Genomic DNA, 230,686 nt, shown 5'->3' with positions numbered 1-230,686 from the left:
TGGTTAAAGAAATGTTTAAACAGCGACAAAAATCATTAGAGTTTGAAATTGGCGCATCTATTCCGCCAGAGTCTTATTTAATTGAAAACCTGAAAGACAAAGAGATAGTAAACCTCATTCGTAAACAACTTTATTTACTTACTTCAAAAAAGACTCTACCACTGAAAACTCAAACCCCTATCGCTACCCCTGAGTGTCGCAAAGAGCTTAAAAAAGCCATTGAGCAATGCAAACAATTAGGCACTACACACGACGGAATGCAAATTTACCTTTACCAATATCAAGGGAGCTCCCCGATTTTTAGAGAGTTAGGCCGCTTGCGAGAGATCTCTTTTCGTACCGTTGGAGAGGGCAGTGGCAAACGCCGCGATATCGACAAATACGATATGGATTATCAACACTTAGTATTATGGGACAGTAGTCAACTGGAACTGGTGGGCGCTTATCGATTAGCCTGTGCGCAAGAAATTATCAACAAACATGGCCGTAAAGGTTTATACACTGACAGTTTATTTTCATACAGTGATGAAATGACCCCCTATTTCGAAGCGGGTATTGAGCTTGGCCGCAGCTTTGTGCAACCCAAATATTGGGGCCGTAAAAGCCTTGATTATTTATGGTATGGCATCGGTGCATTTGTGAAAAACTACCCACAATATCGCTATTTGTACGGTGCAGTGAGTGTATCAAACGCCCTACCGGAACAAGCCAAAGCACTGCTAGTACACTATTATCAACATTATTATGGCGCTAAACAACAGATTGCAACGCCTAACAATGAGTTCAAGCTTACTGAGCAACAGTTAAAACAATGCCAAACTCTATTTAGCGGGGATGATGTGAAAGAAGACTTTGTCGAACTTAAACATATTCTTGCCAATATAGGTGCGCAAGTACCTACTTTATTTAAACAATATACAGAGCTGTGTGAGCCTGGGGGCGTACAATTTTTAAGTTTTAGTGTCGATCCTGAGTTTAATAATTGTATTGATGGCTTAGTACTGGTTGATCTAGAAAAAGTAAAAGAAGGTAAAGCTAAGAGATATTTAGGAAAAGAGTCAAATTAAAGCTATTAAAACACATTTGTTATTTGTGCACTTTTACAATGCTTATAGCTACGAAAAAGCTTATTAAGCTTACAAGCAGCACAGCATTTTTTGCATTAAAAATGCCTCTTTTCCATAGCTATTACTAATCTTCTGATCAACAATTACAAACCCTAGCCGCCGCCAAAACCCCGCTGAATTTTGTAAAGCCACTAGCCTGATCTGCTGATATGCAGACAATAACGCATGCTGCTGTAAATGTTGATACATAGCAGTAGCAACACCTTTACCTAAAGCACTCTCAGCGACAGCTATGTCATGAAGGAACAAGATACTCCCCGGTATTTCATTTGGTAATGGCTGGAATAATTTTGGCGGTGCTTCACTATGCCAAGCATGTGCTAATAAATAACCAAGTATGTTTTCACCTTGCTGGTAGACAAAGCAACTTTCTGGCGATCTAGTCCACTTACTTTTCAGTACAGTTAAACTTTCGGGTTCAACACTTAAATATGCCTGCGCTTGAATTTTTAATACTGCAGGCCAAGAGTCATTATCAATTAATTTTATTGCCATCTTAATCGACCTTTACAACTATACAGATGGTTTGATTACAAAGCCTTTCTCAATACCTGCTTGCAACCCAACAGACTCGTATAAAGCATGCGCAGCAGTAAGTTTTTCACCTGATAACAACATTACCTTACAGCAATTATGTTCCCACGCTGTATTTATTGCGTATTCTAATACTTGACGACTTAATCCTTGTCTACGAAACTGGGCCGTGGTGATAACATGTTCTATCATTGCAAAGGCCCTTGCGCCATTTGCGATGCTTTTATTAATAGTTAGGGCACATGTTGAAACAAGCTCACCAGCGATATCTGCAACTATCAAAAAAGTTTGTGGATCGTCGAGCATTGAAGCCCATATTTGATGAGCTAAGTTGCCTTCTAATTCAGGATCTGATGGACGTAGCTCTTTATATAACTTTAATACTGCCGTTAAATCATCTTTTTTAGCCTCTCTTATCATTAATTTAGTATTCCTTAAATTAGGTTAGGCGTTTACATTAAAAGCCACTGCAAAAAGTAGTACCTAAAATATACTTTAATGTGTAATAACACCACTGATAAGATACTTTACTGAACAAATAATTATACATAGCATGCATGAGATAAATTCTTTTCGACTATTCGATCTCTCTTAAATTAACAATAAATAGTTGCTCAAGTAAACGCGTATAGATCTGCTCAATTTTCAGCAAATCATCTATTGGAAGATGTTCGTTGACCTGATGAATGGTGTTATTTCTCACACCGCATTCAATCACTTGGGTGTAATCATTAGCAAAAAATCGACCATCAGATGTACCGCCACTGGTACTTAATACAGGGTAACTTCCCGTTACAGCAAAAACCGCCTGCTCTACTTTTGCTAATAAGCAATGATTGGTTTGATGACTGGTATAAAATGGTTCACAGGGGCGCTGCCATTCAATAGCTACACAGTGTTGTAAATCAGCTAACACTAATTGAATTTCATTTTTAATGTCTGCACTTTTGTAGCCATGACTATAACGAATATTAAATGTCATTTCACACAATGCCGGCACCATATTATCGACTACGTTGGCAATATTAATTCCGGTGATTTGCAAACTCGTATGTGAACTTGGCTCGTCACGCTGCCAAGTTATGCTAGTTAAGCGTTTGACTATTTCTGCACTGAGGTGCGCAGCATTTAGGGTATTTTCTGGATAAGCAACATGCCCTGCTTTGCCGTTGATAATTAACCGTGCCGAAAGTGCCCCTCTGCGGCCATTTTTAATGGTATCACCCACCTGTAAATGACTGGTTGGTTCACCGATGATACATCCATCTAATTGCACTCTTTGTTGCGCTAAGCGCTGTGCGATTAACAGTGAGCCATATTCAGCTTCACCTTCTTCATCTGAGGTGATCAGCCAATAAAAAGTACCGTGTTTATTTGCAACATGGCTGATCAAAGAGCGACTAGCTGATAGCATTGCAGCAACGCCCCCTTTCATATCGGCAGCACCACGGCCATAGATGGCATCATCAATAATCGCCCCGGAAAAGGGCTCTGCACGCCACTTTCCATGCGTAGCTGGCACAACATCAATATGCCCTGAAAAAGCGTAGCTAGGTCCATCGCCAAAGCTAACTTTAGCTATCAAGTTAGTTACATTATTAAAGGTAAATTGCTCACAGTTAAAACCAAGTGAACTTAACTGCGTACTTAGCCAATCTATAGCGCCAGCTTGTAAAGGTGTGACTGACTTAAATTTGATCAGCGTTTGCAAGTCTTCAACCACGGTATTACTTTGGGTTGCTTGAGAACAGATGCGGGCATGGGCTGCGAAGGTCATAATAAATACCCCTAATTAATATAGAATATATTCATTACAACCTGCGATTATGACCGCTTAATGACTACCTTCTTCAATAAAGGCTTCTTGGCTAACTTTAGCTATGTCTTTGTCGTCCTTGGTGAGTTTTGTTTGTTGCCAACGACCACGAACAAACCACAAATATGAGACGACCGCTACCAGTACATTGGTTATAGCAAACGAGTACCAAATTCCTTGATCGCCAAGTGGCGTGTGTTTTGACAAAATATAGGCTGCAGGAAATTGCACCACACATTGAGAAAACAGCGCTAATAACATCGCATTGAGCATATTGCCCGATGCACGAAATGCAGCCACCACACATAGCTGCACACCAATACCGCCCCACGTTAAGCACATTATACGAATAAATTGCGCCCCCTTATTGATCACAGCTTGATCATCAGGGATAAAAAATGCCACTAAGTAAGGTGCAAATAGATAGGCTAGTACTCCAATCAAAGAGAGCCCACATAACCCCCAGAGCACCGCCAACTTGGTAATTTGCTCTGCCCGTTGTGGATTACCAGCGCCCATGTTTTGCCCAACGAGTGTAGATACGGCCATAGAAAGCCCCATTGCAGGGATCATTACCATTTGTAATATATTGGAGCCAACGCCATAAGAGGCAATGGTTTGAGTACCAAAACTAGCGACCAAGAAAGACATAATTATAAGACCAAACGCCCGCGCAGAAAGCTCAACAGAGCCCGGAGCACCTAAAAAAAACGCTTGTTTTATATAGCTATAATCTGGTGCGAAACTTGATAACTTAAGCTTAATTCCGTGACGGCCACGTAAAAAGATTACAATCCCTGCAATTGCAGCTAAACTTTGCGTCACTAAGGTTGCCAGTGCAGCCCCCATCACCCCTAAGCCTTCAAAACTGCCATAGCCGAAGATGAATAACGGATCGAGTAAAAAATTCAACAACACAGTTACTGTAACAATGATCAAAGGAACTTTAGTTTGCCCAATACCACGCATTAAGGCCTGAAACATGGCATAAATAAATACAAACACCACGCCTACAAACGACACATGCATAAATTTTAAAGCATCATTATAAACCGCATCTTCAACACCTAATAAATGTAAAAAGTAAGGTGATAATAAGTAACCTAGTATGCCTAATACTATCGCTGTTACCGTGACCATTAACACCGTTTGCGCGGCGACATGGTTCACCTTATCTTGTTGGCCGGCTCCCATATATTGCGCAGATAAAATAGCCCCAGCCATCGCAAGTCCGGAGCCAATAGCAATAACTAAAAATGTTACGGGCATACTAACCGACACAGCTGCAACTTGTGCAGCACCTAAGCGGCCGACCCAAAATGCATCCGTTAGTTGATAAGCTGATTGCAATATATTAATAAGAATAATAGGAATAGCAAGTTTTAACAGCGCTTTACTAATAGAGCCATTAAGAAAAAGTGCGTTAGTTTGATTCATAGTACCCCTTTGTCTATGGCTGCCTATTATAGCTTAAAATCATGAGTTATTGATGAACAAATACGCGTCAATACTTTTTAAGTACAACCGAGTAAAACTTTAATCTAAATCAAACTATTAAATAACACTGTTTTACAGCTTTATAAAGCTTGATCTAGAACATCTTTTTGTTTTGAGATTCATTGATAATAGCGTCAATTCAAAAAATAGAGTTCCCGGAGAACAGCATGAAAAAACAACTTAGCGCAGCGTTATTTACTTCACTTTTAATCGCTTCTCCTTTTGCCAGTGCAAACTTTAGCGTAAATGTAGGTGCTATAAGTGTTGACCCTGACAACAGTAGTTCAGCAATAAATGAAGCACCTACGCTTGGCTTAAAAGGCGGTGCTGATACACAGCTTGGTATAACCATTGATTATGCTTTTGATGACAACTGGGTGCTTGAACTGGTTGCAGCAACACCATTTGACCATAATGTTAATGGTACCGGTGGTTTAGCAGGTAACAAGATAGCAGATATCAAACAGTTACCCCCTACACTATTTGCCCAATATCACTTTTTCGATAGCAGCGATGCATTTCGTCCATTTGTTGGTGTAGGTATAAACTATACTGTATTTTTTGATGAGCAACCAACAGATGCACTCAAAGCAACATTAGGCACTAATGACGTAGAAGTTAAATTGGATGATTCATTCGGTTTTGCAGCGCAGGCTGGCTTTAACTATATGATGAATGAAAACTGGGGAGTCCATGCAATGGTTTCAGTGATCGATATTGAAAGCGATGCTGCGGTATACGCTGATGGAGTAAAAGCATTAACATCAACCGTGAAAATTGACCCCGTGGTTGCCATGTTAGGGATAAAATACGCTTTTTAAGTCGTTAACATAAAAGGCTCAGAGGCCTTTTATGTCAAACCCACCTTAGCTGGGAAGATTTGTTATTTTTTTCTGCTCTAACATTTCTTTCCAGTGCATTACCTCTGGTGGCAAAATTGGCGCAACGCCATCAAAGTTAGCGGCCTCTAACATTTCTTCTATGCTCACCACACCACGCTTACGTTTAAATACCCCTCTCACATACGCAATCGCATGTAGGCCGCGCGCTGAGTGAAATTTTTGCTCGATATAAAAGTATTTATGGTCCCAGCCAACCAAACGAGTACTAATCGTGTAACGCTGCATGGGCTTAATATCGCGAATATAGGTAATCGCCGTGGCGTTCACAATAGGAAACCAGCGCTTTTTCATAATTGTGCTGAGTAAACCAACACGCTCAGTCATCCAAGTGCGCGCTAAATCCATCATCGCCAAGTAACGGGAATTGGTCAGGTGCAAATTAATATCACAATCACTCGGTAGCGCTTTATATTCAATATCAACTGTGTCTAACAGTGATTGATAATCACGGTTGCGTTTGATTTTAAAAAACAATAGTAAAAGGCGAAAATATAAGTTCACAATAAAGGTCTTACCAGTTAACAATAAACTGAGTGTAGCATAGCGTATTGCATTGGAGAATATTCTGCTCTAATCTCACAGTTCATAATCATAAAAAAAGTAGCAATAATAATGAACAAAGTTATTTTCTCTTTTGGTTTTTTGCTAATACTGTGCTGCAAAAGCGCGTGGGCTGACTTTAACTACCCCGGCACAGGCACAATCAGTTACCCAACGGGGGCTGAAAAACCATTTGAATTTGGTTTTAATTGGCAACAAGCTGACGAACAATTTACCATCGGCAGCAAAACCTATGCAATGGCATTACCGGAATCTTATTCTATTGCAATAACCCTCGCTAAAGATGATCAACAAGTCTGGGTGCAAGAGTTTAATAATGGTTTTTTTGAAGGTTTTACTTGGCACATTGGTGAGCACACTATCAAGTTAGAAAAACGCCAGTTCAAAGAACCTGTAAAAGGAGATTATGTGATTAGCCTAGATAATAAAGACTACTTTTTCGCCCGCAATAACATCAGTATCGTTATTAAATTTAATCCTGAAGGTGACGGTATTGATAATATTGCCATTGATGGTGTTACCAAAGACATGGGCACCAAGCAGTAACCCATGTCTTAAATTTAACCGCGCAGTTAAACTTTTACCGTTTTGCGATTAATGCCATAGTCGCGAAGCTTATTCGCCACGGCAGTATGGCTTAAGCCTAACCGTTTAGCTAACTGCCGAGAACTTGGATAGGCAGGGTAAAGCTTACGTAATAATGTTGCCTCAAAGCGCTTTACGGCTTGATCTAACGACCCTTCAAAATCCGATTCCAAATAGCCTAAGTCATGAGTGAATGTAGGTAATTGTAAATGTTCAACCCGCAGCTCATTATCATCTAATAAAGAAACTGCCCGATAAATCGCATTCTCTAACTGGCGCACATTACCAGGCCACGGATACTCTTGCAGAAAAGACAAACACTCTGCTGATAGCTCAGGAATGGCATGACCATTTTGCTGAGCATATTTTTGAATGAAATGTTCAGCTAATGGGCCAACATCAGCTTTTCTATCTCGTAAAGGAGCGATCTCTAGAGTGAGTACATTGATACGATAATATAGATCTTCTCTAAATACGCCTTCTTGTACCATTGCTGGCAAATCCTTTTGTGTAGCAGCAATAATTCGCACATTTACTTTTACTTCGTTTTCATCGCCCACTTTACGAAAGGTACCGTCTTGTAAAAAGCGCAGTAACTTCGTTTGCAGTTGAGTAGACATTTCACCTACTTCGTCTAAAAATACGGTGCCGCCATCGGCTTGTTCAAGTACACCGCGTTTTGGGGCAGCATTTTCTTCATAACCTGCGTAACCAAACAACTCAGACTCAGCTACATCATCAGGCAAAGAGGCACACGATAAGGCAATAAAAGGCTTTACTGAACGGTTAGATGCATAATGGCAAGCACGTGCCAATAACTCTTTACCTGTACCTGTTTCACCAGTGATAAGAATAGGCGCTTCAAGCTGTGCCATTTTTCTCGCTTCACGCACGACTCGGCGCATTGCAGTACTAAAGTTATGGATTGTCGCAAAGCTTTCTTGTCCGTAGCGGCGAAACGCACTCACTTGCTGACCTAAACGACTTTGCGATTTGATATTGATCACCGCTCCGGCTAATACATCTCCGTCGTTTCCTTGAGGCACTGCGATCGGTAAAATATCAGCTATAAAGTCTTCCCCTGCCACTTCAACGCGGGTTGTTTGCCCTAATACTTCTTTACTCTCTAACCAACGCGTAAAGTTAAAACCTTTGAGCAAGTTATTAATATTTGAGCCAATAACTTCTTTCTCACTCAACTGTAAGTCTTTACACGCCGCATCATTGCAAAGTCTCACCCACCCTTTGGCGTCAATTGAAATAACCCCGTCAGGTAATGCCCGCAATAACGTATTAAGCTCATTATGCTCGCGCTCAGAAGGTAAAAATGCTGTGGTACGTACATCATGCACGCCATCAATTAACCGAATCGAAGGCATGATTTTTTGAAATTGCTCAAATTCTATTGGCGGAAAACTCACATACATACGACAGTTTACAGAATCGACTTCAATACCTTTAAGATCGACTTGATAGTTCACTAAAATATTGAGTATTTCTTGTGCAATACCAATACGATCTGCACAATGGATATCTAAACGCATTACACCCTCAAAAGAGAAAACCTATATGTCGCGAATAATACGCGAACTCCACTACTGAGGATAGTCTATTGTAAAGATTTTTGGACAAATGAAAAAACTATGCAATAAAAGCCTCAAATTGCTGCAAAGTAGCTATAGTTTAGTATGAATTATAAAAGAAATACTCAGATACTTGGCTAATATGATTTTGGCACAACACAAGTATAATGAAAATGTAGTATGTAATGTAACCATATTGATAATGAGGCCAATTTGAAAGTTAAAATACGCGTCCTTTTTCCTGCTCTATTGGCCTTAATTATCGTCGGCTGCAAGGTTGAAGAGCCTTATGATTCCGGTGATACACAAGCACAAAATAATGAAGCACTACAACGTGATGATTATTTAAAGCAAACCTTCAATGGTAAAATTACAATAGTTGATGAACAAGGCAATGGCGTTGCTGCATTAACCGTTAATTTTGCTGGTAAAACATACCAAACCGATGTGAATGGCAACATAAACTACTCCGCCATAATTATGGGTAATCATCGATTAATAATTGCTGATGACAATTATTTCCCTATCGCAGCGACTATTAGTGTTATTAATAATAACACGGCTCAACAGCTCACCTTGGTGCCTAAATCAAGCAATGCTGTCAGCTTACTTTTTGCTGGTGATACCATGTTTGCTCGTCGCTTTTTAGATCCTTCATTAGCAACTATGACAGCCGATATACCTGATGTCGAAGGCGCGCTGATCCGCCCAGCAACTGCCGCTGAAAATGCGCAAGCCTTAACGCAATTTGTTGCGCCTTTCTTTAAAGCCGCTGATTTCGCCTCGGTAAACTTAGAAACCCCCATAACCAGCACGCCTGAGTCAGTACACCCAACTAAAGAGTTTAGCTTTTTCTCATTACCAGAGACGCTTGAAGGGATAAAGGCGATCGGAATAGATTATGTTGCGCTAGGTAATAACCACGTTTACGACTTTTTAGAAGATGGCTTAGACGATACGTTAATTGAAGTAACCAGTGCTGGGATCGCACACAGTGGCGCAGGTAAAACGATAGCGAGTGCTTATCAACCTGAATATATGGATGTAGGTACTCTAAAGCTAGGGCTATTTTCAGCAACCTCGATTACTGGTAAAGAGCATCAGATTAGTTATGTTAGTGATGCAACTAAAGGGGGGGCTGCCGATTTAACAGAAACAGCATTAGTCGCTAATTACCTCAGCGAAGCTGCGAATAACAGTGATTATGTCATCGCCCAAATGCATGGCGGTGATGAATACACTTATGAACCAAGTGGGTACATAGAAGGTCGCTTTAATGCGCTATCCAAACAACAGACTAACTTATTAGTCGCGCATCACCCGCATATTGCTCAAGGGTTTGCAGTGTTTAATGACGTACCGGCTATTTTAGGACTAGGTAATTTTGTATTCGATCAAGATCGTTTAGAAACCTTACTTGGGGTTGCGGTGTTAGTGGATATAAACAAAGATGTCACCCCTATGACCTCGCGGGCATTTGCGTACCCTATTTATGTGGAAGGGTATCAACCTAAGTTTATCAATGGTTTTTTAAGTGATTATTTATCACGCCGCTTAGCTGAATTTTCTGATAACAATATTACTCTGATCCCACGTAACGGCTATGCTGATGTGCTATTTAGTAAAGATCAGGCTACAGTCACAGAACACAGTACAACCCTCACCCTCTCTGCTGGGCAAAGTATTATTGATTTACGTGACTTTGCGCCATCAACAAAAGCATTTTTATCTAAAATCGAAATCAGTGATGGCACGGCCAGTGATATCACCCTAGGGCGTGATTTAATGATTTTCGGTGACTTTGAAGATTGGGATAATGATGATGAGCAGTTAGAAGTAGTGCGTTGGGATCATAGTGGTGACAGTGTTACTCCCTGTATTAACAAAGCTCGTTCAGGACAACAAGGGCTATGCTCCTCGCGCAGCCAATTCGACAATACCCCATCATTGCTACCATTTAGACAAACCATTCGTGCTATGGAATTACCCAATGATGCCGGTTCCCTTGATGTATTTAAAGATTTCAGCTTATTTGGTTATAGCCATGCTGACAATGCAGGAAAACTGGATGTTAAACTCGTTTTTACCACCGCCGAAGATGGTCTCGAGTTTTCAACGCAACTTATTGACATTCAGCCTGCTGGAAGCCACGACTGGCACGCATTCAATTATGACTTTTCGCTACCATCCGATGAGCTCACTTTAGGCCCTAAACAATTACCAGCGCGAGGCATTAAAGTTACGTTTCGTCATTTTCCACCTAGTAGTGGTGAAGCCAGTTTAGCTTTAGATGATTTAGCCATGATCTCATGGCAGCAAAAAATAGCCTTAACTGAGGCTATGTGGCGTACAGAAAAACTCCATGGTTTTGATTTTTTACGTTTAAATTCAGTGTCTACTGCTACACTTAAGTTAACGTACAGTACTTATAATTAACCGTATTCTTTTTGGAGTGAACCGTGGCTTTTAAACAGCAGTTTTTTCTACTCAAGCGACAACGTACTTTTTGGTTAATTATTTGTCTATTTATCATTGTAATCCTTACAAATGCATTTTCATTATTTAATTCTGCAGATGCCTTTTTTTACAGCCGCTTAGCAAATTTGAGCCAAAGCCAGCAAAGTAATATTGTGATCATTGAAAGCGATCACCTCAGCACCGAGCACCATCAATTAGTGCAACAATTATTAAGCTACCAGCCCAAAGCTGTGTTGGTTTTTGCTAATGAACAATTAAATGCTAATACCGCCAATAGCACTAATCCCATTAAGGTCTTTTATCCTCACCCCAAGAATCGCTATTGTTTGCCGCCAATTAATGACTGGTCAGGCTATAACGTAGAATTAGCTCCGATGACAGACAGCCCATGCCAAGCTATTTGGCCTGCTGTATTCCCTCACATTGATAGCAATAACAATGTACTGCTTAATTTTGCCCTATCCCCTGCGGCGCTACCGAAGTTTTCTGCAACTCGGCTAATGACAATGGATCTGATGGCGAGTCAATTGCAAAACAAGATCATTATTCTCGGCCAACACAATGCTGGTTTAGGGGTAAAACTAAATGCTCCGAAACTACAGCACAGCACAAATTATTTGCTGTTAACAGCCTATATTGCAGACACGCTTGATAAACAAAACAGCGTATTTACCCTCACCTTATGGCAAAGTACATTGTTATTGTTGAGCATTGCTTTACTGATGCTATTTGCATTTCAAAAGTTATCGATTAGCTACAGTTTTGTGCTTACAGTTTTGGCTAGTATATGTTGGTTTGCATTAGGTTACGTTATGCTTGTATTCCAACAGTTATTCTTACCTGTCGGTCAAATGACCATTTTTACTTTCATCACCTTGTTATGGGTTATCCTAGTGAGAAAGCTAAACGAGGACAGCGAGCTCACTAGCATGATAGGTAATATTCAGCAAAAAATGGCTGGCCGTTATTTACCAAAGTCATTTATCGCTCAAAGCTCACCTTGGGATGCCATTATTCGTTTGGTCACACAACAACTAGCCTTAAATAAATCGATTTTTTTAGCACGAAAGGAAGGCGATCACCGACTTATAGAAATACGAGCTGTAAATTGCCAACTCAGTGATATTAAAGAATTGCGCCGTGATTATAAACGTGCCCCTTATTCTGATGCATTAAAAAAGTTTGGTGTAGTCCCCATTAACAGACCGTTTTTTACTGAGCTTAGCGAAGGCGAATTACAATATATTGTACCTTTAATGTATGCAGGTGACGTGCGAGGTTTCTGGGCAATGACGGTCATTCCTGATAACCAATTTAATCAACAGGCGTTTGAGCGTAATGTAAATGCTTTTGCCGGTCAGGTGGGTGAGCTGCTGTTCCACTACCGAATTTATGAAGCACAAAGTAATACCAGTGATAGCGCTATATCACAGCTACTGACATTAAAATTACAAGAGCCATTAAGCCAACAGGTCAAAACATCTATCGCTGAAATGGAACAGAAACTGACAACTTTAGAGCACGTGTTTAATAACATTCGCTCTGCGACCGTATTATTTAATTTATTTGGTCAAGTAGTGCAAATAAATCAATCTTTAGAAAAATTAGCTGCCATGCATCAGTTTTCTATTTTTGATATGACTGCACTAGATTTACTGTGTTTGGTTACCGATTTAGATACCGAAACAGCAAAAGGTAAACTGCGGTTTATCACCTTACAAAAAGGTGACATTTATGTACAAGCTCAGCTAGATGAAAAAACTTACATCCTCAATGTAAGAACCGTGGACTCAAGCCAAGTACAAAGTGCTTCAGGTGAGCCCTTCCAAGTATCAGGTATTCTATTTGAATTTATCGATATTGGATTTTTCATTGAGCACATGCCCAATAGTAAACAACTGTGTGATTCTTTATGTAAACAACAGCAATACTATGCTAGTAACTTGATGGAGCCATCTAACTAGTGGGCGACTTTATCTTACAGTTATTCCCATCAGGCGGTGGTTTAGGCCAATCAGTTATCACTACTGTATGGATAGGGATTGCCGTTGTATGTTTGCTGAATTTACGCTTTGGCTTCCCACTTACCGGCCTCGTGGTACCGGGTTATTTGGTCCCTTTACTCATCGTCAGTCCAACTTCGGCCGCAGTTATTTTAATTGAGGCTGTGGTGGTCTACGGGATAATGTTATTCACCGCTAAGTACTTAATGCAAAAACTCGGCTATGCAGAAATGTTTGGTCGCGATCGTTTTTTTGCCATTATTCTGATCAGTATTTTAGTACGCGTCATTATGGACACCTTATTTTGGCCTTTAATTGCTAATGTACTCAGCGGCTGGGATATAACCTTTGATTACTCATCGCAACTTTATTCTCTAGGCTTAGTGATCATTGCCCTGACCGCTAATGTAATGTGGAACGGTGGCTTCAAATATGGCATGAAAGTAACACTAGTACAGCTTCTTATTACCTTTTTACTTGTTCGCTTTGTATTGATGCCAATGACCAACTTTAGCATCGCCAATCTTGCGATTATGTATGAGGCGGTTGCGGCATCAATTATCGCGGCACCCAAGGCCTACATTATTTTAGTTATCACTGCTTTTATTGCGTCTCGCGCCAATATAAAGTATGGCTGGGAGTTTAATGGCATTATGCTTCCTGCGTTATTAGCGTTACAGCTAATGCAGCCAACAAAGTTACTCACCTCATTTGCAGAAACGGCGATTATTTTGATCATTGGCGCTGCATTATTAAATTTCACCCGACTACGTAATGCCAATATTGAGGGGGCGCGATTACTGCTATTCTTTTTCAACATCGGCTTTATATATAAGCTATTTTTAAATTACTTTGTAGTGCACTATTACCCTGAAATAAAAGTAACCGATACATTTGCATTCGGTTATATGTTATCGACTCTGCTCGCGCTAAAAATATACCAAAAAAGTGCCCTTGGATTAGTGATACGTGCCACCTTTCAAACCTCTATTGTTGGCGGCGCGCTGGCTATAGTGATCGGCTTTATTATTATGTTTATTCCATCACTGTTCGTCACAACAGACATTAAAGAACTACAAAGCACAGTAAAAGTCAGTGCGCTTGGCCAACAGATCAGTGAATATAAAAGTTACCTGTATACTAAAGATAAAGCGCAGATTGACATCAGTAGCTATCAAGCAAGCCAAGATAAAAATAATTTTAAGCAAGCAATTTACGAACTAAACAAAGCCCCTAACGAACTAGAAAACGTGCAACTAAACACACAACGTTTAGCAAAGCTCGACTTTCAATTGCAGTATGATGAACACTATATTTATATTCGTGATGCCCGGAAAACATCACAACGAGGGCTATTTATAATTGCTCGAAAGCCCGCTGCTGAATTTATAGTAACCGTACCATTTCCAACGTCTGAAAGTTTAGCCAGTGATTCTGCTGGCCTTATTTTTGCACATTTTAACAGCCGAGCTTTGGTATTTGGCACCAGCGCAACCCCCACCGCAGAGCTAACTCATAATAATGAGCAAAGCCCTTATTACTTAGCCTTTATTGAAGCGATGGGAGACGAACAGTTATTTCAAATACGTGAAGTCAATAACCGTACTAGCCGTTTATTAGCAAAAACCAGCTTAGGTGCCGCCAGCCAATATTGGATTTATAACCAATTACCAAGTTCCTTAAGTCAGCGTTTGCTCCAACAATTATTGGGTCACCAAGACACTTTTTTTGGTCAAGCAACTTCAAGCTCGTTACCCACGCCAACATTTGATGGACAACTCTTTGAAGCATTTTTAAACAGTGATAATTACACAACCCTGTTAGCAAATGTATCTCGGATGCAAAGTAATGATGAAAAAAATGCAGTTAACGAATCAGCGCAAAGTCTCAGTGAAGTTGTCACATTATTCTCACAACATATCACCGCCAAAGGCAGTGGTAGCTATCAACCATTGACTATAAATCAAGCCGCACTATGGGAATTTGAAATATTACACCCGTTATACCGCTTGAAAGCCATGATAACGGAACAAACCGTTGATCAGGACATCATAAACCAATTAAATCAAGTCAATGCAACAGCTAAACTGATGGGCTATGAACTCACATTATTGACTAACGCCCAAGGCCGTTTTTTACTCATCGCCCCCACTTTAAATGGGCCTGCTTTAGAGTATGGACAGGGTTTTTATATCATCAGCCTCAATAAATGTGTCCAACTTAATATTGAAGTTCCTCGGCCAATTTTTGAAAGCAATACCTTGAAGTTTGCCACTGAATTATTTATCAACAGTAATGCAGAGCACTTATTGATAGCCGGCGCTCACCCTTACGCACACCCAAAAGCGAATGTGCTATCGCCTAATAATGTTGATTCATTATTTAATGTGGTGCATCAAAGCTATTTGCGCTTTAGCCAAAACCAAAAAATTATGAACTTACAAATCCGCAGCCACAGTGCCCCATCTTGGATCAGACCCAGTGCGCTTGCCTTTGAGTTTACGCAATCAAATAGCGAACACCAGTCGTTGTTGCAAACACTGAATAATAGCTTGCAAAATTTAGCGGTTGATTACCAAGTTGTAAGCGGTCAAACCGCAACACGAGGACTGGAACTTGGCACTTCTGCACAATCTGGCTATCAACTATTTGCTCCCCATAGTGAATTAGCAACCTTGTGGCTTGCATCTGACTTTAAACAGCAATTTTCAGTGAATCAGCAAAGCCTATTACAGCGGTTGCTGGCTATTTCTGCCTTACCGACTATTAAGATGATAAATATCACCACATTATCTCCAGCCGATTGGCAAGATCTAAGTCCACAACAACGGAGCCATTTTACAAAAGCGATTGACCAATACGCCAGTTCGCGGCGCTTAACTGCTTTAGCGCAACTGTGCAAACCTTTCACTGGCTGTAAATTACAAACAATCATGTTTGAAGGACGCCAAGAGTATGCGCTAGCAATTCGACAACACGATAAGCTATTGGCGATTTTTAATCCGATCACCAATCGACTCACTGACCAGACCCGTTTTAACACTATGATGATTGAGGGCTCGTATGCAATTTATTAAGCGACTCTTAAAATTACTCATCTTACTTGCGCTCGTTTTTGGGGTAGGCTTTGCCATCTTTAGCTTTTACCTGTGGATAAAATCAGCTGAACCAATTACCAGCCGTTCAGATACAGAAACCCGCTCCAATGTTCAATGGTTAAGCACTGAAAAACCGTTGGTATTTTCATTCTCTCGTTCTAGAACGCATTCAATTCGCGTGTTATCAAACGCAATATTTTCTGAGCCAACGAGTTTAGATAAGCCGATTAACTACGCTATTGAATACACATTTTTAAACGAACAGAAGCAAGTTATCAGCAGCCATATCTATCATCATGCGTCCAAGTTAACACCGCCAGATAATAATGACCTGCAAATAAAGCAAATAATTGAAGATCGCCAAGCTTTACTAGTCTCTTCTGGTCAATCCTTTTATCTGAGTCAAGACCAATTAGACAAGGTGGCTAGCATATCATTAAAACTCATCACCGAAGACACACAAGTAATGGGTGTGGTGGTCAGGGTGCATGCTAAAACCTTAAACAATAGTGATGATAAATACAGTGCCTGGTTGAAATTACCACTAGAACGCAGGGAGCGTAGTAGCGCCTATCATAGCGTTGGGGTTAATGCCCTCTCCACTACCGAAATAAATAACGCAGTTACTTACTCTTGGCTAAAGCTGGCGCCACAAGGCATTCCGGGGATTGATTTCAAGGCCGACATTTTATATGAAACACTCCCATATAATGTGGTGACCTATGATTTCTCGCAGCAACAGCTCAATTTAAATGACTATTATACCGATGCGACATTATGTGCCAGCATAACGCTAGAGCAGCCTGATTCACTTGTTTTTAGCCTCAATACCGCGGGGGACATAAACCTTACTTGGTACGATTCGAGCCAATTTACTGCGCCTAAAAAAGTCAACTATAAAGAGACTGCACAGCCATTAACCTTTATAACAGCGCCTTTAGATAGCGGTTTAGTAACTATATGTAGTCGTGACCCACTATTAAGTAATTGGTCTTTTAATTCACACCTGCCGATGACCACAGCACAAGACGGTTATTATCAAATAACTGAATCATTAACCGCACGCTATACGATTGAAGCAAATAGCGATATTAATATTGACCTTAGATCCGCAAGCAGAGGGCACGCAAGCGTGATCGTATTTGACCAAGATAATCAGCCAATCGATACCTTTACTGTTGCCTATAACGATGAAATATCGGGCTATGACCGGGTTATTTTAGATTCCACGCAACGGGAAAAAGTCCCTAAAGCTAATCAGTTTTATTTACGTGTTAATGAACGCGCAAGCGCATTAGAAATCACGACAAAGCAACCATTACTCGTACGGGTTAAATCTCGAAGTAGTCAATTTAACTATCAGCGTACGCTATGTCATTCCGTGTGTTTAGACAATTTAGAGTTCCATGATATTGCAGCCTGGTATGAGCAACAAGCAGATAACCATTATGCCTTTATTGAGCAAGACAGTTATATCAATATTCGGGTGTTTCAAGAGCCGCCAGCGATCTTAATTGAAGATACCTTCTATCAATCTCGAGAGCTTTTTAAACAATTACCGATTTCCAATGTCGCTCTGGTTAATAGCCCTACAAAATACTTTGCACCAAGCACTGAGCCAACACCCTTTCATTTTGCGTTGTTAAGTAAAAAACAAACTAAAGCACAGTTAGTTCAAATGGCGGCCAGTGCCCCAAGTACCACTACTGCCAATGTGGTTTATCAGTTAAATGCGCACGCAGCCAAAGAAGTTGCATTAAAAGAGACTGATTTTGAACAATTGGCAAATATTGAAAATAGTGCGCAAAAGATATATCAAAACTGGCAAGGGCAACGTCCGTGGATAAAGCAACGATTATATAAGCTTACTGCCAACAAGCCGCTAAAATTAACGTATCCAACACTTCGTCCGCACAGTATTGTCTTAAAAACGTATAGCCATAATGCTAAGCAAAAAATTATTATCGATGTTACACAAAATGCTAAATATCACGGTGGTTTAACCCACGAATACAGTATTACTAATAAACGTTTGCAACTGCTTCCAAGCAACTTAAGTGAAGCGTTTTTAATTCACCCTAAAGATAGTCAATTATTTGCTTACCCTGCGGTGACTCAACAAATTAATGCCGATATTCGCGCATTAAATAATGTCACTTTTACCAGTAATAAAACGGTGTGGATTGCTATATTGGAAGAGTACAGCAATGAAGAAGTAAAAATAAGGTGGTGGAACGATGATGTGTTATAAATCACTACTCGCTGCTATTTTAGTATCGTTAACTGGTCAAACTCACGCCCAACAGATTTCCACTAGTGAGGCGTATACAAGCACAAAAAATCAACTTACTCAGTGGCTGCATGTACAAAAAAGTTTAGGGCAAAATAATGACTTAGTTTCATCTTTAACACTTAAAGATAAAACTAATTTACTTGTAGCCGGTGAAATACATTATCAGCCTAGCGGTCAACCTTGTATTGCCTATGCACCACACCGTTTTTATGACAAACACACGTATGATATTGCCATTACCCTATTAGGGGATTGTCAGGTTTTTTTGGCAAATACCGTACACAGAAATACAAACGCCCAAGATGGACAAAAAAGCGATCTTGGCAAACACCGCTACAGTGTGACAAATGCCTTTATTGAAAGCTATGCAAGTACTGTTGATAAGGTCATGATTTATCAAATACATGGCTTTGATGCAAAAAAGCGTCGCACGAAACAAGGCCGCAGCAGTGATGTTATTATTAGCCAAGGGAGTCGGCCTGCAACCGCTAAATTGCAATACATAAGCCAATGTTTAAAAGAAAAATTACAGTTAACCAGCCGCGTATATCCCTTAGAAGTCACCGAGCTTGGCGGTACAAAAAATATTTTAAACCAAATAGCACCAAAAAATAGTGAGTTTTTTCATATTGAGTTGAGTAGCACTGTGCGTACACAACTTATGCAACAGCCTAATTTAATGAGTCAGTTTAAAACATGCATTACGCTATAATTGCTTTTATTTTCAGTTTATTAGTTATGCTCAGCCCAACGAGTTCGGCCTCTAATGACAGCTTTTTAAGCTCACCTATTTGGCTTAATCTAACGCCGCAAGTTCAGTTGGCTGAAACTCAACAAGCTCGGTATTTTGAAGCACAACAAACACAATACCTTTGGTTAGCTAAAGGGCAATGGTTAGAACTTGATAGCAATACGTTTAATTCGTTTATTTTTAGTTCTGGAACCAGCCATCTGGCTCAACAAAGACTGAATCTTAACCGTGACTTTATCTGTGAACAAGCAAAGTGCCAATTACCCAGCGTATCCTATAACCGGATTTTAAAGATCACCAATCACCTTGATGAAGGCGCCACTCTAGCGGCAATGGTTGGTGAGACAAATCGCCATCGTGATAGCTTTCGCCGTGCAGTAAAATTACCAAGAGCAGCAACTCGCTTCCAATACGGTCAAAATGTTGAGCACTATTATCACTTTAAAGCTGGGGAGGCAGTAAAACTGTACTTCCCAAATGGTAAAAAATTAAAATTATCCGTTCGCAAAGACTTACTCAATAAAGATCGTAATGGCAAAGTTTATGCGTATGTTAATGATCAACCCGTTAGTATTATTAGCGTTATTGCAAGTCGCGCTAGCGAGTATAAAAGTTTGCAAGTAGGTCTTGCCAATACTGATTATTTAGCAATCGGCAAAGGTGAATACTTGACGATAAACAGTGAAACCGATGCTTATATCAAACTCGAGCAAAGCCACAGAGGAATTTACGATGATCAGGCAATGGACAAGCTACAAGAATCACTTTTTCAGCCGTATTGGGTCAATAATCTAGACGACACCCTAAAAACGATTTACCTGCAACGCGACTTGTCACAACTTGCCAGTTCAGCCTATCAACAAGGTGATTTACTTGCACAGCGTCGCTATCAAGATCTACTTTCGAGTATTTCATCCCGTGACTTCCTAACACCGGATACCCAAGGCAAGGTCACTATTAAAAGTCATTTTAAGCACTTTGATAGCTTAGCGAGCCTGCGTCTAGTCGATGATATAAGCTACCCTGTGTTATCAGAGGAGTATGCTCCCGTACACACTTTAGAGCAGCAACATCATTTTTCACTCACAACTAAGCAACGGGTTAGATCCACCCTCACCCTGCACGCGCGCAGCAATATTGATACACAATTGTTAGTCACCAGTGGTAACTTAGAGTGGCATTTAACTCTAGGTAAAAGCGAACACTTTGCCGCTTTTGAATTGCAGGTGCCTTTAACAAACACTGAGTTAACCATTCAAAACCTACAGCAACAACGCCAGCCTATCGAATATGCATTGCAAAGTGATCAATTGTTAGCATTACCAAATAATGAATTACTTTATGCCCAAGCAGGTACTTTAAAAGAAACCAGTTCAGTTATTGAGTCTCTTTTAAATCAGCAAGTTAATCAAATAGGTAATGAGTTTATTGATTCATTAGTGCCCTATAACCCGCAATATGACACCGAACAAGCAAATACAATAGATACGTTGCACTGGCAACATCAACTAGGTGAGGCTGAATACTTAATGGCTACAAAGCCGTTACAAGCGCTGCAAATAATAAAGACATTAGTAAATGTGACAGACACCGACATAGCGATTAAAGCATGGCAATTACGAATTAAAATACTCAACACGCAAGGACGTACGGCATTAGCAAAAAGCTATCACGAAGGACTTTATAAAAGCACTCAAAACCTCACGCTCAAACGCTATGCGGGTAATGCTCTGTTATTACAATATCAAGCATTAGAACAAGATTATAAGTTACAAGGTTTGTGCGCGAATGCATTACAACTACTGACACCATGTCGTGATATTCTGATCTCGCTTGCCATTAAACAACAAAAGAACCTACTCGCGTTGTGGCTAAGCCATGATTTACCTGCTACCACCACATTACAAAATAGCTTCGCCAAATTAAACTGGCGTCACTACAGCGAAACAACACAGCAACAGCCTGAGTATGAAGTTGAGCATGCAGGTATACAAACACTCGTCAGTCCAACAGGTAAGTTATCAGCGATAACTGTAAATACGACTCAACCTTTAACGTTTAAAGCACGCACTCAACCTTTAACAATTGCTCTTAGAGCACGTAGTAATAGCGTACAAAATGGTCAATATAAAGTAGCCTGGCTATTTGCTAAGCAAGCACAGCAGCAAACTCTACTGCCTATTTTTTCTGATGTCAGCTCAGCCAACAGTTTGCTCACTAATGCGCAGCCACTGTCTATTGCCAGTGACGCTGTGATCAGCTTAAAAGCGGGCGAGTCAGTTCGTTTATCCAGTGATCACCAAACTGTTATCAGTTACCGAGTACTCTCGCAGCCACTGGTATCGACTTACCATTATCAAAATATGGCTAGTCACTTTTATTGGCAAACTCCCTTTATGGCACTTCTATATGACGCTAATGTCAGTATGCAAGATTTATTAAATAACACCCTATTTAAACTAACGAATAAAACACTCACGCTTAATGAGTACACACAAGTATTAGCAAAAGTAAAAGAGCTAAGTTTATCAGGGCAACTTGAGTCACTATTTTCTCGAGTACAAAGTTATGGCGAATGGGTACCATTAGATGACTATCTTGATTTTGCGGGCACGCAACTTATTGCCATTGATGCACAAGCACAAACCAGCTACAGCGATCAATTAGTCAGCGCAAGTACCCAAGAAACCTACAAACAAGGACTAGTACTACGCCCTCACCATGATTTACACATAGATCTAAGCCAAACTCAGTCAAAACAAATTCGTTTAGTTTTTAATTTTTCTACAGCAGAGTTGTCACAAGGGAACGTTGCAAATGTGGCAATTAAGTTAGCGACAACAGAAAAAGTCTGGTCAGTTCAGCCAGGACAAACAAACACGTTTGGTTTTAATAAAACAGAGCTGACCGACAACCTGATCTCATTGCAGTGGCTTAATCCCTACTTATCACAAGTTGTCACACTCACTGCGCAAGAGTATCGCAATAATCGCTGGCATGACTTACCGCTGACTAATAACTTATTATTTTACACAGTCCTACCTGAGCAGCACCTAGTCGCGCAATTGCCAGCAGATCGACTAGTTAAACTTGAGCAAATGCTTGCAAGCTCAGAGGGTAATGGTTTTGAGCAACGTGTTGAGCGCAGTTTTTTTCACCCTGCGGGTAAAGTTGAGGTCAGCACAGATAAAATAAAATACGTCAGGTTATATACTTGGCAACTCAGCGACAGCAATCATAAGATTTCTAATTTTAAACCTGAGCAACCAATAAATGCTGCCGAAGTAACATACACATTAGCGCAACAGACCAGCACTTTGCAGCCTGAAGTTGCTCAATTTCATCCAGAAGATCTTAGCTGGCAAGCATTTATTAATTATGACCGTCGCGGTATTTTTGAATCCAGTGAGTCCACTGCCACACGGCACAGTGTTGATATTGGCGCACGGTTGCGTTTAACTGACGACGAAAACTGGTATCGCCTTGATCTCACTTATTCACTCAGCGAGCAAGACAATGAGCTTTTCTCTATTGACGCTTATCATTCATGGCAAGACCACGATACCCCTTGGTATGTAGACAGTGCATTACAAACAAGTTGGCAGCCAAGCCAAGCTAACGGCGATAGTCACTATGCTTTAAGTACCTATGTACAAGTTGGTCAAATCTGGCGGGTTGATGAAAGCCACCGACATCAATGGCAAGTAAGCCCATTTTATAGCTACAGCAGTGCTGATATAGAAGACTTTTTGTTTGACCCTAAACTCAATTCAGATATCTATAATTTTTACCGTGAAGATCATCCCTCAGGCTGGCGTGGTGAATACCAATATCGCTATCAACCTTGGGTTGATAGCTATTTCAACTTTCTTGCCGGTAGCATCTCAAATGCCGATTGGACAAGCCTTGATATGTTACGTTTTGGTGCATCTTGGAATCAATACTATCAAGGCCACATCTTCCAAGCTGGCATAACCAGTTATTATAAATTTGCTGACGAGGACCGGCCAATTAGTACGTGGCAATATATAACGAGTGTTGGTTGGCGAAAGCAAGTGCACCTTGGTGACTTCTCGCAAGGGTGGATCAAATTACGTTGGGATCAAGACTGGTTTAGAAATGACCATAATGTCAGCTTAGAGTTTTCTACCGGTAACTTAGCCGATACTGGTTTTGGTGTTTTCTCCCACGACGAAATAATTTTTGAGTCACTTCAACTCGATCACTTTTTAGAGCAGAATTAATATGGCAACCGTAAAAAAAGCAATTACCCAAAGCAAGCTGAAAAGCCGCTTAGAGCATTTATTGTTTGCTGACATTGCCAACTTTTGGCTCGATCTCTATCGTCAAAAATATCGTCAGTTAGTGGATGATTTAGCACAATGGGAACTACTGCAAAATATTCCTGAAGATGAAGACCAAGATACCTGGTTATTGGGCCAAGCAATCGCATTTTTACGCCATCAAGTAGAAAATAAACAGCACAGTTTACAGCAGCTAGATGCTGGTTATCAGCTATTTATTGAAAGGCTCAGCCATGCTGAAATAAGCGCAGAGCGTGAATTTCACATTTTAGATTACGCTCAGCAACTCGGTGCCACACCAGAGCAATTACACCAAGACAAACTGGCCTTCAATCGCTGGTTTGACGAAGGAGCGGTGATCAACCGCTACCAAGATGTGGTTGCTGATATTGAACAAACACTTAAATTTTTAATTGGTAAACTGGGGGATTTAAGTAATCGTTATTTAACAAAATCAACGCAAGATATCGCAAAAGCATGGCAAACGCTAAATTTAGAAAGCTTCTTTTTACAGTTATTAACAAAAACAGATAACGAGCATGTACGCAATGCTTTATATCGCGCCCTCGCTAACCAAGTTCAATTGATCCATAACCACAATAGCGATCCTGAGCTAAGTGCCAATTTGATTGAAACCTTAGTATTGGCGTTAGAAGATACCAGTACGCCCCATTTAGCTCGTTTAGATATATTAGAAATTTTGATCCACCAGCGGCCAACTTATATTCGTGCCTTTATGCAACAGTTAATTTCTCAAGATGATAACTGCCAACTCGACGAGCAACAGCGATTATTTATATTAGCAGCCCTGCCGAAAATATTAATTAGTCAAACCAAGCTCACACAACTGTGTGAACGCTTATTAATGGAGCTGGCCGAACACCGATTTCCACGGGTACGTCAAAGTGTCATAGAACAAGCCAACCACTTTTCATTAAACTTTTTACAGCAACTTCTTACTACTAGGTTACAAGTTGAAACGGTCGATGCTGTGCGTTTTACATTAGTAAAACAACTCAGTAGCCCTCGCTTAAACAGTGATCACTTTGCATTTGATTTATGGTGGCAACTACTCAAAGGTAATGAGAGTATCGCGATCAAACGCTTAGCATTAGAGCTCACCGCGCGTATGATGCTCAATCAGCAATTAGAGACTACTGAACCCGATACTGTATTTACAACCTACATTAACTGCCTCAATGAACGATTAAGCTGCGAGCCAGAGCTTGCTATTCGTCGATTTATCAGCCGTACCAGAGAGCAGCTTGTTGCATTTCAACATCAAAATAAAATGGCACAGTTAGAACAAACACTGCCAAATACAGCCACTTTATCGCAGTTTGATGATGACATAGATGAAGAATTATTAGGTCGTTTATTAAGCCGAAAAGCCCAGCAAAGTGAAGGCTATAATGTAAGTAAAGATAAACAAACTTGGCGGATCCGCAGCGGTTATCGCTTTGCCTTTCGTGCTTGGCGCTTTATTCATGAATGGCGCAACCCTAGCACTGACAAACGCCAAAGCTTTAATCATAGTACAGCACGTAAACCCTCCGCTTTTATGCACGTTCCTAGTTGTACCGTCGCAGAGATCAGTGCCACAAACGTGCCAGGCGAGCCATTATTTGATACAGATGAATATTCAGCACGTCCGCATTTGCCTTTACCTGATTTTTTACTTAGCGCACTAAGCCAAGACAATTTAAAGCAGCCAGCAAAAACCTATACACCCGATGGTATTTTACTAGTCACGCCACCAAAATCATTACTCCAACGCATTAAAACGTATTGTTGGTTAACGATTAATCTTGATAGTTTAGATGCTATGCGAAAAGGCAACGAGATTGAGCAAAACAATTACCTCAACACACTAAAAAAACACGGCTTTAATTTTCAGTTTAAAGCCTATGGCGAGCAACTTGGGTGTTCTTTCGCCATCGAGCCTGGTATCAATAAATTGTTTAACAAGCTGAATGTTTCTCCTTTATTGGTCAGTATTTGGTTGAATTTTAAAGAGTACCTTTACTCCATCTATCAAAATAGTATCGGTCAGCTGATCTTCTTTGTGGTCGGCTTTATGCTTTACTTTTGGGGGCGCCACATTCGCGTCAGTCGCCGTATTAAGGCTGATCGTCGAGCAATTCCAGTTAGTATTGGTGGTTGGGGCACACGAGGAAAGTCAGGTACTGAACGATTAAAAGCCGCTTTGTTCAGCAGTCTTGCACTTAAGGTCATCACAAAAACAACTGGCTGCGAAGCCACTCTAATTTACGCACGCTCTAATGGCGAACAATTTGAAGTACCACTATTTAGGCCATTTGATAAAGCCAGTATTTGGGAGCAAAGTGATGTCCTGCACTTTGCTAAAAACGTAAAAGCGGATGTATTTCTTTGGGAGTGTATGGGGCTGACACCACGCTACGTAAAAATACTCAGGCAATGGATGCAAGATAATTTCTCAACGATTACCAACGCTTACCCTGATCATGAAGATATTTTAGGGCCTACAGGCTTTAATGTCGCAAAAGAAATGGCTAATTTTATTGCGCCAAACAGTCTGGTTTTTACCAGCGAACAAACTATGTTTCCTATTTTGGACAAAGATGCGTTACAAAAAAACAGCACATTAATTCAATCACACTGGGGCGAAGGATATCAAATAACCCCTGATATTAAAGCACTTTACCCATATGAGGAGCACCCAGATAATATTGCGCTAGTCTGTAAAATGGCAGCCCAAATCGGCTTAAGTAAAGACTTTGTATTTAAAGAAACAGCACAGCGCATTGTGCCTGACATTGGTGTTTTACAACATTTTAGCCCTGCCCCATTCGCAGAGTTCAAGATGTCTTTTGTCAATAGTATGTCAGCCAATGAACGCTTAGCTACCATTGAGAACTGGCGACGATTAGATTTATTCAGCCTCAGCAATGATCCAAATAAACAAACAATTGCTTTGATCAACAACCGCAATGACCGAGTTGCTCGCTCAAAAGTATTTGCTCACATTCTCGCTGAGGATTTACCATTTGATAAGATGGTAGTGATTGGTACTAATGTGGATGGTTTCTACAGCTACTACTTACAAGCTTTTCGTGAACGTTACCTGCGCATTATTACTAATAATGACTTACAAGAACTCGAATTATTGTGCACGCAGTTACACTGTATTAAAACTGAGGACGCACTAAGCAAAATTATCAGCGCCGCATTGGGCAACCACTACACTGCGAATGAATTCACAGGTTTAGTGAGTACAAAGCAGTTTACTGACTGGTTAAGTAAACATGCTAAAACACTAAATAAGCAGCAACAAGCAAGTTTACTAGATGTATTCAACCACTATATTAGTTACCAACAAATAAAGCCTTTATTGGACGATCTACAGAAACATCAACATCAACATCAGCTTGAAAAATTATTATTAGAATTAGTAAAAAGCAAATGCGTATTGATCAGTAACCCTAAAGTTACCCCAAATCAGTTAACCCTCAAGTTGGCATCACTTGCGAGACCACACAGCCATCAAATCGTTATTGGTATGCAAAATATAAAAGGAGCCGGTTTAGGGTATGTGTATAGTTGGCAACAATGGCAAAAGATCCACGATAGTGTTAGCACTTTATTAGATAACGCCTGTTCAGCAACGCAATTTAAGAAAACCTTAACACGCCTATCATTGATCAACAGCTTTAGTCATCTCGAATATACTTATTTAAGCAATGCATTATTAGCGATTAAAAAAGTACATCATGCTCAAAATGAGTATAGTCAGGCGGAATTGGTACATATTAGTGAACGTTTAAATAAACATCAGCGGTATGAAAGTAACCCAGCCGATGACAAACAGCAAGGCCCATTAACCCGGTTTGCCATCCAAGTCGCGGAGTCTTTCTTAGACGCAGGTGCCGCAGTTAAGCGTAAAAAAATTGCTAACCAAGTTTATAAAGATATCGCAACGCAACGTATTACTCTTGAAAAGGCCATTACCGTTTTAGCCAAGTTAAATCGTAACCAAAAGCCAGGGTGGCTAACATTTTCACAAAAAAGTGATCATTAACCCTATTCACGCCTAAAACCTGCAAAGTCTTAATTACTAGGCTTTGCAGCCTCTCTCAAACGAACGTACTACACCAAAAACGACGGTAATCACTTCAACAAAATAAAATGAAATTATTTAAAAAATAATTAAATAACTAAGTTGCTGTTTATCAATAAATTGTTTTTAAAATAAGAACAAACACCATGATTATTGCAAAAACCACCATGTTCAACATTTGACCGAAAAGAAAAAAATACAGTACAATAGTACCATAAATTGTTAAATTAAATGTTAACAAAAGAAATTCAAACCTTTTGGTAGGAGAAACAAATGAAAAAATCATTCTTTAAGCTTGCAACATTACCTTTAATAATTGCTTCAGGCTTTGCAGCAGCATCAACAAATTTAGTTACTAATGGTTCTTTTGAAAATACTGCAACAATTTCTGGACAATGGAGTTTATTAAATAACCTCCCAGGTTGGCAGCGTTCAAACAATGCTAAATTTGAAATCCAAACCAATCGGCTTGGTCTGATCACTGCCCAAGAAGGAGTTCAGTATTTAGAGTTGGACTCAACAGCCAATTATAATGTGATGCAAACATTAGATACTGAAGCCGATCATAACTATGAAATAAGCTTTTATTACTCTGCACGCGTAAGTGGTAATACAACCACCAACAAAGCTGAAGTTTATTGGGATGGCGAGTTATTAGATACCTTAAATTCTACAACACGCGGTTGGCAAAAATTTACCTACACGGTAAAATCCAGCTCGTCGGCAACTGAGCTTAAGTTTGCTGGTGCTGGCAAGTCAGATAGTTTAGGTGCCTTAATTGATAATGTTCAAGTGACTGCCAAATGTGCATCTGGCTTATATGGCATTAATAACTTTGGCTCAAATGAAGATGGCTTTGTTTATCACTTTGATACACAAACAAATACTTATTCAACGGTTGCGGGTTTAACTAATACGGCATCGAATATTGCATCTCATGATGGTGTTTTATATTTTATGGAGCAGCTAGATAGTACTACGAAAGAGTCACAAATTCTTTCTCTTGATCTTGCAACAAATGAGCAAGCGCTAGTTACATCAGCAACGTCTTACCCAATTTACCGTTCTGTAATGAGCGCTGATGGCACCACATTACGTGCAACGAGTAAAACGTACATGTATGATTTTGACCTTACTACAGGTGATAAAACTGTACTTGGTAAACTGAGCTTCCCTGGTGACTCATTTGCCGATGGTGACATTGCATACTCAGCTGATAACAACATACTTTATGTGCTTACTGGTAAAGCACTTTATACACTTGACCAAGGCTCTATGGAGTTATCATTAGTTGGCGAGCATAATGTGGCTCAAGCATCAGGGATTGCAATTGCTGCTGATGGTACTATTTATGTATCAGGACGTGTAAAAGGCGAGAACGCAAAAATCTATATGCTCGATCAGAATACAGCTGCGGCAACATTCGTAATGGATGGCCCTTCACATGTTAATGATTTAACGTTTGTTGATAGTAACTACTGCCACTAAGCAAAAAACGTCTTAAAGGTTACCAAAAGCCGAGTAAATTATTACTCGGCTTTTTCGTAGTTAAAATAGACTAGCTGAACTGGATTAGTTTTGCGGATAAGCTGTCCATTCTCCGCCATCAAGTTGAATATATGGGCGCTTATTTATATACATCATAATGGTGTCTTGGTTTTCAGCAACTTTAGGTGCAACAGGTAAGTTCTCTAATAGTGCGCGAATAGAGCCCGCCCCTGAAAAAACATCATTACGCAGTGCTCGGCTTACTAACTCTGACAACGCGAAGTAACTTGTAGGGTCAGACACTTCAATTAATCCTGAATGTTTTACATTTGCACCAATAAACTTCACCGCCGTTGGTACTGATACAATTCTTGGACTCGGTATTTCACGCAAACCTGAAAACTGCACCTTATCGCCAGTAAGCGCGGCGCCATGCTCAGGTACAACCATCAGCAATGTATTACGGCCCTGCTTTTCTAGCTGCGCAATAAACTGGCCAATATCAGAGAATAACTGCTGCTGCCTACGAGGGTAGCTTTCAATACTGCTCATTCGCCTTTGCCCAGCCACTTGATTGCCGTCATGTAAACTAATGGTATTGTAATACAGCGCTCGCGGAGTATTACTTTGTGGTTGCGATTTTAGCCAATTAGCAAGTACATCTTGATCTGAATAGATGGGTTTATCATCAAAGCCATACTGTGCCGGTGAATAATTAGTAAAGTCCAATGTTGGCACTTTAATACCACCATAGGTACTGATCAATCCTTTAAAATCATCAAAGTGACCATCATGATTCATTGCAACCTGTGTGTTATAGCCTAACTTTTCCAAGTTACTAAATAAGTGGCACTGCTGCGCGGCAGGTTTAAATAACTGCTGCTGACTAGTTTGTCCGCAACTGGCTCTTAGCAACCTTATTGCTGCAGGACCACTGTATGATGTGGCTGAATTAAAATCGCTAAACAAAATATCAAAATCAGCAAATAATTCATTTACATCAACACCAATCGCCTCTAAATCAGCATTCGCAATAGAGCACACATTCAGAATTAAAACATCAAATGATTCACCAGTTATAGCTGCTGGGAAATTGCTCGTTAGCAAACTTTGCTGTTGATAAAAACGCTGTAATTGTTGATCCGGTGTTTGCTGAGTATTCACTACATCAACTTGTGTGTTTGTTACTGCACTTTCACGACTATTTCTCACAACGGGTGCAGACTCTAAAGGCAGTTGCACTGAAGTACTCAGCCAATAAACGTAGCCAAAACCTAACAATGAAAAACTGGTATAACGCAGCCATTTTGCTGTATACCAATAAAAAATAGCCGCAACAAAAATACCAAGTAGTAAATCAACATTGACCACTCTTGAACTGATCTCTAAAAAGTAACCAATACTAAAATCTTGTACATTAGCGGCCTGTTTCGTTAACCGTGAAATAGGTGGTAACCACGAGTCATAGTAAAGCAGTACAACTGCAGCCACCACCGCAATTACATGTTTGCTACGTTGTACTAATGGCTTGCTAAATGACAAGGCTAAAAAGCTAAATAAAGCGAGATTTTCCAAAAAATGAAATGAAATATCACCACGAATAAACAACACAAATTTTAATAGAAAATATAAATTCCAAACCCCTAAACCGGTGAGCTTCACTTACTGTCCTTTTTTACTTTTTTCGGTGAATAAGGTATTAACACAACATGACGAAATGTCAGTTTTCGATAGTACCTTACAAGATAAACAAACATTCCCTTGCCAACCTGACTTAACACGATCCCCAATAATAACGCTAAAATGAATGTGATAAAAAACTGGTCTAAATTCATGAGCTCTTATCCTTTAAGGTCATTGGGTATTTAGTTGCAAATGGCCGAATCACTTTTTTGAATTCAGGTATGGCGGTATTTAAAGTGGCAATATCAGCCGACTTAGGATCAAAAATATAGCTCACATTTTCTTTTAATTGCATTGTGTAATCAGGTATTTCTGCGTCCGTATAATGACGTTTTAAACGGCGACATTCTTGCTGAATAAAAAAGTGATCAGCAAGTACACTTTTTGACTCAAAAAAATCCGAGATTTGTAGCTTGAATAAGTGTTTAATTGCATTTTCAACGTCATGTTCACGACACGCATGTAAATACAAAAATACCTGATTACCCACAGTACTAAAAATGTCGCCTTCACGCTTAACATGAAACAATTGCAACGGGTGTATTGCCTCTATACGCGGTAACAGCTGTAATACTACCAGCACCCCACTAACCCCAAGGTTAACGGCTGAATTGCTATAACTGACCACTTGATCAGCAAATTGCATAAAGGGTAGAAACCCTTTCGCCTGCGCACTTTCGCTATACTGCAGTACATGCTCAATAGAGTGCGGTAAAGGTCGCGAGAAATGAAATCCTTGAATAGATTGAATTTGTGACAGCAATCGCGATGGCTCTGAGAAACTATACAGAATAAGGTTCACCCCTAGGGTTAAAAATAAGCACTCATCTTGATGGCGAATAATGCCATCAACATTTTGGATAACCAATTTCAGCTTTTTGCCACAGTGTTTTCTAAGTGTAAAGCATTGCCTTGCCAATGCAGCAAGGTCTGTATAACGAGTAACAGAAAACACCAACGTAGCTGCTTTCATTTGGCTAGCTTGCTGGTAAAGGGCATCGTTATCACTGGTCACATGGTAGTAATGAGGTAATTTAGTGCCCTCTGGCACAACACTTTTCACCAGCCAAACATCATTTTCATCAAAATCTTGATTTAATCCATCGCTTTGCATTTCATCAAAGTGACCGCGAGTAACGCGGTAACCATCGACAATGTCTAAATACACTGTTTCTTGCGCTATGACACCTTCATTATGGCGCCAATAGTCATATTCTAATGTCAGTAAGGAGGCGTCATTACTAACATATAAAATACCATCCAATAATCTACTGTGCTTTTGAATTTCTTTACGCATATGAACAATATCAGAACCAGTAATTATAAAAACCACGGTTAACTGGTAAGTAGTAGCTAATTTACTGTAGAGTGCAAGTTTATCATGCAGTTGAGTTGTTGAATCATGAGTAATTAATGTTGCATTAAAGTGTATCAAGACAAGGCTATTTTTTAATTCTTTATATGCCTTTAACTCATTGATGATAGAGCGGTTAAATGTACTGACTTGATTAACAATTGGATCAGAGTTAAAAGAAAACGGGTGTACTTTACCCTGTTCATAAAGTGCATTTAAATGTGCTGATTGCGCAGATTCAAAAAATAAATCAATCTGCTCCGAAAGGATAAAAACATCTCCAGTCATATCAGGTAATAACTGTAATGCTAACTCAACTACTTGATTCTCTAAAGGCGCTAATAGCGTATAATTAGCGCTATCCTTTAAATACACTAAAGCTGAATTTAGCCCTTCAATTTTGAAGTTAGGCACGAATATTATCCTATAAAAAATACTTTACGACTAGTTTTGTGCTTGGGTATGTATATAATGTACCCCAAATTACCTTGTTAGAAAATAAGTTAGTCAAATTATGTTATTAGGGGTATTAAAATGACTCATGTTGTGAAAAATTCAACTATCCTTACGCAATATGATATTACTAACTTATTGCGACGTTTTGGTGGTAAAAACCAACAGTATGTTGAAATTGTTGATGTGCAGAAAAACTTACAGACAATTAATAAATACCCTTTAATCAAAGATGTTTCATCATCGGTACATACACACGCATTATCGCAGGGTCGAACTAAAAGTAACTAGCCAAAAATGAGAAAGATTTACCTTAAAGGAATAAAAGGTGGAACGGGTGCAACTGCAATTGTTGCGAATCTCGCCTGCGCACTGAAAAAATCCAATACTAACGTGATTGTGCTCGATCTTGATCCCAAAAATGACCTTGGCTTGCATTTAGGCTTAAGCTGGGAGCACAACACTGGCTGGAGTAACTACAATTCATTGAACGCTGCATTAGCTGAATTTCACTGCGACAGTGACGGCGTCATTTTTTTACCCTTTGGTAGTGAGCCAAGTCGTCTTAATGAATTGCAAACTGTGATCCGTGATTGTGAACAATTGAAAGTTGATGACAACAGCTGGCTATTACTTGATTGCCCAGCCCATCTGGATTTAGACCACTTCAATTTATGCGCAGATGATATCTTTTTAGAGGTCGTTAATTGTGATGCTACTTGCCACAGTTTTATTTATAAGCGCTTACTGAAGCTCAATCAACAAACAAATCACTGGCAACATTACTTTTTAGTGAATCGTTATAACTCAGCGTCAGAGCTAGAATTTGATCTATTACAGCTATGGCAATCAGAAGTGCCATTATTAGCTCCTCTGTATATCAATAAAGATGAAGTCATTAGTGAGTCTACTGCATTTAGAAATGTCGCAGTCAATTGCGCCCCTTACAGTGTAGCCAATGATGATTTTGAAACGTTAGCAGGCTGGCTGGTCAGCCGAGCGACTCACAATGACTAAACCCAGCCGCGCAAGTGTAACACAAAAGAGTATGTCACTCTTTTTAAGTATTTTTTTCACTAAAAAAATAGTGAGATTTCTTTTTTTCAAATTCCATAGTTACTTTAACCAACATAAAGTAAGTGCATTAGCAGCGTTTTTACTGCCATTTTTGTTGTTACTGCTGAGTATTTTTATCAAGCTAGATAACAATAATAAACGTCGCTTAAAAGCAAAGCTTGCTTACCTGTACCCTCACGTAAGTAAACCAATTGTCACCCCAGCCAACAGCATTCGTATTTTTTTACAAAGTCTGTATTTGCTTTTATTCAACGTCTCTGTCAAAAAAAATGCGCCTAAAAATCGCATACGCTCCCACTATAGCGCTAAATTCTTTCAAAAATCAGCTCGATTTATTCGCTACTTAGATACTAAGCTTGTTCGAAGTTGCAAACGGCTGTGGCTACTAGGTAGTAGTAAATCAACAACTCAATCATACCAAAAAATTGCAAGCGCCAAGCTTTGGCGTAACCGGTTCTTACACTTCATGTTTTATGGTTTGCTGGCGCTAGCTGTCGTTATTTTTGTTACTGTGCCATTTAGCCTTGAAGCACAAGCCATTTTCATCAGTTTAATTTTACTTGTTTCCTATTCACTCAGGCGTGTGAAAGGGCAAATGGCAACCATTGCCATGATCACCTTAGCGGTAACAAGCTCAACACGTTATTTATGGTGGCGTTATACCGATACTTTAAACTGGCACGATCCGCTAGCTCTTACTTTAGGGATTGGTTTATTGCTCGCTGAAAGTTATGCCTGGTTGGTGCTTATTCTCGGCTTTTTTCAAACCATTAATCCATTACACAGAAAACCAATTCCATTGCATAAAGATACCGCTTTATGGCCAACGGTTGATGTCTACATTCCAACCTACAATGAGCCACTAAATGTTGTAAGACCCACTGCAATCGCAGCACAAAGTATCGACTGGCCTGCAGACAAGCTTAATATTTATATCCTCGATGATGGGAAACGTCCTGAATTTAAAGAGTTTGCTGATGAGATTGGAGTTGGTTATCTTGACCGTCCAGATCACAAACATGCCAAAGCAGGTAATATGAATCATGCAATGAAGCATACTAGTGGAGAGTACATTGCTATTTTTGATTGTGATCACATTCCTGCCCGCTCATTTTTGCAGATGACAATGGGACAATTCATCAACGATAGTAAAGTATGTTTAGTACAAACACCGCATCACTTTTTTTCAGCAGACCCCTTTGAGCGAAATCTGAATAATCATCGCCAAATACCAAACGAAAACATGTTGTTTTATGGATTGATCCAAGATGGTAATGACATGTGGGATGCAACATTTTTCTGTGGTTCATGTGCTGTTTTAAAGCGCCAAGCATTAGAAGAAATAGGAGGGTTTGCAGTAGAAACCGTTACCGAGGATGCACATACAGCGCTGCGTATGCAACGAGCAGGTTATAAAACAACCTATATCAATATTCCTCAAGCTGCCGGCCTTGCAACAGACAGTTTATCAGCCCATATTGGTCAACGTATTCGTTGGGCTCGCGGTATGGCGCAAATTTTCCGGCTCGACAACCCTTTATTGGGCAAGGGCTTAAATATTGGCCAAAGGTTGTGTTATATCAATGCGATGTTGCACTTCTTATCCGGTATTCCGCGTATAGTATTTTTAACCGCACCACTGGCGCTGATTTATTTCAACGCTTATATTATCTACGCCCCTTTTATCGCGATCTTTTTATATATAGTGCCGACATTGTTGCAAGTAAAAATAACCAATTCGCGCATCCAAGGAAAATACCGCTACTCTTATTGGGGAGAAGTCTATGAGTCCGTACTGGCTTGGTATATCTTAAAACCAACCACTGTCGCGCTATTCAATCCCAATAAAGGCAAGTTTAATGTTACCGAAAAAGGCGGTTTTAATGACAAAGCCCGCTACGATTGGCTAATTTCTAAACCTTATATTATTTTGCTCGCGTTTAATGTAATTGGCATGTGTTATGGCGTTTTTCGGTTGTTTTTCGGCGATACTTCACAAATAGGCGTGTTATTGATCAGTATGTTATGGGCCAGTTATAACACCATGATTCTAGGTGCAGCCGTTGCGGTTGCCGCAGAAGCAAAGCAAGTGCGCAGCTCACACCGGATAAAAGCCAACTTCCCCGCTGCTATTCGACTTAGCAACGGCCGAACGATGAAAGTTAAAATTACCGACTATTCTGATAATGGGGTGGGTATTGAGACAGCGCATGAGCATATGTGCAAAACCAATGACAAAATTGAACTATTAATGAGCCGGGGGAAAAAACAATTTTCTTTTCCTACTTATATATGTAACACCCGCGATAAACAAATTGGCTTAACGCTACGGGATCTAAATTTAGAAAAACAAAAAGCATTTATCCAATGCACCTTTTCGCGTGCGGATGCATGGCTTGACTGGCAAGATAATTTTAAACATGACAAGCCTTCATACAGTTTTAAGAAAGTATTTACAACTAGCATTCGTGGCTTTAATAATTTGATTTTCCATGCTCCGAATCAGCTAAAACCATTAATTAATTTTATAACACGTGCAATGACGCAACTCGCATCGTTATTACCAATAAATCCGAAAAAAGTATTTTAACCATCATGATTAAATCGACCTTTAAACTCTGTTTCATACTGTTTTCAATTTGCTTTGCAAGCAGTGTTTTATCAGCCCAACCACTGGCAGATAAAACTATTTTTAATAATGGCTATCCTGAGCATGCGCAAGTAGAAACACTCACCTTGAGCTTTAAGCGTTTAGGCGTAAGCCAATATAAGCTTGATGGGGTAAATAATAACACGCGCGTTGACTTTACGAATCGCTTAGATAAATTAAGCAAGCAACTGCAGTTAAACTTTTCTTTTAGCCATTCTCCAGCGCTACTGAGCCAAGTATCTCATCTAAAAGTTTATTTTAACGAAAACCTAATTTCTGTCTTGCCTATCAAGGATCAAGTAACACCTGTCAACCAAGTGGCTAACCATAGCATTGAGCTCAATCCGAAACTGATCAAAGATTTTAATCAAGTGCGCTTTGAATTAGTCGGCTATTATGATTTGATTTGCCAAGATGATTTTAGCAAGACTATTTGGGCCGAGTTAAGTAAAACAAGTTCGATCACATTACAGCAACAAGCATTAGCGCTTGAAAGCCTGTTAGAATATTTTCCTGCTCCGTTTTATGATGAGCGTGATTACACCCAACTTAACTTACCATTTATTTTTGCATCGCAACCAGATGAGAGCACCCTAGAAGCTGCAGCTACTCTATCAAGCTGGTTTGGCGCACAAGCTGATTGGCGAAAAGCAAATTTCCCTGTGTTATTTAATCATACCCCAACACAACACAGTGTTGTATTTGCTACCAACGATGATAAACCTGATTTTTTGCTGGATTACCCTGACGTAACTAAACCGACAGTGGAGATCATCTCTAGTCCCACGCAGCGCTACGCTAAAGTGCTATTAATTTTAGGGAAAAATACCGCACAATTAAAAGAAGCTGTGGTTGGTTTGCTATTTGGTCATAAGGTGATGACAGGCCGAACTGCAAGTATAGATGCAATTAATAACTTACCGTTACGTAAAGCTTATGATGCACCTCGCTGGGTTAGATCCGATCGTGCAGTCTCGTTTGATGAATTCATAGAATACCCAAATCAATTACAATCACAGGGCTTATACGGGCAACCTATCAACCTTGATTTACGCTTTGCGCCTGATTTATTTACATGGCGCCAACAAGGGGTCCCAATAACCTTACGTTATAGAAATGCACCGACTGATGAAGCCATTTTATCCAGATTAAACATGTTGATTAATAATAAGTTTATTGATGGTTTCATTTTGACTCCTAACGAATCACACATTCTCACCACTGAAACGATTATGCCGTTACTATCGAATTCTGAGCCAAGCCAAACCCGTCAAGATTTTGAGTTAACGGGGCTCGATCTTAGTAAAAAAAATCAGCTTAGCTATAATTTTCATTTTGGTCTTATCAAAGCTGGTGAATGTACCGCGATTCCCGCAGGTGGGGAATTTGGCGTAATTGACGGTAGTTCGACCATTGATGTGAGTGACTTTCACCATTATATAGCGCTACCAGATCTAAACGTGTTTGCTAACAGTGGTTTTCCCTTTACTAAATACGCAGATTTACATCAAACAATACTAATTATGGAACAACATAGCTCTGCGAGCGCGATCAGTTTATTGTTAAATTTCACTGGCCACTTAGGTGAAATTACCGGATACCCAACCCATAAACTGACGATAAAACACCCTAACAGTGAGCTTGATCTGGATGACAAAGACATTGTAATTATTGCCAAAGCAGACGCTTTTACTCATCAATTAACGGATGACAGTTCATTAAGTATTTTACTGCAAAACAATCAACGCATTGTTGAGCAGGCTATTTATAACGGCGCTTTTGATAACAATCAGCCTGAGAAAATCAAAGTCAGCATCCAAAGCCAAGGAAAACTAGGGATCATTTCTGGGTTCCAATCTCCTTTTAATTCAGAGCGTTCAGTGGTGTCATTAATCGCAACTAACGATAACGCCTACTCATTGCTAAGTAACAGTTTAATACAAGATGATAAAACGGCATTAATCACCGGTAGTTCGGCAATTATTAATAGCCAAGGTATTAAAACCATAAAAACTGACGATCAATACTTTATTGGTCATATACCTATCCATACATTAATTTGGTTTCATTTTTCTGATCATCCATTTATTTTAGCGCTGTTATCAATCCTCACTCTGTTGCTTATATCTTTTATTTTATGGCGCTTACTGGGTGTGTTAACTCAAAAACGTTTAGCTGAGGGAGACAAACAATAATGAAAGGCTATTTATCTCTATATTCATTATTAACCTTACTGTTGGTTTCAACATCCAGTGTTGCTCAAAACAGTTGCGCACCGTGGTCACAATGGCAAACCTTTAAACAGCACTTTATTACTGCGCAGGGACGTGTAATTGATCTGGGCAGCAAACAATCGATCACCACCTCAGAGGGGCAATCATACGCACTATTTTTTGCTTTAATAGCCAACGACCGTGACACCTTTGATAACGTTTTAGAGTGGACCGAAACCCATTTAGCCGAGGGCGATCTAAGTACACGTTTACCTGCGTGGCAATGGGGTATTAATCAACAAGGTCAGGAAGCAATTTTAGATTCAAACCCTGCATCAGATTCTGACTTATGGATAGCCTATACCCTTTCTCAAGCGGCCGACTTATGGCAAGACAGGCGTTATAATGTGCTAGCAGCCGTCATGGCCCAGCGTATCATGCGTGAAGAAACCGCTCATCTTGCAAACTTAGGGCTTTCTCTTTTACCTGCCCCTGCAGGCTTTGAGTATGAAGGGAATATCACTAAATTAAACCCAAGCTACGTGCCTCTTTTCATCCTACAGCAATTCAGCCAACGTTACCCTCACTCACCTTGGCAGCAACTGCATGATGCTTCAGCAAAAATGTTGCTGGCAACAAGTCAATCAGGAGTCAGTCCGGACTGGGTATTGTATCAACCTAGTAAAGGCTTTTATTACGATAAGAACACGCCTGATATTGGTAGCTACAATGCAATTAGGGTCTACTTATGGGCCAGTATGATGGCTGAAAATGCCCCTTTTCGAAATGAGCTAATTGAGCAATTTCAGCCAATGCTTGCCCATGTCGTCAATCGTACAAACGCGCCATTAACGACCTATGCACAAACGGGTAAAGCAGATAAAAATGGCCCACAAGGTTTTAATGCAGCTTTGTTGCCATTATTAGCAATTAATAATAAAAATGAAACACTTACAGCGTTGCAACAACAGATGATGATCGATACTTCATTCACCACTACCCGTTATTATGACAGTGTGCTGTATTTATTCGGCACGAGTACTCTCAATAAGCAATTTAGAATTGATGAAATGGGCAAGCTTGTACCAAACTGGAGTTCTGAATGCCGTTAAGGTGGCGACTTTATTTGCTATTTTTTAGCTTGGTACCCTTTAGCTCAGCTCTCAGTGCTAACAGTACCAGCGATCTCGATACACACTCAATTGAATGGTTAGTGAGCCAAGTAAAGCTAGGTGAAATTCAGCAAAACCAATTACTAATGACTGATAGCTTGGATAAACTACTGAGTATTGCACCAAAAAATATACTGGTGCGATGCGCTCAAGCACGGGTTTATTTTGCTTTAAATCAACCTACAAAAGCACGCACTGTGATCAATCAATTAACTGATATTGATAAAAAGCAGCCTTGTGTAGCGCAATTAACATTATTGGCGCAAAGTAATACTGAATATAAAGAACAAATTCAACAAGCTCGTTTATTAGCTCGTGCTGGTCAATACCAAGCTGCAACGAAAATATATGATCAATTATTCTCACCTTTATATTCAAGTATTGAATATGAGTTTGAGCACATTAACTGGATTGCCACCGAGTCGGAGCGTTGGCAGCAAGCACTGCGCGGCTATCAGTCTTTAAGAACTCGTTTTGCCAATGTGGGTCGTTTTGAGCTTGCCTATGCACGGCATATTTTAAAGCGTAAGCCTCGTGATAAACAGGCGCTGGAAATTTTTAATTATTATGCGCATAGCAACCAATACAGTGTCGAAGCCGAATTTGGTTGGCTTAACGCTCTTGCAGATATGCCAATTGATAAGAAAACTGAACAAGCCTATCAAGCGTATCTGAAAGCATTTCCTCACAGTAGTAAGGGCGCGTTACAGTATGCTGATTTTCAAAAAAGCCTGAAAGCTGAATTAATTAAGCAAGCTGATCCAGCATATAAAAAATGGTTACAAGGCGCAGCTGCGCTTGAGAAAAAACACTATGCTAAAGCAAACAATTTATTGCTCCAAGCCTTACAAGGTCGACCAAATGATCATGACGTTTTAAACAGTCTGGGGCTGCTGAATTTACGCCAAGGTAACAATAGCCAAGCTTATAGTTACTTCAAAAAAGCTCAGCGTAATACACAAAACATTGATCTTATTTCAGTCTATAAAGGCTTAGCAACAACGGCAAAGTTTTGGCAGTACATAGATGAAGCAAAACATGCATTAACAGCAAAGCATTTTAAAGCAGCGCAATTAAAACTCGACCTTGCTGCCACTTTAGATGAAGATCCCAATACCGTTAGCTTTTATCAGGGGCAACTATTTCAGGCTCGTGGTGACTATCAACTAGCAATGCGCACTTATCAAACGGTGTTAAAGCACGATCCACTTAATGCCCAAGTACTTAATGCAATGTTATCGTTAACCAGTAGCGATAATAACTACCAACGCAGTGATCAGTTTTACGAAAATTTAACCCGTGCGCAGCAAGCTGTGATTGCACAAGATTATAAGGTTATTCAAAGTAAGCAATTACGCCAAAGAGCAGATGAACTCACCACCCAGGGTCAATTAGATACTGCGGTCAGCTTGTTGTTATTAGCGATTAAGAAAACCCCTCTAGAAAGCTGGTTATATTACGATTTAGCTAATCTATATCAACAACAAGGTTTACTCGAACACGCTAAAGCGTTGTATAAAAAAACTTTATGGCAGTTTCCGCTAGATGCAGAGCTTCGCTACAGCCATGCATTATTCTTACGCTCGTTAAATGATTATCAAGGTGCTCTGGAGACCTTAAATTTCGTACCAAATAATGCCCGTAGTGAAGAGATTGAACAGCTGGCACAGCAGCTAGCTATTAATGCAAAAATGAACCGACTGGCAAGTAATAACAACGCAAGTAAGGCAACAGTTATTTATAACTTAACTGAGCTTGGAGCACAGCCGCTCACGCCATTAATGCAAGCAGAGCTTGCCTTGCAGTGGCGCCAAATAAATGAAAATCAGTACGCTGAAAGGCAATTAAATGCAGCCCTTAGTCGTGATAATACGCTAAGCCCTTATTGGCATATGACCTACGGTCAATGGCTATTAGAGAGTGAAGACATAACCCTAACTAAGCACTGGTTTGTCAACTACCAATTACCACCTGCCGCCGGTAACGAACAGCGTGATCGATGGCTCGCGTTGCAAGCTGCTTACATTAATAAATTTAATCAAGGCGAACAACGCATATCGCAATTAAACGCCCTGTTGCAACAACACCCTAATAATGCCGTGCTTGCTGACGCTTTGATCACAGCATATATTGAACTTGATCATCGCCAAATGGCCATAAAACTTTACCAAACGCAATTACAATTGGGTAATACGCTTGAGCCACAAACCGCTTTAGCTGTTGCCCGTGCAAGCCGTGAGTTGGGTAATCACGAATTATCAGATCGTATCATTGCAACCTTAGTAAATGATGTAAGCCCTACGCAAACTTATCAACAACAGTTATTGATGACCGCATTAATTGATTACTCAGATCAACACACTGTTATTCCTTTAACAAAAGCGCTATTAACAAAGTCAAACCATAGCCAAGAGTTATATTATCAAGGCGCGCTAGTTGCTGAGAAACACCAACAAAATGCATATGCCCAACAATGGTATTTAGAAGCAATAGAGCCATATAGTAGTGCTAAAGTTGCAAATAACCCTGACCTAAATTATCAGCTTTACACCCTTGACGATGACGCACCTTGGTACGTAAATAATGCAAAACGTGAACTGGCACGCATGCAGCAACAAGATCAGGTATATATCACCAGTGGTGTTAACTTTAGCAGTCAAACCAGTACTCAAAGTGATGCCAGTTTAGGCGCTGGATCTATGCCTATTGAGATCGGCTTCCCACTTTGGCAAGGCACTGGGATTGTTAAACTTGACCCAATGACAATCTCCAGTCAAGAAACCCGCTTTGATGAAAGCTTCTCAGGCAGTCGCTATGGTCAAGGTGCATTGTGTATCTTAGATTGTCCGTTAAATAGTATTGAACCACAACAAGAAGGCATTGATATAGGCTTGGCATGGTTTAATGATACGTGGCGCTTTGATATTGGTACTACACCAATCGGTTTTTTGGTCGAAGATATTGTCTGGGGTATTGATTACAATGGTGATTTTGGTAACTTTGGATATCGCCTAACACTCAATAAACGCCCATTAACCAGTTCAGTTTTATCGTATGCAGGCCTTGAAGATGTATTCACCAACGAAGTTTGGGGGGGTGTAAGAGCGACCAGTTTACGTTTTAATCTATCTCATGATTTAGGGCTCGACTGGGGATTTTGGGCATCGACTGATTTTCAGTTATTACAAGGTAAAAACGTTAAAGAAAACCAACGTTACAGCCTTATGGGCGGCGCTTATAACCGCTATATTCGTGAAAAGAATACCGAGTTAACGCTAGGTGCAAACTTATTACATTGGTCTTATCAATATAATCTAAGCGAAGAAACTTTTGGTCATGGCGGTTATTACAGTCCACAAAACTATATAGGCGTATCACTGCCAGTGATTTATGACCGTCGCGTTAATAACGACTTTATTTACCGCCTTCGAGCGGGGATTTCTTGGTCAACGACTACCACAGATGACAGTGAGTTTTTCCCTAACGATCCGCTATTACAGCAGCAAGCAATTGTCAGGGGAGAAACGACGACAGGTATCAGCCCCATTTTTGAAGGCGACACAAATTCGGGTATCTCGTATAACCTAGGCGGTAGTTTTGAATACCGCTATACACCGCATTGGTTTTTTGGTGGCTTTTTTAGCTTAGATCGTGCTGATTTTTATGAGCCTAACTATGCTCAGCTTTATTTCCGCTATTACTTTAAACCTGTTTATAGTGAAATGATTTTCCCTGGAACCCCTGTAGTGCCTTACGCAGACTATTAGTCACTGTTTTAAAACCACAGTACAGCTAACTATCGCAAGCACTTCCCCTGCACATAAGGTGTATGTATACTTAGCCGCACTTGTAGCTAGGATAAGGGTGTGACTCTTACCCACTAAGGAATACCTTAGTGAGCAAACCATTACCTTAGCTGCATAAAAAACAAAATCATGGCCGCCCGTTCAATCAGTGTTTTTATCACATGAACGATTAAAGCAAAAAATATAAGGCCGCAATAATTAACGTTGAGTTAGGAAGTAAATATGAGTTCATTACCTAAAGCAGGTGACTTTTTAGGGCATCCTAAAGGGTTATTCCTGTTGTTCGGCACAGAAATGTGGGAACGATTTGGTTATTACGGCATGCGTGCCATTTTAGTATTATATCTCGTTGCGATTGTTCAAGAAGGTGGTTTTGGTTGGAGTAATGCCGACGCACTAAGCCTGTACGGTACATTCACTATGGCTGTTTATATCACGCCATTATTTGGTGGTTGGTTAGCCGATAACGTACTTGGTCAACGTAAAGCAATCATCATCGGTGGCCTATTAATGGCGGCTGGTCACTTCACTATGGGTATTCCGCATAGCATGCTAGCTGGCCAAGAAGAAAATGTATTCTACATTGGTTTAGCATTACTATGTATGGGTAACGGTTTATTTAAGCCAAATATCTCAACCATGGTTGGTGACTTATATACAGAGGGTGATCAACGTCGTGATGGTGCCTTCACTATTTTCTACATGGGCATTAACTTAGGTGGCGCATTAGGTCCATTAGTTGCCGGTTATGCAGCGGCTGCTATGGGTTGGCAATACGGCTTCATCGTTGCGGGGATTGGTATGCTTATCTCTGTTGCAATGCAAGTTATGTTAAGCAACAAATACTTAGGCGATATAGGTGTCGTTCCTTCAGCCAAACTAGCGCAATCGCAATCTAACTCTGACGTTAAAGTTCCTTTAACAAAAGTTGAAACTGACCGCATTAAAGTTATTTTTACTATGAGTGTATTTAGTATCATTTTCTGGATGGGATTTGAGCAAGCCGGTGGCCTAATGAACTTATTCGCTAATGATTATACTGACCGTATGCTATTCAACTTTGAAATTCCAGCGTCATGGTTCCAATCATTAAACTCTATTTTCATCATTGTTTTTGCCCCACTGGTCGCTATTATCTGGTTAAAACTTGATAAACGAGAGCCTAACTCACCAGTTAAGTTTGCAATTGCATTAGTCTTTTTGGCACTTGGCTTTATCACTATGATTTTAGCACTTATGACTCAAGGTCAAGGTGATACATTACAAATCAGCATGATGTGGTTAGTGTTATTCTACTTATTCCATACACTAGGTGAGTTATGCTTATCACCTATTGGCTTATCTATGGTCAGTAAATTAGCCCCACTACGCTTAGCTTCAATGTTAATGGGTATTTGGTTCCTATGTACAGCAGTTGCGAATAAGATTGCCGGTTTTGTAGGTTCATTCTTAGGCGAAGGTGAAGAAGCCCTTGATAATGCGCTAGGCATTTTCATTGGTTTAGGTGCAACAGCTGTACTTTCTGCAGTGATCATGTACTTACTAAGTGACAAACTTGTTAAATGGATGCACGGTGCTGAGGGTCAACACGAGCCGCACACACAAGAGCACATTTTAGCTGAAGAGCTGGAAGTAGTTGCTGAAAAACCGTAATTAAGCGTTCAAAGCTTCTCCACAAGCAGCCCTGCTTGTGGAGATTTTCTAAACAATCCCCTCTATATCACGTCCCTAAATACTGCTATTATACACACCGTCAATTTGAACTTTGTACGGACTACGATGCCCTTTTCAATATACAAAAAACTCTTTTTAGTCATCTTATTGCTCTGCCTTTTAAATGCATGTGGCGGAGACAATACAGTTAAAGATACCGCGTTTGTTGTAGATGAAACGGATCTAATAATCTCTGCTAATGATGGGTTAACACAAAGTTTTGACAATGACTTAGTCACTATCAGCATCCCCAAAAATGCGGTGAATACCGATACACGTTTTATATTTAGTCAAACACCCCTTGATGAAAGCAATAAAGCACAGGGGATCATTTCTGCACTGTATAGCTTTAGTCCAAAAGATCTATCGTTTAACACTCCAAGCACTTTATCAATCAGTACCGAAAGTGCTGCTGATAACCAACTATTTGCCATTGCTCAGTTAATCGATGGACAATGGCGCACGCTCGCAAGTACCACATCAGAAAACAACCGAGTTAGCGCACAAATTACCACATTAGGTACATTCGCTATTAAATCTCGACCCATTGTTCCAATTACTAAAAATATTGGACCAAACTGCCCGAGTAACGAAACAACGCAAAAAATGCGCTTTATTCATGTAGCAGATCTCCATGCTCGATTTGGTTTTAAAGAACGTTTATTTAGTCGTATTAAAGGGTATTACCAACAATCCGTCGCAGAGCAGCCTTATACCTTGTTCACCAATGGTGGCGATGACTATGAAAAAGGCACCGTGGCAGAGCAAACTTCCAAAGGCTTAATCACCGTTGAGGCAATAAAAGCAATGGCGTTTGATGTCCGTGTAGTGGGTAATCACGATTATGCATGGGGCCCTGAGCAGTTACTTGATTACGCCAATGATGATCACGCCATTGTATTAGCCAGCAACACTCAATACACAGGTGATAGTACGCAAAGTTTCGACGCAGTTGATTTTTCAATTGTTCAAGTTGGCTGTCTAAAAGTGGGCTTTTTTGGCATGACCTCTGTGCCTTGGAATGAACTAGATAGACCGGTAGAAACCGCTCCAATTCCTGACTTTATCGCCAATTTTAAAATGAATTGGCAGTGGCAAGAGATAGCGCAAACAATTGTTCAGCAGCATCGTCAAGATGTGGATTACATGGTAATGCTCAGTCACTTAGGAGAAGGTGGCGATACACAAATAGCTCAAAACGTGCCAGGCATTGACTTAGTCCTCGGTGGTCATACTCATGGCGGAGAAAGCTTTCAGCAACTCGATAATGGCAGTTTAGTGATCCAGCCAAACTTTTTTGCTCAAGGTTTAACTGACTTAGAGTTAACCTTTGATTTAGCAACTAAAACGGTTAGTGATATCAACTACAATACGGTAGCCACGGCAAACATCGGGACTGTTGATGAAGCATTGCAAACGCAAATAGATTTTTTGATGGGTAAATACGCTCCAGATGCCAATACTGAAATAGCTATTTCAGAAAACTACCCGAGCGCGTTACAAATAATGGAGATCACGACTCGTGCTGTAAAACAGCAGTATCAAATAGATGCAGCCCTTTTTGATCCTAGCCAAGTGCAAACTCGCTGGACACCCGGTACGCTGACACAAGAAGATTTTCATAATGCTTTTAAAGTTGAAAGGCAACCTTCTAACACACCCGGCTTTAGTGCAATTTATCAAGTTACGGTAAATGGTAGCGAATTAAAAACCATGATAGCGAGTCAACCAGATTGGGTATTATTAGCCCCAGATAGTATTACTGACAGTCAAACTTATAATTTAGCACTGCAAAAAGGCCCCGCTTTTAATGGTGAGCTGTTTTTCAATAGTATTACCTTTGCTGAGCCGCAATTACTGGCTGAAACATGGCAATTACTTGATCAGTACGCTCGCTACCGCACCAGCCAGTGTCTGCATATAGATACAAACACTCAACTCAACTCATGCCAAGATCAAGCAAATATTACCATTTGGAATTTTGATGATCCCAGTAAGCCACTCAAAGCAGATTACGGGCCATCAACCCTTAGCTACTTCGATCCAGAACAAAGTGGCTGGGGCCCTGAGGACACTGTTTATAAGACCACTTCTGAATTAAATATTGCCGATTTAAATGACGGTGCTTCAGGCGTAATGGCCTTTACCGATCATTCTCCTACTGAAGGGCTACAAATCACCCTCAATACAGCTGCTAATGGTGACTTTATCAATGAAGGCCTCGTATCAGATTACACGCTAGTAATGGACATTTACTGGCCACTGGCAGTCAAAGACATTTACCGCGCTCTGGTGCAAACCGATACGGTAAATTACTTAACAGACGATGCTGATATATACATTAATCCTGAAGGTGGCTTAGGTAAATCAACCAGCGAAAGTGGTTACTTTGGCAACACTCAATCAGATACCTGGCATCGCATCGCCTTTGTCTTTTACACAGCACCAGATAATGGCGTGTTTGAAGTGTACGTTGATGGTGAGCTAGCTGGCGTAAAAAGAGAGGGTGAAATTAATCGTCGCTGGGCATTAAACAAAGCCGTGTTACTACTGACTGATAATAACTATGAAACAGAGCCCGGTTACTTAAACGCTTTGCTTTATGCAGGTCGCGCAATGACTCGCGATGAAATAAAAAGCATGGCTGGCGCGCAGCAAACTTTACGCTTTGAGCCAAGTACACGATCATTAAACCAGACGGTTGAGCGTCATTATCAAAGTGCCCCCGCTATAAAACCTAATTTGTGGCTAGAGCAGCGCAGCAAGTTTTTTAACAAACGCGGCCCGAGCGTAAACAATTAATTACAATCCAGCGATTAAATTAAGGGAGGAAACTCCCTTAACATCCTTAGTTTACATCCTCAATTAAAACAAATTAATCATTAATATCAATCAACTAAGCAATCCTAAAGAGCGCAAACATTTAACTATCAAACAGCAACCATTACAGCTTCCCCTATTCCATCTACATTTTTAAATGATCGTCCCATTTAATTTACAAATAGCCTGTTAGCTAAATAGATGCGGGCTCTTCCCCTTTTACTCGTTATGGTTAATTATCTGCGCATCAGACACAACAAGACGCAGTGCTTATTGCGGGAGAATTATAATGAGTGAAGTAACTAACCCTTTAGGTTTGGTAGGTATTGAGTTTACTGAATACGCTACACCTGATGCAGATTATATGGATAAAGTGTTTACCGATTTTGGTTTTTCAAAACTAAAAACATTCAAAGGTAAAGACATTGTTTATTACAACCAAAACGATATTCACTTTTTACTAAATAATGAACGTGATGGTTTCTCAGCAGAGTTTGCGAAAAGCCATGGCCCTGCAATTTGCTCTATGGGCTGGCGTGTAGAGAATGCCCAACACGCATTCGATACCGCTGTGGCACGAGGTGCAAAACCTGCTACGGAGTCTACTCATAAAGACTTACCATACCCAGCAATTTACGGTATTGGTGACAGCTTAATTTATTTTATCGAGCAGTTTGGCGATAAAGGTTCTATTTATGAGCAAGATTTTGAAGATTTAAATGAGCAAAATATCGTTGCTGATAAAGGGTTTATCCGTATCGATCACCTAACTAATAACGTTTATAAAGGCACTATGGAAACATGGGCTAACTTTTATAAAGACGTATTTGGTTTTACTGAAGTTCGTTACTTTGACATCAAAGGTCAAAAAACCGCGTTACTTTCTTACGCACTGAAATCACCGTGCGGCACCTTCTCTATTCCAATTAATGAAGGTAAAGGCAACGATAACAACCAAATTGATGAATACCTTGGTGAATACAATGGTCCTGGCGTTCAGCATTTAGCATTCTTAACTGATGACTTAGTTAGCTCATTAGATAAGCTTGATAAATCAACGATTGCGACTCTTGATATCATCCCTGAGTACTACGACACTATTTTTGACCGCGTACCTTGGGTAAAAGAAGACAAAGAGAAAATCCGTGAACATCAAATTCTAGTAGATAGCCAAAGTGAAGATTGCTACTTATTGCAAATTTTCTCTAAAAACTTATTTGGCCCAATCTTTATTGAAATGATCCAACGTGTTGATGACGGTGGTTTTGGTGAAGGTAACTTCCAAGCGCTGTTCGAATCAATCGAACGTGACCAAGAGCGTCGCGGCGTTTTATAAACACCGCATTATAAATTTAAAAAGCAGCGTATCTCGCTGCTTTTTGTCGTTTAATCTATTTTATAAATGACAATCTAATTTTCACTGTTTAAATCGCGCTAATCATCACCATATCCACTGTAAAGCGCGACTGACTAAACCAAAGGAAATGTAATGAGTTTAATTAACGAAACCCATGATATAAATTTAACTAGCTGGGTAGCCTCAGCGAATGTTGCAAACTGTGACTTCCCTATTCAAAACTTACCATTTGCAGAAGTACGTCGTAAGAACTCTGACGAAGCATTTCGTGGTGCTGTTGCCATTGGCGACCAAGTGATCGACCTTGCCAAAGTAAACGAACTGGCTATTTTCTCAGGCGATGCACAAACCGCCGTAGCTGCTGCCAGCCAAGCAACGTTAAATGAATTTATGGGTCTTGGTCAGCAATACTGGTCAGCGCTGCGTTTAGCGTTATCAAAAGCACTACGCGAAGGTGCAGCAGAGCAAGCTAAGTTAAGCGAGGCATTAATTGCCCAAGCTGATATTGAGTTTGCATTACCATGTCGTATTGGCGATTACACTGACTTTTATACATCAATTTACCATGCAACAGCTGTCGGTAGTCTATTCCGTCCTGATAACCCACTACTTCCTAACTATAAGTGGGTGCCTATTGGTTATCACGGCCGCTCTTCATCAATTGATGTATCTGGACAAACCTTTCATCGCCCAAATGGTCAAACTAAAGCGCCAGACGCAGACGTGCCATCACTTGGCCCATGTAAACGTTTAGATTATGAATTAGAGCTAGGCATTTACTTAGGTAAAGGTAACGAATTAGGCGATGCGATTGCAATTGAAAATGCTGAAAACCATGTATTTGGCTTTTGTGTGTTCAATGACTGGTCAGCGCGTGATTTACAAGCATGGGAATACCAACCACTTGGGCCATTCCTAGCGAAAAACTTTGCATCAACTGTATCACCTTGGATTGTTACAACAGAAGCATTAGCACCTTTTAGAACATCATGGACACGGGATGAAAATGATCCGCAACCATTAGACTATCTAGAATCAAGCAAAAACCGTGAGCTTGGTGCCTTTGATATTAAAATGGATGTACAAATTGAGACCGCAAAAATGCGTGAACAAGGTGCAGCGCCTTCACAGGTATCTAAGTCAAGCTTTAAACATTCATACTGGACAGTGGCACAAATGGTTACTCACCACACTGTAAATGGCTGTAATTTTATGCCTGGTGATATGTTAGGCTCTGGTACACAATCTGGGCCAACGCATGAAGAAGCAGGTTCTTTACTTGAACTTTCTCGTGGTGGCAAAGAGAAAATCACGCTTAATAACGGTGAGCAACGTAGCTTCTTAGAAGATGGCGATAACGTAATTATGCGTGGTTGGTGTGAAAAAGACGGTTTTGCACGTATTGGTTTCGGTAGCGTTGAAGGTACGGTTCTGCCTGCTAAGTAACTAAATTGTAAACGTTTATTAAATATATTTTTTGAAGGAGGCGACCAATGCCTCCTTTTTTAAGATAAATTACAATTTTTTACTGGCTTTTTCAGCTCAGATTGCTATCTTAATTCGGTTAATAGCCAGTATTTATAAGCCATGTCAGCATTTATTAAGTCTTTTTATCACAAACTATTCCCAGCTAGACAGTTGTTGATCCGCCAAAATGGTGAGGTTAAACATGTGATATTAGCCCCTTGGTTACAAGTTTCAGCTGTAGTAGTTGTTTTAATTGCTTTAGCCTGGTTGACCATATCTACTTTACAAATTTATTCGCAAACCAACAAAATCTCCGATATTGAACAAAGCCAACTATCAAAGCAACAACAGTGGCAGCTTCAAAAAGAGCAGCAACAGCAGCAATACGAAAAACAACTCGCACAGCTTGCGGTACTAGAACAAAAACAAGCTTTATTACAAAGCATGATCGATTCTCTACCCGAGTCGATGAGCAATCCAATCGACGATGCCGCAACAATTGAGAATATCGACACTAAAGAATTACAAGGCGATTTTCATGAGCCTCTCGTTGATGAAAAAAGCCCTGACAGTGCCCAAGTTAGTGTACAGTCTGTTGAACAGCGCATTACGCAACTCGAGGCACATTACTTACAAAGCTTTCTACAAATCGAGCAGCAAATAGAGTTGCGCCATCGCGATATTTTAACAATGCTAAAAGGTGCAGGACTTGATACTGCCTTATCCCGTCGCCTTAGTGGTGAAGTGTCAGAAACAGCCCAAGGTGGTCCGCTGGATTTATTTGATGAGTCCAAAATTCCGACTGAATTTTTAGCCATTGCCGATAAATTACTTGCCTTAAACAACCTCGAAAACCTTCTCAGCGAGTTACCGCAAACTCTGCCTGCTGCAAACTACTATATTTCGAGCAGTTTTGGGCTGCGTAAAGATCCCGTTAATAACCGTCACGCTTTTCACAAAGGTGTTGATTTAGCAGGCTGGCATAAAACCGAAATTTTTGCCCCTGCAGATGGCACAGTGCTACGCGCAGGACGTAATGGTGGTTATGGAAACTTTATTGAATTACAACATAAAAATGGTTTTGTAACTCGCTTTGGTCACTTAAATAAAATCAAAGTAAAAAAAGGCCAAACCGTTGCTAAAAATGATGTTATTGGCTTAATGGGCAGCACTGGCAGAAGTACTGGTACTCATCTACACTATGAAGTGTTACTTAACGACAAACATGTCAACCCTGTAAAAATAACAAAGGCGCTTTCTCGTGTTCGGTAAAAAAAAATCAACTGTAAGTAGTTCTTCTGATTCACAATTAAAAAGAACCAACCACACGCCATCGATCATTTCTGAAGATGTTCGTTTAACGGGTAGCTTGATCAGCCAAGGTGAAGTGCAACTTGATGGACGCATTGATGGTGATGTGCGTGTTAATCATTTAGTGATCGGTAATACAGGCTGTGTAGAGGGCTCTGTAATTGCTGAAAGCGTAATTGTCAAAGGCAAGATAATTGGCTCACTCAATGCTAGTAAAGTCGTCATTGAACGCTCAGCACAAGTACATGGTGACGTTTACCAAGATACTCTCAGTATTGATGCTGGAGCGATTATCGAAGGTAACTTAAAACAACGCCACGAAGCTGAAACCGTTGAGTTAGTTACCCATAGTACAGAGTCAAAACCTGAACTCGCATCAGTACTAAGCACTGCTGATAACGACCTGTCATTTTTTAATAAGCAAGCCGCAGAAAAAGAGTAAGCGGTTTATTTTTTCTTTTCTGTTTTCTTAGTAATGTACATCGTAATATCTGCGGTGAACACTAGTTCATTGCGGGTATTATAAAGCTTAACGGGCACTACTAAATCTTCTTTATCTAGCCACTGCCTTGGCATTGGGATCTCTGCTACCGCAGTTACATCTGTGTCTACTTTGGCCAAATAATTTGCCGTCATGCACTTAGGGATCCAACGATGCGTTTTATAAGGCACCGTTGCATCAACCATTACCCCAGCACATAGCTCTGCAAGATTACACTGTGCGATAGCGTGAATAGTACCAATGTGATTATGTACACAGCGACGATTTTTTACCACGGCACTGCAATGCCCATCACGTAAATCCAATACATAAGGTTTCATTGAGCCAAAGTAAGGGGCTTTAAAGCACACTACTTTAGTAAATAGCCAATTCCCAAACGGTAAGCGTTTAAAAGTACGCCATGCTGTTAAAACTGCTGATTTATTACTCATCATTTTTCTCATTGTAGATAGCTGTTTGCAAATTAACACATCAGACCAGTTTAAAAAAGAGTATTTCCCTTTGCTCGTCAGCAATATTCAGCAAGAGGGGTCAAATGCCCTTTCTTTTTTGCTGTTGGGTGCCTAAAATACGCGGCATAAGGAGTACTCATGCCCACAACCAATCGCCATAACCAGCTTAGTATTATTTTCACCCTCGCCCTTTTGGTCATATTTTGTCCGTTAGCGATTGATATATATTTACCAGCCTTTCCTAATATAGCTCACGCGTTACATATTGATGAACAGCAAGTGCAACTTACTGTTGCTATATTTATGCTTACTGTTGGCTTAGGACAACTTATAGCTGGCCCTTTAGCTGATAAATTTGGGCGGCGTCCAATCGCCTTATTTGGTATTACACTTTATGGCTGCTCTGCATTGTTAGCCTACTTTGCGCCAAATTTTGCTCTTTTAATGCTAGCCCGCGCTCTGCAAGGCTTTGGCGCATGTGCCACATTTGTGGTGGCATTTGCGATTGTTCGTGATACTTATGGCAGTGCGAAAAGCGGCCAAATGATCACCTACCTAAATGGTATTGTTTGTTTTATTCCAGCATTGGCACCCATTTTAGGCGCTTGGCTCACCGTCCAATTTGGCTGGCGAATGAACTTCTTATTTTTGGCTGGGTTTGCCTGTTGTGGATTAATAATCACTGCAATGTACTTTAAAGAAACACGTCCGGCTGATAGTTACTATGAAGGGCATATTTTGGATTTACGCCGTTTTATTCCCATCATCACCACGCCTATTTTCCTTTTTAATAGCTTAATTTGTATGGTGGCAATGTCAGCAATCTTGGCCTTTGTGACCTTAGCTCCTGGTTGGATCATGACTGAGCTTGGCGGCTCAGTGGCAGACTTTACATTTTGGTTCACACTCAATGCAGTTGTCAGTATTGTCGCCAGTTTTATTGCCCCATTATATATTAAGCGGCACAGCCAAAAAGCGTTACGCTTAGGTATGAGCTTATTAATTTTTTCAGGTGTGTTAATTTTAATACTTGGCCAATTTAAAAGTGCCTTTACCTTTATGTTACCCGTGCTTATTGCTGCCTTAGGTTTTTCACTCAGTTTAGGCTCGGCAGCTGGTATGGCATTATCACACTTTGCTAAACAGGCTGGCACCGCATCCGCATTAATTGGCTTAATGCAAATGAGCGGTGCAGGAGTGCTGGTCATGCTCACCCAAGTATTGCCTTTTAATGCGCCAGAATTTATTGCGTTTCACTTATTATTATTACTCCCCCTATGGGCTATACTGCTGAGCAATAAAGCCCACGCCTACCATCCAAAGAATACTTAACACAATGATAAATTATGAATTTTTACTCTCCTTTTTAACAGCCAGCTTTTTAATTGCCGTGGCGCCGGGGCCCTCAAACGCTTTTTTAATGGCGCAAACTTTTGCCAATGGCCGCTCTGCGGGCTTACAAAGTGCATTTGGCTTTGCACTAGGTGGGGTGGTACATACCTTGTTTGCTGTAGTTGGTTTAACTGCAATTTTAAAAGCATCAGAGCTTGCTTACACTACAGTGCAATATGCGGGTGCCGGCTATTTATGTTACTTAGGCGTAATGATGCTAAAAAGCACCTTTATCACTATAGCTGACGACTGCGGGGATAAACCCCATATAAGCACCAGTAAAAAGAAAAATGTCATGTTCCAAGCAATGATGACAGAAGTGCTTAACCCTAAAGTCGCGCTGTTTTTTATTGCTTTTATACCCCAATTTGTTGATCCAAGCTTATCCAGCTCAACCACATTCCAACTCGCTTTTTTTGGCTTGCTTTACCCTATTTTTGCGTTCCCAATTGATTGCACTTATATTTACTTTGGCGATAAAATAGCCGGTTACTTCAGGAACAACCCAAATACTCAATTGTGGATAGACCGAATTACAGGTATTGTGTTTATAGCACTTGCTATTAACCTTTTAGTGTAAAAAATAATAAGAGTCAGCATGGAACAAAAACAACAAATATTACCCGCAAAAAAAAATATTGCCCTAGTCGCTCATGATGGAAAGAAAACCGCATTGCAAGCGTGGTGTAATAAACATCGTGACAACTTGAGTCAGCATACATTATATGGCACAGGTACTACGGGTCACTTAATCGAGAAAAATACCGGGCTTGACGTAATCAAATTACTCAGTGGTCCTATGGGGGGCGATCAACAATTAGGCGCAAAAATAGCCGAACACGAAATCCATATGTTGATTTTCTTTTGGGATCCCCTCGCCTCTCAGCCTCATGACCCTGATGTTAAAGCATTATTGAGACTAGCAGCGGTATGGAATATTCCAGTGGCCTGTAATGAAGTCAGTGCTGATATGTTATTAAGCTCATCATTAATGCATGTAGAGCTTGAACGTAGCTTGCCAGATTACGAAAAGTACCTGGCAACCCGGCAAGTGACACTATAAAAGTGCCTCTATTTTAGCAATAAAGCATACTTGCCCATTTAGTGAGTCCAGCGGTGACACTGCCAAAGTGATCACCGTTAACCATTTTTATATTCCCTAAATGCTCAACTAGCGCCGCTTTGATCAGCGGTGATTGGGCGCTACCACCGGTAAGGTAAATAACATCAGGCACGGCGCCCGCCTCTTTAATTGCTTGCTTTGCTAAGCTAACAATTTGCATGATTGCATCATCAACCGCCAATGCTAAATCATCACGGGATAACACTTTATTTAATTGCGGTGCTAAAAAGCCAAGCTCACAGTTAAACTCAGTGGCTGATGACAAGGCAATTTTTGCCGCTTCCCCTTGTTGAACTAACTGATGACCTTGCTTATTTTGCTGTAAATCGAGCAATCGTTGAAATAACTCTGGTGCTTCTACTTCACGCAGCTGAGTGAGTAACTCGCGAGCGTGTTGCTGGCTATAAAACTGACTTTGTAGATTTACATCATTGATTTTGCATGCTTGCCAAAATGGCTGATTAGGCAAGGGTAAACCCGATTTAAACTTACTGCCTAGCCCGAGTAGTGGCATCAACGCATGATAGCTCAACGCAATATCAAGATCATTACCGCCAATACGTTTACCAGTGTGGGCTAAAAAGTCTTGGTCACGTTCATTACTGTTACGAAAACTAGGGCCCATTTGTACAAACGAGCAGTCACTGGTACCACCGCCGATATCGATAACTAAGACTTTCTGATCCTGCTGTAAGTCGCTTTCATAATCAATGCCCGCTGCGAGCGGCTCATACAAAAACGCCACGTCTTTAAAGCCTGCGCGTTTAGCAGCACGCTCTAAAATGCCAAGTGCTTGTTGATTTGATTCTTCGCCACCCACTGCCTGAAAATTAACAGGACGGCCAATTACGGTCTGCGTTAATGCGTATTGTAAAGATGCCTCTGCACGTTGTTTAATTTTTAAAATCATCGCGGTGGCAATATCTTCAAAAAAGTTGATTTGCCCTTGCTTTAAACCTGTGGCACCAAAGAATGATTTAGGGGATTTAACAAAATAGCCTTCTTCAGGAAACTGCACATACTCGCTAATGGCTTCGCGACCAATAAAAAGGCTTTCTTCACCCGCTGCGAGATCTAAATCCGACTTGATCCGCACCATTGAATTTAACAATGCCTGACGCTGACTTTTAAAGTCTTGCTCAAATGCAGTACCCATTAAATGCTGAGCAACAAAATCAACCACTAAGGCACTATGATGAGTGTATAAAGTAGAAGGTAAATAATGCTTGCCTTGTTCTAGCGGTACTAACTCGACAGCATTTTGTGCATTCATTACACCCATTGCACAATTTGAACTACCATAATCAAAACCAACAAACATTTCGCCACCACTACTTATCAAAAGGCCGCGCAATTTAGCATACTTATCGATTTTTTTAAACGTTATTCAGCTTTACGCTCGCGCACAAAACTGGCAAAGCGCGGCACACCATTTTTGGTAAAACCATGATAACGATAGGTGATTGTTGCTCCAATTTTTGGCGGTTCTTGCCGTTGTTGGTCGGTAAATCCTGTGCCAATATTAAATTGTAAGCCTTCAGCGGTCTCTACCCGTAGTGCTCCTAACATGCCTTGGTACTTACCCTTACCGGGCAAATAGTCAATCACCACGGCTTCATTATCTAAATAAGGCTTTAACTTTAAAAGTGCATCACTGCGACCACTTTTATGTGTAGCTGACGCTAAGTGCAGCATCACCCCTTCACCACCTAGTTGGACTATCTGCTCAAAAAAGGTCGATAGCGCTTGCTCTGTTTTGAAGTGGTGCTGCTGCACAGCCTGAATATGTGGACGGTTTATACGATTAACTAAGTTAAGGTAATTTTCATAGCGTGTTTGAAAAGGGCTTGTTTGATCTGGCATATCAAAAATTTGATAAGTCACCTTCTGCCAATCACTATCTCGTGGTTTTTGAGTACGAACAATACCACTGAGTGCAGAAAAATCACCGTGTTTGGTCCACAGTTCGCCATCTAATCGTACATTCGGTAAATCGGCTACAAACCAAGCAGGAGCATGTATGAGGTTATCGTTACGAGTGATCAGTTCAGTGCCAGTCCAAATAGCCCGCACCCCATCAAATTTTTCACTCACTAAGTAGTTTTCAATGGCGGGGGCGTTGTCTTGTTGATACACCTTGGCTAGTTGTGCATTTGCTATTATGGGTGGCTTTGTTGCGAAGCAGTTAAAGCTGATGAGCAACAGCCACACTATGATTAATCCCTTTAGCATGTTAGTCCCTTGTTTATTGCCAAGTAGACTAAACTATAGCTTAGTTTGTACCCATTGCCATAGTTGCTGTAAATTATCCATCCGCGCAAATGCCAAACTTAAGTCATGCTCTAAAGTGTGTTTATTGGGTATGGCTACCACAGCTACTTTTGCATTCGTAGCAGCGGTGACGCCGGTATGTGTATCTTCCACCGCAATGGCTTGCTCGGCTGAAATACCTAAGGTTGAAAGTGCCAATAAATATGGGTCGCCGGCAGGCTTGGGATTGCGTACATCATCTTTGGTGACAACACAGTCAAACCATTCATAAAAGCCATAGCCCTTTAAAATGGGTATCGCTTCATGGCGCGCACTGCCTGTCACCAGTGCCATTTTAAGTCCGCTGTCTTTGACCGCTTGTAATACGTCTTGTGCAAAAGGCATTAATGATGGCAAATCTGTTGCTACGAACTTCTCAAATGCATCATATTTAGCTTGCGCAAGCCACTGTGGTGATACCGATAAGTTATACTGTTTAACGACTTCAATCGCCGCTTCTAAGGTTGGCCTACCTGAAAATCGCTGACAAAAATCATCTTCGTCATAGCGCACACCAAACGGCGCTAAAATATCATTCCAACAATTAAAATGCACACTTTCAGAGTCAACTAAGGTGCCATCCATATCGAATAATACTGCTTTTAAAGTCATCCTCATTCCTTTAATTAAAAAATAAAAAAGGTGCACTCGGCACCTTAGTTAATCGTTATTCTGTTAAGCCTGCTGGCGGCTCAGCAAATGCCTCTTCACCGGTTTGCACATCGACTAACTCGTAACCACGCTCTTTTCTAACCACTTTTAAAACTGGCTTTTCAAACGCGGTTTTTAAACGATCTGCGTCGGCCTGTAATTCTTCAACGGTGTTACCAAATGGCGCTGCACCCGTTTCTGACCAATTTGTTACTTTACCATTTAGGTTATATTCAACCTCATGAATTTGATATTGTGCTGCTTCATCTTTAGTTGCTTCACAAAAGATTACACGGTAATTCCAAAATCCAGCCATGACAATTCTCTTTAAAATGTAATTAGCGCTACTTTAGCAGTATCGACTAGTAATATAAACGAAAAAACCCGCTTAAAAAGCGGGTTTAAATAACTAAACAATCTGCTTAGAAAAAGTTAACTTTAAATTCAGCGCCAACAAAACGCCCTTCGTTAACCATTGCAGTATTGTTATTAAAGTCGATTGCACCAATTGATTGTTGCTTATCAAATAAGTTACGTGCAAAAACGGCTACTTGATACTCATAGTCACCTTCAGACCATGCATAACCACTGCGAAGACCTACTTCAGTAAGTGCTTTACCTTCAAACTCTACAGACTCGTACAAGAAATAGTTAATCTCACTGCGGTATGAAACATCTGCGTAAGTAAAGAACTCACCATCACCTAATTCCTTGCTATAGCGTAGGGTTAAGTTAGAGATCCACTCAGGTGCGTGCGGCAAACTATTACCATCGATGATAGCATTACCATCAACCATAGGATCTGTGATTGTTAAAGTAGGACGGTCTGGCACCGCAATCGCGATGCTGTCATCTTTAAGCTCAGTATTGTTATAGCTTAAGTTAAATGTCGCATTTAACTCATCTGTTAACACCCACTCAGTATCTAACTCAAAACCATAGCCTGTCGTTTTATCAGCATTTAATAGACTGGTTGTATTAGTGGTACCGCCAACCGCAGTTAATTGCTGATCATTCATTGTGTAATAAAAAATTGTCGCATTTACACGACCACGACCATCTAATACGTCTGACTTAATCCCAGTCTCGTATGAGGTTACCGTTTCTGAATCAGCTTTAGTCAGCTCATCAGAGAAAGTAATACGGCCTTGGATACTTGGTGCGCGGAATGTATTTGCAATACGGCCGTATAAATTCATATCATCGGTTAATTTATACGTCGCTGATAAATCCCAGCTGATATGATCATCACTGGCATCTTCAGTGCGGATAATATCAGTTTCGCATTGCATTAAGTCAAAGTTACATTCACTTAAATCAGCTGGAACGAATTTACGCACAGCAACGAAATCTTTATCATCGTCTGAATAACGAAGACCAGCGGTTACTTTTAAATCATCACTAAAGGTGTAATCAACAGAGCCAAATACAGCCCATGCTTTGGTATCTTGTTGCTGATTTACATAACCATTCAATGTTCCACCAGCTAAGGTATCATAACCAAAGTTTTCGATAGTCACTGACTCATCGAAGTAAAATAGACCAGCTTGGTAATTAAAATCACCAACAAAGTTACTTGCTAAGCGTAATTCTTGTGTATATTGGTTGTGATCTGGTAAACCACTTTCACTTTCAGATTGATAAGGAATAACGCCAGGACCGCCAACATAACCACCATCAATATCGCCACGTGAGTTTACTTCAGCACTTTCCCAACCAGTGATTGAAGTTAAAGTATGGTTTGCGAAATCATACTCAAGTTTTAAGCTTGCCCCTTGCGAGTCAACAACCTGAAATTCACGTGCAGCAGCATTATGATAAACCACATCAGCATCAAAACCATCAACTAACTCATTTGAACCTGCTTTGATTGCGTTCGCGTAAAATGGGATTGGTGTACCTTCCATATTACGAACGTGGTAGTTTAATAAAGCTGAAAAATCATCTTTTTCATATAAGAACTGGATACGTGCAGCGCGATCGGTGTAACCACCTAAAATGTCGTCTTGTTCAAAGCCTGGTGCGCGATTATCAATGTAATCATCTTTACCTTGCCACAATACCGATACACGTGCCGATAGGTTTTCTGTTAACCCGCCGCCAACAGCACCTCTAAAATCAATTGAGTTATTTGTACCGTATGATACTGAGCTAAACCCATCAAATTCTTGGCTAGGTTTTACAGAATCGAATTTAACAAGACCTGCAGGTGTGTTACGGCCAAATAATGTGCCTTGTGGGCCGCGTAGTACTTCAACACGCTCTACGTCAAATACAGGAAAGCCTTTTAGGATTGCATTTTCTTGTACCACATCATCAACAACAAGTGACACGGGCTGCGAAGCGTTTAAATCAAAATCAGTATTACCTAAGCCACGAACATAAAAACGTGGGAAAGTACGTCCATATGAAGATTCAATTGATAAGCTTGGAATTTTCGCATTCATAAAACGAACATCCATACCAGCAGAGCTGTATGCATCCAATTTATCGCCTTGTAACGCAGAAACAGCAACAGGTACTTCCTGTGCGTTTTCTACACGCTTACGCGCGGTAACTTGGATAACTTCTAATTGGTTGCTTTTTGCACCTGGAGCTTGCTCATCAGCTGCTAGAGTAGAAAATGAAGTACCTGCTACAGCAGAGAACAACGTTGCATTAATTAGGGTTGCTAACGTAGATCTTTTCATTGCTTTCATGTTGGGGTTTAGCCTTTTGTGTGCACTCTTATTCAACGGTTGATGTGTTGCGCTAGTTCACTTAGCGGGCTCGGCCAATTTTTCGCGCCTTGTAATAAGCTGCGCGGACCTCACTGTCGAGAGTGCAAAACGAAATAGTGAGGCTGAACGAACAATGAAGATTATAACACTTCATGACAGTTTTGCTGCATAAATATGTACAATAATACAAGATTTTTACAACAAATAACGCCATGATAAGCGAAGTTTGGAGATTTTATGCAGTTTTATTTACTTTATGCGGACATTTGTCCTGTTAATTTGTTGGGTGTAAATGTAGCCGATCAACATAAGTGAGGTTGATACGTATTTGCATATCAACCTCCACTTTATCTGTAGCTTAATTACTTAACTGAGCTAGATCAGGTTTTGCCAATTCACAGTTATGCTCATTAAGTAATCCAAGAATTGCCATATTTAATTCCTCGACGACCTCCATATACAATGCAAAATCGGTGGTATTTACATAACTTAATACATCTATCTGTAATGCCCATGGCGTAAACCCTTTAAACTTCACGCGACAAGGATCGGCACAAATGTGTTCATGCTCATCTAATAACTGTTTACACGCATTGATAAATGACTGTAAATCGACTTGTTTAGTTTGGGCACTGAGCATTAAATTGGGTCGAAAAGCAATGCGCTCTCGTTCAGAAATATTTTCTAAATGCATATCCACAAATTTGGCATTAGCAACATAGATAACGGAACGATCTAACGTGCGAATTCGCGTTGCACGCAAACCGATTTCCTCTATAGTCCCCACGTTTGCACCAAACTTACATAAACTGCCTATTCGCACTGGCGCAGAAACATATAAGGTAATTGCACCAATAATATTCTCTACAGTTTTTTGCGCAGCCAATGCAATCGCTAAGCCACCGATCCCTAAACCAGCGAGTAAAGTCGTGGCACTAAAACCTAGGTTTTCAAACCACAATAATATGGCAATGATCACAATAAGCATTTTAATTACATTACTCGCTGGACGTAATAAAAATACCGCTTGTGGCTTATCTTGTGCAATAAAGCGCTCTGATAAGCGATGTTTAGCAATATCAACACTACGTAAAAATACCCAAGTCCAGGCAATCAGCAATACGGTGCTCCCCTGGGCCAGTGCTACAACGGCAATCGTCACATTCGAAACGTCATGCAGCGAACGCGCTAACAATACAGCTAACAATAAACAGATCGGTCCTTTTATAAAGGCTAGAACATCATTAGGGGTTTTCGATCTAAAGCGATGTAAAGTGGCCGCAAAAATACGCGTTATCAGTACCGATATCAAAAAGAAGGCGGTAAATGAGCCAGCAAAGTAAACCCATTGCCAGAGCATCACCCCAAGTAACTCCGTTTTAGGCAGGTGGTTATATAACCACTCTCCCACCGCGTTATAACCAAACTCCTCAACTAAAAATGGAATTTTACTGACTGTTGCATTAGAAATTTTCCAAACTCGGTTTTCGCCTTTCTCATCAGGAACACGCTGTAATAAAACTTGTACCGGGCCCCGTGATGTGGTGATTTCTGCCACTAAGTCTCGATAACTTGGTACCGCTTCATTCTTTTTACCCTCAGGCTTTTTACTCAATGTATCAATATCAATCCATAATGTACGGTCAAATACCAGTGACAGTTGCTCAGCAAGTAGTTCAGGTGCGATTGCCTTTACTTCAGGTGGTAAGTTTCGATAGTCTAGGTAGTTTGTGGCAAGCGCATAATCCCGTTGTCGTGCGGCTCGTAAATAAGCTTGCATAGCAGAGCTTGGTGTAATGCGATGAAATTCATCATAAGGTAAGGAATCAATATTTAACTCCTCTCCTTTTTCTTTCACTGCAGATGTTACCGCTGTCGCTTTTAGTGCCTGTTTCACCTCAGCCCCTTGCTCTGCAGGGGTTTTACTTTCAGCTTCTTTGCTTTCTTTATCAATCAGAGATTTTACGGTTACCTCAGGCTCGGCGAATGAACTGAGGCTAAAACTAAATAAAATGGACAAGCCAATTAGTTTTAAAATTGCAATAAAGTGCTTACCCATTATTAATTCCTTGGTATATTTTGCTTTGAGTGCCTATCTATTATTAACTATAAAAGCGATAACGCGTATTTAAAAGTGAATAACACAATTTTTAACCAAAAATTTCTATCTTATCAGCGATCAGTTTGACCTAAGTGTAGACACAAGCTAACGTATATATTGAGCTAGCCCACAATACTAAATTCAGCGCAACCACTAAGGAATAAGATGGATCTCACCGCAACACTTTCAAAAAACTGGTCAGTACTCTTTATACGCGGCTTAATTGCTATTATTTTTGGCGTCATCACTTGGTTTGCACCAAACGCTTCGCTAAGTATCATATTGCTTTTTTTTGCCGGCTATTTTTTATTCGATGGCATTCTTAGAGTGTGGGTTGCTTGGACCTCGAAACAAAATAACCCTTACTGGCGTTGGCTACTCATCGGTGGTGTGCTATCGGTGATAGCTGGCCTTGTTACCCTGTTTGCCCCCAACGTTACCGCACTATTATTGCTTTATTATGTCGCTGCGTGGGCCATTACCATAGGTGCGGTTGAAATTTTTGTCGCACTTAAACTAAGAGCTGAAATCTCTGGTGAGTGGCTTTTAATTATCACTGGTGCACTATCGGTTTTATTTGGCTTGTATTTAATTTTTAACCCAAGTGCAGGGATCCATACCCTACTTTGGTTAGTAGCCACTTATGCTGTACTGTTTGGCGCCTTAATTGTGCTGTTCTCGTTAAAGCTTAAGAAAATAGGGCAGCTGCAGTAACGTATACAAAAAAGTCGTTTACTGCATGTTGTAATAAACGACTTTTATCATCTTGTGAATAAGCTTTGCTTAACCACTATTTACGTTATTTTAATGGTCGTCGCGTTAAGGCAATCTCACCATCAATATGAATATCACGCTGCGGGAAGGAAATCGTAACGTTATGCTCTGCAAACACTTTATATATACTAAAGCGAATATCACTACGTACTTGCCGTAACATGCTCTCTGACTCTGCACATACCCAAAAGATGGCATTAAAGACCAAAGAGCTCTCAGCAAAGTCATCAAATAATACTGAATATGCTGGAGTGGGCAATATTGCTGGGTGTTCACTTAATACCTGTTTAATTAGTTGTTCAACTAGTAGCACATCTGAGCCATAAGCAACTCCAACACTCACCGAAGAACGCGCATTACGGTCGATCAATGTCCAGTTAGTTACTGTATTCTCGAGCAGTTGGCTGTTTGGGATCAACATATGCACACCATCGTTACGGCGGATACGAGTTGAGCGAGTATTAATCGTTTCGACCACACCTTTAGCCGTTCCTACTTCTAAAAAGTCACCAATACGAATGGGCCGCTCCCACATTAAGATCCAGCCGCTGATAAAGTTATTAATGATATTTTGCGCGCCAAACCCGACCCCAATTGCAATAGCGCCAGAGACAAAAGCAAATGCTGTAAGGGGAATATTTAGCACTTCTAAAGAAGTAAAAACTAATATCGCAATACTTAATACTAAATAGATACGGGTAAATAACAGCACCGCATCAGGGTTCATTTTGCGCGCCAGCAATGTTTTGCGAATTAAACGACCAATGCGAGTAACCACAAACCACATTGCAAACAGTATCAATGGGACTTGAATAACTTTGGCCACGGTAATTTCAATGTCGTTATAGCTAAAAATTACGTACGATAAATACTGAGAGATTAACTCTAATGTCATACATCTTCCAAAATAAATAAAACTGGACCTATTCAGGGTTAAGTAAGTTTAGCACGCCATAATAGCATTTACGGAAAAGTTAAAGTTCAATATGTTTTTTATGAACAAATTATTAACATTTTCTTACAAGCAATGCTATATAAGTACTGTAAGCTTAAATAAAGCACGAGGAACACCATGATGTCACAACTGACTTTAAATCAAAAACTAGCAACGTTGCAGCCATTAGTTGATTTGCAACTATTTGAATCAAGCCTTGCGTATCGCAATAAAATTTTGTCTGTACTTGCAGAGCAAGAGCATACACTAAATTGTATTAATAAAGAGTTTGGCCATCAGCAGCCAGCCAGCTTTGGTAGTGAAAAAAAGTTTGTACTCGGTTACAACTAATTTCATACAAAATGATTCATTATTTAAAAAATTACCCATTAAGTAATATGACAACAACCTACCAGTAGCTTTTATATAAGCAATTATATTTTAGCTACTATTTTTATATTTTCGGATATTTTATCTGGAAATGACTTATTTTGCGCTAAACCCCCTCATTAAACCGATAAACTTTATTGTATATAATCTAAAATTTGCTAAGTTAACAAGCTTAACGCCTAATCTGTGTTGATAGGCTTATTTTTTATTGGAGCTCTTATGCGCAAATCTCTCATCGCTAGCACTATCGCCAGCGCTTTATTATTATCGGCTTGTAGTTCACAACAAGTAACAGACTCACCAGAAAACGCATCTCAAGTACAAACTGTTAGTGTTGATAATGTTTTAATGCAGCCAAGCCCATTACAGTACATGGCACCAGAATTTGATAAGTTTGGCACTAAAGATTACGAACCCGTTTTTGATGCTGGTATTGCCGAGCAAAAAGCACAAATTGCAGCCATTGCTAACAATCCTGCTGCTGCAACATTTAAAAATACGTTAGTTGAACTAGAGCTATCTGGCGAATTACTTGATCGTGTATCAACAGCATTTTATAACTTATCGGGGTTAATTTCAGATAGCGAATACCAACGTATTGCCGCTAAAATGGCGCCAGTATTATCGGCTCATTCAGATGATATCTACTTAAATAAAGCACTATTCTCACGTGTTGAAAGCATTTATAACAACAAAGCAAGCTTAAACGCTGAAGATCAACGTTTGGTTGAGTTTTACTACACTAAGTTTGTCAACGCAGGTGCAAAACTTAACGAAACGCAAAAAGCAAAAATGCGAGAGATCAACGCTGAGCTTGCTAAGTTATCAACTGAGTTTTCACAAAATATTCTTAAGTCATTCAAAGAAGATGTAATACTTGTTACAGATAAAAGCGAGTTGGCAGGTTTGTCTGATGGCGAAATTGAAAGCCTAGCGGCTGCTGCTAAAAAAGCCGGTAAAGAAGGCTACATGATCACGCTAGTGAACACCACGCAACAACCTATTTTAAGCAGCCTTGAAAACCGCAAACTACGCGAACGTATTTTTAAAGCATCAGCTACCCGTGCACAAAATACTAACGGCCCTATCATAATCAAAGAAACTAATTTACGTGCCCAAAAAGCAGAGTTACTTGGGTATAAAGATTGGGCGTCATATGTAATGACCACACGTATGGCTAAAACCACCGACAACGTGTACGGCATTTTGGATGACCTTGCACCAAAAGCGGTAAACAAAGCCAAAGCAGAAGCTGCTGAGATTCAAAAAGTAATTGACGCAGAAGGCAATACATTTGCATTACAACCTTGGGATTGGGCATTTTACGCTGAAAAAGTGCGCCAAGCTAAGTACGACCTAGATCCTGCATTAGTTAAACCTTATTTTGAAATGCAATCAGTGATCCACGACGGCATGTTCTTCGCGATGGAAAAACTCTACGGCATCACTTTCAAAGAGCGCAAAGATCTTCCTGTATACCATGAAGATGTTATGGTCTTTGAAGTCTTTAACGAAGACGGTAGCGCAATCGGCTTATTCTACATGGACCCTTATGCCCGTGAAGGTAAACGTGGCGGAGCATGGATGAGCTCGTACGTTGGTCAAAGTGGTCTTAAAGGCACAAAACCAGTTATCTATAACGCACAGAACATTCCTAAGCCAGCTGAAGGTCAACCAACATTAATGACCTTCTCTGAAGTAACCACCATGTTCCATGAATTTGGTCATGCAGCGCATGGTTTATTTTCTGATGTTAAATACCCAAGCCTTGCGGGTACTGCAACTGCCCGTGACTTTGTTGAATTCCCTTCACAAGCACACGAAGATTGGAATATCGAACCAACAGTACTTGCCAATTACGCTAAGCACTACAAAACGGGCGAGCCTATTCCTAAAGAGTTATTAGCAAAAGTACTTGAGTCACAAAACTTCAATCAAGGTTTTGGCACCACTGAATACTTAGCTGCCGCATTACTTGATATGGAGTGGCACTCATTTGGCTCTGACGCTGAAATCACAGACGTACAAAAATTTGAGCACGAAGCACTGGAAAAACACGGTATAGCTTACTATCCAGTACCACCGCGTTATAAGTCTTGCTACTTTAGCCATACTTTTGCTGGCGGCTACTCAGCTGGTTACTACGCTTATCTTTGGACTGAAGTATTTGCAGCCGATGCCTTTGCTCACATGACCGAAGAAGGTGGCCTTACTCGTGAGAACGGTGATAACTTCCGTAAAGAGATTTTATCAAAAGGCAACAGCCGCGACTTAATGCAAAGCTACATTGAGTTCAGAGGTCAAAAGCCAACCACAGACGCCCTGCTTAAGCGCCGCGGTTTAGTGGAATAAAATAAGCCTGCGTTAAAAAAGCCCGCACACTGTTGCGGGCTTTTTGTTATAGTGAAGTTTTAAAATCACTCAAATAAAAACCATGACCTACCTGTTTGCAACCACCCTACTATGGGCTTTTTCATTTAGTTTAATTGGCGTGTATTTAGCAGGCCAAGTTGATGCTTGGTTTAGCGTTTTAATGCGTGTTGCTTTAGCAACCCTCGTGTTTTTACCCTTTATAAAATACCGTGGTATAGCGCCAAAACTCATTGCTAAATTGATGTTGATTGGTGCGGTGCAACTGGGTGCTATGTATGGTTTTTATTACCATTCATTTTTATACCTTAGCGTGCCTGAAGTACTGTTATTTACGGTAATGACGCCACTGTATATTGCGCTATTAAACGATGTGATTGAACAACGTTTTAATCCACAGTTTTTATTTGTGGCCCTATTGGCAATAGTTGGCGCTGTAGCTATTCGTTACCAAGGTATTGATGAAAACTTTTTGACAGGGCTACTACTGGTGCAAGCCGCCAACCTGTGTTTTGCCACAGGACAAGTGACCTACAAACGTTTAATGGCAAACCGAAATATCCCGCAGCAAAGCGTGTTTGGCTGGTTTTTTGTCGGCGCTTTAATTGTTGCTAGCATCTGTTTTTTATTATTTGGTGATACAACTAAACTTCCAACTACAACAACCCAATGGGGTATCCTTATTTACCTTGGTAGCATTGCATCGGGTTTAGGCTATTTTGCTTGGAATAAAGGCGCTACACAGGTCAATGTAGGCGGCCTTGCGGTGATGAATAATTTGCTGATCCCTGCGGGTATTTTAGTTAATGTGGTTATTTGGAATCGCGATGCCGATCTTGTAAAACTGAGTATTGGTGGCGCTATTATTGTTTTAGCACTGCTGTTAAATCAGTACCTTAATAGAAATGCCATAAATAAAGCCTAAACTAATGCAAACAAATGTGAGGGTGTTATGAAATTACTAGTTTGTACATTACTGATTATATTACTAAGCGCCTGTAGCCAAACGCCACAAAGTAGTACTGTTCAAGTTGGCACTCGGCCTTATTATCTTATTAACACTATGCAGCCCAGCGCGCTGAAAACGCAATTACAAGCATGCAGCGAAGGACCTTTTTATCGTACAGACTTTGCCATTGGTCACCGTGGTGCGCCAATGCAGTACCCTGAGCACACTAAAGAGTCATACCTTGCAGCAGCGCGTATGGGCGCAGGTGTTTTAGAGTGCGATGTGGCCTTTACTAAAGACCAAGAACTGGTTTGCCGCCACTCTCAATGTGATTTACACACCACCACTAATATTTTAGCGGTGCCAGAGCTTGCTGCTAAATGCAGCGTGCCATTTAAGCCTGCAAAAAACGGCCAACTGGCTCAAGCAAAATGCTGTACCAGCGATATCACCCTTGCCGAATTTTTAACCCTAAAAGGCAAGATGGATGGCGCAAACAACCAAGCAATAACAGTTGATGAATATTTAAATGGCACGCCTAATTGGCGCACCGACTTATACGCTAGCAATGGCACATTAATGAGCCACAAACAAAGTATTGCCTTGTTTAAGCAATTAGGCGTAAAAATGACTCCTGAGCTCAAAGCACCGCAAGTAAGCATGCCGTTTAATGGTTTTACTCAAGCGCAATATGCACAAAAAATGCTCGATGAATACACAGAGCAAAATGTACCGAATGAGCGCGTTTATCCACAATCATTTAATCTTGCTGACGTAAAGTACTGGATAGAGCAAAACCCGGAGTTTGCTAATAACAGTGTTTACTTAGATGGCCGCGACGAAACATCACAACTTGACCCAAATGATCCTGATACGTGGCAACCTAGCATGACCGCGCTTTATAACGATGGTGTACGCATTCTTGCTCCCCCTATTTGGATGTTGTTAGCCGTTGATGAGTATAACAATATTGTGCCATCGCAATATGCGTTAGCCGCCAAAGCAGCTGGACTAAAGTTGATTGCTTGGAGCCTTGAGCGCTCTGGGCCGCTTGTCAATGGCGGCGGTTATTACTACCAATCAGTCAGTGAAGTGATCAATAACGATGGCGACATGATGAAGGTGGTTGATGTGCTAGCCAAAGATGTCGGCGTGATGGCGATTTTCTCAGACTGGCCAGCGACTGTCAGTTACTACGCCAGCTGTAACAACATGCCTGCGAGTATCTAAAGTTAGATTTTTTCAATTCAGATCACTCGTTTAGCACTGAGCGCTAGGTTATGATGAGCTTTTTTAGAATAAAGGCTCATTATGATCATTTCGCACCAAAGCCATGATATCGCAACTGCAACGGGTACTATGCGTACCAGCGTTTACCGCCCTCAAGCGGATGGACAGTTTCCCGCGATTATTTTTTACTCTGAAATTTTCCAACAAACTGCGCCAATAGCACGCAGTGCCGCTATTTTAGCAGGCCATGGTTTTGTGGTGCTGGTGCCTGAAGTGTTTCATGAACTAAACCCTATTGGCACTGTGTTGGCCTACGATGACGCAGGTAAAGACAAAGGCAATGCCGATAAATGGGCAAAGCCCCTTGAATCCCACGACAGCGACACCCAAGCATTAATCGATTTTGCCCAAACGCAAAGTTATTGCACCGGCTCAGTGGGTGCTATGGGTGTGTGTATTGGTGGTCACTTAGCTTATCGCGCGGCGTTAAACCCAGCAATAAAAGCGGCATTTTGCTTATACGCCACCGATATTCATAGCGATACACTCCCAGCACAAGCTGGTAATAACTCGTTTGAACGCATGGCCGATATTCAAGGTGAAATTCACTTTATTTGGGGTAAGCAAGACCCGCATGTACCACAAGAAGGCCGCGCCAAAATTTATCAACACGTTGTAGCCACAGGCATAAACTACCAATGGCAAGAAGTAAACGCGCAACATGCATTTATGCGCGATGAAGGAGATCGTTACGATCCAGCCCTTGCTATTGCTATGTACCAACAAGCTGTGGCGTTATTTAGCCGGACTTTGTAAAGTTAATTCTTTTTAAGCATACCCAATGCGGTATGCTTTTTTATAAAGTAATTTTTTAAGTAATCAATAAATAATCGCAGCTTTTTAGATCCCGCGCCACCTGGTGGAAATACGCCATAAAGTTCAATGTCTTTACTTTTATAATCATCTAAGACTATTTCGAGTGAACCCGCCTGCACTTTAGGCCAAGCATCATAAAGAGGAATGCGCCCGATGCCATGTCCTGCCTCAACAAAAGCGGTACGTGCTGCGGCATTATTGGTACTTAAATCACCTTTCATAGTCAGGCTGTATTTTTTACCATTTTTTTGCAAGGTTAATGTTTTACTGCCGAGTTGATATACCACCCATTTATGCGCTTGCAGTTGCTCTGGCGTTTTTGGCTTACCAAAGTGCGCAAAATAATCTGGTGACCCACAAATACAGGTACTCATTACAGTTAGCTTTGTGGCGTGTAAGTTTGAATCATCAAGTGCCACGCCACGTATCGCAAAATCAAAACCATTTTTAATAATATCAATAACTTCATCGTTGAGTTGTAAATCAATATCAATTTTAGGGTACTGGCGCTTAAAATCGTTGATAGCAGGAACTATAAGCTGCATGCCGACATTCACCGGGCAGCTTATTTTTAACAACCCCTGAGGCTCATTTTTAATATTCTCAATTTGTTGATTAGCGGCATTTGCTTGCTCAGTAATAACTCGGCACCGCTCATAGTAGGCAATTCCCGCTTCAGTTAACGCCATGGTTCGGGTTGAGCGATTTAATAAGCTGACTTCAAGTTGGGTTTCAAGCTTTTTTAAGTGATAACTTGCTACCGCGCGCGTTAACCCCAGCTGTTTTGCTGCCGCCGTTAAACTGCCCTGCTCAACAATTTGTGCAAACACCACCATACTTTTTAGCTGTTCAAACGAAACCTTCATACCAACTCCTAAATTCAACCGCACAATTGTATCAATTTTTAAATCAATAAAGTCAAATTTATCATCGTTGTTTAAAGTTATCTTAATGCATATAGTAATTACAGATACACTTAACAATTTAATTCATCAGAAGGAATATGGTTATGGCTAAAAAAATACTTATGGTTCTCACCTCTCATGCTGAACTTGGCGATACAGGCCATAAAACGGGCTTTTGGGTCGAAGAATTTGCCGCCCCGTATTACGCATTTATTGATGCCGGTGCCGAAGTTACCCTTGCATCAGTAAAAGGCGGACAACCACCGATCGATCCTAATAGCGCCGCACCGGATGCTGCAACCGAGGCCACGAAACGCTTTGATAACGACAGTGCAGCACAAACACTGATGGCCAATACCAAAGCACTTAGCGATGTAAATGCCAGTGATTTTGACGCTGTATTTTACCCAGGCGGTCACGGTCCATTATGGGATTTGGTTGACAATGCTGACTCAATTGCACTGATTGAAGACTTTATCAATACGCAAAAACCTGTTGCAGGTGTGTGCCATGCAAGTGCAGTATTTTTGAATGCGAAGAACTCAGATGGCACAGCACTTGTGGCAGGCAAAAAAGTCACCGGCTTTAGTAATAGTGAAGAAGCCGCCGTGCAACTGACTGATATAGTGCCTTTACTCGTTGAAGACGAACTGATTAAAAAAGGTGGCGACTATCAAAAAACCGATGATTGGGGCGTACTCGCATTAGAAGATGGTTTACTGATCACAGGTCAAAACCCTGCCAGCTCCGAACTTGCCGCTAAAAAGCTACTTACTAAATTAGGCTAAACCTATATTTGCTAAAGCCTTGCCCACTGGGTAAGGCTTTTCATTTAAGTATTAAGATAGGTATACTCACCCACACTCACTTTCAATTTAAGCTTATGTATGGCAAATCAAAAAAGTTCTTTAAGCATCCCACCGCTCACCAGTAAACGCTTTACAATCATTGGCATTATTTTACTGTGTGCCTTATTACAAGTAATTAATAGCTTACCCGGTATTAACCTAAATGGCCTAGGTATATTCCCACGTAATTTAAGCGGCTTAAGCGGGATTTTCTTCGCGCCGTTTTTACATGGTGGCTGGGCACATTTGATCAGTAATTTAATCCCATTCGCAGTACTTGGCTGGCTGGTTTGCCAGTACAGTGTAAAACGCTTTTGGCTGGTGTTTATTTTCACTGCAATTGTAGGTGGCTTATTAGTTTGGCTATTTGGCCGTAGTAATATTCATGTTGGGCTAAGTGGCGTACTTTATGGTTTATGGGGCTTTTTGATTTGTTACGGCATTATGCATCGCTCATTTAAAGCCATCGCGATTAGTGTTGTGGTGGTATTTTTATACAGTGGCTTAATTTGGGGTGTACTACCACAGCGCCCCCATGTGTCATTTGAAAGCCACTTTTTTGGCGCACTAGCAGGGATTATTATCGGCTATTTATTAGCAAAAAAAGATAAGAAAAACGAAGCATATAAATTGTAAAGTTAGTGATGCGCAAGATAAAGCAACGCACCCTAACAATATAAAAATGTGGTGGCTTAACAGCGCAGCGTTAAGGTGATCATTACCACGCCATGGTCAGTACTTTGGTCGTCACGCTCAAACTCAGGGTTGATCAAGTGACGGTCATAAGTATGGTGTTCACTCACCTCATAAAAGCTATCGTCGTAACTTGCATCAAACTCACAAGATAACAAAATATAATCTAGTACTGAGCTGCTGGCGCCAAAATAATGGGTTGGCGTGCGTTTAAGCTCGACTGTTTGTTGATTTTGCTCTGGATCGCTTAGCCGCGACTTTATAAATAAATCCCACGCATCGTTTAAGCAATATTTTGCAAGGTAGGTTTTACTGTCAAACGCTGGGGCAAAACGCAGTGAATCGGTGAGTAAGTGGCTCAATACGCCATCGATTAAATTATTATTAAAATCCCCCATTAGCAGCATAGGGTTTTGTGTGTCTTCGCGCCGCTTAATCATTTCAAGCATCAATAAGGTTGCTTCGCTGCCGCGCTGAATCGTAGAGCCCCAGCCACCAGCAATATCTGCTTTTAAGTGGGCAATAATATTCTGCTCTGGTGCTAATTGGTTGTTTTGCTCAACTTCGAGCAACGGCCGTTTAGATTTAAAATGCACCACATAACAATCAACATCGCCAATATGCGGCATAATAAGTGTGGCCCTGAGCACTTTACGGCTAAACGTAAAGTCAGCGCTAAGCCCCATTATGTGCGCAAGCTCTGCGTCATGTTGTACAGCAGCCACTTCGCTAATTGCAAAACGAGAAGCTATCGCCACCACCGGACGTTTATAAATAAACTCATCAATCACTTGTGGCTCATCAACCACCGCAAAGTAGTGATAACCTGCTTTATGTAATAGTGCTTTTAGTGACTCAATGCTAAATACTTCTTGAAAGCCAATTACATCAGGCTGAAACTCAGTTAAGTAATCAACTATCCAGCGCTGCTTTTTAGCCCACTGCTGCGCACTATAAATACGCTCAAATTCATAAAACGCATTAGGCGGCTCAAGGTAATTAAATAAGTTAAATGTGGCAATTTTTAATTGGCTATTTTCGACCTCTACTGGCTCAATCGCTGTCGTGGGATCTGCGGTAAGTTGCGATTGTTGGTGTGCAACATGATTAGTGATAACAAAAATCCTACTTAATTATACAAAGCCAAAATTACCGCAAAACCAACAACTTCGCCAAGCCGTCTGTTGTAAATGCAAATTAGCAAGGCGAGCAATGTTTATTTGAATATAACGTCAGCCCAGCTTGTTTATTATTGCATCGCAGGCATTTTCAATTAAATCGAGGACCTGTTCAAAACCTTGTTCGCCGCCGTAGTAAGGATCGGGAATTTCATCAATTGCAGATGAGCCATAACTTAAAAACAGCGCAAGTTTATACTGTAAGTGTGCCGGACATTGCGCCACTAAGTCTGCAAGGTTTTGTTTATCAGCCGCTAAAATCAAGTCAAAATATTCAAAGTCATGTTGCTGTACTTGACGAGCACGGATCCCTTTAAAACTGTAATTACGTTTTAAAGCCGCAGCTTGTGATCGTTTATCTGGAGGATTGCCACAGTGATAAGCCGCCGTCCCAGCAGAATCTATTTCAAGAGTCACCCCTTGCTGCATCGCTTTAGCACGAAGCATAGCTTCAGCTGTTGGTGAACGACAAATATTACCTAAACACACCACCAATATTTTTTTCATTGTTAAACCTTAGTAAGCTCCATGTCTCTAGCTTTACTCAAAATACTTATTATTGCCAGCCCTGTAACCAACGTTGCTGATCTTTTAAATCCCGCCAATCAATTGCAACTTGGCGCTTAGACATTACCGCTTCAATCACACAGCTTAAAACAATGCCTTCTTCATCAAAGTCCATTTCAATGATGATAAAATGCTTTTCTTTATTCACTGGTGAAACAGCAGTCCATTTACTGTTGAGCAATTTCTTAGGTGTTATTTTATTCATGAGCTGCGCTATAAGCTTTTTCAATAATTAATTGTATTTGTTATACGTTTATAGTGCTGGTTAAGTTTATGTTCGATAGATTATTTTAATACTGCTTTAAAATTGCTTCGTCGTAGTCATCTGCATTAAGCGTCACATTAAACTTAGCAGCCACACTATCAAGCTCCGCTTGTTTGATTGCCAGCTCATCCATGGTGATAGTGTTATCGTCTAACTGCCACAATAACCGTGAGCCGGCATAACTGTAATGAATCGCCAAAAGTGCTTGTGGATCCCCCTCACGACCTGCAGCTTTTAGCTTAGCCATTTTCCGAGTAATTTTATTAAGTGCTTGTTTTAACTCCCACACATACACAACCTCAGTCATGTAATCATGTGTGCGGTATTTATTCAGCGCCCAGCCAATACTAATACTGGTGATGATTACACCCAATAAATTCCAATGGAAATGACTGCCACTTTCATCTGGAAACAAGGCTATCAAAGATTGCGAAATAGCTAAACTGCCCGCGGCTAGTGCCAAACCACAGCCAATAATAACGCGGTTTAAATGCTTACGATAACGTGCTTTATCAATTTGAATAAGTTGCATAACTGCCTAATAAAATAAAAACCAAAATCCAGAGCCGCCATTGTAGCCAATGCAGGCAAACAATGACGAAACTTTTTTAAAACTTCTGATTAAACACCTGCATCTTAGGGGTTAACTATCAGCTCTTGCTCTTTAGGGTTGATATACTTTAAACCAATCGTAACAATGCGGGTATTCACCATAGTAATAACCCTTAGCTGCACATTATTGATCACCACAATCGCGCCTTTACATAGTGGCGGTGTTAATTTTTGATTAATTAGCTCTTCTAAACTGAGTTTTTCAGGCGCCTCTATTTTCATATTATACGAATAGAAAATATCGCCGACTAAAGTAACGCCTTTCACTCTTAACTCATTTTTAGCTAAATGGTTTTCTTGTTGATGTGTTGCATCTGTTGCAGCAAATACCAAATCCACAAAAGGTCGATTGTAAGGTTTGAGTACAACAAATAAGTGATCTTGTGATTTAAGTACTGTAGAGCCTCTAGGTGGAATAGTTGACGACCCTCGTGTGATCATTGCCACTACCACACTCTCCGGTAATGCCGCGCGAGATAAACGCCTGCCAACTACGCGCGAAGCATCACTTAGCGTATACTCTACAATTTCTATATCTATTTCATTTAAAGCGGTAATCTCAAGTTTAGCGGCGGCTACAACAGGTGGCGGCTCAACCAACCCTAACTTTTTCGCAATCCAAGGCATGCTAGCCCCTTGTAGGGTTGCTGAAATTAACACCACAAAAAATACTACATTAAAAATAAGCTCCGCGCCCGGCAGACCAAAAAGCAGGGGGAATATTGCTAAAATGATAGGCACAGATCCCCGTAATCCTACCCAAGACACAAACATGGTTTCTCGATTATTAAAGCCAAATAACTTTAAAATTGGCGCTACAGCCAGAGGTCTTGCAATAAAAATTAACGCAAACGCTATAAATAACCCTTCTAACCATACATCCAATAATGAAGATGGATTAATCAATAATCCTAACACCACAAACATGGTAATTTGACCTAACCACGCTAAACCATCATGAAATAGAAAAATACTGCGTTTATATACAAACTCACTATTACCTAAAATAACACCCGTAATAAACACAGCTAAAAAGCCGCTACCGCCTAATGAGGCAGATAAACCAAATGATAACAAACCAAAAGCTGTTACCATCACTAAATACAAACCTGATGTATTTAGCTTAATGCGATTGATAAACCAAGTCGCCAGTTTACCAATTAACACACCACACAGCGCACCTACCCCCATTTGCTGCACAAATAACAACAGCAAGTCGCCTCCAAACGTCATTTTGTTAACTAACACCTCTAACAAGCCAACAGTTAAAAAGATAGCCATAGGGTCATTGGAGGCACTTTCTATTTCGAGGGTAGACTTAAGCTTTTTATTTAAATGAATGCCCGCACTTCGCAACAAGGCAAAAACGGCAGCCGCATCAGTAGAGCCAACAATTGCCCCTAACAAAATACCTTGCAGCACAGGAAGGTCTAAAATATAGGTTGCCACAGCACCGGTTATCACTGCGGTCAGTAACACGCCCACAGTCGCTAAAGCTGATGCGGGTTTCCAGACTTGTTTAATCGAGCTGATCGGAGTTTGCAATCCCCCATCGAACAAAATAATAGCAAGCGCTAACGTACCTAAAGCGTGCGCAGCCTCGGCATTATCAAATGAAATACCGGCAATACCGTCTTCACCAGCAAGCATGCCGACTAATAAAAACAGCACCAGCACAGGTAAGCCGACACGTGCAGATAACTTGCTCGATATCACACCAAAAAGAATCAAAATGGCACTAACAAGAATGATATTGTCAATTACAAACATACGATGAATTTACAACCTTACATAAATGGAAAATTAAAATAGCCAACTAAAAATGATTTGAAAGTCCAGTGCATACAATAACTCAAAAAGCGTCCATTATTTTAATTTATTTATAAATAAAACGCGTATTTGTTTTTTGAGGTCAATGAAAACAATGAAAAAATACAATTACAACTCGCTAGTCACTATAAATTCCTCCTTGTTGATAACGCCACTTTGCAGCGCAATTAAATTTTTTAAAATATTTCACCCCTTTTATATTTACCGCACGTTTTAAAGATAAATACATCATAAGTGACTTAAGGATTTGCTCATGCAAACAGTCGATTTACCACACACTCACCATACATTAAAAACATCCACTGCCATCGTTGGTGGTGCCGCAATGACATTTGCTGCATTTGCATTTATGCAATATTTGATCAGTGGCGAGCAACGCGCAGCAAACATTTCCGGTGACAACATTATTGTAGAAATATTCCAAGCCCCAGAGGACTCTAAGGTACAACAAAAGCAAACCCTGCCACCGCCGCCGAAAATGCAAACACCACCAAAAGTGCCCCCGCGTACACCGCCAAGCACAGATACCAATATAATAACCACCGCAATAACACCGGATATCAGCATTGGTGAAATAGGCACAGGTATACAAGCAAACTTACAACGCCCTACAGGGGATGCCACCCCAATAGTGCGTATAAATCCTAAATATCCACCGATTGCCGCGCGAGAAGGCATTGAAGGCTGGGTACAATTAAGCTTTAATGTGTCTCAGACAGGTGAAGTAATTGATGCACAAGTCACAAACGCAGAACCAAAACGCATATTCGACCGTGAAGCACTACGGGCAATAAAGCGCTGGAAATACCGCCCAAAAGTGATTGATGGCGTAGCACAAATACAAACGGGGCAAAGCGTACAACTTGATTTTAAGTTAGACCAAACGCAATAAGGGTGCCTATGCTTACAAGCTTAAAATCATGGTTTATCAGTCAGCCAAGCGACGATTACTTGGCTGACTACGCAAAAAGTGGCGACAACCGTCACTTAACTAAACTCGTCACCTTGTTTGGCAACGATTTGTATCATTACTTAGTCACCCAAAGTAACGAGCAACTCGCCTTTGATATCAGCCAGCAAACCTGGTTAAAAGTGATGGAAAAACGCCACCACTATCAAGGTCAAAACAACCCAAAAGCCTGGCTGTTTCGCCTTGCCCGCAATGCGTTGATTGATGAATATCGTAAACAACAGCGCTTTGTTGAACTAGAAGACGACACCGCGATAGCCCCACTGAGAACTGAGCAAAAATTTGATTATGCCGCTTTTGATAAAGCGTTAATGCAACTGAGCTTTGTACAACGCGAAGCACTCAGCCTGCAACAAGAAGGCTTTTCGCTTGAAGACATACAACAGATCACGCAAAGCAATCATGAAACCGTAAAAACGCGGCTACGTTATGCAAAACAGAACTTAAAAACATTATTGGGAGGCTTTGATGAAAAAGCATAACGAGCAGTTTGAGCAACAACTTGAACAGCATTTTAGTGAACGTAAAAAACGCCACACGCTTACGCCCGAGCAACAGGCAATGTTTACTAAAATACCCAATGAAAACGCCAATAAGCAACCAGCAAAATTTTTATTGCCCCTACAAATGACCGGCCTCGCCTGCGCATTAGTGGTACTAGGCTTTACCATGTTTACCACAACAGATAACAACACAGATAACACCGCGGAACAACTCACACTTAACAGCACCTTTATCGCTCAGCAAAACAATTACCACTTTATAGAGGTTCACCAAGTAGATAATGCTGGCAGTTATTCAAGTGAAATAACAAGCCAAAAACAACAACTCGACAACAAGCTCGCCGCCGACCTGCGCCTACACCAACAGCGCTATATTGAATACGGCCAATTAGTTAAAGTAGACAACGACTGGTACATCGCCAGCTGCCACAGCGAAGTCCTCATTCAAATAAAAGACTCGTTATTGAATAGCTTAAAAACCAAACACGCCGTAGCAAGTGATATTGTAAAAGGCGACATGCTCGCCATGGCCCACAACAGCCAAGGCCAGATTATTGCACTCAAGCATGCAGGAGATGGGGTTAAGATGTGTAGGGGGTGATTTTTACCACTGAGGCCAGAGGCCACAGAGGCGCTGCGCGCTACACAAAAGAGAAACGCAAAGGCCGGTAGCAGCCGCCCCTTGGTTGCTGCCAGCAACCTAAACCTTGAATAAGGTTTTTAATGTAGGTCGCGGATTTATCCCGACAATATGTGTGAAAAGTTAGCAGCAAAAAACATCAGCTACAGTGATACAACTTTTGGGCTAAAGCCCAACCTACAAAATGCATGCGCCAGCAAGCTCAGCGCCTACGGTGGTTAACCCTTACATTGGAGTTAAACCCTGCGTGGCTGAAGCCTGCTCCTACAACAATAACTAACCTCAGTGTAGCGAAGCGCTTCTGCGCCTTCCGTGGTGAAATTCACTTTCTCGCCCTAAAGGGCGACCTACAATTTAAACCAAGCTACAAACACACGCGCTAGCAAGCTCAGCGCCTACGACTAATCCGTAGCTCGTCGCCCGCCGCACAAAGCCATCGTTTTTCATTCTCGGTGCAGCGAAGCGCCTCTGTGCCCTCTGTGGTGAAATTCACTTTCTCGCCCTAAAGAACGACCTACAATTTAAACCAAGCTACAAACACACGCGTTAGCAAGCTCAGCGCCTACGACTGATCCGTAGCTCGTCGCCCGCCGCACGAAGCCATCGTTTTTCATTCGCGGTTGAAGCTACTACCAACAGCACCAGCGTATTAACCCCGTCATTTATCTTACATTTCCAGTAGATAGTCGCACTTTAGTAAATGTTCATAACAATTTCACTTATAACACGCTAGGCTAATGTCATCGTGTTTAATAAATTGGAGTTACCATGAAAAAGTCTTTTTGTAGCAGTTTAGTCGTCACTCTTCTCAGTGTAACCAGTTTGCAAGCGTGTGCGCAGCAACTTGAACAAGAAATTCCTGTCGCTAAAAGCGCTGATAAGTATCAGCTTGAGTTAGTGGCCAAAGGCGTGCAAATCCCGTGGGGAATGGCGTGGCTTAACGAGCAAGATTTATTGGTAACAGACCGTGCAGGTGAACTTAGGCTCATTCGTGGTGGTAAATTGCTAGAGCAAAAAATCTCTGGTGTGCCAAAAGTGCATGCTGAGGGTCAAGGTGGCTTATTAGATATTGAGCTTGATCCTAATTTTAAAGACAATGGCTGGATTTACTTTTCATACTCTGGTTATGAAGGTGATGAAGAAGGCTATAATACCTCAATCATGCGTGCACGGTTAAAAGATATGGCACTCGTCGATACGCAATTATTATTCGACGGTACACCAAACACTACCACCACTAAACACTATGGATCGCGCATTGAGTTTGATAAAGATGGCTATTTGTTCTTTTCGATTGGCGATCGTGGCGCACGTGATGTTCACCCACAAAGCTTAGAGTATGACGCAGGTAAAATTCATCGCATTAATAGCGATGGCTCAATTCCTGAATCAAACCCATTTGTAAATAAGCCAAACGCACGTAAAAGTATTTATTCGTATGGTCACCGCAACCCGCAAGGTATGGCGATGCACCCACAGACTGGGGCAATTTGGAGCCATGAGCATGGCCCGCGTGGTGGCGATGAAATCAATATTATTAAAGCGGGTGCAAACTACGGCTGGCCAGAAGTAACCCACGGTATTAACTACATCGGCACAAAAATCACCGACGAAACCAGCCGTGAAGGCATGGAGCAACCTGATTGGGTGTGGGTGCCGTCTATCGCACCTTCTGGGATGGAGTTTGTAACAAGTAGCAAATACCCGCAGTGGCAAGGTCACGTACTTGTTGGTGCAATGAAATTTGCTCATTTAGTGTTAGTTGAGCTCGATGGCAACAAAGTAACGGGCCACAGTAAACTGTTTGAAGGCGCTGGCCGCGTGCGCAGTATTGCCACTCACCCGAATGGTGATATATATCTGGGCATTGACGGTATGGGTATTTATAAGGTTGTACCTAAATAGTAGGTTGGTAGAGCAAAGCAAAACAATTTAGCGAGTCACAAGGGGAAAGAGTAAAGGGGCTTTAAGCTGTAAGTCATAAGCTTTAAGTCGTTGGTGCATACTCGCTGCTGAGGTGAATCAGATACTGTAGGCGTGAAATTTATTTCGCTTGAAGGTTTCAATCCATACTCTTTTAGGTCGGACTTTAGTCCGTAACTTTGTAAGTGATTCGACATGTGTCGCCATAAATGACGACCTACGTAACAAGCAATAAAAAAACCACAGACTTCTCTGTGGTTTTTTACTTACAGCTTAAAACTAGTATTTATAAAACAATAATGCTTGTAATGAGGTAGGCCACAAATGTTAAACCGCCGGCAAACAGTGCATACGGCATTTGCGTTTTAACGTGCGTAAGTAAATCACACCCTGAGGCAATTGCAGACACAGCACTGGTGTCGGATATAGGTGAACAGTGATCACCAAATACGCCGCCACCTAAAATAGCCGCAATTACTAATGAAGGTGGTAAACCAAGCGCTTGAATTAGCGGCACACCAATTGGGATAAGTATTGCAAAGGTGCCCCATGATGTCCCTGTGGTGAAAGAGATCACCGCGCCTGTTACAAATAACACTGGTACCACTAGGTAGATAGGTAAGTAATCACCCACTAGCCCTGCTACAAATACACCAGTACCTAAGTCTTTTAAGCTTGCGCCTAAAGTCAGTGAAAGCAATACAATGGCAACTAATGGCAGTAATTCACCCATGCCTTTAAAGCCAATATCCACCAGCTTATGATGAGTAAACTGGCGAGAAGTCACCATTAGAAAGTAGGCCACAACACAGGCTAAAATGGTTGCATACAATACTGATTTAGAACCACTACCACTGGCAATATCGCCATCACCAGACCAATACATAAAGCCAACCATGCTGCCGATCAACGTAAGTAAAGGAACCAACATAAAACGTGCTTTAGTGCCTTTTACTTCTTCTTGTAGCTCTGTTTTTTGGTGTTCTAATTGTTCTTCTGCTTTTTTAAGTGGGCCATGCACTTTATCAAATGAAATAGTATAAAACACAATCAGTAAGGTAATAATGGCGTAAAAGTTATAGCCGATACTGCCCCATAACACCGACACTGCCGATTCTGACATTTCATAGTTACCTAGTAAGCCGAGCACGTAAGCGCCCCAGCCATTGAGTAAAATTAAGATACACACTGGCGCACTGGTACTATCAATAATGTACGCAAGGCGCGCTCGGCTCATTTTAAATTTATCAAATAACCCACGGGATAAAATACCCGCGGTAAGTACACTTAAGTTAGATTCAATAAATACCGCAATACCCGAGAACATAGTTAAAAAACCAACTTGGCGTTTACTTTTTGCCACGCCTTTGTTCATCAACATATTAACTGTTGCTGCTACACCACCTGATTCACGAATGTAAGCAAGTAATGCCCCGATCAAAATACTAAAGATCAGGATACGGCTATTACCCGGTGAGCTTGCAACACTGACTACGCGTTCAATGGTATTTATAAATGTATTAAAAAGCGTGTTGCCATCACCTTGCAGTGCTAACAAAAATTCAGAAGAAGCAACCGCGACAAGTAGCGCCATTATTACTTCTTTACGCCAAAACACGATTAAAATCGCAATTAGCGGCGGTAAAATTGAATACCAAGACATACAGTAACCTTTTATGTAGCGACCACGCCGCCGTTATAATTATTTTATCTTCAATTCTGCGTTGAAGGTTAGAACAAACCCATTAGCTTAATCAGTTCAGCAATAAACACAACTTAAATCGGTCAGCGACAAGATAAGCAGCGCCTTTTAACTCACTGCTTATTTAGTATTGCTTCATAAATCAGAGAAATAATTGAGCCATATTTACCGGTCTCGAATTTTTTGCCCACAAATTCATAGTGTTTTTCACTGCCCTCTATCGGCGAATGGCGTGTATTGGTGAGTAAAACAATGGCTAAGTCATAAACGGGATCAATCACTGTTACCGTGCCCGTCCAACCAGTATGACCATACGCCTGCTCACTTGCATAGGGGCCAAAATGCCATTTTAATGCACCGTGACCGGCACGACGCCAACCCAAACCATAGCTTTCATCACTTGCTTGTGGGCCAATAAATTGCTCAAGTACTTGTGGGGTAAACATTTGTTTATCGCCATAACCACCACGATTTAATAATAGTTGCGCAAGTACACTTAAATCTTGTCCTGTGCTAAATAACCCGGCATGTCCTGCAACACCACCGAGTGCATAGAAGGCTTTTTCGTCATGCACTTGCCCTTGTAAAACATCAGTGCGAACGTTATCAAAATTGATTCGCCCACCACGGGTGTTACCTTGCAATTCAGTGGCGGCAATTTGGTTTTTAGTAAAGCCTTTTTGCAATGGGTTATAGAGTGTATGGCTTAAGCCAAGCGGCTGATAAATTTGCCCTTCTACGTAATTATCAAGGGATTGGCCTGAAAGTCGCTCAACTAACACACCAAGTAGCATGTAATCTACGTCCGAGTATAAATGTTTAACGTTGCGACCCGCCACAAACGGCACGCCAGTCAGTAATAAATTTTTGGTACGTAAACTATTTTGAGAAAAGAATCGCTCACCAAATTTATTATCTTTACGATGAAAATCAACCACTGCTGGGTATCCTGCGCTGTGAGTCAGTAAATCTTTCACTAAACGCTGCTCGCGCCCTGCTCCTCTAAATTCTGGTAGGTAGTAAAACAGGGGTTTTTCTACATCCACTTTGCCTTCACTGGCTAATTTCATTAATGCTAAATTGGTGGCAAACATCTTTGAATTAGAAGCGATATCAAATAACGTATCACTTTTCATTGGCTGCGGCTGGGATAATAATGAGCCATCAGCTTGGTATTTTTTTGCATCCCCATAATGGCTTAATTTAACCAGTTGACCGTCTTTGATCACTGCAAGCACCGCCCCCGGAAACCCCTGTGCGATTTCTTGGTTAATTAAACTATCGACTTGTTTAAAGGCATTCTTTTTAGCCGGTGTAGTCGCTAAAGTAGGATAAGGAAAACGCAGAGTTAAACTTGCCCCTTCAGGTTGCACATTTTCAACTTTAAAGGTATTTACACCATTATGAGTGCGTTTTGATAAGCTGTATTCATATAGTTTATTAGCAGTAAGTGGCTGAGCTATATTTATTTTTTCACCATTTATGAAAATATCAGCACTCGTTGCGGTGTTATTTTCGATGATGATGTGGCCTCGGCCTTTGTACGCTTTAAACGTACCTCGGTCATTTACAAACGTACGCGAACTTGGATTAGGGTTTGGAATTTGCATAACCACTTGCGCATTTGCGAGTGGTTTTACTATCGGCTCGGGTGTTGTTTGTTGTTGCTGATATTGCAGCATTAATTTAGCCGCTTTTTTCGGGAAATACTTTTCCATCAAAGCAAATAGTACTGCCGCGCTACGTGCATCTGCATTACCGCTAACATGCCACGGTAAAAAGTGCATTTGAAAGGCGCTCAGCGTATCAAGCGTTTGTGGATCAAGCTGGTTAGTTGCGTGTATGTCGTAGCCATAAGCGCGTAATGCTTTTTGCATTAAACCAATTGACGGTTTTACTACGCTAAATTGCTGCCAATACTTATCAACAGTATCACTGTCATACCATGCACCAATGCCAGCTTGGTATAATTGATACCACGGAAAACGCGGTCCGGGATCATTTTTACGTGTTGGTGCTATGTCTGAGTGCCCTACTACTTGAGTTGGGCCAATATCTGGGTTTCTTTCTAAAATGCCTTTACTTAGCTCAATTAATAACGCCATTTGCTTAGCGTCATAGTCAGGGAAAATACACAGCTTAGATGCGTCATTTTCTAAATGAACTTCAGGCTTCACCTCTGGGTAATGGCAAGTCGGTACATTAACAATTTCAATGCCAATTGATTGATCGTTTAAATCTTCACGGCCCTGCCAGTAGCTTCGCCCTGCATGCCATGCTCGGTCATGTTCATCAACAAGTTGAATAACTTTTAATTCATCTTCTGGGTAACTGGGATCATTCGACTCAGGTAATAAGTAATGGGCACTCAAACCACCTTCTTCAACGAGTACTCGCATTGATTTTTCATAATCAATGGCAGTGTAATGCATCACCAAAAACTTAACGCGATGGCTATAATTAGCAGATTGAGTAAATTCGTAGGGAGTTGAAGCACAGCTAACTAAAAGTGCAGTTGCAGCAGCTAAACTAAGTTTTTTAAACCAAGATAAAAACGTCATAACCTTCTCATTACTGATTGCCAAGGTAAGCACCAACAAGCGTATCACTGATAGTGATAAATGCATTACATAAGCAAATAAATATAGTCTTAGTGTTGCCATTTTAGTATGCACAACAGGATGTAGTTCTACGTTCTAAACATTAGCATAGTGAAACAGTTTGTAAATAATTTATTTAGTTAAAACATAAAATAAAAGATATTTTATCTCGAATTGGAACGCAGTAATTTCATTCACAGTAAACAAATCTATTACTTAGTCTTATTGGTTGTTGTAAATTTGGCTAATTAAAATTATATTATTCCAATTATTCTTGAAGAGTATTCCAAAACATAATATCGTTGAACACGAATAATTTATTTGTTTTGTACGCATAGGCACAAGAGTAAAGCAAAGATAGTTACATTTGAACCCAAATTGAGTACAAACTTATTTCGATTAATGCTATAAATACGCCAAATATAAAAATAAGCGAGTAGTATGTCTACATTTGTAAAAATTAAAGCCTTACGTCAATCTCTGTCGAGCAGCGAAGCTAAACTAGCCGATTTCACGTTGAACTCAGCTAATGCAATTCGCAATCTCTCATCAGTAGAGCTGGCTAAAGTGGTGGGTGTAAGTCAGTCGAGTGTTGTGAAATTTTCGCAAAAACTGGGTTATAAAGGTTTTCCTGCTTTTAAGCTGGCTGTTATTGACGCACTCAATGATGAAACGTCAGAACCAAAACTACACGGAAAAATCACGTTAAACGATTCTTTAGAGCAAATTGCTGAAAAGCTACTCAGCAGTAAACTGGCCGTGCTGACTGAAACTAAAAACCTCAATGAAGCAACCGCAATTGAGCAGGCAGTTGGTTTATTGAAGTCAGCAAAACGAATTTTAATTTGTGGTCTAGGCGGCTCCGCTTTGGTAGCAAAAGATTTCTCTTATAAACTACAAAAATTAGGCATGCCAGCCATTGCAGAACCTGATGGTCATGCGCAACTTGCGTATGTATCAACTTTTGCTAAAGGCGATTTAGTTATCGCGATCAGTGAGTCTGGTGTCACCAGAGAAATAGCAGAAGTCGTTAAACAAGCAAAAATGAACGACAGTTCCGTGATCTCAGTCACTAAGTTTGGTAGTAACCCAGTTGCTGATCAAGCCAACGTGAGGCTGTACTCTGTAGCTGAAGAAGAGTCTGTACGGTTATCCTCTATTCTTGCTCGTACTGCACAAGATTTTGTTATTGATATTCTATTCATTGCCCTAACACAATCAAGCCGCCAAGGTCGTAAATTGTTAGAACATTCGAACGACGTGGTTGGTGAGTTCAGAAACCACTAAAGCGTGTTGATCAAACAGGTATGAGTCATACCTGTTTGCTTTATTACACACGTATCCTGCGTATCTCATTAAACACTGTTCCTTTATCAAAAAATATAAATTATTTTAACAAAAAATATTTTATGTAATTTTTTAGTTCCTATAAAAACACCTATTTAGATTTAAAATCATACTAAAAAAATACTTTTTCCCTACTTTAAATACAAAAAAAACTAAACCAACAAACTTAAAATTAAAACAAAAACAATCACTTATAAAAATCAAATTCGATAATCACTTCATATCACGCAAAATACCACTAAATTTTAAGCCGTCACCTTGCCAAGATTTATATATTTTATTTTAATTAAATTTTATTTATAGAAAAAAATATTCTTGACCATTCTCTGCAACAGCTGTTTAATATATTGGCAACAAGTTTATGACTCTAGCGTGAGTATTAAGTCCAGAGCGATAGACAAATTATAATAAAGGACGGGGAAACAATGAAAAAACATGCACCAACCTTCAATATTAGCTCTTTAGCGCATGCAACACACCGCGCATTAAAAGTTCCAAAAACTGCAATAGCGACCGCACTTATCGCGGCCTCACTGGCAAGTGCTCCCGCATTTGCCAATTTAAACGGTAGCATTAAAGGTAAAGTCGCCACCGAACAAGCAAATCAATCACTGGCTGGTATTACTATTACTGCAAGCAGTAATGTCATGCCAAAACCGCGTACAGTGGTTACTCGCGAAGACGGCAGCTATGATTTACCGCAACTAAAACCAGGTACTTACGAGCTTACCTTCACTGATCATAATGGCGTTACACAAACCATGACAGTGGATGTACTGCTAGAGCAGACATCAAATGTCAACGTTACACTCAGCGGCAAAAAAGAGAATGTTGAAGTAATTACAGTGACAGGTAGTAAGCTTTTTCGCCAAGGTAACTCATCACTGAGTAACTCACTTGGTAAAAAAGCCATTGAAGGCGTGCCTGTTGGCCAAGACTACCGCGACTTATTAAAACTAGTACCCGGTGTTGAACTTTCACAAAATGCAACACTTGGCCCGTCAGCCGGTGGCTCAGGGGTTGATAACTCTTATGGCTTTGATGGTGTCGATGTTTCTTTGCCAATGTTTGGTAACTTAGCCTCAGAACCATCAACTCACGATGTTGAATTTGTTACCATGGACCGCGGCGGTGCAAAAGCTGTTGGTTTTAACCGCTCTGGTGGTTTGTCTATTAATACTGTGTCAAAGTCTGGTACTGACGAATTCCATGGCAATGTGGAATACAAAGCACAACCTAAAACATTTGTTGCAACACCTGTCGGTGAAGAGAGCTATGAGCTAGATAAAAGTTGGTTAACTGCCAGCTTAAGTGGCCCGCTTATCGAAGATTCATTGTATTTCTATACTTCGTATTACCGTCCAGAGGAAACCAAAGAGAATAAAAATACCGCTTATGGTGAAGTAAAAGACTACAAAAGTGTTCGTGATGAATATTTTGGTAAATTAACCTGGGCACCTACTGACGATATTTTACTTAATATTTCACAGCGTACGTCTGAAAAAGTCGTTGAAGGACGTTCAATCGATGCGTATGAAGCCGACAGCGTATCTGTTGGCGATACAGCCGATCAAGATATCTTCACATTAGATGGTTCATGGATTTTAGGCTCAGCGACTACGCTTTCATTCCAATACAGTAAATTTGAGCTTGAAACGGCGGGTATACCTGATACTCCACTGTCTGTTGTGCCTTCACTCACAGGGCAACTTGATTTAGCAAATTTAGATCAAATGGGCTATTTTGCTGTGCCGAGTTTACTTGATGCCGATGATAATTATACGGCAGCGCAAATTGCCGCATTTAACGCTGGTGCAACTCCACTAATAAACCAATATGGTTACTCTGAAAACGGCCAAATGAAAGGCGGTGGGGGTGTAGGTGCTTATTCACAATACGACAATATCGACTTCTACCGTGACTCATTTGAAATCAACCTAGATCATGAATTTGACTGGGGTGATACTTACCACACATTGCATATTGGTGCCGAGTGGAAAGAAGGTAAAGAAGTCCTATCGCGCCTTTCAAATGGTTGGGGCAGTATTTCGTACGTGGGCGGCTTAGACGAAAGCTTAGAAGATGGTAGCAGCGCACCCGTTATTTATCGTGCAAAAGTGCAACAAATGAGTTTGGTCAGCGGTGGCAGTGCTGTTTCGGCTATCAACTCTGAAAGTGAGTCTATCAACTTTGAAATCAATGACTCAATTGAGGTCGGCGATTGGACCTACAACATCGGCGTACTTGTTAGCCGTGATACTTGGTATGGCCAAGGCTTACGTGAAAAGTCAGGCACCATTTCAGGTTATGAAACGGCTCCTGGTAATAAGTACAAAATGTACCAAACTGATTGGTCAGACATGATCCAGCCGCGCTTAGGTGCAACATGGACCTACTCTGAAGAAGATTCAATTTTTGCTAACTTCTCTATGTATAACCCAGAAGCAAGCTCACTTTCACGTGCGGCATCGTGGGATCGTAACACCCGAGCTGAAATTGAAGTTGAATTCGATGCCGCGGGTAATGTTATTTACGCAGAGCCTCGTCAAGGTTCATCGGGTAAAATCTTTGCCGATGATTTAACCCCACGTCGGATTACAGAATTTACGCTTGGTACAACAAAATACGTTGGCAGCGACTTAGTACTACGTGCCCATGTACGTCACCGTAAAGGTAATCACTTTTGGGAAGATATGCCTAATGATGCGCGCTTAACTGATTATTCAGGAGTTGATGCTGAAGGTGTTCCTCAACATATTGCTGATCAAGGCTTATATGTAGATAACCTTGCTGATATTATTAAGGAGATTGGCGGCTCATCGTACGTAATTGCTGAAGTAGATGGTGGCGAAACTAAATATTGGGAAGCCAGTATCGAAGCTGAATACTTAGGTGAAAACAGCTATGTAAATGCTTCATATGTGTGGAGTCACTACTACGGTAACTTTGACCAAGATAATACCGCTGCAACCAATGATGCAAATACCTTTATTGGTTCATCAAACTATGGGGATGGTCGCGGTCGCTATTCATGGGATTATAAATACGGCACACTCTCTGGCGATAAACCGCATCTAGTCAAAGTATATGGTTACTACACCGTACCATGGCAGGCGAATGTCGGTGCTTATTTCGTATTTCAATCAGGTAAACCATGGGAAACATGGGATGGCTCTATCTACGGTTACTCAACCAGTAGTACGAGCCGTTATAGCGAGCCGGCGGGTAGCCGTCGTAGTGCCAGTCATTGGCAGTTAGACTTAAACTACACGCAAGACTTTAAACTTACGGGTAATTTTGAAATGCAGTTCCGCGCGGATCTATTCAACGTATTTAATCGTCAAACTGGGTATGACATTAACCCGTACGTTAGCAATGAAAACTTTGGTGAAGCACGTAGCTACTACAACCCACGTAGCTTGCAGTTATCTGTAAACTTCAAGTTTTAAGACTAAAAATTAAAAGTAAGTGCCTTTAAGTGCTTACTTTTACATCCTCCAGGGTAGGCCACTTTTGTGGCCTTTTTTATTTAAGAAACGTGCATTACTGAATAAATCGCTGCTCGTCACTGATCTCACATTCTGCGATTTCTTTTGACTGGTTACTTCTATCTGCAAGCCAACATTCATCATAAATAGAGCAATAGCAAAGTTCGATAGTAACCTGCTTATCAATTTCTAGCATATCAGCTACATAAGCTTTATTCGCAATGTTAACCACACTGACATTCGCTTGGCTTGGCAGAATCCGTGTGCCAATGTGAGATTGCACTAAACTAGTCTCAGTTATAAAGTCAGACCATTTTTTAACAGGTTTATCTTTGTAAGTAACTTTGGCATATTTAATAATTGCCGGTCCCGTGCCGTTATTCATAACCCCGTAGCTAAAATACCCTTTTTCTATCGAATGGCTTCTATAAATTTCGACTCTTGGCCAAACCGATGCTCTTGCATAGGAGCGATCAATCATAGTGGAGTAGAGCCCTATTATTGTTGTCACAACACTTATGAGCAATGCAGACAGAGCAACGATCATTTCAGGCTTTTTATACCATGCTATTTTTGTCATTGTTATATTCCTTTCAGTTTACATAGCTTTTGGTTTATATACTTAAACCATACAGTTAGCTTTTTTCAAGGCAATAAAAAACGCAGCCTAAGCTGCGTTTTGAAACTCAGTGAATGATCAATAGCCTTATTGATATAACAGATATGGCGCGCGTTGCTGTTTAAAACGCGCTAACTCTTGCTGCCAGCTTTGTTTGATTTGCTGCTCTGTTTGGCCGGCTTCGATAGCTAGACGCAGTTTGTCAGTCCCTGCGAGCTTATCCATAAAGCCCGCGCGCTCAAAGAAGGTTTGCTGTTGCTCTGTTAAGGTTTTGTAGGCTGAAATAAATAAGCTTAAGTCGAGCCCTTTAATTGCACTCTCACGTAAATCTAAGCCTTGCACCGCAACGCCTTTAAATTTTGGGTTCATTGACGCGCCTTTAATCGCACGCGGAGTAAAACTAAACTCCCCTAACGGCGTTGGCGAATAACCTACTACTTGAAATGGAAAATCTGTACCACGGCCAATGGTAATTGGCGTTGCTTCAAAAAAGCACAATGACGGATAAAGCGCAATTGATTGATCGTTAGGTAAGTTAGGGCTTGGCTTGACCGGTAAGCTGTATGCCATATCGCGGCTATAATTAGCTACTGGCACAACAGTTAAATTAAGTGCTTGAGCTTGGTCTATCCAGCCTTCGCCCTTAATCATTTTAGCCAGCTCGCCCACCGTCATGCCATGCAGCACAGGAATTTCATGCATACCAACGAAAGACTGAAATTTTAAGTCTAAAACGGGGCCATCTACATAAGCAATATTAGGGTTTGGTCGATCCAGCACGATAAACTCAAGGTTGTTTTGCGCTGCAGCTTCCATCATATAATGCATAGAGCTGATATAAGTATAAAAGCGTACGCCAACATCTTGGATATCAAAAATAATCACATCTAGTTCGCTTAATACCGCTGCATCAGGCTTTTTATTGCTGCCATAAATAGACACCACATCAATACCGGTTTTTGCATCAACCGTACTTTTTACATGAGCGCCGGCATCATGATCGCCACGAAAACCATGTTCAGGAGCAAATATTTTCGTTACATTGACGCCTTTATCACGCAGTAAATCAACAATGTGGATACCGTCTACTTGCGAGGTTTGATTAACCACTAAGCCAACACGTTTGCCCTCAAGTTGAGGTAAGTACTGCGGGTACTGTACTGCGCCCACACTCATTTTAGTATCTACTAAAGGGCTATTTTCAGTGCCCTGTTGAGCGCAGGCACTCAACATTAAACACTGCAAAATAACCAATATCCTGATCAACATTTAAAGTTCCACCGCTTTACGTAAAAAGCCATCAGCTTGATTTAACATTTGCTCAGCTTGGGCTGCATCTTTACCAGTTAAAATAATTAAAATAGCTAACTTAGCACTTTGCTTGGCTTGTGCAAGTGCATCAACACCTTGTTGATGAGTACAATCGGTTGCTTGCATAACAATACGAATTGCTCGGGCATGCAGCTTTTCATTACTCGCATTTACATCAACCATCAAGTTTTTATAAACCTTACCTGTGCGTATCATGCTGGCAGTGCTAAGCATATTAAGAACCAGCTTTTGCGCAGTGCCGGATTTCATGCGCGTAGAACCTGTTACCGCCTCTGCACCTACGACCGGGCAAATACCGATATCAGGCAACTTCATAACCGCTGAGTCTGGGTTGCAGGTCACGCCCACAGTGGTACACCCCACGGATTTAGCATAATCAATCGCAGCTCGTACATAAGGCGTACGACCGCTAGCTGCAATCCCTACTACAACATCTTTTGCTTGCAGGTTAATAGCCTTAAGATCTTCAACACCCAGCGTTAAGCTATCTTCAGCGCCTTCTACCGCTTTTTTAAAGGCTGTTTCACCGCCGGCAATAATACCCATTACTTGTTGATCGCTCACGCTATAAGTAGGTGCACACTCAACGGCATCTAAGATCCCCAGTCGACCACTGGTACCTGCACCGATATAAATAAGTCGACCCCCTTGCTTAAACGCAGTCACGATATGATCAACCGCTTTTGCGATCTCAGGAATAACTAATCTTACGGCTTCTGCAACCTTTTGATCTTCATTATTAATTTTAGTTAATATCTCAGTGCTATCGAGTAAATCAATATCTAAGGTATCTAGATTTTGTCCTTCTGACACAATCCCATTCAGTTCTTCTAAAAGCGCGCGCTGCTGGTTAAAAACATACTCAGGGCTCATCGCGTAATCCTTTTGTGGTCAATTTGTTTAACTCGGTCGGTGGCTAAAATCACCGCACCAACTAACGAATCCCCTCGACGGGGAGATAAATTTTGCTGTATTTGTTCATCTAATAACGCAATGGTTACATCTGCTAAGCCACCGATAATAATGACCGGTAATTGGCTATCACCACGACACTTTTCAATTAATCGCTCTACCTGTCGTGCATGTTCATTAAGAACGGCATCTGCAAGATCACATTGATTTTTTAAACCGAAAATAAGCGGACTAAAGCGGGCATAATCCACCGCTTTGGCGTTTAATAACCAGCCTGAAATATGCTCACGATCACGGCCAATTTGCTCACTTAACTGTTTGGTTAGCTGGTTTTTCGGCTCATTAAAGCGGTCTATTTCATCGAGTAAGCGCTGAACGGCACTTAACCCTAACCGCGCCCCACCGCCAAAATCGTCAACTGAAAACCCCCAGCCACCAATTAACTTAGTGTCACCTTGTGCTGTTAATCTCGCGCCTACAGCACCGGTGCCTAAAGCAAGCATCGCGACTGGCTGACCAAGGTTAGCACCATATAGTGACGTAATTGCATCACTGACAATCATCAGTTGTGCAAATTCAATATCGCAGCCAAGTTGTAAAGTAGCAGTGACCCGCTCAGCTAAGCTTTTCGATGAACCACCGGCCAAGCCCATTACCGCTAAAATTTGCTTATGTTGCGCACCACTTTGCTCGCATACAGTGTTGATCACATACTGCAAACTGTTTATTGCGGCATTAAAGTCATTATATATAGAGGCTTCACCAGCATGCGCGCTATATTCTTGGCCGCTGGGCAAGTGAATAAGCTTAGCGACTGTTTTGGTGCCCCCGCCATCAATTGCGAGGATATATTCTAGAGTCATGCTTGTTCAGCTCCGACTGGCGTTTGACCACGCTGGGCTAATTGCGCTTTACCCAAACAGCATACTAAGGTCGACAATGCAGTACCAATACATAACTGCCACGTAAAGCCTAAGTAAAACCGTGACGATTCTGGTAATAGCCAATCAATCATATAAGGCTGCATTAACAGCGTCACCATAAAGCCAACAATTAACGCCGCCAATACTGAGCCTTCACTGCCTCGATTTGTAAATAACGTTGTGAAGTACACACCTAATAAACCACTGTAAGAAAATACCATCACACTAAGTGCAAATTTTAACAGTGGCATATCACTGTATTGCTGCCAGAAGTAACAAATAATGGCCATTAATGCTAATGCGAAACTTACAACAGCCATGCCTACGCGCCCGGCTTTAACAAAATGATTATCTGCAACGTGTTTATTTTTAGCCGCCAAATACGGACGATATAAATCTTGCACAATAACCGATGACATAGAGCTTAACCCTGAGTTTAAAGTTGAAATAGCTGCGGCTATAATGCCCACGCTTACTAACCCTTTGACTCCAGCCGGTGCTTCATTAAGTACGTAATACATAAAGATAGTGATTTTTTCACCATTGAACTCTTGCACCACTTGTGCGCCATCACTGTTCATTAATGCTGGTTGTTGGTATACGATGTACAGTAATAAACCAATAAAAATAAACACCAACATCACAGGGATCACCATCACAATAGAAAGCAGTAATGCTTTACTACCTTCTCGCTCACTTTTACAAGTAAGCAAACGTTGTGTCATATCTTGATCAAGACCAAAAGCCGCAATATTAAGTAACACAAAACCGGTTAATACCGACGCCATATTAAATACGCCACTAGGACCAAAATCTAAATCAAACTTAAAAATAGCCAGCTTGGAATCAGCACCTGGGCTTGGCTCATTCAACGTTGCTAAAATTGTCGAAAAATCGGCAGGGATAAGAGTTAATAAACACCAAATTACAGCGATTGCGGCACTGACATACACCACACTTTGTAATACATCTGAATAAATGACACTGCGAATACCGCCAAATACGGTATACAACAAACCTGCCAGCGCGAGCAGTAAAGTGGCAATAATGACGCTATCAGCATTTATATTGCCATATAAAATCATCGCAACAGCAATGGCGGCCATATACAAGCGAGCCCCGCTGGCAAATACACGACCAAATAAGTACATAAGGCCGCTGCGACGTTTTGCCTTAGGGCCAATGCGTTTTTCGAGCAGCTCATAAACTGTATATACCTTTTGCTGATAAAATTTAGGGATCAGAAAAATAGACACAATAAACGCAGCGATAAATGCACCAATGTTCGTCGCAAGATACGACAAGTCACCTTGATAACCTTGGTCAGGACCGCCAATAAACGTGGCAGCGGATTGTGATGTCGCTAATACAGAGATAGCAACCATCCACGTCGGCATGCTGTTACCGCCTAAAAAGAAATCCTTACTTGAGTTAGCGCGCTTGCGATTAAACCACCAACCACTGAGTAATAAAATTGCTCCGTAGCTTGCGAACACGAGCCAATCTAACAAAGTATATTGTGCACTCATTTATTATCCCAACTTCAAACCTTTCAATGGAATATATTATTCCATTAATTCAGTAAAAAGAAAACAGTTTTATTTTTTACTTTATAAAGCCACCTAATGAATTGGCTTCATCCGGATTATTTAATTGTTGGTAACTTCCAAAGCAATTGTTTTTGTTGATATTCTGAGGCAGGCAAACTCACCAGTAGTGGTGCCTTCTGCTCATCTAACCATGCTAGTAAAGTATCCATATTTTGCTCTGTCATTGCCGTACAGCCTGCGGTTGGTTTATTTTCTGCACGCCATAAGTGCATAAAAATACAGCTACCTGCACCATCTATATTTTGACTATTGTGCTTAACCACTAAACCTTTTTTATAGAGGTTATCTTGGCTGTAAATATCACGGCGCATCCACTCCGATGAGCCTTTTACTGCAGCCTCTCCAACCACTGATTTATCAACCAACTGGTTGTAAAAAGGTGAACCTTTCACATCAATACAGTAATCATCGGCGGTCATGCCTTGGTAGGTCATATTAGTCGCTAATGAATCTAAGTAGCCAAATGCGGTGCCTAGCTCAAAGACTCCGGCGGGTGCCTTACCATCACCTTCTTGTTTTTGTACACCAGCTTGCGTTGGGTGCAAACCAATTCCCCACGCTAAACCAGTTCGCCCCAACACCACAGCATGGCCTTGGTCTTGTTGCTGCCACTGACCCGCAACCCGCTCAAACCGATATAACTGTGCACCAATCGCTTGCCAATCTTCAGCAACAACTACCACGAGTTGTTGAGTCTGTGATGGGATCACGGTTGTGGTTTCAGCGGTCGTGGTTGTGCTTGTTGTACTGTTGACGCAGCCACTGAGTGCCGTTGTAGCAAGTACTGCTATTATTATTTTTTTCATAAAGGCCAAACTCCATCGTTGATCGGTTGTAATGTATCGATACTGTTTATACCCAAACCTGGGCCATCACTTAAGGTGATCGCAGGGCCATTAAACTCAACACCACCTTGCACCGGATCATACTGACCCAATGCTGGACCATCTAAATCTATTTTACTGATCTGCTGCGCTTTTGCTGACGCTAAATGCGCAGCTCCCGCAACGGCAATACTGCCTTCTAGCATGCAGCCAATCATGCATTGAGCTTGATACTGGGCAGTAATATTGGCAATTTCAATAGCACGACTTAAGCCACCCGTTTTCATCACCTTGATATTGATAATATCAACGGCATTTTGTTCTAATAACTGAATAACTTGCTTAGGCGAAAACGCACTTTCATCAGCCATGATTGGCGTATTGACGCGTTCAGTAATGTATTTTAAACCTTTAAAATCATCGCTTTTTACTGGTTGCTCAACAAGTTCTAATTCAACATTAAGGCTTTCTAGTTTCTGCAGTGCAAATACGGTCTGTTTAGCATTCCAGCCTTGATTTACATCTAAACGAATCTGTGTTTTTTGACCAAAGCCTTGGTAAATTGCTTTAACTCGCTCGATATCTTGCTGTAAATCATTACCTATTTTTACTTTTAAAATATCAAAGCCTTGCGCCACTGCGAGAGCGCAATCACTGAGCATTTTATCGATATTATCAACACTAATTGTGATATCTGTGCGCAGTGTTTGACTACCACCACCGAGCAACTTATACAGTGGTGCTTGATATAATTTGCCCCATAAATCATATACGGCCAGCTCAAGGGCGGCTTTAGCGCTGTAGTTTGCCACGACACTTGATTGGATCACTTGGCAGATTTGATTGAGGTTTTCAATTTCCATACCAAGCAGTTTTGGTGCGATAAACTGTTTGATAACACTGAGTATACTTTGATGAGTATCCCCCGTGATTACCGGTGTCGATGCTGCAGCACCATAGCCAATTTCACCTTTATCAGTTTCAATGATCACAACTAAGTCTTCAATAAAGCTGACTTCTCGCAGTGCTGTTTTAAATGGCGTAACGAGTGGCACTTTGAGTTTGGCAAAACGTATTGCGGTAATTTTCATAGTTTCGATCCTAGCGAATACGCTTAATGTTATACGTGCGGTCTAAGTAACTCTTTGTTTGCGATAACCGTAGTGGCAACAAAGGTGTTACCGATACGCCGTTCAGCGAGCTTGAATAAAAGCTGCCATCAGGTTTGTTATAACCAAGCCCTTTCACATCATGGATAATGTATGGCTGACCGTCTTGCTCACCTAAATACATCATCACATGTCCTGGTATATAAATCAGATCGCCTACCTGCATTTTATTTACTATGGCAAGTTTCTGTTGCTCTGAGTTGCTATTATCAAAGCGATAATTTATACCGTACTCGCCTTTACCTTGTTGACCAGAGTTACGCGGCATTAATAAACCAAACGTTTTATAAATTTCGCCAACAAACCCTGTGCAATCTCGGCCGTTGTAATCATGGCCCCAGCCATAACGTTCGCCTAAAAATTTAAAACCTTGCTTTACTAAGTGCTGTTGGGTGTAAGGTAAATAACCAAGATTAACATCGCTGCTTCGACTAATGAGCGCAGGTTTGATCACTAACTGCCCCTGTTCATTACGTGTAGGCAGTTGTACAACATGGCTGGCGTAAGTATTTTGCCCGTGTAATAAGTTTGGCACCTGTGCAGCAGGTACTAATGGTAGACGCACGCCCATATCCAATTGTACTTGCGATGTACTACTGTCATCAGGCACATAAGCGGTATTCACTTTAGCACCGGTTATCAATAAAAAGTCATCGTTACTTTTGAATTCACTAAGCGTGGCTTTGTCTGATATGGCGATATCCGCTTTTGGCGCCCAAGCTAAGTAATTATAAGCACGCACGAGTAGCCATTTTTTATCGGCACTTTCATGTAAAATAGCCACTGTGTCGCCGGGGAATAAACCGCTTTCTTGGAAGCGATCGAGATCTTTATCTAAACCACTGTTTAGTACTCGATCCCAAGTTGGAAAAGTACGTAGTACAGAGCGTTTGACCACCATGCCATAAGCAACTTGATTGTTCTTTGCTAATGCGTCTAAATTCAAATTAGCTTGGTATTTTGCAAAGTGCTTAGCGGTTAACGGACTACCATTAGGGTAAAAACGTGGACTTTTTGGTACTTCGCTGATGCTTAAAATATGCGCCTTTAACTGCTTTTTGCTCAACTGTGAGACAAACTCTAACGGATCAACAATATATTCATTTTCTGCAATGAGGTGCTTATTAAACGCCGCAATTTGTGTTGTGCTCATCAAAGTTTCATCTGTCACTTGGCTAAGCCAATGTTGCGGTGTTAGCTGTGATTGAGTCACCCCAATAACATCTGATTGCCACGTATTAGCCGCAGCCACATCGGGAGCCACTGAAACAATACTAGCTAATGAAATACTCAGGGCGATAAGTGTTTGTCGCATTCGGGTGTTCCTCTGTTATCAATTTGCTTTATAAATTGTGCGCTGTTGCGTTTATTTATCTTGTGGCATTAGTAATTGTGTAAATGCACGAGTAAAGTTAGCTTGCATTTGTAACCCTGTCGCAGCTAAGTTAGCTTCACTTGCTCCAGGCACACTATTTTGTGCCGCTAAGGTGAATTCTCGCCCGCCTTGAATAAACGGCAAGTAAACATGAGCTAACATAACAGTTTCGGTAGCTGAGCGAGTTTCGCTCGGTCCCCAACCTATTTTTTGCCATACACGCCATTGTCCTTGGGTTAACTCATCCAAAATTTGTTTTGCTGGACGAGGATCATTCGGCGCTAATGCTTGCGCTAATGACTGGGTGATCATTTGGCTGATCCCTTGCATCATACCACCCACCACTGCGGTTTTGTCTGTGTGCCCGGTGCCATTAAACAGCACATCAATGTCTTGTGCTTGTATGAAAGGTTGCTGAGTTAATGGCTCTCTTGTATGACTCGCTAAGCGTTTTAACCATTCAGCTTGTGCCAAGGTTGTCATTGCTTTATTGCCCGTTAAACCACACCCCGTACAGCGATATCCTAAATAAGCAGGATCATGACTGTTAACAGTAAAATAAGTGATATCGCTAGCAACAGCGTCACTGTTAGTACTTTGCCAACGAGACGTGCTAGGGGTAAAAATATCTGCTGCATACGCACCTTTAAACATAATGCGAGAATCATTGAGTTTTAGCCAATTATCTGCAAATAAATTACTTAAATACTCACGCCCAGCAACATTAATAAAATAGCTGGCAATTGCATTCGAGTTGCCATCTGCACTACCAAAAGGTGAATAACTATTAATACTGGTGATCAAATCAGCAACATTACTAGTGCCAATTGTAGCGTGTGCGCCTAATTCAGGATTAGTTTCTCTAACTTTTGCGATTGCGCCACTAAATGCTTGAATTTTAGATGAGCTCCAAGGTTCATATAAATCGTCTTGGGTGCCATTTGCTAAATAACGATATGCTAATTGATCACCCTGTTGTTGGTAATCAATAATTAACAACTTACCTTGTGCTGTTGGAATATCAAAATATTGCCAATCAGCGGCAACGCGCTGCTGCCAGTGAATTTTACTGTAATCAACCTCACTCGCCGTTTTGTACTTAGCCCGGGCAATACGATTCGCAACATAATGATTCTGCATAACCATATTTGTAAGGTCAGCGGGTAAAACTGGCGCGGCTAACATCACCTGCTGATAAAATTGGCTTTGTTGATCTTCAGGTGTTTTTGGCAGCTCCTGCTGTGACGGACTTTGACACGCAACGAGTGTCACTGTTCCCAGCCAAGTTAGTTTCAGCCCTGCTTTTTTTAGATTTGCTAAAATCAACTTAAATTCCTTAAAGTTTTTATTTTTGGAATATTTTATTAAAAATAACATATTTTCCGTCACAAGCAAATATCTGCATCCAATAAACCACGTAAAACGTATTAGTCAATGTAATAAAACATTAACCTAAATTATAAGGAAGTGATTATGCGCACCTTTTTAATTCTTTCAGGAAGCTTACTCTGCTCAACTCATGTATTTGCTAATATAGAAGAAATTACGGTTTATGGTCATCGAACAGGCCTTATTGGCGATGCGATCAGTGCCTCTAGCGGCATAATTGGCCAAGGTGAAATACAAAGCCGAGCAATGCTACGCAGTGCAGAAATGTTAGAACTTATTCCTGGGATGGCTGTTACTCAACACAGTGGTTCAGGTAAAGCTAATCAATATTTTATTCGCGGTTTTAATCTTGACCACGGTACCGACTTTGCAACGAGTATTGATGGCATGCCTATAAATATGCGCAGTCATGGTCACGGCCAAGGCTATACCGATCTTAATTTTATTATTCCTGAAACGATTGCAACCATTGATTATCAAAAAGGCGCTTATGGGGCTGCCCAAGGTGACTTTTCAACGGCTGGTAGCGCTGAGTTTAACTTAGCAGATAACCCTAAACACCAACAACTTGACATCAGTATTGGTGAAGATAACTATAAACGATTAATGGCATTGGGCACCCTTGGTGTTGCTAACGGTAAAATAATTATTGCCGGTGAGTGGCAAGGTTACGACGGGCCTTGGCAAGATATCAATGAAGATGTAGATAAAAAAAATGCCATGATCCGTTATGTCGGCAAAGCATGGGATGGTGACTTATCTGTTACAGCAATGGCCTACGATAATAGCTGGAATTCCGCGGATCAAATTCCACAGCGTGCTGTAGATCAAGGTATTATCAGCGAGCTAGGTTCACTCGATACCACCGTAGGCGGCAGCTCTAGTCGTTATAGTTTATCGGCTAATTGGCAAGGTCAGCATATTAATGCCAATGCTTATGTGATCAATTATGACATGGACTTGTTTTCTAACTTTTCTTACTTTTTAAATGATCCGGTTAATGGCGATCAATTTCAACAAGTCGATAGCCGCACAATTAGCGGTGGCGCACTGAGCTATCAATTTGTTGACACCCTCGCACAAATGCCAATTCAACATACCTTAGGGGTTGAATACCGCCGTGATGATATTGATCAAGTAGGCTTATACAATACCAAACAACGCCAACGTTTAAGTACTGTGCGTGAAGATGTAGTAAACGAAGCCAGCTACTCAGCCTATTGGCAGTCAAAAATGAGTTTGAGCCAAGCGCTGGAAGCCTCGCTTGGGGTACGTTACGATTACTTTGACGCTGATGTTGATAGCAATAACCGTGTTAATTCAGGTAGTGCTGATGATGACTTGGTAAGCTTTAAAGCCAGCTTAAACTATCTGTTCAACGACAATCTAGCCGGGTATGTTAATTGGGGGCAATCATATCATTCAAATGATGCGCGAGGAGCCACGATCCGCCAAGATCCGGTTACCCTAGCCCCCGCAGAAAAAGTTGATTTACTGGTACAAAGCAATGGGGCGGAATTGGGTCTGCGCTACTTTGATCAACAACAATTTAATTTATCAGCAGCACTGTGGTGGCTGAGTTTGGATTCTGAATTACTTTTTGTCGGTGATGCGGGTAATACCGAAGCCAGTGATGCATCAAAACGCTACGGTTTAGAACTCAGTGCTTATTATTGGCTTAATGATGCCTTGAGCTTAGACGCTGAAGCCTCATTCACTCACTCTCGTTTAGATATCGATTCAAGTGACGATAGAATTGAGGGCGCGGTGCCTGTCGTCGCCAGCACTGGCATTAATTGGCACATAACGCAGCAATGGCAGTCTTCATTACGTGTCCGTCATATTGGTAAGCGCATACTTAGTAGTGATGGCGATAAACGCTCAGAGCCACTTACCGTGGTAAATGGTTTAGTAAGTTATCAACAAACGCATTGGAAAGTCGGCCTTGAGATACTAAATATATTTGATAGTACTGATCACGATATTGACTACTTCTATGCATCACGCTTAGCTGGTGAGCCTGCAGATGGGGTTGAAGATAATCACTTTCACCCGATTGAGCCGCGCACATTGCGCCTAAACTTCAGCCTATTGTTTTAGTGTAATTATATTTACAGCAATTGAACTAAAAGCAGCATAGATCCGGTTTATACTATTGTAATCGAATCGGATCTGAGGTGCTTTATTAGCTATTTTGAGTTTTTATTGCCGCTTGCCATGGCACTCGTAATTGGCATACTCGCTAAACGTTCAGGTTTATGTATGGTCAAAGGCGTCACAGCTTTGATGGCAGGCCGCCCTATTTTGCTTATTGCAATCTTAGTGTGTGGCTTTGCATTTTGGTTTGTAGTGCCGTTTTCAATTTACCCTGTGAAGACCATTAACTACCCACAATACGGGGCAAATCTATTATTTTTTGTCGGTGGGTTATTGTTTGGCTTAGGGGCTGGTTTTAACCAAGGGTGTAGTGTTTCAACCCTAACCCGTCTTGCTCAACGAGACATTCGCATGCTGGCAACGGTTTTTGGCTGGGCACTAGGCTGGTTACTATTTGCTAATATTTCGTTCGAGCTGTCGCTCAATTACCCTGTGACTAATTATACATCTCTGGCGATTTCACCCTTGATACTAACAAGTTGTGCGATTACTCTCATTGTCTTCATGATTCACCCAAAGCGATTGTCACTGCTGACAATATTACTCTTTGGTGCAATTAGCACCATGCTGACGCAAATAAGTCCACATTGGTCGCCTAGCCACTATTTACAAGCAATCACATACACTCTTAGTAATCCTGAACTTAGCTCATGGCCTACACTGAGTGAACACTTAATCATTGCTTTATTATTGATTGGCATGAGTTTTGGCAAGAAACATTCCTTTATTGCCATCACTAAAAAACAATTTATCACTCATTGCAGTGCAGGAGTTTTAATGGGTATCGGTGCCTCCCTCGCCTTAGGGGGCAATGACACACAAGTCTTATTTGCCCTACCAGCACTCTCACTCGGTGGCATGCTAGCTTGTTTTGGCATTATTGGCGGCATTATGATTGCATTAAAACTTATGACACTGCGTCAACAGCAAAAGTGACAAATTCTAGGCATAAAACATCTCATACCCCGCTGTTACATGAGTAATAAGCTGGAGCTGAGATTTTTTCATTCTACTATACTTGCGATTGGCGTATTCGCGAGTTTGCTCAGTATGATTCCAATGTTCGCCAGTAACACCTGCGGCAACCATTAGCTAAATAATACCTTTAGCGTAGCTTTGTAAATCAGTTAAATATTGCTGATATAAGTTACTACTACCGCTTTTTATTTTTTCAAACACAAAGTTATCAGCAAGATTAGCCATAGCCTGTTGTTTTCGTGTTGTCGATAAGCTGCTTTGTGCGATGACTTCAAGTTCAGCCAATTTTGCACGCTCATACTGCGTTAAACTTGGGTCTGTGAGTAACACCTGCAACATATCAACAGCATTAAAAAATGAGCCGTTAAACGCAAACGTTACCGCTTTGGCCACCGACGGTAGCCACGGCTTATCAATCTGCTCACCAATAATAGTAAACATTTCATTCGCTGTAGTTAAATCGCCGTTATGCACAGCACTGCTACCTAAAATCAAATAGGCAATTAATTGATCTTTTGGGTAACTGCTCTTCACTGCACTAAACATAGGGTCATGTTTAATTATATCAGCCCGTTGTTTTGCTAAATCACGCCACCCTTGACTATAAAATGCCAGTGACTGCGCCGAGTAGGCTAAATATTTAGCTCTGGGATTATCTGCTTTTTTATAGGCCAAATCACTTTCTGCAACGGCAAAATCAGCACTAACTCCCAAGCCGATAAGAAAACTTAACGTGGCGTGAGTTATAGCAGGATCAATACTTTCAAGCAGTTCATTTTCGCTTTCATTTAACTCCTGCACAGTGTTGTAGGTGTAAGCTAGAGTATCAACGCTTACAGTAGATACACCATAATAAGCACCATAAAAAATACCATCTTGAAGCTCATGGTACTGCTGTTGCTCTGTTTTGGTTGAGCGACAGCCAATTAAAGCAATGCTTAAACCTACAAATACAGCAATTTTAGTTAGCTTGTTGAAGGTACTCATCTACGTTCCTATTTTGAAGTTCAAATGCTTGATGAACATTGCCTTGAAAATGTGCACTGGTGATTTTACTTAATGAAAAAATGATATTACTTTGCGTATTTACCATCATTGCCAATGCAGTTGCGTTTATTTCCACACCTGCGCCATCAAAACGGGCGCCCACAAGCTCTACGCCATTTCGCGCATTAATAGTTACATTGGTTGCTTCTACTACGGAATCAACAATTTCTAATCCAAGTTCACTAGCAGTGATGGCTATATTTTCCAAGCGCACTAGTGAATCAGTGATCGCTATTGATTGTGCAGTCATATCTTTGAGTAAAATATTATTACAGCCCGATATAAGCACTTTTTTATAGTGTCCAGAGAACGTTTGACTGTGTCGATCTTTACAGCTTAAGTGTGATTGCATTACCGCTTCATGTGGTTGTTCTTTACGAGCCACTACTGGCGTTTCAAGGGCATGATTAAGTAATGCTAAAAATTCAGCTGTTGCGCTTTTCATCGGTACGTGACCGGCTTGCGCTATTGTCATCAACTCACTGTTGGCTAGTAGGTGCTGCAAGACCTTAGCTGTTCTAAGTGGCGCGATGTTATCTCGCTCACCCCAGATGATGTACGTTTGGGTATTTAAGTTTGCAACAATGTTGCTATAGTCTTGCTCTACTAAACTCAGCGCTGCATTCATGTTTGGTTGCTCTCCCATTAATGCATTCCAAGCACTATCGCTGCGCTGCAGTAAATCACTAAAGTAAGAGTCAATTGCCCCCAACTCAATTAAGCCTGTAGTAAAGTCATTGAGTTGTGCAAGCTTAGTACGTACAAATTTTGGCAGCCACGAATCTTCAATAACGATATTCGTGATCGGCTTTAAAAAAGCAACCTTTTGCAACACTCCAGCAGCATCAACAAGCACTAACTTATTAAGTGGTTGTGGATATAAACCAGCAAAAGACAAACTTACTGCAGCGCCCATAGAATGACCAACCACAGTGACTGGTCGCGCGCTATAAAGCTCAACAACTTGAGCCAAAACTGCAGCATAATTATGAGGTGAATAACGCCCTTGTGGTGACTCTGAATTACCAAAGCCTGGTAGGTCTACAGCAATTACATAATAATTCTCGGCAAGTGTCGGGATCACCGAGAACCAATCTTGCATCGCAAGCTCACCGAGCCCATGTACTAACAGTAATGGTGGATTAGCTTTGTTACCGGCTTCTAAAACTACCATCTTTGAATTAAATACGGTTTCATTAAAATAACTAAATCGCCAGTTTTGTGCTGGTTCGAGCTTAAATTTAAGCAATTGCCGTTGCTTGTCACTCAAAGGTTGGATAAGAACAGATGTAACTGCTGAGAGCTGAGCACTGTGTGGTGAATTTTGAGCAGATACCGATAGTGGCAAGACGTAGCTCAACAATAAGAACAAATATATATATAGCGCAAGAGGTCAATAATTTTATAAATAACAATAAGTAAAGTGTATCGCTTTCTCGAAGATAGGTAAATTATTAGTTTAGTTGCCAGCTTTACTATTAATTGCATAACTAAAACCAAGCCCCAGTGACCATAGGTTTTACAACTAAGTAAGAATGGGATAGGCTCGAGTTTAAGCAAATTTTAGTGCTCTATTTACGTTAATTGTTTAATAGTATTTATATACTAAGCAGTATTGTCTTCTTTGGAATCATTGTTCGCTTTTCCTAAATCTGCGTGGTTTTAGGAAATGAATTGTTTGTATATGACCATATAATAAACATTTACAATACAAAAAACAGAGGGTTATTTTATGTTAGAAATTATATTAGCTACAGCGGCAGTGTTTTGTTCCTATTTCTTTATTTTCGATAAGAAACCAGTTAGAAAGAATAAAAATAAAGATTCAAACTCATAATAGAGTCAAATCGAAAGATAAATTTTCATTAATTAGAAATTCAAGTTTGTGTATTGGTCTTTCTTACTATGATTCTCATCCAACCAAGGCAGCTTGGCAGAGATCCAGTGTCAGAGCGAGTGAAGAAAATGTGTAATCGAGAATGGATCAAATTGACTTAATGCTTATGCACAATGGTATTACATCGTTCGTGAATGTATAGAATGTGGTAGGCGTAAGACGTATCTTGAAAGAGTGAACCTTGTGACCGCTTGATTGGTGGTTTCACCTTTAAAAGCGCGGGATAAACCCGCATCTAAGGCAAATTTTAGGCGTAAAAAAACCGACTCTCGTCGGTTACAACTTTCTTACATCGTTCTGTGAATGTATAGAAAGTGGTGGGCGCAGGACGTATCTTCTAAGAGTGAACCTTCGACCGCTCGGTTGGTGGTTTCACCTTTAAAATCGCGGGATAAATCCGAGCCTGCGACAAATTTTAGGCATAAAAAAACGACTCTCGTCGGCTTCTGCTTTCTTACATCGCTCGTGAATGTATAGAAAGTGGTGGGCGCAGGACGTATCTTCTAAGAGTGAACCTTCGCGACCGCTCGGTTGGTGGTTTCATATTAACAAGCGCGGGATAAACCCGAGCCTACAGCAAATTTTAGGCGTAAAAAAACCGACTCTCGTCGGTTGTTCTCTATTAACTTAAATAGTAATAGAAAGTGGTGGGCGCAGGACGTATCTTCTAAGAGTGAACCTTCGACCGCCCTGTTGGTGGTTTCATCTTAACAAGCGCGGGATAAACCCGAGCCTACAGCAAATTTTAGGCGTAAAAAAACCGACTCTCGTCGGTTGTTCTCTATTAACTTAAGTAGTAATAGAAAGTGGTGGGCGCAGGAGGATTCGAACCTCCGACCGCCTGGTTCGTAGCCAGGTACTCTATCCAGCTGAGCTATGCGCCCACATTCTATTTTCGATTTTAAGGTCTTATCTGACTTTCATATCCATTTTAGGACACAAAAAAACCGACTTTTGTCGGTTACTAAAATAGAAAGTGGTGGGCGCAGGAGGATTCGAACCTCCGACCGCCTGGTTCGTAGCCAGGTACTCTATCCAGCTGAGCTATGCGCCCACATTCTATTTTTGATTTTAAAGTCTTATCTGACTTATTACTTTACTTTTTTATACTCTGAAGCATAAGTTAAAAGTGGTGGGCGCAGGACGTATCTTCAAAGAGTGAACCTCCGACCGCTTGATTGTTAAACCAACACTTTACTTTTTTATACTCTGAAGCATGAGTTAAAAGTGGTGGGCGCAGGACGTATCTTCAAAGAGTGAACCTCCGACCGCTTGGTTGTTAAACCAACACTTTACTTTTTTATACTCTGAAGCATGAGTTAAAAGTGGTGGGCGCAGGAGGATTCGAACCTCCGACCGCCTGGTTCGTAGCCAGGTACTCTATCCAGCTGAGCTATGCGCCCACTTTTTTGTTTGCTTATTTATACTCTAAGCAGAGTATCTGTAAAGTATGCTGTGCGCAGGACGTATCTTCAAAGAGTGAACCTGTGACCACTTTACGTACTTATTTATTCTCTAAGCAGAGTGTTATTGTAAAGGATGGTGGGCGCAGGAGGATTCGAACCTCCGACCGCCTGGTTCGTAGCCAGGTACTCTATCCAGCTGAGCTATGCGCCCATTCTTTACAATACAAGTAACCATTTATAAAAATAAATGGCGGAGAAGGAGGGATTCGAACCCTCGATAGAGCTACAAACCCTATACTCCCTTAGCAGGGGAGCGCCTTCGGCCACTCGGCCACCTCTCCGTCTTGTGGGGCGTATAATAAAGATTTCAAAAAATATGTCAAACACTTTTCTTGTTTAAAGTGACTGTATGGTTAGAGAACATCCATAAGCGCTAAAAAAGAGTCAACTCTGCTTGATAATTAATCATGTTATGGGTTTTTTACTTCGGCAGATACACCTAATACAGGTACCAATTCATCGGTTAATTGCTCGAGATATTGATCTTGATAACCTAGTTGCTGAAACTCAGCAATGCATGCTCGATAATAGGCTTCTCTTTGTAACTCTGTACTAAATGCGTTATTGGGTAACTCAGGTTTTTTATCTTTCATGTAAAATCCGTTTATATAAGTCCTTTAGACTGCCCAGCTATAAAAAAACAATGCTTTATTCTGCTTTTCAAGCACCTAGTTTAGCTAAACCTAGAAATAATGCTTGTTGATTTTTTACTTTTTTTTAAATTAATTTTTATCGCTTATTAATTCAATGCCTTAAATAAAAGTTCCTACTTAGTTATTTGCCATTGAATGGTCAATTTTTACTACCAATACAAAAACGCCGCTAAAAAGCGGCGTTTCAAAACTATTTTAAAAATAGATTTAGTCAGCTTGCGGACGCATGTGTGGGAACAAGATAACATCTTTAATCGTTGATGAATCAGTAAACAGCATTACTAAACGATCGATACCGATACCTTCACCCGCTGTAGGTGGTAAGCCATACTCTAGGGCGCGAATATAATCTTCGTCGTAGTGCATAGCTTCATCATCACCTGCGTCTTTTTCTTCAACTTGACGAGTAAAGCGCTCAGCTTGATCTTGTGCATCATTAAGCTCAGAGAAACCATTTGCAAGTTCACGGCCGCCCACAAAAAACTCAAAGCGATCAGTAACAAATGGATTTTCGTCGTTACGACGAGCAAGTGGCGACACTTCCCACGGATAACCTGTAATGAACGTTGGTTGGATAAGCATGTGCTCAGCGGTTTCTTCAAAGATTTCGCATAAGAACTTGCCCGGACCCCATACACAGTTTTCAGGAATTTTAACGTGTACTTGTTTAGCGTACGCTTTTAACTCTTCAAAATGATTCTCAGGGTCGTTAAATACAGCCGCATCAAACTCTGGGTTATATTTTAAGATGGCATCTGCCATGCTTAAACGCGTGAACGGTTGGCCAAAATCGTATTCTACAGAGTCAACAACCTCACCGTTTTCGTCTTTAGTTGTGTTAACAACGATTGGGCTGCCTAGTACGTTTGTTGCAACGGTACGTAGCATGTCTTCGGTGATATTCATTAAGTCAATATAATCAGCGTATGCTTGGTAGAACTCAATCATAGTGAATTCTGGGTTGTGACGCGTTGATAACCCTTCGTTACGGAAGTTACGGTTAATTTCAAATACACGGTCAAAACCACCGACTACTAAACGCTTTAAGTAAAGCTCTGGCGCGATACGTAAGTACATATCGATATCAAGCGCGTTGTGATGAGTGACGAATGGACGCGCAGAAGCACCACCAGGAATAACCTGTAACATCGGTGTTTCTACTTCCATGAAATCACGATCAGCTAAGAAACGACGAATACCTTCAACCACTTGTGAACGAATGCGGAATGTTTCGCGGGTTGCTTCGTTAGTGATTAAATCAACATAACGTTGACGGTATTTTGTTTCTTGGTCAGATAAACCATGAAATTTTTCAGGTAATGGACGTAGTGACTTAGTCAATAATTGGTACTCTGTCATTTCTACGTATAAATCGCCTTTACCTGATTTATTAAGCGCACCTTTAACACCGATGATGTCACCGATATCTAATTGACCATACTTTTCTTTCAGATCTTTTTGCACATCTTTCGATGCATAGGCTTGTACACGGCCTTTCATGTCTTGAATCGCAAGGAAAGGGCCACGCTTTGCAAGAATACGACCAGCAATCGATACTACATGCTGCAGCTCAACTAATTCTTCTTTACTCTTATCACCAAACTCGGCCTGTAAGTCTGCCGTGTAATGCTCACGACGGAATTGATTTGGATGACCGTTGGCTGGGCAATTGGCGCGAATTGCGTCTAATTTGCCACGACGCTCAGCGATTAACTTATTTTCGTCTTGGATTTGATCAGTCATTTTTTAGCTCTTTTTTAGCTTGGTGGTTATAGGCCAGATTTTAAGCTGGCTTCAATAAATTTATCTAAGTTACCGTCAAGTACCGATTGCGTATTGCGGTTTTCAACACCGGTTCGCAAATCTTTAATACGTGAATCATCAAGAACGTATGAACGAATTTGACTCCCCCAACCGATATCAGACTTAGCATCTTCTTGCGTTTGTTTTTCAGCATTTTGCTGTTGTAACTCAAGTTCAAATAACTTTGCTTTTAACTGTTTCATCGCTTGTGCTTTATTTTTATGCTGCGAACGTTCGTTCTGGCATTGCACTACGGTATTGGTTGGTACGTGAGTGATACGTACTGCTGATTCGGTGGTGTTAACGTGCTGACCACCAGCACCTGATGCACGGTAAACGTCAATGCGTAAATCAGCTGGGTTAATATCAATTTCGATATTATCGTCAATCTCAGGGTAAACAAATGCAGAAGCAAATGATGTATGACGACGACCACTTGAGTCAAACGGACTTTTACGTACTAAGCGATGTACGCCTGTTTCTGTGCGTAACCAGCCATAGGCGTATTCGCCAACGAAGCGCACAGTCGCCCCTTTAATACCTGCTACATCACCGTCTGTCGCTTCGACTAGCTCAACTTTAAAGCCTTTGGCTTCACCCCAGCGTAAATACATGCGTAATAGCATGTTACACCAGTCTTGTGCCTCAGTACCGCCAGAGCCTGACTGTAAATCAAGGTAAGCATCATTTGCGTCATGTGCCCCTGAGAACATACGGCGAAACTCTAAGCCTTCAAGTTGTTCATTGAGATCTTTAAGTTCACTTTGTGCTTCTTCAAAAGTATCAACGTCTTCAGCTTCTACCGCGAGTTCAACTAACCCTTCGACATCGTCAGTGCCACTGACTAGATTGTCGATAGTTTCTACAACCGCCTCTAATGCTGACTTTTCACGGCCCAGCGCTTGTGCACGCTCTGGCTCATTCCACACGGCTGAATCTTCAAGTTCGGCGTTAACTTCTTCTAAACGTTCTTGTTTAAGAGCGTAGTCAAAGGTACCCCCGAAGCAATTCAGTACGTTCGCGAATTTCCTTGATTTGATTAATCACAGGATTCACTTCAAACATGTACCTTACTCCAAAATGGCTGATTACGAGCGTCAAATCGCCCATAAAATTCTTTAAATAGTAAAAACGCCCGATTTTAACAAAAAACCGCGCGTTTTATTAGTATTTTATGCATCGATAATAAATATTTTTTATGGCACTTTTTGCAGCTCTCTGGCGATCAACTGCAAAGAAAACTTGCCTCTAAATTCATTAATATCCAATTGGTAAGCCAGTTTAACAAAACGTGCCTCTGTATCAGGCCACGCTCGTACATCAACACCAAATGCTATGGCATCCACTAAGCGACCGCTGCGGTGCTTGAGTACTAACTTAAGATGTTTTTCGCCAACGATACGTTGCTGCACAAGCTCAAAAGTGTGCTCAAATACAGGTTCTGGAAACTGTTGCCCCCATGGCCCTGCTTGCTTAAGTAAATTGGCAAACTCCATACTAAAGCAGTCATCGGTAAGTTCGCCATCGGTTAAAATAATACAGCGTTTATGCTCTTCGCTTAGCTGCGCACTAACCGCCATTTCAAACTCACGCTTAAACTCACTAAAATGTTGCTCATTAATAGTGAGCCCCGCTGCCATAGCATGACCACCAAATTTACTGATCAAGTGAGGATGCAAGGTATTTAAACGCTCGAGTAGGTCTCGCATGTGCAATCCTTCAATCGAGCGGCAAGAGCCTTTTATTTCACCGTTGTCGCCACCTGCAAAAATAACCGTGGGGCGGTGGTATTTTTCTTTTAAGCGCCCCGCTAAAATGCCTATGACACCTTGGTGCCAGTCATCTTGATATAAACAAATAGCATCAGGGGTTTGCTCATCACTAAAAGCCAGCTTATCTAATACTGCTTGTGCTTCTAGTTGCATGCCCTGCTCTATCTCACGGCGTTCATGATTTAGGCTATCTAGCTCACCCGCTATACGACGAGCTTGGTTTATATCTGTAGCAAGTAAGCAGGCTATACCTAAACTCATATCATCTAATCGCCCTGCGGCATTCAAGCGAGGCGCTAACGAAAAACCAAAGTCACTCGCACTTAACCGTGCGGCGTTACGATTAGCCACTTCGATTAACGCCGTAATGCCAGGGCGAGTTTTGCCACTGCGAATACGTGCTAAGCCTTGGTGTACTAAAGTTCGGTTGTTGGCATCCAGTGCCACAACATCAGCAACCGTGCCAAGCGCCACAATATCAAGTAAGTCAGCGAGATTTGGTGGTGATTGTTGCTCAAAATACCCAGCATCACGCAGTGCACTTCTCAGCGCTATTAGTAGATAAAATGCAACCCCTACTCCGGCAATGGATTTCGATGGAAAGTCGCAGTCATGGCGGTTGGGATTAACAATTGCATCGGCATTGGGCAGTTGTTCCCCCTGCAAGTGGTGATCAGTAACCAGCACTTTAATACCTGCATCTTTAACAATCGCGATCCCCGCAATACAGGAAATACCATTATCTACAGTGATCACGAGATCAGGCGCCATGGTCACTATTTGCTCCGCCAATGCGGGGCTTAAACCATAACCTAGGCTAAATCTATCTGGCACTAAGTAATCTAAGTTAATAAAACCAAACATGGCTAAGCCTTGCATTAAGGTTGCAGTACTTGTTGCGCCATCGGCATCAAAGTCGCCAACAATCAAAATTTTACTTTGCGCATGTAATGCGTGTTGGAGTAGCTCTGTGGCTTTATCTATGTCTTTAAATAATTTGAAGTTGTGTAACGTCGCTGCGCTATTATCTAGCTCATTAGCATGGTTTACTTGGCGGCTAGCATAAATTTGTTTAATAACAGGGTGTAAATGATTTGGCAGGTGTGAATCATCATGATGGTCACGGGCAACAATTAATTTCTTCATGCAAACGCGGTACTTTTAATTAAAGAATAAAGACAAAAAAAGGCCTTAACGGCCTTTTTATAAAAATCAAATGGTTATGATGATTTATTCGCTTCTAGTGCCGCAGCTAATGCCGCAGCAGGCTGGTAGCCTGGGATCATCGTACCATCTTCTAAAATGATCGCTGGTGTGCCGTTAATACCAAAACTTTGACCAAGCTGGTAATGTTCTGCCACTGGTGCATGACAACCCGCCATTACTTTAGTATCAGCACCCGATTTAGCTGCGGTCATTGCTTCTTGCTGATCTTTCGCACACCATACATTCATTAAATCGGCATAACCTGAACCTTGTAAGCCACCACGAGGAAATGCTAGATACTTAACTGTGATACCGGCTTCAAGTAAATCATCCAGTTCACGGTGTAATTTACGGCAATAACCGCAGCTAATGTCGGTAAATACAGTGATACTGTGCTTCTCATTTTTAGCTTTATAAACAATCATTGAATCTTCATATTGCGCTAAACCTTCTTTGCGTACACCATTTAGTGCTTGCTCTGTTAGGTTATTACGATTGTTTAAATCAATTAATGTGCCTTGCATTAAAAACTGACCATCAGGGCTTGCATAAAGCACACCTTTGTCGGTGATCAACTCCTTTAACCCCGCCACTGGGCTTGGGTTAATTTGCTTAACGGTAACACCTAGCTCAGCAAATTTAGTAACGATTGGATCATTGGCATCAGGAATGGCTACTACGCCATTAGCAAACGCACTTAAACTGGTGCCTAACATTGCACCGGCTAATACTAACTTTTTCATAATTGTTCTCTTATATCCTGATAACTCTTAACTACTCAGACCGCCTAACCACAGAAAACTTTCACTATGCACGCGGATGATGTTGCTGATGTACCGACTTTAACCTTTCATTAGCAACATGTGTATAAATTTGTGTGGTTGATAAATCACTATGCCCTAACATCATTTGTACAACCCGAAGATCTGCACCATGATTTAATAAATGCGTTGCAAACGCATGACGCAAAGTATGAGGCGACAATGGCGATTCAACTGCTGCCAAAATAGCATAGTGTTTAATACGATGCCAAAAAGTTTGTCGGGTCATACCCACTCCGCGCTTTGACGGAAATACAAAGTCGGTGGCATGTTTGATCATTTGTGCACGACCCACCTTTAAAAACTGCTCCAGCCAGTACATCGCTTCTTCGCCAAGTGGCACTAAACGCTCTTTGTTGCCTTTGCCTTTGACAAACACCACTGATTGGCGCAAATTAATTTGCTCCATTCGCAGCCCTACCAATTCGCTCACCCGTAATCCTGTCGCGTATAATAGTTCCAGCATGGCTTTATCACGCAAGCCCATAGGCTCTTCAACATTCGGGGCAGCTAAAAGCGCTTCTACCTCGTTTTCAGATAAGGTTTTAGGGAGTGACTGGCCAGCTTTAGGCTGAGCAATATTCACCATTGGCGAATCGGTAATCTTTTTTTCGCGTACAAAATACTGATAAAAACGTTTCAGTGCACTAATGCTACGCGCAGTACTGCGTGGCTTTAAGCCTGAATCAACACGATACGCTAAGTAACTTTCAATATCTTGCCCTGTCACTGTGAGCAAATCTTGGCCTTCTAAAAAGTGGCAAAACTTATCTAGGTCACTACGATACGCTGCGAGTGTATTATCACTTACATGTTGTTCTAAATAGAGGTTATCTAAAAAAGATTCTAGGTAATCGCTATTACCAAGCAATTCGTCGTGATCTGTATTGGCTGAGCCCAATGGCTCATGATCAGGTAACGTTGTCACAGTTATTCTCATAGTTATCAAGGTATCAATTAATAATACCTTACGGTAAACTTCAGCCTATCATATCAGGCAAACACACAGTGATAAATACGATGCAAATTGGTTTATTTTATGGTTCTACTACATGCTATACAGAAATAGCAGCAGAAAAAATCCGCGATATTATCGGTCAAGACATTGTCAGCCTACATAACATCAAAGACGAGCCATTAAAAAATGCAGAGAATTACGACTTTATCATCTTTGGCATCTCAACTTGGGATTTTGGTGAGTTACAAGAAGATTGGGAATCAATTTGGGATGACATTAAAGGTGTTGATCTCAACGGCAAGACCATCGCTTTATTTGGCATGGGCGACCAACAAGGTTACGGCCAATGGTTTCAAGATGCGCTAGGCATGTTGCATGATGAAATAAGTAGCCAACAATTTACTTTATTAGGCCTGTGGCCAAACGACAACAGCTATGAGTTTGAAGCCTCCAAAGCACTCACCGAAGACGGCAAACACTTTGTTGGTTTAGCGCTCGACGAAGACAGCCAATACGAGCACAGTGATGAACGGATTGCTAACTGGGTTGAGCAAATCATGACTGAGTACAGCGAGACGTTATAAATCTCGCTGCTGCGACGGGACAACGAATGGCACAATTTACCTTGATCAATGGCGATATAATCGAGTTCAGTAATAACACCGTAAAACCACTGAACTGCACTGGCAGTCAACATTATGACCGCCATGGACAGCTATTTTTTATTCCTGATGCTGTAGTGCCATTTATCAATGCAGGTAAACTTGCTAATGATTTATTTAACCTATCACAACTTGCTTTCGCAAAATACGATGATACAAAAACAGAACTGCCTGTATTAATTAAGCATCAAGGGTCACTGCAAGCAATTGATGGTTTAACAATTAAACGAGAGTTTAAAACCATTTCCTTTAGTAGCGCTAATATTGATAAATCACAGGCTGCTAAGGTGTTTAAAATGTTACTCAGTGATCCTGCAATAGAGCAGATAAAACTGGATGAGGTAAAACAGCTTTTCTAAAGGGGATTTTAGATTTCAGCAAAGCGACCGAGAGCTCGCTTTGCTGACTCGTTTATTAACCCACAATCATAAACCAAACACTACTTTTTCACTTTTCAGCATTCGCGCACTTAAAAAGCTAAAGGCTGCAAATAATACCAGTGTGATCACTGTTGATAACAGTAACTGCGGTACTGGAATTGGGTTCCCTTTTATAAACTCCATCAGTGCAAATTGCTGAGCAGCTATCGGCAACCATTGCACTTTATCTGTCGCAATATCATAAGTCGTTATCATGCTTAACGCCATGGGAATAAATAACACCATAGTGACGTAAGACTGCGCTTCTTTGAATGACTTAGCCATAAAAGATACAAACACTTGTAAGCTGGCCGACATCAAAGCAATAGGCAAACATATCGCGATACTAAACAGCATAAACTCAGGCGTAATAGTGATACTAAAGCCCATTTGCTGCCACGGCACCATTGCATATGAAAACTTAGAGACCACTAAAATGACCACTAGCCCTAACATCGAAAACGTAGTTATAGCGCCTATTTTAGCCAACACAATATGCAAACTGTGTAATGGATGACTTAACAATAACGATAATGAATTTCGCTCTCGCTCACCGGCGCTGGTATCAATTGCTAAATTCATCGCAGCATAAAATAACGCTAAAATAAGTGTTAATACAACAATTCCCAATATCATGCCCCCTTTTGAATCAGGGGTCGCTTGGTCATGTACTTCAAGAGCGATTGCACGCATCAAACTAGGATCCACACCACGAGAGACTAAACGCAAACTGGCTATTTCAGAGCTGTACAACGCGATTGCTTTTTCAACTTGGGTGATGTGCTTACGAAGCTTATCATCTGATTTATCTGCAATCAGCGTTACTGTAGCTGGACGCCCTTCACTCATTTTTTGTTGGTAGTCTTCACTGATCGTTAAGGTAATTGCTTTACGCTCATTCTCATCATGGCTGGCAAAAATATCTTGGCTATTTAGGTGAGCAATAAGTCCTGGCGCACGCTCACTATTTTCAATATTAATGTTAAGTGCTTCCGGTGAGGCTAATTGCTGCAGCAACACACTCATTAACAAGCACATACCGATTGGTGCACCTATCGCATAATACAACCCCGCCATTATGGAACGTTTATCGCGACTGGCGTCCATCACTTCTTTTTTATATAACACCTTTAATAAATTAATCATGCTGCAATCCCCTCGTCACTCCCGATCAATGCGACAAATGCTTCTTCTAACGTCTCTTTACCTGCTTGTTCACATAACGCTGCCACAGAACCTTGAGCCACCACTTGGCCATTAGCCATGATCACCACATGATCACACAATGCGGCAACTTCTTGCATAACATGAGATGAAAATAACACACAGTGCCCTTGCGCTTTGAGGAGCAATAACAGCTCTCTTAATATGCGGGTACTCATTACATCAAGGCCGCGGGTTGGTTCATCTAAAATTATATTCAATGGGTTATGAACCACCGCCTGAGCTAGCGCTGTTTTCATCCGTTGCCCCTGCGAAAACCCTTGGCAACGACGGTCTGCAATATCATTCATCGCTAATTTATTTATCACTTCGGTAGTCGCTTGCTTAGCTTCACTGGCATTAAGGCCGCTTAGCTGTGCAAAAAAAGTAATGTATTCCCGTGGCGTTAACCGCTCATATAAGCCACAAGGATCAGGGAATAAACCCAGCTTTTGCTTTGCAGTCATTGGCTCTTTGGCAACATCAATACCGTCAATTTCTGCATTTCCGCTATCTGCCTTTAATAATCCAAACACAGTGCGTAAACAGGTGGTTTTACCTGCGCCATTAGGTCCTAAGAGCCCTGTGATCTTGCCGTCTTGAGCAGTAAAACTTAAACTATTGAGCGCATTCACATCGCCAATTTTTTTAACTAAATTAGTTACTTTAATCATCACTTACTCCTTGTTAGCTGTATCTGTTAATTGCTTATTTGCAACGGCTACGCCGTTAATATTCATAAAGAACGGTTTGTCATTAGGCTCTTCAAGACAGTCTGTATCAATGTCTTGCATACTTTGTTGTGCAATAAATTTTGCGATTATTTTCGGTGCGCAGGTTTGTGAGCCAACACCATGTGTTGCAGTTGGTGCAACTAAATGAGTGGCATTTGTCATCTCAACCATTGCCAGCTCAGCCCAACTTGCTGGTGTTGCGGGATCTCGCCCACCAGATAACAGTAGCGTCGGCGTGCTGGTTTTTAGCGGCTGATAAAATGCCTTATCAACAGCTTGCACATTAAGAATAGGGCATGCGATATCAAACCCTGCAATCATTGCTTTACCCATATAAGTTTTGCCATATTCTTGGCGGGTTTGCGGGGTTAAATTTGGCCAATCTTCACCACACACAATGGCGTTATGCATCCCCATTGCTAATGCTTCGGTTAAATCGACATTCGCCATCATGCCTGCCAAAGGTGAGAAGTCACCACTTAGCGCCTTTTCGATAACCATGGGGACAATTGCCCGTTGAGCTTGGCTATAGAGTGCAAACCGTATCGCACTGTAAAACTTCATCTTTGTGATTGTAAAAGCTATAACATCGTGAGTACGAGGGTGCCTTACCTGTGTTTTTACGGGCTGTTGCTCAAGTTGTGCCAGTAATGCATGAAAGTTATTTTCTAAATTTGGGTAATGCTCTGCGCACAAAGTATCAGCTTCACAACGCTTGAATAATGCAGCCAATGAACCATCAATCGCACCGCCGATGGCCGCCAAACTTTGCTGCATAGGAACCACACCATCCAAAGTACTCGTTAGCACCGACTCTGGAAATTGACGCATGTACTCCTGGGCTATGCGAGTCCCATAAGAAACGCCAAACAAGTGAAAACCTTTATAGCCAAGTGCTTTACGTACCGCTTCAAAATCTTTAGCTGCAACCGGGGTTGTGAAATGGCTTAAGTCAATATTGAGCTTTGCTTTACACTTTTGGGTATCTTCTGCTCCCATAGCTTGAAGATCAGCAATAACATCATTAAAAACAAACTGGGTTTTTAAATCATCGCTGTCACATTGCAACTGATGCGAATAACCGGTGCCACGTTGATCAACTAATACAATATCGCGTGTTTCACGGGCAAAACGTAAGTTACGGTTAAATATAGCGGCTAAATCAATAGCCCCCTGCCCTGGGCCACCAGCAAAACCCAGAACGGCTTCGTCTGGGTTACTCGGCTTTATTGCTGGTATAACGGCAAAGTGAATATCAATCACTCCATCATTAGGATCATCAGATAAAGGCTGTGCAATACTGCCACACATCAATCTATCTGATAGCCCCTCCATATAACATGGGGTCAGGTTGGGTGAGTTATTTGGTTTTTTTTGTGCGTATAGCGCTGTTGATGCAGCCAGTAAAACAGGCATCATCGCTATATTTATCATGCTCTTACAACGATTTATTGTACTTTTCATTACGCTTTCCCTTGTTTGCATTTTACACTCAATGTGATAACTTAAACCTTAGTGTATCGGTGTATTAATGTATTAATACAGTAGAGAAAGAGTAATGTTAGAATTTATTAATGTCAACCCCAATAGTGGCGATCCTATTTATAAGCAACTACATGAGCAAATCGTGCGTTTGATTGTGGGCGGGCAAATAGCTGCGGGGGAAGAGCTTCCATCAGTGAGAAAAATAGCGGATCACTTTGCAGTTAACCCTATGACCGTCTCTAGAGCCATAGGCCAATTAGTCGATCAAGGTTGGCTTGAGCGTCGTCGCGGGCAGGCAACCAAAGTGGCAGAAAAAACAACACAACAAACGGATCAGCAAGAAACATTACTTTTCAAAGCAATTGATCAACTTATTCAGCAGGCAAAACAACTTGATGTGCCCCAAACAACCTTATCTGAATTAATAAAAAAACGGTGGGAACTATAACAATGACACAACCACTTCTTAGCTATAAAAATGTTTCTAAACATTACAATCAGCGCCATGTATTAAACAACATAAACTTAAGCGTTGAGTCTGGAATGGTGATTGGTTTATTAGGTAAAAATGGCGCAGGCAAAACAACCTTGTTGCGTAGCGCCCTGGGTTTAATAAAGCCAGACCAAGGTGAAGTAGAAATATTAGGCGATTTAAGCCATCAACTAAGCGCCAGCAATAAGGCAAAAATAGGCTATGTTGCTCAGCAAACCTTTGGTTATGAAGGTTTTAAAATTGCTGACGCCTTGGCTTTACATCGTAGCTTTTACCCCAATTGGGATATGCAGTTAGAGACAAAATGGCTCGCGCGTTTTGAGTTAAACCCTAGTGATGCAATCAATGACCTATCTATCGGCCAACGCCAAACTCTCGCACTTATTATGGCGATGGCTTATAGGCCGCAATTGCTAATTTTAGACGAACCGGTTGCTAGTTTAGACCCGATTGCTCGACGCGAATTTATGAGTGACCTTTTCGATTTAGCATTAGACGCTGGCTCTGGCATTATATTTTCGTCGCATATCACCTCTGATATTGAGCGTGTTGCAAGCCACATCGCATTATTAAAAGATGGCGAGCTGCTGCTACTCGATGAGCTTGAAGTAATAAGAGATACGGTAAGAAAAGTCAGCTTTAAAGAATCGACCGTTGATCTTAGTGCATACAAGGTACTTAACCAACAGCAAAACTGTGCCATCATTTATGGCTACACTGGTGAAACTATACCTCATGCTTTAGCAATCAATACACTCTCTCTAGAACAGTTGTTTGTGGAGCTACATGGATGATGCAAGCCAGCACCCGCCCTTGGTATCAAGGAGCTGTTAACTTTTGGTTAAAAGATGTGGGGTCTGCCAGCTATTTTATCGCTGCAACTATCACCTCTTTTCTGTGCCTTATTGCTACCGGCATTGAAGAACTTATTACGTTAATGATCATGTTTTCAACTATCTGTATGTACAGTGCAATAGCGTGGCAAAGCATCAAAATGCAAGCAACTGAATGGCAGACTCTGGTTGCGGGGTACCGCGAGCATGTGATGTTTCAAGGTAAGGTATTCATAGTATTTAGTAACTTAATTTCTATTTTAAGTATCATTATTGCTGGAAATATAAACCTACTTGTCACCCTCACACTTGCTAATCTTATAGGACTGATCATTTGGTTTTTGAATCGCTCATTCAGTCATTTATTTACTTCTGTGTGCTACCTTAGCTTTTTTATCGCAACATTAGTGTGTGTACTTATAGAGCAACTTCCGATTTGGTTAATCCCAGTTAATGTCGTTGCATATATCGCTATCGTGTTGGCTAATAAGAACTTTTCATCTGCGTATAAATGGCGCTCTGACTCATTAACAAATTATCGCAATGGTCTGCAATCTGGTTGGTCGCCAATTCCTAGTGGGCTTTTATCGAATTACGGCAGCTCAATTAATAAAGGGTTATTCCCACTTAGTTACTTTGTGGGTTCAGGGCTCTCTCAATACCTTATTTTGCTTACACTTTTATGCACTCTTGGTGTAGCGGTAAACTTGTTTTATAACATCACTGAGCATGTCATTTTTGTTTTAACACTGACCTTATTCGCAATTGTTTCATTGAGTTTATGGAGCAAAGTGCAAAAACATAATTCATGGGAGTTGTTATCTACCCTCCCTATCTACAATAGTAGCTATAGCGCAAAAGTCGCTCTTAGTAATAGTGTGTTAAAACTTGCTATTCTAGTGGCGATGCTGTGCTTTGTAACAGCTTCGGCGCTTAGTTTAGTTAATCCAACATTTTTATTATTCAATATATTAAGCTACTCGTTGGCCTGCTCTGCGGGGGTATTACTTAGCTTTGCTATTGGTAATGTATGCAAGAATATAAATTTACTCAGTTTTTTTATGTGTATATCTTTTGGCTTAAATATGGGCTTGGCAAACTATATGTTTGATAACGGCGACAGCGTAAGCAAACTCACTCTAATGGTGGCTTATACTCTCGCGATGGCTGCAATAAACCGTTTTACAGCTCGATATTTATAGTAAATTGCCCTATTCATTAATAGGGCATTCTCAATCAAAATATAAAGCGTTACTGTAAGCGATAAAGTGATAATTCGCTTTTGCATATTTGCTGCGTTAATATCAAACTACAATTAGTTAACAACTAAAACCATAATTCAAGGAGCACGAAATGTTTAATGCTAGAGTAGCATTACCACTTTGCATTACATGGTTGTTACTCAGCTGCACGACCTGCGCTTTCGCAGTGCCAATAAAGACAGAACTCAATAAGAGAAGCATCACTATAAGCGCAGGGGAATGGCCGCCATTTTTGAGTGAGTCCCTGCCTTTTGAAGGCGTTGTTGCCCATCTTATCAAAGATATTTTTAGCGAGGCAGGGATCCAAGCTAACTTTACTTTTTTACCATGGGGTCGTGCTTATCATGACACCTACAACGGTAAGTATGCAGCAACTGCGGTTTGGATGTTTAGCAAAGACAGGGTCAAGAACTATAATTATAGCGATGCGGTGCTCAGGGAAAAGTTTGTATTTTTTTATAAAAAAGATAACCATTTTGAATGGCACAATTTTCACGATCTTCGAGGCCTAATCATAGGCGGAGGACTAAATTACAGCTATGGCCCTGAGTTCGATAAAGCTGTTGCAGAAGATATATTCGACTTATCACAGGTAAGCAGTACAGAGCAAAATTTTCGTCGCTTATCAGCAGGCCGAATAGATGCCTTTGCGCAAGAGATAAATATAGGTTATCACATACTCAACAATCAGCTTCCTGAACTTGCTGAAGCTATCACCCACCACCCTCAGCCCATCCTCCTCAATAACAGTTTTTTGCTGTTTCCAAATAATGCGGAGCAAAGTAGTGAGCTGCTTAAAATATTCAATTTACACTTACAGCAGTTTAAACAAGATGGCCGTTATCAAGCTTACTTTAAAGGCTTAGAGCAAGGTGATTATCACCCTATCAAGCCTTAAAGTAATACCAATCATGTTAAGTTGCGGAGCATTTATAGCGACAGATAACTGGAGTGATAACAAAGCATAACTTTTTATATAAAGTTGTTATTTTCAATGTTATTAGCGCTTTATTTACCTCGCTAGAATGGTTAAATATTTAAGTCGATTGGTATTAATTGCATAAAAAAGCGGCCACGTGATCATGGCCGCTTTAGTGCTTAAACAAACTCTTAGAAAATTAAAGTGAGAAAGTACGTCCTACAGAAAGCACAATACGCTCATCAGCTGTATCGATATCTAAGCTGGTGTTTTCAGCTGCCACTTCAATATCAAAGCCTTCAAAACTAGTTTGATACGCAAGGCGATAGTGGTTATACGATTTACCGTCGGTATCCCATGCAAACTTATCACCATCAAGTGAATTTGAAATATCAAAACTTGCGCGCAGTGCATGATTTGGCGCAAGTTCAACAGTGTGTGCAACCATCGAAATTACGTGCCCAGCCCCTGTTCCAAAATAATCCCAGCTGTACCAAAAATTAAGCTCTGTTTGACCTAACTCACTGGCATAACCAAACTTAGTATAAGCTTCAAAATAGTTACCATCGCTTGAATTGCTTTGCCCATGATAGCTGTAATACGCTAAACCATAATCAACGCTCAGTGCATCATTTAGCTGCGCATAGCGGCCAAAATAAGCATCCCATTCAATATTAGTATCATCACCAAAATCAACATTTGATGCCCACGTACCGGCGTACATGCCTGAATCACCAAATGAATAATCAAGGCTGCCTTGAATTGCTGGGTCGTTTTGCGTTTGGCTGACACCATTAAAGGTGTAATCTGACACGCCCGTTATGGTCGTTGACCAATCAGCTAAAGCAGAAGCTGAGAAAAGTGCGAATGGCAGTGCAACTGCAAGTAGTGTTTTATGTGTTGTCATGTTAATTCCTTAGCTTACTGATTCAATTTTGGTGTAGTCAATTTTGTTATCTTTAGGTGAACTATCAATATTACTGACCGTTTTAAATTTGCTGTAGCCTATGAACGCAGCACACGCAAAAAACAAACCAATAACCAATGCCCCAACCCACTGTATTTGTAAAAAGTTTAGTTTAAATAATAGGGTTAACAACGACAGTGCCACAACATTAAGCGCAATATAGTTAAATTTACCCAAGCGCTTAACAGTCATATTCAAGTTATCAGTGTACAAGCGAATAAGTGAATCCAGTGAGTTGATCACAAATACAACGCCAACGAATACCATGGCAATATTCTTAATCCCTTCAGTCGGTATACCCGCTTCGTGATATTGATAAAGCACGCTAAACCAAATGGCTATTGGAATTGATGGGAAAATTAACATAGCGCCAAGCACTTGATAGGTCTTTAATCCACCGACAAAACGCGAGGTAAACTGGCCAATCATGATGCTCCAAGCAAACCACCAAAATAAGTAAAACTCATGATAATCATTAAGCGGTAAAACAAACTCATTGATGTTGCCAAAATAATTTCCGATTAAAGCAATATTACTTGTAAAGTCAGAAATCTGTCCGTTTTCACCCATGAATGCGCCAAACCACATAAAAGCAATTAGGGCAATAAATAGCCAAGTAGTTGAAATACTTAAAAAGCGCACGTACTTTATATCTGTGCTTGAATACACTGCAAAGCAAATTGCAGCAAATACAATTAAATAAAAAGTAGGAATAATCGACTCGCCATCACCTAAACTCGGTAAATACCAAGGTAAATTAGACAGCAATAAAAAAGCAGTAAATGCACAAGTACCAATAATTACCACATTATTGATTAATTTAACCCACGGAATTTCGAAAAACTTCACTTTGGGTTCTATTACACAGAAATAAAAGCACGTAAGGAAATAAAATCCCCAGATCAGAAAGCCCCAATAACCAAACTCGATGGCTAATGGATTGGCAAACGCATACTCTGGGCTTGCTTTTATGTCTGCATAACCTGCAAACTCAGTCAGTGGAAACATGATCAAGCCAACGTCTAAGCCTGATGTAAATAAGATGGCAATAAAGGTAAATGTTCTAACAGGTGTAACGCCTACACACTGTACATTTCCCCATTTAACTAATATTGCGATAATTGCTAGTAGGGTAAAAATAATGCCAGCACTAAGCCATAAGGTCATAATTTGCCCCCCAAAATAAATGATAATACGTCATTTTTTCTCCGTGTGTTTTAGCCTCGCATTAACGCACCACAAACAACTTATGATGCGCGCCACTGCAAGCCCCAAAGTGCCATGCACTCCAGGTGGCCGAGTTAGATCTCCGAACTACGCTGCTTTGTTTGCCATTGTGATTCCATGGCAACCGCTGCATGCGATTTACTAAGTGGTGGCTTACCTAAAATTAAGTCTGCCGCTTTTTCTGCCACCATAATGGTTGGCGCATTTAAATTACCGTTTGGCACGGTAGGGAAAATAGATGAATCCACTACGCGTAGCCCTTCAATACCATGTACTTGCGTATTAGAGTTCACTACAGCCAGTTCATCTTCACCCATTTTACATGAGCAAGACGGGTGATAAGCGCTCTCTACTGCTTGGCGCACGAACGCATCTATTTGCTCATCGGTTTGAATCTCTTTGCCCGGCTGAATTTCATCATCGCGGAAGTCATCAAATGCGCTTTGCTCAATAATTTCACGGGTTAAGCGTACGCACGCTCTAAACCCTTCAATATCATCTTGATGCTGTAAGTAGTTAAACTGAATTTTTGGTGCAACTTTGGGATCTGCTGATTGAATCGTGACCGCGCCGCGGCTTTTTGGTTTATTATGACCCACATGCACTTGAAAACCATGACCATCAAACGCGCTTTTACCATCATAGCGAATGGCCGCTGGTAAAAAGTGATATTGAATATCAGGCCATTCAACACCCGGTTTTGAACGAATAAACGCACACGATTCAAAGTGATTTGTAGCGCCAAGACCACTGCGATTTAACAACCAACGGGCACCGATAAGCCCTTTAGAAATGAGCCCTAATTTGCCGTTTAAGGTAATGGGTTGCTTACACTTGTATTGAAAATAAAACTCCAAGTGATCTTGCAAGTTTTGACCAACACCAGGTAAATGATGCTTCACTTCAACGCCTGCCGCAGCAAGTGTGTCGCTATCACCAATACCTGAAAGCTGTAGCAAATGCGGTGAGCCGATAGGCCCTGCACTTAACACCACCTCTTTGGCGGCAAATACTTGCTTAGTTTGACCATTGATACTGTACTCAACACCCGTGGCTTTTTTGCCTTCAAGCAATACTTTTTCAGCTAAAGCGCCAGTGACAATAGTTAAATTACTACGAGACTTTACAGGGTCTAAATATTCACGACTTGCCGAGCTGCGCACACCGTCTTTAACGGTCATGTGCATCGGGCCAAAACCTTCTTGTTGCCCTGCATTGTAATCATCAGTAGCGGCATAACCGGCCTGCTGACCGGCATTAATAAAGGCTTTATACAGCGGGTTGGCCATTTCATTACCGTTATTAACACCTAAAGGGCCGTTATCGCCTCGGTACTCATTTTTACCTAAATAAAAGGTTTCGGCTTTTTGAAAATACGGCAAGCATGATTGGTAATCCCAGCCCTGGGCGCCATGTTGTTGCCATTCGTCAAAATCTTTTGCATGACCACGCACATAAACCATGCCATTAATTGACGACGAGCCACCTAATACTTTACCTCGTGGGCAATGCATTTTGCGGTTATCTAAAAATGGCTCAGCTTGCGTATGAAACTGCCATGCGTATTTATCAGTGTTCATCGGAATAGACAGCGCTGTTGGCATTTTAATAAAAATGCTTTTATCACTGCCGCCAGTTTCTAATAACAACACGCGATTGTTGCTATCTTCAGATAAACGATTCGCCAGTACACACCCTGCAGAGCCTGCACCAACTATGATGTAATCATATGTTTGTGCAGTCATTAAAATGGACTCTCTATATCAGTCATACCAACGTAAATTGATTTAGTTTGTGTGTAGTGATCAAGTGTTTCAATACCGTTTTCACGGCCAATACCCGATTGCTTATAACCGCCTACTGGCATTTCAGCTGGTGAGTTACCGTAGCTATTGATCCAACAAATACCGGCTTGTAACTGATGAATAACACGGTGTGCTCGTTTAATATCTTTGGTAAATACACCTGCAGCTAAGCCTAAATGGGTATCGTTAGCGCGGCGAATTGCGTCATCTTCATCATCAAACACCAACACGCTCATCACTGGGCCAAAAATTTCTTCTTTAACGATAGTCATGTCATCGGTGCAATCAGTAAAAACCGTCGGCGCGACAAAGTAACCGTTTGGCGCAGAATCAGGTTTTAGTGCTTTACCACCCGTGAGCAGCGTAGCGCCCTCACTAATGCCCTTATCAATATAACCCATCACTAAATCATGATGATTTTTTGAAATAAGCGCACCTAAGTTTACCTCAGGGTTCATTGGGTCACCGGCAATAATATTTTGTTCAGTGCGCGTTTTAAGCTCATCAATAAATTGCTGATATACATTTTTATGTACATAAATGCGGGTGCAGTTAGTGCAAATTTCACCTTGAGTATAAAAATTACCGAGCATTGCCGCACTCACCGCTTGCGAAATATCAGCATCATCAAATACTAATAATGGTGACTTGCCACCAAGCTCCATGGTGACATCTTTAAGCGAACCTGCGGCACTAGCCACCACTTTTTTACCTGTGCCGACTTCACCGGTGAACGATACTTTCTCGATATCATCGCTTTGTGTTAACCATTGGCCCACTTCAGCCGCGCCTTGTACCACGTTAAATACACCGGCTGGTACGCCCGCTTCCGTGAATATTTCAGCGAGTTTAATTGCACCAAGTGGCGTTTCTTCTGAAGGTTTAAAAATAAGTGCATTACCTGCAGCAAGCGCTGGCCCTGATTTCCAACACGCTATCTGCAGTGGGTAGTTCCATGCGCCAATTCCTGCGCAAATCCCTAAGGGTTCTTTACGGGTATAATAAAAATCTTCACCAACCATTTGTTGTTGGCCAACTTGCGCAGGGGCAAGGCCTGCAAAATATTCGATAACATCAGCACCCGTTTGTACATCAACACACTCGGCTTCTTGCCAAGGTTTGCCCGTGTCGAGTACTTCAATTTTTGCTAATTCATCATTGCGTGCGCGCAGTAATTCAACGGCTTTTAATAAGATACGGCTACGCTCGATAGGCGTCATTGCTGACCATGTTGCAAAACCTTGTTTGGCACTTTCAATGGCTGCATTTTGTACAAACGCATCGGCGACTTCTACATGGTAAATTACTTCATCGGTGGCAGGATTTTTAACAGCGAAAGTCTCGCCGCTTTGATTCTTTAAAAAATGACCGTTGATAAAATTTTGATAAACAGGCGTTGTCACATTAAGCTCCATACTGTTTGATAAGTGAATTTACATAGCCTTTGGCTAATTGCTCGCAATGTTCAAATTGATCTACGTCTGACTTACTTAAAACCGCTCTGAGCCAAAGTCCATCAATCATGGCAGCGCATAGTTCGGCAGCACGCTTAGCATCCGCCGCACTCATTAACTTTCTAAATGAGCAAGTTAGATTACTCAAAAGACGGCGGCTATTAACATTTTGCAAGCGATGTAATTGCGCATCATGCATTGATTGCGCCCAAAAACTTAACCACGTTTTTGTCGTGTCGCTTTGCAATTGTAAGCGTGCAAAGTTTGCCTCAACGATAAACATCAACCTTTGCTCAGGTGTTGTCGTCGTGGTGACACGTTCAATCAACTCACGCTTCAAGTTAGATAATAAATAGCGTACCGTTGCCTCAATCAAGCCCTGTTTACCACCAAAGTAATGGCTAATAATGCCTGACGACAATCCCGCTTTTTTACTAATACTGTTAATGGTTGTGCTTTGTAATCCAAGTTCAGCAACCGACTCAATAGTGGCGTCAATTAACTGCTGACGACGGACAGGTTCCATTCCAACTTTAGGCATACTTTTTATTAATTGAACGTTCAATAAAAATAAAGGTTAGAGTAAGTGAACTGATAATTCAAGGTTGACAAACTGTGAATGGCCTAAATTGACGAGGGCTAAGTGGCTGTAAGTAACTGTATTAGCTTTTATAAATAGGCTTAGAAAAAAGATGCAAAAAAAGTAGAAATAATCTTAATTTTTGATTAAAAGTGGCGAAATGCTGCAATATTTAGCCAAATGAACAACAGGGCGAGTAACCTGCAATAGACGGAAAAACAGCTAAGGAGTTAAATTACATAAACTAAAACTAATTCCTAATAAGCTGGCTACACAAAACAGTTGAATGGCTTCTTGCTGATTAAATTGCCCTTGACTACGAGCTACATTAAGCGTGCCAAAACAGTGATCATTAAACACTATAGGCGCATCCATACAGGTAACCAACCCGCCTTCAAAAAGCATGCGACAATCCTGCTCTGTATTACCAGCTAATTGATGACATGCGATTAATGTTTTCGTTTTAAAGGCGCGGCCTGCCAAGGTGAAATCTATCGGTATAGGAATTTTTGAAGGGATCGCTTGCTTTCCTATCACTGAAACTATGCTCAAGTAACCACTTTGCAAACTCAGCGCAACACTGGCTCTATCCCAATGAAATAAATGCGGTAACCAGCGCGCTAAAATTTTCAGCACTTCATTGCGAGTATGCTGATTTGATAGTTCAATAATCAACCGAGCTGGGAGGCTGACCTGCTCGTGATTTACATGATCAAAAAAACATGCGGCGGTTAAGTGGAGTTCATTATTTTTCATTCTGATACGTTTTTACAAGCGAATACTGCAAAGTATAGCTGCTTAAATATACTTGCACTTAATTTCTAATCCATAAATTAGCGTTCTGGCGCTCTTCACTACAGATCAAATACATTTCACATCACCCAAAAATGTAAAGGGTGTACAAAACGCTACAAATATTGGGTTGGATTTACGCAACTAAAGGTTAAAAATAAGTTAACAAATAAATTTAATTGTTAAACTTATAAAACTAAATAGACAGGCCGTTGCATGAAATTTTTCCAAATATCATTGTTCTTCATTTGTATTACTTGCAACTTATTGGCAATGGCAAATGAAAGAAGTGAGCTAAATGCGCTAGCTGCCCCAACAAAAATAAAAATTACATTAATTACCGGTGACGAGATTATTGTCACAAAAAACCTGCACACCACGACTCTTCATTTACTAGCGAAAGATGTCAGTAAGCGAAGAACCATTTCGCTCACAGAGCAACAATATTTTATTCCTCCAAAAGCACAGCCCTTAATTGATTTAGGTATTTTAGATAAAGAGTTTTTCAATATCCGTAAATTAATTAATTACGCGCTTGATGATCAACACAGCAGTACTTATCCCGTGTTAATTAAATATACCCCACCTATTGCTCAAGCAAAGTTGCTAACAGGCGCTAACAGCATAGTTTATGAAAAAATCCACACACAGTTCGTTCAGTTAAAAAAAGCGGAGTCTATCCAAACTTGGGGGGATATCAGTAAAAATTTGACCATAAAGAAAATCAGCTTAGATGAACAAATAAAGCACTATTAAAAGCCTGAACCATAAGGAGATATATAACTAAAACCACATAAAAACACGACTCATTATTGTCAATACTACAACTTATCCAGGGAATATAAAATGAACAAAAAACCAAAATTAGGCCCAGTCGCACTTGCTCTTAAAGGTGCATTATATCTAGGCTTAATGTCATCTTTAGCACCTTTCACCTATGCAAACGATGCCCAAACTGAGCTTAATAACCCAGAAAGAAACCTAAGCTTTACATTGATCACCGGAGATAAAGTCTCTGCTCGTTTAAATACAGATGGCACTATCGGTGGTATTCGTTTACTGGGAGAGAATGGAGAAGAGGCCTTTACCAGTCTTTTCAAACGGGGTGGTGAAAGCTACGTTATTCCTGCATCCGCACAAGCAAAAGTTGACTCTGGTGCCTTAGATAGAGAACTGTTTAATATTGATAAGTTGTATCAAGCAGGTTATGACGACGCAAGCTCAGACTCTTTGCAAGTAATTGTTGAATATCGCGCAAATACATTAGCGAAAAAACCCTTCTCTATGGCTATGCCTGGCGCAAAAGTAAAAGCTACGTTTGAAGTTATCGACAGTGTGGTAATGACTGTTGAAAAAGACCAAATGAGCGATGTACTCAGTGGTCTATCTGCAAATACAGCCGTTGAAGGTGTGTGGCTTGATGGTATGGTTCAAGCACATAAAAATAATAACGATAAACACAAGGGTAAGCACAACCCAAAAGACCGTAATAAATGGTGGAAGAAACTAATAGAAGTAGACGAAACGTCCCCGACAGTTCCTCTTACAGGTGCGTATGGCCCTTATGCAATTGGCTATAATGGCGCTGGGGTCAAAGTGGCTGTACTTGATACAGGCTACGATACAGATCATCCAGATTTATCAAGCAATGTATTTTTATATCAGGACTTTAACAGCTATGGTTCAACTGGTATTGATGACTTTAGCGGCCACGGTACGCACACAGCTTCGACCGTAGCAGGCTCAGGTATCGAGTCCGATGGTAAATACGTTGGTATGGCCCCCGGTGCACAACTCATGATTGGTAAAGTATTAAGTGATACCGGCTCTGGCACCACGTCAGGTATTCTCGCAGGCATGCAATGGGCGGTTGATAATGGTGCTGATATTGTCAGTATGTCGTTAGGTGGCAGTGTAACCTCATGTGATGGTCCTATGGTTGATATGGTTGAAGCTTTAAGCGATGAGGCCTTATTTGTTATTTCAGCTGGTAACAGCTTTATCCGCGAAACAATCGGCTCACCAGGTTGTTCGCCAAGTGCATTAACTGTGGGTGCAATTGATCGCGCCGGTAATACCGCAGAATTCTCAAGTCGCGGTCCATCACCTGATGGTCATTCAGCTAAACCTGATATTACTTCACAAGGTGTTAGTGTTATTGCTGCGGCATCTGGCGGCAAAGGAGACTATGCATACCGTGCAAATTCAGGCACTTCAATGTCAGCTCCTCATGTATCTGGTGGGGCGGCTTTAGTACTACAAGCTCGACCTGACTTAACACCAGCACAATTAAAAGCCGTATTAACATCATCTGTTGCACCAACTCGTGCTCATGTGCTCGACCAAGGCGCAGGTCCTATGGATGTTAACCAAGCAATGATCCAATCAGTGATCGGTGCGCCGAATCTTGAGCTTGGCTTTTTTGATTCACAAAGTGAGTCCCAAGTACATGAAACGAGCGTCACACTTACAAATTTAAGTGATGAAGATGTTACCTTTGATTTAGATATCACATTTGTGGGCGAGGACGATAAGCCATTAACAGCGTATAGACTTGCTGGTATCGGTAGCAAAAAAATCACCGTACCGGCCAACGGCACGGCTGAAGTACCGGTATGGATCAACCCTACCGTTGCTCTGAAAAATGCAGCCTACGGCACTATCACTGGTCGCCTTGTAGGTAAAGAAGTTAAAGATCATCATGGTAAAAAACGCGGCCATTATAAAAATGGTAAGTTTGATGAGTTACAAAAGCTCACTGTACCTGTGTCATTTTGGATAGAGCCACCAACAGTAAACTTAACCCTCAATGCTACAGATCGTTTAGGCTTACCAGCGGCAAGTCCATCTAAATTTTATATCATGAGTGGTGAAGATAGCTGGGGCCAATCAGGCCAATTCACTAATGGTAGTAGCACTATTGAATTACCAAAAGGTCAATACAGCATTGTTGCCAACATCATGACTTACGATAATCCAACACAATTTGGTGGTTTAGTTGAGTCAGCTGCAATGATGGCTGAACTCGATGTTAACTTAGACACTGATACCGCAATTAGCTTTGATGCAAATCAAGCTAAACCAGTGACTTTCAAAACAGATAAACCATCACAAATGCAAGGGTTTTCATTTGGTTTTACCTATGCATTAAGTGATGCTGAAACACTAAAATTAGCTGCAATCGAACTTGCACCTGACTATGTTACTGATTTCTATGCTCTTTCAACAGGCCAAGATGAACGCTTCCGTAGTTTTGTAACAACACGTGCCTATGCACCAAAACCTGTTTTAACCACTCAAGGTGGTTATCAGTTAGATTATATTTTAGCAGGTGCTGCACTCTCATTTAACGGCACAGGTAGTGCTCAGGTAGTAGCCGTTGGTGATGGTGGCTACAACACTGATTGGAATAACTTTGATGTTGCTGGGAAAATAGCCCTCGTTGATGCTGATTATTATGTTACATCTACTCAAGTAGCTAAAGCACTTGAACATGGCGCTGTAGGTGTTATCAGTTCAGTTATAAATAGAAATGGTCGTTATAAGCCAAATATTGCAGGTCGATTAGATATTCCGGTGGTTTCAATTGCACAAGAAGAAATGGCTAAAATCTATGCAGAGTTAGAAGCGAACCAAGATTTAACAATTAGCTGGTCTGGTACTGCTCATGAACATTCACCTTACGTTTATAGCATCGCTCATTGGACTGATGGCGCAATTGAAACAGGCGAAATCCGAATAAAAAATAAAGATCTAGCCCAAGTTGAGTCAACTCATTATACGCAAGGCGCAGCCCGCATAAAATACACTGACACGTATACATCATTGCCAAGTACCGGTGAATTTTATAGCACAGGTAGCCCACAAATGGTGGCAACGCCGCAAGTTCGAACTGAATATTTTACTGCAACAGGTGGTGAAGAGTCACACAATGGTCGCCGTAAAGGTAACCATAAAAATACTGAACTACCTAGCGTTACATGGACTAATCTTGTAATGCCTTCTATTAACTTCAATACTGATGGTGGCTTATTTAATGGCCCACGTGAATATAGTATTGGCGATAAAGCGGTTACAAGTTGGGATAAAGCACCGTTGAGTGCAACTTTACTAAGTAATGGTTCACCTCGAGGTTACCGAGACACTAACTTACTGCACGTGAAAAACTCAGCGTATGGTGATGCCGCAGGTCATGATGGTGGTTTAGGCTATAGCTTAAGTTCAGCTGTGGGTTATAAATTAAATGGCGAGCAAATTTCTCTAACTAACGGCTATATAGAAATGCCTGATGAGAATGCAACGGTAGAATATTCTGTAAATACTTATAAACGCGGTGTGGGTAATATTCATCTTGCTAAAGAGCTATTAGGTTCAGAAATTTATGTAAGTCATACATTCACTTCAAATGCTGATACGCAAGGTGTGCAGCCGATTTTAATGCCACTAATAGATATTCCACTTGATCTTGAAAATACTGCGCCTGCAAATACGCCGGTACGTATTAAAATTAATGGTCTTGTGGAAGGTATTGGCAAAGTTGACTTAACCCAAGTAAAAGTAATGTACCGCTATGGCCGTGAATGTCGTATGTATCGTTATACATCATGTAGCGTTGACGAAAGTCAAAACTACCCACTTAACACAGATCGTATCTTACCTGATGATATAGCTGAAATTGCTCAAATTGAAAACATCAATGGAGATTGGTATGCAACAATCCCAAATGACGCAATCGCTGGGGACTTTGTTCACCTGCGTGTGATTATGACTGATGTAAATAACAGTACAACTGATCAAGCTGTTATAAGAGCTTACATGATAGATTAATAAGTTATCCCAACGTGAAACATAAAAGCGGCCATTCAACCATGGCCGTTTTTTCACTATTTTTCTGTAGCGCTAACACTCAATTGCCTGTCAATACTAAATTACATATCTTTAATAACCAAACTTAACACAATTACGACCAGCCCGCTTGGCTTCGTAAAGAGCTTCATCAGCTCGTGCAACGAGTTTATTAGGGTCATCCTGAAACTGAAATTCAGCAACGCCAAAACTGGCTGTTTTTCGCCCAACAGCTGGAAATTCTACACTTTCAATTGCGACACGTAATTTCTCAGCAAGCTGTACGACACAATTTATTTCGATACTGGGCGCAATAATCAAAAACTCCTCTCCCCCCCAACGACCAACAATGTCTACATCGCGTGTATGCTCAATTAGTGTCTGTGCTATACGTATGAGTACATCATCTCCAACAATATGACCATATTTATCATTAACTTGTTTAAAGTAATCCACATCAAGCAAAATAATAGAGAATGTTGAATCATAGCGTTTCGCATGTTTTATCTGCTTATCTAACACTTGGTCAAGTCGCATACGATTGGCTAACTGTGTAAGTTGATCGGTGATCGACAACCGAGTGACATCTTCTATGGAGGCTTCTAGATCCGATGTCACCGCATCAATAAAACGTAGTAATCTAGATACTATGCGAGTATGTTTATTAGCATAAGGGTCGGGCAAACTTAAAGGCTCTGACACCCTACTTTCTGTTGTAACTAAGTTTCTTTTAGGCTGAGATCCTTCGCGTAGACCTACCGCCACCATTGTCGAGTTTAATAAGGTTAATTTAGAAGTACCAAAAAATTCACCATAGGTGTAAAACCCGAACGTTGGGGCTATCCTCTGTAACGGTAAAGTCTCTAACTCCACACTCTCCTGCATTAAAAAGCGTCGGCATCCACACGTATAAAGAAAAACCACCTGAGGGAAAAATTGTGCCATTGACTGATGAAGGCTTTTTGAATTTTCAATTATTAAATCGATATCGCCATAGCCAATACGAAATGTCTCGCCTTCTTTTATATCGGCAACAAATCGCAGTGCTCCACCTTCATTTGTTGCTACTGGGACTCGCGCCAACATTCCATCTTCGCGCTCTAGCAAAAACGGAAACTCCAATGCATTTAAAAAGAACTGCTCATCACTGGGTATGTCCAAATAACGATGATAAACATCAAATGCAGGTTTATCATCTACCTGTAAAACATTCAAACCATCAGCCTGCGTTATCCGCATAGCGCGGCTCAGTGGTTGCCACCCTAAATAAGTCGTGGCTTCAACATGAAGATCGCGACCACAAAAAATGACAGCTATTGCTCCTCTATCAAACATCTTTGTTTTAGAGAAGACTAATGAGTTTGTCGTTGCTGAATAATCCCCAGCTCCGCCACCAAAAATAGGATAACCACTTAGGGTTGATTCTATCCCTTGCAGTAGTTTGGATGCATCGATACTCAAAGGAGTCGAAAGTAGCAAGATACCTGCAATTTCAGTAGATGATTGGCTGATGCGTCGACCTAACTCAGCACCCGTGCCAAGCTCATCGCTATAACACGCCATAGCAACAACCTTTATTCTTGATGACTCAAAAAAAGTAAAGCCAATCACTGTTTGATTCGTTATCAATTGGCCATGAGCGACCTCACCTATCGTAGTTGCCCCAACCACTATAGCCATCGGTAACTTAGCGCTGATGAGCGCTGTAATTGCAGTTATTTTTTTCTGTTCAGCTTCGCCACAATAAACCTGAACTAGCTGCGCCTGTGAACCTGTCATTGCACAAGAAACCTCCCCTACTACAAGCTCTGCTGTTAATGTCTTCAGATCTGTATAAATATGAGTAACATGGTGGATCATAGATACCTCAAGAAAATTAAAGCAAAACAGTTGCTATCTACTATGTACTGCTAAGCGCACTCATCTTTGAGTTTAGACTAGTAGCACTAAGTTTTAGTAAAAACATACAAAACTAAAAACTTTATTTAACATTAATATTCACTGCTGTACTACAACACAAAATATGCACTAAACACTCCATCTAACATGAAAATATTCAATTGACGATTTGTAAATAATACATCCATATCCTAAACCTATAGAGTAGCTCTAAGAGGATCATCGATATGCCAACTACTAACACAATTGATAAAAACGCTGAATTTGCGCGTTGTTTAAAGTGCAACAAAGTCAGCACTTTTGCAGCCTTTCATTGGCTTGCCCTCGCCTTTAAAGATATGACTCAAGCACCTATATTGAGTCTTATTTATGGCTTAATATTTACAGTGATACCACTGACAATTATTTATTCTGCCGTTTTCACAGGAACCCATCTTGTTATTATCCCCGCGACCGTGGCGTTTGCTTTAATTGGCCCTGTATTTGCTGTGGGTTTATATGATGTAGCTTGGGAGCTTGAAAAAGGTCATACACCGACTTTACTGCATTCGTTAAAGTCTATGTTCAGAAATCCTGTTGGTGAATGGGGCTTTGCCGTATTGCTTATGGTGGTCATGATTATTTGGATGCGTCTTGCGGCGTTAGTGCATGCATTATACCCAAGCCATGCAAACCCGACGTTTGAAGAACTCTCTGCATTTTTAACTTTAGGTACCATCATTGGCGGAATATTGCTCGTCACTGTGTTTGCCATTTCAGCATTTACGCCACAGATCATGATGGAAAGACGAGTCGATATAATGACCGCTGTTATGTCTTCTATGAATGCCGTTAAAACTAATTTTAGCGCAATGGTTGTGTGGTCTGGCTGTATCTTTATATTAGTTGCGATTGGTTTTATCACTGGCGCAACAGGCTTTATTGTCATTATGCCGCTACTAAGTTACGCCAGTTGGCATGGTTATATTGCCGTGATCAAAACCAAAAAACCAAGAGAATATGAGTAAGTTTTTATATAAACAATTGCGCCGGTAAATAAAGCTCTTGGCGTAGTAATTTGCGGCCTTGTTTAAGTGCATTTTTATATGAAGGCTGATTGTTCGCATCAATATAACCAAAGAAAAGCTCAAAATCGTGAACATGCTGCTGGTAATAGAGGCGCTGCATCGGTGAGGCTAAACCTTGGCCTCTATATTGTTTAGCAATAAAAATATCACTCACCAATAAACCATCAAAGCCCAATTCTTCACTTGCCTCCCCCATAACCATGCCGAAAGGCTCGCCTTTATAAAATGCCATGCAGCATAAGTCAGCTTCAATCGAATCCATCAATTCTTCTTTCTCGCTGATTGGCACTATACTTGCCATTGCTGGGTTTTCGGTTAGAAACTTGTTGTACTCCAGCTCATACCAAGGCCAATATTTATCTAGCTCAAAGGGCTGTAAAGAGATATCCGCTTTTAAATCATCACACACACCAAGCAATGGCGTTTGACTGCCTAACAAAGAATCAACGGCGCGAGCATCTGGTAGTGACAGTAATTGCTGCGCTTGTTGTGACTTAGGTGCAGGCCACACACAAATGTGTTTAGGCGTGCACCAACAAAACACCTTGCGAATGTAAGTGACGAGTTCTTTTAAAACCGATTCTGTTAATGCATGTTCGCTAAAGACTTCAAACATGGTTTCGTCATCATCATTACGACACACACTGACTATGAATAAACCACCGTCGTCGCCTTCAACAACTTGTGCAAATAAGTCGTCATCAACCACGTCATCACTGATATTACGCCGCTGGCGTAACTCAATAAAGTCATCACTTGTGCAATCGTCATTTAATGCGAGTAAATCCTGAGATTCTTTGTTGATTGCTTTTTCGATATTTAAATCAGTTATATCTGTGAGGTTATAGGTGTTAAGAACCCCAACTCCTAGACGGCGTAAACACATGTCGTCGATTTTATAGAGTGGATAATGGCGCATAATTTCCCTTTACAAGTCTAAGATAAACCTTATATGGGGACGAAATGAGTTTTTATCAAACAACTTATGTTTTTAATCAAAAACAGGCCCATAATTTGGCCTGTTTTATTTATTCAATCATAATAAAGATTAAAACTGATAACTTAGCGACACTTTATAGTTACGACCAAGCTCGGCTGGGTCACTCGCCTCAGTGGCTGGCGCTCTTAAATAACGTTTATCCGTTAAATTATCCACCCCTAACCTCACGATGAAACCTTCTAAACTGCCGGTGGCTTGATATTTGGCATTCAGGTTATAAACAGTGTATGTATCTGTACCATAACCGTATTCTAAGTAGGTATCGCTTAAACGTTTTTGCTCACGGTAATGCAGCATTTGTAAACCTACATTAAACTGCTCGGTGAATTGATAGTTAGTATTCCAAGTAATTTTATCTGCCGGTGCTTCAGCATAAGGCTGCTGCGTGTAATCAATGGTTCCTAAAAAGAAGTTAGGCATTCCTTCAACATCCATATTAATCGTTGAATAACCTACATACATATCGATTGCTTTAAAGGTATATTGTGCTTCGATTTCAATACCATGACTAAATAATTTACCAATATTCTTAGCACTATAATCACGGTGAGTAGCAACAGGTATACCATTAGCAGGTTGTGGCCCTGGCGAACCAAGTTGTTTTTCGCCATCAGCATCGAGGTAATACATAAATGGCACGTTATCGATGTAATTATTGATTTCGTTATCAAAGTAAATGGCTTTAAAGCTTAAGTTATCTGCATAAGGCAGATTTTGCCAACTGAGACCAAAACCCATTTCAAGATTATCTGAGTCTTCTGGTTTAAGATCTGGCTGTGGTTCGCTGTAGCAAATCTTGCCGCCAATATGACAGCGCCATTCATCTTGTTTATAAAGCTCTTGCAGCGAGGGTGCTCTAAATGCTTCAGCGCTTTTTACATAGAGATTAAGGTAGTCAGTTACTTTAAATGTAAGGCCAAGTTCGCTCGATAACTCATTACCTTCATTGCTATCAAACTGTTCAAAGTGGTCACTTTCACGCTCATACGCATCAAACCTTAAACCTGCGGTAATTAACAAGCGCTCATCAAAGAATGTACTTTGATCAATCAAAGATAATGACCAGTTTTGTGCATCGCTATTGCCGTAATAAGTAGACGCTTGCTGATCCTTCCACTGAGTTTGCTTGAAACTTTCAGTGTCATATTGTAACTCTACGGCAAGTTTATGGTTGATAGCACCTTCAAAGGTCGATAAGTTTGCAAACCGAATACCTTTACGGGCACTTTGCCCTTCACTGTTACTATCGTAATTTATTTTATTGGTTCCACGCTCTATATACCCTTTGGTGATCTCATCGTAAGTTTTTTTAGAATAGAAAGCTTGTACATCTAAATCAACGTAATCGCTTTCACCTTGATAGGTGTATTTAAGCATGCCTTCGAGATAATCATTTTTGTAATCTTCAGCAAGCGTGGGGTATGCAATAGCTAAATCAAGTCGCTGACCATAGGGCTGATCAACCGACTCAGTTTTACTGTAATCTAGCTTAGTTTTAAGGCTATGATGTGAGTTAAAGTACCACGTATTTTTTAGGGTCGCATTTTGTCGTCTTGATTTGTTTTGTATTTTGCTCAGTTGCTGAATTTGTTCGTCATCCGTTGCATCTTCCTTAGCAACAACATCAATATCATCATATTCAACTTGTCCGAGTGATAAAACGGTATCACTAACATCATTTAAATAGAACAGATCAGCATTAAAGTCATTCGCGTCTGAAACCGATTGATGTGTCACCGAAAATCGAGCGCCAAAGCCCTGCTCATCACCTAAATAATCACTTGCATCCTTGGTCACTAAGCGAATACTGCCACCAATAGCACCAGAGCCTACCGTCAGTGAGTCAGCACCACGTAAAACTTGGATTTGTTTTAACTGATCAGGGTTAATACCTAATGAATTAATTTGCGCGATGTTTTGACTACCATCGGAATCAATTTTACGTTTTACATCATCAACTGAGATATAAATACGTTCGCCATATAAGCCGCGAATAGCCGGCTGTCCTGATAAAGGTGTAACACTGCCTGACAGCTCAACCCCTGGGAGGGTCTTAAGTATTTGGTTTAAATCAGCCGCTTGTTGCCTATCTATTTGTTCTGTAGAAAGTACCGATACAGAACTCGCAACATCTTGATTTAGAGCTGTTAGCTTATGACCTAACACTTCAATTTGCTCTATATCTTGAGCTTTTTTATCAGAGTCAGTCGCTGCGAATGTAGAAAAATTAGAAAGAGCCGCTCCAACACATAGAAAAACATACGAAAATTTCATATCATCACTCCTTAATAAAAATCATTACCATTTAGTTTTGTGGCGATTTTAGGGTCTCAACTCTAAAATTGCAATAAATAATTACTTATGGTTATATAAAAAAGTGGATTGTTTATCCGAATCTTATAATTAACTTGGCTAATTTATCTTGATGCAAAAGGAACTATGATGAATTTTTGCAAAATATTAATTCTGATGATTGCAACTATTGGACTACCTTCAGCTGCAGCCGAACAATTTGGTAAACCTGTCGATAATACTAATCGGTTAAAAATTTCGACTATAATGGCCGCACCAGATAACTATTTAGATCAACCAATTACTATTGAAGGTACCGTTGTTGGTGTATGCGCTAAACGTGGCTGCTGGATGACGATTGCCTCTGATAAGCGTTTTGAAAACCTGCAAATTAAGGTTAATGACGGTGATATGGTATTTCCTATGACAGCAAAAGGAAGTAAAGCAATTGCAACCGGAAAGCTAAATAAAATCCAACTAAACTTAGACCGCACCAAAGCCTTACTAGCGCACAGAGCACAGCAAGCAGGAAACGAATTTGACGAAAATACGGTGACAGAGCCTATGGCAATTTATCAACTTGTACCTACAGGTGTAGAGATTCTTGAATAAAAGAAAAATAAATTGGTACAAATTAAACCGGAGTTTACATCGTGATATCGGTTATTTTTGCATTGGTTTAGTGATCATTTTTGCTGTATCAGGCATAGCGGTTAATCACAAAGATGACTGGAATCCTAATTACCGTGTCGAGCAAGCTATAGCACCTATATCCACCCAAAACTGGTCACTTGATAATGATGAAAAGCTAATAAGTCAGTTACTTGTAACAAGTCAGATTGATGAAAAAGTGAAAGCCTCTTACTGGGCATCGCCGACGCAATTTAAAGTATTTTTTAAAAATGGCGACAACCTGTTATTAAATCTAAAAGATCAGCAAATAATATATGAAAAAATAACCCCTCGTCATGTGTTTCAAGCATTTAACCGCTTGCATCTGAACGAGACGAAAGCATCTTGGATTATATTTTCCGATGCCTTTGCGGCTTTACTGATTTTTTTGGCTTTAAGTGGCTTGTTTATGATTAAAGGCAAACACAGTCCTTGGGGGATGAGATCACTCTGGGTGATCAGCGGTATTGCCCTACCTGCAGTATATATATTTCTATGAGCTGCGATAAAGTGAAGATAAGTATCTTCACTTTATCTTACTATTAACCCTTAAAACTATCCCATGGACCTGTGATGGCCAAGGTTTTCGTTGGTGTAAATACATTTACAAACAGGGTTTTACCATCCGGTGAAAAGCAAGCCCCAGCTAACTCAGCCTGAGTATTTAAGCGAGCAAAGTTATATACCTCACCTTTAGGTGTTACACCACGCAAATGGTTATCAACCACATCAGTGTACTGGTCTTCACAAACAATTAAATGCCCGTTTGGTGCAACGGTTAGGTTATCACCAAAGTTATAAAGCGAGCCATCGGTGCTTTCAACAAAAAGTTGAATTTTCCCTGGATCGGTTTGCTCTTGACTCGTGCCTTCAAACTGCGATGGTACATACTTCATAACTTGACCAAGTTGCTTTTTACCGCCATTAGTACAACAAAAATACAGTTCATTATTACCCCAATGAATGCCTTCACCGCGGGCAAATAATGCAGCGCCATTGGCATAGCCACGTAAGCGTAAGTCATCTTTTGGACTTTCGGGATTATCTAAATCAACCCACTCAACATCCATATTTTGATGCAATGCCATATTAGCACCAGCCCAATTTCGGGTATCAAATTGTGGTGTGGTTTTAATAACCATAGCTTGCAACCTGCCGCCTTTGTGTAATTTTCCGTACTCATTTGGAATGAAGCGATAAAATAAGCTGTCGCCTTTGTCTTCAGTTAGGTAAACAATACCTGTTTTCGGGTCGATTGCGGCAGCTTCATGGTTAAAGCGCCCCATCGCTTTTAACGGCTCAGGATCCACTAAGCCTTTAGCATTTGCAGGAACTTCAAAAATATAACCGTGATCTTGAGCAAAACCATCGGCTTTAGTTAACGTAGTTTCTTCGCAGGTAAGCCAAGTTCCCCACGGCGTTATACCGCCAGAGCAGTTACGGATAGTACCAATGAGAGATAAGTACTCTTGCTCTTTTTGACCTGTTTTAAGGTTATAAATAATATGGCTGGTGCCGCCTGGCAAAGCGACACCTTGTTTATTAGTATCATAAGCCTGCGGTGTTTTATGCGTTTGCGCGCCAGCATCTGCTTTAGCTAAATCAGTGGGTTTTAGTTCATGATTTCGAACCAAGGCAACCCTGTCATCATCAAGCTCAAAGCACCCCATGCCATCGGCTTTATCAGGCACAAATTGACCGTCAACCATTTTCTCACCGAGCTGAGAAATCACTTTATAACTAAAGCCTGCAGGTAAATCTAAAAGTTTGTTACTATCTGCAATTAAAGGTCCATAAGCAGCAAGATCACTGCCTAAGTCTGTGACTGGCACTTTACCAAATGCACTGCGAGAGAGTCCTACAAACGCAAGCGTTCCCGCACTAAATAAAAACTGTCTTCTGTTAATCATTACTGCTCATTTTTTATTGCTGACAAAATTTGCCAACATCATAAATTAAAAGCGTTAACAAAAATCGGGCCAACCAGTAAATTCACGAAATTGTCATAATTTCAAGCCATGAATAATTTACACAGCCATGCATGTTTTTCATATCAATTACCTTTGTGATCATAGCCACTTCGCAAAAAATAAATATAACAGATTGAAAAAGCTGATAATTATTAAAATTTAAACTCGGCATGCCCATTGCTTCGGTTAAGGTATACCCGCTTAGTTTTTAATTTAGGAGGAATTATGAGTAATAGTAAAGTCGCTGAATTTACCGCCCCTGGGATGAATAGTGAAGCTGCAGAGCAAGCAATTGCACAACTCGACAACCGTATGGTTGCATTAATTGATTTGCAGCTTACCTTAAAACACATTCATTGGAATGTGGTGGGTCCTAACTTTATTGGTGTACACGAAATGCTCGACCCGCAAGTAGCTGCTGTTCAAGAGATGACAGATACTATCGCAGAACGTATTGCCACATTAGGTGGCGTGCCAGTAGGGACACCTAAATCAATTGTTGATCGCCGCTCTTGGGAAGATTACTCAATTGGTAAAGGATTAGTGAAGGATCACCTTGTGGCTCTTGATAAAGTATACAACGGGGTAAATGGCGACCACCGTAAGGCTCTTGAGAAACTATCTGAGCTTGATCCTGTCTCAGAAGATATGATCATCGCGCAACTTGCTGAGCTTGAGCAATTTCAGTGGTTTGTGCGTGCTCACATTGAATCATCAACCGGTGAATTACAAAGCTAACCTAGCAGCTATTTACTTGCTTTAATAGCCTCTATTAAAGCAAGCACTTAAACAAAGGCCAAGCGTTTAACGCTTGGCCTTTTGTAATTTAAACACTTTTTATACCCAAACCATCAATTAAGTATCAATTTTGCGCTTACTATATTAAATTTTGAACTGGCCAACGAGATCACCCAAGCTTTCGCCTCGCTCAGCTAAATGATGGCTAACCGTTGAAGTCGTTTTTATTGAGCGGGTAAGTTCATTAACTATTTCTTGAATAGCAAAAACATTGCGATTAATTTCTTCAGTCACACTGCTTTGCTCTGTAGCTGCGGTGGCAATCTGTGTACTCATATCATTAATAGTTGTCACGGCGCTTGTTACCGCGCCTAAACTTTCTGAAATAGCTCTTGATGACTCAACTGAGCGATTACAACTTTGCTGACTGGCTAACATTGCCTCAACAGCTGCCGTGACAAGAGTATGTAACTCGTTAAGCATTTCATTTATTTCTAACGTACTTTCTTGCGTACGACTGGCAAGGCTTCTCACTTCGTCAGCAACAACAGCAAAACCACGGCCTTGCTCCCCTGCTCTTGCAGCTTCAATGGCCGCATTAAGGGCAAGTAAATTAGTTTGCTCAGCAATGCCACCGATAACACTTAATACGCTATTAATTTTTTTCGACTGTTCACTTAATGAATTAACCTGCTCAGCGGCTTGATTAATTTCTTTCATTAAATTTGAAACTTCATCTAAAGAAACATCGACGCATTGTTGAGCATTGGCAACGTCTTGAGTAGCTGACTGAGTCGATACTGCAACTTGCGTTGTATTTTGTGCTACTTCCTGAGAGGTGGCAGACATTTCTGTAATTGCAGTGGCTACTAATTCTGTTTCGTGATTATGATTTAGTAATTGGTTTTCAATTAACTGAGTTTGCGTATTAATACTATTTGATGAGTCTTTTACATCACAAGTTACATCCGCTACATTAGCAATAATACTATGTAACTTACTCACAAAAACATTAAAGGAGTTACCTAGTTGACCTATTTCATCGTGGCTATGAACTTCTAATCGCTTAGTTAAATCGCCTTGTCCTTTTGCTATATCATCTAAGCTTTTAACCATATTTTGAATTGGTTTAACCATAGTATTAGCCGCAACTAAAGCAAAAAACACCGTTAAAATCACCCAAAATAATGCGATCAATAATAATGTCGTTACTTTTTCATTCATGTGTTCTTGTATTGTCATTTGATATTTAGCAAGCTCGGCTTCAATATCATCCATGTATTCACCTGTCCCTATCATCCAATCAGTGCCAGGGATCATCGCTGCATACCCTATTTTTTCAACTAAACCAGATGTATTAGGTTTTTGAAAATGATAATAAAAAGCACCACCACCTTGCCTAGCTTGCTCAAGTAAGCCAACGATGATTTTTTTGCCGTTAGGATCTGTCATTGCTATCTGATTTTGTCCTTCAATGGCATCACCTAAAAGCGCATGAAAAATACTTACGCCTTTTGTATCATAGATAAAAAAGTAACCATCATTACCAAACGTAAGGTCACGCAATGCATTTATTGCATCTTCTTTAGTACCTTTAGAAAGTCCGTAACTAACAACTTTACGGCCTATCTCAACCTCGTTTGCTAATAGACTTTCTTTATCAGTAATCAATTTTGCTTTAAATGATGCAAAATTTAGTTGTTGATTATGGTGCTCTAAATAATATGAGCTGGCCATTAAGCTAATTAACAGCAGCGTGAATGGTAATATAGCTAATAACAACAGCTTGTTTTTCAGACTTAAATTACTCATTTTATCCCTCGTGTAACAATGTAGAAGCTCAATGGTATTGCTACATCAAGAGCTTATAAAACCTAATAATAGTACCTATTTACAATAAAGTATTTATTCGAAACTAAAGCTACCCACATGCTATATTCACATATAAATTCTCGATATAAGACAAATATATAGAAATTGATATTAACTCTATCGTGTAAGAAATAATCATGAAGATGAATAATACTTTGCAACGCCGCAGCGTCACTTTGCTACCTAGGTTTGAGTGCAGCCGCATTGTACGCGTTTAGTACCTAGAGTAAACACTTTAAAACAGATTACGCCCGCTCATCTTTTGGCGAATCCATAACTATATGTGATGTTATAGTTCGTACTTGTGGGATTGACCCTAATACATCTGCATGAAACGCTTTATAAGATTTTATATCCGCCGTTTCTACTCGTAACATATATTCAAAAGAACCTGTCACGTTATGACACTCTTTTACTTCATCTATAAACTCCAGTGCTTGCTCAAACGCACGTTGCGATTGTGTCGAATGCTCATTTAAACCCACACCTACATAAGCGATAAAGCCTAGTCCAAATGCTTGATTATTAATAACGGCGCGATAGCCTTTTATCACGCCTGTTTTTTCTAATTCTTGTACACGGCGCAGACAAGCGGACGGCGATAAACCGACATGCTCAGCAAGCTCTGCGTTAGCTATTCGGCCATTGATTTTTAACTCTTGCAATATTCTTTCGTTAATTCGATCTTTTTTCATATTTTTCTACCAAAAAAAAATATTTAAAACGGAGTTAGCGCAAAAATTGCGTTTAAATAAGAATATAATTGCACAATCATTCTCCACCGAGCAACTAAAAATGAATATTGAATTATTATCTGCATTAGTATTATTTGCATTTGTTTCTTCTATCACCCCTGGACCTAATAACTTCATGTTAATGAGCTCAGGGGCTAACTTTGGCTTTAGACGCACAGTGCCGCATATGTTGGGGGTCGCATTAGGGTTTGTATTAATGTTAGTACTCGTTGGTCTTGGGGTAATGCAATTATTTGATTTATTTCCAACCAGCTATCAAATACTTAAAGTGTTGTGTATTGGCTACTTATTTTATCTTGCCTATAAAATTGCCACCAGCCAAACAGCTGAAGGTAATAACCAGGATAAGGCTAAGCCTCTTACGTTTGTACAAGCTGCACTATTTCAATGGGTGAATCCGAAGGCATGGACCATGGCACTGAGTGCCATGAGCGTTTACGCTCCATCAAAAAACGTCCACGCAACACTGATCGTTGGCTTGGTTTTTGGTTTAATAAACTTGCCCTGCGTGAGCTCATGGACACTGCTAGGGCAAAAGCTACAACATCATTTAAAAGATCCGCGGCGTTTGCAAAGATTCAATATAACAATGGCTTTGCTATTAATAGTCTCAGTGTTATTTAGTATGGTTTAAAGCCACGAACACCAATAAGGAAGCTTAGCAAATACTAAACTTCCTTTATAATAGCTCTAAAGCTATAACTCTAGAGCTAACTCTTTTGCTTATACACCATTAATAACATCGCTGGCAGCACAGTTAAGCTCACGACTGTTGATACGGCAATACCACACAACACGATAATCCCCACCCCACGATACAACTCAGAGCCTTCACCAGGAATAAATACTAAGGGTGCTAAACCGCACAGCGTTGTCATGGTTGACATAACAATGGGTTTTAAACGCGTTTCAAGTGCGCTAATAACCGCCGGGTAAGCCTCAATACCTGCCGCTAAATTACGACGACTTTGATCAACAATCAGAATTGGGTTATTAACCACAGTGCCTAATAAGATCAAAAAGCCAAGCATAGTGATCATGTCAAACGGTTGATGGAAGCCACCAAATACAGCGCCAAATCCATTGATTAGATTAAGCCCTAATAATCCACCAGCCATTCCTAATGGCACGGTTGCCATAATAAATAATGGCTGGCCCCAATGTTTAAAAATAGCGACTAACAATAAGTAACATAACGCTAGAGCGACAATAAAATTACCACTGAGGGCATCGCGTGTTTTTTCTAATTGATCTGCCGCACCGCCAATACTGATGTTCACTCCTGGGAGCAAGTCACCTTGTTGCTGAAGCTGCGGCAATAGCTGCTCACGCACTAGTTGCTGCGCACGCTCAAGTGCCACATCACGCGGCGGAATAATATAAACGGTTACAGTACGACGACCATCAACTCGGCGTAAACTGTCACTGTCGGCCTTTTCGTTTAGGTTAGCCAGCGCATTTAACGGCAGTAACCCCTGCGAGGTTACTACCGGTGCTTGCTCAAGCCCCTCTAGACTTTGGTTATTACCCGCTTCAGAAAATATAAACACGTCGACCTTATCATCATCTAAAATAAGCTCATCCACATAAGCGCCATCACTTAACGCCGCAACGGTATAACCTAGCTCATCAGCGGTCATGCCCACCTCAGCAAGGCGCTGCCAGCGTGGCTGAATTTCAATTAAAGGCTGATCGAGAGTTAATGAAGAAGGCTCTGAATCCACTTGTGGATTATCAAACACCTCACTGGCCAGGCGGTAAACGGCATCGGCAGCGCGGTATAAATCCACTTGTTCGGTGCCGCTAATATCTAAGGCAACTGCACGCGTGCCGCCATCATTGCTTGAAATAATTGAGCCTCGCGATGAAAACGCCCGCATGCCGGGATAACTTTTAAATTTGGCGGTGATTGCCGCCATCATCGCATCAATATGTTCAGGATTATTAGGTTCACTTAAAAACCAAATATTGCCAACACCAACCGATAATGAATAATATTTCAACGAAGGTAATTCAGTATTACCTTGCTCAAAGTCAGCACTCGGCGCATTTAAATGCTGATTAAAGTAAGTTAGTAATTCATCGCCAATTTTTTGCATGTGGCTCAAGTTATAGCCTGGTGGGGCAATCATCATTGAAAATGCCTTCGGCTCTTCCCCTTCAGGCAAGTATTCAGCTTCTGGCATAAATAACCAAGCACCACCTACCAAGCCTATCACAGCCACAACAACGCATATAATCCGCTGCATTTTTGAGGCTAAGAAGGATGGAATAAACCGTGGTAACCGCATCGTAGAGGTCATAGCGGTATCCGCTTTTGTAGTACACGCAAATCGCGCTGATGCGGCCGGCACCACTAACAAAGCCACTAACATAGAGGCGATAATTGCCCCTGAAATTGCAATAGCAACATCAGAGTACAGTTGCCCCGCTTCTTGCACAATAAACAAAATAGGCGCAAACACCAACACGGTTGTCATCGTTGACGCTAATACAGCAGGCCATACTTCTTGCACCCCTGCAATTGCAGCGTCGAGCTTTGACAGTCCACGTTGCTTAGCTTGTTCAATATTCTCAAGGACTACAATGGTATTATCCACTGTCATACCAATAGCAAAAGCTACCCCAGCTAATGAAATAACATTAATAGTGCGGTCAAATAATAAGAGCCCCAAAAATGCAGCAATAGTACAAATTGGTACGCCCATTACACCTATTAAAGTCGAACGTGGGCTTTTCAAAAACCAAAACATCACTAAAGTTGCCAGTAATGCACCAATTCCTAAGTTGGTCCAAACATTTTTAACTGACCCTTTTACATAACGTACATCATCACTGAGCAAGGTTAATTGCAGGCCATTTTGTGCCAATAAATCACGGTTAATGCGCTCTACCACCGCAGTCATTTCATCTTTAATGGCCATCACGTTTGAGCCACTTTCGCGGCGCACCGACAGCATTAAATTTCGCTCGCCATCGTTATATGACACATCGCGCAATTCATAGTGATCTAACTGTACTTTCGCTACATCTTTGAGCCGTACTGTACGGTCTTGATCTTGTGCAATCACTAACTCTTCAAGCGCTTGCGCTGATTGAAAGCGTCCTACCATACGTAATAAGTATCGGCGCTTGCCGCTGTCAATGTCACCGGCTGATGCATCTTGGTTTCGGCTGCGAATGGCATCTCTTACGGCAACTAAACTAATGTTTCTACTGGCAAGCTTTTGCTGATCAATTAATATCTGTATTTGATATAACGCTCCGCCACGTACATTAACTTGCGATACACCTGCTACACGCTCCATTTCTGGGCGAACATTGTCTTGCGCAAAGTCCCGTAGCATATCGATATCAATATTCAGCGGATTCCCTGCTAGCGGCTTTAATGAGAAAAACATAAACGCGTTCGATGAAAACGAGCTACTGTAGAGCACAGGTTGATCAACATTCTCAGGATAGTTAGGCACTTGAGCTAATGCATTACTTACATTGATCAATGCTTCATTAACATCAACGCCAAACGGAAATTCAAGTTCTACTTCAGCTTCACCGGTATTGGCATAACTCGACATCCGCTTTAAATTTGGTAATGAGCGTAAATACCGCTCTTGCTCTATGAGGATTTCTTTTTCCACATCTTGTGGGGTCGCACCTGGCCACTGCGTTACCACTGTTATTGTGCGTACATCTAAATCAGGGATCATCTGCACCGGAATTTTAAACGCAGCTACAAGCCCTAAAATACACGAAATAAGCACTGCAACAGCCACCAGCGTTGCGTGTTTTACCGCACCTTGGAGCATTATTTAGCCCCCGTTTGCGTTACTGCTTTAACCGCTTGACCATCTTGGAGCAGTTCATTACCTTGCGTAACCACCCACTGTCCAGCACTCAAGCCTTGTGTTATCTCAACGTGGCCATTCATACGTGAGCCCACTTTAACACTTTGCCTTGTGGCAACATCTTCAAATACTGTAAAAACGCTAAACCCGCCATCAGGGTGACGTAACAACGCATCTCGCTCAATCACTACGCTCGCTTTAGCACTAGGTTTTAATGCGATTTCTGCTGTTGCCGACAACCCAACTTGTAAGTCTGCTGAATTAGTAATAGCTAAGCGCAGTAAAAAGCTGCGGTGTGTTGTATTCACGACCGGCACTTTCGCTATAACTTTTGCACTAAACGTCTGATCTGGACGTGAAGCTAAATATACGTCAACGGCAGTTTCAATATCTATCGCTGAGAAATGCTCTTGTGGCATATATAGATCAAGCCAAAGCGATTCATTACTGACTAATTCAAAGGCACTTTGCCCGCGGGTAACCCACTCACCTAAATCCACCATACGTTTAGCCACGATCCCATTAAAGGGGGCAACCAATTGGTGGCGTTTTAAAAGCTGTTGTTGATAAGTTTGATTTGCTTGTGCTTCGAGTAAACTTGCTTGCGCGCCTTTAACAGCGGCTTGCCTATCTGCCAACTCAGTTTGCGCAAACAGTTTTTGCTTAGATAGTGACTGTGCCTCAGCAAAACGCCGCTTGGCGTCATCAACGGCCACTTGCGCACGCGCGACATCAGCATCATTGGCTTGTAATTGCGCTTTTATTAACGCGGAATCTAACGCCAGTAGAGGCTCACCCTGTTTTAGGTATTGCCCTGCTTCTGCATATATTTCAGTAATTACTCCATCAGCAAGCACTGAAAGTTGAGCATGACGCTGTGCTTTTAACGATCCCGTAAGGGTTATTTTTGGCACCAACTGCTGCTGTTTAACCTGCTGTGTTACCACATTCACAGCTTCTGCCGCAAAGCCCAATGAGTTAAAAAACATTAAGCCAACAAACCAACAACACATAAAAATTTTCAAGATAACTCCTTTACTATCTAAGAAAAACTATCCAATACAAACTACTTAATAAAAACGACTTATTAAAGGCATGCTACTTTGTTAGATAAAGTTTAGATTAAAGCCTATGTCTAACAACATACCCAGCAATTTAATAAGGATACGGCTACTATAATGCAAACCCCGCCACGTAAACAAGAATCATTTGCAAAACAGTGACTTTAAACGCAAAATAGCGGCAATAAAAAGTAATTAAACAACTGGAGTACGTATGAGACAGCAAGCACTTTATGAGGCCAAAAAGTTAGTGTTTCAAAAAAGTAGTGGTGTTATGTCTACCCTCTCGCATAATTTAAGAGGTTACCCGTTTGGCTCAGTAACCCCTTATATGTGTGATGAACAAGGGCGTATTTACTTTTTTATTAGTGACATAGCGCAGCATACTAAAAACCTACTGCATGATAAACGTATGAGCCTAACGGTGTTTGATGCCGCTGAACGAGGCGATCAAAATGAACATGGCCGAGTAACCATTGTCGGTGATGGCAGCTTAGTAAGCCAAGAGCACGCCGAGGTCCTGATTAATAAGTACGTCACCTTATTTCCTGAAGCACAAAGTTATCGCAATGCTCATGACTTTAATCTGTGGCAATTAGATGCAATACGGGTGCGCTACATTGGTGGTTTTGGCAAAATATTTTGGCTAGAACAAACCGAGTGGCAACAGCCAAGTAAGCAATGGGACGAGTCACAAGAGCAAAGCATGATTGAGCACATGAATGCTGATCACCAAGATGCCATGAGCCTGATTTTGAAACAGCACTGTAACCTTGATGACGCATCACCAGTTATGAGTGGTTTATTACCGCAAGGCTTTTACCTACAAAGCCTAAACCGTAACTATTACATTGCATTTGATGAGCCGTGCGACAGCCCAATGGCGGTACGCAAAGCGCTCGTTCAATTAACCAAGACTGCGCGCGAAGCCAGCTAAAGTCGGTATTGCTTTGTAACAATTAAATGGTGTTAAATTAGGCAAATTGCATATACCCTAAAATCGATACTAATTTAGGAGAAGACCATGAAAGACTTACAAAAACTAGTAGGTAACCTCAGTAAATCAGGTGCATTGAGTGGCTTTTTAGGCGGTGTTGCTGGCGGTGGCTTAACAAGCCTAGTGGGCGGTAAAAGCAGTAAGAAGACCGGTAAAAAAGCAATTAAATACGGTGCATTAGCTGCCGTAGGAGGCCTTGCTTGGAAAGCCTATAAACAATATTCAGAGCAACATAAAGCAACCCAACAGCCAACACCAAAGCACACGAACCGTTTTGATTTTACACCTGCGACCATGCCAGAGCAGTGTTTCTCGCAAGTCGTGGAAGATGAAAGCGGTTCGGGTCAATTAATCTTAATGCGTGCCATGATCGCCGCCGCTTATGCTGATGGCCATATCGACGAGACAGAGCGACAAAAAATATTTGCTCAAGTAGAGAGTATGACACTTTCAATGCAAGAAAAAGCCATGCTGTTTGATGAGCTACGTAAGCCAATGACACTCTCGGAGCTTGTGCAAGCTGTGCCAAATGCACAAACGGGGATCGAAGTATACACTGCAAGTGCCAGTGCAATTGACTTACAACAGCCCATATCACAACAATATCTTGATGCACTTGCTGATCAGCTGTGTTTACCTAGCGAATTAGTGAGCAGCATCCACCTGCAATTAGCAGCTCAATAACGACTCGTCCTTCTCTACCGCGCGTTTCAAAAAATAACAAATTCCCCCAAGATATGAATTCAGCATCTTGGGAGGAATTTGAGTATACATACACTAATATTAAATTTACTATCCACGTGTAATTACGATTAACTAGGAAACTGTTGTGCTGTCGCGTTTGTATGATTTTATGCCGGGTTTAAACACTTTATTTCATTATGAACGAAAGTGGTTTACTGATGATTTCAGAGCTGCACTGTCTGTTGCTGCTGTTGCTTTGCCCGTTGCAATCGCCTACGCACAACTTACTGGTGTAAATGCCGCCGTTGGTCTGTATTCATGTATCTTACCCATGATCTTATACGCCCTGTTTGGTAGCTCAAAACAGCTCATTGTTGGGCCAGATGCTGCAACCTGCGCAGTTATTGCAGCAGTAGTCACCCCACTTGCCGCAGGTGATACGGTCAAACATTGGCAATTAGTTGTCACTATGACCGCTATGACGGGCTTTTGGTGTTTAATTGCCAGCAAATTTAAATTAGGTGTACTGGCTGACTTTTTATCTAAACCTATTCTAATGGGTCTGTTAAACGGGGTGGCTATCACGATTATTGTTAGTCAACTTTCAAAAGTAATTGGCTTTACCTTCGATGAAAAATATTTATTGGAACGCTTAGCCGCAGTACCTACTTATTTATCACAAGCTCATATTCCCACCCTGTTAATGGCTCTATTTACTCTTGCTGCTTATTTTGCCATGAAGCGCCTAAAGCCAACCTGGCCTGCTGCCATGTTTGCCATCGCGTTCGCTGCCATATTAGTCTGGCTTTTTAATTTAAAACAATTTGAAATCAATACCATTGGCACAGTCACTGGTGGTTTACCAGTATTTAATACACCCATTTATGATATTGGTATTATTCGTGAGCTTGTAGTGCCAGCGCTGAACTTAGCGATCGTGAGCTTTGTTAGCATGATGCTGACTGCCCGTAGTTTTGCCGCCAAAAATGGTTATGATATCGATGCGGATAAAGAATTTAGAGCCTTAGGTATTGCGAACTTTGCCTCGGCATTATCACAAGGTTTTGCCGTCAGCGGTGCAGACTCTCGTACTGCCGTCAACGATGCTAGCGGCGGAAAAACACAGCTGGTTTCAATCATCGCAGCCGCTATTATTGCCATCATTGCACTCTTTTTAACCGCACCGCTGGAGTTCATACCCAGTGCCGCATTAGGCATAGTACTAATTATTGCTTCAATTCATTTATTAGACTTAAAAGCAGTATGGCAATTAAAACGCAAAGATAAACACGCCTTTTACCTTGCGCTGGCAACTTTACTTGCTGTGTTATTTATTGGCGTTATACCGGGCATCACACTGGCCGTACTATTGGGATTATTTCAGTTCATTCGTACCGTAATGCGACCAACCGACACTGTATTAGGTGTTGATATCAACGGGGTAGTAAGAAGCCTTGATAGCACAGATAAAGCCAAAGCTGTGCAAGGTGTATTTATTTATCGCTTCAATTCGCCCTTAACTTACTTTAATGCAGGTTACTTTAAACGCCGCTTGTTAGAGCAATACGCACGGCAAAAAGACGACACTCAGTGCGTTATTATTGATGCTGTGCCTTGTTTTACCCATTTAGATTTAAGTGTGATGGCGATGCTTGCCGATTTAGACGTGATATTTAAAAAGCGTAACATTCGATTAGAAATAGCCGGTAGAAAACGACAGCTCCTTTCATGGTTTGACGTTGCTGGTATGACATCTGGTAAAGAAGGTATCTACGTACATTCAGACCTATATGTAGCGCTACAAAAAAACAGGGTTAGTCAGCCCTCACAGGAAGTAAGTCAGTTTGCAGCAGCTGATAATGAGGGAGTGTAGGAGTTTGCAAAAATCTAATATCGAAATCAGGCCGCTGCTGGCCTGATTTTTATATGCTCTGATCGCAAAATTAAACTTTTGGATAGTTTGAAGGAAAAAACGCACGACGCGCTTGTTCATCAAACTCTTTTTTAAAGTTGATATCAGTGCCCACCTTACGAGCACGTTCAACTGCCGGGCGGCTATCAATACGTGTGAACCAGCGTTGTAAATTAGGATATGGCGCTAACCCTTCTTCGCCTAAAACAACGGTTGCTTTATCTATCCAGCCCCATGCAGATACATCCGCAATTGTAAACTCATCACCGACGATAAACTCACGCCCTGCAAGGTGAGTGTCTAATACCTCATAATGACGTTGCGCCTCACGTAAATAACGGTTGATAGCGTAATCGAGTTTCTCTGGGGCCGCGTGTCTAAAGTGTACTGATTGCCCTGAGTAGGGACCCAAACCTGACGCGATAAACATTAACCACGACAGCATTTCAGCGCGATCTCCTGCTTTACCCGCCAGTTTGCCGTACTTTTCAGATAGGTACATTAAAATAGCGTTTGAATCGAATACTCGAGTTTGGCCGTCCATTATGGCTGGCGCCTTGGCATTCGGATTAATCGCTTTAAATTCTGGCGTATGCTGCTCACCCTTTAAGGTATCAACTGGCACAAGTTCGTATGGTAACCCTGTTTCTTCAAGAAAAAGTGCAACTTTCATTGGGTTAGGCGTATGGTGAAAATAAAATTTGATCATGTTGGGCTCCTCAAAATTGAATAATGATTAAAGCACAACTTGAGCGATCGTTCAAATTATAGTTGAAGGTAAATACAGAGATGCTTAAGCTAGGCATAGAATCTGCCTTACTGAATTGTCATTGTGACAATTAGTACGTCTACTGTATTGAGATATACAAACCTACACGCAGAATTAACTAGCGCTATTTAGTTGATCAGGCCTTTTTCACAAACTTGGCTGTTACCATCATTTCCCCTACCCCATCCACTTTGCAATCAAGTTGGTGATCTTTTGTATCTTTGATCCAGCGGATCACCGCTTTAGTGCCGATTTTTATGACTTGCGAACTGCCTTTAATTTTTAAATCTTTAACGACAGTGACTTTATCACCTTCAGCTAATAGCGTGCCGTTGGCGTCTTTTACATTAATTTCATCGTCTAATGCGGCGCTGGCAGGATCCCACTCATAAGCACATTCAGGGCAAATTAGTAAGCTTTGATCTTGGTATACATATTCAGATTGACACTTCGGGCATGCAGGTAACGACATAATTTAACTCAGGTATTAAAATTTACCTGTATGGTAATGGCTCAATGTTTATTTGTCTATTTGTAGACATTCAGAGTAAAGCACTTGGAAAACCCCCTTGATTATTCTAGTATCTAGTTGTCCAAGCTTATAATTTGTATATAAATGAAATCATTTCTTTCGTTATATTTTGCCAACCTTTTCTTAATTATTGGCACCAGCTTACTTACCACCTATTTAGCTTTATACTTAGGGCAGCATGGCACCTCAACCTTGTGGATAGGTTTGATGACCTCATGTTACTACCTCGGCTTATTATTAGGGGCTAAGCTTGGCTATCGTCTTATCAAATCGGTCGGCCATATACGTACTTTTGCTGCTAGTACTGCCGCGGTAATAGCGTGTGTTGCGGCGCATGGTGTGAGCGATAACATCTATATTTGGCTCGCCCTAAGGCTTTGCGTGGGTTTAGGTATGATGTGTAATTACATGGTGCTAGAAAGCTGGCTTAACGAACAAGCAGCACCTGAGTCTCGTGGTCGGGTGTTCTCCTTTTATATGATCACTTCCTATTTAGGCACTATTTTAGGCCAGTTCGCTTTGGCTGAATTTCCTGAGTTAGGCTATGCACCACTGTTTTTAGTCTGCATGGCACTGGCTATTGGTATAATTCCAATTTCAATCACCCGCAGAATTCACCCAAAGCCCTTGAAGCCAATTCAAGTAAGCTTGTTTGATTACTTTAAAAAAGTACCTCAGTCTATGACCGCAGTGCATTTTGCTGGCATTATTAATGGTAGTTTTTACGGTCTTGCGCCAACCTTTGCTAAATTGTCGGGCTTTAGCTCATCTGAAATCGCCATTTTTATGTCTGCCACTATTTTAGCTGGTTTATTAGCGCAATGGCCCATGGGCATGCTATCAGATAGAGTTCGCCGCAGTGTACTACTGCGCAGTAATGCTGTCGCCATCTGCTTGGTCAGCCTTGCTTTATTTATACTGCCAATTTCACAAACGCTTGCCTTTGTGCTGACGTTTATGTTCGGATTATTTGCTTTTACGTTATATCCATTGTCATCGGCTTTAGCCAACTCCCGAGTGGAAGACGAAGAGCGCGTAGGCGTCTCTTCAGCATTACTGGTTGCTTTTGGAGCAGGCGCTGCACTTGGCTCAACCGCTAATGCACAGATCATGAGTTATTTTGGCCATCAAGCGTTATATGCATCACTAGCAACATTAACAGTATTGATGTATTTATTACTTACCTTCATAAATTCAAAACAAAAAGTAGAACAACCTGAGCCGAGCGATTACGTGGTCGGTACGTCTGACGTTACCAATTCTCCACTAGCGGCGACCATGGACCCACGAATTGAAGAGACCACCGCTCATGATCAAATGCTGGTGGTTGATGAGGTGGATGATGAATACGAAGAAAATAACGACACGCCCAATCAAAACCCCCTGCAGGGCGATCTTTTTAAGGATCGCCAAAGTGATACTTAGTATGCAAAGCCAAAAGTAACGACTCCTAAAAAAGCGATAATCAGCAGGTAACACTTTAGCTGATATAGCTTTTCTAACATTAACAAAGCAGTTGAAACACGTTCCTCATACCGGTTTTATTGCTTCCTAGAAGTCTTCAATGTACCCTTAATGGATATCTCAAACTAGTAAGCAATTATGTATAAGCGCAAACTTTTTTATTTTGGTCTTACCACCGCTTTTATTTTATTTTTGGCGCTCCTGAGCACCGCAATCTCCGCCCATTTAACTCGCAAAAACTTACAACAAAGCAATATTGCCCAGTCATTATTGGTCGAACATGAAAAGCTCTCAAGCATCTCTTACCGACTTTTTAAACAATTAACCGACGAAATTATCTTTGGCCAAAATGCTAACCAAGCCTATGTGCGTCAAAAACAAAACCTGATCCAACAGTCAATCAGTCAGATAAAAAAGCTAGAGATCGAGCAGCGTAATGCACTTGGCTTATCCTTTACCAAAGGCAGCGTTGAAGATACTGATGAACTGGTACGACTCATTGATAAAATAACCGTTGAGTTTAGAGCTGTAGTCAGTAGCGGTAATACCGCCCCTTTGAATCAACAAGCGCAATTAAAGCGCTTACTTGAGGTCACTATTGATGACCAGTTCAGAGAAGCTATAAATTCAGCAGTAGCACGACAAACCCGAGTTGTTGCGGCAATCAACGCCAAAATAGAAATGCTTAACACAACAATATTATGGTTTGCGATCGGCCTAGGTGCGCTTTCTATTCCATTAATATTATATGGCTGTTATTGGTTATTTAATCAGCTCTATCAGCCTCTGATCCTAATCGCTAATGCAACTAACTCGATTGCATTAGGACATTACCAAAAACCGATTTCAGTCACCTTGGATGATGAGTTTGAAGAACTCGCCACCTCCATAAACCAACTGGCACTACGCCTACAAGAACATGAAAAAAACGCAGTACAATCAAGAAAACAATTAGAGCTTGAAGTTCAACAGCGCACCAGTGAGCTCACAGAAGCCAACCTATTGCTTACTAAAATTGATTCAAGACGCCGCCAATTTATTGCCGATGTGTCCCATGAACTACGCACCCCATTAACAATTATTCGCGGGGAAGCACAAGTAACACTGCGCATGCAGTCAGTGTCGGTTGATGATTTTAATCAAACACTAAAATCGATACTCGGGCAAGCCCTCAGCTTAAGCCGCTTAGTGGATGATTTATTACTATTAACACGAGCAGAAATGAATCAAATAAATTTAGAAGTTGCCCCTACACAGATTGTGCGGTTAGTCGAATCAGAAGTTAACAAATGGCAGAAACTCAATCTAACCCGAACAATTACCTTCGATGCTGATGCTAGTTTAAGAGAACTGTTTATAACCATTGATACACAACGGATCCAACAAGTGCTGGCTATTTTATTTGATAACGCAATCAAGTACTCAAAATCAGCCCAACCGATCGAAATTACACTAACTAAAATAAGCTCAATGCTCACTATTGCAATTAAGGATTATGGTGAAGGGATCTCAGCAGCTGAAGTTGACAATATTTTTGAGCGCTTTGTTCGCTTTAGTAAGCACAGTGAAGGCTTAGGGCTTGGGCTACCAATCGCCAAAGCCATTATTGAGGCCCATGATGGCACAATCGGTGTTACTTCAACACAAGGCCAAGGCGCTGTTTTTTCTATCTCGCTTCCTCTGGAGCATACATAATGAATATCTTACTCGCCGATGACGAGCAGCCGCTCTTAAACTTCCTTTCTCGCGGGTTACGCAGTGAAGGCTATGAATGCAATAGCATCAATGAATTACACGAAGTGCTGCCGTTTATTAAAAAAAATACCCCGCACATACTAATACTAGACAGGCTATTTGGTTGCCAAGATAGTATATCGATACTTAACGCTATTAAAACTCTTCCCAGCCCACCTATGGTGCTTATGCTAACAGCATTAGATGAAGTGCCTGAACGAGTCAAAGGACTGGAAATGGGGGCAGATGATTACCTATGTAAACCCTTTGATTTTGATGAACTATTAGCCCGTGTATTAGCCTTAAAGCGACGTATGACAACTGGGCACCAACAAAGTCAAACAACGCTCGATATTGGCTCATTGACGCTGAATATCCAGCAACGTATTGCCTTACTTAACGATCAAGAATTACCGCTAACAAAAATTGAATTTGAGTTACTACTGTATTTTGTTGAAAACCAAGACAAGGTATTGTCGCGTGAACGAATATTGAGTCGGGTATGGCAAACTTACAATGATCCCAATACTAATATTATTGATGTATATGTTAGCCGACTAAGGAAAAAAATCGAAACACAGCACAATCTCACTATTCAAACCTTGCGTGGTAATGGCTATCGGATGAGTTTAAAGTAGCGCGAGTCGACAAGTACTCACGCACCCAACTATATCTGCTTAGTGTGAAATAGGTGACAATAACTTAGGGTTTTGTACTAAATTACGAACACCATGAGCATAGTCTTCATTAAATACATTGTCATCGCACCACTTACCAACACTGTTTATATCAACCACAGCAACAAGGGGTCGTACGCTCCAACTCACCTGTATCGGCGACGCTTTTTCGTTATAAGCAGGCCCAGTTGTTGAACCTAAATACTCAACGGGGATCCCCATATTTGTAGGTATATTAGGTGCTTGATAGTAACCATTTACTTGCTCTATCTCAGTGAGCTGAGCAAAGTTAACAGCCTGCTTATCATTAGCTAATACAATAACCTGACCTTCAACACGAAACGCAGGATTCATAGTGCTATCCGCTAAACAAGCGGCTAAAGTCGGCCCTGGGCTCACTTGTGCTGACGAATACACAAAGTGTACTTCTAAAGTATCACCCACTTTTAACGAGTCACCTTTTGCAGCGCATACCTTACCTGCAATAGGTTTTAATTGGCTCGCCGACAATATGCCATCGTATACGTAACCTGTATTATGACCTTTACCATCGCCGTTGCCCGCATAAGTGGTAAACTCACCGCCTTTATGTTCAGCATTTTTATGAAAGTGAATATTACATAAATTAAGATCACTACGATTGGGAGCCGCAGCAAAGTGACGTAAGTTGGTGCCATAGTATTGATCGATATCACGTGGGGATTGCGGTCCAAATCCTTTACCCTGAGTATTTTTCTCAAGCGCTCTACGCTGTTCAGTCAGCACACTATCACTAATTCCATTAGCAGCGACTACGCCACTTACAGCCAATGTAGAGAAACTAATAAACCATGTACATTTTGCAAATACTGCTGTTTTCTTCTGCTTCACTTTTATTTATGCCTTTTATATTTATTAATAAGGCCATGTTACTGAAAGTATCTAAAAAAGACTTTTCAGGAACATTAAAATAAGATTAAAAGCCAGCTCAACCGCTACATAATTATTAGCAAAAATATAATAATTTATAACCTCCAGCCACTGAGTTTAAATATTTAATTATGCTTAGCGTTAAGACTCGACAAACTAACATTTAAAGTTAAAAATAAGCCTTTCGTAAGAAGGATTTTATGTATGTTTAAATGGTTTTTATGCTTTATTTCGCTAATTTTTATCACCTACTGTGTAAGCGCACACACTGATCATACTCAATCACCTAACGTTAGTATCAACACCGCAGAAGTGAATTTAACTCAATTTCCAATGAGTTACTTTATCGACACCAGCGAAGAAATGCCCTTTAAACAAATACAAAAACAACCCTTTATCCAGAGTAAAAGTGAAATAACCTTAGGCACAAATGCCAAAACAACCTGGTCTAAAATAGTCATTCATAATGAATCCCCCCAGCAGCGAACGTTATTTTTACATAATGAAGATGCCTACCACCTACAAAATGTTGATTTTTATGAAACAAAAAATGGAGATTTGTTAAACCAAGTTAATATTCAACTTGATAAAGTAGGCCCTCATAACAACATATATGGCGGAACTGCCATATTCTCATTTGACCTTGCAGCTGATGAACGTAAAACAATTTTTGTACGAAGCGTGACGTTTTCCCATCAGTGGTACGCCCTATCATTATACGACGAAGAACATTCAAAGCGGGCTTTAATTGGCAGCAGTAATTACATCTCTCTATTGGTCGGGATGATGCTGGCATTAATGATTTATAATTTTTTCTTATACTTATCAGCTAGAAAAATCGAAAATATCGTGTATGCCTTCTATTTAATTTCAGGCATCATTTGGGTATCACTATCTTATGGTCTCGGCGCTAACTTTTTTGGTATCTTTAGTGCTGACCTTCTGCAGTTCAATTCTACTTTATATAGCATGCCCAGTTTTTTAATTTTGTTTATGATGCTTATATTTGAAACCAAAAGCCGTTACCCGAAAGAGCATATTGCACTATGTATCATATTAACTATTTTAGTTGCTGAATTTTTTTATAGCTTATTTGATCTAGTCAATGCATTAAAACCAGCGAGTACCTTAGCTGCATTAATGATGACAGTGACGCTCGGCGTATCTATCTCGCTTTGGCGAAAACGTGACCCACTTGCGAAATACTTTTTTTTGGGGCATTCGATGTTTATTATTTTTAATATGCTGGCAGTTCTTTATTACAAAGGTATCACCGAATCAAATCAAATTAATAGCCATGGCGTAGGTATAGGGATCGTACTTGAAGGATTGATGATGGCATTTATTTTGTCATACAGGATCAGAACATTAGAGAAAATAAAGTCAGCACAAACAGAGTTAAAACGGCTCGCAGATACCGATCCACTCACCAAACTCTATAATCGACGCTATTTTGACAAAACATGCTTACAATTACTGACGCAAAGCCAAACAGCAGGTACCGAATTATCGATCATTGTTGCTGATCTCGATCATTTTAAAGACATAAATGACACATATGGCCACGACGTGGGTGATCAAGTCATCATAGCGTTTGCAAATATTTTAATAAAACACCAAGCCGCCAATGATATTGCGTGTCGAATGGGCGGCGAAGAGTTTCTATTATTACTTAACTGTAACGCCGAAAAAGCCCACGCTATCGCGAAACACATCCGCAGTGATGCTGAAAAGTGTATTGTGAGAACAGAAGCTAACCTAGAGGTTCGATTTACAGTCAGCATTGGACTTCAGCCTGTTTCACATACAACAGACAATATAAAGGACAGCATTTCGATGGCCGACCAAGCGCTTTACAAGGCCAAAAAACAAGGTAGAAATTGTGTAGTTGCAGCTAGTTGAAAGCGGGTAGCTGATACCAATCGACTTAAATATTTAACCATTCTAGCGAGCTAAATGGTTAGTAACTTAACACGATTGGTATGACAACTAGCTTCAAGCCAAGATGAACTCAGCACTTTAGTGAAGTTTTTTAGGTCCTCGGCGAACTAATTCTTTGCCGTTTTCAAATACATCTTGAGTTACCCAACGCCCTAACAACAACTTATGGGTATCATCAAGTACCGCGATAAACGGGCGACCATTGGTATTATTCGTTGCTAACGCGACCCCTGCAACATTTTTTAAACCTAGCCCACCATTATCAATCAGTAATAAAAATGCTTCTAGCTCTTCAAGGGTGTCGATTATATCGTTATCGTTGATCATCGTGTTTTTACTCTGTTACTTCTTAATCCATAAAGAATAACAGTTTGAGTGGCACAGGTTAAGTAAGCCGATAATTAACGTATTTATTTGCGCTTAACTTATATACGTTAGATAGTACCTCTAAACATAGCTGTAATCGCATAGGACTCCCATGATCAAACAACTTTTAACTACGAGCTTAATCTTATCTTCCTTCAGTGCTTTAAGCGCCAATTTAACGGTTGAAGAACAGCGTATTGAAAAGGCCAACACAGTAATACCGCAAGTTGTAGCTGCATTTGCTAAGGATATTGCTGAATTTGAGCAAGATTGGAAAAACTTAAAAAGCTATAAGCAAGCTACCGACTTACTCCATGATTATTCAAGCCAACTATGGTTAGACGCGAAACAGCGCATTACAACATCTAAAAATTATGATGATCGCGAACTTTACTGGGCACGGTTACTATCAAGTAAAGTGATCCGTACTGTAAAACCTGCTTTTGCACTTACATCAGCAGAGCAAAATGCACTGTTAACACAGTTAGAAAACGGCAGTCGCGGTCGCACCGATTTGGCTTACACACAAAGCACCAATAAAAAAATTTTACTCACTGGCTTTGACCCATTTTTACTGGATAAGAACATCAATCAAAGTAACCCATCCGGTGTTGCGGCACTATTACTTGATGGCCAAGTGATCACCTATAAAGGTATTACCGCTGAGATAAATACGGTTATGGTGCCAGTGCGTTACGAAGATTTTGATCAAGGCATTATTGAAGCACTACTCGCCCCTTATTACGCACTGAATAATGTAGATATGATTGTTACTGTAAGTATGGGTGGTAAAGAATTTGATCTTGAACGCTTTCCGGGCAAGCGCCGCAGTGTCACTGCTCCTGATAACGCTAATATCATCTACGGTGGTACACAAGCAGCGCCACTTATCCCAAGTTTAAATGACCGACCACTACCTGGCAGTGAATTTGTAGAATTCAGTCTACCCGTAGAGCACATGTTACAAGCTCAAGGGCAGTTTAAAGTAAACGACAACCACAAAGTCATTACGCTTGAGAAAGCGTTTGAACCAAAAAGTCTCGCACAATTGCAAGGTGCTGTTGCCGTTAAAGGTGGTGGCGGTGGCTACTTATCAAATGAAATTTCATACCGCAGTATTCGCCTACGCGATGAACTGAATTCTGACATTCCTACAGGGCATATTCACACCCCTCGCATAGCACAATTTGAACCTGACACTGAGGCTAAAATTGTCCAACAAATCAAAGCCATGTTAGAAAGAAGTTTACTCGCCCTATAATGTAACAAAGCCACCTTTTAAAAGGTGGCTGTACATTTCTAGTTCAGAGCAAGGTTCAAGGCTCACCAAACCAAAGTTGAACTTAAAAATACTAAACACTTGTTTTAAAGTTAAAAAATAAAAAACATGCAGTTCAAAAAGTATGACTGCGAAATTTATGCAATAAAAAATTAAATTTTAGGTGTGAGTATTGGCGCGTCATTCGTATTAATAAGTAATGATAGTCAATTAGAACACAATTATGTCGAGTATTGCACAAGAAAACTACCCACGAATGTCTCAACTAAAACGTACAACTGCTGAAGTACACGATGACTTAGATCAAAAAATAATGGTCCAATCCCCCTTCGCTTCAAAACAAAACTATGCAGATTTTTTACGTTTTCAATACCTGTTGCTAAACCATGTTGAGCCACTTTACAACAGCCACCAATTGGCGCCATTTTTTGCCGATCTTGCAAGCCGGAACCGTTGTCACGCCATAGCCCTTGATTTACAAGATTTGGGCATGCAAGCACATACCGCTACGCAGCAGATCAATCTAGATAACTTAACCCTTGCGCAAGCAGTGGGTTGGTTATATGTAATTGAAGGCTCCAAACTTGGCGCTGCAATGTTAGCAAAAGAAGTTACTCAGCTCGGATTAGATGCGGACTTTGGAGCACGCTTTTTAGCAGGCCCAGGTAATGGTCGTGGCAGTCAATGGCGAGAGTTTATGCAAGCTGTAGAGGCATTGGACTTGACCAGTAATGATGAGCAGGAGCTTTATCAAGGTGCAAAAGATGCGTTTGCTACAGCGCACCAGCTGCTTAATATTATTTATCAGTAATTGCTGTTATAAATGTTAAATGCGGCGCTTAAGCAAACTTTGCCAATTAAGAAGCTAATTTATTTTATAGTAGGCTGCCTATGTGTAGCCTTAGCTATAATAGGCATGCTGCTGCCAGTGATGCCGACTACCGTATTTTTGATTTTAGCCCTTGCCTGCTTTACTCGATCAAACGACAAACTCGCGAATTGGCTACTTTCCCATCCTAGGTTTGGTAAAACTTTATCTAATTGGCAAACAAGACGAGTTATCCCCATGAAAGCTAAGCATTTTGCTACTTTTGGCATGCTTATTAGCTTGGTCATTATTTGGGTTACAAGTCATTCACTGTGGTTAACTGTTTTTTGCTTGTTATTATTTTCACTCGTTGTTAATTACCTTTTCTCAAAACCGAGTGTGCTTGACCAACAAACACATAAACGCTATTTCAAACTGACACAAGGTGTGCTGTTAGCCTTGTTGTGTCACTTTGTATTGGCATGGATTATATTTTTTAAAGCGAGCAGCTCCGTTAAGTCAACGCCGATGCAACAGCCAACGGTCATTGCGATTGAATTAGTTGCAGCACAAGCTCCACAGCCAGAAGTGTATGATGCAAAGAAAATAGCTGCTCAAGCAATGACCAAAGAGCAGCTAATTCAACGTTTAACTGAACAAGCAGCTATCAAACCACAGCCTATTTTGCATATCCGTGGCGATAAAACCACTGAATATCAAAATGTAGTTTTTTTAATGGAGCAAGTGCAACAGGCTGGAATTAACAGCATGAGCTTTATTACCGAAGAAAACAAAAAGTAAGTTAAGTGATAACTCAGCAGGGTTATCACTTACAGGGCAACCTTACACTAGCATTAAGTTATTAGCATATTGATAAAGATACCGTTCGCTGTTTGATTTTAAAAACAACGCACTCTAAAGCCGTTTCACTAAACTATTAGCTGCAAACACTATCGGCTCAGCCGCATCACTACTATTGCCCAACACGGCAAGTATATAGCCCTTATCACGATAAATATTAAGCTGTGCACTCATACCTAAATGAGCGCCATTATGCCCTATAATTTGATTACCTTCATCGCCTCTGACCGAAAAGCCATAGCCATAATTAGGTGAATGTAGCTCTGGTTTTGCTGATGTAGCTTGAGCAGTTAACTCAGCACTTAACAACTGATGATTAATTAATGAAAGCGCAAATCTATGTAAATCACCAACAGTTGAGTACCCGCCACCAGCAGGGCCGCCTTTGACTGCTTGCTTCATCAAATTCTCGGTAATGGCGCCGGTTTCAAACGAATACCAATAATTCCTTGCCGTATTTTTAATGGGCACATCTAAATCAAAACTCCCACTATCAGTCATACCCGCTTTTTGATAAATATGCTGTTGAATAAAAGCGTAGTAATCTTGCTTTGCAACAGACTCAATAACATGGCCCAGCATGCGCATGCCGGTACTGCTGTATTGCCACTGACTACCAGGCTTAAAATTTAATGGGATATTTTTATATAAGGGCAGTGAATCTTGCAATGAACGAATATGTGATTGCTTAGCTTCAAAACCGGCAATGTCACCTAAGCCTGAGGTATGCGTTAATAATTGCTCTATGGTGATAGCATCAAAATCGCCCACTCCAAAATAATCTCTATCCATGTATTGAGTAAGCTTATCATCAAGCGAGAGTTTATTAGCCTCAATCAATTGCATAACCCCCACACTAGTGAACATCTTATTCATAGAGCCAATTTGAAACTTAGTCGTAAGGTTATTTTTTATGTCATAACGTCTTGATGCCAAACCATAGGCTTTTGTAAATAAAACCTTATCAGCTTTTGCAAATAACACCGTACCCGAAAAAACCCCATTTTTAGCAAGCTTTTCTGTTAAGTTTTGAATCGCTTGAGTGACTTTTAATTCAGTTATATTTTCATCATCTAGTTCAAATGTTTCATTCAGCGATAGATACCAATTAGTTATCTTATGCTGTTGATCAAATAAAATGACTGAATCATAACTAAGTCCTGTCGTGTTAGAATCAACATGACTTGTCACCCGCAGTATTTGGTTTTGTAAGTTTTTCGTTATGCTTTTTAGATTCAACTGCTTGTGTAAATTAGCCATACTCGTTATGTAACCTATATAACGTTCACGGCCTGTCCCCTGCCAACGATTAAGGCTTTGCTGTGCAAAGTGATCATCAACATATTTAGTGATAGTCTCAACATCATGGCTGTTAAATACAGTTAAGAACTCTTCAACTACGATTGAAGTATCTAATTGAGATTCATCAGGCTGCTTTGCAGCAACAGAGTATGCTAATACCAGAAGTAATATTATTTGCATCAGTCGCATATTAACGTGTTCCTTTTTTCATTATTTGTTTATCATAAAACAGAATTAGCTGGCTGACTTTGATAGCGTCTAATTCACAGATAAGCGATGAATTTGTGCTTAAAAAACACTTAAGAAAACATTAAGGCAAAAAATAATTAATAATAACAATCAGATAGATAAATACTTAAATACCCCGTTATTCTCTAATGTATTCTATATTAACGAGGCACGTGTAAACCCAACGTCCGGGGAGGTCTCTGTGCATGGACGTACACAGCTGCTCGAACCTAAAGTAATGACAATGCTTATTGTATTGTGCGAACACGCAAACAGCATTATCTCCGCCGAAGAGCTATTCAAACAAGTTTGGCCCCACTCAATTTACAGCCCGAACTCGGTAAGGCGCAATATAGCACTGCTACGAAAAGCATTGTGTGATGACGATAAAAAGTTAATAAAAACACACCCTAAACGTGGTTATAGCTTGCAAGCAATAATTTCATCACTAAGTAGCCCAGCCGACGCCAAAATTTACACAAAACCTAAAGTGAACAACCATAAAATAGCTCGCTATGTCACCGTTCTTTGTACCTTTATTTTTTTAGTCATTACTTGGGCTATTTGGCAAAACACTCCAGCATCACAACAGACTGTAAATAATCTAAAGCCAATTACCGCAAGTAAAGCAATTGAGCATTACATGCGCGTTAGCCCAAATCATGATCACATGGCAATTATAAGAAGTGAGTCACACCAAGGCACAGATAAGCATATTTACATTAAGGATTTAAAGCGTAAAAAAACATGGAAAATTACGAAAGAAGCACAAAACTACACATACCTCGCATGGCGTAACGCCAACTCATTAGTCTATTCAGCATCACACGATAGCGGTATTGAATTTGGACAAATATTATTAGATGACGGCTTACAATCTACACAACAAACACAACTTATTAGGCGTAGTGACATTAGTTGGAATAGCCCATTTTTTATAGATAAAAAACAGCAACTATTTTACCTCGCAAACATAAACGCCTCTGAGCATAGCCGCAATGTAACGCTTTACCAGCACAACCTTATTTCAGGTGAGGTGCGCAAACTTCTCACTCCAAATGATACGTTTAAACCGTATAAAATTAGTTTATCACCACAACAAAATAAACTTGCTGTCATTGGCTTTAATGCAGATTCAATCTCTGTGGTTAAAACTTTTGATATTAAAACAACACAATTTGAGATGATAAAAGCGCTTGACCATAATTGGTACTTTTTAACTTGGCAGCAAGACCAACAATCACTCTTACTCAGTAATGGAAAAGACTTGTCTAAACTTCATGTTAGCGGTGACTGGCAACCTATTTCATACAACAATTATCATTTTCTGCAATATATCCAAGCAGTTGCAGGAAAACTGTACTTTCTAGAAAGGCGTACTGATGAAGACTTATACCTTGCAAATAGAACTGATGTTTCAAATATAAAAACAATTTCAGATTCAAATAATGTAGATACTAGCGCTGCTGTATCACCAAATGAACAAATGGTTACCTATATTTCCAGTAAAAACGGTATCCCGCAATTATTTTTAAAAGAGCTTGATTCAAATAATGAATCTATTATTTTTGACAATCACGCACAAGAGCTCGCACTAGCGCCTCCTGTTTGGCTAAATAACACACACCTTATAAGCGCACTTAACAATCGCCCTTTTGTTATTAGCCTATTAGGTAATAATGTAAATATAAAATGGGTAGATAACCTACTCGGTATTCCACTCATAGCGCTAGAAAACGATGATACATTTATATATGTTGATAAATCAGCTCAGGGAGATTGGCTTTACACATACAACCTATCCACAACACAAAAGCAACCATTGCATGAACAGCTAAATGCTCGCCAATTATTTAAAAATGAACAGCAGCAGTTAATCTCAGCTTCCAACAATACAATTGAAAATATTAGTACCAAAACAAAATTAGTTACAGTAGCAAAGGCAAAGCTACGAGCATTTCCTAGCAAAGACGGTATTTACTATCGCAGCTTTAAGAGCAACAAATATCAACTTGGGTTTTACGGCTATAAAAGTGAAGACGTAAAGCCTCAACACGAGTTAGCTACACTATGCGAGCAAATTTGTGACCAGCTACAGGCTGTTAGCGACAGCTATTATGTTTTATCAAAAAAGGTAAGCCAGGCAGATATTCTGTCACTTGAGATCTCTCATGAAGAATAGCTTATCAAGTACATAAATAGCGCCTGTTGAATTACTAAAATAGAACGTAAGAGTGCTTTAATATTTACTCGTCAGCGGTCGTCTTTGTCTACATCAGATTCAAAACGTAAGATATCGCCCGGTTGACACTCTAAGTGTTTGCAAATAGCATCAAGCGTCGTAAATCGAACAGCCTTTGCTCTCCCTGCTTTTAATACGGACAAATTTTGCGGAGTAATGCCAATGGCTTCAGCAAGCTCTGCCGACTTCATTTTACGCTTTGCAAGCATCACATCTAAATCGATTATTATTGCCATTAAATTACTAACTCTTGTTCTTGTTGCAGCTGTTGTGCCTGTTTCATTATCCATGCAATAACATAAATAATGAGGCCAACTATAAAGCTTATAATGTCAGTGTCTTGAATCATTACAGCTCGTTTGAGATCACTACCTGTGAACATATTTAGCAGTGTGACTAACAACGCGGGATAAAAAGCAACAAACAAAAATTGTAGTATTAACAAGCCACCAAGCCATTTAAAGCATTGAATATTCTTTAAATTAAAAAACAACCCTTGACGGTAAAGCATGAATAAGCGAATTAAAATCAGATTTATAATGATGTATGGCAGCATTTGCGGTAATGCCAACCAAGTCATTGTATTAAAACTATTTGCCGATAATGTATTTGCGGTACTTTTCCAAGAACCAGTAACTTCAAGCCCTATCCACAAGCGGGTACCGTTAGCTTGAGTAAAATTTAAAACATCACTGCCATTAAGAAACACTACAAGGGCAGTTATTAATAAAGTAGCTAGGGTCAAAAAAAGTAACGTTAGTATTACGTTACTCATCATTATTATTTTTTTCATTTTAAGATTTCTTTTCGTTCAACTGCTTTACTAATCGCTGATAATGTAGCTGTAACTTATCACCAGTTAATGCATTACCATGGTGCTTGCCTTTTACAATATATAATTGCTTTTGCTTTGAAAGTGCATGTTGATATAAAGTTTCAGCTAATACAGGTGGTGTTTGAGTATCATTTTCACCAGTAATTATTAAAAGCGGGGCTGTAAATGATTCCACGACTTTTAAATTATCAACCCTAGCGAGTTCATCGCTAAAATGAAGCTCTACAAACGGCTTTACAAACCAAGGGATACGTTGTGATGTCATTTGCTGCACATTGGTAATACTGCCTTCAAGTACTAACGCATCCGCAGATCGCTCGCTTGCGACGTACCCTGCAATGACACTGCCTAAAGAGTGCCCATGCAAAATAATAGGGGCATTCTCAAGGTCAACAAGGTTGGCGGCATAATCATAAACAGACAATGCATCGCGCTTTAAGTTTTCAACTGTTGGCGTGCCTTCACTATTACCGTAACCTCGATGATCAACCATTAAAATATTTACATTCATTGGCAATATTTGCTGTGCGGGTTCACCTCCAGCAACGCTTACACGAAATTGATTACCACCAAAATAAATGACCGTTGCTTGCGCATTATCAACCTTTATCAAGGTGCCACTCAACGTCACATCGTCAAACCCATTAATGGTTATGTTTTCTGTTGTAGCTGTTGGTTCTATTTTATTGAGTTCTTTAACCTGTATCTTTTGATCCGGATTCAAAAAGTGTGACTCATTAACTGAGATTGTCGTACATGCAGTTTGCAGCACAACTAACACTACCGTAGCAACAGTTAGTAACCTATGTTTCATTTTAAGCTCCCCTAGTAAAGAATTTACTATGGCACTGAAAAAATTAAAAAACAACTAAAATTACCGATAATCGATAACTTATTACTGTTTATAACGCTAAACTAACGTCTTTCCACTTTACATAATATCGAACTCATGTGTTTCACATAGACATAAAAAAGCCGCTACAGTATTGTAGAAGCTATTTTAAATTACTTAGGTTTTACTCACCTTTAATGGCAAAGCTTTTGCTCAACTGTTCACCAATCGCTAGCTATTTGATTTTACCCAATTGCCATTGTCGTTTTTACTATAACTACCTTTAACTGCAGACCAAGCTACTTTATGTGCCGTTGTTTCTCGGTCATCATCGCCTTTTCTATCGCTTGGATCCTCATAAGTATCCCAAGCACTATTAAAAGCCTCTTGGTATATCTCTTGAGCATGCTTTGGTAAGTTATTTTTTACTGAATCAGGTAATTCATCACGATTATCGTATTGCATGTGGTGTTCTCCCTATCTATTTAATAACACCACATGCAATACGACCTCCGCCACCACCGAGTGGTTTTGGCTTATCCGCGTAGTTGTCGTTACCTTCATGAACCATGATTGCATGTTGTTTAAGTTCATCAAGAGTGATCCTTGGCGCCAGTACAGGAGACTTAGCTTCGCCTTGTTCATTAACATACAATGCAGGTAAATCACCTAAGTGCCCATCTCCCCAAGGGGAATCATGATGTTCAGTTGCCTTTGGATCAAAATGGCCACCAGCGGCTCCCGCAGGTACAACTTTCCCCTCTTTAACTTTAGGCTCACAGCTCGCAAATTGATGAATATGGAACCCGTGTTGGCCAGGAGTTAATCCTTTTAAGTCAGGAGTTAACACAACACCGTGGTCATTTTCTGAGAGTGTGATAGTACCCAGTAACTGCCCCTGTCCAGACTTTATTACCTGATGCATTTCAACGTTAATGTTCGCCAAAGCGGTATTTTGCAGGAATATACTGGCAAATAATACGGCACAAGCAGGTTTTGAAATACGTGCCACACTTTTTTTCACTGGTGAATTAAACTGCAAGCTATTCATCATTATCTCCTCGTTTAGTATGAATTTGATAAAACAAAACGCTAAATAAAGCGACTGTTTTGTATAAAGATTCAAACTCCATACCAAATAGGATACGTTCTCTAACACACACCCAAAAATAAGAGTAACATATTGATTTTAAATAGAATAAAAAATTATAAAGTGTAGAAATTAACTATACAAGGCTAGCGGTAATAATAAATTACACAACGACTAGGGCATAATTACAAAGCCAGTGACAACTTTACAAAACGGATCAGGTGAAATTAATGAACAAATAAAATTAAACTCGATAAAGCCTGTTAGTTTGTATCAGTTCATCACCAATATCATGGCCATACTCATCGTTAACTGCTTTAAACTGGTGCCTAACTTAAATCTGCTTAAGGTTGTTGGCAAATGATAAGCTCGGTTATAATCGGTTTTTATGGCTATCTTTTTAGCCTCTAACTTGGATCACCACAATGAAAAAACTCTCTGCCGTGCAAATAAAGCAACAAGCACTTGTGCTAAATGTTGCTGATACCATTGAAGAACAAGGTCGTAATGAACTCCCTGGTATGCTGCAATGCTGGTTTGATGTTGAATACCACTTATTTCCAGGGTCTTTGCTAATGTGCTTTCAGTTTGAGAATGAACAAGCGCTGGCAGCCTCAGAGCCTGAGTTATTAAAATGGCAAAAGCGCTTAAGTGGCGCGATGCTGAAAAAAGGCGTGATTTTAAAAGATATGCGTAAACATTTAGTGTTTACCCTCAAAGGGCCTGATGATTGAGTCAGGCTTTCGTCACTAATAGTCGCGTCATTTTCAGGCTAACGCTTGACCTACAAAAAATTTATACCGCGCTATTTTAACTACTTTCAAGCGCATGATAATTTACATGCTCGATCAATGCAGGGAAAAACGCCAAGAAAATTTCATCTAACTCACTGTAATAGCGTGCTATATCTTCTGCTGCACCAGTAAACGTATTCGCAAAACGAATTCGCGCAGCAATATTATCAAGCGCCAGCCCCACCCCTGAGATCGTTTCATATTCTTTAAACCAGTCGTTTCTTGTCATGCTAGTTACCACGCGCTGCATTCGTACTGGCATAATTGGTATACGCTTACCCAAAAGAGCGAAACTGCTTTTCTTGAACTCACTTAAGGGCTGCTCGTTAAAGCGTTGCCAATGCTGGATCAAGAAGTGATCAAACATCACATCAATTGCAACGCCTGCAAAGCGTTTACGTTTAGAGGAAAAATACTGCTTAGCTTCTTTAACTAGAGGGTGAGTATCAGTGAATTTATCAACTAAATAATGGTTATCAAGTGCATTTTTAACAGTGTCAGGTATCTGTATAAGCTGCCGTTGACCACCAAAATCACCAAGCAGATTGCCAAAATGCGAATCAGCCGTTGGTTGTGCTAAATAAAGATGCGCTAAATAATTCAAAGAAACCTCAGTAAAAATTGTTTTATACGTTATACCCGATTTAAAACCTGGAATAGCAACCCAAACAGCTGTTTTTATTATGTATTAGGTCACAGGCCAAATAGGCTAGCACTGTAACTACCATAATATAGCCATTAGAGTGTATAACTAACCAGGTTAACGAGTAAAACAGTTAGCCTTACACGCAACAATAAGAACAACCCTACGGTGGTGAGCTCCCCCTTTCGCACTAAAGCTAAATCGCCCCATTTAATAACCACTTTAAATATTTGCTCATACCACCTTGCAATTACCTGAAATGTGAACTTAGTTTAAAAAATAATGGAGCTTCAATAAAAAGGATTTTGCAATGACTAAGTTCATAATCACCGTTAGTTTACTTTTTTGTTCGCATGCTTACGCGACAAATATTTTTCAGCTGAACTCTGAAGCTAACAATATAAACTTAAAAGATATTCAACCAAACCACCCACAATGGCATGCCAGTTCGATTTATGTAGCTGGTGATGTTGTGACTCACAACAACAGCTTATTTATAGCCGCTTTTTGGGTAAAAGGCATTGAACCAATAGAAAACCAACCCCATTGGGATGGTTGGATTTGGCTGCAAAATACCGTGATAGAAAAGTGGCAAGCAAACAAAGTGTATCAAGCCGGTAACCTTGTAAAACACGGTACTGACTATTATCTTGCCCGCTACTGGAATGAGAATAACGAACCTAAACCTCACAGTAGCTGGCAACGCATTAAAGATTTATTTTACCTAACCCCAGAGCTACCACCTGAACACCCTGACGACTATAAAACGTTGGACGGGGTTGATCAAAATGACAACGGTATTCGTGATGATTATGAGCGCTATGTGTATGAAAAATTTGATTCCCCACAGCTTATCACCTTCAGATTAGGTGCTGCTTCAACATTGCAACTGGTTATTGATATTGAGCAAGGTCGTATCCCAAATTTAGATACTGATATAGGCAGGCAAGTCATTATTGGAATTATGAATATCAATTACTGTACAAGGCAATTACAAAATGAGCACCCACATTTCGCAACCCTAAATCGTTGTATTTCAATACAATTGATCGAGCTTATGCGAACCGGAAAAGTCAAAATAAAATAGCCGATATTTTGCGTTTTGAACCTGGTTTCCACTGGTTGGCTGATCAACACTGTGAAGCTTTAATTGGGGCTAAAATCTACAATAAAGATGAATAAGCGATCTAAAGTTCAAATAGCACCTTCATAAGTTTATCCGCATCCTTGCTTACAGCGAGTAAACTTGCCAAAAACGCCCTATACTATAGAAGCACTAAACGAAAGCCGAGGGACTTAATTTATCATCGTTGATACTTTTTAATCACCCAAATTCATCAAGCATTTCTTGTCCAAGCCTGTGGGCATCTTCACAACAATCAACATCATTACTGGGTGCATAGTCATATTTAAATCGCGTTTAAAAATGACTCCTTTGACCACACGGAATTATCTTTAGTTTGTCATATGCTACTACACCGTCAAATATTTTAAGTCCATCATTCATTCAAATTTGGTATTGATTCTATAAAATAACATTATTTTTATTATAGTCTGATGCGTTTTATCCTACTCACTGCCTTTATTAGTGATGAGAAAAATAAGACCTATGCCCTCTATAAGTAAAATGCTACTATTTTTAATGACTGCAGCCATTGCTGCAACCGCTGCAAATCTATATTACAGCCAGCCAATATTGCCCTTAATAGCCCAAGAATTTAATTTAACCGATGCAAAAACGGGCAGTGTAGTTGCGTTAACTCAATTTGGTTATGCCGCTGCACTGTTATTTATATCACCTCTTGGGGACTCAGTGCCAAGAAAGCGCGTTATCGGATTGCTATCCGTTTTACTTGTTTTATCGTCGCTTATTGCCTTCGCTGCACCCAATCTAATTGTTTTATTAGTTGCTGTATTCCTAATTGGATTAAGCGCTAATATTACGCAACAGCTGATCCCATTTGCAGCCTCAATGGTTAAGCCACAAGAGAAAGGCGCAACATTAGGCACGCTAATGATGGGGTTAACCATTGGCATTTTATTATCGAGAACACTCAGTGGTTCAGTGGCTGAGTATCTAGGTTGGCGTGCGGTATTTGCAATGTCAGCTATCTTGGCGGCTGTATTTGGCTTGCTATTATACAAGTCACTCCCTCATAACACCGCGCATACTGATTTAAAATATACGCAACTTCTTAAAAGTACGTTCGTACTATTTAAAAAACACAAACCGCTGCAAATTTTTACTTTTGCTGGAGCAAGCTGGTTTGCGGCGTTTAATGCACTTTGGGCCACCCTTGCTATTCACGTTAGTCATGCACCATTTAATTATAATGCCCAACAAGCAGGTTTATTTGGTGTTATCGCACTCGCCGGTGTAATTGGCGCAAAGTCATCAGGTAAATGGGTTAACAAAATAGGTTCTAAAACATTAATAAAAATAGCTTTAGCGCTAATTGCTATTGGTTTTGTTATTACAGGGCTGTACGTGAGCAGTTTAATCGCACTTATCATAGGGATTATTTTAATCGACTTTGGAGTATTTAGTGCACAAGTTGCTAATCAAGTCAGGGTATTTTCAGTAGACTCTCAAGCACAAAGCCGTATAAACGGTGTGTATATGTTGGGTTATTACTTAGGAGGTGCGCTGGGCTCAATTGTGGGTGTAAAAGCCTATCAATATTTTGCTTGGCCGGGTGTTGCCGCGGCAAGTATTACATTCATATTGATTGCTTTCGCCTTTAATAAACTCGCGCCTAAAAAGCAGGTTTTATAATGAATAATCTCTCTCAACTTGGCAGTTATACTCTACTGTGTATTGCTAGCCTAACAATTATGGTGGGCTCACTAGTCGCGCCTGGACTATTAAGCATTTCCAGCGCACTCGGTGTCGCTGACCATGCCTCATGGTTAATTACTTTGCCAGCACTTGGGGCTATTTTATTCGCGCCACTGGCTGGCAAATTGATAGATAAATATGGCGCTTACCCGAGCTTAGTGGCTGGCCTAATTTTATATGGTGCTGTTGGTGCAGCCGTCTTTTGGCTACATGGCTCCGCGTTAGTGTTTTTAAACCGTATATTGCTTGGTGCTGTCACCGCACTTGTAATGGCTAGCGGCACGGTGCTTATTTCACAGTGGTACGTTGCCAGTGCAAGGCTAGCAATGATTGCTAAACAAGGTATGGCGATAGAGCTTGGTGGCGTAATCTTTTTGTTTCTTGGCGGCCAATTTGCAGCAATTCATTGGGCTCTGCCTCTGAGTCTTTATTTAATTGCATGGCTGTTCTTAGCTATGTTATTAATGTGGGTACCAAAACACGCCCCTACACTCATAGAGCCGACTGACTCAAGTACAACAGCCCCACATTCACGTAATGGTTTACCGCTAAAAGGCGTTTATATCGTTACTTTATTGGCCATGGCGACTTTTTTCTCAGCCTTTATTTTACTACCAAAAAGTATGACCGCTCATGGCTTTACTGAACAAGTGATCGGATACCTTTTAGCATTTATATCTTTAATTGCAGTTGTTACCGCGCACTTTATACCTAAAGTTGTACCACGGATTGGTGAGGTTAAACTACTGGCCATTGCTTTTGTAGCTTATGCCCTCGCCTATTTATGTTTCAGTTATTCTCATGAGTTAATGGTTTTAGTCTTGGGTGCTATTTTTAGTGGTATTGGCTTTGGCTTTAGCATACCTCTATTAAATCATTTAACCGTACAAAAAAGCCCTGCTTCTGTTAGGGGACGAAATCTTTCTTATTTTACTATGGCGGTTTTTTCAGGGCAGTTTTTAACCTCGTTTATGGAATTTTTAAGCAGTGGGATAACAACTATTTTTATTTTTTGCTTATTAACAGCCAGTACAATTGCAGCCGCTTTATTCATAAGTGAAAAACGACTACAACGCACAACTTAAAATTAAACACTTTCATGGCGTTTACGTTCACATCAATTGTGCTTTTAAGGAAATAGCGTGATGCTCGGGTGGAAACATTCGCGGCTAAAGCCAGCTCCTACAGAGAGTCCAGAGAGGGGTCAGCGGCAGCCCCTCTTTGCCTGCGGTCGCCAGCGCGACAAAGCCTTGAATAAGTTTTTTAATGTAGGTCGCGGATTTATCCCGACAAAGGTTAGCAGTCAGAACCATCAGCCAAGGTGATACAACTTTTTGGGCTAAAGCCCAACCTACATACCACGCACGCCAGCAAGCTCAGCGCCTACGGTGGCGTTAAGCAACTCGTGGCTGAAGCCAACTCCTACAACAATATTGAACCTCTGTGCAGCGCGAAGCGCCTCTGACATCTCGGTGGTGAAATTCACTTATCGCCCTAAAGGGCGACATACAATTTAAACCACACCAGTTTTCTTGATCTTTGTATGCAAAACCAAGTGTTGTTACTTTTTAAACTCATCAATGATTTTGGAATATTTAATCCTCCCACCTTGCATTTACCTAAAAAGTGGACTTAATTTAAAAGGTAATGGAACTTCAATTAAAAGGATTTTGAAATGACTAAACTCATCATTATTGCTTGGTTACTTTTTTGTTCGCACGCTTACGCGATAAATATTTTTCAGCTGAACTCTAAAGCGTACAATATAAATTTAACCGATATTCAACCAAACCACCCACAGTGGAGTGCCAGCTCAATTTATGTAGCCGGTGATGTTGTGACTCACAACAACAGCCTATTTATTGCTGCCTTTTGGGTAAAAGGCATTGAACCAATAGAAAACCAACCCCATTGGGATGGTTGGATTTGGCTGCAAAACACCGTGATAGAAAAGTGGCAAGCAAATAAAGTGTATCAAGCCGGTAACCTTGTAAAACACGGTACTGACTACTACCTTGCCCGCTATTGGAATGAGAATAACGAACCTAAACCCCACAGTAGTTGGCAAAAAATTAAAGATTTATTTTACCTTACCCCAGAGCTACCACCTGAACACCCTGACGACTATAAAACGTTGGACGGGGTTGATCAAAATGACAACGGTATCCGCGATGATTATGAGCGCTATGTGTATGAAAAATTTGATTCCCCACAGCTTATCACCTTCAGTTTAGGTGCTGCTTCAACATTACAACTGGTTATTGATATTGAGCAAGGGCGCATACCAAACTTAGATGCTGAGATCAGTAAGCAGATTATTTTGGATTTTATAAATATTAGTATGTGTACAAGACAACTTCAAACTAAGCACCCACATTTTAGAAACCCAAAACTTATGTACTTCAATACAATAGACAGAGCCTACGCAAACCGTAAAAGCCAAAATAAAATTAGTGACTATATTGCTTGGGATGACGATTTTCATTATGCAGCAGATAAAAACTGTAACCCCTTAGAAGGAGCAATCAAATGATTAAATATCTAATAGTATTTGCTTTAATTCTCACTAATTATGCTTCTGCAAGTTATCAACCTCTAGATAGGTACTGTACCAAACAAATTGATCAACTAAGATTATTTTATATAAATGGTATGTTTACAACAGAAGATGATTTTCGTGAAAATTTGTTTTGGTTAGATAATTTTCAAGATACTAAGTTAGGTAACTACCTTAAAGGTAGAAAGCCAACGGGCAGCTATAACAAAGATGAAGACCTTCATATGCAAATATATGAAGTGGCAAAACAAAAATATGGCGATTTATCCCCTTTTTCAAACAAGTACCACCTCATTACTGCAATAGTCGGTGGTACCGTCGGCTCTCTTTCTCAGGAAAATATAGCCCATGTTGAATCTGTAATTGAAGAGGTATTTTCAGATGTAACTTATTCAAAGTTAAATGATACTGATTATAGGAATGCCTATCAAAAGCTGCTGTTTCAAATGCATTCTTGCAACCGTATTATTCTTATTGGCCACTCACAAGGTAACTTCTATACCAATGCACTTTTTGAAGACATTATTTCGAATTATCAATACACTGATGGCTATTACGCGTCAGATTACTCCTTAGTTGGTTTAGCTTCTATTGCAACGCCAACCAGCTCTCTAGGCGGTAATTTAGGGGAAGAGTACGCACACCTGATTTCACACCTCACATTAGATCAAGATGAAATAATGCGAGCTGTAAGAGTTTTATTCGGGAGCTTACCATCAAACTTTTCAATGTCTTCTTTATTTGATAATACAGGACATGGTTTGATCGATTCTTATATACGCAATGATAATGTGGCAACAAAGATCGGCGAAGGGATTGAGGCTTCTATTTTAAACCAAACCCCTTTCCCCTTGTTTGAACAACACCCTGTAAATTCAGATGCTTTTTCACACGTAGGCTATTCAACGATCAATAAAGTTCTTGATCTGAAATTTGAATCAGGAAGCGTTTATCGTTATTACAATATCCCAATCTTAGTATGGGATGAGCTGTATTACTCAACATCAATGGGGAAGTTTTTTAATAATAATATTCGAGGTCAATACCCTTTTGAGAAGTTAGATATTGATAGTATGACTTACCTAAAAATGACATCATTTGAACCAGTCGCAAAAGTTGAAAAATAACTAAACTTTGAACTAGAAATAAAAAGAGTGAGCACTTCAGCTCACCCATTCAAGAATTATAGTTTAGGAATAGTGATTGGATTCCCAATCTATAATTTCATTCCCAAACTATAATAACTCTGATCATCTAAAAATTAATCTCTGTATGTCTCTACCGCTGGGCATGAACACACTAGGTTACGGTCGCCGTATACGTCATCGATACGCGTTACTGTAGGCCAGAATTTGTTTTTAGCCACGGCTGGTACTGGGAACGCAGCGTAGAAGCGGTCGTATGCACGATCCCACTCGTTACCAAGTACGTCGCCTTGTGTATGCGGTGCAAACACTAGCGGGTTGTTTTCGATAGACCATTCGCCAGAGATCACTTTGTCGATTTCGCCTTTGATTGATACCATCGCTTCAATGAAACGGTCAATCTCAACTTTAGACTCAGACTCAGTCGGCTCAATCATTAACGTGCCCGCAACTGGGAACGACATCGTTGGTGAATGGAAGCCGTAATCTTGTAGGCGCTTAGCTACGTCCATTTCAGTGATGCCTGAAAGCTCTTTAAGTGGGCGTAAGTCAACAATACATTCGTGAGCAACACGGTTGTTGCGGCCACGGTATAAAATTGGGAAGTGCTGGCTTAACTCATGAGTTAAGTAGTTAGCATTCACAATCGCCATTTCGGTGGCTTGTTTAAGGCCTTCGCTGCCCATCATGGTGATATAAGCCCATGAGATAGGTAAAATAGCTGCTGAGCCGTATGGTGCTGCTGATACCGCGCCGTTGCCTACATTAGTGCCAGGTACGTTAATTACGCTGTGGTTAGGCATAAATGGCGCTAGGTGTGATTTAACTCCGATTGGGCCAACACCTGGGCCACCGCCACCGTGCGGGATACAGAACGTTTTGTGCAGGTTTAAGTGCGATACGTCTGAGCCGATAGAACCTGGGCTAGTAACACCTACTTGGGCGTTCATGTTTGCGCCATCCATGTAAACTTGGCCGCCGTGCTGGTGCACGATGTCGCAAATTTCACGGATTGTTTCTTCGTATACACCGTGCGTAGACGGGTATGTGATCATGATACATGATAGGTTTTCTGATACTTCTTCAGCTTTCGCTTTAAGATCAGCCATATCAACGTTACCGTTTTTGTCGCAATCAACAACCACGATTTTCATGCTCGCCATTTGTGCAGATGCAGGGTTAGTACCGTGCGCTGAACTTGGGATCAAACATACGTTACGGTGTGCGTCGCCACGTGACTCATGGTATTTACGAATGGCGATTAAGCCTGCGTATTCACCTTGTGCACCCGAGTTTGGTTGCAGTGATACGGCATCGTAACCGGTGATGTTAACTAACCAATCATGTAGTTCATTGATCATGATTTGGTAACCTTCTGCTTGGTCTAGCGGGCAGAATGGGTGAAGGTTAGCAAACTCAGGCCATGTGATTGGGATCATCTCAGCGGTCGCGTTTAGCTTCATAGTACATGAACCTAACGAGATCATTGAATGGTTAAGCGCTAAATCTTTGTTTTCAAGGCGCTTGATATAACGCAGCATCTCAGTTTCGCTGTGGTACGAGTTGAAGTTCGGGTGCGTTAGCACTTCGTCATCACGTACTAGGCTTGCTGGAATAGACTCGCTGCCGTTCGCTTCAATGTCAGCAGCAATTGCATCAACACTTAAACCATGGCCTTCACCAAGGATGATGTCGAATAACTCTGCCACGTCTGCGCGTGTTGTGGTCTCTGATACTGAGATTGAGTATTCGCCATCGTGGTTAGTTGCAAAGTTAACGCCGTTTGCAACTGCACGTGCTACTACGTCATCTTTGTTGTCGCTAACAACCGTTAGGGTATCAAACCAAGTACTGTGCTTAAGTGCTACGCCTTTAGCTTGTAGGCCAGCTGCTAAAATATCAGCAAAACGATGAATACGCTGGGCGATAGTTTTTAAGCCTTGTGGGCCGTGGTACACCGCGTAAAACGCTGCCATATTGGCAAGTAATACTTGCGCTGTACAAATGTTTGAGTTGGCTTTGTCGCGGCGAATGTGTTGCTCGCGCGTTTGCATTGCCATACGTAATGCGTCGTTACCTAAACGGTCTTTAGATACACCAATGATACGACCTGGAAGTGAACGTTTATAAGCGTCACGCGTTGCAAAAAATGCCGCGTGAGGACCGCCGTAACCCATAGGTACACCAAAACGCTGTGCAGAACCAAGTACGACGTCTGCGCCTAGTTTACCCGGTGCTTTTAGTAGTAATAAGCTCATGATGTCGGCTGCAACACAGGCAATCGCTTTTTTGCTTTGTACGCCAGCGATTAAATCAGTGATATCTACCACTTCACCTGATGTTGACGGGTATTGGAATAACGCGCCAAAAATCTCGTGATTAACTGCATCTGCGGCAGGACCTACCACAACGTCAAAACCAAATTGCTCTGCGCGGGTTGCTACAACGTCGATTGTTTGTGTGTGTACGTCATCTGCAATAAAGAAGATGTTCGCTTTTTTAGCTTTAGATACACGCTTTGCAAGGCCCATCGCCTCAGCAGCCGCGGTTGATTCGTCAAGTAATGATGCACTTGCTAAATCAAGACCTGTCAGGTCTAGGGTCATAGTTTGGAAATTTAATAATGACTCTAAACGCCCTTGAGCAATCTCTGGTTGGTATGGAGTGTACGCTGTGTACCAGCCTGGGTTCTCAAGTACGTTACGTAAAATTACGTGTGGTACGTGAGTTGGGTGGTAGCCTTGACCAATATATGATTTGAACACTTTATTTTTGCTGGCTACTGATTTTAAGTAGCTTAGTGTTTCAACTTCAGTACGGCTCTCGCCCACAGTTAGGCCTTGCTCTAAGCGGATGCTTGCAGGTACAGTTTGACCGATCAGCTCTTCAACACTCGATACTCCAAGAGCACTTAGCATATCGCTTACTTGTGCTGGGCTTGGCCCAATATGACGGCGAATAAAATCTTGCGTTTGCTCTAATTGTTCAAGAGATTTGGCGTTTGACATTTGTCCAGATTCCTATGATCCAAAAAATAAATGGTTATCACTAATGGGTAACTAGCAATAACTTAAAAGCTTTTTGATTTAATGACTTACAACGTATGGGAAGGTAAGCGATAAAATCATAAAAGCCCCGCTAGCATTTGGTATAACGGGGCTTTTAATATCGAATAAAACTAATAATTAGTCTTCGTCGATCGTATGTGCATAGCCTTCAGCGTCAAGCAGGTTTTCAAGCTCAGACTCGTCAGATGCTTTAATGCGGAATAACCAACCGTCGCCGTAAGCGTCGTTATTTACCGTTTCTGGTGCATCTTCAAGATCTTCGTTGATTGCTACGATTTCACCGCTGATTGGTGCGTAGATATCTGATGCTGCTTTAACAGACTCTGCTACTGCACAGTCTTCGCCAGCATCTACTTCGTCACCAACTTCTGGTAATTCAACAAATACCATATCGCCAAGCAGCTCTTGCGCGTGCTCAGAAATACCTACAGTGAAAGTACCGTCACCTTCGTCGCGAACCCACTCGTGTGAAGAGGCATACTTTAACTCACTAGGGATATTGCTCATTTTTATGTTCCTTTGGTTTATATTGGGTGATAACACCAAATCTTTTAATTAATACTTTAAAGTACTGACTTACCGTTACGTACAAAGCTTGGTTTAACTACTTTTACGTTAACTAATTTTTTACGCATTTCTACTTGGGCTGTCTCGCCAGTTGAACGTGGTACACGTGCAAGGGCAACACTAAAACCAAGCGTAGGTGAGAAAGTACCTGAGGTAATAACCCCTTCGCCACCATCAACGATTACTTTTGAACCGCTACGCAATACGCCTTTTTCTTCAAGCACTAGACCAACAAGTTTGTCAGTGCTTTGCTCAGCGCGTTGCTTAACTAATACATCACGACCAATAAAGTCACGATCTTCAGGCTCCCAGGCAATAGTCCACGCCATGTTAGCAGCAAGTGGTGAAACGCTTTCGTCCATATCTAGGCCGTAAAGGTTCATACCGGCTTCTAAACGTAGTGTGTCACGTGCGCCAAGGCCCGCTGGCTTAACACCTGCATCTAACAGTTGCTGCCAAAGATCAGCTGCTTGCTCGTTCGGTACTACAATTTCGTAACCGTCTTCGCCAGTATAGCCTGTTGTTGCAATAAATAAATCACCCGCTTGAACACCAAAAAATGGCTTCATACCTTCAACAGCTGCTTGTTGGTCAGCCGTTAAGATAGTCGCTGTTTTTGCTTTTGCATTAGGGCCTTGTACTGCAATCATGGCAAACTCTGGGCGCTCAGTCACTTCAACGGCAAAATCAGCTGAAACTTTAGCCATGTGCGCTAAATCTTTCTCGCGCGTGGCTGAGTTAACCACTAAACGGTAATCTGTTTCAGAGAAGAAGTAGATGATAAGGTCATCGATTACGCCGCCTTGCTCGTTAAGCATACCGGTGTAAAGCGCTTTGCCAGGAACAGTTAATTTAGCCACGTCGTTAGCAACCAGTTTACGAAGGAACGCTTGCGCTTGCTCGCCTTTAACATCCACAATGGTCATGTGTGAAACGTCAAACATACCAGCATCAGTACGCACCGCGTTGTGCTCTTCGATTTGCGAGCCATAGTTGATTGGCATTTCCCAGCCGTGAAAATCAACCATTTTAGCGTTGGCTTCAAGGTGCTTTGCATGTAAAACTGTTTTAGAAGTCATAATATTCCTTCACTTTATAATTAACCCAATTTTTGGGCGTGGCCTCAATTTAATGAGGGGGAATAACATGGGCGGCGATTATACATAAGTTGTACTGCACTAACACCCAAATTGCGATTTGTTCTTACAAAAACACTGGCAAGTGTTCATTACACCAACCAGTTTATAAAATCTACTAAGCAACGTCTGACAGTGACAGATCAAAGCCATGTTGCTGTAAATAAACTTGCCATTTTGTTAGCTCTGGCGCCTTGGCAAGCAATTGAAAATACTGTTGAGACTGTTTCTCGATGGCAGTAATAAATACTTCACCACTTTGTGCACCATAACAACTGTTTGCGTCTGATAAGCGCAACCCAGGGGTTAATTTAAATGCATTAACTAAGGCATCAAAGGCCTGCTCACCGGATAAAGTTAGCGTAGCTAAGTCTGTGCGTATTACAAATTCAACGTCATAACGTAGCTGTTGCTCACTGATCAAAGCTTGTAATTGTGCTGCGCCATCGCTATGCAGCACAAATCTAAACGCTGTTTCACTAAAGTAATACAAGGCAAAACTATAGGTGCTGTTTAAGTCATCATCCAAAGTGCCTTTAATCCCTAAACCACTGGCGGTTAATTTATTTAAATCCAACCCTAAAATCGTGGTCAAAAATGGGATTGCTTCAGTACCGCTAAAATCGATCACCACACTGTTATTTTCGGCCTGCAACATATTGCTTTGCGGCGCATCTAGTTGGCTGTGACGAGCAAACATTATCGGAGTAAAAGTCATTATTGACACCTATCAATCTATAGTCACAAAAGTATATTGCGGGTGAGGTGCAACAACAAATTGTAATTTCTTATCAATTGATAAATAATAATTATGTATTTAACCTTATAAATTGAATTTTTTTATATGAAGAATATTTCAACAGATGGATTACGCACCTTAATCACGGTGGTCGAGGTAGGCGGCTTTGCCAAAGCAGGCGAATTATTAGGCCTTTCTCAACCAGCGGTAAGCTTACAAATAAAACGCCTTGAAGACATGCTCGGCCATAAGCTCTTTAAAAAGCAAGGTCAGCGCCAAGTGCTTAACCAATATGGTGAACTCTTATTGCCAATGGCAAAGCAAATGCTATTGCAAAACGACAGTATCTTGCAGTTATTTACCAAAGAGAACGTTACTGGCAAAGTGCGCCTTGGTATTCCCAGTGAATTTGCTGCGCGCATCTTACCTTCAATTATTGGCGACTTTATTGCGCTATACCCTGATGTGTCATTAGAGGTTAAATCACGTTTAAGTAAACATCTGTTATCTGTATCAAGGGAAGATCAATTTGATTTAGTATTGGCACTCAATGAAGACTTAAACTCTGAAAAATTCCCCGTGTTTATGCAAGACCAACTGGTATGGGTGGGCGATTTATCGTTAGCACAGAATGAAGTGGTCACCTTAGTTACTGCGCCAGAGGGCTGCATATACCGTCGTCGTGCTATCGAGGCTCTGCAACTAGCGGGGATAAAATACCGCATAAGTTATAGTAACGCTGATTTAACCGGCCTTACCGCTGCTTTAAAAGAAGGTTTGGGGATTACGGTACTCGCCAAAAGTACCGTGCCGCATGAACTAAACTACCAGTTACACACTAAACATTTACCCGAACTTGGCCGTATTGGTATTAGCTTAATAAATCGTGTGGAGCGACCTGAACATGCCGTAGCTAAACTTGCCGAGTTTATCAGCCTACGTTTGAGTTAATGTTGATCTGAGCTGTGCACTTATCGAATAAGTGCATTTATTGCAACAAATTAACAAGTACAGCTAATTTGTGCCCTCATTACAAGTGAATTTCGTTCTTTACAACCGCCTTTAAATAGAGGTCTGCTGCATTAATAACTTTAGTACCAGAATTACACAAACCTAAAAAAGAAACGCAATACTAAACACTTATTTTCAATAAAATAAGTGTTTAAAATAGTAAATGACATTGATTCGTATTTTTCACCGTGTTTAAATTGGGTAATTTATTTTGTTTCCATTAAAAACACAGGACTTTCAATGAAATCTCAGTTTATTGTTTCTTCACTTGCTGCTGCGGTTACTTTATCGCTTAGCACGGGCGCTATTGCTAAAGATGCAACCGACACAGAACACGCATTTGAGCAAATCACCGTGATTGGCTCACATGCTGCTATTAATGATATTCCAGGTTCAGCTACTTTTATTAGTGACGAAGAGTTACAAAAATTTGAATACACCGATATCTCGCGCGTATTAAGCACCGTTCCTGGTGTATATGTTCAAGAAGAAGACGGTTATGGCCTACGCCCAAACATTGGTATGCGTGGTACAGGTACTGGTCGTAACGATAAAATTGCGGTAATGGAAGACGGTGTGCTGGTTGCACCTGCGCCATATTCAGCCCCTGCTGCTTACTACTTTCCAACTACTGGCCGTATGCAGTCAATCGAAGTGTTAAAAGGTGCGGCATCTGTAAAATACGGCCCACGTACCACAGGTGGCGTATTAAATTTAGTATCACGTAGCCTACCAACAGAAGGCTCAACAGGCTTAGTTAATGCAGAGCTTGGCAGTGATGGCTTTTACAAAGGCCATGCTTACTTTGGCAAAAAGAAAAACAATGCAGCTGGCTTAATTGAAGTATTTAGTTACGGCGCAGATGGCTTTAAAGAACTACCGGTAGGCAGCGACAACACTGGCTTTGAAAAAAATGATTTATTGCTAAAATTTGGTTTTGATTTTGGCGAAAATGAAGCGCATAACCTTGAAATGAAAGTTAAGTACTCTGATGAGCGCTCTGATGAAACCTATATGGGCCTGACTGATGCGGATTATAAAGAATCACCGTATCGCCGTTATGCTGCGTCTCAAGAAGATGAAATGAACACTCAGCACAATGCCTATCAACTTAACTACGCCTATCGCTTTGGTGATGGTTATGAGTTTTTAGCAACCGCTTATTTAAATGACTTTCATCGTAACTGGTATAAAGCCAGCAAAGTCAGTGAAAGTTACTTAGAGCAGTACAGTGACTTTGAAGCAAACCCAACGAGCGAAGGTATCGAAGGCATCGGCGTTAAAGCTAACAATCGCAATTATCAAGCTAAAGGGATTCAGTCAGAGTTACATATTCCTGCAGGTAACCACTACATTACTGTTGGTATGCGTTACCACGAAGATGAAATGGACCGCTTTCAGTGGCAAGACGAGTACACGCTAAACCAAGACTTATCAATGACACTAACCAGCCAAGGTGTACCTGGCTCTGATAGCAACCGTTTTGATAGCGCAAAAGCAACGACCTTGTTTATTCAGGATCAATGGACTGTAGATGCGCTAGTAATTAGTGCAGGCCTTCGTTACGAAGACATCACTATCTCTCGCGAAGAATGGTCAAAGTCTGATCCTAAACGTGAAAATGGCTTAACAAAAGACATTAGCAATGACACCGAAATTTTAGTGCCATCACTGGGTGCAACTTACACAGTTAACGACAACTTGACACTACTTGCCGGTATTCAGCAAGGTTATGCGCCAGCAGCCCCTGGTAATGCAGATCAACAAGAAGAAGAAAGCTTAAACATTGAGTTAGGCGGCCGTTACGATTACGCAGGCTTCAGCGGTGAAGTTATTTACTTTAACTCTGATTACGACAACATGCACGGTAACTGTACTGCAGCGATCGGCTGTAACGACGACAACATTGGCGATCAGTACAACTACGGCGAAGTATCTGTTGAAGGTTTTGAATTTAGTGCAGGTCGCGTATTCGCAACACAGAGCGCTTCATTCCCTGTTCGCTTGACATACACCTATACTGATTCAACATTTGAAAACGACTTTGAATCAGGCCTTTGGGGTCAAGTAAATAAAGGTGATGCAATGCCTTACGTACCAGAAAACCAAGTTGCCTTATCATTTGGCGCTGAGCTTTCAAGTTTCGTATTTGATACGCAAATGCGCTATGTATCTGACTCACATGCAGATTTAAGCCCTACAGGGTTAAATGCAATCGACAGCCGCGTAGTGTGGGACTTAGCTGCTAAATACTTAATTGATGACAATCAAAAAGTATACCTAACCGTTGATAACCTATTTGATAAAACCTACATTGCTAACCGCGCAAACGGTGGTATTCAACCTGGTAAACCTCGCACTCTACAACTAGGTTACAGCTACGCTTTCTAACTAAAGGCTAAAAAGGCTAAAGGCTAAAGGCTAAAGGCTAAAGGCTAAAGGCTAAAGGCTAAAGGCTAAAGGCTAAAGGCTAAAGGCTAAAAATTATAAAAGCCGTGTTTGTTAAATCAAGCACGGCTTTTTTGTTGGAGCTGATTAATAAACACTTCAGCACTTTAATTAAAGCTACTGGTAACCCAAACCTCAGTGCTTTTTCGGCTAAAGCCGAACCTACAGGTAAACACCAAGGTAATTGTAGGTCGTGATTTATCACGAAAATAGCGCTTAAATAAAACAGATTAGTAACCTCAAACCTCATTGCTTTTTTCGGCTAAAGCCGAACCTACAGGTAAACACCAAGCTAATTGTAGGTCGTGATTTATCACGAAAATGGGGCTTAAATAAAACAGATCAGTAACCTCAAACTTCAGTGCTTTTTCGGCTAAAGCCGAACCTACAGGTAAACACCGAGCTAATTGTAGGTCGTGATTTATCACGAAAATAGCGCTTAAATAAAACAGATTAGTAACCTCAAATTTCAGTGCTTTTTTCGGCTAAACCCGATCTTCAGGCATAAAAAAGCGCGATGTGTTATAAATCGCGCTTTTGCTCACTTACAAACTTTCTTAACGAGCCAACTTTAATCTACTTCCAACTTCTCATTTTATGGCCTTTAAGCGCATAAAATAAGATGAAGATATAACTTGGCAGCATCACCGTATATGCACCTTGAGCACCTAAACCAGCTACGTTACCTAGGCCAATTAATAATGGGCCTAACGCACCACCTGCAATACCCATGATTAATAAACCAGAAGCAGTACCAGTTAAGCGACCTAAGCCAGCTAGGGCTAAGGGCCAAATTGCCGGCCACATCATAGCATTAGCAAAACCAAGTATTGCGATGCATAAAAGCGGGTCTGGTAGTTCAGGGCCACCAAATGGTACTAACAACAGGTTTGCTATAACAAACGAATCATTACTTCCCATAACCACTGCAAACACCGTAACTATACCCGCGATGCCTGACATTGTAAGCGCACTTTGCTGCGACATAAAACGAGGAATAAGTGCAATACCGATGGCATAACCAATCAGCATACACGCCATGGTATATGAGGTCATCACTGAGTAATCAGCAATACCAATTTGCAGCGCATAAGAGCCAATGGTATCTGCTGAAATAACTTCAACTGCAACATATAGCGCAATTGCCACTACCCCCAACACTAAGTGAGGATGTTGTAATGCTTCTTTTATTTCACCTTTACTATTACCTTCAGACTCTTCAAACACTAAATCTGGCAGTGGCACAAGTTTGGCAAAGGCTGCAAATAAGAAAATCAATCCTGCAATCAGCACATAAGGCATTACTAAGCTATCTGCCATGATATCTTTTTGCTGTTGCGAAAGTTGGCCGCTACCATCAACCACGCCAGTAACAACTACCGCAGCAAAAATAACAGGAACAATAACCCCAGCAAATTTATTCAATAAACCTACAATACAAACCCTTACCGCAGCTGATTTTTCAGGGCCAATTTTAACTACATACGGATTTACCGCTGTTTGCAGGATTGTTTGGCCAACACCTATCATTAGCTGTGCGAATAAAAATATTTCAATCATCTGCATTTTAGCGGCAGGAATATACATCAAGGCAGAAGCGGCCATCACAGCACAACCAATTGCCATACCATTTTTATAGCCCACTCGCTTGATCAACATCGCTGAAGGAATGCCTGCAACTGTAACCGCGATGTAAAATGAAGAAATAATAAACGATGCTTGCAGTGGTGATAACACCAGCATTTGTTGTAAAAATGGCGTAATGGCACCATTTAGCCAAGTTATACACCCTAAAATAAAAAACATTGACCCTGCCAATGTCATCGGTAGCCAAATACTATGTTTAGTATTTGCTTCACATTCGACGGTTGCTTCCATAATTTTATCTCAACAGTTTATTTTAATTAATTATTTTAGTATTTGTGCGAAAATTCTTTAACGGTACAGCAATACTAAAACCATTTTTATTACATAAAATTAATCATACACCAACAAAAATGACAGCGCTATCATTTAAATTTAAATGTGAAAAAGCCGTACGCTTACCTTTCGCACGGCTTTATAGATTGAGTGTATTGATTAATCAACTTTGAGTGCACGCCCCTTGCGCAAACCATTAACTGATATAGCGCGCACTTGTTGCACCAAGGCAGGTTTATTCGCTGCATTATACAAAAGCCAATTACCTACACTATTTTGATACTCAATAGTAAGCCCTGGATACGGCACAAATGCGTCTACACCATTATTAGTAACTCGTGCCGCGACACTTGGTAGGCGGTAAAAACGGCCAACGTGTTCCAACTTCGCTAACTCTTTAAACCCCACCAGTGCAGCAAAACGTTGCCAATCAGCCTCTTTTTGTTGCTGTAAATCAACATTAAAATAATCGCTATGTTGATCATATTTAGTACCCTGTTTATTATATTCGAGTTCCCACGGTGCTTTATGCCAAGCACGTTCTGCCAATGCTAATAATCTTGGGTAGAGCATATATTCTGCTTGCTGATCACTGCGAATTAGCTCTGACCACAAATGCCCTTGCAAACCTATAAAAGGCTTTGTGCGTATCGTTTTACAATCATCAGCACTGTAATGATGATTTCTTACCGAGCGCCAAATTTCAGCATGTGCAGGTAAGTTGTCTGGCATAAATGAGAACACTTTTTGACTATCAATAGCGCGGCTCGCCCAATGATTTCCGGGCTCCTGTGGGTGTGACTGATAAGGAAAATCAAAGTAAGTAACATCCGGGCTTGATAGCACTACATCCCAACCTTGATTAGCATGACGATGAGCAACTTCGTGGCCACTTTCACTAAGTGTTGCCCAAGCATTTGATTGCACATTGTTAGGCATATTGGCAAGTTCCACATCACTCATACCATCACTCCAGCCAGCTACTTTTAAACCTTTACTAGCAACCAGAGCGCTTATTTTTTCAATAAAGTAACCATTAAATGAGTGCAAGGTAGGTTGTTGTGCTTGTAATGCTTTACAGCTGGGCGAATCAAGCCAAGCACCAGCGGTTTCATCTGCGCCAATATGGTAAGTCTTAAACGGCACACCTGCTTTAATATGTAATGTGTTAACTTCATTAAGGACTTTATCAATAAATTGGTACGTTGAATCTAAACACACATTCAAGGTGTTATCGTTATAGTGTTGTATTGAACTATATCGTGTTTTATCTTCAGGCTCTCTCAGCCTATACTTGGCCGCTGCTACGTTTTTTCCTAGTGCAGTCAAACGATTAAAGCGCGCCTCCATGGCAACAATCGCTGCTCGTGAGTGACCAGGCATATCAAAAGATGGGATCACTTCAATAAAATGCGCTTGTGCATACTTCAGTATTTCAATGTAATCAGCTTGGCTATAGTAGCCATTTACCGCCGAGGAACTATCCAGCCCCGCGCCTAGCTGCGGCAATAAGCATTGTTGCTCGGTTAAGTCTAAACAACGCTTAGCCCCTACATCGGTCAGCTCTGGCAAATCATTAATCGCTAATCGCCAACCTTCGTCATCGGCTAAATGTAGGTGTAGTTTATTGAGTTTATACGCTGCCATTTGCTCTATGGTATTTAAAATAAATGCTTTAGAGCGAAAGTTTCGCGCTACATCAATATGCATGCCTCTAAATGAGTAACGAGGTGCATCTGTTATGCTTAGCGCAGGAATTGTTAGATCATCAACACTAATGAGCCCTGCAAGGCTTTGCAATGCGTAAAACGCCCCGCTGTCAGTATTCGCTTTAATGGTAATTTTTTGATCTTTTATCTGTAATTCGTAGGCTTCACTGTGCGGGGAGCTTAAACCTAAGCTGATAGAGGTCGTAATTCCTAACTCATTTTGCTTTACTCCCAATTGCGCTAAGCGCCCAAACGCCGCACTGAGTTTTAGTTGCTGCTCATCAAGCCCGATGACGTTAATGCCTTGGCTTAAGTTAACTCCATCACCACTGAGTTTTTGCAAGGACATAGGCTTAGGGATCAGACTAAGCGGCGCCTGTGGTAATGTTGGCCGAGATTCATTTTCGTATAAATACGCTGCGCCCATCCACGGCGTAGCATCCTCTTTACTGAGCTGTAATTGATCGAGTGTTAAAAACTCAGCCAAATAAGGTTGTAACTCTAACTGAGTTTGTGGATCTATACTGGTTTTGGTACTGCTGATCACACGACTCGTAAGCCCTTTACTGGCTAATAAGTAATTAGGCATAAATTCAGAACGAGTAATTTGCGAATCTTGTGTATAAAACTCAATACTGATGGGTTGATCTGCTGTGAAACCAGAAAATACAGCGGTTGGTTTTAGCTGGTGTAAATCACCATTGATATGAGTAATACTAAATTGGCTCGAATCAGTGTGATAAATTGGCATTAACTGACTGAAATAAATCGACCACTGATTGCTGTTAATTTCAACGGGTGTACTAAAGGTTAACCGCGATAAATAACAGCTAGCATAAGGCTCTGGGCACTTTTCGGGCTTTGCCGATATCAGTTCATACTGAACTGATAACTGCTGTGCAAATGTATCAAGCGTGTCTTGGCTCAGTGATGTAGCCATAGCAGTCGTAGAGCTAAGGCTACCAATAAGCAGTAAAAAGCTACGCATAATTAGCTCCTAATTGTTGTTTATAATTGATTTCATTAACAAATAAAGCATAACCGCCTAGTAATGGTGCATCATCACCAAGTGTGCTGACGCGAATATCTAAAGCGTGAAAAATAATTGGGTTAACTAACTTAGCTAACTGGCCTCGCAAACTCGGTAAGAAGTAAGCTGACGCTTTTGCAACAGAGCCCCCTAAGGTAATAACATCTGGATCAAAGGCTAAAATCACTTGGTTTATTGCATGCGCTAAGTGTTTACCAAACTCTGAAAACTGTGCTTGCGCGTCTACATCATTGGCAAGAGCACGCTCATAAAGCAGCTTTCCCGTTGTGCCTTGCTCAATAAAAAACTGCCCAGAGGTATAGTTTTCAATGATCCCGTTTCGATAAGCAAAACTGCCAAATTCACCCGCTGCAGAGTGCTTCCCTGTATAAAGTTGACCGTTTAGTACCACCCCTGCCCCCAACCCTGTGCCCAAACAAATGCCAATTAAATTTGTATCGGCATTAAAGCGCCCTTGGCTGAATTCCCCCATCGCAAAGCAGTTGGCGTCGTTATGAACCAGTACCGGCAAGTTAAAATACTCACTAAGTAGTGGCTTGAGTTGCACGTTTTTCCAATCTGGAATATTAACGGTTTCGATCACCTCCCCAGTTTCCATCAATACCATACTGGGGACGCCGATAACGATGCCCTGACAACTACTATCAATAACTTGCTCAATAATTTTGCACAAAAATTCGTTCATTTGTGCTTTGCTTGCATTACTATCAACATCAAAATAACGTTTTTCAATTACACCAACAGCCGTGACTTTTGCTACCAATGCTTTTGTGCCGCCCAAGTCGACACAGAGTAAAGTTTGTGACATTACAGCCCCTGTCTATTTTAATGTATATGTGGTTGAATTTTTTTGTTGCTTGATACTTTTCGAGCAAACTTAAAGGTATGATTTTTCACAAGTGGTGCAGCCCAAATACCAACACTAAAGATATAGCCAAGGGGTAACAGCAAAATCAGTAATGAGAGCTGTAAACTACCACTGAGTTCACTAAGCCCGCCAACAATTGGGGAGGCAAATGCGCCACCAACGATACCTGTACATAAAATGCCTGATACAGCACCATGATTTTGCGACACTGAGTTTAATGCCAATGAAAAAATCACTGACCACATAATTGATAAAAAGAAGCCAACACACGGGAAAGCTAACAGTGCAATTGATGTACTACCAAATAATCCACACAGTAAACTTAACCCTGCGCCTATGCTAAAGCCCAGCAATACCGTTTTTGCATCGAATAACTTAAGTAACACAATGCCTAATAAGCAGCCTAAAGTCAGTGCTAACCAAAACTGGCTAACCACCTGTGCACCTTGCACTGAGGGATCAATTTGATGATAACGTTGTAAAAATACCGATATAGAATTTGCAACCCCTTGCTCTAGTGCAACATAGGCGACAATCGCAAAGAAAAACTTAAGTACTGTGCTATCGGTTAATAAAGCAATACTTTGCTTAATAGAGACCGGCTTGTTGATAGCTGTATTTTCAAGCCTCTTTATCGGTGCAATGGCCACTGTGATTAACATGATTAGACAAATCACGGCAAAAATCACATACATACTCAACCAACTCATATTCGTTGGCACTAAGTGCATTAATTGGCTGGAAAATGATGAGCTAGACTGAGTTATCGCGCTGTAAACTAACGGTGAAAGTGCCGCAGCTGCGCCAAACATCAACTGAGCAGCAACCGAAAATACCGCAAAATGTTTAGATCCGCCACCCGCTCTCAATAATGGATTAATCGCGACCTGCAAAAATGCCATTGCAGTGCCAATTAAAAAAAGTGCCGCCATCGCGACCAAAAATACCGGTAACCACACAAACAATACACAGCCTATAAAGGCGATTGTGAACGCGATTAACATGACTTTTCTCTCGCCTATGCGCTGTACTAATAATCCCGCAGGAATAGACATCACGCCATAAGCTATAAAAAAGGCAAACGGAAATAATCCTGCTAAAGTTAAACCAATTTTATAGCTATCAATAAGTGCCGGAAAAATCGGCGCTAATAAGTTTGTTATAAACGAAATAACAAAAAAGGTGCACAGTACCAGTGCAACGATAAAATAATGTGGCTTCATTGTTGTTCTACCTAAAATTATAAGCACAGTGGTGATCTCAAATGGTTTGTGGGCATACAAACAAAATGATTCAAAGGGGTGTGATCACCACTCTAAATGGAGTATTTAGTCTGCACCTTGAATAATTTTTATGCGGCACTTATCTATGAAGTTATGATACTTTTCAACTATCGTTAGGGAGTTGATGAATTATCAAGCTAATACTAAAGGCGGATACCTAACGCTTGACCACTCTGCTAAAAGCTGTTTTTATCTTCAAAATAATAATAATAAGGAGAGAAAAATGCGGGCTATGTGTGAGAAAGTCATTCCTAATACCAATTCATCATGGCGGTATTGTAAGTATACAATTGATTTTATTCCATTTAATTGGCATTACCATCCTGAGTTTGAAATTTGCTTAACACTTAACAGCCGCGGTGTTTGTCATATTGGTGACTATATAGCACCTTATGCAGAATTAGATTTAGTAATTTTAGGACCTGACTTACCGCATACTTGGCAATCATCCGCTAATCACGATGACAGCCCTCAAGTTGTACATGTAGCGCAAATACCAAAGAAATGGCTCCAACAACAAGTAGCAAGTCACCCTGAATTTGCAGTCTTAGAACCAATGCTTATTACCGCATTTAGAGGTTTAAAGTTTTCCTTATCCACTGCAGTTAAAGCGAAAGCTATTTTTGAGCAGATTGAGCAAGCAGAGCCGCTTGAACAGTATTTGGGGTTGTTTAAACTATTGTACTTATTAAGCAAAGACAGTGAAGCACGCACACTATCGAGCTCAACATTTAACTATTTAGATAAGAGTGACCCAGCACGAGATAAATTTGAGAAGGTGGTTGAATATATTTACCAGCATTACACTGAATCGCTCAGCGCTGAACAGCTCGCTACGATGGCACATATGAGCACTAACCATTTTCATCGCTTTTTTAAAAAGCGCATGGAACGCACATTAACTGAATTTATTAATCAGTTGAGGATCGGCAAAGCCTGTAAAGAATTGATCAACACTAATCGCGCTATTACCGCCATTAGTGATCAGTGTGGATTTAAGAACATTTCTAACTTTAATCGGCGCTTTCTCGCTCTAAAAGGTTCAACTCCTTCGCAATTTAGAAAACGCCTACGGCAAAAATCTCTTGTATAAACAGCTAGTTTTACTATTTCCCTAGCGCTTGTTTTGCAAACAGCTGCTTAATTGGGGCAACATTATCAACCATAGTTAAACCTACGCCACGGACGAATTTTTTAAGTGGGTTAGTACCTGCAAACAGCTCTTTTAAGCCTTGCATCATGGCTATGTGTTTTTGTGCATCTAGTTTACGGGTACGTTCGTAATCTCGCAATAACCGCTCATTGGCAAACTCGCCTTGTTGCGAGCTTAACAACTCAATTAAATAGGCGGCATCTTTAAGGCCTAAGTTCATGCCTAACCCTGCCAAAGGGTGAATGGTGTGTGCCGCATCGCCTATTAACACCACTTTGCCCTCTACCCATTTTTGTGCGTAACGCATTTTAAGCGGGAATGCTGCACGTTCACTTTGTACTTCGCATAAGCCACATTGGCCATCAAGGGCCGCCATAACCGCTTTATTAAAATCTGCATTGTCCATTGCCAATAACTGCTGACAATGCTCAGGACTCGTTGACCACACAATTGAGTGAGTGTTGCTATCAGGCAATGGTAAAAATGCTAATGGCCCGCTAGGTAGAAACACTTGGCGAGCGGTGTAGTTATGGGGCTCTGCTGTTTTTACCGTTGCGACAATGGCGTTATGATCATAGTCTTTAAAAGTGATTGGCAAGTTAAACTGTTTGCGAATTGCTGAATTTGCACCATCGGCCGCCACCAGCAATTTGGCAATAACAGGTTCGCCAGAGTCAAGTGTTATAAATACGTCACTATCGCTTTGGTGAATTTGTTGATAGCGTGTAGCAAACATCAGTGTTGCGTGACTATAGTTTTCGAGCTCTTTGATCAACGCATAACGAATAATATCGTTTTCAACAATATGACCTAACTGAGGTAAATCTAATTCAGCACTGTTAAACGCTATTTTTCCAAAACTGTCTTGATCACGTACATCCATATGCGTGTACGCACATGCTCGCTGAGCGATAATTTCAGGCCACACATTGAGTGATTCAAGTAACGCTTGGCTAGCTAAGCTTAATGCACTCACTCGCAGAGCATAATCAGCCTCAGGTAACATTTGCTTTGCTGCTGCATCAATAACCACCACGCTGATATTTGCTTTAGCCAATCCTAGCGCGAGAGTTAAGCCAACGCAGCCGCCACCCACAACACATACTTGCGCTTGTTTCATAGTCGTTTACCTTGTTTAACTTGCCCCATTAATTGCTTGGCCAGTGGGGTTTTTAATGAAGAACATAAATCCATTGAGAATAAACCGCAACTACGCCCTAAAGCGAGTAATCGCGAGCTATTTGAAAATAATCGAACTAGCCCATCGGTCAAGGTCATAACTGTACTTATATCTTGACTGCGTTGTTTGGCGTATTCGCGGGTAAACGCATAACTACCCAATGGCTGTTTGCTTTTAACAAGTTCACACAATGCTTGTACATCGCGCAGGCCTAAGTTAAACCCTTGCCCTGCAATAGGGTGAATTGCATGCCCGGCATTACCGATCAACACAGTGCGATGCGCGGTTAACGACTCGGCGCGACCATATACTAACGGGTAGCTTGCTCGCATACCGACTTTAGTGAATTGCCCAGCTCGATAACCAAATGCCGTGTGTAGTGCTGTTAAAAACGCGTCGTCATCGAGTGACATATGCATACTCACTTGCTGCGGCTGCATACACCACACCAATGAGTAACGATTCTTGCTCATTGGCAACAGTGCCATTGGCCCCTGCTCCGTAAATCGCTCAAAAGCATGGTGGTGATGACCATCTGCAACTTCAATATTGGCAATGACTGCCCCTTGTGAATAAGCTTCGGTCGTAAAATTAAGGTTGGCTAATTGCCGTGTTGACGATTGTGCACCATCGGCAATTACCACCAACGCGGCTTGAATTTGCTGCCCAGAGTTTAGAGTTATAGCGGCATAGTCTTGCTGGTAACTTAAACTTGCCACACTGTCGGGGCAAAAAAGCTCCGCCTTGGAGTGCGTTAGTAACTGGTGTAAAGAGCGGCCAAATGGATTAACCTCAACCACATAACCTAATGCCGATTGGTTAAATTCTTGGCAATCAATATGGGTTTTACCAAAATGGCCACGATCTGAAACCGTCACGTTCTTTATCGCAGTCGAGAAACTCGCTGTTGGGTTGAATAGATTAAGCTGTCGTAAAAATTGCACTGACTGCTGAGCAAGTGCAATACTGCGATCATCAAAACTGGGGTGGTGCTCAGCAGCAGGGTTATTCGCTTCAATAACCGCAATGCTCAGCGCTGGTGCTAATTTCGCTAAACTCAAGGCACAGCTCGCGCCAGCTAGACCACCACCAATAATGACTACATCAAACTGCTTTGCCACGTTTGCTCCTAGCCCTTGGCCATGTTCATAACGGCCTCTATCTCACTAATGCTTTTTGGCACACTAACAGTTAAATTCTCGTGGCCTTGCTCAGTCACTAATAGGTTATCCTCAATACGAATACCAATACCTTTATATTGCTCTGGCGCTTTGGCATCAAGGCTAATGTACAGCCCAGGCTCAATTGTCAGCACCATGCCAGGTGCAAATGGGCGCTCTTTTTCATCTTGTTTGTAGTCACCAACATCATGCACATCAAGGCCAAGCCAATGACCCAAGCCATGCATATAAAATGCTTTACAGGCTTGGTTATCAAGTAGCTCTTGTAATTCACCTTGTAAAATCCCTAAGTCCAGTAAGCCTTGAGTTAATACCGTCATCGCTAATTGGTTCGCCTTAGATAAGCTGCCACCGGGTTTAACTTCAGTAAATGCCGCTTCTTGCGCCGCTAAAACAATGTTATAAAGCTGCGCTTGAGGTTCACTAAACTTGCCATTAACTGGGAAGGTACGGGTAATATCAGCCGCGTAACCTTGTAGTTCAGCCCCTGAGTCAATCAATACTAAGTCACCCTCAGTGAGCACATCGCTGTTAGCGGTGTAATGCAATATATTGGCGTTATCGCCGCTACCAACAATAGTACCGTAAGCTGGATGACGAGCACCGTGCATTGCATAATGGTGATGAAGCTCTGCTTCTAATTGATATTCAGTAGCGCCAGCTTGAGCAAATTGCATCGCGCGAATATGGCCTTGCGCACTGATCTCGCATGCTTTGCGCATAATTGCTACTTCAGCTGCTGATTTAAACAAGCGCATTTCATGCACTAAGCCACGAATATCTTTAATGGTGTGCGGTGCTTTGTAGCCTTTTTTAGGCGCGCCACGCAGGGTATTTAATAACCCCCACACTTTGTCATCAAACTGCGGATAAGTGCCTTGTGCATAAAATAAAATCTGCTGGCCGTTCACCAAATTCAATAATTGTTCATCTAGCTCACTCAGTGCACAGGTTTGGTCGAATAAATACTCTGTTTTTGCTTTTTCAAAGCCAATACGGCGACCATGCCAAATTTCAGCCAATTTATCTTTATTCAAACAAAACAGTGTACTGGGTGTTTCACTGCTTGGACAAAGAACCAATACAGCATCAGGTTCATTAAAACCCGTTAGATAATAAAAATCACTGTCTTGGCGAAATGCATACTCGGTATCACGGCTACGAGTCACTTCACTCGCACCAGCAATGATAGCCACGCTATTTGGATCCATCATCGCTAATAAACGTTCGCGGCGTGCTTTAAACTCTGCTTTATCAATACTCACTGTCGGCATACTCAACTCTGTTTTAGCAATTTAATGGAGTGTTTTTTTAGTGCTTTTTGCTGCTTGCTCTTGACCTAACTCTGCAAAACATAACAACGCCGAAACACGCACATATTCAACCACTTCATGCAGAGCTTGGCTGTCTTCTTCAGTTTCATCAAACATAGTGTCTAAGCGGGTAATTTCGCTAAAGTCGCTGATCACTTCTTTGACATCAGCCGACAGTGTGCCGTAATCTTTTTGTTTTAAACCAAAACCAAGCATAAATCCAGCCACCCACGAAACTAAGCCATTGGCTTGATCAATTAAGGTTTCATCATCGCTTGGTAAAAATAAATCAAATTGAAATTCTTCGTCGTTAAAACTGGCCACTACCTGCTTATAAATCACTGCAAAAAATTCTTTTAGGTCGTGGCTAAATGATTGGCCATCATTAAATACATCGCTTAATAGTCCGAGGTACTCTTTGGCTTCAATATTCAAACCACAGGCGAGTAAGCCACTGATCACACCATGGGCTTCTGCAGGAGTGACAAAAATTTCGTTTTTCTCAAGTAATAATTGAGCTTGTTGGTAATCTGGTAATTCGTTCATGCTGGCATCTTTCGCTTGGCTAATTAAGTTAATGCTACCACTCGATAAATAGCAACTCCAATGAAAAGTATGATTGAGGTCAAAAAGCAATCCAAAAAGTAAATGCGCCGTTACCAGCGTCGAAAAACTACGCAAACAGTATAAGTTTTTTCAATTTGGGGTGTAAGGAATGGATTATGTCTTATATACTGAAGTTGTTCCCTAGGGTGTTGGAGCTTGGTTAAGTCCCTGAGCCGATAAATTTTATGTTAGGGTTTCTGTTCGTCTACTATTGTGCAAGCTCGGCATGTACCGAGAAGCCTACGGTAAACCGCAGATCCCCGCCCTGAAACCTTATGGTTTCAGGACTGACACCGAGTGCCGCATACTTGGGGAACACCTTCCTACCCTTTTAGATTATTCCTTTTTGTGCTTTATCCCGTTTAAAATAATGTGGCGCAAATGTGTTTAACAATGTAGCAAGCACTATCAACCCAGTCCCTGATATTTGCATCACACTCATTGACGTATCGAAAAACATGAATTGAAACACCATCGCAAAAATTAAATTTGTGTAGATCAACGGCGCCAGCTCTGAATTAGAATCAACTAAACGATACGCCTTAGAACGAAAGAACTGCGTGGATGCTGTCGACAACCCCAAAAATACCAATAAAAGTGGGATCCCTTGTTCAAAACTAACCAGCAACTCTAAGCTATGTTGATATTCATACTGACTTGTAAACATCAGCATCACGGGTAATACCAATAAACTCGCAATTGCAAAACACCAGCCATTGATCACCAACACGGGTAAGTCAATCTTACTGGCTTTAAATAATGCCACTTGCGAACAGCCATTAAAAAACCCCGCAGCTAAACCAATTAATAATTCCCAACGCCACGTTATCCCTTGCGCGGTTAAATTTTGCATCGCGACACCAATGATCATCAACATTAAAGTCGGCATGACCAGCCAGCTAATTTTGGTTTTATAAAAAAACCGCTCTAATAACGGAATAAATAGCGGTCCTGTACTAAATAACACCACCGCTTCAATTAACGTCAAATGACTTAATGCCAGCATAAAACAACTTTGACAGCTGGCAATAAAAATAGCCCGTAGGGTAAATGCTCGCACCGCCGCTTTATCAGGCACAACCCAGTGACTGCATGCAGCGAAAATTAGCATTACTAAGGCAGGTAACAGTAAGCGTAGCATCACTAAAATAGCGTCACTAAAATGAACCGTTAAAAACTTTGACAACAAACCGTTCAACGCTAAAGTAAATGTGGACAACAGCATAAACATACTAGGCCGTAATATAGCAACCATAACACCCCCACCCTCAACCAAAAAATGCATTTTACATTGAGAATAATAAGCTTAAGATAAATATGGTCGCTAAAGTAGCGTGGAAGCAGAAAATTAAAAAGCGAGTAATAGTGTACAAACCTGTAAGTAAAACTTAATAAAGAGAAAGTATGGCTCATTCGATCCCATTAAAATCATTACACAGCTTTGTTGCCGTGGCGCAAACTGGCAGTATGGTGCTTGCCGCACAGCAACTACATATAAGTCATTCAGCGGTAAGCCAAGCAATAAAGTCACTTGAGTCACAACTCAATACACCGTTATTTAACCGAGTGGGTCGTCGTGTTGAATTAAACAATACAGGTAGGCGTTATTATCAGCGAGTACAGCCTGCTTTGCGCGAAATTATCGCCGCCAGTGATGAAGTTTCCAAAGCACAAGCCGATAATCATTTAACATTAAACATGGTTAATTCTATGGCGCTACATTGGTGGATACCCCGCGTTGCAGAGCTACAGGCCTATGCACCCGAGCTGGATGTGCGCTTATCTAATTTAGTTGGTGAGTTTAACCTAGATCATCAAGGGGTCGATGTTGCATTAATTCACGGTAATGCCAATGACTGGAGTAACTACGCGTGTGAAAAGTTAGGTGATGATGAACTCATTTTGGTATGCAGCCCACAGCTACTCGATACAACGCAATGCCTAAAAACCATACTGAGTAAGTACCCTGCTATTTTTGTTCAAAACCCGCGTCGGCATACCGATTGGCAAGTTTGGTGTGACGCCCAAAAACTCCCTTTACCACAGCAGCATAAAAACTTAACCTTCAATATATCAGTGCAAGCAACACAAGCGGCTATGCGCCAGTTAGGTATACTGGTTACCCATAAACAGTTTGTAAAAGATGATATTAAACATGGCATGCTGGTGCAAATAGGTGAACCTATTCTAAATCCTCATCAACAATTTCATTTTGCAAGCACAAAAGAAAAAGCAGAAAACACGAAGATACTGCAGCTCAAACAATGGCTTAAACTGCAATTTAATGATGGATAAAAATAGCAACTGAGACCAATTTAACCTTTGACTTTGAATGCACCAAGCACAATACACACTGCCCCGCCAACCATCGCGGCCCAAGCTTCAAGTGGTGTTTCGCCATTGAGAGTACGAGTTATTTGCGCACTCGCTGAGTCATAAATGTCATACCCCCAAAAAGCTAATGCAACACCAATACAGATCAGCGCAATACCAATTACTTTTTTCATTAGAATTCCTTTAAAACTCAGTGGTAAGAATATCTAAAAATACGCTATGGTATTGATTAAAGCAAAATTAAAGTAGTGATCTGAGCAACAAACTCTATACAAACATTAATAGAGTTCACTCTTAATACTCTTTCAGCCTCCCAATTAGTTGACTCACTTTCAATAATTAAACAGCATAAACATTCCCTGCATACAATATAAATACAGTTAAAACACAATGTTACAGTATAACAAAACATTGGTGTTGAATATTTTTCATCTTAGTTTTACCATCCCTATATCAGCAACAAGCCACTCTATTTGTACCTTATATTTATAAGCCTGCCCTATTTTTAATTGCACATATTAAAATAAAAAATCGGCACCTTTAATTGCTGCAAAATTTACGCATTGCTTATATAACAACCATTTGTATAATCGCCGCCCTAGGAAGCTAAACACTATTAAAAAGGACCCCTTATGAATGCTTATCTAAAGAAAACCGTTGCAACTATCTCTCTTGCGGCATCACTTGCTTTAACTGGCTGTGTATCAACAGAACTTAAAACAAACAACAAATATGAACTACCTGTAGAGTTTACAACCACAAACCCTGCAATGATTTTTCCGGTTTCACTGCATGGTGTACCAGGAAATGATACTGAAGTAGGTTTAGCAATCACAGCCGGTGTTGCTGGTAAATACGGCGCATCAGTTATTTCTGCGCAACAACTTTATAGTGTGGTGGGTAACCTTTCATGGACACTAGGTGAAAGTATCCGCCGTGGTGCGAATAAAGGTGATTACCAAATTAACTATTACGGTGAACAAATCGCAACTGATTTACAATACTCAATGGATAAGTTAACCAAAGCACTAAAAAGCTCAGGTGCAATCAAAGATAAAGACTTTTCTTTTGAAAACGTTATTGTACTTCACGTAGATAGCACGGGCGGTATTCCAGTACCAGGTGTAAGACGCGTTACAGCATTTGGCGGAATCATCAATGTGAAAAACTTAGAAGTTATTTCTTACATTGAAAAAGATCTGGTTTTAGGTAATGACCAAGATGCTATTTTGGCGCAAATGCCACTCGAGATGAATGCCATTGTTGAAGAACTGACTGGCAAGAAGTAATACTCAATGCCTTGTACGTAACCCCGTGCAAGGCATTAATGAATTGAAATTAAAAGAATAAATCCACAAGCAAAAAACTCCCCACAATATAAATCAAATTTATAGCAGCCCTTGCAAGCCAAGGAAGTTGGGGGAAACTGAGTTTAAATTGCAGGCTTACCAGCGCACATCCACCCATTAAGATAAACCACGGCGTAAAGAAGTAAATAAACCGCCACTTAATAAGCATTACAGCCAAGTCATGCAGTGCTCCACTAACAGCAAACGTCACTAATACCGCACACCAATTAGGTAAAAAATCGGCTATTGGTTTCATCACGAAGCGCGATAAATAGTAGCTCCAAATTGGGTTCCAATAACGCCAAAAGACATAAAACGAAGGGGCCCCCAGCGAGCGCTCGAGCATATTACGCATTGAACCTGAGGCTCCCAGCGCCACACCTGTTCGTTTCTTAACATATTGCGACAACGAAATAGCGATACTCATTTTATGAGGCTTATTGAATAAAATAGCCAATCACTTGCCACTGCTCAGCTGATTTTTTTAGCGTCACCGTTTCAATAGAGTCCGCTTTATTTTCAAAATCAGTTTGAAACTCTAAAATGACATACTCACCATCAGGTAATTGTGGGATAGCAGTTAGCTCTTGACGACTGATACCTTGGCGGGATTGAACTTTACCAAGCGGAGCACGCACTTCCTCTAACTTAGATACCCAAAGCGCCTTAGGTACGTTTTCTTGAAAAAACACCCCCGCCTGTTGCCAACTATTTGCGTATTTTCCACTATCAACCACTTCTAACCAACTCGTAGCTGGAGCGATTTCTGTTGCAACATCAACAACCTTTAGCGTCTGTGCCCAAGTGAGTGTGCTTATAAATAAACATAGAACAACAATTATATTCTTCATTTCAAACTCCTTGTTTATGCAATCAATAAGTATTTAACTTACCTTTTTTTGAACCATAAATCACGACTTTATAGTTAAACTTACTTTCACATTTTACTTTTTACTTTACTGGTCGCGATACTGGTTGCTGGGTTGTCTGGCCAAAAGTGCTTGGGATATCGGCCCTTCATTTCTTTTTGCACATCGCGATAACTAGTTTGCCAAAAGCCAGCAAGATCTTGCGTAAGCTGTAATGGTCGTCTTGCTGGCGATAACAGCTCCATTAATAACGGTAATTTACCTTGCGCTAAAATTGGTGTGCTGGTCATGCCGTATACTTCTTGCATGCGCACACTGAGTTTTGCAGGGCCATCGAGTTGATATTCAATACGAATATTTGAGCCACTAGGCACTGTTAATCTAAGTGGTAATAACGCTTTTAAAGCTGATTGTTGCTGCCAGTCAAAGACATTTTGTAGTGCCTCGCAGTAATTAAACTTTTTAAGCTGATCAAGCGTTTTAATATCTTGTAGGTATGCCACAAGCCAGCTATCGGCACTGTCAATGAGTGACTGCTCAGTAATGGCTGGGAACTGCTCAGGCAATAATTTACTGGCTAAGCACATACGAATAAGTAACTGCTCACTCTCGCTTTGTTCATTGAAAATACTAAAACTATGCTTTTTAAATATGTTAAGCCATGCTTTGGCTCGTTCACTTTTATCAAGCTTTTGCTGACTCGGCTGACTGCTAAGAGTAATAGCCCCTAACTTTATTTCATCTTGGTGAATGAAACGCCCGGCTTTTTCGTCGAATTCGCAACGGGTTTGCTGGTAAAACAAATGCCCAAGTTCGCTTTCAATTTCAGCTGGTGTAAATGCAACACCCGCAAACACCCGGCCGCCTTTGTGCCCACCCATACTGGCAATAGCGAGATAATCATCGTTATGCCAAAACTCTTCACTAAGCTCAGCGCCAGCACCATTGACAAGTAAATAACCATTACCTCGTTTTTTCGCGAGCCTATCAGGGAATGCAAACGCGACCAGCAACGCTAAGTATTTGGTTTTTAGCTCTGCTACGGGGCTGAGTTTTAAGCGCTTTAACCAATAATTAAGTTGTTGTTTAAATATGGGATGTGGCCGAGCATGTTGGCTATGTAGCGCTAGATTCAGATCAGCTGCATGGCTAATGCGGCTTTCCAATAACGCCACTAAATACGCTGCTAAACTATACACCCCCGGCATGCTCGACTCTAATTGCTGCGCCTTAATAAGCATATGCGCTAAGCGAATGTCAGTACCAAAACCGAGCATCTGTGTACCAAGGGCAGTGAGCTTTTCTTTACCGTCGAGAGCTTCTAACATTTGGAGTAGTTTAGTTGCTTGCTGAACTTGTTGTTGTGCAGGTGGATCTAACAAGCGCAAATCACTTAGCTCAGCGCCCCAACACTTTGCCTCTAATAATAATTGGCTTATATCAGTGCTGACTATTTCTGGCGCATCATGACTATTACGTCGCTCAAAAGTTTGCACAGAGCCAAGCCGATATACTACTCCGGGCTCTACACGCCCAGCACGACCAGCCCTTTGTATTGCTGATGAACGAGAAATACTTTGCGTTATCAACTCAGTTACACCTGTTTTTAAATTAAAACTGGCAGTACGACGTTTGCCACTGTCAACTACAACTCGAATACCTTCAATGGTTAAACTTGTTTCAGCCACATTGGTAGTCAATACGATTTTTCGCTGCCCACTTTTTGCCGGTGCAATAGCAGCTTGCTGAGTCGCCTTATCTTGCTCACCGAATAAGGTGAACACCTGACAGTCTGTAGGTAATTCTATGAGAGCTTGCTGTACACGATTTATTTCTCGCTGACCGGGTAAAAATACCAGTACACTCCCCACTTGTTCATTGACCGCCTGAGTGATTATTGCAGGTATTTGATCGAGCCAACGGCTTTCATCTTTTAATGGAATATACACTTCATCAATAGGAAAACTACGCCCACTTGACTCAATAATCAGGCAGTCAAAAAACTGCTGATAACGCTGCCCGTCAAGAGTTGCTGACATCAATAGAATAGTTAAATCATCACGTAGTGCAGCCTGTGATTCCAGCGCAAAAGCTAATGCAGTATCAGCGGCGAGTGAGCGCTCATGGAACTCATCAAAAATAAGTAAATCAACGTCAGTCAATTCAGGGTCGTTTTGTAGCATTCGCGTCAACATGCCTTCGGTGACAATTTCAAGGCGAGTATTAGCGCTGACTTTAGTTTCTTGTTTGATCCGTAAGCCAACACTTTGGCCAACATTTTCATTCTGGCAACTAGCTAAATAGTTGGCGATATTTCGTGCAGCAAGACGCCGTGGTTCAAGCATTACAATGCGTTGGAAATGCCCGTCACGCATTAGCTGCAATGGCAACCACGTTGACTTACCCGCTCCTGGCGGCGCTTGTAATAATGTCATCGGCTGAGTTTTTAGTTGGGAAACTAGCTGTGTATAAATATCTTCAACGGGTAGCACACGTTTTACCATTAATAACCATTTTGCTGATTATACCCAAACCACCTCAAGATACGTTAAAATTTCAGCTTTGCGGTAATATTACTATAGCTTTGTAGTTCACCGGCTAACAGATATTTACGATAATGCTTAACTACATCATCACTTTGCCAATGTGTTTTTTCTGTTGAAGGGGCTATACCAACCCATGCATTGCGTTGATTTTCCTTCGCTAAATACAATGCTCCATCCGCCAGTTCGATCACTTGTTCCCAGTTAAATAACTCCGGCATCGCAGCTATAAAAGGATAACTGGCAAACCCGACTGAACAAGTACACTGCAACGACTCATCATGGTTTAAAGTAAATTGATGATCTGCAACCGCGTTACGCACGCGATTTAGTGTATGTGCGGCTTCATTAAAGGTGAGATTATCCATTACTAATAAAAACTCTTCCCCGCCCCAGCGGATCAATAAGTCGCTATCACGGCTGTGTTGTTGCAGTATTTTTGAAAACTGCTCTAACACCAGATCGCCCGCCCCATGGCCATGACTATCGTTAATTTGCTTGAAATGATCTATATCTACCACTGCAAAAACTAAGTTTTGCAATTGCGCAGGCGGGAGTAAATGATTTGCTCGTGCTAATTTTGCTAGTTGCTGATTAATCACACTAAAAAAGTAGTGGCGATTATGTAACCCCGTTAAGCTATCTGTATAACTCATTGTTTTTAAAAGTTCATTACTTTTAGCAAGTGCATGAGTACGCTCAGCAACTTGTTGTTTTAGCGTTACTAAATAGCGCTGATTTTGCCAGCGCCAATAGATAAATGCCAAGCCGCACATAATCAAAATACCGGCTAATAACCAACGTTGTTGCTGTAAATGGTGGTTCTCTATTGTTTGCTGTTGCTGTAATAAACGTTGCTCTTTTAACGCGTTATCTTTACTCAAAAGCAATAATTGTTGATTTTGCGAATCAAATTTAAAATGAGCCTCTAGTTGTAATACCTTATTATTGCGTCGCTGTAAGCTTAATGCATCTTTGCTCAGCGAATATCGATTCAAATAACGATACGCCAACTTAAATTCTTTTTGCTGGCGATAAGCACTTGCCACCAAAAACTGTAATTGTGCCTGTTCTTCTAAAAAACGCGTATTATAACTATTTGCAAGCTGTGATAACGCGGTATGAATGGCCAACTTGAAATTACCTGCTTGCAAATAGCAATTAGCCAACGCCAAATAATATTGTAAACGAACACGTTCTTGTGACTTACTGATCTGGGTAGGATCAACGTTAGCTAACATCGTCTGTGCAGCTTGATAATCGCCAAGTTTAAGGAGGATCTGCGCGTGGTTGACCGCAACCTCATACATGGTGTCACCAATATTTGCTGTCACACTTTGCGCTTTATTGCTCGCTGCTAATGCTTGATGATAACTCCCCATTGCCAAGTAGATCTTACTTTGCCAAAGGTACATTAGTGTGGTGTATTCTGAATTATCACTTTTATAATAATCAATAGCATGGTGTATATACTGCTGCGCTAAACGAAAACGCTCTAGCTCCATTTCTAAATGTGCTAAATGTAAATAAGCCCAAGCCGTGTACTTTTTATTTCCTGCCGATTGCGCTAATTCCAGAGCATAATTATTAAGCTTTACACCTTCTTCAAATGCCCCATAACGGCGCTTGACCATGGCTTCAAATAAGTAACTTTCAACCTCAATTTCCAACGCCTGTTGCGATACAGCTAATTGCCGCAATTGGTGAATGTAACTCATAACATGCAGCATGTTATCGGCATCAATATCGGCTTTAAACTTAGTGTAATAGTGCTCTAATTGCTGTTTATCTTGCGCTGTCGAATTTGCAAAAAGTTCACCACCATACATCAGAAGTACGAATAAAAATATGCTTTGAAAATTTATCATTGCTTAGTAACTATCATTTGCTGATTTACTACTTGCCAATCTTTAACCTGCTGATTGATAAACCCTGATTGCTGAAATGCCTTATTGATGATGCCGCGTTGTCGCAAAACTTTTAAACCTTTAACCAGTGCTTGAGCAACCTCTTTACCCTGCGGATGATTTTTACTAACAACAAAGTGCCGAGTATCAGGTAATACGACTTTTACGTTTTTAATTGGTGTAAATAAGTGCCCTTCATAGTTTAAATCCAAGTTCGCACCGACACTAAAATTAATCATCATTGCATCAACCACGTTCGCTTTAACCATAGCTAACATCTCCTCCCACGGACCAATATAGCTAATTGCACTCATCGGAGTGTTAATGAGCGCCCGCCAATCAACATGCCAACGCGGGTTGACCACCACAGTTAGCTTATTGAGTTGTGATAATTGTAATTGTTGCGCCTGCAAGTTATCAGCAGAGACATATAAGCCCGCTTCATATTGGCCAAACTCAATAACAGCATCACTCACATAAAGCGAGCCTCGGTAATTTAAGATGTCTTCATGCCACATACTGCGCGCCAGCATTAAACTAGTCCCATCAATTAAGGCATCAAACTCAGTATTCGCAGCCCAAGGTTGCGCCCGAAACTCAACAGGCCGAGTTTCACCTCCTAAATAAAGCGCTTGTTGCAGTAAAATCATTTCCACAATTTCAAGATGAGAACCATCCGTATTGGCTGTAAAGTCAGTAATACTGAGTACATCGCGACCATTTAAAAAAGCGCTATAACGCTCACTAAAATTTTCATTACTTAGGATATCAATAACCAATGCTGGCTTTGCAGCTACACTACTACTAAACAACATAAACAAATAAAAAACATACTTCATAGGAAAGCCCTGAAAATAAAAAGTCATTGCACCTACAGGCCACAGTGACTAATTATACAGCAACAACGCACAAACTGTTAACCTGCGTTAAATTATGTAATCGGCCATCTATTACAGTTGCCCGCATTTGCCACCGGTAGCAAATGCAGCTAGAATCGACTTAACACTAATTAATTTGGGTAGGACTAAATGAAAATTGCATTAATGAATGAATTCAGTCAAGCGGCTAAAAATCCAATCGTACTTGAGCAATTAAATAGCGTTGCACAGGCGCAAGGTCATCAAGTTTTTAATGTTGGAATGGATGGCGATAACGACCACAGGTTGACTTATATCCACCTTGGTATAATCGCCAGCTTATTATTAAATTCTAAAGCAGTAGACTTTGTTGTGACAGGTTGTGGTACAGGTCAAGGAGCGCTAATGGCGAGCAATGCATTTGCGGGTGTCAACTGTGGATACTGTATTGACCCATCTGATGCTTATCTATTTGCACAAATAAACAATGGTAATGCCCTTGCTTTACCATACGCCAAAGGGTTTGGTTGGGGTGCTGAGTTAAATATTAAATATATTTTTGAAAAAGCCTTTACCGGTGAAAAAGGCCAAGGTTACCCAGCTGAGCGTAAAGAGTCACAAGTGACTAATGCGGGGATCTTAAATCAATTAAAAACAGATGTCGCTAAAGATTACTTAAGTGCACTTGAAGCCATTGACCCTGAGCTGATCAAACAAGCTATTGGCGGTCCACGTTTTCAAGAGTGTTTTTTCGCACATTGCCAAGACGACGCAATTGCGGCATTTGTAAAAGCGCGTATTTAACGTCGCAATAATTACACACTTTGCAGTAACTATTGAACATCGTTTATCTCGGCCCACTTCACTTTAAATCATAATCATTTGATTTAACTTAAAAAATAGATGTTTACTGATTTGGTATAGCGTTTGCAATTTACTAATTGAACAAATCACTTATCTATACAAGGAGTAAATTATGAATAGCGATCGTATCGAAGGTAATTGGAAAGAACTGAAAGGTAAAGCGCAACGTAAATGGGGCGACCTTACCAACGATGATTTAGATAAAATCGAAGGTAGCCGTAAAGAGCTTGTTGGCAAAATTCAGCAAGCATACGGAAAATCGAAAGAAGAAGCTGAGCGCGAAGTGAGTGATTTTGAAAAAAGTCACTAACCTAAAAGCCAACTAAACACTTTGATAAAAACCGCCAGTTGGCGGTTTTTTATTATCTGCGAATAAATTTTTATTTAGTTATGATCACATCTTCAGATAACAACAATTCATCGTCTTTGTATACTTCAAGCCAGCCCGGTGGTGAGTTCTCGCAACCAATAACCGATACCTGTAACACGTACCTGTAACGGCCATTTTTAAAGGTGTAACTATGATTACCGCCACTGCCTTCAAAATTCATCTCACCATTAAATAACACACTATCTGGTTTTTCACTGGTTTTTTTATCAATGTGCCATGATGCATACCGATAATTATTATCCCCTAAATCATCAATACGCATACGGTATTTAGCCGTCTGCCATTTTAATACTGGTTTATCAAAATTATTAAGGCTTGGATGCAGCGCTTGCTTATCTGCTGCTATTAAATTTTTAACCAGCAACTGCTCTTTGGCTGTTTGATAATTAACCCCAATAATTTTACCATCGGTATCAACCCAAACGAGTCCACTATTTAGCATAATGCCGCGCCAACCTACTTTATCCCAATCAGTATCGATATCTGAGTCAGCAATCTGTTTAATAAGCGTTTCATCAAATACGTCATCAAATCGCTCAACCAACTCAGCTTCATTATTAATAGCAGGCACTGGATAGCTGCGTTTTAACGGATAACTCACCTGCGCAGCAACCGCCGTTTGAGCATCAGCTTTAAACGCGGCAATAATAGATGAAATATTCTGATGATACTGCTGCTCAAGCGCAAACGTATGCGATGCAAAAAGTAAAGATAAGCAAAGTAGAATGTAGTTTAGCAACTTCATGCACGATCCTTTAGGTAAGTTACAGTTTCTAAGTCGTTGCGAATCATTATAAATTAACGCCTAGATAACCCATAATACGGTTTTAGTGACTTATACTCTATCAACATGATTTAACTTGCACCATTGGATAATACCACCAAAAAAAACGAGCCTAATTTGACTCGTTTTTTGTTTTAAACTGACGGCTGATAGCTGACCGCTTACAGCTGCTCTATTCCGGCTCATACCCTAAGTTAGGCGATAACCAACGCTCTGCTTCTGCCAGCGTCATGTTGGTGCGTTTGGCGTAGTCTTCAACCTGATCCTTTTGGATTTGCGCTACTGCGTAGTATTTAGCTTCAGGGTGGGAGAAGTACCAACCTGAAACAGCAGCGCCTGGCCACATGGCGTATGAACTGGTGAGCTGCATGCCAATACGTTTTTCAGTATCGAGTAGCTGCCAGATTTTCTTTTTCTCAGTATGCTCAGGGCAGGCTGGGTAACCTGGTGCTGGGCGAATACCTTGGTAGTTTTCACGAATAAGCTCATCGTTTGATAAGTTTTCATCAGGGGCAAAGCCCCAATACTCTTTACGCACTTGTTCGTGTAAATACTCGGCAAATGCTTCAGCAAGTCTATCTGCCACGGCTTTAACCATAATTTTATTATAATCATCCTGCTTGGCATCAAATGCATCAGCTAAGTCATCTTCTTCAAGACCGCCGGTTACCGCAAACGCGCCAAAATAATCAGGCGTGCCTTTTGGGGCGATGTAATCGGCTAAACAGTAATTCGCAAAGTCAGTTTTTTCGGTTTGCTGACGTAAATGGCATGACGTGGTTAATAATTCAGAGCGGCTTTCGTCTGTGTATATTTCAATATCATCACCTACGCGGTTGGCTGGGAATAAACCAATCACACCCAATGGCTGTAAACTACCTGATTTTTCAAGCTCATCGAGCATCTCATTCGCATCTTTAAACAAACTTTGTGCCTGCTCGCCAACCACTTCATCCGTTAAAATGCGTGGGTATTTACCCGCGATTGACCAAGTCATGAAATAAGGCGTCCAGTCGATGTATTTGCGTAAAGTAGCAATCGAAACATCTTTAAACTCAGTCACACCGAGTTTTTTCGGCACCGGTGGTGTGTAGTTATCCCAATCAAGTTGAGCGGCGTTATCTCGAGCACGTTGAATGGTTACAGGCTTTGAACGTGGTTTTTTACGTGCTTGCTGCTCACGTACTTTTACATATTCAGCTTGTGTTTTTTCTAAAAAGGCTGGCTTTAACTCTTTTGATAATAAGTTTGATACCACACCTACTGCACGGCTGGCGTTATTAACATACACCACGCCTTTATCGTATTGCGGTTCAATTTTAACAGCCGTATGCGCTTTTGAGGTAGTCGCACCGCCAATCAATAACGGTAGCTCAAAACCACGGCGCTTCATTTCTTTGGCAACATGCACCATTTCATCAAGTGATGGCGTAATAAGCCCAGATAGACCAATGATATCGGCTTTTTCATCGATGGCAGTTTGCAAAATTTTCTCTGCCGGTACCATAACGCCTAAGTCGATGACTTCGTAGTTGTTACACTGTAAAACAACGCCAACAATGTTTTTACCAATGTCGTGTACGTCACCCTTAACGGTGGCCATGACCACTTTACCGTTAGTGGCCCCTTCTTCTTTTTCAGCTTCAATAAATGGGTCTAAGTAGGCCACTGCACGCTTCATTACACGGGCTGATTTAACCACTTGTGGTAAAAACATTTTACCTGCGCCAAATAAATCACCCACCACATTCATGCCGTCCATCAATGGACCTTCAATCACGTGAATAGGTTTATCAGCCGCCGCACGACATTCTTCGGTGTCAATATCAATGTATTCTGTTATACCCTTTACAAGTGCATGCTCTAAGCGTTTTTCAACTGGCCATGTGCGCCACTCTAAATCTTCAACGCGTTCTGCTTGCGCCATACCAGAATATTTAGGTGCCAGCTCAACTAAACGCTCCCCCGCACCGGGATCGGTATTTAAAATAACATCTTCAACCGCTTTACGTAGCTCTGCTGGGATATCATCATAAACCGCAAGTTGCCCTGCGTTTACAATCCCCATATCCATGCCCGCTTTTATTGCATGGTATAAAAAGACCGAGTGGATCGCTTCTCGTACAGGGTTATTACCACGAAATGAAAACGAGACGTTTGATACACCACCCGACACTTTACAGTGTGGTAGGTTTTGCTTAATGCGGCGTGTGCCTTCAATAAATTCAACAGCGTAGTTGTCGTGTTCTTCGATGCCCGTGGCAACCGCAAATATATTTGGGTCAAAAATAATATCTTCTGGTGGAAAGCCAATTTCATCAACTAAAATACGGTAACTACGCTCGCAAATTTCATATTTACGGTCTGCAGTTTCAGCTTGGCCATCGGTATCAAACGCCATAACCACAGCTGCTGCGCCAAAGCGTTTAATAATTTTAGCTTGGCGAATAAACGGTTCTTCACCTTCTTTAAGCGAGATTGAGTTAACAATCGCCTTACCCTGAATACACTTTAAGCCCGCTTCAATCACTTCCCACTTAGAGGAGTCGACCATGATCGGTACTTTAGAGATATCTGGCTCTGAGGCAATCAAATTCAAAAACTTCACCATGGCAGCTTTTGAATCCAACATGGCTTCATCCATGTTGATATCAATCACCTGTGCGCCATTTTCTACTTGTTCGCGGGCAACATTGAGGGCGGTTTCATAGTCTTCTTCCATGATCAAGCGTTTGAACATGGCTGAGCCGGTCACATTGGTACGTTCGCCGACGTTGGTAAATACTGCTATTTGTTGTGTCATCTCGGCTACCTTAATTTAAGTTACACGCTTCAAGACCCGATAAGCGCATACGCACTTCCAGCTCAGGCAGTGGACGAGGTTTGACCCCTTCAAGACCTTTAGCAAACGCTTTAATATGCGCAGGTGTCGTACCACAGCACCCACCCACAATATTAATAAAGCCTGATTTGCCCCAATCAATGATCTCAGCAGCCATTTCCGGCGCTTCTAAATCATACTCACCAAACTCATTCGGTAAACCGGCATTAGGGTGAACAGATACAAAGGTTTCGCAAACACGTGATAATTCTTCAACATATTGACGCAGTAAATCTGGCCCAAGTGCACAATTTAAACCGATCGAAATTGGCTTAATATGGCGAATCGAATTATAAAATGCTTCAGTAGTTTGCCCTGACAAGGTACGTCCTGAGGCGTCAGTGATAGTGCCTGAGATCATAACTGGCAACTTGCGCCCCGCTTGCTCAAACGCTTCTTCAACAGCGAACGATGCAGCTTTAGCATTCAAGGTATCAAAAATTGTTTCTATCAAAATCAAATCAACACCGCCTTCCATAAGCGCAAGGGTTGACTCAACATAGGCGGTGACAAGTTTGTCAAAAGTAATATTACGGTAGCCTGGGTCGTTAACATCAGGCGAGATTGAACAGGTTTTTGAAGTTGGCCCCAGCACACCTGCAACATAACGCGGCTTTGCGGGATTTTTTGCAGTAAACTCATCACAAATACTGCGTGCTAGTTTGGCAGACTCTACATTTATTTCTCGACTGATGCTTGCCATATCGTAGTCTTCCATCGAAATGGTGGTCGAGTTAAAGGTGTTTGTTTCGATAATGTCAGCGCCAGCATTTAAAAAGCCACGGTGAATATCGGCAATAATTTTTGGCTGAGTCAGGCTTAATAAATCATTGTTGCCTTTGATCAGGACATGCCAATCTTTAAAGCGCTCACCACGATAATCTTGTTCTTCTAATTTATGTTCTTGGATCATGGTGCCCATGGCGCCGTCGAGGATTAAAATTCGCTGTTTCAGCGCCTCGGCTAGTTCTGCATGTTTATTCACTGTATTACTCGGCATAGTTGTTAGTCCTTACGGCTTGGCTAACTAAATTAATATCATAAGGTGTCGTTTGGTACACATAATAATTTAACCAGTTCGAAAAAAGCAAAAAGGCATGGCTTTGCCAGGTTTTCGACGGTTCGTTATCTGGGTTGTTATCTGGAAAGTAATTTTCTGGCATGGGAGCATCGGGGCCTTTTTCTAAATCCCGCTGATATTCCCCTTTTAAGGTATCGGCATCATATTCAGGGTGACCGGTAATGTACACTTGGCTGCCTGATTTATTTTTTATTAAGTAAGCACCCACTTGCTCTGAACCTGCCAGAACAACTAAGTCATCACAGGCGTTAATTTTTTCAATATCAATATGACCATAGCGCGAGTGCGGCACCACAAAGGTATCGTCAAAACCACGGGTTAATGCGCCATGTTCAAAGTAACACTTGTGGGTAAACACGCCACAGAGTTTATTTTCTTTTAGCTCGCGCTTTAAATTATGATGATGGAATAAACCCGCATGGGCCGCCCAACACGAAAACAGCGTTGAGGTAACATGTTGCTCTGCCCAATCTAGAATGACTTTGAGTTCATCCCAATAAGCCACTTCATCGTACTCTAAATGTGCCAGTGGCGCACCAGTGATCAACAGCGCATCATAATTGTTGTCTTTAACTTCAGAGAAATAACGGTAAAACGTATCTAAATGCTGCTCTGAAGTATTTTTACTACGATGAGTGTCTAAACGCAGTAGTTCTACATTCACTTGTAAAGGGGAATTGGCAAGTAAACGAATGAACTGTACCTCGGTTTCAACCTTATTAGGCATTAAATTTAAAATCGCCAAGCGCATAGGGCGAATTTCTTGCGTTTTCGCGCGGCTTTTTGGCATTACGAATACGTTTTCTTGACGTAACCTCGCAATCGCGGGCAATTCATCTTTAACGGTAATAGGCATACTCATCTCCAAGGCATAATTAACCAATGGCTAATTATGAACTGATAGCTAGAAATTTCAACCTCTAGATGTTTAGATGTCTAAATGAATTTAACTTAACTATTTTTTGCATTCTCAAAACAGCTCGCCATAATGCGCCTGTTGATTTTACTTTAAGGTGATAAACGTGATTGATTGGCTTGGTTTAGGAGAACTTTTTGCAATATTAGCAGCGATAGCTTGGGCACTTTCGACCATGCTATATAAAGGTTTTAGTCATCACTTAACGTCTATGCAGCTCAATATTAGTAAAGGTGTGTTAGCCAGTGCTATGATGTTAGCAGCAATTGCCATTACTCAAGACTCTGCAATACCACAATATATGACCAGCTGGCTGTGGCTAGTTGCCGGTGGTGTGATTGGGATTGCTATTGGTGATAGCGCCTACTTTGCAGCCCTGCGTAATATTGGCCCAGTCCGTACTTTAGTTATTGAATCCCTAGCTCCAGCACTAGTGGGGATTTTTAATATTGTGCTGTTAAACCATTATTTATCTCTCCTTGCTTGGGGAGGCATAGCATTGACAACAATCGGTGTAGTAATAGCAATCAAGCCAGAAAAATCGCTTCCTAGGGTTGATCAACAACATTATCGCAAAGGTATTTTATGTGCCCTCGCGGCTGCTATTTGCCAAGCGCTCGGTATGGTAATGTCAAAAGGCGCACTCAATAACGAACAAATGAGCAGCTTATGGGCGGCATTAATTAGATTAGCAGCAGGAACCATAACTGTGGGTTTAGTCGTCACAGTGTTTAAAAACAGTGAATTTAAACAGGCACTCACTTTGAAAGGGGTTAGCGGCAAGCAATGGTTCTTTGCCGCGGTTTTTCTTGGTACTTTTCTTGGCTTGTGGCTACAGCTTGGGGCAGTTAAATACACCGATCCTGCCATTGCACAAACGATTTTCGCAACTGCACCATTGATTGTAATGAGTATCGGTTTTATAAAACGCGAGCCAGTTACTAGTAAGATGCTGATAGGCGGTTTACTTGCGCTAATGGGCGTGGGTGTATTGCTAACGAATTAGCAATACTATTCGATTAAAAGTAATAGCTAATGGCTACACTCAGCGCTTCACTTTTCTCGCTGCCTTGATCGAAATATTGAAACTCACTAGACAATTGCCAGTTTTGATTAATAGAGTAAGCGGCACCAACACCAAACGACGCACCTTTTTCACTAAAACTACCATTGCTAGATTGAGAAAAGTCACTGTTTATTTGTGTATAAGTTGAGCGAACTTTAAACTTACTATCAAAGTAACCGGCCGTGGCGTACAAAGAAAAACCTTCCGATAATGGATACTGCAGTTTAAGTAATAATCCTTGTTGATTTTCTAACTCATATTCATCAGTGATTTTAATAGGTTGCGATGCAATAACTTCATTATCATTACCACTACCAAACCCGAATCTTGCTTCTAACGCTACGTACTGGTTAAATTGATACCCTACATATGGTGTAAACACTGTAGATTTAAACTCACCGTTATCATAGAGCTTAAACTCATTATCTAGCTTTAAGGTCTGGCTACTAATTGCAATCCCTGTATAGTATTTTGTCTCAGCTTTAGAAAATACACTTGTGGAACAAACGGCTAAAAAAAACATAGAACTGACGATTACTTTAAGCATTTTTAATCCTTTAATTTATTAGTAAATGAACATTACTTCAATTTTTGTATAATAAAAAGCCTGCCAACAATAAAAAACAAATGCTTACAAAAACTTACATATATAGCCCCCCCATTAATGCCGAAACATCGCATCCCCATTAACGCATAATTTTCTAACTATTTATTACGCTATTTAACTAAGCTACTAGAGCTGTAAAAAATAATCTATCTACGCCATTCGTTGACTGTTTCACCTGTGAGCCACTACAATACAACATTGAAATTTTTATTATTATTTGAAGGCTCCTTCCATGGTTTTACCTGATAAGTTTATTTTCTCGATGAGTCGAGTATCTAAGGTTGTGCCACCTAAGCGCACTATCTTAAAAGATATCTCTTTGCATTTTTTCCCTGGCGCTAAAATTGGTGTACTCGGCTTAAACGGTTCGGGTAAATCAAGTTTACTACGCATTATGGCCGGTGTTGATCAAGAGTTTGAAGGTGAGGCTCGCCCGCAACCAGGTACTAAAATTGGTTACTTACCACAAGAACCAGTTTTAGATGAAAGCAAAACAGTACGTGAAACGGTTGAAGAAGCTGTAAGCGAAGTTAAAAACGCGTTGAATCGCCTTGATGAAGTGTATAACGAATACGCGATGGAAGATGCTGACTTTGATGCGTTGGCCAAAGAACAAGGTGAACTTGAAGCAATCATCCAAGCACATGATGGCCATAACATTGATAATGTTCTAGAGCGTGCTGCTGACGCACTTCGCCTACCACCTTGGGATGCAAAGGTTGAACACTTATCAGGTGGTGAACGTCGCCGTGTTGCGATCTGTCGCTTACTACTTGAAAAACCAGATATGCTTATTCTTGATGAGCCAACCAACCACTTAGATGCAGAGTCTGTTGCATGGTTAGAGCGCTTCTTACACGATTACGAAGGCACTGTTGTGGCGGTAACCCATGACCGCTACTTCCTAGATAACGTAGCTGGCTGGATTTTAGAGCTTGACCGTGGTGAAGGTATTCCATGGGAAGGTAACTACTCGTCGTGGCTAGAACAAAAAGATGCCCGCTTACAACAAGAGCAAAAATCTGAAAAAGCCCGTCAAAAATCAATTGCGCAAGAGCTTGAGTGGGTTCGTTCAAACCCGAAAGGTCGTCAAGCGAAGTCAAAAGCACGTATGGCACAATTTAGTGAACTACAGCAATCTGACTACCAAAAGCGTAATGAAACTAACGAGTTATTTATTCCACCTGGACCACGTTTAGGTGATCAAGTTATCGAAGTGAAAAACTTGAAAAAGAGCTTTGGTGATCGTGTACTTATTGATGATCTCAGCTTTACTATGCCTAAAGGCGCAATAGTTGGCATCATCGGTGCCAACGGTGCGGGTAAATCAACCTTGTTTAAAATGCTCAGTGGTGAAGAACAAGCCGATAGTGGTGAAGTTTGCTTAGGTGAAACGGTTGAACTGGCAACAGTTGATCAGTTCCGTGGCAACATGGATGAAAGCAATACTGTTTTCCAAGAAATTTCTAACGGGCAAGATGTACTGAAAATTGGTAACTTTGAATTCCAAAGCCGTGCTTATGTAAGTCGTTTTAACTTCAAAGGTAACGATCAGCAAAAGTTTGTTAAAGACCTATCAGGTGGTGAGCGCAACCGCTTACACTTGGCTAAACTACTCAAAGCTGGTGGTAACGTTATCCTACTGGATGAGCCAACCAATGACTTGGACGTTGAAACATTACGTGCACTTGAGAACGCGATTTTAGAATTCCCAGGCTGCGTAATGTGTATATCGCATGACCGTTGGTTCTTAGACCGTATCGCCACCCATATTCTTGATTACCGTGACGAAGGGCAAATTAACTTCTTTGATGGTAACTACACTGAATACGAAGAGTGGCTTAAAAAGACCTTAGGTGCTGAAGCTGCTCAACCAAAGCGTATCAAATACAAAAAGATTGGTTAAGCTCTAGCTTCTAGACTGTATCCACCTTTCAAGCCCTGCATTTATGTGGGGCTTTTTATTTTTGAAAGAAATATACGCTTAGTCATTTCTAGTTAAGTATCTTAATAGTAAAAATAATGACGATGAAATACGTATTCACAGTCATTTTACCCCCAAAGCAGTATAAGTTTCGTTGCTGAAGCTGCTACAAGCGAGTAAAAAACACACTATACTTAAGCTACTGCAACTAAAAGGAGTCACTATGGAAAACCGTCGACATTACACGCGCATTTTATTTTCAACCCCTGCGCATTTGACCAATAATACCCATAGTTATCCTTGCCAATTGCTTGATATCTCATTAAATGGTGCATTAGTTAGCCGTGATGATGAATTTGATTTTGCAATAAATAGTACTGCCATTTTGGCTTTTAAACTCCCGCAAAGTGATATCATCATCGCGATGACAGTCACTATTTGCCATATCAAGCAGCAACATGTTGGTTTAAAATGCACTCATATTGATATTGATAGTATCACTCACTTAAAACGCTTAATTGAGTTAAACCTTGCAGATGATGAATTACTCCATCGTGAACTTGAAAGTTTGATCCACTAAGCTTGTAAGCCACTGGATTGCAGTTGTTCAGTAGGTTACCCTAGACCCAAATTTACAAAATAATGTCATTATGGCACTGAATCCACACCTACCACTGGTTTACCATCCCAACTATTCGTTTAACTTTGATCCTAAGCATCGGTTTGTAATGAGTAAGTTTGCTAATTTATACCAGCAAGTGAAAGCCCTTGGTTTAGTAAATGACAACCTTTTTACCCCCAAACTTGGCAGCCCAGATCCCCTTGAATTAGTACATTGTGATAATTACATTCAAGACTTATGGTATAACCAGTTAGACGACAAAGCCATGCGACGTATTGGCCTGCCTTGGTCAAAACAATTAATGGCACGCACCTTTACCGCGCCACAAGGTACGCTGCAAACTGCACGTTTAGCACTTAAACATGGTATTGCCTGTCATTTAGCAGGCGGCACTCACCATGCCCACACCGACTTTGGCTCAGGGTATTGCATGGTCAACGATTTAGCCTTTACAGCGCAAACCCTTATTCAATCAGGCGAAGTCACTAACGTATTAATTTTTGACTTAGACGTACACCAAGGTGATGGCACTGCGGCAATGCTTGCCCACCAACCGTATGCCTATACTTGCTCGATTCATTGTGAAAAGAATTTTCCATTTCGTAAATCAGCTAGCGATCTCGACATTGGTTTAGCCAATAATATGCAAGACGATGAATATTTGGGGATTGTTGATGATACCTTGAGTTTTCTACTCAAAGAACTCAACCCTGATCTAGTACTTTATGATGCGGGGGTCGATATTTGGCAGCAAGATGGCCTAGGCAAACTTGATATTAGCTGGCAAGGCATTGAAAAACGTGATCACCTGGTTCTTAAACGCTGCCATGAAAGCAATACAGCTGTGGCAACCGTGATTGGTGGAGGTTACGACCGAGATCACTTGCGCCTTGCCAAACGCCACGCCATAGTCGTAGAGCAAGCTGCGCGTTTTTAAACACACTATAAACGGCTAAAGCGCTATTTTTGACTACACTTAGTACTTGAATGCAAAAATGAATCAACAATTGAGATTAAAATTTATATGCGACGACTACTTACCTTATTGTTAGTATCTGTAAGCTGTTTTGTAATTGCTGAAGAACAAGAACTTCCCCCTATCAACCCAGCTTACCAAGCTGAGCATCCATTGGTTCTCGTTAATCAGGGACCACGTATTTTTGCTGCGAATTTACCTACCTATAAGCTACCTCACGATGTGCAGTTGGTTTATAAGATTGAAAACCCTGATGTGGCATTTTTAAATGTAGTCAGAGGTGCTGAGCTGGTAACTATCAAGCCCCAGCCTTTTAATATTCAACGTTTAATGCGTGGCGAAGAACTAACAATCACAGCCGACGTGTACGAGGGCGATTATAGAAATGGCGGTAGTTTAATTTATGAAAATAGAACAATTGTTTTCAATAAATTACTTTACGCACGTGAGCTTCATGACTTAAGCCCAGCATCAAAATGGCAGCAATATGCGATGATCACGCTCAATGAAAATGAACGAATTTATATCCATCAAATCACAAAAGCGCCGAGTTATAACCATCTTATTTATGTCGATCTGACCAGTGCCTGTTTGCAAAAACTCCGCACTAGCAATCTCGTTCCGAGTGTTGGGGAGCTCACCTATAAATTTGTCAATTGCGGCACCTTAAAGCCGCTTTATTTTGATAGTGAAAGCTATCAGTAACTTTAATCAAAAAGTAGATTTAATAAACTTGCTTGAAAACCATATCTAGACCTTGCTGCATTTCCTCGCTCGATTGGCCGGCAAAACCAAGCCGGATATAGCTATAGTTTACAGGCTTTAAACTACGTACAGAGTTGGCATAGTAAAATTCGACTTCGGTCTGTAAATATATACCTTGCTTTGCTAACTGCGCTTTTAAATGGCGCGTGTCTTCATTCAAGTTCACCCACATTGCCATACCACCGTCGGGCTTTATGTAGTCTATGGGAAGCCCTTTTGCTTGTAACGCTGTTAAATAGCTATCCATCGCTTCATAGCGCTGTTTATACAACTTGGTCATGCGCTTTAAATGGCGTTCAAAGCCGCCTTCTTTCATCCAATGTGCGACAGCTAATTGCATGACTACATCGTTCTTATGATTCATCAGCTGCTTCCACGCGGTTAATTGCGCTAATACTTCAGGTGCTGCACAAATATAACCTATGCGTGCGGCTGAAAACATAATCTTTGAAAACGTCGATACATAAATCACAATGCCTGCGGGGTCATCGGCGGCCATCGGTTGTAATGGATGACAGCGATAATGAAATTCGTGGTCGTAATCATCCTCGATGATCATCACATTGTGGGCATAACACAGCTGATAAATTTGTAAGCGTCGCGTGGGTGATAAAGTCACGGTAGTTGGGTATTGGTGCAGCGGCGTTAAGTACAACAATTTAATTGGATAACGCTGCAGCTGAGCTTTTAAATCATCAACACATAAGCCTTCATTGTCTTGTTTTATATCAATCAGCTGTGCGCCACAGGCTGCAAATGCGTGCCTTGCAGGCGGATAACCGAGAGTTTCTACAGCAACAAAATCACCGTTTGTTATAAACGCTTTTGCGATTAAAAACAGTGCTTCTTGCGAGCCATTGCAAACCAATACATCGTTTGCGTTTAAATTACGCGCTTTGTATAAATAATCACAAATATGCGCTTTTAGCTGCTCGTTACCACTGATCTGCCCATAATGCAGCTGGTTAACGTCTAGGTGATTACACACATAACTGATTGCGCGTTTAAACTCTTTATGTGGGAAACTGGCAAGATCAGGCAAGCCACCGGCAAAGTTATATTTATACGCGGTTAAATCTATGCCAGCAGCAGGCACGGCCAAGGTTTTGGCAAATTGATAGGGGTTTGCTTTTAGTATTGGAGTATTCGATGTGTTGATACTACTTTCAATGGGCAATGATTTGGTAACTCGATAACCTGAGCGCTCGTGGGATTCAAGCCAGCCTTCAGCGACTAATAATTGCAATGCATTCATTACCGTATGCCGATTTAACCGATAAGTATGTGCCATGCTTCGTGCTGAACTGAGTTTAACTCCCGGGGCAAGCTTACCGTGCATGACTGCACTGCGTATCGCGTTGGCCAGTTGCAAATACTTGGCTGGCTCTAAATCATCAAACTCAATGGCTAAAGGCTGCATCATTGCTCCACAAAATGTCAAACTGGTCTAGTTGAAAAGCTAAAACTGGTTGTTTATTACTTACCAAACCAGCGTACCTTAACAGTAAGCAATAACCAATTAAAATCCAAGGAATGTTATGTTTAGCAAACAAAGCCTGTGTACAGAGCGATTATCGCTAGTGCCCTTATCTGCCAACCATCTTGAAGGTTTATATCAAGCAGGACAAGATCCGCAAGTATGGCGTTGGGTATTGATGAATTACACGCAAACCCGAACCATGCTCACTGAATGGTTTACCAATACCGCACAATTTCACGCTCAACAGCAAGTGGTATACGCCATTATTGATAAAGCAACACAGCAAGTGCTAGGCACGACTCGACTATTTGCTTTAAATAAACAGCATTTAACTGCTGAGATTGGCCACACTTTTATCGGCACAGCTTGGCAGCGCAGCTTTGTAAATACACACGCTAAATATTTGTTACTGTGTTACGCGTTCGATGAATTAGGGCTGGTACGGATCACCTTTAATACCCATGAAAAAAACACTAAATCTCGTAATGCTATTACCCGTCTTGGCGCAAGATTTGAGGGGATTAGCTATAAAGACAGATTACTCGCTGATGGCTCATCCCGAAATACCGCTAGGTTCAGTATTATTGATGAGCAATGGCCAGCAATAAAGTCGCAGCTAGAAGGAAAACTATAATGTACCCAGCAGAGCATTTTCAACAACATGATGGTAAGCAATTACAGCAGTTAGTAAATAGTTATCCACTGGCAACTATTTTAATGCCAAATTCTCAAAGCCAGCTTAATGATATTTGCCGCGTGCCGTTATTATATGACTTAGAGCAAAAAGTTTTTATCGGCCATGTTGCTAAATACAATCCACTATCGTTACTCGATGGTCAATCTGTGAATTTACTATTTAGTGGCGAGGATTGTTATTTATCACCCTCTTATTCGCAAAACAAAACTTTGCCCAGCTGGCTTTATTCGAGTGTGTATATAACCGCTCATGTGCGGCTCATAACAAATACAGATAAAAAAGAGCAAATCATGCAACGGCTAACGGATCACTTTGAGCTGCATTTTAGCAAACCTGATACAACTAAATGGCAACTAGATGAGGTACCCGTACAGCATCGCCATGCAATGTACCAACAACTGAGTTTTATTGAATTTATCCCATGTCACTGGCGTGGCAATTTTAAACTTAGTCAGAATAAACCTGCAACGATAAGAAAAGTCATAAAAGATAACTTAATAAAACACGGGAAAGAAAGTATTGCGCAGCTATTTGATAGTTAAAAAATTACAGTTACAAAAAAGCGCCAAACTGGCGCTTTGAATGGAATGCTAATTATAAATGGGCTGAAAATAAAAACAGCTCAAGCTTAGTAACCACTAAACTTGAACTACTTTTGACAACATCTTCACACACAATTATAAAGATTCGGTTTTGGTGTAGTTCATACACCTTGTAAATTTGCTAATGAACGCTATGTTCATCTAATTGCGTGGCTAAAAATAAAAACAGCTCAAACTTAGTAACCACCAAGCTTGAACTACTTTTGACAACATCTTCACACACAATTATAAAGATTCGGTTCTAATATTCTTCAGTATATAGTGTAGATTCGCTACTGAACGATAAGTTCATTTAATTGCGTGGCAGTAAAATAAAAACAGCTCAAGCTTAGTAATCACTAAACTTGAACCGCCTTTGACAACATCTTCACACACAATTATAAAGATTCGGTTCCAGTGCAGTTCAATACCCATTGTAAATTTGCTAATGAACACTATGTTCATTTAATTGCGTGGCAGTAAAATAAAAACAGCTCAAGCTTAGTAATCACTAAACTTGAACCGCCTTTGACAACATCTTCACACACAATTATAAAGATTCGGTTCTAGTGCAGTTCAATACACATTGTAAATTTTCTAATAAACTCGATGTTCCTTTAATTGCGTGGCAGTAAAATAAAAAGCAACTCAAGCCAAGTTAATCCCTAACTTGAGTCGTCTTTTTGACAACATCTTCACACACAATTATAAAGATTCGGTTCTAGTGCAGTTCAATACACATTGTAAATTTGCTAATGAACGCTATGTTCATTTAATTGCGTGGCAGTAAAATAAAAACAGCTCAAGCTTAGTCACCACTAAACTTGAACCGCCTTTGACAACATCTTCACACACAATTATAAAGATTCTTTGTTAGCGGCTCTTCGCTTCCTTGAAACTAAATTTAGTGTAATAGCTCAAGGCTGACAACTGATAAAAATAAATCCGATAGATGAAAAAAATTAACCCATATACTTTAGTCTATATTTCGACCTAAAAGTTTACCTAAATGTTAAATAAAACAACCTTTAATTGTTTTATTTTTGATAATAAACAATTAATTACATATAAATTAAAGTAACTCTCACGTTTTAATAAAATGATTGCAGCTATAGTTTAAATATTTTTTTATGTGAATGTTTAGATATAATATTCCTATTGAAATTAAAAATAAGAATATTAGGATATTGATATGATTCGCAATGCCATACTACTATACTTACTTACTTGCTCATTTATTTTAACTGCTACACCTATTGCAACTCATAAAGTTGAAGGGCTGAATAAGCCTGCTATTAAACCCACAGATCTTGCTCCTGTACTTGACTCTCTGGTAACTCATAGCGCAATTACCCGAAAAAACCTGGGGCAATCATTTTTAGGTCAGCCAATTGATGCCTTCTATATTGGTTCAGGGCCAATTAAAGTAATGCTGTGGAGCCAAATGCATGGGGATGAAAATACAGCAAGTGCGGCATTGATGGATTTTCTTAGCTATGTAATCGACGATGAAAATAAGACGTGGCGAAAAAGCTGGCAAAACAAATTATCATTAATGGTCATTCCAATGATTAACCCTGACGGAGCACAACTGCAAACGCGTTTTAACGCGCAAGGCATCGATCTAAACCGAGACGCTAAAGCGCTGAGTGCGTATTCTCATGACTTTGATCACCGATTCTCATCAGCTTTGATCACCTGATTTATCATTTTGTAG

Annotated in this window: 182 protein-coding genes, 5 tRNA genes, 1 other RNA gene and 1 pseudogene (1 of these 189 cut by a window edge); 88 read left to right on the top strand and 101 right to left on the bottom strand. The window is 40.9% G+C overall.

Annotated features, from left to right (window positions below):
* On the top strand, positions 1–1,067 hold the 3' portion of the coding sequence (locus PHAL_RS0113185; RefSeq protein ID WP_016708890.1) for a GNAT family N-acyltransferase. It extends 652 nt beyond the left edge of the window; 1,067 of the gene's 1,719 nt are visible here — the last part of the coding sequence; its start codon lies off the left edge, out of view; it ends in the stop codon at positions 1,065–1,067.
* Between the two features lie 69 nt (positions 1,068–1,136).
* Here PHAL_RS0113185 and PHAL_RS0113180 read toward each other — a convergent pair whose 3' ends face one another.
* The 4 genes from PHAL_RS0113180 to PHAL_RS0113165 form a co-directional block, all read right to left on the bottom strand.
* Entirely contained in the window at positions 1,137–1,622 is a 486-nt protein-coding gene (locus tag PHAL_RS0113180; protein WP_016708889.1) for a GNAT family N-acetyltransferase, read from the bottom strand.
* Between the two features lie 18 nt (positions 1,623–1,640).
* Positions 1,641–2,081, bottom strand: coding sequence for a GNAT family N-acetyltransferase (locus tag PHAL_RS0113175; RefSeq protein WP_016708888.1), 441 nt, complete (start codon positions 2,079–2,081; stop codon positions 1,641–1,643).
* A gap of 157 nt (positions 2,082–2,238) precedes the next feature.
* Positions 2,239–3,438 (bottom strand): succinyl-diaminopimelate desuccinylase, encoded by a 1,200-nt coding sequence (gene dapE / locus PHAL_RS0113170; RefSeq protein WP_016708887.1) that lies wholly within the window; start codon positions 3,436–3,438, stop codon positions 2,239–2,241.
* Positions 3,439–3,495: 57 nt separating this feature from the next.
* Positions 3,496–4,914, bottom strand: coding sequence for an MATE family efflux transporter (locus PHAL_RS0113165; protein ID WP_016708886.1), 1,419 nt, complete (start codon positions 4,912–4,914; stop codon positions 3,496–3,498).
* 227 nt (positions 4,915–5,141) lie between these two features.
* Between PHAL_RS0113165 and PHAL_RS0113160 the strand changes: the two genes are divergently transcribed.
* Positions 5,142–5,795, top strand: coding sequence for an OmpW/AlkL family protein (locus PHAL_RS0113160; RefSeq protein WP_016708885.1), 654 nt, complete (start codon positions 5,142–5,144; stop codon positions 5,793–5,795).
* A 45-nt stretch (positions 5,796–5,840) separates the two neighbouring features.
* Here the strand turns inward: PHAL_RS0113160 and PHAL_RS0113155 are convergent, their stop codons facing one another.
* Positions 5,841–6,377 carry a thioesterase family protein gene (locus PHAL_RS0113155; RefSeq protein ID WP_016708884.1) on the bottom strand — a complete coding sequence of 179 codons (537 nt, stop codon included), beginning with the start codon at positions 6,375–6,377 and terminating at the stop codon, positions 5,841–5,843.
* 111 nt (positions 6,378–6,488) lie between these two features.
* Between PHAL_RS0113155 and PHAL_RS0113150 the strand changes: the two genes are divergently transcribed.
* Positions 6,489–6,983, top strand: coding sequence for a hypothetical protein (locus PHAL_RS0113150; RefSeq protein ID WP_016708883.1), 495 nt, complete (start codon positions 6,489–6,491; stop codon positions 6,981–6,983).
* A 26-nt stretch (positions 6,984–7,009) separates the two neighbouring features.
* On the opposite strand, the gene tyrR is transcribed toward PHAL_RS0113150, so the two are convergent.
* Entirely contained in the window at positions 7,010–8,566 is a 1,557-nt protein-coding gene (gene tyrR, locus PHAL_RS0113145) for a transcriptional regulator TyrR (RefSeq protein ID WP_016708882.1), read from the bottom strand.
* Positions 8,567–8,818: 252 nt separating this feature from the next.
* Between tyrR and PHAL_RS0113140 the strand changes: the two genes are divergently transcribed.
* From PHAL_RS0113140 to PHAL_RS0113105, 8 genes are all read left to right on the top strand, one after another.
* Entirely contained in the window at positions 8,819–11,041 is a 2,223-nt protein-coding gene (locus tag PHAL_RS0113140; protein ID WP_232321833.1) for a CapA family protein, read from the top strand.
* A gap of 23 nt (positions 11,042–11,064) precedes the next feature.
* The gene (locus PHAL_RS23080) at positions 11,065–13,047 is read left to right on the top strand and encodes a hypothetical protein (protein WP_016708880.1); all 1,983 of its coding nucleotides are present in this window, start codon (positions 11,065–11,067) and stop codon (positions 13,045–13,047) included.
* Positions 13,047–16,163, top strand: a complete 3,117-nt coding sequence (locus PHAL_RS0113130; protein ID WP_016708879.1) for a poly-gamma-glutamate biosynthesis protein PgsC/CapC — start codon at positions 13,047–13,049, stop codon at positions 16,161–16,163. Before PHAL_RS23080 ends, PHAL_RS0113130 begins: the two co-directional genes overlap by 1 nt.
* Positions 16,150–18,435 carry a hypothetical protein gene (locus tag PHAL_RS0113125; RefSeq protein ID WP_016708878.1) on the top strand — a complete coding sequence of 762 codons (2,286 nt, stop codon included), beginning with the start codon at positions 16,150–16,152 and terminating at the stop codon, positions 18,433–18,435. Before PHAL_RS0113130 ends, PHAL_RS0113125 begins: the two co-directional genes overlap by 14 nt.
* The gene (locus tag PHAL_RS23075) at positions 18,422–19,189 is read left to right on the top strand and encodes a hypothetical protein (RefSeq protein WP_016708877.1); all 768 of its coding nucleotides are present in this window, start codon (positions 18,422–18,424) and stop codon (positions 19,187–19,189) included. Before PHAL_RS0113125 ends, PHAL_RS23075 begins: the two co-directional genes overlap by 14 nt.
* Positions 19,190–19,215: 26 nt before the next feature.
* A complete protein-coding gene (locus PHAL_RS0113115; RefSeq protein ID WP_138973953.1) occupies positions 19,216–23,472 on the top strand; it encodes an autotransporter outer membrane beta-barrel domain-containing protein in 4,257 nt (1,418 codons plus the stop codon).
* 1 nt (position 23,473) lies between these two features.
* Positions 23,474–27,592, top strand: coding sequence for a hypothetical protein (locus tag PHAL_RS0113110; protein ID WP_016708875.1), 4,119 nt, complete (start codon positions 23,474–23,476; stop codon positions 27,590–27,592).
* A gap of 312 nt (positions 27,593–27,904) precedes the next feature.
* On the top strand, positions 27,905–29,119 hold the full coding sequence (locus tag PHAL_RS0113105; protein ID WP_016708874.1) for a DUF642 domain-containing protein: 1,215 nt from the start codon (positions 27,905–27,907) through the stop codon (positions 29,117–29,119).
* Between the two features lie 84 nt (positions 29,120–29,203).
* Here PHAL_RS0113105 and bcsG read toward each other — a convergent pair whose 3' ends face one another.
* Positions 29,204–30,781: a cellulose biosynthesis protein BcsG gene (bcsG, locus tag PHAL_RS0113100; protein ID WP_016708873.1), complete on the bottom strand. Its 1,578-nt coding sequence runs from the start codon at positions 30,779–30,781 to the stop codon at positions 29,204–29,206.
* 169 nt (positions 30,782–30,950) lie between these two features.
* Positions 30,951–32,570: a cellulose biosynthesis protein BcsE gene (bcsE, locus tag PHAL_RS0113090; protein WP_016708871.1), complete on the bottom strand. Its 1,620-nt coding sequence runs from the start codon at positions 32,568–32,570 to the stop codon at positions 30,951–30,953.
* Between the two features lie 120 nt (positions 32,571–32,690).
* Between bcsE and bcsR the strand changes: the two genes are divergently transcribed.
* The 12 genes from bcsR (at position 32,691) to PHAL_RS0113030 (ending at position 52,637) form a co-directional block, all read left to right on the top strand.
* Positions 32,691–32,900, top strand: coding sequence for a BcsR/BcsP family cellulose biosynthesis protein (gene bcsR, locus PHAL_RS0113085; protein WP_016708870.1), 210 nt, complete (start codon positions 32,691–32,693; stop codon positions 32,898–32,900).
* Positions 32,901–32,906: 6 nt separating this feature from the next.
* Complete coding sequence (bcsQ, locus tag PHAL_RS0113080; protein WP_016708869.1) at positions 32,907–33,626, top strand: cellulose biosynthesis protein BcsQ; 720 nt, start codon at positions 32,907–32,909, stop codon at positions 33,624–33,626.
* A complete protein-coding gene (bcsA, locus tag PHAL_RS0113075) occupies positions 33,619–36,276 on the top strand; it encodes a UDP-forming cellulose synthase catalytic subunit (protein ID WP_016708868.1) in 2,658 nt (885 codons plus the stop codon). The genes bcsQ and bcsA overlap by 8 nt, the downstream gene beginning before the upstream one ends.
* A 5-nt stretch (positions 36,277–36,281) precedes the next feature.
* Entirely contained in the window at positions 36,282–38,531 is a 2,250-nt protein-coding gene (gene bcsB, locus PHAL_RS0113070; RefSeq protein ID WP_016708867.1) for a cellulose biosynthesis cyclic di-GMP-binding regulatory protein BcsB, read from the top strand.
* A complete protein-coding gene (gene bcsZ / locus PHAL_RS0113065; protein WP_016708866.1) occupies positions 38,531–39,661 on the top strand; it encodes a cellulose synthase complex periplasmic endoglucanase BcsZ in 1,131 nt (376 codons plus the stop codon). The genes bcsB and bcsZ overlap by 1 nt, the downstream gene beginning before the upstream one ends.
* Positions 39,652–43,488 (top strand): cellulose synthase subunit BcsC-related outer membrane protein, encoded by a 3,837-nt coding sequence (locus PHAL_RS0113060; RefSeq protein ID WP_016708865.1) that lies wholly within the window; start codon positions 39,652–39,654, stop codon positions 43,486–43,488. Before bcsZ ends, PHAL_RS0113060 begins: the two co-directional genes overlap by 10 nt.
* A 261-nt stretch (positions 43,489–43,749) precedes the next feature.
* On the top strand, positions 43,750–45,180 hold the full coding sequence (locus tag PHAL_RS0113055; RefSeq protein WP_016708864.1) for a peptide MFS transporter: 1,431 nt from the start codon (positions 43,750–43,752) through the stop codon (positions 45,178–45,180).
* A gap of 126 nt (positions 45,181–45,306) precedes the next feature.
* Complete coding sequence (locus PHAL_RS0113050) at positions 45,307–48,042, top strand: metallophosphoesterase (RefSeq protein WP_016708863.1); 2,736 nt, start codon at positions 45,307–45,309, stop codon at positions 48,040–48,042.
* A 307-nt stretch (positions 48,043–48,349) separates the two neighbouring features.
* A complete protein-coding gene (gene hppD, locus PHAL_RS0113045) occupies positions 48,350–49,396 on the top strand; it encodes a 4-hydroxyphenylpyruvate dioxygenase (RefSeq protein ID WP_016708862.1) in 1,047 nt (348 codons plus the stop codon).
* 153 nt (positions 49,397–49,549) lie between these two features.
* Positions 49,550–50,863 (top strand): fumarylacetoacetase, encoded by a 1,314-nt coding sequence (fahA, locus tag PHAL_RS0113040; RefSeq protein ID WP_016708861.1) that lies wholly within the window; start codon positions 49,550–49,552, stop codon positions 50,861–50,863.
* A 141-nt stretch (positions 50,864–51,004) separates the two neighbouring features.
* Positions 51,005–52,156, top strand: coding sequence for a M23 family metallopeptidase (locus PHAL_RS0113035; RefSeq protein WP_016708860.1), 1,152 nt, complete (start codon positions 51,005–51,007; stop codon positions 52,154–52,156).
* On the top strand, positions 52,146–52,637 hold the full coding sequence (locus tag PHAL_RS0113030; RefSeq protein WP_016708859.1) for a bactofilin family protein: 492 nt from the start codon (positions 52,146–52,148) through the stop codon (positions 52,635–52,637). The genes PHAL_RS0113035 and PHAL_RS0113030 overlap by 11 nt, the downstream gene beginning before the upstream one ends.
* Before the next feature lie 5 nt (positions 52,638–52,642).
* On the opposite strand, the gene PHAL_RS0113025 is transcribed toward PHAL_RS0113030, so the two are convergent.
* Complete coding sequence (locus tag PHAL_RS0113025) at positions 52,643–53,128, bottom strand: hotdog fold domain-containing protein (RefSeq protein ID WP_029216143.1); 486 nt, start codon at positions 53,126–53,128, stop codon at positions 52,643–52,645.
* Positions 53,129–53,287: 159 nt separating this feature from the next.
* Here PHAL_RS0113025 and PHAL_RS0113020 point away from each other — a divergent pair, with 159 nt between their 5' ends.
* Genes PHAL_RS0113020 through PHAL_RS0113010 form a run of 3 tightly spaced genes read left to right on the top strand, consistent with a single transcriptional unit; the run spans position 53,288 to position 55,604 of the window.
* Positions 53,288–54,481 carry a multidrug effflux MFS transporter gene (locus tag PHAL_RS0113020; RefSeq protein ID WP_016708857.1) on the top strand — a complete coding sequence of 398 codons (1,194 nt, stop codon included), beginning with the start codon at positions 53,288–53,290 and terminating at the stop codon, positions 54,479–54,481.
* Between the two features lie 4 nt (positions 54,482–54,485).
* Positions 54,486–55,121, top strand: a complete 636-nt coding sequence (locus PHAL_RS0113015; RefSeq protein ID WP_016708856.1) for a LysE family translocator — start codon at positions 54,486–54,488, stop codon at positions 55,119–55,121.
* Positions 55,122–55,139: 18 nt separating this feature from the next.
* Complete coding sequence (locus tag PHAL_RS0113010) at positions 55,140–55,604, top strand: methylglyoxal synthase (protein ID WP_016708855.1); 465 nt, start codon at positions 55,140–55,142, stop codon at positions 55,602–55,604.
* Positions 55,605–55,617: 13 nt separating this feature from the next.
* On the opposite strand, the gene yegD is transcribed toward PHAL_RS0113010, so the two are convergent.
* The 6 genes from yegD to PHAL_RS0112980 all read right to left on the bottom strand — a co-directional run bounded on the left by yegD (position 55,618) and on the right by PHAL_RS0112980 (position 63,404).
* Positions 55,618–56,985, bottom strand: a complete 1,368-nt coding sequence (yegD, locus tag PHAL_RS0113005) for a molecular chaperone (protein WP_016708854.1) — start codon at positions 56,983–56,985, stop codon at positions 55,618–55,620.
* Positions 56,986–57,047: 62 nt separating this feature from the next.
* Positions 57,048–57,896: a DNA ligase gene (locus PHAL_RS0113000; protein WP_016708853.1), complete on the bottom strand. Its 849-nt coding sequence runs from the start codon at positions 57,894–57,896 to the stop codon at positions 57,048–57,050.
* 33 nt (positions 57,897–57,929) lie between these two features.
* Positions 57,930–58,586, bottom strand: coding sequence for an HAD family hydrolase (locus PHAL_RS0112995; protein ID WP_016708852.1), 657 nt, complete (start codon positions 58,584–58,586; stop codon positions 57,930–57,932).
* Positions 58,587–58,641: 55 nt separating this feature from the next.
* Entirely contained in the window at positions 58,642–58,941 is a 300-nt protein-coding gene (locus PHAL_RS0112990; RefSeq protein WP_016708851.1) for a hypothetical protein, read from the bottom strand.
* 106 nt (positions 58,942–59,047) lie between these two features.
* On the bottom strand, positions 59,048–61,324 hold the full coding sequence (locus PHAL_RS0112985) for a TonB-dependent receptor (protein WP_016708850.1): 2,277 nt from the start codon (positions 61,322–61,324) through the stop codon (positions 59,048–59,050).
* 379 nt (positions 61,325–61,703) lie between these two features.
* Positions 61,704–63,404, bottom strand: a complete 1,701-nt coding sequence (locus PHAL_RS0112980; RefSeq protein WP_016708849.1) for a mechanosensitive ion channel family protein — start codon at positions 63,402–63,404, stop codon at positions 61,704–61,706.
* A gap of 207 nt (positions 63,405–63,611) precedes the next feature.
* On the opposite strand from PHAL_RS0112980, the gene PHAL_RS0112975 reads away from it, so the two are divergent.
* Positions 63,612–64,160, top strand: a complete 549-nt coding sequence (locus PHAL_RS0112975; RefSeq protein WP_016708848.1) for an HdeD family acid-resistance protein — start codon at positions 63,612–63,614, stop codon at positions 64,158–64,160.
* Positions 64,161–64,245: 85 nt separating this feature from the next.
* On the opposite strand, the gene PHAL_RS0112970 is transcribed toward PHAL_RS0112975, so the two are convergent.
* Positions 64,246–65,115: a mechanosensitive ion channel family protein gene (locus PHAL_RS0112970; protein ID WP_016708847.1), complete on the bottom strand. Its 870-nt coding sequence runs from the start codon at positions 65,113–65,115 to the stop codon at positions 64,246–64,248.
* 180 nt (positions 65,116–65,295) lie between these two features.
* Here PHAL_RS0112970 and PHAL_RS0112965 point away from each other — a divergent pair, with 180 nt between their 5' ends.
* From PHAL_RS0112965 to PHAL_RS0112945, 5 genes are all read left to right on the top strand, one after another.
* Positions 65,296–65,505 carry a hypothetical protein gene (locus PHAL_RS0112965; protein WP_016708846.1) on the top strand — a complete coding sequence of 70 codons (210 nt, stop codon included), beginning with the start codon at positions 65,296–65,298 and terminating at the stop codon, positions 65,503–65,505.
* Between the two features lie 258 nt (positions 65,506–65,763).
* Entirely contained in the window at positions 65,764–67,896 is a 2,133-nt protein-coding gene (locus PHAL_RS0112960; protein ID WP_016708845.1) for a M3 family metallopeptidase, read from the top strand.
* An 82-nt stretch (positions 67,897–67,978) separates the two neighbouring features.
* Positions 67,979–68,839, top strand: a complete 861-nt coding sequence (locus PHAL_RS0112955) for a carboxylate/amino acid/amine transporter (RefSeq protein WP_016708844.1) — start codon at positions 67,979–67,981, stop codon at positions 68,837–68,839.
* A gap of 27 nt (positions 68,840–68,866) precedes the next feature.
* Positions 68,867–70,093, top strand: a complete 1,227-nt coding sequence (locus PHAL_RS0112950; protein ID WP_016708843.1) for a glycerophosphodiester phosphodiesterase family protein — start codon at positions 68,867–68,869, stop codon at positions 70,091–70,093.
* Between the two features lie 81 nt (positions 70,094–70,174).
* Positions 70,175–70,909 carry a dienelactone hydrolase family protein gene (locus tag PHAL_RS0112945; protein WP_016708842.1) on the top strand — a complete coding sequence of 245 codons (735 nt, stop codon included), beginning with the start codon at positions 70,175–70,177 and terminating at the stop codon, positions 70,907–70,909.
* 2 nt (positions 70,910–70,911) lie between these two features.
* Here the strand turns inward: PHAL_RS0112945 and PHAL_RS0112940 are convergent, their stop codons facing one another.
* Positions 70,912–71,835: a LysR family transcriptional regulator gene (locus tag PHAL_RS0112940; protein WP_016708841.1), complete on the bottom strand. Its 924-nt coding sequence runs from the start codon at positions 71,833–71,835 to the stop codon at positions 70,912–70,914.
* Positions 71,836–71,978: 143 nt separating this feature from the next.
* Here PHAL_RS0112940 and PHAL_RS0112935 point away from each other — a divergent pair, with 143 nt between their 5' ends.
* Positions 71,979–72,662 (top strand): type 1 glutamine amidotransferase domain-containing protein, encoded by a 684-nt coding sequence (locus tag PHAL_RS0112935; RefSeq protein WP_016708840.1) that lies wholly within the window; start codon positions 71,979–71,981, stop codon positions 72,660–72,662.
* Between the two features lie 99 nt (positions 72,663–72,761).
* Positions 72,762–73,358 carry a rhomboid family intramembrane serine protease gene (locus PHAL_RS0112930; RefSeq protein ID WP_016708839.1) on the top strand — a complete coding sequence of 199 codons (597 nt, stop codon included), beginning with the start codon at positions 72,762–72,764 and terminating at the stop codon, positions 73,356–73,358.
* Positions 73,359–73,414: 56 nt separating this feature from the next.
* Here the strand turns inward: PHAL_RS0112930 and PHAL_RS0112925 are convergent, their stop codons facing one another.
* The 5 genes from PHAL_RS0112925 to PHAL_RS0112905 all read right to left on the bottom strand — a co-directional run bounded on the left by PHAL_RS0112925 (position 73,415) and on the right by PHAL_RS0112905 (position 77,807).
* Positions 73,415–74,473 carry an endonuclease/exonuclease/phosphatase family protein gene (locus PHAL_RS0112925; protein ID WP_050901585.1) on the bottom strand — a complete coding sequence of 353 codons (1,059 nt, stop codon included), beginning with the start codon at positions 74,471–74,473 and terminating at the stop codon, positions 73,415–73,417.
* A gap of 174 nt (positions 74,474–74,647) precedes the next feature.
* The gene (locus PHAL_RS0112920) at positions 74,648–75,100 is read right to left on the bottom strand and encodes a low molecular weight protein-tyrosine-phosphatase (protein WP_016708837.1); all 453 of its coding nucleotides are present in this window, start codon (positions 75,098–75,100) and stop codon (positions 74,648–74,650) included.
* 49 nt (positions 75,101–75,149) lie between these two features.
* Positions 75,150–75,365 (bottom strand): TIGR02450 family Trp-rich protein, encoded by a 216-nt coding sequence (locus PHAL_RS0112915; protein WP_016708836.1) that lies wholly within the window; start codon positions 75,363–75,365, stop codon positions 75,150–75,152.
* 85 nt (positions 75,366–75,450) lie between these two features.
* Positions 75,451–75,957 carry a DUF3087 domain-containing protein gene (locus PHAL_RS0112910; protein ID WP_016708835.1) on the bottom strand — a complete coding sequence of 169 codons (507 nt, stop codon included), beginning with the start codon at positions 75,955–75,957 and terminating at the stop codon, positions 75,451–75,453.
* Positions 75,958–76,061: 104 nt separating this feature from the next.
* Entirely contained in the window at positions 76,062–77,807 is a 1,746-nt protein-coding gene (locus PHAL_RS0112905; protein ID WP_016708834.1) for a potassium/proton antiporter, read from the bottom strand.
* A 313-nt stretch (positions 77,808–78,120) separates the two neighbouring features.
* Here PHAL_RS0112905 and PHAL_RS0112900 point away from each other — a divergent pair, with 313 nt between their 5' ends.
* The 4 genes from PHAL_RS0112900 to PHAL_RS0112880 all read left to right on the top strand — a co-directional run bounded on the left by PHAL_RS0112900 (position 78,121) and on the right by PHAL_RS0112880 (position 81,885).
* Entirely contained in the window at positions 78,121–78,759 is a 639-nt protein-coding gene (locus PHAL_RS0112900; RefSeq protein WP_016708833.1) for an energy transducer TonB, read from the top strand.
* Between the two features lie 8 nt (positions 78,760–78,767).
* The gene (locus PHAL_RS0112895) at positions 78,768–79,319 is read left to right on the top strand and encodes an RNA polymerase sigma factor (protein WP_016708832.1); all 552 of its coding nucleotides are present in this window, start codon (positions 78,768–78,770) and stop codon (positions 79,317–79,319) included.
* Positions 79,306–79,941 carry a hypothetical protein gene (locus PHAL_RS0112890; protein WP_016708831.1) on the top strand — a complete coding sequence of 212 codons (636 nt, stop codon included), beginning with the start codon at positions 79,306–79,308 and terminating at the stop codon, positions 79,939–79,941. Before PHAL_RS0112895 ends, PHAL_RS0112890 begins: the two co-directional genes overlap by 14 nt.
* An 807-nt stretch (positions 79,942–80,748) precedes the next feature.
* Positions 80,749–81,885: a PQQ-dependent sugar dehydrogenase gene (locus PHAL_RS0112880; protein WP_016708829.1), complete on the top strand. Its 1,137-nt coding sequence runs from the start codon at positions 80,749–80,751 to the stop codon at positions 81,883–81,885.
* A gap of 304 nt (positions 81,886–82,189) precedes the next feature.
* On the opposite strand, the gene PHAL_RS0112875 is transcribed toward PHAL_RS0112880, so the two are convergent.
* Positions 82,190–83,566 carry a Na+/H+ antiporter NhaC family protein gene (locus PHAL_RS0112875; protein WP_016708828.1) on the bottom strand — a complete coding sequence of 459 codons (1,377 nt, stop codon included), beginning with the start codon at positions 83,564–83,566 and terminating at the stop codon, positions 82,190–82,192.
* A gap of 152 nt (positions 83,567–83,718) precedes the next feature.
* Complete coding sequence (gene pbp4b, locus PHAL_RS0112870) at positions 83,719–86,166, bottom strand: penicillin binding protein PBP4B (protein ID WP_036981022.1); 2,448 nt, start codon at positions 86,164–86,166, stop codon at positions 83,719–83,721.
* A gap of 480 nt (positions 86,167–86,646) precedes the next feature.
* Here pbp4b and PHAL_RS0112865 point away from each other — a divergent pair, with 480 nt between their 5' ends.
* Both PHAL_RS0112865 and PHAL_RS0112860 read left to right on the top strand, forming a co-directional pair.
* Complete coding sequence (locus PHAL_RS0112865; RefSeq protein ID WP_016708826.1) at positions 86,647–87,492, top strand: MurR/RpiR family transcriptional regulator; 846 nt, start codon at positions 86,647–86,649, stop codon at positions 87,490–87,492.
* Between the two features lie 485 nt (positions 87,493–87,977).
* Positions 87,978–91,001 (top strand): carboxypeptidase regulatory-like domain-containing protein, encoded by a 3,024-nt coding sequence (locus PHAL_RS0112860; RefSeq protein ID WP_016708825.1) that lies wholly within the window; start codon positions 87,978–87,980, stop codon positions 90,999–91,001.
* A 94-nt stretch (positions 91,002–91,095) separates the two neighbouring features.
* Here the strand turns inward: PHAL_RS0112860 and PHAL_RS0112855 are convergent, their stop codons facing one another.
* From PHAL_RS0112855 to PHAL_RS24585, 9 genes are all read right to left on the bottom strand, one after another.
* Positions 91,096–91,620 (bottom strand): hypothetical protein, encoded by a 525-nt coding sequence (locus PHAL_RS0112855; protein WP_016708824.1) that lies wholly within the window; start codon positions 91,618–91,620, stop codon positions 91,096–91,098.
* Positions 91,621–91,746: 126 nt separating this feature from the next.
* Positions 91,747–92,892 (bottom strand): exo-beta-N-acetylmuramidase NamZ family protein, encoded by a 1,146-nt coding sequence (locus PHAL_RS0112850; RefSeq protein WP_016708823.1) that lies wholly within the window; start codon positions 92,890–92,892, stop codon positions 91,747–91,749.
* Positions 92,893–92,928: 36 nt separating this feature from the next.
* Positions 92,929–93,864 carry an N-acetylmuramic acid 6-phosphate etherase gene (gene murQ, locus PHAL_RS0112845; protein ID WP_016708822.1) on the bottom strand — a complete coding sequence of 312 codons (936 nt, stop codon included), beginning with the start codon at positions 93,862–93,864 and terminating at the stop codon, positions 92,929–92,931.
* Positions 93,861–94,766: a BadF/BadG/BcrA/BcrD ATPase family protein gene (locus PHAL_RS0112840; protein WP_016708821.1), complete on the bottom strand. Its 906-nt coding sequence runs from the start codon at positions 94,764–94,766 to the stop codon at positions 93,861–93,863. The genes murQ and PHAL_RS0112840 overlap by 4 nt, the downstream gene beginning before the upstream one ends.
* Positions 94,763–96,355: a sodium:solute symporter gene (locus tag PHAL_RS0112835; RefSeq protein ID WP_016708820.1), complete on the bottom strand. Its 1,593-nt coding sequence runs from the start codon at positions 96,353–96,355 to the stop codon at positions 94,763–94,765. The genes PHAL_RS0112840 and PHAL_RS0112835 overlap by 4 nt, the downstream gene beginning before the upstream one ends.
* 116 nt (positions 96,356–96,471) lie before the next feature.
* Entirely contained in the window at positions 96,472–97,242 is a 771-nt protein-coding gene (locus PHAL_RS0112830; RefSeq protein WP_016708819.1) for a L,D-transpeptidase family protein, read from the bottom strand.
* A complete protein-coding gene (locus PHAL_RS0112825; protein WP_016708818.1) occupies positions 97,239–98,351 on the bottom strand; it encodes a mandelate racemase/muconate lactonizing enzyme family protein in 1,113 nt (370 codons plus the stop codon). Before PHAL_RS0112825 ends, PHAL_RS0112830 begins: the two co-directional genes overlap by 4 nt.
* Positions 98,352–98,361: 10 nt before the next feature.
* Entirely contained in the window at positions 98,362–99,744 is a 1,383-nt protein-coding gene (locus PHAL_RS0112820; RefSeq protein ID WP_016708817.1) for an NlpC/P60 family protein, read from the bottom strand.
* Positions 99,745–99,795: 51 nt separating this feature from the next.
* The gene (locus tag PHAL_RS24585) at positions 99,796–101,130 is read right to left on the bottom strand and encodes a hypothetical protein (RefSeq protein WP_232321831.1); all 1,335 of its coding nucleotides are present in this window, start codon (positions 101,128–101,130) and stop codon (positions 99,796–99,798) included.
* Between the two features lie 147 nt (positions 101,131–101,277).
* Between PHAL_RS24585 and PHAL_RS0112810 the strand changes: the two genes are divergently transcribed.
* Together PHAL_RS0112810 and PHAL_RS0112805 are read left to right on the top strand one after the other, a co-directional pair.
* On the top strand, positions 101,278–103,293 hold the full coding sequence (locus tag PHAL_RS0112810) for a TonB-dependent receptor (RefSeq protein ID WP_016708815.1): 2,016 nt from the start codon (positions 101,278–101,280) through the stop codon (positions 103,291–103,293).
* A gap of 117 nt (positions 103,294–103,410) precedes the next feature.
* A complete protein-coding gene (locus tag PHAL_RS0112805; protein ID WP_016708814.1) occupies positions 103,411–104,286 on the top strand; it encodes a YeeE/YedE thiosulfate transporter family protein in 876 nt (291 codons plus the stop codon).
* 156 nt (positions 104,287–104,442) lie between these two features.
* Here PHAL_RS0112805 and PHAL_RS0112795 read toward each other — a convergent pair whose 3' ends face one another.
* The 13 genes from PHAL_RS0112795 to xerD all read right to left on the bottom strand — a co-directional run bounded on the left by PHAL_RS0112795 (position 104,443) and on the right by xerD (position 115,864).
* Positions 104,443–105,315: a hypothetical protein gene (locus PHAL_RS0112795; RefSeq protein WP_016708812.1), complete on the bottom strand. Its 873-nt coding sequence runs from the start codon at positions 105,313–105,315 to the stop codon at positions 104,443–104,445.
* The gene (locus tag PHAL_RS23615; protein ID WP_138973951.1) at positions 105,290–106,624 is read right to left on the bottom strand and encodes an alpha/beta fold hydrolase; all 1,335 of its coding nucleotides are present in this window, start codon (positions 106,622–106,624) and stop codon (positions 105,290–105,292) included. Before PHAL_RS23615 ends, PHAL_RS0112795 begins: the two co-directional genes overlap by 26 nt.
* A 1,455-nt stretch (positions 106,625–108,079) precedes the next feature.
* Positions 108,080–108,156, bottom strand: a tRNA-Arg gene (locus PHAL_RS0112785).
* Between the two features lie 93 nt (positions 108,157–108,249).
* Positions 108,250–108,326, bottom strand: a tRNA-Arg gene (locus tag PHAL_RS0112780).
* Between the two features lie 272 nt (positions 108,327–108,598).
* Positions 108,599–108,675, bottom strand: a tRNA-Arg gene (locus PHAL_RS0112775).
* A gap of 137 nt (positions 108,676–108,812) precedes the next feature.
* Positions 108,813–108,889 (bottom strand) — tRNA-Arg (locus tag PHAL_RS0112770).
* Between the two features lie 37 nt (positions 108,890–108,926).
* Positions 108,927–109,019: transfer RNA gene (locus PHAL_RS0112765), tRNA-Ser, on the bottom strand.
* 129 nt (positions 109,020–109,148) lie between these two features.
* Complete coding sequence (locus PHAL_RS0112760; protein WP_016708810.1) at positions 109,149–109,331, bottom strand: hypothetical protein; 183 nt, start codon at positions 109,329–109,331, stop codon at positions 109,149–109,151.
* A 267-nt stretch (positions 109,332–109,598) separates the two neighbouring features.
* Positions 109,599–111,134: a lysine--tRNA ligase gene (lysS, locus tag PHAL_RS0112755; protein ID WP_016708809.1), complete on the bottom strand. Its 1,536-nt coding sequence runs from the start codon at positions 111,132–111,134 to the stop codon at positions 109,599–109,601.
* Positions 111,135–111,160: 26 nt separating this feature from the next.
* Positions 111,161–112,259 (bottom strand): peptide chain release factor 2 gene (prfB, locus tag PHAL_RS0112750; protein WP_138553755.1). Its coding sequence is split into 2 segments (ribosomal slippage): positions 111,161–112,183 and positions 112,185–112,259, totalling 1,098 coding nucleotides; the frame shifts between segments, so codons are not numbered across the junction.
* Positions 112,260–112,390: 131 nt separating this feature from the next.
* Entirely contained in the window at positions 112,391–114,112 is a 1,722-nt protein-coding gene (gene recJ, locus PHAL_RS0112745; protein ID WP_016708807.1) for a single-stranded-DNA-specific exonuclease RecJ, read from the bottom strand.
* Positions 114,113–114,186: 74 nt separating this feature from the next.
* Positions 114,187–114,915: a bifunctional protein-disulfide isomerase/oxidoreductase DsbC gene (gene dsbC, locus PHAL_RS0112740; RefSeq protein ID WP_016708806.1), complete on the bottom strand. Its 729-nt coding sequence runs from the start codon at positions 114,913–114,915 to the stop codon at positions 114,187–114,189.
* 64 nt (positions 114,916–114,979) lie between these two features.
* Complete coding sequence (xerD, locus tag PHAL_RS0112735) at positions 114,980–115,864, bottom strand: site-specific tyrosine recombinase XerD (RefSeq protein WP_036981016.1); 885 nt, start codon at positions 115,862–115,864, stop codon at positions 114,980–114,982.
* A gap of 149 nt (positions 115,865–116,013) precedes the next feature.
* Here xerD and fldB point away from each other — a divergent pair, with 149 nt between their 5' ends.
* Together fldB and PHAL_RS0112725 are read left to right on the top strand one after the other, a co-directional pair.
* Positions 116,014–116,535 (top strand): flavodoxin FldB, encoded by a 522-nt coding sequence (gene fldB / locus PHAL_RS0112730; RefSeq protein ID WP_016708804.1) that lies wholly within the window; start codon positions 116,014–116,016, stop codon positions 116,533–116,535.
* Between the two features lie 26 nt (positions 116,536–116,561).
* On the top strand, positions 116,562–116,972 hold the full coding sequence (locus PHAL_RS0112725; RefSeq protein ID WP_016708802.1) for a hypothetical protein: 411 nt from the start codon (positions 116,562–116,564) through the stop codon (positions 116,970–116,972).
* Between the two features lie 66 nt (positions 116,973–117,038).
* Here PHAL_RS0112725 and PHAL_RS0112720 read toward each other — a convergent pair whose 3' ends face one another.
* Genes PHAL_RS0112720 through PHAL_RS0112710 form a run of 3 tightly spaced genes read right to left on the bottom strand, consistent with a single transcriptional unit; the run spans position 117,039 to position 120,433 of the window.
* Complete coding sequence (locus PHAL_RS0112720) at positions 117,039–118,178, bottom strand: ABC transporter permease (protein WP_016708801.1); 1,140 nt, start codon at positions 118,176–118,178, stop codon at positions 117,039–117,041.
* Complete coding sequence (locus PHAL_RS0112715; protein ID WP_016708800.1) at positions 118,175–118,909, bottom strand: ABC transporter ATP-binding protein; 735 nt, start codon at positions 118,907–118,909, stop codon at positions 118,175–118,177. Before PHAL_RS0112715 ends, PHAL_RS0112720 begins: the two co-directional genes overlap by 4 nt.
* A gap of 3 nt (positions 118,910–118,912) precedes the next feature.
* Positions 118,913–120,433 carry an alpha/beta fold hydrolase gene (locus PHAL_RS0112710; protein WP_016708799.1) on the bottom strand — a complete coding sequence of 507 codons (1,521 nt, stop codon included), beginning with the start codon at positions 120,431–120,433 and terminating at the stop codon, positions 118,913–118,915.
* Positions 120,434–120,527: 94 nt separating this feature from the next.
* Between PHAL_RS0112710 and PHAL_RS0112705 the strand changes: the two genes are divergently transcribed.
* The 4 genes from PHAL_RS0112705 (at position 120,528) to PHAL_RS0112690 (ending at position 123,940) form a co-directional block, all read left to right on the top strand.
* Positions 120,528–120,902 carry a GntR family transcriptional regulator gene (locus tag PHAL_RS0112705; protein WP_016708797.1) on the top strand — a complete coding sequence of 125 codons (375 nt, stop codon included), beginning with the start codon at positions 120,528–120,530 and terminating at the stop codon, positions 120,900–120,902.
* Between the two features lie 2 nt (positions 120,903–120,904).
* Complete coding sequence (locus PHAL_RS0112700) at positions 120,905–121,741, top strand: ABC transporter ATP-binding protein (RefSeq protein ID WP_016708796.1); 837 nt, start codon at positions 120,905–120,907, stop codon at positions 121,739–121,741.
* Positions 121,738–122,982, top strand: coding sequence for a hypothetical protein (locus PHAL_RS0112695; RefSeq protein WP_016708795.1), 1,245 nt, complete (start codon positions 121,738–121,740; stop codon positions 122,980–122,982). Before PHAL_RS0112700 ends, PHAL_RS0112695 begins: the two co-directional genes overlap by 4 nt.
* 151 nt (positions 122,983–123,133) lie before the next feature.
* Positions 123,134–123,940 carry a substrate-binding periplasmic protein gene (locus PHAL_RS0112690; RefSeq protein WP_016708794.1) on the top strand — a complete coding sequence of 269 codons (807 nt, stop codon included), beginning with the start codon at positions 123,134–123,136 and terminating at the stop codon, positions 123,938–123,940.
* Between the two features lie 220 nt (positions 123,941–124,160).
* Here the strand turns inward: PHAL_RS0112690 and PHAL_RS0112685 are convergent, their stop codons facing one another.
* The 6 genes from PHAL_RS0112685 to PHAL_RS23060 form a co-directional block, all read right to left on the bottom strand.
* Positions 124,161–124,868, bottom strand: a complete 708-nt coding sequence (locus PHAL_RS0112685) for a TorF family putative porin (RefSeq protein ID WP_016708793.1) — start codon at positions 124,866–124,868, stop codon at positions 124,161–124,163.
* Positions 124,869–124,877: 9 nt separating this feature from the next.
* Positions 124,878–126,095, bottom strand: a complete 1,218-nt coding sequence (locus PHAL_RS0112680; protein WP_016708792.1) for a choline transporter — start codon at positions 126,093–126,095, stop codon at positions 124,878–124,880.
* A 134-nt stretch (positions 126,096–126,229) separates the two neighbouring features.
* The gene (gene betA / locus PHAL_RS0112675; RefSeq protein ID WP_016708791.1) at positions 126,230–127,900 is read right to left on the bottom strand and encodes a choline dehydrogenase; all 1,671 of its coding nucleotides are present in this window, start codon (positions 127,898–127,900) and stop codon (positions 126,230–126,232) included.
* Complete coding sequence (gene betB / locus PHAL_RS0112670) at positions 127,900–129,363, bottom strand: betaine-aldehyde dehydrogenase (RefSeq protein ID WP_029216136.1); 1,464 nt, start codon at positions 129,361–129,363, stop codon at positions 127,900–127,902. Before betB ends, betA begins: the two co-directional genes overlap by 1 nt.
* A gap of 1 nt (position 129,364) precedes the next feature.
* Positions 129,365–129,955, bottom strand: a complete 591-nt coding sequence (gene betI / locus PHAL_RS0112665) for a transcriptional regulator BetI (protein ID WP_016708789.1) — start codon at positions 129,953–129,955, stop codon at positions 129,365–129,367.
* A gap of 261 nt (positions 129,956–130,216) precedes the next feature.
* Positions 130,217–130,750 (bottom strand): GAF domain-containing protein, encoded by a 534-nt coding sequence (locus tag PHAL_RS23060; RefSeq protein WP_016708788.1) that lies wholly within the window; start codon positions 130,748–130,750, stop codon positions 130,217–130,219.
* Positions 130,751–131,002: 252 nt separating this feature from the next.
* Here PHAL_RS23060 and PHAL_RS0112655 point away from each other — a divergent pair, with 252 nt between their 5' ends.
* A complete protein-coding gene (locus tag PHAL_RS0112655; RefSeq protein WP_138553746.1) occupies positions 131,003–131,542 on the top strand; it encodes a hypothetical protein in 540 nt (179 codons plus the stop codon).
* Between the two features lie 90 nt (positions 131,543–131,632).
* The gene (locus PHAL_RS0112650) at positions 131,633–135,613 is read left to right on the top strand and encodes a S8 family serine peptidase (protein ID WP_016708785.1); all 3,981 of its coding nucleotides are present in this window, start codon (positions 131,633–131,635) and stop codon (positions 135,611–135,613) included.
* A gap of 111 nt (positions 135,614–135,724) precedes the next feature.
* Here the strand turns inward: PHAL_RS0112650 and PHAL_RS0112645 are convergent, their stop codons facing one another.
* Complete coding sequence (locus tag PHAL_RS0112645; protein WP_016708784.1) at positions 135,725–137,410, bottom strand: sensor domain-containing diguanylate cyclase; 1,686 nt, start codon at positions 137,408–137,410, stop codon at positions 135,725–135,727.
* Between the two features lie 347 nt (positions 137,411–137,757).
* Here PHAL_RS0112645 and PHAL_RS0112640 point away from each other — a divergent pair, with 347 nt between their 5' ends.
* A complete protein-coding gene (locus PHAL_RS0112640; protein WP_016708783.1) occupies positions 137,758–138,537 on the top strand; it encodes a DUF2189 domain-containing protein in 780 nt (259 codons plus the stop codon).
* Between the two features lie 4 nt (positions 138,538–138,541).
* On the opposite strand, the gene PHAL_RS0112635 is transcribed toward PHAL_RS0112640, so the two are convergent.
* Positions 138,542–139,516: a GNAT family N-acetyltransferase gene (locus PHAL_RS0112635; protein ID WP_016708782.1), complete on the bottom strand. Its 975-nt coding sequence runs from the start codon at positions 139,514–139,516 to the stop codon at positions 138,542–138,544.
* A 129-nt stretch (positions 139,517–139,645) separates the two neighbouring features.
* Positions 139,646–141,871, bottom strand: coding sequence for a TonB-dependent receptor domain-containing protein (locus PHAL_RS0112630; protein ID WP_016708781.1), 2,226 nt, complete (start codon positions 141,869–141,871; stop codon positions 139,646–139,648).
* A gap of 165 nt (positions 141,872–142,036) precedes the next feature.
* On the opposite strand from PHAL_RS0112630, the gene PHAL_RS0112625 reads away from it, so the two are divergent.
* Both PHAL_RS0112625 and PHAL_RS0112620 read left to right on the top strand, forming a co-directional pair.
* The gene (locus PHAL_RS0112625; RefSeq protein WP_138973950.1) at positions 142,037–142,501 is read left to right on the top strand and encodes a DUF4920 domain-containing protein; all 465 of its coding nucleotides are present in this window, start codon (positions 142,037–142,039) and stop codon (positions 142,499–142,501) included.
* Complete coding sequence (locus PHAL_RS0112620) at positions 142,494–143,060, top strand: PepSY-associated TM helix domain-containing protein (protein ID WP_016708779.1); 567 nt, start codon at positions 142,494–142,496, stop codon at positions 143,058–143,060. The genes PHAL_RS0112625 and PHAL_RS0112620 overlap by 8 nt, the downstream gene beginning before the upstream one ends.
* A 43-nt stretch (positions 143,061–143,103) precedes the next feature.
* Here PHAL_RS0112620 and PHAL_RS0112615 read toward each other — a convergent pair whose 3' ends face one another.
* Complete coding sequence (locus tag PHAL_RS0112615) at positions 143,104–144,471, bottom strand: alkaline phosphatase PhoX (RefSeq protein WP_016708778.1); 1,368 nt, start codon at positions 144,469–144,471, stop codon at positions 143,104–143,106.
* 285 nt (positions 144,472–144,756) lie between these two features.
* Between PHAL_RS0112615 and dps the strand changes: the two genes are divergently transcribed.
* Positions 144,757–145,269: a DNA starvation/stationary phase protection protein Dps gene (dps, locus tag PHAL_RS0112605; protein WP_016708776.1), complete on the top strand. Its 513-nt coding sequence runs from the start codon at positions 144,757–144,759 to the stop codon at positions 145,267–145,269.
* A 144-nt stretch (positions 145,270–145,413) separates the two neighbouring features.
* Here dps and PHAL_RS0112600 read toward each other — a convergent pair whose 3' ends face one another.
* Positions 145,414–147,081 carry a methyl-accepting chemotaxis protein gene (locus PHAL_RS0112600; RefSeq protein WP_016708775.1) on the bottom strand — a complete coding sequence of 556 codons (1,668 nt, stop codon included), beginning with the start codon at positions 147,079–147,081 and terminating at the stop codon, positions 145,414–145,416.
* A 305-nt stretch (positions 147,082–147,386) separates the two neighbouring features.
* Entirely contained in the window at positions 147,387–147,836 is a 450-nt protein-coding gene (locus PHAL_RS0112595) for an Lrp/AsnC family transcriptional regulator (protein ID WP_016708774.1), read from the bottom strand.
* Between the two features lie 100 nt (positions 147,837–147,936).
* On the opposite strand from PHAL_RS0112595, the gene PHAL_RS0112590 reads away from it, so the two are divergent.
* A complete protein-coding gene (locus PHAL_RS0112590) occupies positions 147,937–148,530 on the top strand; it encodes a LysE family translocator (RefSeq protein WP_016708773.1) in 594 nt (197 codons plus the stop codon).
* Positions 148,531–148,606: 76 nt separating this feature from the next.
* Here the strand turns inward: PHAL_RS0112590 and PHAL_RS0112585 are convergent, their stop codons facing one another.
* Both PHAL_RS0112585 and PHAL_RS0112580 read right to left on the bottom strand, forming a co-directional pair.
* Positions 148,607–151,702 (bottom strand): efflux RND transporter permease subunit, encoded by a 3,096-nt coding sequence (locus tag PHAL_RS0112585; RefSeq protein ID WP_016708772.1) that lies wholly within the window; start codon positions 151,700–151,702, stop codon positions 148,607–148,609.
* Positions 151,702–152,766: an efflux RND transporter periplasmic adaptor subunit gene (locus PHAL_RS0112580; protein ID WP_016708771.1), complete on the bottom strand. Its 1,065-nt coding sequence runs from the start codon at positions 152,764–152,766 to the stop codon at positions 151,702–151,704. The genes PHAL_RS0112585 and PHAL_RS0112580 overlap by 1 nt, the downstream gene beginning before the upstream one ends.
* A 250-nt stretch (positions 152,767–153,016) precedes the next feature.
* On the opposite strand from PHAL_RS0112580, the gene PHAL_RS0112575 reads away from it, so the two are divergent.
* The 3 genes from PHAL_RS0112575 to PHAL_RS0112565 all read left to right on the top strand — a co-directional run bounded on the left by PHAL_RS0112575 (position 153,017) and on the right by PHAL_RS0112565 (position 156,356).
* A complete protein-coding gene (locus tag PHAL_RS0112575) occupies positions 153,017–153,739 on the top strand; it encodes a HugZ family pyridoxamine 5'-phosphate oxidase (protein ID WP_016708770.1) in 723 nt (240 codons plus the stop codon).
* Positions 153,740–153,826: 87 nt separating this feature from the next.
* Entirely contained in the window at positions 153,827–154,483 is a 657-nt protein-coding gene (locus tag PHAL_RS0112570; RefSeq protein ID WP_016708769.1) for a tellurite resistance TerB family protein, read from the top strand.
* A gap of 145 nt (positions 154,484–154,628) precedes the next feature.
* The gene (locus PHAL_RS0112565) at positions 154,629–156,356 is read left to right on the top strand and encodes a SulP family inorganic anion transporter (protein WP_016708768.1); all 1,728 of its coding nucleotides are present in this window, start codon (positions 154,629–154,631) and stop codon (positions 156,354–156,356) included.
* 70 nt (positions 156,357–156,426) lie between these two features.
* Here the strand turns inward: PHAL_RS0112565 and PHAL_RS0112560 are convergent, their stop codons facing one another.
* Both PHAL_RS0112560 and PHAL_RS0112555 read right to left on the bottom strand, forming a co-directional pair.
* Entirely contained in the window at positions 156,427–157,104 is a 678-nt protein-coding gene (locus PHAL_RS0112560; protein ID WP_016708767.1) for a glutathione S-transferase family protein, read from the bottom strand.
* A gap of 196 nt (positions 157,105–157,300) precedes the next feature.
* Positions 157,301–157,636, bottom strand: a complete 336-nt coding sequence (locus PHAL_RS0112555) for a zinc ribbon domain-containing protein YjdM (protein ID WP_016708766.1) — start codon at positions 157,634–157,636, stop codon at positions 157,301–157,303.
* A gap of 144 nt (positions 157,637–157,780) precedes the next feature.
* Here PHAL_RS0112555 and PHAL_RS0112550 point away from each other — a divergent pair, with 144 nt between their 5' ends.
* The 3 genes from PHAL_RS0112550 (at position 157,781) to PHAL_RS0112540 (ending at position 161,532) form a co-directional block, all read left to right on the top strand.
* Entirely contained in the window at positions 157,781–159,121 is a 1,341-nt protein-coding gene (locus tag PHAL_RS0112550) for an MFS transporter (protein WP_016708765.1), read from the top strand.
* Positions 159,122–159,298: 177 nt separating this feature from the next.
* Positions 159,299–160,855, top strand: coding sequence for a sensor histidine kinase (locus PHAL_RS0112545; protein ID WP_016708764.1), 1,557 nt, complete (start codon positions 159,299–159,301; stop codon positions 160,853–160,855).
* Positions 160,855–161,532, top strand: a complete 678-nt coding sequence (locus PHAL_RS0112540) for a response regulator transcription factor (RefSeq protein ID WP_016708763.1) — start codon at positions 160,855–160,857, stop codon at positions 161,530–161,532. The genes PHAL_RS0112545 and PHAL_RS0112540 overlap by 1 nt, the downstream gene beginning before the upstream one ends.
* A gap of 39 nt (positions 161,533–161,571) precedes the next feature.
* Here the strand turns inward: PHAL_RS0112540 and PHAL_RS0112535 are convergent, their stop codons facing one another.
* Complete coding sequence (locus PHAL_RS0112535) at positions 161,572–162,447, bottom strand: delta-class carbonic anhydrase (protein WP_374954835.1); 876 nt, start codon at positions 162,445–162,447, stop codon at positions 161,572–161,574.
* A gap of 237 nt (positions 162,448–162,684) precedes the next feature.
* Here PHAL_RS0112535 and PHAL_RS0112530 point away from each other — a divergent pair, with 237 nt between their 5' ends.
* Positions 162,685–164,382, top strand: a complete 1,698-nt coding sequence (locus PHAL_RS0112530) for a sensor domain-containing diguanylate cyclase (protein WP_016708761.1) — start codon at positions 162,685–162,687, stop codon at positions 164,380–164,382.
* Between the two features lie 117 nt (positions 164,383–164,499).
* On the opposite strand, the gene PHAL_RS0112525 is transcribed toward PHAL_RS0112530, so the two are convergent.
* Positions 164,500–164,748, bottom strand: a complete 249-nt coding sequence (locus PHAL_RS0112525) for a hypothetical protein (RefSeq protein ID WP_016708760.1) — start codon at positions 164,746–164,748, stop codon at positions 164,500–164,502.
* A gap of 151 nt (positions 164,749–164,899) precedes the next feature.
* Here PHAL_RS0112525 and PHAL_RS0112520 point away from each other — a divergent pair, with 151 nt between their 5' ends.
* The 3 genes from PHAL_RS0112520 to PHAL_RS23610 all read left to right on the top strand — a co-directional run bounded on the left by PHAL_RS0112520 (position 164,900) and on the right by PHAL_RS23610 (position 167,675).
* Complete coding sequence (locus tag PHAL_RS0112520) at positions 164,900–166,048, top strand: hypothetical protein (RefSeq protein WP_016708759.1); 1,149 nt, start codon at positions 164,900–164,902, stop codon at positions 166,046–166,048.
* A 241-nt stretch (positions 166,049–166,289) separates the two neighbouring features.
* Positions 166,290–166,877, top strand: a complete 588-nt coding sequence (locus tag PHAL_RS0112515; protein WP_016708758.1) for a biliverdin-producing heme oxygenase — start codon at positions 166,290–166,292, stop codon at positions 166,875–166,877.
* Between the two features lie 12 nt (positions 166,878–166,889).
* Positions 166,890–167,675 (top strand): DUF454 family protein, encoded by a 786-nt coding sequence (locus tag PHAL_RS23610; RefSeq protein WP_080571535.1) that lies wholly within the window; start codon positions 166,890–166,892, stop codon positions 167,673–167,675.
* Positions 167,676–167,789: 114 nt separating this feature from the next.
* On the opposite strand, the gene PHAL_RS0112500 is transcribed toward PHAL_RS23610, so the two are convergent.
* A complete protein-coding gene (locus PHAL_RS0112500; protein WP_016708755.1) occupies positions 167,790–169,226 on the bottom strand; it encodes a serine hydrolase domain-containing protein in 1,437 nt (478 codons plus the stop codon).
* A gap of 241 nt (positions 169,227–169,467) precedes the next feature.
* Here PHAL_RS0112500 and PHAL_RS0112495 point away from each other — a divergent pair, with 241 nt between their 5' ends.
* Positions 169,468–171,447 carry a winged helix-turn-helix domain-containing protein gene (locus tag PHAL_RS0112495; protein WP_080571534.1) on the top strand — a complete coding sequence of 660 codons (1,980 nt, stop codon included), beginning with the start codon at positions 169,468–169,470 and terminating at the stop codon, positions 171,445–171,447.
* Positions 171,448–171,518: 71 nt separating this feature from the next.
* Here PHAL_RS0112495 and PHAL_RS0112490 read toward each other — a convergent pair whose 3' ends face one another.
* From PHAL_RS0112490 to PHAL_RS24775, 6 genes and pseudogenes are all read right to left on the bottom strand, one after another.
* Positions 171,519–171,743, bottom strand: coding sequence for a helix-turn-helix domain-containing protein (locus tag PHAL_RS0112490; RefSeq protein WP_016708753.1), 225 nt, complete (start codon positions 171,741–171,743; stop codon positions 171,519–171,521).
* Positions 171,743–172,300, bottom strand: coding sequence for a DUF2975 domain-containing protein (locus PHAL_RS0112485; RefSeq protein WP_016708752.1), 558 nt, complete (start codon positions 172,298–172,300; stop codon positions 171,743–171,745). The genes PHAL_RS0112490 and PHAL_RS0112485 overlap by 1 nt, the downstream gene beginning before the upstream one ends.
* Position 172,301: 1 nt before the next feature.
* Positions 172,302–173,156, bottom strand: coding sequence for an alpha/beta hydrolase (locus tag PHAL_RS0112480; RefSeq protein WP_016708751.1), 855 nt, complete (start codon positions 173,154–173,156; stop codon positions 172,302–172,304).
* Between the two features lie 249 nt (positions 173,157–173,405).
* Positions 173,406–173,639 carry a ChaB family protein gene (locus tag PHAL_RS0112475; protein ID WP_016708750.1) on the bottom strand — a complete coding sequence of 78 codons (234 nt, stop codon included), beginning with the start codon at positions 173,637–173,639 and terminating at the stop codon, positions 173,406–173,408.
* A gap of 16 nt (positions 173,640–173,655) precedes the next feature.
* A complete protein-coding gene (sodC, locus tag PHAL_RS0112470) occupies positions 173,656–174,225 on the bottom strand; it encodes a superoxide dismutase family protein (RefSeq protein ID WP_016708749.1) in 570 nt (189 codons plus the stop codon).
* A gap of 283 nt (positions 174,226–174,508) precedes the next feature.
* Positions 174,509–174,589, bottom strand: a pseudogene (locus PHAL_RS24775) (diguanylate cyclase domain-containing protein); the annotation flags it as partial.
* A gap of 100 nt (positions 174,590–174,689) precedes the next feature.
* Here PHAL_RS24775 and PHAL_RS0112465 point away from each other — a divergent pair.
* Entirely contained in the window at positions 174,690–174,998 is a 309-nt protein-coding gene (locus PHAL_RS0112465; protein ID WP_016708748.1) for a hypothetical protein, read from the top strand.
* 76 nt (positions 174,999–175,074) lie between these two features.
* Here PHAL_RS0112465 and PHAL_RS0112460 read toward each other — a convergent pair whose 3' ends face one another.
* Positions 175,075–175,662, bottom strand: a complete 588-nt coding sequence (locus tag PHAL_RS0112460; protein ID WP_016708747.1) for an acyl carrier protein phosphodiesterase — start codon at positions 175,660–175,662, stop codon at positions 175,075–175,077.
* Positions 175,663–176,011: 349 nt separating this feature from the next.
* On the opposite strand from PHAL_RS0112460, the gene PHAL_RS23050 reads away from it, so the two are divergent.
* The 3 genes from PHAL_RS23050 to PHAL_RS0112445 all read left to right on the top strand — a co-directional run bounded on the left by PHAL_RS23050 (position 176,012) and on the right by PHAL_RS0112445 (position 179,625).
* Positions 176,012–176,788: a hypothetical protein gene (locus PHAL_RS23050; RefSeq protein WP_016708746.1), complete on the top strand. Its 777-nt coding sequence runs from the start codon at positions 176,012–176,014 to the stop codon at positions 176,786–176,788.
* Between the two features lie 522 nt (positions 176,789–177,310).
* Positions 177,311–178,477: an MFS transporter gene (locus tag PHAL_RS0112450; protein ID WP_232321828.1), complete on the top strand. Its 1,167-nt coding sequence runs from the start codon at positions 177,311–177,313 to the stop codon at positions 178,475–178,477.
* On the top strand, positions 178,477–179,625 hold the full coding sequence (locus tag PHAL_RS0112445; RefSeq protein ID WP_016708744.1) for an MFS transporter: 1,149 nt from the start codon (positions 178,477–178,479) through the stop codon (positions 179,623–179,625). Before PHAL_RS0112450 ends, PHAL_RS0112445 begins: the two co-directional genes overlap by 1 nt.
* Positions 179,626–179,891: 266 nt before the next feature.
* Here the strand turns inward: PHAL_RS0112445 and PHAL_RS24655 are convergent, their stop codons facing one another.
* Entirely contained in the window at positions 179,892–180,026 is a 135-nt protein-coding gene (locus PHAL_RS24655; RefSeq protein WP_016708742.1) for a hypothetical protein, read from the bottom strand.
* A 189-nt stretch (positions 180,027–180,215) separates the two neighbouring features.
* Here PHAL_RS24655 and PHAL_RS0112430 point away from each other — a divergent pair, with 189 nt between their 5' ends.
* Entirely contained in the window at positions 180,216–181,073 is an 858-nt protein-coding gene (locus PHAL_RS0112430) for a chitodextrinase (RefSeq protein WP_016708741.1), read from the top strand.
* Positions 181,070–182,224, top strand: a complete 1,155-nt coding sequence (locus PHAL_RS0112425; RefSeq protein ID WP_016708740.1) for a KTSC domain-containing protein — start codon at positions 181,070–181,072, stop codon at positions 182,222–182,224. The genes PHAL_RS0112430 and PHAL_RS0112425 overlap by 4 nt, the downstream gene beginning before the upstream one ends.
* Before the next feature lie 134 nt (positions 182,225–182,358).
* Here PHAL_RS0112425 and gcvP read toward each other — a convergent pair whose 3' ends face one another.
* The 4 genes from gcvP to PHAL_RS0112405 form a co-directional block, all read right to left on the bottom strand.
* The gene (gene gcvP, locus PHAL_RS0112420; RefSeq protein ID WP_016708739.1) at positions 182,359–185,250 is read right to left on the bottom strand and encodes an aminomethyl-transferring glycine dehydrogenase; all 2,892 of its coding nucleotides are present in this window, start codon (positions 185,248–185,250) and stop codon (positions 182,359–182,361) included.
* Between the two features lie 177 nt (positions 185,251–185,427).
* Entirely contained in the window at positions 185,428–185,817 is a 390-nt protein-coding gene (gcvH, locus tag PHAL_RS0112415; protein WP_016708738.1) for a glycine cleavage system protein GcvH, read from the bottom strand.
* A gap of 56 nt (positions 185,818–185,873) precedes the next feature.
* Positions 185,874–186,956 (bottom strand): glycine cleavage system aminomethyltransferase GcvT, encoded by a 1,083-nt coding sequence (gene gcvT / locus PHAL_RS0112410; RefSeq protein ID WP_016708737.1) that lies wholly within the window; start codon positions 186,954–186,956, stop codon positions 185,874–185,876.
* A gap of 175 nt (positions 186,957–187,131) precedes the next feature.
* Positions 187,132–187,731: a hypothetical protein gene (locus PHAL_RS0112405; RefSeq protein WP_016708736.1), complete on the bottom strand. Its 600-nt coding sequence runs from the start codon at positions 187,729–187,731 to the stop codon at positions 187,132–187,134.
* Between the two features lie 126 nt (positions 187,732–187,857).
* Here PHAL_RS0112405 and PHAL_RS0112400 point away from each other — a divergent pair, with 126 nt between their 5' ends.
* Positions 187,858–188,703 (top strand): LysR family transcriptional regulator, encoded by an 846-nt coding sequence (locus PHAL_RS0112400; protein ID WP_016708735.1) that lies wholly within the window; start codon positions 187,858–187,860, stop codon positions 188,701–188,703.
* Between the two features lie 300 nt (positions 188,704–189,003).
* A complete protein-coding gene (locus PHAL_RS0112395; RefSeq protein ID WP_016708734.1) occupies positions 189,004–191,154 on the top strand; it encodes a TonB-dependent receptor family protein in 2,151 nt (716 codons plus the stop codon).
* A 633-nt stretch (positions 191,155–191,787) separates the two neighbouring features.
* Here the strand turns inward: PHAL_RS0112395 and nagP are convergent.
* The 4 genes from nagP to PHAL_RS0112365 all read right to left on the bottom strand — a co-directional run bounded on the left by nagP (position 191,788) and on the right by PHAL_RS0112365 (position 197,982).
* A complete protein-coding gene (gene nagP / locus PHAL_RS0112380) occupies positions 191,788–193,089 on the bottom strand; it encodes an N-acetylglucosamine MFS transporter NagP (RefSeq protein ID WP_016708731.1) in 1,302 nt (433 codons plus the stop codon).
* A 201-nt stretch (positions 193,090–193,290) separates the two neighbouring features.
* A complete protein-coding gene (locus PHAL_RS0112375) occupies positions 193,291–195,828 on the bottom strand; it encodes a family 20 glycosylhydrolase (protein WP_016708730.1) in 2,538 nt (845 codons plus the stop codon).
* On the bottom strand, positions 195,821–196,699 hold the full coding sequence (locus PHAL_RS0112370) for an ROK family protein (RefSeq protein ID WP_016708729.1): 879 nt from the start codon (positions 196,697–196,699) through the stop codon (positions 195,821–195,823). Before PHAL_RS0112370 ends, PHAL_RS0112375 begins: the two co-directional genes overlap by 8 nt.
* Positions 196,700–196,716: 17 nt before the next feature.
* Entirely contained in the window at positions 196,717–197,982 is a 1,266-nt protein-coding gene (locus PHAL_RS0112365; RefSeq protein ID WP_016708728.1) for an MFS transporter, read from the bottom strand.
* Between the two features lie 283 nt (positions 197,983–198,265).
* Between PHAL_RS0112365 and PHAL_RS0112360 the strand changes: the two genes are divergently transcribed.
* Positions 198,266–199,135, top strand: coding sequence for an AraC family transcriptional regulator (locus PHAL_RS0112360; protein ID WP_016708727.1), 870 nt, complete (start codon positions 198,266–198,268; stop codon positions 199,133–199,135).
* A 13-nt stretch (positions 199,136–199,148) separates the two neighbouring features.
* On the opposite strand, the gene PHAL_RS0112355 is transcribed toward PHAL_RS0112360, so the two are convergent.
* From PHAL_RS0112355 to PHAL_RS0112340, 4 genes are read right to left on the bottom strand one after another with little or no spacing between them, the layout of a single operon-like run.
* Positions 199,149–200,315 (bottom strand): FAD-dependent monooxygenase, encoded by a 1,167-nt coding sequence (locus PHAL_RS0112355; RefSeq protein ID WP_016708726.1) that lies wholly within the window; start codon positions 200,313–200,315, stop codon positions 199,149–199,151.
* On the bottom strand, positions 200,312–201,496 hold the full coding sequence (gene ubiH, locus PHAL_RS0112350) for a 2-octaprenyl-6-methoxyphenyl hydroxylase (RefSeq protein ID WP_016708725.1): 1,185 nt from the start codon (positions 201,494–201,496) through the stop codon (positions 200,312–200,314). Before ubiH ends, PHAL_RS0112355 begins: the two co-directional genes overlap by 4 nt.
* 8 nt (positions 201,497–201,504) lie before the next feature.
* On the bottom strand, positions 201,505–202,830 hold the full coding sequence (gene pepP, locus PHAL_RS0112345) for a Xaa-Pro aminopeptidase (protein WP_016708724.1): 1,326 nt from the start codon (positions 202,828–202,830) through the stop codon (positions 201,505–201,507).
* Positions 202,831–202,851: 21 nt separating this feature from the next.
* On the bottom strand, positions 202,852–203,415 hold the full coding sequence (locus PHAL_RS0112340) for a UPF0149 family protein (RefSeq protein ID WP_016708723.1): 564 nt from the start codon (positions 203,413–203,415) through the stop codon (positions 202,852–202,854).
* A 195-nt stretch (positions 203,416–203,610) separates the two neighbouring features.
* Here PHAL_RS0112340 and ssrS point away from each other — a divergent pair.
* Positions 203,611–203,794, top strand: a non-coding RNA gene (gene ssrS, locus PHAL_RS23885) — 6S RNA.
* Positions 203,795–203,806: 12 nt separating this feature from the next.
* Here ssrS and PHAL_RS0112335 read toward each other — a convergent pair.
* The gene (locus PHAL_RS0112335) at positions 203,807–204,730 is read right to left on the bottom strand and encodes a DMT family transporter (RefSeq protein WP_029216132.1); all 924 of its coding nucleotides are present in this window, start codon (positions 204,728–204,730) and stop codon (positions 203,807–203,809) included.
* 149 nt (positions 204,731–204,879) lie between these two features.
* Between PHAL_RS0112335 and PHAL_RS0112330 the strand changes: the two genes are divergently transcribed.
* Positions 204,880–205,770, top strand: a complete 891-nt coding sequence (locus PHAL_RS0112330) for a LysR substrate-binding domain-containing protein (protein ID WP_016708721.1) — start codon at positions 204,880–204,882, stop codon at positions 205,768–205,770.
* A gap of 20 nt (positions 205,771–205,790) precedes the next feature.
* Here PHAL_RS0112330 and PHAL_RS0112325 read toward each other — a convergent pair whose 3' ends face one another.
* The gene (locus PHAL_RS0112325) at positions 205,791–205,982 is read right to left on the bottom strand and encodes a DUF3185 family protein (RefSeq protein WP_016708720.1); all 192 of its coding nucleotides are present in this window, start codon (positions 205,980–205,982) and stop codon (positions 205,791–205,793) included.
* Between the two features lie 459 nt (positions 205,983–206,441).
* Between PHAL_RS0112325 and PHAL_RS0112320 the strand changes: the two genes are divergently transcribed.
* On the top strand, positions 206,442–207,098 hold the full coding sequence (locus PHAL_RS0112320; RefSeq protein WP_016708719.1) for a hypothetical protein: 657 nt from the start codon (positions 206,442–206,444) through the stop codon (positions 207,096–207,098).
* 49 nt (positions 207,099–207,147) lie between these two features.
* Here the strand turns inward: PHAL_RS0112320 and PHAL_RS0112315 are convergent, their stop codons facing one another.
* The 5 genes from PHAL_RS0112315 to PHAL_RS0112295 all read right to left on the bottom strand — a co-directional run bounded on the left by PHAL_RS0112315 (position 207,148) and on the right by PHAL_RS0112295 (position 213,316).
* Complete coding sequence (locus tag PHAL_RS0112315) at positions 207,148–207,585, bottom strand: MBOAT family O-acyltransferase (protein ID WP_016708718.1); 438 nt, start codon at positions 207,583–207,585, stop codon at positions 207,148–207,150.
* A 10-nt stretch (positions 207,586–207,595) separates the two neighbouring features.
* A complete protein-coding gene (locus tag PHAL_RS0112310) occupies positions 207,596–208,009 on the bottom strand; it encodes a DUF4019 domain-containing protein (RefSeq protein WP_016708717.1) in 414 nt (137 codons plus the stop codon).
* An 86-nt stretch (positions 208,010–208,095) separates the two neighbouring features.
* A complete protein-coding gene (gene hrpB, locus PHAL_RS0112305) occupies positions 208,096–210,519 on the bottom strand; it encodes an ATP-dependent helicase HrpB (protein WP_029216131.1) in 2,424 nt (807 codons plus the stop codon).
* Between the two features lie 56 nt (positions 210,520–210,575).
* On the bottom strand, positions 210,576–212,438 hold the full coding sequence (locus tag PHAL_RS0112300) for a GGDEF domain-containing protein (protein ID WP_029216130.1): 1,863 nt from the start codon (positions 212,436–212,438) through the stop codon (positions 210,576–210,578).
* The gene (locus PHAL_RS0112295) at positions 212,435–213,316 is read right to left on the bottom strand and encodes a hypothetical protein (RefSeq protein WP_016708714.1); all 882 of its coding nucleotides are present in this window, start codon (positions 213,314–213,316) and stop codon (positions 212,435–212,437) included. The genes PHAL_RS0112300 and PHAL_RS0112295 overlap by 4 nt, the downstream gene beginning before the upstream one ends.
* Before the next feature lie 189 nt (positions 213,317–213,505).
* On the opposite strand from PHAL_RS0112295, the gene PHAL_RS0112290 reads away from it, so the two are divergent.
* Together PHAL_RS0112290 and PHAL_RS0112285 are read left to right on the top strand one after the other, a co-directional pair.
* Positions 213,506–214,138: an RpiB/LacA/LacB family sugar-phosphate isomerase gene (locus PHAL_RS0112290; RefSeq protein WP_016708713.1), complete on the top strand. Its 633-nt coding sequence runs from the start codon at positions 213,506–213,508 to the stop codon at positions 214,136–214,138.
* A gap of 172 nt (positions 214,139–214,310) precedes the next feature.
* Positions 214,311–214,508 (top strand): CsbD family protein, encoded by a 198-nt coding sequence (locus PHAL_RS0112285; RefSeq protein ID WP_016708712.1) that lies wholly within the window; start codon positions 214,311–214,313, stop codon positions 214,506–214,508.
* A gap of 70 nt (positions 214,509–214,578) precedes the next feature.
* Here PHAL_RS0112285 and PHAL_RS0112280 read toward each other — a convergent pair whose 3' ends face one another.
* From PHAL_RS0112280 to metA, 4 genes are all read right to left on the bottom strand, one after another.
* Entirely contained in the window at positions 214,579–215,334 is a 756-nt protein-coding gene (locus PHAL_RS0112280; RefSeq protein WP_016708711.1) for a hypothetical protein, read from the bottom strand.
* A gap of 211 nt (positions 215,335–215,545) precedes the next feature.
* Positions 215,546–218,176, bottom strand: coding sequence for a methionine synthase (metH, locus tag PHAL_RS0112275; protein ID WP_016708710.1), 2,631 nt, complete (start codon positions 218,174–218,176; stop codon positions 215,546–215,548).
* Between the two features lie 10 nt (positions 218,177–218,186).
* Entirely contained in the window at positions 218,187–219,254 is a 1,068-nt protein-coding gene (locus PHAL_RS0112270) for a homocysteine S-methyltransferase family protein (protein WP_016708709.1), read from the bottom strand.
* On the bottom strand, positions 219,244–220,191 hold the full coding sequence (metA, locus tag PHAL_RS0112265; RefSeq protein WP_016708708.1) for a homoserine O-acetyltransferase MetA: 948 nt from the start codon (positions 220,189–220,191) through the stop codon (positions 219,244–219,246). Before metA ends, PHAL_RS0112270 begins: the two co-directional genes overlap by 11 nt.
* A gap of 166 nt (positions 220,192–220,357) precedes the next feature.
* On the opposite strand from metA, the gene PHAL_RS0112260 reads away from it, so the two are divergent.
* On the top strand, positions 220,358–221,257 hold the full coding sequence (locus PHAL_RS0112260) for a DMT family transporter (protein ID WP_016708707.1): 900 nt from the start codon (positions 220,358–220,360) through the stop codon (positions 221,255–221,257).
* 13 nt (positions 221,258–221,270) lie between these two features.
* Here the strand turns inward: PHAL_RS0112260 and PHAL_RS0112255 are convergent, their stop codons facing one another.
* The gene (locus tag PHAL_RS0112255) at positions 221,271–221,864 is read right to left on the bottom strand and encodes a porin family protein (RefSeq protein WP_016708706.1); all 594 of its coding nucleotides are present in this window, start codon (positions 221,862–221,864) and stop codon (positions 221,271–221,273) included.
* A 292-nt stretch (positions 221,865–222,156) separates the two neighbouring features.
* Between PHAL_RS0112255 and ettA the strand changes: the two genes are divergently transcribed.
* The 4 genes from ettA (at position 222,157) to PHAL_RS0112235 (ending at position 226,151) form a co-directional block, all read left to right on the top strand.
* A complete protein-coding gene (gene ettA, locus PHAL_RS0112250) occupies positions 222,157–223,830 on the top strand; it encodes an energy-dependent translational throttle protein EttA (protein WP_016708705.1) in 1,674 nt (557 codons plus the stop codon).
* A gap of 241 nt (positions 223,831–224,071) precedes the next feature.
* Positions 224,072–224,428 carry a PilZ domain-containing protein gene (locus tag PHAL_RS0112245; RefSeq protein ID WP_016708704.1) on the top strand — a complete coding sequence of 119 codons (357 nt, stop codon included), beginning with the start codon at positions 224,072–224,074 and terminating at the stop codon, positions 224,426–224,428.
* A 70-nt stretch (positions 224,429–224,498) separates the two neighbouring features.
* Positions 224,499–225,407: a histone deacetylase family protein gene (locus tag PHAL_RS0112240; RefSeq protein WP_016708703.1), complete on the top strand. Its 909-nt coding sequence runs from the start codon at positions 224,499–224,501 to the stop codon at positions 225,405–225,407.
* 87 nt (positions 225,408–225,494) lie between these two features.
* On the top strand, positions 225,495–226,151 hold the full coding sequence (locus PHAL_RS0112235) for a hypothetical protein (protein WP_016708702.1): 657 nt from the start codon (positions 225,495–225,497) through the stop codon (positions 226,149–226,151).
* A 19-nt stretch (positions 226,152–226,170) separates the two neighbouring features.
* Here the strand turns inward: PHAL_RS0112235 and pdxR are convergent, their stop codons facing one another.
* Positions 226,171–227,631, bottom strand: a complete 1,461-nt coding sequence (pdxR, locus tag PHAL_RS0112230; protein WP_016708701.1) for a MocR-like pyridoxine biosynthesis transcription factor PdxR — start codon at positions 227,629–227,631, stop codon at positions 226,171–226,173.
* A gap of 118 nt (positions 227,632–227,749) precedes the next feature.
* Here pdxR and PHAL_RS0112225 point away from each other — a divergent pair, with 118 nt between their 5' ends.
* The 3 genes from PHAL_RS0112225 to PHAL_RS0112205 all read left to right on the top strand — a co-directional run bounded on the left by PHAL_RS0112225 (position 227,750) and on the right by PHAL_RS0112205 (position 230,671).
* Positions 227,750–228,325, top strand: a complete 576-nt coding sequence (locus PHAL_RS0112225; protein WP_016708700.1) for a GNAT family N-acetyltransferase — start codon at positions 227,750–227,752, stop codon at positions 228,323–228,325.
* Entirely contained in the window at positions 228,325–228,930 is a 606-nt protein-coding gene (locus PHAL_RS0112220; RefSeq protein WP_016708699.1) for an FMN-binding negative transcriptional regulator, read from the top strand. Before PHAL_RS0112225 ends, PHAL_RS0112220 begins: the two co-directional genes overlap by 1 nt.
* A gap of 1,231 nt (positions 228,931–230,161) precedes the next feature.
* Positions 230,162–230,671, top strand: coding sequence for a M14 family zinc carboxypeptidase (locus PHAL_RS0112205; protein WP_016708697.1), 510 nt, complete (start codon positions 230,162–230,164; stop codon positions 230,669–230,671).
* Positions 230,672–230,686 lie beyond the last annotated feature (15 nt).

It is taken from the genome of Pseudoalteromonas haloplanktis ATCC 14393 (assembly GCF_000238355.1).
GTDB classification, from domain to species: Bacteria; Pseudomonadota; Gammaproteobacteria; order Enterobacterales; family Alteromonadaceae; genus Pseudoalteromonas; species Pseudoalteromonas haloplanktis.
Note: the sequence above shows the minus strand (reverse complement) of the source record. Positions and strands in the feature narration are given on the sequence as shown.

What these genes read in the sequence shown, in the direction of transcription:
- PHAL_RS0113180 (WP_016708889.1), bottom strand. Translation starts at nt 1,622, where the DNA reads ATGGCAATAAAATTAATTGATAATGACTCTTGGCCTGCAGTATTAAAA.
- PHAL_RS0113175 (WP_016708888.1), bottom strand. Translation starts at nt 2,081, where the DNA reads ATGATAAGAGAGGCTAAAAAAGATGATTTAACGGCAGTATTAAAGTTA.
- dapE (WP_016708887.1), bottom strand. Translation starts at nt 3,438, where the DNA reads ATGACCTTCGCAGCCCATGCCCGCATCTGTTCTCAAGCAACCCAAAGT.
- PHAL_RS0113165 (WP_016708886.1), bottom strand. Translation starts at nt 4,914, where the DNA reads ATGAATCAAACTAACGCACTTTTTCTTAATGGCTCTATTAGTAAAGCG.
- PHAL_RS0113160 (WP_016708885.1), top strand. Translation starts at nt 5,142, where the DNA reads ATGAAAAAACAACTTAGCGCAGCGTTATTTACTTCACTTTTAATCGCT.
- PHAL_RS0113150 (WP_016708883.1), top strand. Translation starts at nt 6,489, where the DNA reads ATGAACAAAGTTATTTTCTCTTTTGGTTTTTTGCTAATACTGTGCTGC.
- tyrR (WP_016708882.1), bottom strand. Translation starts at nt 8,566, where the DNA reads ATGCGTTTAGATATCCATTGTGCAGATCGTATTGGTATTGCACAAGAA.
- PHAL_RS0113125 (WP_016708878.1), top strand. Translation starts at nt 16,150, where the DNA reads ATGCAATTTATTAAGCGACTCTTAAAATTACTCATCTTACTTGCGCTC.
- PHAL_RS23075 (WP_016708877.1), top strand. Translation starts at nt 18,422, where the DNA reads ATGATGTGTTATAAATCACTACTCGCTGCTATTTTAGTATCGTTAACT.
- PHAL_RS0113115 (WP_138973953.1), top strand. Translation starts at nt 19,216, where the DNA reads ATGCTCAGCCCAACGAGTTCGGCCTCTAATGACAGCTTTTTAAGCTCA.
- PHAL_RS0113110 (WP_016708875.1), top strand. Translation starts at nt 23,474, where the DNA reads ATGGCAACCGTAAAAAAAGCAATTACCCAAAGCAAGCTGAAAAGCCGC.
- PHAL_RS0113105 (WP_016708874.1), top strand. Translation starts at nt 27,905, where the DNA reads ATGAAAAAATCATTCTTTAAGCTTGCAACATTACCTTTAATAATTGCT.
- bcsR (WP_016708870.1), top strand. Translation starts at nt 32,691, where the DNA reads ATGACTCATGTTGTGAAAAATTCAACTATCCTTACGCAATATGATATT.
- bcsQ (WP_016708869.1), top strand. Translation starts at nt 32,907, where the DNA reads ATGAGAAAGATTTACCTTAAAGGAATAAAAGGTGGAACGGGTGCAACT.
- bcsA (WP_016708868.1), top strand. Translation starts at nt 33,619, where the DNA reads ATGACTAAACCCAGCCGCGCAAGTGTAACACAAAAGAGTATGTCACTC.
- bcsB (WP_016708867.1), top strand. Translation starts at nt 36,282, where the DNA reads ATGATTAAATCGACCTTTAAACTCTGTTTCATACTGTTTTCAATTTGC.
- bcsZ (WP_016708866.1), top strand. Translation starts at nt 38,531, where the DNA reads ATGAAAGGCTATTTATCTCTATATTCATTATTAACCTTACTGTTGGTT.
- PHAL_RS0113060 (WP_016708865.1), top strand. Translation starts at nt 39,652, where the DNA reads ATGCCGTTAAGGTGGCGACTTTATTTGCTATTTTTTAGCTTGGTACCC.
- PHAL_RS0113055 (WP_016708864.1), top strand. Translation starts at nt 43,750, where the DNA reads ATGAGTTCATTACCTAAAGCAGGTGACTTTTTAGGGCATCCTAAAGGG.
- PHAL_RS0113050 (WP_016708863.1), top strand. Translation starts at nt 45,307, where the DNA reads ATGCCCTTTTCAATATACAAAAAACTCTTTTTAGTCATCTTATTGCTC.
- hppD (WP_016708862.1), top strand. Translation starts at nt 48,350, where the DNA reads ATGAGTGAAGTAACTAACCCTTTAGGTTTGGTAGGTATTGAGTTTACT.
- fahA (WP_016708861.1), top strand. Translation starts at nt 49,550, where the DNA reads ATGAGTTTAATTAACGAAACCCATGATATAAATTTAACTAGCTGGGTA.
- PHAL_RS0113035 (WP_016708860.1), top strand. Translation starts at nt 51,005, where the DNA reads ATGTCAGCATTTATTAAGTCTTTTTATCACAAACTATTCCCAGCTAGA.
- PHAL_RS0113025 (WP_029216143.1), bottom strand. Translation starts at nt 53,128, where the DNA reads ATGAGTAATAAATCAGCAGTTTTAACAGCATGGCGTACTTTTAAACGC.
- PHAL_RS0113020 (WP_016708857.1), top strand. Translation starts at nt 53,288, where the DNA reads ATGCCCACAACCAATCGCCATAACCAGCTTAGTATTATTTTCACCCTC.
- PHAL_RS0113015 (WP_016708856.1), top strand. Translation starts at nt 54,486, where the DNA reads ATGATAAATTATGAATTTTTACTCTCCTTTTTAACAGCCAGCTTTTTA.
- PHAL_RS0113010 (WP_016708855.1), top strand. Translation starts at nt 55,140, where the DNA reads ATGGAACAAAAACAACAAATATTACCCGCAAAAAAAAATATTGCCCTA.
- yegD (WP_016708854.1), bottom strand. Translation starts at nt 56,985, where the DNA reads ATGTTTGTTGGTTTTGATTATGGTAGTTCAAATTGTGCAATGGGTGTA.
- PHAL_RS0113000 (WP_016708853.1), bottom strand. Translation starts at nt 57,896, where the DNA reads ATGCTAAAGGGATTAATCATAGTGTGGCTGTTGCTCATCAGCTTTAAC.
- PHAL_RS0112995 (WP_016708852.1), bottom strand. Translation starts at nt 58,586, where the DNA reads ATGACTTTAAAAGCAGTATTATTCGATATGGATGGCACCTTAGTTGAC.
- PHAL_RS0112990 (WP_016708851.1), bottom strand. Translation starts at nt 58,941, where the DNA reads ATGGCTGGATTTTGGAATTACCGTGTAATCTTTTGTGAAGCAACTAAA.
- PHAL_RS0112985 (WP_016708850.1), bottom strand. Translation starts at nt 61,324, where the DNA reads ATGAAAGCAATGAAAAGATCTACGTTAGCAACCCTAATTAATGCAACG.
- PHAL_RS0112980 (WP_016708849.1), bottom strand. Translation starts at nt 63,404, where the DNA reads ATGGGTAAGCACTTTATTGCAATTTTAAAACTAATTGGCTTGTCCATT.
- PHAL_RS0112975 (WP_016708848.1), top strand. Translation starts at nt 63,612, where the DNA reads ATGGATCTCACCGCAACACTTTCAAAAAACTGGTCAGTACTCTTTATA.
- PHAL_RS0112970 (WP_016708847.1), bottom strand. Translation starts at nt 65,115, where the DNA reads ATGACATTAGAGTTAATCTCTCAGTATTTATCGTACGTAATTTTTAGC.
- PHAL_RS0112965 (WP_016708846.1), top strand. Translation starts at nt 65,296, where the DNA reads ATGTCACAACTGACTTTAAATCAAAAACTAGCAACGTTGCAGCCATTA.
- PHAL_RS0112960 (WP_016708845.1), top strand. Translation starts at nt 65,764, where the DNA reads ATGCGCAAATCTCTCATCGCTAGCACTATCGCCAGCGCTTTATTATTA.
- PHAL_RS0112955 (WP_016708844.1), top strand. Translation starts at nt 67,979, where the DNA reads ATGACCTACCTGTTTGCAACCACCCTACTATGGGCTTTTTCATTTAGT.
- PHAL_RS0112950 (WP_016708843.1), top strand. Translation starts at nt 68,867, where the DNA reads ATGAAATTACTAGTTTGTACATTACTGATTATATTACTAAGCGCCTGT.
- PHAL_RS0112945 (WP_016708842.1), top strand. Translation starts at nt 70,175, where the DNA reads ATGATCATTTCGCACCAAAGCCATGATATCGCAACTGCAACGGGTACT.
- PHAL_RS0112940 (WP_016708841.1), bottom strand. Translation starts at nt 71,835, where the DNA reads ATGAAGGTTTCGTTTGAACAGCTAAAAAGTATGGTGGTGTTTGCACAA.
- PHAL_RS0112935 (WP_016708840.1), top strand. Translation starts at nt 71,979, where the DNA reads ATGGCTAAAAAAATACTTATGGTTCTCACCTCTCATGCTGAACTTGGC.
- PHAL_RS0112930 (WP_016708839.1), top strand. Translation starts at nt 72,762, where the DNA reads ATGGCAAATCAAAAAAGTTCTTTAAGCATCCCACCGCTCACCAGTAAA.
- PHAL_RS0112920 (WP_016708837.1), bottom strand. Translation starts at nt 75,100, where the DNA reads ATGAAAAAAATATTGGTGGTGTGTTTAGGTAATATTTGTCGTTCACCA.
- PHAL_RS0112915 (WP_016708836.1), bottom strand. Translation starts at nt 75,365, where the DNA reads ATGAATAAAATAACACCTAAGAAATTGCTCAACAGTAAATGGACTGCT.
- PHAL_RS0112910 (WP_016708835.1), bottom strand. Translation starts at nt 75,957, where the DNA reads ATGCAACTTATTCAAATTGATAAAGCACGTTATCGTAAGCATTTAAAC.
- PHAL_RS0112905 (WP_016708834.1), bottom strand. Translation starts at nt 77,807, where the DNA reads ATGTTTGTAATTGACAATATCATTCTTGTTAGTGCCATTTTGATTCTT.
- PHAL_RS0112900 (WP_016708833.1), top strand. Translation starts at nt 78,121, where the DNA reads ATGCAAACAGTCGATTTACCACACACTCACCATACATTAAAAACATCC.
- PHAL_RS0112895 (WP_016708832.1), top strand. Translation starts at nt 78,768, where the DNA reads ATGCTTACAAGCTTAAAATCATGGTTTATCAGTCAGCCAAGCGACGAT.
- PHAL_RS0112890 (WP_016708831.1), top strand. Translation starts at nt 79,306, where the DNA reads ATGAAAAAGCATAACGAGCAGTTTGAGCAACAACTTGAACAGCATTTT.
- PHAL_RS0112880 (WP_016708829.1), top strand. Translation starts at nt 80,749, where the DNA reads ATGAAAAAGTCTTTTTGTAGCAGTTTAGTCGTCACTCTTCTCAGTGTA.
- PHAL_RS0112875 (WP_016708828.1), bottom strand. Translation starts at nt 83,566, where the DNA reads ATGTCTTGGTATTCAATTTTACCGCCGCTAATTGCGATTTTAATCGTG.
- pbp4b (WP_036981022.1), bottom strand. Translation starts at nt 86,166, where the DNA reads ATGACGTTTTTATCTTGGTTTAAAAAACTTAGTTTAGCTGCTGCAACT.
- PHAL_RS0112865 (WP_016708826.1), top strand. Translation starts at nt 86,647, where the DNA reads ATGTCTACATTTGTAAAAATTAAAGCCTTACGTCAATCTCTGTCGAGC.
- PHAL_RS0112860 (WP_016708825.1), top strand. Translation starts at nt 87,978, where the DNA reads ATGAAAAAACATGCACCAACCTTCAATATTAGCTCTTTAGCGCATGCA.
- PHAL_RS0112855 (WP_016708824.1), bottom strand. Translation starts at nt 91,620, where the DNA reads ATGACAAAAATAGCATGGTATAAAAAGCCTGAAATGATCGTTGCTCTG.
- PHAL_RS0112850 (WP_016708823.1), bottom strand. Translation starts at nt 92,892, where the DNA reads ATGTTGAGTGCCTGCGCTCAACAGGGCACTGAAAATAGCCCTTTAGTA.
- murQ (WP_016708822.1), bottom strand. Translation starts at nt 93,864, where the DNA reads ATGAGCCCTGAGTATGTTTTTAACCAGCAGCGCGCGCTTTTAGAAGAA.
- PHAL_RS0112840 (WP_016708821.1), bottom strand. Translation starts at nt 94,766, where the DNA reads ATGACTCTAGAATATATCCTCGCAATTGATGGCGGGGGCACCAAAACA.
- PHAL_RS0112835 (WP_016708820.1), bottom strand. Translation starts at nt 96,355, where the DNA reads ATGAGTGCACAATATACTTTGTTAGATTGGCTCGTGTTCGCAAGCTAC.
- PHAL_RS0112830 (WP_016708819.1), bottom strand. Translation starts at nt 97,242, where the DNA reads ATGAAAAAAATAATAATAGCAGTACTTGCTACAACGGCACTCAGTGGC.
- PHAL_RS0112825 (WP_016708818.1), bottom strand. Translation starts at nt 98,351, where the DNA reads ATGAAAATTACCGCAATACGTTTTGCCAAACTCAAAGTGCCACTCGTT.
- PHAL_RS0112820 (WP_016708817.1), bottom strand. Translation starts at nt 99,744, where the DNA reads ATGCGACAAACACTTATCGCCCTGAGTATTTCATTAGCTAGTATTGTT.
- PHAL_RS0112810 (WP_016708815.1), top strand. Translation starts at nt 101,278, where the DNA reads ATGCGCACCTTTTTAATTCTTTCAGGAAGCTTACTCTGCTCAACTCAT.
- PHAL_RS0112805 (WP_016708814.1), top strand. Translation starts at nt 103,411, where the DNA reads ATGGCACTCGTAATTGGCATACTCGCTAAACGTTCAGGTTTATGTATG.
- PHAL_RS0112795 (WP_016708812.1), bottom strand. Translation starts at nt 105,315, where the DNA reads ATGAGTACCTTCAACAAGCTAACTAAAATTGCTGTATTTGTAGGTTTA.
- PHAL_RS0112760 (WP_016708810.1), bottom strand. Translation starts at nt 109,331, where the DNA reads ATGAAAGATAAAAAACCTGAGTTACCCAATAACGCATTTAGTACAGAG.
- lysS (WP_016708809.1), bottom strand. Translation starts at nt 111,134, where the DNA reads ATGACTGATCAAATCCAAGACGAAAATAAGTTAATCGCTGAGCGTCGT.
- recJ (WP_016708807.1), bottom strand. Translation starts at nt 114,112, where the DNA reads ATGAAGAAATTAATTGTTGCCCGTGACCATCATGATGATTCACACCTG.
- dsbC (WP_016708806.1), bottom strand. Translation starts at nt 114,915, where the DNA reads ATGAAAAAGTTAGTATTAGCCGGTGCAATGTTAGGCACCAGTTTAAGT.
- fldB (WP_016708804.1), top strand. Translation starts at nt 116,014, where the DNA reads ATGCAAATTGGTTTATTTTATGGTTCTACTACATGCTATACAGAAATA.
- PHAL_RS0112725 (WP_016708802.1), top strand. Translation starts at nt 116,562, where the DNA reads ATGGCACAATTTACCTTGATCAATGGCGATATAATCGAGTTCAGTAAT.
- PHAL_RS0112720 (WP_016708801.1), bottom strand. Translation starts at nt 118,178, where the DNA reads ATGATTAATTTATTAAAGGTGTTATATAAAAAAGAAGTGATGGACGCC.
- PHAL_RS0112715 (WP_016708800.1), bottom strand. Translation starts at nt 118,909, where the DNA reads ATGATTAAAGTAACTAATTTAGTTAAAAAAATTGGCGATGTGAATGCG.
- PHAL_RS0112710 (WP_016708799.1), bottom strand. Translation starts at nt 120,433, where the DNA reads ATGAAAAGTACAATAAATCGTTGTAAGAGCATGATAAATATAGCGATG.
- PHAL_RS0112705 (WP_016708797.1), top strand. Translation starts at nt 120,528, where the DNA reads ATGTTAGAATTTATTAATGTCAACCCCAATAGTGGCGATCCTATTTAT.
- PHAL_RS0112700 (WP_016708796.1), top strand. Translation starts at nt 120,905, where the DNA reads ATGACACAACCACTTCTTAGCTATAAAAATGTTTCTAAACATTACAAT.
- PHAL_RS0112695 (WP_016708795.1), top strand. Translation starts at nt 121,738, where the DNA reads ATGATGCAAGCCAGCACCCGCCCTTGGTATCAAGGAGCTGTTAACTTT.
- PHAL_RS0112690 (WP_016708794.1), top strand. Translation starts at nt 123,134, where the DNA reads ATGTTTAATGCTAGAGTAGCATTACCACTTTGCATTACATGGTTGTTA.
- PHAL_RS0112685 (WP_016708793.1), bottom strand. Translation starts at nt 124,868, where the DNA reads ATGACAACACATAAAACACTACTTGCAGTTGCACTGCCATTCGCACTT.
- PHAL_RS0112680 (WP_016708792.1), bottom strand. Translation starts at nt 126,095, where the DNA reads ATGACCTTATGGCTTAGTGCTGGCATTATTTTTACCCTACTAGCAATT.
- betA (WP_016708791.1), bottom strand. Translation starts at nt 127,900, where the DNA reads ATGACTGCACAAACATATGATTACATCATAGTTGGTGCAGGCTCTGCA.
- betI (WP_016708789.1), bottom strand. Translation starts at nt 129,955, where the DNA reads ATGCCTAAAGTTGGAATGGAACCTGTCCGTCGTCAGCAGTTAATTGAC.
- PHAL_RS23060 (WP_016708788.1), bottom strand. Translation starts at nt 130,750, where the DNA reads ATGAAAAATAATGAACTCCACTTAACCGCCGCATGTTTTTTTGATCAT.
- PHAL_RS0112655 (WP_138553746.1), top strand. Translation starts at nt 131,003, where the DNA reads ATGAAATTTTTCCAAATATCATTGTTCTTCATTTGTATTACTTGCAAC.
- PHAL_RS0112650 (WP_016708785.1), top strand. Translation starts at nt 131,633, where the DNA reads ATGAACAAAAAACCAAAATTAGGCCCAGTCGCACTTGCTCTTAAAGGT.
- PHAL_RS0112645 (WP_016708784.1), bottom strand. Translation starts at nt 137,410, where the DNA reads ATGACAGGTTCACAGGCGCAGCTAGTTCAGGTTTATTGTGGCGAAGCT.
- PHAL_RS0112640 (WP_016708783.1), top strand. Translation starts at nt 137,758, where the DNA reads ATGCCAACTACTAACACAATTGATAAAAACGCTGAATTTGCGCGTTGT.
- PHAL_RS0112635 (WP_016708782.1), bottom strand. Translation starts at nt 139,516, where the DNA reads ATGCGCCATTATCCACTCTATAAAATCGACGACATGTGTTTACGCCGT.
- PHAL_RS0112630 (WP_016708781.1), bottom strand. Translation starts at nt 141,871, where the DNA reads ATGAAATTTTCGTATGTTTTTCTATGTGTTGGAGCGGCTCTTTCTAAT.
- PHAL_RS0112625 (WP_138973950.1), top strand. Translation starts at nt 142,037, where the DNA reads ATGATGAATTTTTGCAAAATATTAATTCTGATGATTGCAACTATTGGA.
- PHAL_RS0112615 (WP_016708778.1), bottom strand. Translation starts at nt 144,471, where the DNA reads ATGATTAACAGAAGACAGTTTTTATTTAGTGCGGGAACGCTTGCGTTT.
- dps (WP_016708776.1), top strand. Translation starts at nt 144,757, where the DNA reads ATGAGTAATAGTAAAGTCGCTGAATTTACCGCCCCTGGGATGAATAGT.
- PHAL_RS0112600 (WP_016708775.1), bottom strand. Translation starts at nt 147,081, where the DNA reads ATGAGTAATTTAAGTCTGAAAAACAAGCTGTTGTTATTAGCTATATTA.
- PHAL_RS0112595 (WP_016708774.1), bottom strand. Translation starts at nt 147,836, where the DNA reads ATGAAAAAAGATCGAATTAACGAAAGAATATTGCAAGAGTTAAAAATC.
- PHAL_RS0112590 (WP_016708773.1), top strand. Translation starts at nt 147,937, where the DNA reads ATGAATATTGAATTATTATCTGCATTAGTATTATTTGCATTTGTTTCT.
- PHAL_RS0112585 (WP_016708772.1), bottom strand. Translation starts at nt 151,702, where the DNA reads ATGCTCCAAGGTGCGGTAAAACACGCAACGCTGGTGGCTGTTGCAGTG.
- PHAL_RS0112575 (WP_016708770.1), top strand. Translation starts at nt 153,017, where the DNA reads ATGAGACAGCAAGCACTTTATGAGGCCAAAAAGTTAGTGTTTCAAAAA.
- PHAL_RS0112570 (WP_016708769.1), top strand. Translation starts at nt 153,827, where the DNA reads ATGAAAGACTTACAAAAACTAGTAGGTAACCTCAGTAAATCAGGTGCA.
- PHAL_RS0112560 (WP_016708767.1), bottom strand. Translation starts at nt 157,104, where the DNA reads ATGATCAAATTTTATTTTCACCATACGCCTAACCCAATGAAAGTTGCA.
- PHAL_RS0112555 (WP_016708766.1), bottom strand. Translation starts at nt 157,636, where the DNA reads ATGTCGTTACCTGCATGCCCGAAGTGTCAATCTGAATATGTATACCAA.
- PHAL_RS0112550 (WP_016708765.1), top strand. Translation starts at nt 157,781, where the DNA reads ATGAAATCATTTCTTTCGTTATATTTTGCCAACCTTTTCTTAATTATT.
- PHAL_RS0112545 (WP_016708764.1), top strand. Translation starts at nt 159,299, where the DNA reads ATGTATAAGCGCAAACTTTTTTATTTTGGTCTTACCACCGCTTTTATT.
- PHAL_RS0112540 (WP_016708763.1), top strand. Translation starts at nt 160,855, where the DNA reads ATGAATATCTTACTCGCCGATGACGAGCAGCCGCTCTTAAACTTCCTT.
- PHAL_RS0112530 (WP_016708761.1), top strand. Translation starts at nt 162,685, where the DNA reads ATGTTTAAATGGTTTTTATGCTTTATTTCGCTAATTTTTATCACCTAC.
- PHAL_RS0112525 (WP_016708760.1), bottom strand. Translation starts at nt 164,748, where the DNA reads ATGATCAACGATAACGATATAATCGACACCCTTGAAGAGCTAGAAGCA.
- PHAL_RS0112520 (WP_016708759.1), top strand. Translation starts at nt 164,900, where the DNA reads ATGATCAAACAACTTTTAACTACGAGCTTAATCTTATCTTCCTTCAGT.
- PHAL_RS0112515 (WP_016708758.1), top strand. Translation starts at nt 166,290, where the DNA reads ATGTCGAGTATTGCACAAGAAAACTACCCACGAATGTCTCAACTAAAA.
- PHAL_RS23610 (WP_080571535.1), top strand. Translation starts at nt 166,890, where the DNA reads ATGTTAAATGCGGCGCTTAAGCAAACTTTGCCAATTAAGAAGCTAATT.
- PHAL_RS0112500 (WP_016708755.1), bottom strand. Translation starts at nt 169,226, where the DNA reads ATGCGACTGATGCAAATAATATTACTTCTGGTATTAGCATACTCTGTT.
- PHAL_RS0112490 (WP_016708753.1), bottom strand. Translation starts at nt 171,743, where the DNA reads ATGGCAATAATAATCGATTTAGATGTGATGCTTGCAAAGCGTAAAATG.
- PHAL_RS0112485 (WP_016708752.1), bottom strand. Translation starts at nt 172,300, where the DNA reads ATGAAAAAAATAATAATGATGAGTAACGTAATACTAACGTTACTTTTT.
- PHAL_RS0112480 (WP_016708751.1), bottom strand. Translation starts at nt 173,156, where the DNA reads ATGAAACATAGGTTACTAACTGTTGCTACGGTAGTGTTAGTTGTGCTG.
- PHAL_RS0112475 (WP_016708750.1), bottom strand. Translation starts at nt 173,639, where the DNA reads ATGCAATACGATAATCGTGATGAATTACCTGATTCAGTAAAAAATAAC.
- sodC (WP_016708749.1), bottom strand. Translation starts at nt 174,225, where the DNA reads ATGAATAGCTTGCAGTTTAATTCACCAGTGAAAAAAAGTGTGGCACGT.
- PHAL_RS0112465 (WP_016708748.1), top strand. Translation starts at nt 174,690, where the DNA reads ATGAAAAAACTCTCTGCCGTGCAAATAAAGCAACAAGCACTTGTGCTA.
- PHAL_RS23050 (WP_016708746.1), top strand. Translation starts at nt 176,012, where the DNA reads ATGACTAAGTTCATAATCACCGTTAGTTTACTTTTTTGTTCGCATGCT.
- PHAL_RS0112450 (WP_232321828.1), top strand. Translation starts at nt 177,311, where the DNA reads ATGCCCTCTATAAGTAAAATGCTACTATTTTTAATGACTGCAGCCATT.
- PHAL_RS0112445 (WP_016708744.1), top strand. Translation starts at nt 178,477, where the DNA reads ATGAATAATCTCTCTCAACTTGGCAGTTATACTCTACTGTGTATTGCT.
- PHAL_RS0112430 (WP_016708741.1), top strand. Translation starts at nt 180,216, where the DNA reads ATGACTAAACTCATCATTATTGCTTGGTTACTTTTTTGTTCGCACGCT.
- PHAL_RS0112425 (WP_016708740.1), top strand. Translation starts at nt 181,070, where the DNA reads ATGATTAAATATCTAATAGTATTTGCTTTAATTCTCACTAATTATGCT.
- gcvP (WP_016708739.1), bottom strand. Translation starts at nt 185,250, where the DNA reads ATGTCAAACGCCAAATCTCTTGAACAATTAGAGCAAACGCAAGATTTT.
- gcvH (WP_016708738.1), bottom strand. Translation starts at nt 185,817, where the DNA reads ATGAGCAATATCCCTAGTGAGTTAAAGTATGCCTCTTCACACGAGTGG.
- gcvT (WP_016708737.1), bottom strand. Translation starts at nt 186,956, where the DNA reads ATGACTTCTAAAACAGTTTTACATGCAAAGCACCTTGAAGCCAACGCT.
- PHAL_RS0112405 (WP_016708736.1), bottom strand. Translation starts at nt 187,731, where the DNA reads ATGACTTTTACTCCGATAATGTTTGCTCGTCACAGCCAACTAGATGCG.
- PHAL_RS0112400 (WP_016708735.1), top strand. Translation starts at nt 187,858, where the DNA reads ATGAAGAATATTTCAACAGATGGATTACGCACCTTAATCACGGTGGTC.
- PHAL_RS0112395 (WP_016708734.1), top strand. Translation starts at nt 189,004, where the DNA reads ATGAAATCTCAGTTTATTGTTTCTTCACTTGCTGCTGCGGTTACTTTA.
- nagP (WP_016708731.1), bottom strand. Translation starts at nt 193,089, where the DNA reads ATGGAAGCAACCGTCGAATGTGAAGCAAATACTAAACATAGTATTTGG.
- PHAL_RS0112375 (WP_016708730.1), bottom strand. Translation starts at nt 195,828, where the DNA reads ATGCGTAGCTTTTTACTGCTTATTGGTAGCCTTAGCTCTACGACTGCT.
- PHAL_RS0112370 (WP_016708729.1), bottom strand. Translation starts at nt 196,699, where the DNA reads ATGTCACAAACTTTACTCTGTGTCGACTTGGGCGGCACAAAAGCATTG.
- PHAL_RS0112365 (WP_016708728.1), bottom strand. Translation starts at nt 197,982, where the DNA reads ATGAAGCCACATTATTTTATCGTTGCACTGGTACTGTGCACCTTTTTT.
- PHAL_RS0112360 (WP_016708727.1), top strand. Translation starts at nt 198,266, where the DNA reads ATGCGGGCTATGTGTGAGAAAGTCATTCCTAATACCAATTCATCATGG.
- PHAL_RS0112355 (WP_016708726.1), bottom strand. Translation starts at nt 200,315, where the DNA reads ATGAAACAAGCGCAAGTATGTGTTGTGGGTGGCGGCTGCGTTGGCTTA.
- pepP (WP_016708724.1), bottom strand. Translation starts at nt 202,830, where the DNA reads ATGCCGACAGTGAGTATTGATAAAGCAGAGTTTAAAGCACGCCGCGAA.
- PHAL_RS0112340 (WP_016708723.1), bottom strand. Translation starts at nt 203,415, where the DNA reads ATGAACGAATTACCAGATTACCAACAAGCTCAATTATTACTTGAGAAA.
- PHAL_RS0112335 (WP_029216132.1), bottom strand. Translation starts at nt 204,730, where the DNA reads ATGGTTGCTATATTACGGCCTAGTATGTTTATGCTGTTGTCCACATTT.
- PHAL_RS0112330 (WP_016708721.1), top strand. Translation starts at nt 204,880, where the DNA reads ATGGCTCATTCGATCCCATTAAAATCATTACACAGCTTTGTTGCCGTG.
- PHAL_RS0112325 (WP_016708720.1), bottom strand. Translation starts at nt 205,982, where the DNA reads ATGAAAAAAGTAATTGGTATTGCGCTGATCTGTATTGGTGTTGCATTA.
- PHAL_RS0112320 (WP_016708719.1), top strand. Translation starts at nt 206,442, where the DNA reads ATGAATGCTTATCTAAAGAAAACCGTTGCAACTATCTCTCTTGCGGCA.
- PHAL_RS0112315 (WP_016708718.1), bottom strand. Translation starts at nt 207,585, where the DNA reads ATGAGTATCGCTATTTCGTTGTCGCAATATGTTAAGAAACGAACAGGT.
- PHAL_RS0112310 (WP_016708717.1), bottom strand. Translation starts at nt 208,009, where the DNA reads ATGAAGAATATAATTGTTGTTCTATGTTTATTTATAAGCACACTCACT.
- PHAL_RS0112300 (WP_029216130.1), bottom strand. Translation starts at nt 212,438, where the DNA reads ATGATAAATTTTCAAAGCATATTTTTATTCGTACTTCTGATGTATGGT.
- PHAL_RS0112295 (WP_016708714.1), bottom strand. Translation starts at nt 213,316, where the DNA reads ATGAAGTATGTTTTTTATTTGTTTATGTTGTTTAGTAGTAGTGTAGCT.
- PHAL_RS0112290 (WP_016708713.1), top strand. Translation starts at nt 213,506, where the DNA reads ATGAAAATTGCATTAATGAATGAATTCAGTCAAGCGGCTAAAAATCCA.
- PHAL_RS0112285 (WP_016708712.1), top strand. Translation starts at nt 214,311, where the DNA reads ATGAATAGCGATCGTATCGAAGGTAATTGGAAAGAACTGAAAGGTAAA.
- PHAL_RS0112280 (WP_016708711.1), bottom strand. Translation starts at nt 215,334, where the DNA reads ATGAAGTTGCTAAACTACATTCTACTTTGCTTATCTTTACTTTTTGCA.
- metH (WP_016708710.1), bottom strand. Translation starts at nt 218,176, where the DNA reads ATGACACAACAAATAGCAGTATTTACCAACGTCGGCGAACGTACCAAT.
- PHAL_RS0112270 (WP_016708709.1), bottom strand. Translation starts at nt 219,254, where the DNA reads ATGCCGAGTAATACAGTGAATAAACATGCAGAACTAGCCGAGGCGCTG.
- metA (WP_016708708.1), bottom strand. Translation starts at nt 220,191, where the DNA reads ATGCCTATTACCGTTAAAGATGAATTGCCCGCGATTGCGAGGTTACGT.
- PHAL_RS0112255 (WP_016708706.1), bottom strand. Translation starts at nt 221,864, where the DNA reads ATGCTTAAAGTAATCGTCAGTTCTATGTTTTTTTTAGCCGTTTGTTCC.
- ettA (WP_016708705.1), top strand. Translation starts at nt 222,157, where the DNA reads ATGGTTTTACCTGATAAGTTTATTTTCTCGATGAGTCGAGTATCTAAG.
- PHAL_RS0112245 (WP_016708704.1), top strand. Translation starts at nt 224,072, where the DNA reads ATGGAAAACCGTCGACATTACACGCGCATTTTATTTTCAACCCCTGCG.
- PHAL_RS0112240 (WP_016708703.1), top strand. Translation starts at nt 224,499, where the DNA reads ATGGCACTGAATCCACACCTACCACTGGTTTACCATCCCAACTATTCG.
- PHAL_RS0112235 (WP_016708702.1), top strand. Translation starts at nt 225,495, where the DNA reads ATGCGACGACTACTTACCTTATTGTTAGTATCTGTAAGCTGTTTTGTA.
- pdxR (WP_016708701.1), bottom strand. Translation starts at nt 227,631, where the DNA reads ATGCAGCCTTTAGCCATTGAGTTTGATGATTTAGAGCCAGCCAAGTAT.
- PHAL_RS0112225 (WP_016708700.1), top strand. Translation starts at nt 227,750, where the DNA reads ATGTTTAGCAAACAAAGCCTGTGTACAGAGCGATTATCGCTAGTGCCC.
- PHAL_RS0112220 (WP_016708699.1), top strand. Translation starts at nt 228,325, where the DNA reads ATGTACCCAGCAGAGCATTTTCAACAACATGATGGTAAGCAATTACAG.
- PHAL_RS0112205 (WP_016708697.1), top strand. Translation starts at nt 230,162, where the DNA reads ATGATTCGCAATGCCATACTACTATACTTACTTACTTGCTCATTTATT.